This is a genomic window from Bradyrhizobium sp. STM 3562 (assembly GCF_045571435.1).
Lineage (GTDB): Bacteria > Pseudomonadota > Alphaproteobacteria > Rhizobiales > Xanthobacteraceae > Bradyrhizobium.
On the sequence record NZ_CP120694.1, the window covers coordinates 7,479,444 to 7,707,609 of the forward strand.

The window sequence follows — 228,166 nt, forward strand, 5'->3', positions numbered from 1 at the left end:
CTGATGTTTTTTGAATGTCGGCACATGCGCATAGCCGAACACGGCAAAGCGCTCGGGACGCAGTTCCAGGCAGCGTCGCACCGTGTCGAGGCAGGAGGCGATGGTCTGGTGCGGCAAGCCGTAGATCAGATCAAAATTGAGGGCAGAGATGCCGGCACGCCGCAGATTGTCGGCCGCGGCCGCGGTCTCGTCGAAGGTCTGCACGCGGTTGATCGCGTATTGCACGACGGGATCAAAGCTCTGAACGCCCAGGCTCGCCCGGTTGACGCCGCCGAGCGCCAGCGCGTCGATCATGGCGCCCGTGAGCGTGCGCGGGTCGATCTCGATGGCGATCTCGGCCGAGGGCAGCACGAAGAAAGACTGCCTGAGGGTCCCGATCAGGTCGGTGAAGGATTCCGGCGCCATGATGGTCGGCGTGCCGCCGCCGAAATGGATGTGACTGACCTTCATGCGGCGATCGAGCCGCCGCGCGATCAATTCGACCTCGCAGCGGAGCGCAGCCTCGTAAACGGCGATCGGTTCCGCGCGGCGGGCGACCGTGGTGTGGCAGCCGCAGTACCAGCACATGGAGCGGCAGAACGGCACATGCAGATAGAGCGAGGCGGTGGCGTGTTGCGGGATGGCCGTGAGCCAGCGCGCGTACTCGTCCGGCCCGACCGTATCGGAGAAATGGGGAGCCGTCGGATAGCTCGTGTATCTCGGCAATCGCTCCTGTCCGTAGCAAGCCGCAAGATCTGCCTTCATTTCCAACCCGTCATTTCGAATCGAACCGCAGGCAGTCCGAGCCTGCCTGAAACCGCGGATAGCTCAAGACGAGAAAGTAACCTTGCGCTCGCTCAAAGCCGGAGCAGATTTCCGGAACCAAGCCGGAAAATGTTGGCGTTCCAAGCCCAAACTTTCCAAGCCCAAGTTTGCGTTCGCGCAAACAGGCATAACCCATTTTGGGCCAGCATAGCCAACAGAAAGATCAGCCGGAGCCGGTATCATGGCTTTTTGCGTTCTGGACGTGCTGTTCGCCACGCTGGGCATTCGCGGCCACATTCCGCGATTTGACAATGATCCGCCCTGGACCGGCCCGCTAGCCACGAACAACGGTGCGATCGGCAGGGTCGTCGCAGCATTCCTCGCGACGGCGTTCTTCCTGGCCGTCGTGTTGTGGATCGCGGTCTGGCTTACACTCAAACTGCTGTAGCGCTTCGCGAAGGGACCGACGATGATTGGAACGATGCGCGCATTGGCTTGCGCAGCGATGGTCTCGTGCTTTCTAAGTTCACCATCACCAGCGGAAGATGCCGCGCCGGGCAGCCTCATCGTCAGCCAGCCCTGGAGCCGCGCCACTCCCGGCGGCGCCAAGGTTGCCGGCGGCTATCTCACGATCAAGAACCGCGGTGATAGGATAGAGCGGCTGCTGTCCGCCTCGACCAGCCTCGCGCAACGAACAGAGATTCACCAGATGGCGATGATCGGCGGGATCATGACCATGCGCCCGGCCGCGGGCGGTCTCATCATCGAGCCGGGCCACAGCGTGACTCTGGCGCCAGGCGGGACGCATCTGATGTTCGAGGGCATCAACGCGGCGTTCAGGCAGGGCGACCGGGTGCCGGTGACGCTCGATTTCGAACAGGCCGGCGCAATGAACGTCATGTTCGAGGTCCAGAGCCTCGGCGCGCAGGCGCCTGCCACGCGGGCCGCGGAGCCGGCGACGACGATGGCCGCGGCTGCGCCGGTGGACGACGATAGCTTCTTCACCCATCTGCATGCGGTGAAAGCGATGGCCAATGTCACGGTGTCGCCCGGCCGCGCCGGACCGGTCGAAATCGCCATCCAACTCGAGAACGCCGACGAACTGCCGCTGAGCGCCGAGGCGGTCTCGGTCACGCTGGCCGATCCCGAGCATGGCATCGCGCCCGTGACGGAAGACGCCGAGCGCGTCAGTGGCGACCAATGGCGGGTCAAGATGTCGGCGCCGCTGGCCGGCCGCTGGTCGCTCGGACTTAGAATCCGGCTCTCCGCCTCCGACACGGTTGACGTGGTCTCGCCAATCCTGCTGCGCTGACCGCTTTCACCAGAACTATCATGCAACCTCAGGCGAGATGATGGACATCATCTCGCCCGGCGCGCCAAATATCCTTCCTAAACTATTTTTCTTACGTATTCTTCCTGATGCTGCAGGACAGCAGAACGTTGTCGCAGCGCAAACACGCTTGCAGCGATCGGCGCAGAATCTCCGGGTCAGAACAAGCAAGGACGATTCCGATGTTCACCCGCAGAGCTGCTTTATTCAGCGCCGCCGCCGCAGTCCTGATGCTGGCGACGCCGGCAATTGCTTTAGAGCCGAATTTGCCGCGTCAGAAGGTTGACCTGGTCGCGCCGCCCTTCGTGCATCCTCACGAACAGGCCACCAAGCAGGGCCCCAAGATCATGGAGTTCAAGCTCGTGATCGAGGAGAAGAAGATGGTGATCGACGACAAGGGCACCACCTTGCAGGCGATGACGTTCAACGGCTCCGTTCCAGGCCCGCTGATGGTGGTGCATGAAGGCGACTATGTCGAGGTGACGCTGGTCAATCCCGCCAGCAACTCGATGCCGCACGACATCGACTTCCACTCCGCCACCGGCGCGCTCGGCGGCGCCGGACTGACGCTGATCAATCCCGGCGAACAGGTCGTGCTGCGGTGGAAGGCGACGCGGACCGGCGTCTTCGTCTATCACTGCGCCCCCGGCGGTCCGATGACGCCCTGGCATGTCGTCTCCGGCATGAACGGCGCGGTGATGGTGCTGCCGCGCGATGGGCTGAATGACGGTCACGGCCATCCGCTGCGTTACGACCGCGTCTACTATATCGGCGAGCAGGACCTCTACATCCCGCGCGACGACAAGGGCAACTTCAAGTCCTACGACTCGCCCGGCGAAGCCTACAACGACACCGAGGAGGTGATGCGCAAGCTGATCCCGACGCATGTCGTGTTCAACGGCAAGGTCGGCGCGCTGACCGGCAAGAACGCGCTGACGGCCAAGGTCGGCGAGAACGTGCTGATCGTGCATTCGCAAGCCAATCGCGACAGCCGTCCGCATCTGATCGGCGGCCATGGCGATTATGTCTGGGAGACCGGCAAGTTCGGAAACGCGCCGGAGACGGGCCTTGAGACCTGGTTCATCCGCGGCGGCTCGGCGGGAGCTGCGCTGTACAAGTTCCTGCAGCCCGGCATCTACGCCTATGTCACGCACAACCTGATCGAAGCCGCCGATCTCGGCGCCACCGCGCACTTCAAGGTCGAAGGCAAGTGGAACGACGATCTGATGACCCAGGTGAAGGCGCCGGCCGAAATTCCGCCCGCCGATACGAACTGATCGCAAGGGGCCGGCGACCAACCGGCCCCTTTTTCCTTGGGGACGAGCCATGTTGATCGCGTTCAAACTCAAGCTGGCGCTTGCGTGCGCCGCGGGGCTCGCCGGACCACTCGCGCTAGTGCCGATGCTGTCGGACAGTTCAAGGCACAATCTTGCCGCCGGCCAGCCGATGATGATCGAAATGGTCGAAGTGGCTGCGGGCACGACATCCTATCGCGCGGCCGGTGATTTCACCCGCTCCGGGAAAGTGGCGGAAGCGCCGCTGCAGCGGCTGCATTTCCCAAAGCCGCTGTCGATCATGAAGCACCAGGTCTCTTCGGCCGACTATCAGGCCTGCGTCGACGATGGCGCCTGCTCCGCGCTCGACCGAGGCGTCATCGTTGCGATCGACCGTCCCGCGGTCCAGGTGAACTGGCACGACGCCAACGCCTATGCCGCGTGGCTGTCGCGCAAGACCGGAGAACACTATCGCTTGCCGAGGGACGAGGAATGGGCCTTCGCCGCGGGCAGCAAGTTCGTCGATGACGGAGTGCCGGTCGACCTCGACGATCCCGCCAAGCGCTGGATCGCCAGATATGAGCGCGAGACCGCGCGCGATGCCGATTCCGCGACACGCCCTTTCCGCGCCTTCGGCATCAATGAGAACGGGCTCTCCGATCTCGCGGGAAATGTGTGGGAATGGACTACGACCTGCTTCGACCGCAGCGTACTTGACGAGCAAGGCCATGTGGTGAAGACAAATGCCAATTGCGGCGTCCGCGTCGCCGAAGGCGCGCACCGCGCCTATGTCACCGATTTCATCCGCGACGCCCGCGCCGGCGGCTGCGCGGCCGGCACGCCGCCGAGCAATCTCGGTTTCCGCCTGGTGCGCGACGAACCGTCCTTGGCTGACAAGATCGCCGCCAAGTTTGTCAAGGCGCGGTCGGCCGCGCGCTCATGATCGCGCATCGGCCAACCGGCCCGTGTGCCGCGAGGCCTGCTCACCTATCGCATGAGTTCGATTGGATGTCGCCGGCCGGACCACGTTGAGCTCGCACCGTTTCTAATCCGCGGCCAAGCCACTACGGGCTGCGTCGAGTGCTCCCTCCAGCATTTGAAGCGCCTTGACGCGCCGCCGCCTGGCGAGCCGTTCAAGTCCGACCTTGCGTTCGTGCTCGCCGGCAATGAAGGCCTGGATATCCGGCAGCGGCCGGATGACGCCGCGACTGCCCCACTCGCCATCGGGAATTTCCGTCGGGAAGACCCACACCCGCGGCGCCACATCTTCGTACGTGCCGCCCTCGGCCCGCACGACGGCCAGCGTGACGTCCTTCACCAGAGCCGCCCGCGATGCCTCGGTATACTGGCCTTCCGGCACCGTCGGAACGATACGATAGCGCGGGCTTGGCGAGCGCGCGCCGGCGACGAAGACGGCGGCCGGCCGGTGCAGGAATATCACCGTGACGCTTTGCGCCACCTCGTTGTCGGGGCTGAACCCTTCATGGCCGATCAGGATGTCGCCAAGCTCCTTGAGCAGCCGCTCCTCGGCCTCCCGCTTCAGGGCACCTTCGGGAATGGTGACGTCGATCATAGGCATGGCTGACCTCCTCGTTGCTTGGGTGCGAGAGGTCTAAGCGCCGCCCTTCTCCTGAGACAGTGGCGGTATCGCCACTTTTCGAGCAAAATCGGACAAGCCCGCCGGCCGCGTCAGCGAACGGCCGCGCTTGCGCCTGATGAGGCGCGGCTGCGGTCGTGGTGCGAAAACCGGCGCTGGTACTCGCGCGGCGAGAGTCCGGTCTCGCGCCTGAACAGGCGACGAAAGGTCGAGAGATCGCGATAGCCGACGCGCTCGCCGACCGCGTCCACCATCAATCCGCCCTTTTGCAACAGCCGCTTGGCGACGTCGACGCGCAGGCTCTGCAGGTACTGCAGCGGCGCCGCTCCGGTCGCGAGCTTGAAGCGGCGGTTGAGGGTGCGCTCGCTCACCGCGAGATGCCGGGCCAGCTCGCCGAGGTCGAAGCCCTCACGCAGCGACCTCTCCATGAAGCGCTGCGCCCGCGCCACCAGCGCATCCGAATGCTGCCGCCCGCTCTCCATCAGAGCATAAGAGGCTTGCGAGGCCGGGTTGGCCTCGATCAGCATCAGCCGCCCGGTCTCGGCCGCGACCTGCGGCCCAACGAACTTCTCGACCATGCGCAGGGCGAGATTGAGCGAAGTGGTGACCGCGGCGCTGCAGAGAATGTTGTTCTGTTCGGTGAGGATCTCGGCGACCCGCAGGTCGACTTGCGGATAGCGCTTAGCGAAGACTCTCGCCCTCGCCCAATGCGTGGTGGCCACCCCGCCGTCGAGCAGGCCGGCCTCGGCCAGGATGAAGCTGCCGGTGCAGTAGGACGCAAGCAGCGCGCCGCGCTCGTGCTGGCGGCGCAGCGCGGCACAGAGGGGCGTCAGGATATCCGTCCGTGCGAAGAACCGCTCGATGTCCGCGACGAACGGCCCCGGCACGACGATCGCATCCGCACTCGCTCTTGTATTGATCGGTCCATCCGCGCTCACGAATTGGCCGGACGCCGTCCGCACCGGCTTTCCGTCAAGCGATTCGATCCGCCACTGCAGGGGCGGCTTGCTGGTGCGGCCGTTCCGCTCGCTCCAGACGGCATTGGCGGCCATGAAGACGTCGACGATGCCCGCGACGCTGGACGCCAGAATGTCGTCGTACACCCATAGCCTGATCTGCGGCATGGCCCGATGTCCGATATTGCCTGAGATAAGGCAATCCTGCCATTGCCGCACGCGGTCGACAAGCCCACCACCCTGGCCGAACGTGATGCTCCGCCCACCGCCAAGCACGGTATCCATGGGCTCACCAAAAGCGCAGCGCTCGAATATGGAACGCGTGGCATCCGCGTTAATGCCATTTGCCCGGGATTGATATGGACCCCGATGGCGGACCAGATGGTGGCCGACGGGCAAGGCGATGCCCTCAAGGCCATGGAAAAAAGCATTCCGATGGGGCGTGTTGGACGCCCCGAGGAAATCGCCAATGCGGTTCTGTGGCTATGCAGCGACGCTGCGAGCTATGTGACCGGCCAGTCCATCTCAGTGGACGGCGGCTTCGTGATGCGTTGATCGAAATGCCGAGCCGGTGAGCCCGTCAAGTGTTTCGAGAGACGTAACGCAATTCGCAACCCACGTTGACACGACATTCAACGATCGACTTCGTCATTGTCGCTGCGTGGCCTCGGCGAGGTTCGGCGCTGAGCGTTGCCCTCGCGCCTCGCCTAAGTCGCGTTTTGGCCCATCGCGACATATCACATCGCCACGCGAACTCGGCTGCTTTGTGAGTAGAGCGGACATAGGCATCGGCTTGGCGACTCGCCGCCGTAATGGCGCGACGCTTGGCCGTGCATGCAGGCGAGCCAACTGATTTGCCCGACGGGCCGTTTGCACGGATTCCCGTCAAGCCCTCGATGTAAAAATTTTCTCCTTTTCCGAAATTCGGATTTACCGTATTGTCAGCATATCCCGCCTCGATTGCGGAGGGGCGTATCGCGATCGTCACGACACGCGAGGCGGGCTGCGGTGGCCGCGAGAATGCCGACAGACGAGCGGACTTTCTCGCGGACGGCCAAGTCGTGTGGTCCTGGCGCACCCATGCAGGCGTCAAGCGGGCGACGATGCTTACGCATCGCGCCGGCGACGGTGGCAAACAAGCCGGTTCACCGAGGAGAGCGCGAAGTAAGCCGTAAAACCACTGCGCAGGGAAGGCCGGAGTGTTTCCGTCTGTACCTGTGGTCAACGCGCGCCTCGCGCACCTTTTCTGCGCGGGGACCCCGGGTGCAGCGGTCACCCGGCCTTCCCTGCGCCCTCTGCATCTTCGGAGGGCGATGACGATGCAAAGCTCGGGCGAAAGCAGCGCCGCGAGAACGCTAGCTCGTTTTGCTTCTGCTGTTTGAAAGCTGAATCGGAAAATGACGCCTTGTCGTCCCGGACAAGCGCGCCACAGCGCGCGCCGATCCGGGACCCATAACCACAGGGAGCAATTGGCCTAAAGAAAGGGTAACGATCCTTTCGCACCATAACCACTGCCTGGTTATGGGTCCTGGCTTTCGCCAGGACGACAGCCAATTGAACAAAGCTCGCTCCGCCCCAACGCCTCTGCCCACTCCGGAGAGCGCGCGTCCCTTACGCGTTCTTCAGCGCAACGCGGAATTCGGCTTCGGTCTTGGCCTTCACTTCGTCGAGGGTGACGCCGTCGGCGAGCTCGATCAGGGCCATGCCGCCATCGCCGTGCTTGTCGATGGTGAACACCGCAAGATCCGTCACGACCATGTCGACCACGCGCTCGCCGGTGAGCGGCAGGGTGCACTTCTTCAAAAGCTTCGGGCCGTCCTTGGCGGAGTGCTCCATCACGACGACGACGCGCTTGACGCCGGCGACGAGGTCCATGGCGCCGCCCATGCCCTTCACCATCTTGCCGGGGATCATCCAGTTGGCGAGATCGCCGTTCTGGGCCACCTGCATGGCACCGAGGATCGAGAGATCCATGTGGCCGCCGCGGATCATCCCGAAGGAGTCCGCGCTGGAGAAATAGCTGGTCGAGGGCAGTTCGGTGACCGTCTGCTTGCCGGCGTTGATGAGGTCGGGATCCTCCTCGCCCTCGTAGGGGAACGGCCCCATGCCGAGCATGCCGTTCTCGCTCTGCAGGCTGACGTCGACGCCTTCGGGGATGTAGTTGGACACCAGCGTCGGAATGCCGATGCCGAGATTGACGTAATAGCCGTCGCGCAATTCCTTCGCCGCACGCGCGGCCATCTGTTCGCGGGTCCAGGCCATCAGACTTCTACTCCCGTTGCGGTGGCCTGCGCAGGGCGTGGCCGGGTGTTGCGGAATTCGATGCGTTTCTTGGCGGTGCCGACTTCGACAATGCGCTTCACGAAGATGCCCGGCGTGTGGATATGATCCGGATTGATCTGGCCGGCCGGCACCAGATGCTCGACTTCGGCAACGGTGACCTTCGCCGCTGTCGCCATCATCGGATTGAAGTTCCGCGCGGTCTTGCGATAGACGAGATTGCCTGCGGTATCGCCCATCCAGGCGTGGACGATGGCGAGATCGGCAAACAGCCCGCGTTCCATCAGATACTTCTCGCCGTCGAATTCCCGCACTTCCTTGCCTTCGGCGATCAGGGTGCCGACGCCGGTCTTGGTGAAGAAAGCCGGAATGCCGGCGCCGCCGGCGCGAATGCGCTCGGCCAACGTGCCTTGCGGGTTGAATTCGAGCTCCAATTCGCCCGCGAGATATTGCTGCGCGAACAGCTTGTTCTCGCCGACATAGGAGGAGATCATTTTCTTGATCTGGCGTGTCTCGAGGAGCCGGCTCAGTCCGATACCGTCGACACCCGCATTGTTGGAGACGACCGTGAGGTTCTTCACGCCGGAATCGCGGATGGCATCGGAGAGGGTTTCGGCGATGCCGCAGAGGCCGAAGCCGCCGGACATGATCATCATTCCGTCCTTGAGGAGGCCCTCGAGGGCGGACTTGGCGTCGGGGTAAACCTTGTTCATTGAATAAAGACCCGATAAAGAGCGGCACGAACGGCCCGCATTGGCGGGATTATTAGGCGAAATCTTCGCAGTGCGTCAATGACGGGAGGCCTTGCCCGGCATATGGGGTGCTCATGCTTATTGGGTACTCATGCTTAAGGCGAAGGCGGAACGCGCGATGCTCGGCACATCGGCGCGCTGTCGGATCCGGGCAAAGCAGGCCGCAAAAGGGGGCCGCCGGCGTCCTCCACAGCAGGTGCGTCGGCCTTGAAAGCGTCAAGAAAACCAATCAAGTTGCCGACATTGGCAGGGTCTCGGCGCGCCCTGCCCTCCCGACTCAACCAGCGATCCGCGCGACCTACCCGATCAGAACATGGCATTGACGATGGCCCAAGGAATGAGGCGCCTGGGGACGCCAATCGTGGCGTTGCTCACCCTCGCTTTGCTCGCCTTGATGGCCAGTTCCTGGTTGATCAACCGGGATGCCCTGCGGCAGGCCGTGGAGAGGCAGATCCGGTCCGTCACCGGGCTCGATCTCGTGGTCAACGGACCGATCGACATCTCCGTGTTTCCGGGCAGCTACGTGTCTTTCCACGACGTTGGCTTGAAAGATGGCGGCAGCAGCGATCCGGCGCTGCAGGTCGACGTGCTCACCGCCAATTTGCGCCTGCTGCCGTTGTTGCTGCAGCGGTTCGAGATTGCCGATCTGATGCTGCTGCGTCCGCATATCCATGTGCTCCGCTTCGCGGACGGCGAGAGCAACTGGACCCCCTTCATCCAGAGCATTGCGCGGGCCATGAAACCGGGCGCGGAAAACCAGGTGTCGTTCTCGGAAATCCGTGTGCAGGACGGCGTGCTCAATTACGAGGATGCCGGCAACCACGCGTCCGAAAAGCTCGACGACATTGACCTCTCGCTGGCCTGGCCCTCGATCTCACGCTCCTTTGCCGCAACGGGCCAGTTCGACTGGCGCGGCGAACGGGTCGACGGCTCGATCGGCATCAGCGACTTCGTCGCGGCGCTGTCCGGCGATCGCTCCGGGGTGAAGGCGCGGCTCTCGAGCGCGCCGCTGAAACTTGCCTTCGAAGGCACGGCGGCCAATCGCACCAGCGCGATGATGGAGGGCACGCTCACCATCGACAGTCCTTCCTTGCGCAACGCCCTGCAATGGACCGGACAGGTGCCGCCCGCGGGCGGCGGCTTCGGCCGTTTCGCGCTGAAGGCGCGCGCCAATGTGGTCGGCGGATCGATCGCGCTCACCAATGTCAATGTCGAGCTCGACGGCAATGTTGCCGAGGGCGTGATGACCTATTCCAACAACGGACGGCAGACGCTGCAGGCGACGCTTGCCGCCGATGCCCTCGATTTCACGCCTTACATTTCCACCTTCCGCCTGCTCGCCAGCGGCGCGCGCGACTGGAATCGGCAGTTGTTCGATCTGAACGCGCTCTCCGCCACTGATCTCGACATGCGCCTGTCGGCGGCGCGCGTCACCGTGGGCCCGTCGAAGCTCGGCCACACGGCTTTCGGAGCCAATTTGCGCGGCGGCGCGCTGGCGCTGAGCGTCGGCGAGGCGCAGGTGTATGGCGGCATCGCCAGGGGCTCGTTCGCGGTCTCGCGCGCCGATACGGTTGCGGATGTGCGCGCGCAGTTCCAGTTCGCCGACGTCGACCTGCAATCTTGCGTCGGCGAGTTGTTCGGCATCAACAAGCTGTCCGGTCACGGCAATCTGAATGTCTCTTTGACGGCCTCCGGCTCGAGCCCGTTCGGGCTCGCACAATCGCTCGACGGCACCGCGACGCTGACCGGGCATGATGGCGCGATCTCGGGATTCAACGTCGAGCAGCTCCTGAAGCGACTGGAGCGCCGGCCGCTATCGGGCGGCGGCAATTTCCGCAGCGGCACGACGCCTTACGACAATCTCACGGTCTCGGTGAAATTCAGCGACGGCACCGCCACCGCAGAAGATGTGCGCATCGAGGGGCCGAACTCGCGCGTCACGCTGAGCGGGACGGCCTCGGTGCCCGCGCGCGAATACGACCTCAAGGGGGTTGCCAGCCTCACCTCCGGCACCGGCGGCGCATCCGCCTTCGATCTGCCCTTCGTGGTGCAGGGACCGTGGGACGATCCGCTGATCTTCCCCGATCCGGAAAGCCTGATCCGTCGCGCGCCGGCGGCGGCACCGCTGCTCGATGCCGTCAAGGACCACAAGACCCGTGACGCGGTCCGCTCGGTGATCGAGCGCTTTACGGGTGGACAAAAAGCCGCAGCGCCCGATGCTTCCGCCTCTGCCGATCCCGGCAAGACGAACTGACGCACAAACCCCAAACGTCGTACCCAGCCGCGGGCGCATCAACCCAAGGTCTGACACGATTGCCGCTAGATCGGTCCGCCGCCCTGCGCTAGTGTTTCATCCAACCGGTTAAAATAAGTCGGCGATGAAGAGGGAGAACGACGTGATATCCAGGGGTAAGTTAGGGCTTTCGATTGCATTTGCGACGCTGGGTCTGTTCGCCGCGGCACCCGCGAGCGCTCAGGACACGATCACGGTCTGGTGGGGCAAGGGCTTCTACAAGTCCGAAGACGACGCGCTCATCAATGTCGTGAAGAAATTCGAGGCGAAGACCGGTATCAAGGTCGAGCTGTCGCAATATGCCATCCAGGACATGATCCCGAAGACGGTCGCCGCACTTGATTCCGGCACCGTGCCTGATGTCGCCTATTCCGACACGTATGACGTGCAGGCGCAGGGCAAATGGGCCTATGAGGGCAAGCTCGAGGATCTCTCGGACATCCTGTTGCCGATGAAATCCGAGTTCGCGCCCAACACGCTGGAGACCACCTATCTCTACAACAACCAGACCAAGAAGAAGGCCTATTACGGCTTCCCGCTGAAACAGCAGAGCATGCACGTCCAGATCTGGAAGGATCTATTGGAAAAGGCCGGCTACAAGCAGAGCGACATCCCGACCAAGTGGGAAGATTACTGGTCGTTCTGGTGCAACAAGGTGCAGCCGGCGGTGCGCAAGGCCACCGGCCAGCGCATCTATGGCATCGGCCAGCCGATGGGCGTGGAATCCACCGATTCCTTCCAGTCGTTCTACACCTTCATGGACGCCTATAACGTCAAGCTGGTCGACGACGACGGCAAGCTTCTGGTCGACGATCCCAAGGTCAGGGACGGCCTGATCCATGCGCTGAAGGACTACACCGACACTTACGTCAAGGGCTGCACGCCGCCCTCCTCCACCACCTGGAAGGATCCGGACAACAACGTCGCCTTCCACAACAAGACGATCGTGATGACCCACAATTTCACGATCTCGATCGCGGCGAAGTGGTTCGAGGATTCCACCAACCCGGCGCTGACGCCCGAGCAGCGCGCGGCGGGCAAGAAGGCCTATGAGGAGGACATCATCACGGCGTCCTTCCCCAACAAGCCCGACGGTACGCCGATCAAGTACCGCTCCGACGTCAAGACCGGCCTGATCTTCGCCAATGCGCAGCACAAGGCGCAGGGCAAGGAGTTCATCAAGTTCCTGATGCAGGAGGAAAACCTCGGGCCCTATGTCGAGGGCGCGTTGGGGCGCTGGTTCCCGGTGACGATCGCCGGCCAGAAGAGTCCGTTCTGGCAGGCCGACCGTCATCGCAAAGCGGTGTATGCGCAGTTCACCGGCGGCACCACGCCGTTCGACTTCACCAAGAACTACAAGTTCACCATTCTCAACAACGAGAACGTCTGGGCGAAGGCGATGAACCGGGTGGTGAGCGAGAAGGTCCCGGTGGACAAGGCGGTCGATGAATTGATCGCCCGCATCAAGGAAGTCGCGGGCTAAATTGGTCAAGAGGCCGGCCGCGCGACCGGCCTCCACTCGACGAGACGACAGGCGAATTGCGGCATGGCGATCACCTTTTCAGCTTCCGATCCCGCGACATCAGGCGCACCACTGTCGGCGCGCCTGACCCCGCCGCAGGTCTGGGGCATCGTTCTGCTTGCGCCCTATCTGTTGGTGTTCCTGGCGTTCGTGCTGTATCCGGTCTGTTACGGGCTCTGGCTCGCTCGCCAGCCGGCGAGCTATGTGGCGCTGTTTCAGGATCCGATCTTCGCCCGCGCCGCGGTCAATACGCTGATCTTCCTGGTGATCGGCATCAACATCAAAATGCTGATCGCGCTGTTCCTGTCCGGCTTCTTCGTGCAGGAGCGCCGCTGGATCAGATGGCTCTCGGTCCTGTTCATCCTGCCCTGGGCGGTGCCGTCGATCCCGACCATCCTGTCGGTGCGCTTCATGCTCAATCCCGAATGGGGCGTGATCAACCAGCTCATCTTCAAGTTCACCGGCGATGATGGACCGAACTGGCTGAACGATCCCACTGTGGCGCTCGCGATGGCGATCGGGGTTCACATCTGGAAATCGCTGCCGTTCTGGACACTGATCCTGATCACCGGACGGCTCGCGATCTCGCACGATCTGTTCGAGGCAGCCGCGGTCGACGGCGCCACCTGGTGGCAGAAATTCCGCTACATCACCTGGCCGTCGATGCAGACGCTTTATGTCACCTGCACGCTGCTCTCGATGATCTGGACGCTGGGAGATTTCAACAGCGTCTATCTCTTGACCGGCGGCGGACCGGCCGACCTCACCCACGTGCTGTCGACGCTCGGCATCCGCTATCTTCGGCTCGATCAGCTCAATCTGGCGATGGCGTCGATCGTCTGCGCAATGCCGCTGGTGTTGCCGCTGGTCTATTTCATGATGAAACGGTTGTCGCGATGAAGCTCCCGGCGATGAAGCTCCCCACTTGGCGCGAAGTCACGACCGAGGCGCGGCTGCTGCTGATCGGCATTCCCGTCTTCATCTGGACCATGGTGCCGATCTATCACATGTTCCTGTTCGCGATCTCGCCGAAGGAGGATGCGTTCTCCGGCAAGCTGTGGCCGGACCATCCGACGCTGCACAATTTCGAGATCGTGTTCCGCGAGCAGCATTACTTCCTCCGCGACTTCTACATCCAGTTCTGGAATTCCCTGGTGATTGCGGTCGCGGTCGGCGGGTTGACGCTGTTCATCGCGACGGCCGCCGCCTTCTCGATCTCGCGGCTGCGCGTGCCCGGCGGACGCATGCTGATGAATCTCGCGCTGTTCACCTATTTCATTCCGGCGGCGTTCCTGGCCGTGCCGATGTACCGCACCATGGCGACTTACGGCCTGCTCAACAATCATTGGTCCCTGATCCTCGCGATGGTCACCATCGCCTCGCCCTATGCGATCTGGGTCTTGAAACAGTCATCCGACAAGCTGCCGGCCGAGCTGGATGAGGCCGCGGTAATGGATGGCGCCACCACGCTGCAAATTTTCCGCCTGGTCTATCTCCCGCTGATGATGCCCTCGCTGGTCGCGATCGGCACCTACGCGGTGCTGCTCGCCTGGAACGAATATCTCTACGCCTTCCTGCTGCTGTCGAACGATCGCGACATCACCCTGCCCGTCGCGCTCGGCAACTTCCTAGCCGCCGACGACTCGCCTTGGGAATTGTTGATGACCACCGGGTTCATCTACGCCCTGCCGCCGGCCGCGATCTATTACGCCTTCCGCCGCTACATGGTCGGCGGCCTCACTGCGGGCGCGGTGAAATCGTGACACTCCGGGCCGCGTCATTGCTGTGCATGTTCACTAATTCGCTGATCGAATGGTTTGAGTCTGGGCGGCGGCGAAGTCCTTTGGGGTCTTGCCGCCGAGGGCCTGATGAGGTCTGAAGTTGTTGTAGTAGATCAGGTACTCGAACAGTTCATTGGCGAAGTGCTCAAGGTTATCGAAGGTGGCGCCCTCGATGACGTCATCGTCCAGGGTTCGCCAGAACCGCTCGACCTTGCCATTGGTCTGCGGCCGGTAGGGCCTGGTGTAGCGGTGCTTGATGCCGAGCTCGATCAGCATGGCTTCGAAGGGGTGCTCCTCCGGTTTATTGCGGGAGGCGAACTCGGCCCCGTTATCAGAGAGGATCTCGGCGAACTGGACCCCATAGGTGACGCTCAGGGTGTTGATCATCTTCAGGGCCTTGAACATGACCGGCAGCGCCTTTTTCGAGGTCAGGACTTCGGCCCAGGCCAGGCGTGAGCAACTGTCGAGCAGGCTGATGATGAAGGCAGGGCTTGGCGGCGGCACCAGGAACATGTCGCGCGGCAGTTGGTGCAGGTCAATATGGCCGAGTTCCCCGATCTTGTCCTTGATAATGCGGCGTTTCTCCTCACGCATCGCCGGGGTGCGGCGGTTCAGCTCGTGGCGCTTTAGGACGCGATAGATGGTCGATGGCGAGGGTACCGTATCGCGCTGTTCACGCAAGGCGGCATGGATCTCGTAGCGGTTCATGCCGCGCTTGCGGCAGGCGACGATCTCCGCCTCAATGCCTTCCGGCTGGCGGCGTTCGCGCCATTTCGGCCCGCGGCGCTGCGGCAGCAGGTCGGCCTCCGCGCCGCTGCGCAGGTAGCGGTTATAGTACTTCCGGAAGGCCTGCGAGCACGTGCCGTGGTGGCGGTAGAAATCCCCGACCCGCCGGAATGTCGCCGATCGCCCCGCTTTCACTTCCTCATACTCTGCGATCAAGAACCGCCACTTCTGAATGTAATTCCGTTCAATCGTCCGGTCGAAGCTGTTGTCGCGCATCGAATCCCCCCTGCGGGCTGGATTCGATCAGCGAATTAGTGAACATGCACAATTGCGAGGAGCGCAGCGACGAAGCAATCCAGGCTCTTGGTGAGGCTCTGGATTGCTTCGCTTCGCTCGCAATGACGGCGAATCACAGCGGCGCGGCGCTCTCGCCTTTCGCGCTCGACACCTTCGCGACCAACGACGCGACGATGATGAGCACCGCGATCAGCGCGATCACGAGCGTGCAGATGGCGTTGATCTCGGGCTTCACCCCAAGTCGCACTTCCGAATAGATCCGGATCGGCAGCGTCGTCGAGCCCGGTCCGGTCGTGAAGCTCGCGATCACGAGATCGTCGAGCGACAGCGTGAAGGCGAGCATCCAGCCCGCAACGATCGCCGGCACGATCAATGGCAGCGTCACCGCGAGAAACGCGCGCGGCGGGTCACAGCCGAGGTCCATCGCGGCTTCCTCCAGGCTCCTGTCGATCGAGGCCAGGCGCGACTGCACGACGACGGCAACGAAGCACATGGTCAGCGTCGTATGCGCAATGGTCACGGTCCAAAAGCCGCGCTCGGCGTTCAGTGCCACGAACAGCAGCAAGAGCGACAGCCCGGTGATCACTTCCGGCATCACCAGCGGCGCATACAGCATGCCGGAAAACAGTGTGCGCCCCTTGAAACCGTCACCGCGCGACAGTGCGACCGCGGCAAGCGTCCCGAGCACCGTTGCGATCGTGGCGGAGGTCACAGCCACCCGAAAACTCATCCACGCCGCCTCGATCATGGCGGCGTCGTTGAAGAGTTCCCGGTACCAATTGAGCGACCAGCCGCCCCACACCGTCACGAGGCGCGAAGCGTTGAAGGAATAGATCACCAGAATGACGATCGGCAGATAGAGAAAGGCCAGCCCCAGCGCCAGCGAGGCGATGTTGAAGCGCGAGAGCTGCCCCGCCTTGCCGGCGGTCACCGCCGTGGCCGCCATCACTTGAGCTCCTGAAGTTGCCGGCGCTGCAGGCGGTCGTAGACCACCAACGGGACCAGCAGGAGTGCCAGCAGGAACACCGCCGCGGCGGAAGCCACCGGCCAGTCCTTGTTGGTGAAGAACTCCAGCCACAGCGTCTGCCCGATCATTAGCGCATTGGAACCGGCGAGGAGGTCAGGGATGACGAACTCGCCGACGATCGGGATGAAGCAGAGCAGCACGCCCGCGGCAACGCCGGGCAATGACAGCGGGAACGTCACCAGCCAGAACACCTTCGATGGCGAAGCCCCGAGGTCGGCAGCCGCCTCCTCCAGCGCCCGATCCATCTTCGCAAGCGTCGCGTAGAGCGGCAGGATCATGAAGGGCAGATAGGAATAGATAATGCCGAGATACATCGCGCTATCGGTCGAGAGCCAGACCACCGGCTGCGACACCAGATGCAACGCAAGCAGCACGCGGTTAAGCAGGCCATCGTGCTGCAGGATGTTGATCCAGGCGTAGATGCGGATCAGAAACGAGGTCCAGAACGGCACGATGACGAGCATCATCGCCATTCCCTGCCAGCGCTGCGGCAGCCGCGCCATGCCATAGGCGATGGGATAGCCGATCAGGAGCAAGATCCCCGTGGAGACGACGGCGACGAACAGGCTGCGCAGATAGGACAGCAAATAGAGATCGTCGGAGATCAGCAGGCGGAAATTGTCGAGCGACAGCGCCGCGAGCGCATCGCCGATCGCCGCCAGGCCGGCGGTCAGGTCGAACGCCGGCGTGTAAGGCGGCTGCGCGATCGCGGTCTGCGACAGGCTGATCTTCAACACGAAGCCGAATGGCACCAAGAAGAACAACACCATCCAGAGATAGGGCACGATCGCCGCAAGCCGGGCCGGACGGGTGAAAATCGCGCGCGCGCTCATTGGTCCAGCACCACGCAATCATCCGGCGTGAACCAAAGCACCACGCGTTGGCTCAAGCCATAGGCATCCACCTCGAGCCGTGTCGTATTCGACATCGAGGCCCGGACCACGGCGCCAGAATCCAGCTTGACTTTGTAGCTGGTGGTGCCGCCGAGATAGCTGACGTCGGAAATGACGCCCTCCAGGCGGTTGACGGCCTGCGTGCTGACGGCATCCACCACCGGTCCCCGGCGCGACAGCTTGACCTTTTCCGGGCGGATCGCGACCGCAACATTCACATGGCTGATCGCATCGCGCGGCTCGACGACCGCGAGCATCCCGGCATCGCGCGTCGCAATCGTCAGCCGACCAGCTTCGCGCGCCTCGACCTTTCCTTCGAAGATGTTGATGTCGCCGACGAACTCGGCGATCCAGCGCGACCTGGGCGCCTCATAAAGCTCCCGTGGCGTTGCGAGCTGAGCGAGCCGGCCGGCATTCATCACGCCGATCCGGTCCGCGACCGTCATCGCCTCCTCCTGGTCATGGGTGACGATGATGAAGGTCATCCCGAGCCGCCGCTGCACCTCCATCAATTCGGCTTGCGTGCTTTCGCGCAGCTTCTTGTCGAGCGCGGCGAGCGGCTCGTCCAGCAGCAGCAATTGCGGGCGGCGCGCGAGCGAGCGGGCGAGCGCCACGCGCTGCCGCTGGCCGCCGGAGAGCTGGTCGGGCCTGCGCTTCTCCAGCCCCTTGAGCTTGACCAGCGCCACCATCTCGGCCACGCGATCCTTGATCTCGGCGCGCGGCAGGCCTGCGCGCTTCAAGCCGAAGGCGATGTTGTCGCGCACGGAGAGATGTGGGAACAAGGCGTAGTTCTGGAACATCATGTTGACCGGACGCTCATGCGGCAGCACTTGCGCGATGTCGCGGCCGTTCAGCAACATCCTGCCTTCATCCGGCGTCTCGAATCCGGCCAACATGCGGAGCAGCGTGGTCTTGCCGCAGCCGCTCGGGCCGAGAAGCGCGAGGAATTCGCCGGCGCGAATATCGAGCGAGACGCCGTCTACCGCGCGGACGCCGCCGAATGCCTTGACCACACCTTCGATGCGCAAGAGCGGCATGCCGACCGCGTCAGGAAGCGACGATTCCGTGTTGCCCAGCTCCGCCGCAGGCGTGCCCAGCTCCGTTTTGTCACGGGTTCTTGCGAGTTCCTCAGCCATCATCCCCTATCGACCCCACTCTGGTCCGCACGCTAGCGGCGGATGCGCCGCGGCTCAACCACGACAGGCCGGTTCCTCGCACTTTGAATGTAGGAGTAATGTCGCGCCCCGATCAGGCCGCTCCCGCCATGAACGCGGCAAGCGCCTCGCGATCCCTCGCCTCCATGGTCAGGCCGAGCTTGGAGCGCCGCCACAGGACGTCGTCGGGGAAGCGTGCCCATTCCTTGCTCATGAGATAGCGCACTTCGGCCGCCGTCAAATCCGGCCCAAAGGCCTGTCCAAGATCGTCGCGCCGTTTGGCGCCACCCAATACGGCCGGCAAGCGCGAGCCGTAGGCGCCGACCAGGCGCTGCGCCTGGGCTTCGCCGAGAAAGGGCCAGCGCTCACGTGCCGCATCCACTTCCACCTCGAAGCGGTCCCAGACGAAATCGCCGCCGGGCAGGCTCGCATTTGCGGTCCAGCGCGGCGACATCGGATAGAACGGCGTGAGCAGAGAGACCGCCCGTTCGGCGCGCCGCCGCGAGGTGGTGATCTCACCGCCGAACAGCGTGATCAGAGGCGCCCGGCGCCTGCGGCTGTCCAACAGCGGCACACCATCCGGCGGCACGCCTCCGGTGCCCTGCAGGGCGCTCAGAGTGACGCCGGAGACGGCCTTAACGACATCGGCCGGATGGAGGGGCTCGCGAAGATAGCGGCCGACGGCATCGCACAGATAGGCGACGTCGGCGGCCGGCATGGCCACGATGGCGGGATCCCCAGCGAAGGCGTGGGCAACCGTGCCCACCAGGGTGAAATCGCGCTCAAGGGGACTTGCGAAAATCAGCCGGCCATCACTGTGCTGGAACACGTAGACATGGTCCGTGTCGAACAGGCGGCGGACGATGATCTGGCTCACCTGTATCGCGCTTACCCGCCGCGGCGACGTCTGGCGCAGGGTCGTTTCGGCCACTGCCGGCGTCCATGCGCCCGCCGTGTTGGCGAGCGCCCTTGCCGTGATCACCTGGCGGTGGCCGCGATCGATCACCACCAGGCGCCAGATATCGGTGCGCTCGGCGCGAACGCAGCGTGCGCCAGTCCGGATCGCGGCGCCGCGTTCGGCAGCATCGAGCGCGGTCAGAACGACGAGGCGGCTATCGTCTACCAGGCAATCCGAATATTCGAATGCGATGCCGAACGGCCGCTTCAAGGGGTTGCCGATCGGATGATGGGTGACGTCGACGGTGCATGACCGCGGCAATGCGGTTGCGGCGCCGAGGCGGTCATAGAGCAAAAGCCCTGCGCGCAGCAGCCATGGCGGTCGGGCGTCGGGATGGAAGGGAATCGCGAACCGCGTCGCTCGCACCAGATGCGGCGCGTTTTTCAGCCAGAGGGCCCGCTCCGCCAGTTGCGTGCGGACACGCCACAGGCGACCAGCTTCCAGCAGCGAGAGATCGCCGTGGACCAGGCGCGTGCTCGCGCCGGACGCGCCGGATGCCAGGTCCCCCTGCTCGAGAAGAATTACCCGCAGGCCGCGGCCGGCCGCGTCGCGCGCCATGCTGACGCCGTTGAGCCCGCCGCCGATGATCGCCAGATCGTAATCCGCCATGCGCCTGTTGGGGTGGTGTCAGGAATCAGGCCACCACTAGCCGGTCTTGCGCACTGGCTCCATGACATTGGCATTCTCGCGGCCAACGAGCGCCGCATATTGCGCGATCGGCAATGGCTTGCCGATCAGATAGCCCTGCACGGCGTCGCAACCCTCGCTGGCGAGGAAACCGAGCTGTTCGGGCGTCTCCACGCCCTCCGCGACCAGCGACATTTCCATGCCATGGCCGAGGTCGATGACCGCACGCACGATCGCCGCCGATTGCGGGTTGCGGCCGAGATTGATGACAAAGGCGCGGTCGATCTTGATCTTGTCGAAGGGGAACGCCTGCAGATAGCTCAAGGACGAATAGCCGCTGCCGAAATCGTCCATCGAGACGCGCACGCCGAGCGCCTTCAACCGCCGGAGCAGGGCCAAGCCGCGGTCGAAATCCTCGATCAGCACGCCCTCGGTGATCTCGAGCTCGAGCCGGCCGGGCGCCAGCCCCGTCTCGATCAGAATCGAATGCACGAGTCCGACGAGGTCGCCATGCATGAACTGCGCCGGAGACAGGTTGACGGCGATCTGCAGCGGCTTCGGCCATGAAGCGGCCTCCCGGCAGGCCTCACGCAGAATCCATTCTCCCATCTCGACGATCAGCCCGCTCTCTTCCGCCAGCGGAATGAAGTCGCCAGGGGAGATGAAGCCACGCGCCGGATGCATCCAGCGCACGAGCGCCTCGAAGCCGATGATCCTGCTCTCGGCCACGCTGCCGGCGGCCGATGCGAGCGGCTGGAAATACAAGGTCAACTCGCCGTTTTTGACCGCGACCGACAGATCCTGGTGCAGCACCCGGCGGTCGCGGATCTGCTGGTCCATTTCCGGTTCATAGAGGCTGATCGAGCCGCGCGACTTCGCCTTGGCCCTGAACAGGGCGGCGCCGGAATTGGCGAGCAGCGAAGCGGCGTCGTTGCCGTTATGGGGGAACACGGAGATGCCCGTGGTCACGCCGGTTCGAACCATCTTGCCGTCAATGACGAACTCCTTGCCCAGCACTTCGGCGAGCTGTTCGGCGAGCAGCATGCCGGACGCGGGCTGCTTGCCGTCGATGATCAGGCCGAATTCGTCGCCGGAAAGCCGCGCCACCACGCCGCCGCGCGCCACCGTCTGGATCCGGTGCGCCACCTCGATCAGGAGCTTGTCTCCGGTGGCGTGGCCGAACACGTCGTTGACTTCCTTCAGTCCGTCGAGGTCGACGCAGAGCACGGCGAACTCCTCGTCCGTGCCGCCGCAGGCCTCGATCATCTGCGTCAAAGCCTGCAGGAAGGCCGCGCGGTTGGGCAGATCGGTGAGGCCATCGTGATAGGCCATGTGGGCCATGCGGGATTCGGTCTGCCGGCGGTCGGTGACGTCCTCATGGGTCTTGATCAGATATTGCGGCTGCCCCGCCTCGTCCAACACTGTTGCCCGGCGGGTCAGGAACAGGCGCAGGCCGTCCTTGGTCGAGATCGGATGCTCCTCGGTGATCAGCCCGCGTTTCCTGATCGCGGCCTCGTCGCGCGCGATGATGAGTTTGGCTTCCCTGGCATTGAAAATATCGGCAGCGGTCAGCCCCATGGCCTCTTCGCGCCGGCGGTTCAGGATGATTTCGGCGCTACGGTTGGCCAGCAGGTAGCGCCCGTCGCTGACGCGCTCGACGATCAGCGAGACCGGAATGTTGTCGACCACCAGCTCCAGGAACTTCTTCGCATCCTCCAATTCGCGCGACAGCGAGCGGCGATCGGTGACGTCCTCGAACAGCGCGATCAGGAATTCCGGCTCGTTCTTCTCGTTGCGTGCGATCACCCGGTTGGAGGCGAGCACGCGCTTCTGCTTGCCGCGCTCGACCAGCAACTCGCTGCTGCAGTGGCCGGTCTGCGCCTCGAGCGCGGCGCGATCCGCAGCCTCGATGCCCGCCGCGGTATTGGGCGTGAAGATCTCGTCGGCACGCTTGCCGACGATGTAGTCGCGCGAGAAACGCGAAAAGCGTTCGAAGGCGCGGTTGGCGAAAATGTAGCGGCCGTCCTCGATGCTTTTGGCGGCCACGCAGACCGGCACGTTGTCGAGAACCGATTCTAGGAACTGCTTGGTCGAGGCAAGCTGGCGCGACAGCTTGCGCTGCTCGCTGCAATCCTCGTGGGTTGCAATCGACCCGCCGTTCGGGAGCGCAAAATATCTGGCGAGCACGCTGCGCCCGCCGGGCAGTTGGGTGACGAGTCCTTCCGGGCGTGCCGCATAGCGGTAGAAATCATCGATACTGACGTCGAGCAGCCCGAGTTCGCGGCGGATCGTCAGCAGATCCCGTGCGGTCATCCCGGCCTTGAGATCGGATCGCTGCATGCCGTAGAGTTCGAGATAGCGGTCGTTCAGGTAAACGATCCGCCCCTTCGGGTCGGTCATGACAACGCCATGACTGAGGCTGTTCAGCGCCGAGCTGATATAAGCCGTGCGCCGCGCCTGCGCGCGCTTGACCCGCCGCAGCGCCGAATGCGCCCAGAGTGCAACCGCCGCAAGAAAGCCGCTGAGCACGATCGCTCCGATCGCGATTTCCCATGCAACGTCGGGCGTGACGTCAAACCGCCCGGCCGGGACGAGCTCGTCGGAGAATGCCCATGCCGACGCACACGGCGCGACAGCGGCGGCCAGGCACAAAAGGACCTGCGCAGCGATCACAACTCTGCCGCTAACCTGGCAGTTCTTGTCAGCCATTACTCACCCGCGGATTCAACCACGGAGTGTCTGGCTTGACCGGTTTGGATCGGGTAAACGCGTACCCGCATAACTCCCAAATGTGACTCAAATTACGGCAATTGCCCTGACATGATTACCAGTCCCTTAACAGCAGCTCCGACGGATGGCGTGCTGTCACCGGTTCCGCGCAATCGCCACAGCGCCAGCGGATACAACCAGCTCATGGGACGCCGGACGATCCATGGACAGGGTTGAGTGCGTCGTTATCGGCGCGGGCGTCGTCGGTCTCGCCATTGCGAGACGCCTTGCCCTCTCCGGCCGCGAAGTCATCGTGCTGGAGGCCGCCGAGGGAATCGGCACCGTCACGTCTTCGCGCAACAGTGAAGTGATCCACGCCGGCATCTATTACAAGGCGGGAAGCCTGATGGCGCGGTTCTGCGTCAGCGGCAAACGCGCGCTCTACCGCTATTGTGCCGAACACGGCGTGCCTCACCGCAATTGCGGCAAGCTGATCGTCGCGACCAGCGGCAAGGAAACCGACAGGCTGCAATCGATCCGCGCCCATGCCGAGGCCAACGGCGTCGACGACCTGCAACTTCTGTCCGGCGCGGCGGCGCGGGCGCTGGAGCCGGCGCTCGCCTGCGAGGCAGCACTGCTCTCGCCCTCCACCGGCATCATCGACAGTCACGCCTATATGCTGGCCCTGCGCGGCGACGCCGAGGATGCGGGCGCGGCCTTGGCCTTTCACACTCCGCTGCTTCGTGCGCGCGTGAAGGGCGATCGCATCGAGATCGACGCCGGCGGCGACGCGCCGATGACGCTGGAATGTTCGCTGCTGGTCAATTCGGCCGGCCTTTCCGCGCCGGAGGTGGCGCGCAAGATCGAGGGCATGCCGCAGGAGCTGGTGCCGACGCCCTATCTGGCCAAAGGCAATTACTTCAGTTGCAGCGCGAGGGCGCCGTTCTCGCATCTCATCTATCCGGTGCCCGAGCCCGGCGGGCTTGGCGTGCATCTCACGCTCGATATGGCGGGGCAGGCGCGTTTCGGTCCTGACGTCGAGTGGGTCGACCATATCGATTACGTAGTAGATCCGGCGCGTGCAGAACGGTTTTATCCGGCCATTCGGAAGTACTGGCCGACGCTGCCGGATGGGGCCCTGATGCCGAGCTATTCCGGCATGCGTCCGAAGATCGTGCCCCCTTCAGTCGCGGTGCAGGATTTTGTGATTCAAGGGCCGCGCGATCACGGCGTGAGCGGGTTGATCAACCTGTTCGGAATCGAATCGCCGGGGCTCACATCGTCGCTCGCGATCGCCGACCATGTCGGCGAACTCGCAAGCAGATAGCTCCACACGCGCCGGCGCAGAGCTATGGTTGATGAATGGTGAAGGGAAGAAGTCGCCGCGATCCGCCCGGATAGCGAACCGCCTCTCCGGGCCGATCCGCGGATCTTGCAGTGCAGAGTTAGTGTAAGGTCTCGTCGCTTTGACTCTTCAAGCGCTCGATCTGGTCTTTCACCATCAGTTTCCGGCGCTTCAGTTCGGCTATTTCCAGGTCGTCCGTTGAAAGGTGTAGAAGGGCTTCGTGCAACTCGTTTTCAAGAATCTTGTGTTTCCGCTCCAGTTCAACGAGATGTGCCTGAATTGCCATTCGAAACCTCCTCGGTAGGATGAACCTCAAGATTCGATCGGGACGGCGAAGTCTACACCAGTCCCGGTATCTGTCGATGGGGATCCAAATCAGTGCTGTCATTTTTGACCGTCATGCGTAACGAAGCGTGAGCAAGGAACCGGATGCTCCTTCCACTTTCGGAATCACAGACTTGGCTCGTTCTCACGCGCGGCACCACGTTTGGCGGCTTGCGGAAGACGGCTGCAGGGTTGATATTTCCCACAGGCTTTCCACAGCCTTTCGCAACCTCATCGCGTTTTTCGGCTATCGTGCAACATGACCAACGAAGATGAGCGCGAACTCCAGGCCGAGCTCGCCCGATTGCAGCAAGAGCATCGCGATCTCGATGCGGCCATCGATGCCCTGCATCAATCGCCGGCGCCGGACTTGTTGCGGCTGCAACGCATGAAGAAGCGCAAGCTGCTGTTGCGCGACCGTATCGCCTTCATCGAAGACCAGATCACTCCCGACATCATTGCATAAGCGTCGCGCGGTGGATCGCACCGGCACCTGATCCTTCGAAAGTCTTGAGGTCGCCATTGCGCGAAGGATTTTCTCATCGCCGCGTTCGTCGGCAGGTTTTTCTCGCTTGACTCCGAAAGAACAAAAAGAGAACATTGCAAGAGGTCGAGCAAGGATCATCAGCCATGTCCGTATCACCTTTCGACAACAGCCATTACGAAGAGGCGTGCGATCAGGCGATTGCCATGTGCGACGGCAATATGCGTAGCACCATCAAGGCGCTGATCATGGCGAACGAATATCTGGAAGCTGAGCTTGCGGAGTTGCAGGCTGCGATCTCGTCCGGCTGCATGCCGAAAAAGCTGTCGGGCTCCGCAAGCAGTGCCGCGTAACCCTTCAAGACGGGAGCGAAGCGATGGCTGACGTCACCTACTATGTCGCAATGCCTTTCGCACAGGACGAGGGCGGGGCGCCGATCGCGGGCGCCGCCGAGGAATGCCAGAGTCCCACAACCGCGCTGCGGCGTGCTGAATTGTTGTCGCGGCTGCCCGGCAATATCGGCGCGGTGGCGTTCAGCCGCAGCGGCGACCCGATACTCGGTGAGTTCAGCGATGCGCGGCTGCTGCGCAAGTTCGGCCGTGTCCCGGATGATCTCGGCGAGCTTTAGCTAAAGCGCGGTCTTTTCCTCCTCGCGGCGCCGTTGCGCCTTGCGCAGATACATCGCAGCGTCCGCTGCTTCGAGGGCGCGGCGTGCATCCGTGTGCGGCTCCAGGATGGCAACGCCAGCCGATGCCCCGGCCGTGACGGTGCGTCCCTGAAACACGAAACTCAGCTCATCGATGGACTGCTCCAGTGAGGCGGCCTTGGCCCGCGCATCGGTTTCGCTCAGATTCCACAGCAGCACTGCGAACTCGTCGCCGCCAAGCCGCCCGACGACGTCGGAGGCCCGAACCTGGCGGCCAAGCGCCGTTGCCACCGCCTTGAGCACCTCATCGCCCGCGGCGTGCCCGAAGGCATCGTTGATCGGCTTGAGGCGATCGACATCGAGCATGATCACCGCGCCTGTGGCGTGGTAGCGCTTGATATAGGCGATGGAACGGTTGAGCTCGCGCTCGAAGCCGCGCCGATTGAGAATGTTCAGCAGGAAATCGGTTTCGGCCGAGGCCTGCAGCTCCTCAATACGCCTGCGGGCCTGGGCAAGTTGGGCCTTGAGCTGTCGGATGGTCTGTTTGGCACGGTCGGCGGTTGCAGGTGAACGGCCCTTCGGGGCGACTTTGCGCGGCGGCATCTTGGACCCGGTTCCGGTTCCTTTGCGGCGCTTCTCTACGGCAGGCGGGCGCACCGGCGCCCTGGTCCTTTTTTTCATAGATATCCTTAACTGCGGCACGCCGATGAGGCTTGCCGGGATGAGCCGAGACAGGATAGTGCATTCCCCTTCCTTTGCCACGCCTTGCCGCTATCGGGCCTGAATCTATACTTAGGCCTATGTTTCTGGATTCCCGAGAAGAATTGACCTCATGCCCGCGCCAATAGCCATCATCATGGGAAGCCAGTCGGATTGGGACACCATGCGCCACGCCGCCGACACGCTCGCCGCGCTCGGCATTGCCTGCGACACAAGGATCGTATCGGCGCATCGCACCCCGGACCGGCTGTTTGCCTTCGCCAAGGGCGCCAAGGCGGCTGGGTTCAAGGTCATCATTGCCGGCGCGGGCGGCGCGGCCCATCTGCCGGGCATGACGGCTTCGCTGACCGAGCTTCCGGTCCTCGGCGTCCCCATCGAGAGCAAGACGCTTTCGGGCCTGGATTCGCTGTATTCGATCGTGCAGATGCCGGCCGGCGTGCCGGTGGGCACGCTCGCGATCGGCAAGTCGGGTGCGATCAATGCGGCGCTGCTCGCTGCGAGCGTGCTGGCGCTTGAGGATAGCGCGCTGGCGGCACGGCTTGCCGCCTGGCGCCAGCAACAGACTGACGCGGTCGCCGAGCGACCGGAGGACAAGGCGTGACATCTCTCTCTCAGGTGAAGCTCAAACCGGGCGACACGATCGGAATTCTCGGGGGCGGACAGTTGGGCAGGATGCTGGCCATGGCGGCAGCCCGGCTCGGCCTGCGCTGTCAGGTGTTTTCGCCAGATCCGGACTCACCGGCCTTCGACGTGGTGTCGAACGCGGTCTGCGCGGAATATGCCGATGTCGAGGCGCTCGAGTTGTTCGCCAGCGACGTCGACGTCATCACTTATGAGTTCGAGAACGTTCCGGCTGCGGCCGCGCTGATCCTCTCCGCGCGCCGGCCAGTGCTGCCGGACCGGAAGATCCTGGAGACCACCCAGGACCGCCTTGCCGAGAAGGATTTTGTGACGCGACTGGGCATCGGCACGGCGCCTTACGCGGATGTCACCTCGGCCGCCTCGCTGCGCGAAGCCGTCGCGCGCATCGGCCTCCCCGCGGTGCTGAAGACCCGACGCTTCGGCTATGACGGCAAGGGCCAAGCCCTCATCCGCGACCGTGATGATGATCTGGACCGGATCTGGGAAGAGCTTGGGACCAAAGCCGCGATCCTCGAGGCCTTCGTCCCGTTCGAGCGGGAGATTTCCGTGATCGCGGCGCGCACGGCCGATGGTCAGGTCGAATGCTTCGACGTCACCGAAAACGAACACCGCGACCACATTCTGAAAGTCTCGCGGGTACCAGCCGCAATCCCCGATAGCCTCGCGGCGCAAGCGCGCGACGTCGCCGGACGGATTGCCAGCGCGCTCAATTACGTGGGCGTGCTGGCTGTGGAGATGTTCGTGCTCGCGGATGCGACCGGTCATAAGGTTCTGGTCAATGAAATTGCGCCGCGGGTCCACAATTCCGGCCATTGGACGCTTGATGGGGCCTCGATCTCGCAATTCGAGCAGCACATCCGCGCAATTGCCGGCTGGCCGCTCGGAAAACCCGTGCGTCACGGCGAGGTCACCATGACCAACCTGATCGGGGACGAGATTCACTCCTACCCGCAATGGCTCACTGTTCCCGGCGCCACCGTTCACCTCTACGGTAAGGGAGAGCCGCGGCCGGGACGCAAAATGGGCCACGTGACGCAGGTGATGGCTCACGCATCAAAATCGGGCTGATCGCGGTCAAAAAGAAGCGATTTTGCCGTTTGAACGCCGCCAGGGCGGCCCGCGGCGGTGGACAATTTCACTTTTGTCTGATACATCCGCCCGCTCGAGGTAAAGGGCGAGGCCTTTCGCCAGCCCCTTACGTTAGCCAATTCCATTCCGATTTACTGAAAAGAGGATGCCGGGTGCAGGTACTCGTTCGCGATAACAATGTTGATCAAGCCCTCAAGGCGCTGAAGAAGAAGATGCAGCGCGAGGGCATTTTCCGCGAGATGAAGCTCCGCGGCCATTACGAAAAGCCATCCGAGAAGAAGGCCCGCGAAAAGGCCGAAGCCGTGCGCCGTGCACGCAAGCTCGCGCGCAAGAAGCTGCAGCGCGAAGGCCTGCTGCCGATGAAGCCAAAGCCGGCGTTCGGTGCTGGTGCTGACCGTGGCGGCGCGGGCCGTGGCGGCGCGGGCGCTCCCCCGCGCGGCATGCGCTGATACGAACTTTCTCGGATTTGATATGCGGTGACGCGGGCCGAACGGGTCCGCGTTATTTTTTCAAACTGCTTTTTCTGACATGGCGTCCCGCCGGTGAAGGCAAGCCCGCCCTCACCTTGCGCAAGCGCAATTCCAGTGTCTCTCGATTCGGGATATCTCGCGACCGGCTCTGCGAAATCCGTTCGTCCCTGATGGACGACGGCTATCGGCTCACACTGCCCGCGTGACGATGAGCGCTAGCCACATGCCCTAGAGCGGGTTGGGATCGAATTGAATCGTAGGGGATTCCCAAATCAGGCGAACCATGATTCATCCTCAAGGCCGGGAGGAGGCTGGCAGGGATGGCGCATGGGGAGGCTCTTCGGATTCGGGTGATCAAGGCCGTGGTTGAGGACGGCCTTTCGCGGAACGAGGCGGCGCGGATTTTCCGGGTCGGGATCGCGAGCGCGATCCGTTGGGTGAAGGAGTTCGAGGAGACGCGCCGCGCGGCGGCTTTGCCCACCGGCGGGGACCGACGTTCCGTGCTGAAGCCGCACCGGGATTGGTTGCTGGAACTGCGTCGTAGGGAGAACGATCTGACGCTCGATGCGATCGCCGAGCGTCTGCTTGGCACGCACGGCGTGGAAGCCGACAAGTCGATGCTGTCGCGCTTTTTCGCCGCGGAGGGGATCAGCTTCAAAAAAACCGTGCGCGCCAGCGAACAGGATCGTCCCGACGTCGCTGAGCGCCGGGAAGCGTGGCGGCGCGCGCAGAAGGACCTTGGTGGCCGGTTGATTTTCCTCGATGAGACTTGGACGACGACCGCGATGACACGTCGTTACGCCTGGGCCGACGTCGGCGCACGCGCCATCGGCGATGCCCCGAACGGCCATTGGAAGACAACGACGTTTCTTGCGGGCCTCACCTGCGAGGGGTTGATTGCACCTTTTGTGCTCGACCGGCCGATCAACGCCGAGTGTTTCCTGGCCTATGTCGAGCAGATCCTCGTCCCCGTGCTGCGCCAGGGCGACACCGTGATCCTCGACAATCTGTCGAGCCACAAGAACGAAGAGGCCGCTCGCCTCATCGCAGGCGCCGGTGCGCGCCTACTATTCCTGCCGCCCTACAGCCCCGATCTCAATCCGATCGAGATGGCATTCGCCAAACTCAAGGAACTGTTGCGGCAAGCCCAGGCCAGAACCGTCGACGCCCTCTGGGATTTCATCGGACGCACCCTGAACCTGTTCACCCCTGAAGAATGCGCCAACTACGTCCGCCATTGCGGATACAATCCGCTTTGATCGCAACAGGCTCTAGCGTAAAGCGGAAGAAGTTTCGGGGACACGTCCGGCCCGCCGCAACAACGGCGACGCGGCCCCTATTCCGTAAACTTCTGCGAGTTCGTGCCCGGTATGACCGCGTGGAACATCGACTTCGCCGCCGAGAGCATATCTTCGGCGACATTGCGAGCGTGGTCGCGCGGACTGGGAGCAACGGCAGCATCTGCCCGCAGGTCGAGCGGCGGCTGGGCGGGCGGCTGCGGAATGTCCGCCGGCGGGACCAGCCGGTTGGGATCGTCGTTGCCGACCGAGGCCGTATAAGGCGGATAGGCAGGCGGAGGCACCGCGGCGACCGGATCAACCGGCGGCGTGGAAACCGTGATCGGCGGCGGCAGCGGCCGCACCGGCGCGACCGCAACCGTGCGGGGCGGCTCCTGCACCACCTTTGGCGCCTCCACAGCGCGTGCAGCTTCAGGGGAGCGCGATGCGCTCTCGTTCATCCCGCGCAGCCGCTCGATGGCCGCGCGCGCAAGCTCCGCAGCATCGTGGTGTTCGTCGGCAGGAGTCCCGGACGCCTCAACCGTCGGCGTCGGGCCAGATGCTGGGGCGGGGCTCGCCGGCGTCGCGGCGGGAGCGCTGGCGACGGCCGCGGGCGCAGGCGTGGCCTTGGCCACCGCCTTTTCCTTCTCGCGCGAGAACAACAGGTGACGGCGCGACTCCGTGGGAGCGCTTGCCGTCTCGGTCGGCTTACTCTCGCCGGACTTCGTCTCGGCTGCTTTCGTCTCGGTCGCCTTTGTCTCGGCTGCCTTCGTCTCGGCTGCCTTCGTCTCAGCCGCCTTCGGTTCGGCCGGCTTGGCCTCGGCCGCCGCCTTCTCCATCATCGCCTTTTCGGAAATGCCCTTGGCCTTGACACCCGGCTGAGGCGTGGCGCCGGTGTCAGCCTGCTTTGATTGTTGCGAAGACGAGAGGGCTGCGGCTGGCGTGTCGGCCGGTGGCTTATTCGAAATGTAGTGATTGACGATATACGCCCCGAGCACGGTCGCGACGACCGACGGGAGAATGTCCATCGCGAGTTTGGTGAGGTATTTCAGCATTCCGGCCACTCCCCGAGCGGCAGTGATGGGGGAACTTTGAGGCACATTCAGGGATCAACTGCGTCGGATCGATGGCAATTCCGTAAACGTTGGATTAATTCCGTAAACGCTGGATTAACGCTTCAATTCTACTTCCAAAAACACGATTTCGGATGCTGTTTCGTTGAGCACATCATGCTCAACCCCAGCTTTTCGGAAGTAGGATTTGCCGACCCCAAGCTGCGCCTTGGAGCGCTCCCCATTGGGAGCGACGATGGTCATTTCGCCTGGGGTCACCGGCACGATCACATAGTCCATCCCGTGGGTGTGATGGCCGGTAGAGCTCCCCGGCGCGAGCCGCCATTGGGTCACCCGGACCTCGGGGGTGTCGACCTGAACTTCTGACGTGGCGGCAAGCATCGGGCGGCTCTCCAGTTACGGCACGAATACCAGGAAAATGAATATCGCAAATACCACCATGTGGACCAGCCCGAACAGAATGTTGGTGCGCCCGGTTCCGAAGGTCAGCATGCTCAGGATGAAGGTGAGCAGGAGCTCCACCATGTTCTGGCCGTTCAGCCCGAGCACGAGCTGCTTGTTCAGCGTGAACGCCGCCACCGAGACCGCCGGGACGGTGAGCCCGATGGTGGCAAGCGAGGAGCCGAGCGCGAGGTTGATGCTTTTTTGCAGATCGTTCTTCCGCGCGGCGGACACGGCGGCCACGCTTTCCGGCAACAGAATCAGCAACGCCACCACGACCCCGGCAAAGGCCGGCGGCGCACCGATCGCGGCGGTTGCTGCCTCGACGACCAGGGAGAATTTCTTCGAGAGCAACACCACTGCCAGCAGCGAGAGCAGAAGCAGCACGACGCTCAAGCCCAGCATGGCGCTGGAAATCGGCGCGCCTCCCTCCGCAGCATCGGCGTTTTCCTTGATGAAATAGTCGCGGTGGCGGCTGGTCTGGGTATAGAGGAACACGCCATAGAGCAGGATGGTGGCGACGCTGACGAATTCGAGCTGCGCCTCGGAAAACACCGGTCCCGGCGTGGTGAGGGTATAATTGGGCAGCACCAGGGTGATGGTCGCCAGAGTGAAGAGAACACTGAGATAGAGATTGGCGCCGGGGACCTGAAAATCCTGCTCGCGGTACTGCAAGCCGCCGATGAAGATGCAAATCCCGACCAGGCCGTTGCAGACGATCATGACGACCGCAAACACCGTGTCACGCGCGAGCGTCGGTACCTCCTTCTCGCCCAGCATGATGGTTGCGATCAGCGCCACCTCGATGATGGTGACGGACAGCGTCAGCAACAGCGTGCCGTAGGGCTCGCCGACCCGGTGAGCGATCACCTCGGCGTGATGCACGGCGGCGAATACCGTTCCGAACAGGATCACCAGCAGCACCGCTGCGAATAACAGCCCGACCGTCGACGGCGTGAAATCATAATGCGTGGCGGTCACGGCCGCGAACAGCAGAACGGCCAGTGTGGGGAAAATCCATGCCGATCTCGGCATCGCCGCATGTGCGCTCATCGCAACGGGATCCTTGCAACAGATGACCGGACTATGCGCGAAAGCAGGGCGGCCGTCATCCCGACTGTAGCCGTCACAATGAGGTAGATGAGACCGGCCGCAATCTGGCGCTGCAAAGAGGCGTACGGCTCAGCCGAATTTGCTCATTCCAGGCTGAGCACCGGCGCAATGGGAAGGAAAGTCAGCAGCAAGAACAGCGGTATCAGCACGGCGCCCGCCCACAGCATGTAACCGAAGAAGCCGGGCATCCTGATCCCCCGCTCGGTGGCGATCGCGGCCACCATCAAATTTGGGGCGTTGCCGATATAGGTCAGGGCGCCCATGTAGACGGCCCCCATCGAGATCGCGGCGAGCGTGCCCGAGAGCTCCCCCATGAGCACTTTGGGATCTCCGCCGGCGAGCTCGAAGAACAGGAGGTAGGTCGGGGCATTGTCGAGGAACGCGGACATCAATCCCGTGAACCAGAAATAGGCAACCTCCTGGGGAGAGCCGCTGCTCGCGGTGACCGCTGAGAATAGCCAGGCGAAGGCACCATCGCGGCCCGCATGGAGCATGGCAATGACCGGTATGATCGCCGTGAAAATCGCGGCGAACAGCTTGGCCACCTCGCGGATGGGCTCCCAATTGAAATCATTGGCTTCGCGGTGCTCGTCGGGCGTGAGCCAGAGGGACAAGCCCGCGATCGCGAGCAAACCCGCATCCCGGACCACGTTCTGCAACTCCAGCCTGGTGCCAAGGATGTCGATGGCGATCCCGGGGCGCCATATTGCCGATATCAGCGCGTTTGCGATGATCGCCGCGATCAACGCAATGTTGACAAGACCTCGAATTCTGATTGGCCGCGATACAGCGCTCTTGGTGACCTGCGGTTCAGCGCCAAAACGCCAAACATCGAGTATCGCGAAAACGGCCAGCAGCAACCCCGATACGATCGCGGTCTGCAGCCAGATGTTCCGCGTGGTCCAGAAGAAATCGACGCCATGCAGGAAGCCGACGAAAAGCGGCGGATCGCCAAGCGGGCTCAGCGCGCCGCCGACATTGCCGGCAAGGATGATGAAGAAGACCACGACATGCGCATTGTGCGGCCGTGACAGGTTGGCGCGAATCAAGGGCCGGACCAAGATCATCGCTGCGCCCGTCGTCCCCACGATGCTCGCGATAGCTGTGCCCAGCGCGAGAATGCCGGTGTTGGTCCACGGCGTGCCTCTGAGATCGCCGCTCACCAGGATTCCGCCCGCCACCGTGTAGAGCGCGAACAGAAGCACGATGAAGCTGAAATATTCGCCGAGCAGCGCATGCACAAAAGCGGCGAGCGTCGACGCCGCGCCGGCGGACCAGGCCAGCAAGGCCAGCGTCAGCGCCGACCAGACGGCGGCGATCTTGCCATAGTGATAATGCCAGAACTTTGGAACCAGCAGCGGCCCCACCGCGATCGACAGCAGCAGCCCGGCGAAGGGAAGCGCAAAGGGCCACGACATCGCCGCGCCATCAAGCTCCGCTCCGGCATAGGCATTCTTCGGCAGCAGCAGCATGAAGATCGAGAGAGCCAATGCGAAGCCTGACTTGCTCGTCCAGTTAAGTCCGCAAACCCGCAATGAACTTCCTTGCTGCTTCGATGGCGCCAAATTGGTCGAGATCGTTGTGCCCGCCTCCGGGAAATCGCACGAACTGCTTGGGCTCATGCGCAAGAGCGAATAATCGTTCCCCGAACGAGATCGAAATCGTGAGGTCCCTGTCTCCGTGCATGACGAGCAGCGGCGCGTTCACCCGGGCGATCCACTCATCGGAGCGAAAACGGTCCTTGAGCAGATAGCGTACCGGCGCCCAACGAAACAGCGTGGCGGCGACGTCCGCGATCGAGGTGTAGGGCGCCTCCAGGATCAGCCCGCCGACCGGATGATCGGCCGCAAGTGCCACCGCGACTCCGCTGCCCAGCGAAAAGCCCCAGGGCACAATGCGGCTCGCAGCATAGTGCGCGAGCGCAAAATTGTAAGCGGCCGCGGCATCTTGCAGCAGCCCGAGCTCGCTCGGGCTGCCGCTCGAGCCGGCATAGCCGCGATAGGACACCGCGATGAGGCCGGTGCCGTCAGATGTGATCTCACGAAAGCGGCCGACCAGTCCTGCAAGAATGTCGCCGTTGCCGTGGAAGTAGAGCACGACGCGATGACCCGCCTTCGCCGAGACGTGCCAAGCGATGATTTGCTCGCCGTCGGATGTGGTGAGCAGGTGTTCTTCGGCTTGCGCGAATCCAGCCGCCGCAGGCGTAGTTCGCGCCGCCTCCGGAATCGGATAGATCAGCGAGCGCTGGTTGAAGAACAGCGCTGCCACCGCGCCGACATAGCCGAGGACAGCGAGGATGACGAGCCACTTCAGGATGGTCATGGCTCGATCATAGAAGGCATCACATCGCCTTGACGATGCTCTCCGTCATCTTCTTGGCGTCGCCGAGCAGCATCATGGTGTTGTCGCGGTAGAACAGCGGGTTATCAATGCCCGCGTAGCCCGAGGCCAGCGAGCGCTTGATGAACATCACCGTGCCCGCCTTCCACACCTGCAGCACCGGCATGCCGTAGATCGGCGACTTCGGATCTTCTTCCGCCGCCGGATTGGTGACGTCGTTGGCGCCGATCACGAAGGCGACATCGGCTTGCGCGAACTCGGAATTGATGTCCTCGAGTTCGAACACCTCGTCATAGGGCACATTGGCTTCCGCGAGCAGCACGTTCATGTGGCCGGGCATGCGGCCCGCGACGGGATGAATGGCATATTTCACCTCCACCCCTTCCTTCTTGAGCGTATCGGCCATCTCGCGCAGGGCGTGCTGCGCCTGTGCCACCGCCATGCCGTAGCCGGGCACGATGATCACCTTCTGCGCATTCTTCATGATGAAGGCCGCATCATCAGCCGAGCCGAGCTTGACCGGTCGCGCCTCGGCCGTGGCACCGCCGGCGGCTGCCGTCTCGCCGCCAAAGCCGCCCAAGATCACCGAGATGAACGAGCGGTTCATCGCATGGCACATGATGTAGGACAGGATGGCGCCGGATGAGCCGACCAGCGCGCCGGTGATGATCAGCGCCGAATTGCCCAGCGTGAAGCCGATGCCGGCGGCGGCCCACCCCGAATAGGAATTGAGCATCGAGATCACGACCGGCATGTCGGCGCCGCCGATCGGGATGATGATCAGCACGCCCAAGGCCAGCGCGATGATGGTGTTGAGCCAGAAATACACCGCATTGCCGGTCAAAACGAGACCGACGATGCAGACGATCAAGGCGATGCCGAGCGCAATGTTGATGAGATGCCGCGCGGGCAGAATGATCGGCGCGCCGCTCATCCGCGCTGATAATTTCAGGAACGCGATCACCGAGCCGGTGAAGGTCAGCGCGCCGATGGCAACGCCGAGCGACATCTCGACCAGGCTCTGCGTGTGGATATTGCCGGGCGTGCCGATGTCGAAGGCTTCGGGCGCATAGAAGGCGCCGGCCGCGACCAGCACCGCGGCCATGCCGACCAGCGAGTGGAAGGCGGCAACAAGCTCCGGCATCGAGGTCATCGGCACGCGACGGGCGATCACGGCGCCGATACCGCCGCCGATCGCGACGGCGATGATGACCAAGAGCCAGGCGATGCCATCGGCCGGCGGATGGCTTGCGAGCGTGGTCGCGACCGCGATTGCCATGCCGGCCATGCCGAGGAAATTGCCTCTGCGGCTGGAGGCCGGGCTGGACAGCCCGCGCAGCGACAGGATGAACAGCACACCTGCGACGAGATAAAGCAGTGCAGACAGGTTGGCGTTCATAGCGCGCGCGCTCCGTCATGCGCGGCCTTGATCCGCGCATCCATCAGAGAAAAACAAACGGTTTGAAGAGGGCTGGATTGCCGGGCCGTCGCCTCGCCCAAGGCTAATCGGCCCTGGCCGCACGCCCGAAAGCTTCGGCCCCGCAGGCGGGTCACGCCCGGCAATGGCGATGGTGCTTTTTGCAAGATGCTCACCATCGCGGTCACTTCGCCTTCTTCTTGTACATCGCCAGCATGCGCTGGGTGACAAGAAAGCCCCCGAAAATATTCACACAGGCAAAGATGAGCGCGACAAAGCCGAAACCGCGCGCCCAGCCCGACCCGCTCGACACCAGTCCGACGCCGACCGCGAGCAGCGCGCCGACGACGATCACCGACGAAATTGCGTTGGTCACCGACATCAGCGGCGTGTGCAGCGCAGGCGTCACCGACCACACCACGAAATAGCCGACGAACACGGCCAGCACGAAAATCGACAGCCGGAATACAAAGGGATCGACGGCTTGGGCGACATGCTCCATGACTTCTCTCCTCTATGCCTTCGGCTGGAAATTCGGGTGAATGATCTTGCCGTCCTTGGTCAGCGCGGTGGCCTTCACCAGCTCGTCATCCCAGTTGACCGCCAGCGCCTTGCTCGATTTGTCGACCAGCGTCTCGATGAAGGACAAGAGATTGCGCGCATATAGGCCAGAGGCCGAGGTCGCGACGCGGCCGGCGAGATTGGGAAAGCCGACGATCTTGATGCCGTCGACATCGACGGTTTCGCCGCTCTTCACGCCCTCGACATTGCCGCCGCGCTCAACCGCGAGATCGACCAGCACAGAGCCCGGTTTCATCGACTTGACCATCTCCAGGCTCACCAGCCGCGGCGCCGGCCGGCCCGGGATCAGCGCGGTGGTGATGACAACGTCCTGCTTCTTGATGTGTTCTGCGGTCAGGGCGGCCTGCTTGGCCTGGTACTCCTTGGACATTTCCTTAGCGTAGCCGCCGGCGGTCTCGGCCTGCTTGAACTCCTCGTCCTCGACCGCGATGAATTTGGCGCCGAGACTTTCCACCTGCTCCTTCACCGCCGGCCGCACGTCGGTCGCCGTGACCACCGCACCAAGGCGGCGCGCGGTCGCTATCGCCTGCAGACCAGCCACGCCGACGCCCATCACGAAGACCTTGGCGGCCGGGACGGTGCCGGCCGCGGTCATCATCATCGGAAAGGCGCGGCCAAACGCCTCGGCCGCCTCGATCACCGCGCGATAACCCGCGAGGTTCGCCTGCGACGACAACACGTCCATCACCTGGGCGCGGGTGATGCGCGGCATCAATTCCATCGCAAAGGCCGAGATGCCGGCCTCCGCCATCGCCTTCAGCGCAGCGTCATTGCCGTAAGGGTCCATGATGGCGATGACGAGCGCGCCGCGCTTGTACTGGGCAAGCTCGGAGGCCTCCGGCCGCTTCACCTTGATGACGACATCGGCATCCTTGACGGCATCCGCGCTGACGGTCGCCCCCGCCGCGGTAAACTCGGAATCCGGCAGGCCCGATTTCACGCCGGCGCCCGGCTCGACCGCGACCTCCACCCCTAACGCCTTGAACTTCTTCACCGTATCTGGCGAGGCCGCAACCCGCGGCTCGGCCGGATCGATTTCCTTGGCAACGGCAATCTTCATAAGGCCTCCGGCGGCGCAAGGCATGCGCGCGCGATCAGATTAGCGTTAATCTGGCTGGAACGAGTGCCGGCTTTGCAACCGGCGCCTATGGACAATCCTTACGTTGCAGCGCGGCATTGCGCGCAACGTCGACCGATCAGGTCAGGAAAATTGCCATCAAGGCGAGAATGCAGACGACCGCCGCGGTGCCGTATTTTACCAGCTTGATGAAGCCCTCATAGGTCGCCTCATGTGCCGCGTAATCATTGCCGTCCGCCGTGGAGTAGGCCACTTCGCCATGGTCTGCCATTGGGGTCCCCAGTCTTATGCGTTTCCGCCGTGCAATTAGCGCAATCCCATTTCTAGGGCAACGGCGGCGGACTGCGCGCCTATGCGCCACCTTGCCTAAGGTGCAGGCAAGGAGGAGCAAATATCCTGAAAGCAGCGGGTCAAACTCTGCTCATCGGCCCGGCCACCGCCAGGAAATAGAATAATATTCGTTCCATCGGCGGGATCGGGCGCAAACCGCACCTAATTTTTGAGCAGGAAAGCCCAACCCTCAGTCCATCGCCTCCAGCTCATCAATCATACCGGAAATGACCGACAATCCGCCGTCCCAGAATTTCGGATCCTTGGCGTCGAGCCCGAAGGGCGCCAAAAGCTCGGAATAATGCTTGGTGCCGCCGGCCGCGAGCATGTCGAGATAGCGCTCGGCAAAGCCTTCAGCGGCATGCTCGTAGACCGCATAGAGCGAGTTCACCAGGCAGTCGCCGAAGGCATAGGCGTAGACATAGAACGGCGAATGGATGAAATGCGGAATGTACATCCAGAAATTCTCATAGCCCGGCTTGATCTCGATCGCCGGGCCTAAGCTCTCGCCTTGCACGGATAGCCAGATCTGGCCGATCCGCTCGGCGGTCAATTCGCCATTCTTGCGCTCGGTATGGACCGCGCGCTCGAAGGAATAGAACGCGATTTGCCGCACCACGGTGTTGATCATGTCCTCGACTTTGCCGGCAAGCAGCGCCTGACGCTGCTTTGAGCTCTTGGTCTGCGACAACAACCGCTTGAACGTCAGCATCTCGCCGAACACGCTCGCGGTCTCGGCGAGCGTCAGCGGCGTCGGCGCCATCAGCGCGCCGTTCTTCGCAGCCAGGACTTGATGCACGCCATGGCCGAGTTCATGGGCGAGCGTCATCACATCGCGCGGCTTGCCCTGATAGTTCATCAGCACGTAAGGGTGCGCGGACGGCGTGGTCGGATGCGAGAACGCGCCCGGCGCCTTGCCCGGCCGCACCGGGGCGTCGATCCAGCGGTCGGTGAAAAAGCGTTCGGCGATCTCGGCCATCTTCGGCGAGAAGCCGCGATAGGCCGTCAGCACCATCTGCTTTGCTTCCGGCCAGGCGATCACCCCGCTCGGCGCGAACGGCAGCGGTGCATTGCGATCCCAATGCGGCAGCTTCTTCTTTTTGAACCAGCCCGCCTTCAAACGATAGTAGCGGTGCGACAATTTCGGGTAGGCCGCGCGCACGGAGGTCACCAGCGCGTCGACCACCTCGCGCTCGACACGGTTGCTGAGATGACGCGAGTCGGCGACGTCCTGAAAGCCCCTCCAGCGGTCGGAAATCTCTTTGTCCTTGGCGAGCGTGTTGGTGACGAGGGCGAAGGTTCGTTCGTTGGCCTTGAACGTCTTGGCCAGCGCCTCGGCCGCGGCCTTGCGCTTTTGCCCGTCGCGGTCCTGCAGCAGGTTCAAGGTCGGCTCGATCGCGAGCTCCTTTCCTGCGACCTTGAAGCGCAGCGCCGAGATGGTCTGATCGAACAGGCGGTTCCAGGCGGAGAAGCCGGTCTGAGACTTTTCATGAAACAACTGCTCGCTGCGGTCATCGAGCTGATACGGCTTGTCCTTGCGCAGATCCTCGATCCATGGCCGATAATGCGCAAGCGCTTCGGCCTGCATTGCCTTCTCGAGCACCGCATCGTCGAGGCGGTTGAGTTCAAGCGGAAAGAACAAAAGATGCGTTGACGCCGCGGTCAGCCGCTCCGAGACGTCGCCGTAGAATTTGGAAATCGCAGGGTCGACGCTGTCGCCGGCATGAACGAGCCCGGCAAAGGAGCCAAGCCTTCCGGCGAGATCATCGATCGCCTCGTAACGCTTCACCGCCTCGGCCAGCCATTTGCCGCCATCCTCGCGCGCGGCGCCTTCCGCGAGTTTGCCCTTGTAGTCGGTCTCAAACGCGACGCAATCGGCGTCCATCTTCGCAAGGTCGTGCGCCACTTCGGGGGCGTCGATCCCGCCATAGAGATCGGTCAGGTTCCATTCCGGCAGCTTGCCGGTCTTGGCGGGGGCGGCCTTTGCCGGGCTCTTTATCTGGTTCTTGGCCTGGCTTTTCGGACTACTTTTGAGACTCTTGGCTTTGACGGCGGGCTTGCTGGAGTTCGGTTTGCGGAGAGTGGACGTGGAGCGCGAGGTCATCTTGTTCGAAACCTGTGTTCAGCCGGAGCAAAGGACAAGGTTTAAGTGTGCGTTAAGTGGCATCGGCGAGAGTGCCCCGATTCGAGACAGATAGTCGTAATGCGGGGGGAAAGCCATGGCCGCCACCATTTTGATCGCCGATGATGACGCCGTGCAGCGCCGCCTCGTCGAGGCTATGGTGCAAAAATGCGGCTATGAGACGGTCGTTGTCGATTCCGGCGATGCCGTCATCGCCATGCTGACCGGCCCGGAAGCGCCCTCAATCGACGCCGTCGTGCTCGATCTCGTCATGCCCGGTCTCGATGGCATGGGAGTGTTGGCGAAGATGCGCGAAGCCGGTCTCACTTTGCCCGTGATCGTGCAGACCGCCCATGGCGGTATCGACAATGTCGTGTCCGCGATGCGCGCCGGCGCTCACGATTTCGTGGTCAAGCCGGTCGGCCTCGAGCGGTTGCAGGTTTCCTTGCGCAACGCGCTCAATACATCGGCGTTGAAGGGCGAATTGCAGCGCATCAAGCACAGCCGCGAGGGCCGCCTGAGCTTTGCCGACATCATCACCCGCAGCGAGGCGATGGGCCCCGTGCTGCGCACGGCGCAAAAGGCGGCCGCCTCTTCAATTCCGGTGCTGATCGAAGGCGAATCCGGCGTCGGCAAGGAATTGTTCGCGCGCGCCATCCACGGCAGCGGTGAGCGCAAGTCCAGACCTTTCGTGGCCGTCAATTGCGGCGCAATCCCTGACAACCTCGTGGAATCGATTCTGTTCGGCCACGAGAAAGGCGCCTTCACCGGCGCCACCGAGCGCCACGCCGGCAAATTCGTCGAGGCCCATGGCGGCACGCTGTTTCTCGACGAGGTCAGCGAGCTGCCGTTGAGCGCGCAGGTCAAGCTGCTGCGCGCGCTGCAGGAAGGGACGGTGGAGGCGGTTGGCGGGCGCAGGCCGGTCAAGGTCGACGTCCGCATCATCTCCGCGACAAACCGCAAATTGCTGGACCATGTGAAGGCCGGGCATTTCCGCGAGGACCTGTTCTATCGCTTGCACGTCCTGCCGCTGACGATCCCGCCTTTGCGCGCGCGGCGCGAAGACATTCCGCATCTGCTGCGGCATTTTCTGGCGCGCTTTGCCGCGGAGGAAAACCGCGCCATCACCGGCATCAGCGGCGAAGCGATGGCGTATCTGTCGCAAGCCGATTGGCCCGGCAACATCCGCCAGCTCGAGAACGTCGTGTACCGCGCGGTCGTGCTCAGCGAGGGCGAACAGCTCGGCATTGCGGATTTTCCGCTGATCAACGCGCAATCCCCGATCGTGCCGGACGCGCCCGCCGAACCGCTGGTGGTCTCGCCACCGATCAATCCCGCCCACCCGGTCACGATTTCGGGTAGTGAAATACCCATTGCGCCGTTGGGGACTCATGGCACGCTCGCATTGCTCAATGCGGCCGGCGATGTGCGGCCCTTGGACGAGATGGAGCATGAGATCATCCGCTTTGCGATCGCGCATTATCGCGGACAGATGTCGGAGGTCGCGCGCCGGTTGAAGATTGGCCGCTCCACGCTTTATCGGAAGCTTGACGATGTCGCCGCCACCGACCCCACAAACGGCAGCGCGGAATGACGCACCCGCAAGACGTGAAAATGCCTACAAGTCGCGGTCAATACACAATGTTTGAACCGTTGCTTGCCGGTGACAGACGAATGAAAAAGCGCGTGGCAAAAGCGCACAATCCGTTGCAAAGGGCTTTCCTTGAAGTCAGTTTGTCGTGAGTGGCTCCGTGCGGCCTTGGCCACACAAGTGGAGCCTATGTATCGTCTGCGTATGAATTGGCGTGCAGGCATGCGAATCTCACGGCCGGCGCTTTTGGCGGAAGCTGACGGGACGATAACCGGAATTGTCCAATTGCCGGGACAGTTCATCCAAAGGGACGTGAAATGCGAAACTGTCTGAATAACCGTGGCGGATTTGACCGCGTGCTGATGGCTGTCGCGGCAAGCTTCCTCGCGGTGTCCGCAACATCGGCAATGGCGCAGAGCGATCCGCAGCGCAGCAGCGCCGCCGAATTGGCGATCGAGGCGGCAATCCCGCGCCCCGAACCGGCCAACGTCCCGCCTCCGACCGTCAACGACTTCAAGATGGACACCACCGCCTCGGTCCCCGAACCGGCCAAGACGGACGCCGCGGCCAAAGCCGTAACGGAAGCCGCAAAGCCGACGACCGAGGCGGCCAAGCCCGCGGACACAACCGAACCCAAGCCGGCCGACGTTGCGACAACACCGCCGGTCGAGCCCAAGAAGGACGAGGCTCCGAAAGCCGATACGGCGACTGCGCCAACCGCAGCACCCGCTGCTCCTGCCGCAGCCTCCGCTACGCCGTCGACGGCGCCCGCTCCGGCCGCCTCGGTCGCGCCGACCTCCGAGCCCGCCAAGGCCGCAAGCAATGTGCCTGCGGCCGATCAACCCGTGGCCGACAAGCTGAAGGACATGCTCGCGGCCAAGTCGTCGCGCTATTTCGACCGCAAGGCTGAACGCGCCGCGGTGGAGAAGTTTTATGGCGCGCGCGACTATGCGCCGGTCTGGACGCAAGCGGGCAATCTGACCGATACCGCCAAGGGCGTGATCGCACGCCTGAAGGATGCCGCATCCGACGGACTTAATCCGGCCGATTATCCGGTGCCGGATTTCACCGCCGCGACCACGCCGGATGCGCTTGCGGAAGCCGAGTTGAAGCTGACCGCCAGCATGCTCGACTATGCGCGCCAGGCGCAGAGCGGCCGCATGCACTGGTCGCAGGTCAGCGGCGATATTTCCTATCCGGAGCATCCGACCGATCCGAACGAGGTGCTGAGCCACGTCACCACGGCAAAGGATGCGTCCACGGCGCTCGACAGCTACAACCCACCGCAGAAGCTCTACAAGGAGCTGAAAGCCAAGCTCGCCGAACTGCGCGGTGTGGGTAGCGGCCCCGCGATCGAGATCGCCGAAGGTCCGACGCTGAAATACACGCCTGCGCGCAAGAAGCAGCCTGAGATGGTGATGGAGGACCCGCGAGTCCCGCAGTTGCGGGCCAAACTCGGCCTCGAACATCCCGACGATACGCATTACGACGCCAAGGTCGCCGAAGCCGTGCGCCGCTTCCAGGAGAGCGTCGAGCTGAAGGAAACCGGCATTCTCGATGCCGCCACCGTGAAGGCGCTGAACAGCCCCAAGCGCGACAAGCAGATCGACACCGTGATCGTCAACATGGAGCGCTGGCGCTGGCTGCCGCGCGATTTGGGCGCGCCTTCGCTCGGCGATGCCTATGTCATTCTCAACATCCCGGACTACACGCTGAAGGTGATGCAGAATGGCAAGACAGTCTGGACCACCCGGGTCGTGACCGGAAAGCCGGGCATTCACGCCACGCCGCTGCTGACGGAGACGATGAAGTACATCACGGTCAACCCGACCTGGAACGTGCCGCCGTCGATCGTCTACAACGAATATCTGCCGGCGCTGCAGCAGGATCCGACCGTGCTGGAGCGGATGGGCTTGAGGCTGGAGTACAATCGCGACGGCTCGCCGCACATTTCGCAGCCGCCGGGCGACGGCAACGCACTCGGCCGCATCCGCTTCAATTTCCCGAACAAATTCCTGGTCTATCAGCACGACACGCCGGACAAGTACCTGTTCGAGAAGAGCGAGCGCGCCTTTAGCCATGGCTGCATGCGCGTGCAGTATCCGGATCAATACGCCTCGATCCTGCTCAACATCACCATGCCCAACGAGCATTACACGCCGGAGAAGATCCGCGCGATGTACGGCCGTGACGAGATCGACCTGAAGTTCCCCACGCCGATCCCGGTCAACATCACCTACCAGACCGCCTTCGTCGACGACGCCGGCAAGCTGCAATTCCGCAAGGACATTTACGGCCGCGACGGCACCATGATCGCGATGCTCAAGAACACGCGTGGCAAGGACCTCGAGGCTGTCGTTGCGCATGCGCAGCCGACCTATACTCGTCCGCCCGGCAGCACCCTGCCCTCCCGCGTCAACTATGCGAGCGACAATAGCTGGTCGTCGGGACCCAACTTCTTCGAGCGGCTGTTCGGCGGCCCGCCGACGCCGCCGGCTCCGATCGGCCGCCGGCCGGCGCAGATGCAGCCGCGCGGCTTCTTCACCCGCTGAAGCTAACAGACGCGATAACGGCCGCCCGACCAGGCGGCCGTTATCTCGCCAGAGCCGATTATTATCCCTGCAGAATCAACGATCTCGGCGCAAAGCTGGTTCGCCTGACGTTAACCAATCTTCGCCCATCTCCAACGGCGGCTCTTTTTCGCCACACTCGACCGGTTAGGTTAAAGCTAACTTGGGGGCGGGATGATAGAAGTTGGTTAACCATCCCGCTTTAGAAGAAGCGTTCATTCTCTTTCGCCCATGGGGTTAGCGGAAGAGTCCACTGAACGCGGGTCGACTGGGTGGGCTCATACGTGCTGACGGGTCTCGCACGCCAATTCAACATGCTGTCCCTGCAGAAGGCCGGATGCCAGCTCGGCTTGGCTTCGCTATTGCTCCTGATCGGCGCGGGATCGGTTCACGACGCAAGTGCGCTGAACGAGACCCGCACGCTGTCTTTCCATCACACCCATTCCGGCGAAGATCTCACCGTCACTTTCAAGCGCGACGGGCGCTATGACGAGGACGCGCTGAAACAGCTCAATCACTTTCTGCGCGACTGGCGCACCCAGGACCAGACCGTGATGGACCGCCATCTCTTCGATATCATCTGGGAGGTCTATCGCGACGTCGACGGCAAGCAGCCGATCCAGATCGTCTCCGCCTACCGCAGCCCCGCCACCAACGCCATGCTCCGCCGCCGCTCCGCGCATTCCGGCGTGGCCCGCTTCTCCCAGCACATGCTGGGGCATGCGATGGACTTCTACATTCCCGGCGTGCCGCTCGAGCAGATCCGTTATGCGGGTCTTAGGCTGCAACGCGGCGGCGTCGGCTTCTATCCGACCTCAGGCTCGCCATTCGTTCACCTCGATACCGGCAACATCCGCCACTGGCCGCGGATGACCCACGACCAGCTCGTGAAGGTGTTTCCGGACGGCCGCACGGTGCACATTCCCTCCGATGGCGTTCCGCTGAAAGGCTATGAACTCGCCAAGGCCGAGATCGAGAGACGCGGCAGCGGCGACGATGCCGCAACCCTCGCTAAGCCCTCCTTGTTCGCCGCTTTGTTCGGAAGCAAGTCGAGTGAAGAGGACGACGAGGCCGCAACCGCGCCCGTCGTGAACGACAGGCCGGCCGCAACTGTCGTTGCCGCAGCGAAGCCCGCCGAGCCCGTGCCCACGCCACGGGCCAGGCCAACGATCGTTGCCACGCTTCAGTTTGCCGCCGCCGATGCGCAGATCGCGCAAGCCGCCAAGCCGAAGCCGCAAGCAGCGGACGACAAGACCGCAGACGACAAGACCGAGGCGAAGCCCCAGACGCCGGCCGACATCATCAATGCCCGCGGGTTCTGGGACAATGCGCCCGCGACGCCACAGCAGGCGACGCCGGCTCAGGCGGTCGCGGCGATCAACGCCCGTCAAGCGCTCGATTCCACCGATCCGCAAGCAACCGCGGCCGTTCCCGCCGCCTATCAGGCGCTCGCCTACATGCCGCGCCCCTCCTCCCCGGTCGATCACGACAACATCGTTACGGCCACGGCGCCGATGCCCCGCAGCGCACGTCCGCTGATGCTCGCGCGCAATTCGGCCCCGGCAACCGGCGTCAGCACGGTGGCGGCCAAGGGCGCGCAAGGTGCGAGCGGCCCGATCACCAATTCCGCGCGAATTGCCGCGGCCAATGCCGATAGCGCCTGGCTGCGCATTGTCATGCTGGCACCGAGCGTCGGCGGCTCGCTGTCGGTGACGGTGTTGGGCGACACCGATTTGACGCTGATGCGCGCGTTCTTCGTGAAGCCGCAGATCACCGTCAATATGGGCTTCACCAGCGATCCGATGATGGGAATGGCTTGCGACCATTTCACGGGATCGGCAACCCCGAAGCTCGACACCACCTCGTTCATGCTGCACACCGCATCGCTGCAGTGAGCGTCACCGCTTCCACATATTCCGCGCCGTCCTCGCGAAAGCCAGGACCATGACCGCAGGATGTGATTGTTAGACGGCGTCCTGGGCGCAGCGGCGGGTAGGACAGCTTCCTGTGCTTATGGATCCCGGCTCCGCGCTCGTTTTTCTCGCTTGGCCGGCACCACGGTTCTCGCCAGGAAGCGCGCCCTCAGAGCATCCCCAGCGCCTGCATATAGGTCTCCAGGATCGTCTCCTGCTCCTGGCGTTCGTTGGGGTCCTGCTTACGCAGGCGAACGATGGCGCGCAGCGCCTTGACATCGAAACCGTTGCCCTTGCCTTCGGCATAGACATCGCGGATGTCGTCCGAGATTGCCTTCTTCTCCTCCTCCAGGCGCTCGATCCGCTCGATGATGGCCTTGAGCTGGTCCTTGGCAAATCGTGTGGCGGGCGCTTCTTCTTCCTTGACGGCGGCGGAGGTGGCCATCTGCTACTCCTGAATGGAACACTGCATACTTGCTTTGCGCGCCATTGCTCGCGCGCGTCTCGCAAATGACACTTGAATTTCAAGTCGCCGGGGTCAAGGCAGCATCGCGCTCATCCACAGCGCGGCCCACACCTTGTTGGCGTGGAGATTTTTTGTGCTGTAAGAAAATTAATGGGTTGCTTTTGAGCGGACGAAAGTGATCCGCCGCCTTTGCGAATCAGATCGAGCGAGCGCCGGGGGCTGCGGCCCGCTCGTCATGGCCTGATATTTCCGGCCATGACGATGCTCGCGCAGAAGCTGTTCAATGGCCCGCATGGGCCTTCTTCATCGCCTCGAGCTGCTGCGCGCTCGCGGGCGTCTGGTACTTCTCCTTCCAGGTCTCGTAAGGCATGCCGTAAACGGCCTCGCGGCTCTCGTCCTTGCTCATCGGCAGGCCCCGCGCATCGGCTTCCTCCTTTAACCAATTGGACAGGCAGTTGCGGCAGAAGCCCGCCAGGTTCATCAAATCGATGTTCTGGACGTCGGTCCGGTTGCGCAGATGCTCGAGCAGGCGCCGGAAAGCGGCGGCTTCGAGCTCCGTTCTGGTTTTGTCGTCAATGGCCATGATCGTTTATCCCGCCGTTGCAGATTCCTGGTATTATGTGGACCTCGTCATAGATTTTGCCATATCGCAACGCAAACAGGCAGGGTGGTGGCAAATCCGACATCCGGTCGGGTAAAAAACGCCGTTGACAGTCGCCTCCCGGCTACGCGAAATCCGCTAGAGGAACTATCCGCTTCGCGCAAATGATCCCAGAAAGTTCTCCCTCCCGCCGGTCGATGTTGCGTTGCAAGGGCATCGGCTTGGCCTTGATCCTGGCTATTCTTTGCCTGTGGAGCGGAAAGGCGGCAGCCGATTTTCGTCTCTGTAACAACACCTCAAGCCGCGTCGGGATCGCGCTCGGCTACAAGGACGCCGAAGGATGGACCACCGAGGGCTGGTGGAACATCTCATCGCGTAGCTGCGAGACCTTGCTGAAGGGGGCATTGGTGGCGCGCTATTATTACATTTACGCCCTCGACTACGACCGCGGCGGCGAGTGGTCAGGGCAGGCCTTTATGTGCTCCCGTGACAAGGAGTTCACCATCAAGGGCACCGAGAATTGCCTGGCCCGCGGCTTCGATCGCACCGGGTTTTTCGAGGTGGATACCGGCGAACAGCGCGCCTGGACCGTGCAGCTAACCGATGCCAATGAGCAGCCGGCCCAGCCGCGGGTACCGGGTCTGCCGGGACCGGTAGGACCCGGCGGCAACGTTCCGGGCCTGCCCAATTCGCCGGGTGCGGCGCCTGCTCCGGGCGCGTCTGGCCTGCCGCCAGCCGCAGCGCCCGGAAGCAAGCCATGAGGCGACTGCGCCGTATCAAGATCCTCGCGACGTTGGGCCCGGCATCTTCGGACAGCGCGATGATCCGCCGTCTGTTCGAGGCTGGCGCCGACATCTTTCGCATCAATATGAGCCACACGCCGCATGACAAGATGCGCGAACTGGTGGCGACCATCCGCAATGTCGAATCAAGCTACGGCCGCCCGATCGGCATTCTGGTCGATCTGCAGGGGCCGAAGCTGAGGCTGGGCTCGTTCGCCGAAGGTTCGGTCCAGTTGCAGAACGGGCAGAGCTTTGTGCTGGATTCCGACAAGGCGCCCGGCGACAGCACGCGCGTGCATCTGCCGCATCCGGAAATTCTCGCAGCACTCAGGCCCGGACACGCGCTGCTGCTCGATGACGGCAAGGTGCGCCTGATTGCGGAAGAGACCTCGCCCGAGCGCGCAATCACCCGCGTCGTGATCGGCGGCAAGATGTCCGACCGCAAGGGCGTGAGCCTGCCGGACACCGATCTTCCCGTCTCGGCGATGACGCCGAAGGATCGCGCCGACCTGGATGCGGCGCTGAGCACCGGGATCGACTGGATCGCACTCTCCTTCGTGCAACGCGCTGAAGACGTGATCGAAGCGAAAAAGATGATCCGCGGCCGCGCCGCGGTGATGGCGAAGATCGAGAAGCCGCAGGCGATCGATCGCCTTGCCGATATCATCGAGGCATCCGATGCGCTGATGGTGGCCCGGGGCGATCTCGGCGTCGAATTGCCGCTGGAGCGGGTACCGAGCCTACAGAAGCAGATGATCCGCATGGCGCGGCGCGCGGGCAAGCCCGTGGTGATCGCGACCCAGATGCTGGAATCGATGATCCAAGCGCCGGTGCCGACCCGCGCCGAGGTGTCCGACGTTGCGACCGCCGTCTATGAAGGCGCAGACGCGATCATGCTGTCGGCTGAATCGGCGGCCGGCAAATATCCGGTTGAAGCGGTGTCGACCATGAACCGCATCGGCGAGGAGGTGGAGCGCGATCCCACCTACCGCTCGGCAGTCACCGCGCAGCGGCCCGACCCCGAGGCGACCGTGGGCGATGCCATCGCCGATGCGGCGCGCGTGATCGCCGAGACGCTCGATCTGCCCGCGCTCATCTGCTGGACCTCTTCCGGTTCGACCGCGATCCGCGTGGCTCGCGAGCGGCCCAAGCCGCCCATCGTCGCCATTACGCCGAACATCGCGACGGGCCGCAAATTGTCGGTGGTGTGGGGCGTGCATTGCGTGGTGGCCGAAGATGCGCGCGACCAGGACGACATGGTCGACCGTGCCGGCTCGATCGCCTTTCGCGACGGCTTCGTCCGCGCCGGCCAGCGCGTGATCATCGTCGCCGGCGTGCCGCTCGGCATTCCCGGCACCACCAATATGGTGCGCATCGCCTCGGTCGGTCCCAGCGGCGACGCCGATATCTGAGCGCAACCTCGTTGAGTCCCGCGCCGAGTGAGCGCCTGATCAATCTGCGGTGGCGCTGATACCAGCAGAAGGCCCGGCCGCGCTCGTCGAGGGTTTTGAACGCCGCGCCAGCGGACAGGCTTCGATGTCGACGCCGTCCGCACCAGGGATCGATTCGCAGGTGCGGGCCGCATCGATCTGAAGATCGTAAGGGTCAAGCAAATCCACCCGCGCCGGGCTGCCTTTCAGGTGCAGCGCCCATGCGCCGCCCGGCAGCGGATGCGCCAGCCCTGCCCGGATACGGTGGTCCAGCGATCCGTCCGGCACAATCGGCATGACGATGTCGGAGAGTTGGTAGACTCGCGAAGAGGTCGGCAACACCGGCACGATATAGCCCAGCGGTTTTTGCAGCATCAGATAGGTTGCCGGCGTCAACAACGCGCCGGCGAGTTGCGGCCGATAGGGATCGGACCAGGGACGACGCGACCAATCGGCAGGCTGCGACCAGATCGCGATCGCCAATGCGACGACTGCGGTGACGCCATCAGTCACGCGCGACAAGCTCGCCTTGATGCTTACCGGCTCAAGCGCCTCCACAAGGCGCGACAGCAGCAGCACAATCAAGGGCGCGGTCAGGAGCTCGAGCGCGATCGCGTAGCGATGGATCGAAAACGCCCGCAGCCAGAGCACGTAGCTGACCCAGAACAGCAGCAGGAACTGCTTGTCCCTTGGCCTCAGCACCTCGACCTTGCGGAAGAAGCCGATGCCGATCGTGAGCGCGAGCAAGATGATCACGACCGCAAAGCGCGGGTCGCGAAACGGCCATTCCGATGAGCGATGATCGCCGATCAGCCAGTAAAAGGGATAGGCGAGCGCATCGAGCAGGTCGTGCGGCATGAAGCGCACATCGACGATCGACTCTGCCGGCGCTTCCGGAGAGCCGAAAATCGCGTTGTAAAAGGGAAAGACCGGGCTGCCGAACTCCGCCCACAACTTGTAGGCCCAGACGCCGCCGGTGGCGAGCGCACCTGCGGCGCTGCCGGCGCCGTACGCTAACATCGCCTGCAAAGGACGCGCAACGAGCAGAAGAGAAACCCCGGCACCGATCAGGAACGTCATGTTGGTCAGCTTCAACCCGGCGGCCGCGCCGATCAGGAGACCGGCGGCCATGAGGCGGGTTTGCTGCCGTTCGCCGTCGAACAGGATCAGCCCGACGCCGGCGATGATCGGCAGCGCCGTCAGAATATCGGCGAAGCTCGTGCCGACTTCGGACAGCGTCATCGGTCCAAAGGCGGCAATGACGAGAGAGGCGATCAGCGCGAGAGGGCGCGCGGCATGTCCCAACACGCCGCGCGACACCCAGTAGATCAGCGCCAGATTCAGTCCGTGAATGGCGCCGAGCAACAGGCCCCAGTATGGCGCGCCAACAAAGTGGCGCAAGAGATAAGGTGGCACATAGGCGAGCGGATTGAGGAAGGTCTGAAAGCCGCCCGGCGCGACATCGAGATCGAAGCGCCCGTTCAGCAGCGCGTAAGCGCCGTACTCATGGTAATTCCGCCAGTCCCAGTTGATGTCTTCGCCGGCAAAATAGGTGTAGAGCGCACCTGCGAGCAGCGCGCCGAGGATCACGGCCGGCATCGCAAGATGTTTGCGCGCGATGGTCATGGATCAAGCGTTTTCCGCATCGGACCGATCGCAGGCAGGCAGCGATCCCAGAGCCATCCGAAAATGGCTCATCAGGCGTAAATCCTCCCTTAAGGACTCATTTCGGGATATGGCCGCTGCGAGCGGCTGCGCTCAGGCGCCAACCAGCGTCTTGGCCGGGAGCACCGCCTGCACAACGAGGCCGCGGGCGCGCGCATCCATCACGCCGACCGCGCGCAAGGCGAGCAGGGTCACGCTCTGCACCGTATCGCGCAGCTTTGCGGAATCGTCGAGATTGTCGGGCGCGAGCGGCCCGACCAACGCTTCGTGCAACGCGCCGAGCAGCGCAGTCGCGGCGAGCTGGGTGTCCTGTGCGGGCAGATGTCCGGCGCGCACGGCGGCATCGATCCGGCTCGCGATTTCGCTCGTGATCTCGCGACGGCTGGCGAGCCGCGAGGCCGTCACATCGACGTCGACCGGCTCGGCCAGGATTCCCCAGGCGAGCTTGCGCTGCGAGAGCACATGCAGAGCAACGGTGGACACCGCCGCCGCCAGCGCCGAGGACGGCCCGGGCGCGGCATCGGCTGCGCGGCGGATCGCGGCAAGCTCGTCGCGCGAGACGTCGGCGATCAGCTCCGAAATCAGATCGGCCTTGGAAGGGAAATAGCGATAGACCGTGCCAGCCGCGACATTGGCGCGAACCGCAACCGGGGCGATCTGGACCGCCGCCATGCCGGCTTCCGCAGCCGTCTCCCGCGCGGCCGCCAGAATTGCGCTGCGCCGGGCTGCAAGCCGTTTCACCACCTGATGGGTTCGCCGATACACCATGGCGCGTTTCCCCTGCCCTGGCGCGCGGCCCGGCGGCCGAACACGCCTTCACTGTTTCGAGATTCTGGGGCGATTTACCTGCAAATCGCCTTGAAAAAGTGAACAACTATTCAGACCGTCTGACAAGCACAATTGTGACCCTCTGGCAGGCCGACTGCACGGTTTCGTTAACCAGGGGCTCAACATTGCCCGGCTAGCGTGGGCCGATGGGCAGCCTCAGGCTTTTTCTCGCGCTTTCGGTCGCTTTGGGCCACTTCGGGATGGGGCCTGGCCTCCCGACCAGCGATGTCGCCGTGCAGTGCTTCTACGTCATGTCAGGATTTTACATGGCACTGGTGCTGAACGAAAAATACGGCCCAGGCTCCTATTGGCTATTCATCTCAAATCGCGTCTTGAGGTTGTGGCCGACCTACATTGTTGTCGCCGCTCTGTCGTTTGCAGTCACGGACAATTGGCGGCCGCTCGCGGCGCTCAATCTGCCGAGCCTCGCCTATTTCGCCGCCTCACAAATCCTGATCCTTGGTCAGGACACCTACGTCTTCCTGTTCATCAAGAATGGCGCTTTGGCGGCCACGCTGCATCCGGCCGGATTGCTGGGCCTGCTTTACACCCATGCCCCCGTCCCGCAGGCCTGGACCCTGGCGCTGGAGTCTTATTTCTATCTGCTGGCGCCTCTTGTCGTAAGGCGCGGACCGGTCGTGATCGCGGGCGTGATCGCGCTGAGCCTGCTTGTGCGGGCAACACTTTTGGCATTCGGCTTTTCCGGTGAACCCTGGACATACAGGTTCTTTCCGAACGAGCTCGCGCTGTTCCTGGCGGGATCGCTCGGCTACCACATCTATTCATCGCGCAGCGATGACCAGCGCAAGCGGGTGCAATTCGGACTCGCACTCGTGGCGGGCTTGTTGTTCGTTTGCTTGGCCATCAGCAACTGGGGCGGCGTGTCACGTCTCCCGTCGCTTTCGCTTCTCGTCGCCGTGATCTTCGGCATACCCAGCCTTTTCGAGCAAACCAAGAACATCCCGTGGGACCGTTATCTCGGCGAGCTTTCCTATCCGCTCTATATTTGCCACTACATGTTCGGCTGGTTGTTGCTGCCGGAAACTGCCGCCAGCCGTTATCTTGCATTGTCGCTGTCGCTACTGACCTCGATGCTGCTCTACAGATGGCTTGAGCAGCCGATCGATAGATGGCGACAGACGAGATTCCGAAAGGCGCCGGCCGCAACTGAGACGTCCGGCCTGGTTCAGGCCGTCTCCTGAACCGTACCGAAAGGATCGCTGGCTCAGGCGGTGGCTGGGGCGGCAAGCCGCGCTTCCGACGCCTGGCGCCACCACGGACCGGCGCGCCGCAGGACGAGAGCGCCAACGATCACATTGGTGGCAAAGCCAAGGGGCAGGCCCGAGAAGATGAAGATCAGCACGAACGCCATGGCAACGGCGAGCGCCGACAATTCGTAAGCGCGGAAGCCGTGCGCAAGCCCGAGGCGGACCAGCCACGCAATCGGGATCGCCAGCACCACCATATCGTACATGAAGAGATAGGGCGTTGTGAGCAGCGCGCCGACGGCGAGAGCGGCCGCTTTCAATGAATAACGCGCCGAACTGCGCCAGATCGTTGCCAGCGTGACCGCAACCGCGGCCGTTAAGATCCATTGGAAGGTCCAGGCAAGCGACTCGCTGCCGCCGAAATAGCGCACCAGCGAGAACAGGCTTTGCAGCTTCCACCAGGGAGCCTTGCCTTCGCTGAGGAAGGCTTGCGAGAACATCGGCATCCAATGAAAGAACGCCTGCCAGCTTTCCGTGCCGAAGACGAGCCAGGAGACGAAGGCGAGCGCAACGGCGGTGACGGCGGCACTGAAAAACACCCGCCATTGCGCGGCTGCGATCAGCACGATCGGAAACAGCAAGCCGTATTGCGGCTTGTACGTTAACAGCCCCAGGCAAATGCCAGCCAGCACGGGCCGCGTGGGCAGCAAATAGAGCGTGCCGCCGATCAGCGCCGCGGTGAGAAAGCCGTTCTGGCCGACCAATGCATTGCTCAGCACCATCGGGAAGGCAAGCGCGAGCATAAGGCCGAAGGCGCGGCCGACGATGGCGCGCATCACCGCGAGATAGGGAATGAGGCTGACCGAGACCCAGCCGATGAAGGCGGCGGAATAAGGCAGTTGCGCCAGCAGCGTCGCGACGACCAAAAAGGGCGGCGGGTAGTGCCAGGCGAAATAGCCGGAGAAATCCTGCTGCAGCAGCGAAAGTTCAATGTGCTTCTGTACGTCCCAATCGTAGGCCAGCGCCGGATGCCCTTCCAGCACCAGCCGGCCGGCGGCCCAGACATTGACAAAATCGGTTGGAATTCCGAGCCCGTTGGCATCGTAGATCCAGCCTCCCGCAAAATACGCCGCCGGGAAGAAGGACACGATGACCACGGACAGCACGAAGCATGCATTGAGGAGCGACGCCGGAACCGTGGCTCGGCTAAGCGTGGCTTGGCCAGGGGGAAGCGTTGGAGCAGCAATGCGCATCGCCATGCCGGAGGTTCCTTCTGCGCGCGCCCTTGCAACAGACGCACGCCACAAAGCCATAGCGCGGATAGGCTTGAGGAAATCTTAAGGTTTTACGCGAGTGGACGAGTAACGAGCGATCAACCCTCGCCGCGTGCTTGTGAACACGAGCGACGCGGATCGCTATCGAGAGAAGAGGCATCATTTGGCTGCGCACATGCAGCACCACGCGCTCACTCCTCTCGCCGAGGCCAACTGCAAAGTTGCCAACACGCCTGCGAGCCGCAATACTGCGGTGGAATACTGACCCTTGCAGCACTCGATGCTGCCGGAGATCGCCAATGACGAAGACAGCGCCGCACGTAAAACAGTCCGACCGCGACGTGTGGCGTGTCGGCGTGCTGTTTTCGCGTAGCGGATTAATGGCGGTCACGGAATCCGAACATTTCTTCGGAACCGCGCTCGCGATCGAAGAGATCAACAAAGCGGGCGGCATCCTCGGACGCGAGATCGAGGTCGTCGCTTATGATCCTGCGTCCAATCCGGAAGCCTTCCGCAAGCTGGCCGATCGGCTGCTGACCGAGGATGGCGCCTCCGTCATCTTCGGCTGCTCGACATCGGCCGAACGCAAGGCCATCCTCCCGGCGATCGAACGGCGCAACGGTCTGTTGTGGTATCCTTCGCTCTATGAGGGATTCGAGTATTCGCCGAACGTGATCTACACGGGCGCCTGCCCCAATCAAAACAGCTTCCCTCTCGCCGAGTACATCGTCCGTAAGTACGGACCGCGCGTTTACCTGATCGGTTCGGACTACATCTACCCGCGCGAATCCAATCGGATCATGCGCGATCTGATCGAGTCCTATGCCGGACAGGTCGCAGGCGAGCAATATGTCGCCATGGAGGCCAGCGATGCCGAGCTGACACGTACGCTCGACATGATCCGCATGCGCGCGCCCGATGTCGTATTCTCGACCATCGTGGGTCGCACCGCGCGGCGCTTCTATCGACTCTATGCCGAAAAGGGTTTCGATCCCGCTCACCTGCCGATCGCGAGCCTGACCATGGCGGAGGGTGAGCTGCGCGAGATCGGACCGGAGCTCTGCGCCGGCCACCTCACCGCGGCAAGTTATTTCGGTTCGCTGCAGCGCGAGAGCAGCAACCGGTTCAAGGTCGCGTTTGCGAACGCTTACGGCAAGGACAAGCCCGTCAGCATGTGGAGCGCCGGCGCCTATGCGCAGGTCAAGCTGTTTGCGATGGCGCTGGCTCAGGCCGGCAGCCTCGATACCCAGCGGCTCGTTGACGCTGCGCTGGGGCTGAGCCTGGATGCGCCGGAAGGCCCCATTCAGATCGATCCTGACAATAATCATCTGTGGCTGACACCGCGCATCGGCCGTGCGCGCGCCGATGGCGCGTTCGATGTGGTCTGGGAAGGCAAGGGTCCGATCAAGCCGGATCCCTATCTCTCGGTCTCTCCCATCGGCGGGCGCTGGCTGCCCGAGGAAGCGGTCGTATGAAACCGGGCGTCCGCCGTCTCATCGAAGATCTCCGGGGCGCGCGCGTTCTGGTCATTCATCCCCGCGACGCGGAAAGCGAGGCCCTGATCGACCAGCTCAAGCGCATTGGGTGTAATGTCCGCGGCGTGTGGCCGCCGCCGTCAGCCATACCGCATGACATCGATACCGTATTCCAAATCGTCGACAGCTCCGAGGACACCGTCTTTCCCACCAGCTCGAACGACCATCCGCTGACTCTCGTTGCGATCGTCGACTATGAAAATCCGACAATCCTGAAGCGCCTGCTCGACAGCAACGCCCATGGCGTCGTCAACAAGCCGATCCGCTCGTTCGGCATTCTCTCTTCGCTGGTGCTTGCGCGATCGCTCCGCGGCTATACGCGGCGGCTCGAGAGCAAGGTCCAGAAACTCGAGGAAACGCTGAAAGCGCGCCGCGATGTCGACAAGGCAGTCAAGATCCTCGTCGGCCTCAAGCAGATCGGTGAGTTCGAGGCGTATGAGCTGATCCGCCAGCAGGCGACACAGAAGCGACTGACCATGGCGGAGATCGCCGCCTCGATCATCAACGCGCAGGAGACGCTTGGTGAGCTTGGCGTTCTCGGCGCGCCCGCGCAGGCCCGCTCCAGCTCACCGGTTAAGCAATAGCGGCCTCAATTTTTTGCAGTCTTGGTCGTTGACTTAAACTGCATATTGAGAATTACTTGCCCGGAGCGTGGCGATGATCGCCCGCCAGCATGGCCGGTCGGCCATTTTGAAATCAGGCTGTGTAGCCCTCGGACTGCGTCGTCAGGCGCATTCGGGGGCTTTTTGTTTTGCGCGATGCAAAAGGAGCGGAGGGCAATGGATTCACCTGGCTCGACGAACGAGGCGAAGGTCAAGATTGCCTGCATCCAGATGCAGCCGGCCATCGGCGAGGTCGAAGCAAATGTCGCACACTGCATCGAGCTGATCAACCGCGCGGCAGCGCTCGGCGCCAAGCTGGTGGTGCTGCCGGAACTCTGTAACAGCGGCTACGTCTTCAACTCGCGCGAGGAAGCGTTTGCCGCGTCGGAGCCTGTCCCGGGGGGACCAACGGTCAAGGCGTGGAGTGAGATCGCCGCGAAACACCGGCTGCATCTCGTCGCCGGCATCTGCGAACGCGACGGCGCCAAGCTGTTCAACAGCGCCGTGCTGATCGGGCCGGATGGTTACATTGGCACATTCCGCAAGGTTCATCTCTGGAACGAGGAGAATCTGTATTTCGAGCCGGGCGATCTCGGCTTTCCGGTCTTTCACACCGCCATCGGCCGCATCGGGATCGCGATCTGCTACGACGGCTGGTTTCCTGAGACCTATCGCCTCGCGGCATTGCAGGGCGCGGATATCGTCTGCGTGCCGACCAATTGGGTGCCGATCCCGGGCCAGGCGGAAGGCCGCGAGGCAATGGCAAACATTCTCGCGATGGCCGCGGCGCATTCAAACTCGATCTACATCGCCTGCGCCGACCGGGTGGGGACGGAGCGCGGCCAGCCTTTTGAAGGCCAGAGTTTGATCGTCAGCTACACCGGCTGGCCGGTTGCGGGCCCGGCAAGCCGCGACAGGGAAGAGCTTTTGCTTGCGGAGGTTGCGCTCGGCGAAGCCCGACGCGCCCGCAATTGGAACGCGTTCAATCAGGTTCTGCGCGACCGCCGCTCCGATCTCTACGACGAGATGCTGGGCAGCCACATCAAGCGCGGTTGGTACTGAAGCACGTGAGAATTGGCAAACAGGATGGAGGATTTTCGATGATTTCACGTTTCTTGCTGGCATCTGCTGCCCTCACCGCGGCGATCATCCCGGCCATGGCAGCCGATCCGATCAAGATCGGGGTACCGGTCGGCCTCTCCGGGGCAAACTCGGTCGTCGCGCCGTCTGTCGTGCAGTCCGCGGAGCTCGCGGTTGAGGAGATCAATGCCAAGGGCGGCGTGCTCGGCCGGCCGCTCGCGCTCGAAGTTGCCGACGACGGTTCGGGTGCGGCCGGCGCGCAAAAGGCGTTCGACGCACTGGTCTTCCAGAAGAAGGTGAATGTGCTGATCTCGATGGAGACAAGCGCGGCGCGTAACGCAGGCCTGCCGATCGTCGCCCGCGGCAAGACGCCCTTCATTTATACCTCGTTTTACGAAGGAAAGTCGTGCAGCCCGTATCTCTACGTCAACGCATGGGTGCCCGAGCAACAGGTGCCGCCGATCGTCGATTACTTCAACAAGGAGAAGAAGGCCAAGAACTACTTCCTGATCGGCTCCGACTATGCCTTCGGCCGAGGCATGCTGTCCTTCACCAGATCCTATGTCGAAAAAACCGGCGGCAAGATCGTCGGCGAGGAATATCTTCCGATGGACGGCTCCGATTGGACGCCGATCATCTCCAAGCTGAAGGGCTCCGGCGCGGATGCCATCATCACTTCGACGGCCGGCGGTGCGCCGAATGTGACGCTCACCAAGCAGCTCCGCGCCGCCGGCGTCTCGCTGCCCTACGGCAATCTCGCCGTCGACGAAGGCACGGCCAAGAGCATGGGGGCGGACGCAGCGGACATCTACATATCGGCGTCCTACGTGACCGGCATCGACAGCCCGGCCAACAAGACCTTCCTCGCGGCGATGAGCAAGAAGTTCGGCGCCGATCTCAAGACCCCCAACGATCTGTCCGTCCCGGAATATGAGGCGGTCTATGCCTACAAGGCCGCGGTGGAGAAGGCCGGGGGGACCGATGCCCAGAAGGTGCTGGCGGCGCTATCAGAGGTGTCCGTCGATGGACCGCGCGGCAGCATCCGCATGAACAAGCAGCGCCATGCGCCGCTCACCATGTATTTGGGCCAGGTGCAGGCGGACGGCGGCGTGAAGGTCATCCAGAGCTTCCCGAATGTCGATCCCGGCGCGCAATGCCCGCCGAAATCGTAAGGTGACGAAGCGCGCGGAACGGACGAAGCTCCGTTTCGCGCTCGTCCCTTGGGAGGGAGCATGTTGACCGTTGGCCTCGATGCCGTCACCACGGCGGCTCTGCTCTTCATCATCTCGTCCGGGCTTCTGATCGTGTTCGGGGTGATGAAGATCATCAATTTCGCCCACGCCGCGTTCGTGACCGTAGGCGCCTATGCCGCGCTGGTCGGCTCGCAGCTCGGACTGCCCTGGGCGCTGGTCCTGCCGCTGGCCTTCACCACCGGCGCGCTTTGCGGCGCGCTGACGGAAGCAACCATCGTGCGCCGGCTCTATCAGCGTCCATTGGATGCCATTCTCGCGACGTGGGGACTCGGCACCGTGATCGGACAGTTGATCACCCTGATATTCGGGCGCGAGGTGCAATTCGTGCAAGCGCCGATCACCGGCACGGTCGACCTGTTCGGGATCGACTATTCGGCCTATCGCATCGTCCTGATCGCCGCTGCCGTCATCGTCGCGGTGGTGTTTACGACGCTTCTGAATGGAACACGTCTCGGCCTCTCCACGCGCGCGGTCATCATGAACGAGATGCTCGCGCAGGGGCTGGGCGTCGACAGCTCGCGCGTACGGCTCATCACGTTCGCGATCGGAAGCGGGCTTGCCGCGCTGTCGGGCGCGCTGATCACGCCGCTTTCGAGCGTCGATCCGAACATGGGTGTTCCCTGGCTGGTGAGCGCCTTCATGCTGGTGATGGTCTCAGGCGGCTCGCTCTTGACGCTTGCCGTCTCCTGCCTCGTGCTTGGCGGGCTTCAGGTGATCGTCTCGACCTTCGTCAATCCAATTCTTGGCGGACTAACGATCGCCATTTGCGCTGCCATCGTGCTTCGAATCCGTCCGGAGGGCTTTGCTCGTGCCTGATGCCCGCCCGCTGACCCCGACGGTAACGACGCAGTTCGGCGTCCCAAAGCGATGGTTGGCGATGCTCCTCGCCATTCTCATCGTCGGCAGCATCGTGCTCGCGCCTCTGCTGCTCGATACCTACATGGTCAATATTCTGATCCGCGCCTTCTTCGTCGCGATCGCGGCGATCACCGTCGATATCGTGTGGGGCTATTGTGGTACGCTGACGTTCGGTCAGTCGGCCTTTTTCGGCATCGGCGTCTACGCGCTGGCGATCATCTTCACCGAATACGGCTTCGGATCCTGGCAGATCCTCCTCGCCCTCGCGGCGGCCGTCATTGCCGCAGCGGCGGTCGCGACCGTCACCGGCTGGCTCTCCTTCTATCCGGGCTCGACGCCGCTTTATGCCTCCATCGTGTCGCTGGTCGTGCCCATCGTGCTCGTGCAGGTGCTCTATTCCGGCGGCACCTTCACCGGCTCATCCAGCGGCCTGGTCGGCTTCGAGACGTTCGATCTGGAATTCGAGAACTGGTTCCGTTTGGCAGGGCTGAGCCTTGCCGCGGTCGCCATCGTGGCGCTGATTGCAATGCGGAGCGACACCGGACGCGTGCTCAAGGCGCTGCGCGACAATGACGAACGCTGCACCTATCTTGGCATCAATACCTCGTGTTACCGCATCGTCGTGCTCGTGGTCACGGCGATCGTCGCCGCGCTGGCCGGCTTCGGCTACGCGGCCTTTGGCGGCGTCGCCGCGCCCGAGAATGCCAGCTTCACGTTCGGAACCCGGTTGATCATCATGGTCGCGCTCGGCGGCCGCGGCACCATCATTGGCGCCATCGTCGGCGCGCTCAGCATCGAGGTCGCGAGCGCCTACCTTTCCGGCAGTCTGCCCTATGTATGGGAGCTGATCATCGGAATCGCACTGATCACCGTGATCCTCGCCTTCCCGGACGGTCTCGTCGGCATCATCAAACGGCTGGTACGCGGCGTTCAGAAGGAGCAAGGCGGCGCAACGACGCGCCTGCGTTCAGTCGCTAAAGCGGCCACGAACGCGGAAGAAAATGCGCTCGCAATCGAGGTCCGCGGGCTCGACAAGCATTTCGGAAGCCTGTCGGTGCTGGACGGCGTGCAGTTTGCGGCCCGGCGCGCCGAGCTCTTGAGCCTCGTCGGACCGAACGGGGCCGGCAAGACGACGCTGATCCGCTGCCTGTCCGACGGGCGCGAGCGCTCGGCGGGATTCGTTGCGATCGCCGGGCATTCCATCGACCGGCTGCCGCCGGACCGCGTCGTGCAGTTTGGTCTTGGCCGGAAATTTCAGGCCGCCTCGGTTTTCGAGACGCTCACGGTTGCCGAGTGCCTGCGGGTCGCCCGCACGCATCGCGCCCGCCCTTCCCTGGTCACAACATCGACAATCATCGAACTTCCGGCCGCCGCGATCTCCGTCATCGAGCGGTCCGGACTCGCGGATCGGCTCGGCGAGGAAGCCCGCAACCTCAGCCACGGGCTGAAGCAGGCGCTCGAGCTCGCGATGGTGCTCTCGCTCGAACCCGAGGTCTTGCTGCTCGATGAGCCGACCGCCGGCCTGACCCGCGCCGAGCGCCAGGCCTTTGCGGATATCCTGACCGCACTGGCTTCCCGCGACCGGCTCTGCATCCTGCTGGTCGAGCACGACCTCGACTTCGTTCGCGAAATTTCCTCGCGCATCATCGTGCTGCATCAAGGCAAGATCGCCTTGGACGGATCGGTCCATGAGGTCGTGAGCAGCGCCCTCGTCCGCGAGATCTATACCGGCCAACAGGCGGCCGCCTCCGAGGCTGTGTCATGACCGGCGCACTCGAGGTCGAGGATCTTTCGAGCGGCTACGGCACGTCGGAGGTGATCACCGACGTCAGTTTCACACTGGCGAAATCGGAAGTGCTTGCTGTGGTCGGCAAGAACGGCATGGGCAAGACCTCGCTGCTGAAGACCGTGCTGGGCTTCCTCCCCGCCTGGCGCGGCAGCATCAAGTTCGCCGGCAAAGACGTCACGCACATGCCGCCGCATCTCAAACGACGGCTGGGCCTCGTCTATGTGCCGCAGGAACACGCGCTATTCCAGGACCTCACGATCCGCGACAATCTGCGGCTTGGCCTGCTGTCGGACCGGGATTTTGACACCGCGCTTGATCACGTCGGTCAATGGTTTCCGGTGCTGACGCGGCGCCTGCAACAACGTGCCGGAACACTCTCTGGCGGCGAGCAGAAAATGCTGATCGTCGCCCGCGCCCTGATGGCGCGGCCGCAAGTCTTGCTTCTGGACGAGGTTACCGAGGGCCTGCAGCCCTCGCTGGTAGACCGCCTCGCCGACGTGCTGACGCGATTCAGCCGGGAGATGGGCACGTCGATGGTGGTGATCGAACAGCATCTGCCGTTCGCGCTCGGCATCGCCGGCCGCTACCTGGTCTTCAAGCGGGGAGAGATCGTCGACAGCGGCGGCGTCGATGCGCAAGCACCAGAGCGGATCGAAGCCCACATGCGAATTTAGATCGGGATCGCTGGGAGACTACTGGAGCGAGCACCCGCGTCCGACCGTCATCCTGAGGTGCTCGCGATAGCGAGCCTCGAAGGAGGAACGGCCCCGCTGCGAGAACCGGGCCGTCGCCCTTCGAGGCCGCCGCTTCGCGACGGCACCTCAAGGTAAAGGTGATAGTTGGAAGCCTATTGCAATAAGAGACACGGCTTAACTGTCCAATGCGGAGTTCAAGCCGCCAGCACGCCCTGAATGCGGTGGCGGATCGTCTCCTTCTCCTCGACGGTCATCTCCGGCGAGAGCGCCATGTCCAGCGCGATGTTCGCCGGCCGCTTGAGCACCACGATGCGGTCACCGATCTCGAGCGCCTCGTTGATCGAATGGGTGATGAACACCGCCGTCTTGCCGTTCTCCTTCACCAGCCTGACGAACTCGGCTCGGAGCGCGCGGCCCGTCATTTCGTCCAGCGCGGAGAACGGCTCATCGCAGAGCAGGATGTTGGCGTCGGTTGCGAAAGCACGCGCAATCGAGACGCGCTGGCGCATGCCGCCCGACAGCGCGTGTGGATAGTCATTTTCGTGGCCGCGCAGGCCGAGCTTGCTCAGCCATGCCATCGCGGTCGCACGGCGCTTCTCCAGCGGAACGTCGAGCATCTCCAGGCCGAGCTCGACGTTCTGCACCGCGGTCCGCCACGGCAGCAGGCGGTCGCTCTGGAACACGATGGCCATGTGGCCCCGGAACCAATCAAACTCGCGGAACGGGTTGCGGCCATTCACGGTCACGACGCCCGAGGTCGGCTCGGTGAGCCCTGCGATCATGTTGAAGATGGTCGACTTGCCGCAGCCGGTCTTGCCGAGCAAGGCCAGCATCTGGCCCTCCGCGACCTGCAGATCGAGCCGATCCACCGCGACGTAGGAGGCCGCGCCGGCCTTCGCGAAGGTCTTGGAAACATCCTGCAGGCTGATGACGGGGACAGCAGCGGCGTTCACAGCGTTCGCTCCGAAACGGCCCGGTAGCGGAAGGCGACGCTCTCGATCAGCGTCAGCACGCCCTGGGCGATCAACACAAAGAAAACAAGCTGCAGGGTCCAGGCCAGCGCGCCGGCCATATCGAAGACCTGCTGCTGCTGGAGGAGTTCATAGCCGACGCCGCCGGTGGCGCCGACCAGTTCGGCCACGACCACCACGCGCGACGCGTTGCCGAGATTGACTTTCCATGCTGTGAGGATGTCCGGCAGGATCGCCGGGATGATCATAACGCGAAACAGCTTGCTCCGTGTCGGGCGGAAGCTCATGACCATTTCGACAAGGTCGCGCGACATCGCCTCGAGCGCGGCCAGCACCTGAAACGCAAAGGCCGGCAGCGTGGTCATCACCATGATGAAGAAGATGCGCGGCTCGATGCCGTGGAACCAGATGATCGCGAAGACAACCCAGGACAGCGCCGGAATGCCCTGGAACAGCGTCAGGATCGGCGAGAGAAACTCGTTTACGCTGCGCGAGCGGACCATCAGCACGGCCAGCGCGGCGCCGATGACGAAGGCGCCGGCGAGGCCGGCCAGGATACGTCCGACGGTCGCCAACACGTCGGCGAGCTCGCTCCAGGTGACGAGAATCTCAAAACAGCGCTTGAAGACGTCGACGAGCGAAGGAAACAGAAAGGGCGGGAAGAACAACGACGCGAGCTGCCAGAGCGCGGCAACCACGAGAAACGGCAGGATCCGAGTCAAGGTCCGCCGGCTCGCCGCCACGCCCCAGCTTGGCGAACTCTCCTGCAACATCGTCATTGCATCGGCCCATTGTAGATCGTGGCGTCGGACGGCATCGACGGCAGGAACGCAATCGACTTGCCGGCCTCGTAAACCGACTTGATCTCCTTGCCGACATCGGCCGCGGTGCGGATGTTCATGCCCAATCGTTCATTGGCGCGGATGAGGTCGGCGATTGCCTTGCGATCCTCATCATTGCCCTTCGGCATGATCAGCTTCGCGGCCTCATCGGGATGCGCGGCGGTCCATTGGCCCGCTTCCTTATAGGCCGCGTAGAGCTTCGGAATGAGGTTCTTGTTCTTCTCGGCCCAATCGACATGCGCGGCAACGCCGAGATAAGGAATGCTGTGGCTGCCGGCCGCCTTCTGCCAGCTCTCCTGGATCTTCAGATCGAGCATCCTGATGTCGGGCTTCTTGGCGTGCAGTGCCGTGTAAGCCGGCTCCCAAAGCTGGACGGCACTGGCGCGGTCGGCCAGCGCATAGCCGACAAGGCCCGGGGTTGCGGTGTTGACCACGGAGAACTTGCTGGTGTCCACGCCGAGCTGACGCGCAAACCAGTCGAACATGACGTAGTTGGTCGTGCCCTTCGCCGCGGCGAGGTCCTTGCCTTGGAGATCCTTGATCGACTTGATCTCGGGGCGCGAGGTGACGACCGTTCCCCAGAAGTCGAACAGGTTGAACAGGTAGGTCACCTTGACGCCCCTGATATCGGCAAGACCGACGGTCAAGAGCGCGGCGCTGCCGCCAAGCTGGAATTCGCCTGAGTTGAATTGCGCGGTGTAGGCATCCGGCGTGCGCTCCTGGAAGTCGATGGAAAGCCCGTTCTTCTCATCGAGCTTCTGCGCCTTGATGACCGGCGGCAGGAACGCGCCAAGCGATGGCTGCCCGAAAATCACGATCGAGAGCTTCTGCAACTCCTGCGCAGATGCCGCCGAGGTCGACAATGCCGCTGCCAGCAATAAGCCGAGACCGATCTTCAATGGCTTCACCGCAACTCCTCCCGCTGGCTTTTTGTCTTTACTCCGCCGCTCCACTGACCGGCGCTTCGAACTCCTTGCGCAGCGCCACGAAGAACCGCCCGATCAGATGCTTTGAGACGCTGGATAGAATGCGCTGGCCGACCCCCGCCACCAGGCCGCCGATCTCGCCGGCTCCTTTGTAGATCAGTCGACAACTGCGATCACCATCGGGCGCGATCTCGAAGCGCGCCGTGCCATTGCCGTGCCCGAGCGACCCGGCACCGGAGACCTTGATGCTGCAAGCCCGCGGCGCCTCTTTGTCGAACAGCGAGATTTCGCCTTCGAACGAACCGCCGACCGCGGCGACGCGGAGCTGCATATCGACCTTGTAGGCGTCGGGTCCGATCTCGACCATGCTTTTGCAGCCGGGAATGCAGCGCGTCAGCACTTTCGGATCGTTGAGCGCAACCCACAGCGCGTCGGCCGGACCCGGGATCGTTTCACTGCCGCCGATATCGAGCTTCACGACACGACCTCACAATCCAAACAGCTTTTGCGCCAGCCCGCCATTGATGCTGGCGCGCTCGGCGTCGGTGAAGGAGGTCTCCTGCACGATCTTGAGCGGTGCGAGATCGCCGATGGGGAACGGCATATCGGAGCCCATCATGATGCGATCCGCGCCGACGATATCGGCGAGATAGCGCAGCGCGCGGACATCCTGCACGATGGTGTCGTAGTACATCGCACCCAGTGCGGCATCGGGATCGCCTAGCTTGTCCTTGTCGAGGCTGTAGTTGCGGCGCAGCCGCCCGATCACGTAAGGCAGCGCCGCGCCGCCGATGCCGGCGACGATCTTCATGTTGCTAAAGCGCGTGACGTGGCCGGCATAGATCAGCCGCGACATCGCGATGAGCGTGTCGGTGATGCGGCCGACCGCGTTCGCCATGCCGTAATCATGCACACGGTCGTCCCCGCTTTCGAAAACGGGGTGGATGAAGATGATGGAGCCGAGGCTGTTCGCGGCCTCCCAGAACGGCAACAGGCTCGGATCATCCAGCACACCGCCGCGGCCCTTCGGCTGGGTGCCGATCATCGCGCCCTTGAAACCTTGGGCGTGCGCCTCCTTCAGCACCTCGGCTGCACGGGCACCATCCTGCAGCGGCACGGTGCAGAGCGGGATGAAGCGCGGCTGATCCTTGGCGGCTTGCGCGAGATGGGCGTTGATCAGCCGCGCCCAGCGCGTACCCTCCTCGGCCGGCAGCTCATTGCCGAACATGTCGAGCCAGCCGCCGACGACTTGTCGCTCGATCTTGTTGGTATCCATCCATTGCAGCCGCGCGGCGATGTCGCTGAGCGGCTTGGAGACCGGCCGCGTCGGCTTGTTGCCGGCGAACGCAAAACCCAGGCTGCCGCCTTCCTCGACGACGCGGACGGATGGGAAATTGCCCTTCTCGGCACGGATGGCTTCCAGCAAGGACGGCGGAACGAGATGCGCGTGACAGTCGATGATCATGCTTTTACCTTTGCTTTTGCCTCGCGCGCAGCCGCGATGGCATCGCTGATGGCCGCGATCCGGATCGGCAGTTTCGAGAATGAGATTCCAAACGGCGCGACCGCATCGTTGATGGCGCTGGAGATGGCCGCGGGCGATCCCAGATAACCGCTCTCTCCCGATCCCTTTTGCCCGAACACCGTGAAGGGAGACGGCGTGCAGTGATGCACGATTTCGACCTTGGGCACCTCATGCGAGGACGGCAGCAGATAATCCATGAAGCTCTGGGTCAGCATCTGACCTTCGCTGTCATAGACAAACTCTTCGAGGAGAGATGCGCCGATGCCGTGGGCAATGCCCCCGAGCGTCATGCCCTTGACGATATGCGGGTTGATGACGGTGCCGCAGTCATGGCCGATGACATAGCGGCGGATCTTCGGCTTGCCGATCACGGGATCGAAGGCGATCAGCACGAGGTGGAATTCGAAGGAATGGCACGGATACATCTGCACCCGGCCGTTCTCCGGCAGTTTCGTACCCGTGGGCACCTGCATCACATGGGTGGTCTCGAGCCCGGGCTCCATTCCTTCGGGCAGCAGGTGGAAATTGCGATGGGCGATGTTGACGTGCTCGGCCCATGCCAGCTTCTTGCCGGAGGCGCCGTGCGAAACGGCGCCGCCCGCATAGACCACGTCCTGCTCGGCGCAGCCGAACTGGTGCGCGGCGAGCTTGACGATCTTGGCTTTCAACTTCTGCGCGGCATGGAACGCGGCGCCGCCGAGCATGATCGCCATGCGGCTGCCGACCGGGGTGTTGGACGGCAGGCTGTTCAGCGAATCCGGCCGCACGATGCGGATCAGATCCGGATCGATCTCCAGCACTTCGCCGATCACGGTGGCCGCCAGCGTCTCGTGACCCTGGCCGGAGGAGGTCGTATGGATGGTCGCGGTCACAAAGCCGAGCCCGTCGACGACGATACGGCAGGAATCCATCCAGGTCGTGGTCGTGTTCTTTTCGTTCAGAAGCGGCTCGAACGACGAGTTGCCACCGCTCGGCTCAAGGCAGGCGGCAATCCCGATGCCGGCGCATTGACCGGCCGCCCGCAAAGCATCGCGCTCGCGGATCAAGCCCTCGTAGTCGGCATGCGCGAGCACCTTGGCCACCACCGTGTGGTAATCGCCGCTGTCGTAACGCGTACCGCTTGGAATGAGATAGGGGAATTCGTCGCTGCGAATGAAGTTCCAGCGGCGAACCTCGATGCGATCGAGGCCGAGTGCGACGGCGACCTTGTCGATCGCGGTCTCAATGGCATAGTTGGTCGGCGACTGGCCGAAGCCGCGCACCGCTTCCTGGGCCGCCTTGTTCGAGGTGACAGAGATCGCGCGGTACTGCACGCTCTTGATCTTGTAGGGCCCGACGATGGCGCCGATCGGCTTGCCGAGCTGAAACGGCGAGCGTCCCGCATAGGCGCCGACATTATCGAGCGCGCGCATCTTCATCGAATTGACGATGCCGTCGCCGTTGAAGGCGACCTCGACATCGAAGATGCGGTCCGGCCCATGCGCATCGCCCGCGCGCATATTGTCGAGCCGGTCCTCGAGCAGGCGAACCGGGCGGCCCAGCACGCGCGCGAGGTGCGAGACCAGCACCGTCTGCTTGATGCCACGCTTCACGCCGTAGCTGCCGCCGACATCGACGTCGAAATGCACCCGGACATTGTTGAGCGGGATGCGGAGAGCGCGCGCGATCTGGTCGGGATATTTCGGCATCTGGATCGAGGCCCAGACGTCGAGCATTTCCCGCCACGGATCCCATTTGGCGGTGACGCCGAAGGTCTCGATCGGCACCGTGGAGTTGCGGCCCCAGACCACGCGGAACGAGAGATGCCGCTCGCTTTCGGCGAAATGCTTTTCCACCTCGCCCCAGACGAAAGTCTTGTCGAGCAGCACATTGCTGCCATGGCCGGCGTGAACCGGCGGGCTTTTGGAATCGAACGCCTCTTCGGAGTCGATTACGTAAGGCAATCGCTCATATTCGATCCGAACTTTTTCCGTGGCGTCCTCGGCCTGCGCGCGCGTTTCCGCAACAACCGCGACGACCCACTCACCGGCATAACGGACCTGGCCAACCGCAAGCGGATAGCGGCGGACGTTCGGTGTATCAAGACCGTTCATCATCGGTTCGGTCGCCCTGGCGAGCTCCTCGCCCGTCAGCACGTAATGCACGCCCGGCATCTTCATCGCCTCGACTGCATTGATCGAGACGATGCGCGCGGCAGGATGCGGCGAAGGCAGCACCGCGACATGCAACAGCCCTTCGAGCGCGATGTCGGCGACATACCGCCCCTGACCGGCGACGAAGCGGCGATCCTCGCGGACGCGGCGATTGGAGGAGACGAATTTCAAATGCGCAGCGGGGTTCACCGGCACCCTCCCTGCGGCGTAGCGGCGGCTTCGAGAATGCCTCCCTCCCGCACGCCGCCTTCGGCGGCGGGATCGATCGAGGGCTCGTCGTCACGCCCGCCGGTCACGTTGCGGGGCGCGTTCGTCTTGCGCAGACGCTCGGCCGCAAATTCAACCGCCTCCACGATCTGGCCGTAACCGGTACAGCGGCAGATGTTGCCGGAGATCGCCTCAACGATGTCCTCACGCGTCGGCGCATCGTTGCGCTCGAGCAGCGCGTGCGCCGACAGGATCATGCCGGGCGTGCAATAGCCGCACTGCAGACCGTGGGTCTCGCAGAATGCATCCTGCACGACGCTCAATTCGCCGGGCGCAGGCGCGAGCCCCTCGATCGTGGTGATCTCATAGCCGTCGGCCTGCACCGCGAACATCAGGCAGGCGCGCGACGGCTCGCCGTCGATCAGAACCGTGCAGGCGCCGCAAACACCGTGCTCGCAGCCGGCATGGCTGCCGGTCAGCAAGAAATCCTCGCGCAATGTGTCGAGCAGCGTCTTCCGCGGCTCGACATCGGCGGTGCGCAAGCGCCCATTGACCTTCAGTGTCACCTTCATTGCATAACTCCGCCCGCCGCGCGCGCCTCGGCGATGGCATCCGCGAGGGCGCGAGCGCCGAGCGCGGCGGCCGCGCGCCGACGGTAATCCGCGCTCACGTGCAGATCGGAATTGGCTTCGAGGTGTTCTGTCGCGGAACGAACAAGCTCGGAAACCGGAAAGCGCGCGACATCTTGGCCAACCAGGACCGAAACGTCGATGCGCTGCGCACGATCGCCGACGCCGCCCAGCCCGAGCGCCGCATCGATGCAGCGCCCATCTTCATCGAGCGCGACCTGCGCCGCAGCGGCGACAAAGGCGAAGTCGGATTGTCGCGCGGAAACCTCATGGAAACCGGTGCCCAGCCGCGGCTGCGACCACACTGGAAAACGCACCGCAGCGACGCAATCGCCCGGCATCACCGATGTGACCATCGCACCGATGAAAAACTCGTCCGCCGGCATCGAGGTGCGGCCGCCGCTGTTCTCGATCTCGATCTCTGCTCCCAGCGTCACCGCCACGAGCGGGATCTCGGCGGACGGATCGGCATTGGCGATCGAGCCGCCAACGGTGCCGCGATTGCGCGTCGGCGGATGGCCAACATAAGGAAGCGCCTTCATCAGCAGGGGTAACGCATCTCGCGCCAACTCGCTGCGCTCGACTTCGGCCTGCCGCATCACCGCGCCAACCACGATCGCGCCGTCTTCGGAACGAATGCCGCGCAACTCCTTCAAGCGGACGATGTCGACGAGCTTGGTCGGCCGCGCCAAGCGCATCGCCAACATTGGAACGAGCGTCTGGCCGCCGGCGATGATCCGCGCGTCTTCGTCCGCCGCCAGGATCTCGCAGGCCTCGGCAACCGAGTCCGGCCTGATATAGGCGAATGGCGCGGGCTTCATGCGTGCACCCCGAACGCCCGGCTCACGCGAGCAGCAGGCCGGCAACGGCCGGCGACAGCACGGTGACGGATTGAGTCTTCAGAAGCGGCCCATCGACCTCGGTCGCGGCCTTGACCGCGCGCCATTCCGGGTCCGCGCCGAAGGCCGCCCAGGCCTTGCTGCGGTCGTCCTCCGATTTGAAGCGGGTGAGATAGGTCAAGCGCGTGGCGTCGGAGGCCGATTCGAACACGCCCAACAACTCGATGCCGTGGTTCGGAAATCGTTTGACGACCTCGTTCTTGAACCGAGTCTTCATCGCCTCGGCTTTGCCGTCGGCAGCTTCATACACTCTGATTTCGTAGATCACTGTCTCAACTCCCTTTGGACAGCTAAAGGCCAATCCCGCCGGCATGTCAAACTTATTCTAGTTCAATTTCCCAAAAATGGTGGAATGAACCGCAACAAGACGGCGATCTGATACACAAAGTTCCATATTTGTCATTTACCAACGGATACTTATCAATTCTCCAGGATTCCTTGTGGATGCTGATATCCAATATTGCACCAATTCCATAATTGTACTATTCCAGACGACGGAGGAAGGACAATCACCGTGTCGCAGACTGAAGGCTCCGAAGATTGGGTGCCCAGGCTCTCGGATGCCGAGGGACCGTTTTATCTCGCCTTCGTGCGGGCGCTGGAGAGCGACGTCGATAGGGGCGTGCTCAAGCCCGGCACGCGTTTGCTGCCGCAACGGGATATGGCGAGCCTGCTTGGCTTGAGCGTCGGGACAGTTTCACGCGCCTATGCCGAAGCCGAAGCGCGCGGGCTGATCTCTGGCGAGGTCGGCCGCGGCACCTTTGTTCAGCGGCGGCGCCCGCCCGCCAGCGCCAGGAATGGCGCGCAAGCCGCAATCAATCTGGCGCTCAATGTGCCGCCCTCGACCGGCGAGGACGAATTGATCGAAGCCGTGCTGTCGGAAATCCTGTCCGATGGCGCGCTGAAACCTTTGCTCGGCTATCTGCCGCATCAGGGCTTGCCGATGCATCGCGAGATCATGAACGGCTGGCTTGCCGCTTTGGGCATGAAGGCGGATGTCGCCAACCTCTTCATCACCCATGGCGGGCAGCACGCGATTTCGATCGCGCTCAATATGGTCGCCGCGCCGAACGAGGTGGTGCTCACGGAGCGGTTCACCTATTCCGGCATGATCGCGCTTTCGGCACAAAACGGCTACCGGCTGCATGGGGTCGACGGCGACGCCGACGGCCTCCTGCCGGACGCGCTCGATCGCGCCTTTGCCGAGACCGGCGCCCGCGTGCTGTTCGCAAGTCCGACGTTGCAAACCCCGACAGGCACGGTGATGGGCGCGGAGCGGCGCGGCGAGATCGCCGAGATCATCCGCAAACGCGACGCCTACGTGCTGGAGGACGACGTCTACGCATTCCTGTTCGCGGCACCGCCCACCCCGCTTTCGGCGCTCATTCCGGAGCGGAGCTTCTACGTCACGAGCTTCGCCAAATGTCTCGCACCGGGCTTGCGGATCGGTGCCATGATCGCGCCGGAGCCGTTTCGCGACCGCGCCATCAACGCGGTGCGCGCGACGGGCTGGATGGCCTCCCCCATCATGGCAGAACTCGTGACGCGGCTGATCCACAGCGGCGACCTGTCGCGGCAAGTGCATGCCAAGCGGGCTGCCGCCGCGCGTCGCAACGCGATCGCCGATCGCGTGCTCGGCAACTGGCTCGCGCCGATGGCAGGCAGTGCCGGCTTTCATCGCTGGCTGCCGATCCCGGCCGGCCGCACGCTGATCGCGCTCGTCACGCAAGCAGCCCAGGCCGGTATCACCGTCGCGCCGCCCGGAGCGCTGCAACAGGTCGATCGCGGCACACTCGGCATCCGAATCTGCCTCGGCCATCCCGCGACCGACGAGATGCTGGAGCATGCGCTTTCGGCGCTACGGCAGATTCTGGAAAGCGCCGAGGCGATTTCCTTCGTCTAAAGCGCGATGAGATTGAGTTGAATCGTCATCGCGCCTTAGCTCTTTGATTGAGCATGATCTTTTCGGAAAACCCTTACACACTTTGCCGGATCATGCTCTGACCTACATTGCTACTTGGCCAGCGGACGGTTGGCCGTCTCGGGCGCGAGCGCAATGAACGGCAGACCGACGACATAGATCAGCGACAGGAGGGAGATCGCGAGCGGATAGCTTCCCGTCGTTGCGGCGAGCGCGCCGATCAAAGTCGGGCCAGCCGCGCCCAGCACCCGTCCCAAGCTGAACGCAAAGCCGGAGCCTGCGCCACGCAAGGCCGAGGGAAACATTTCGGGCAGCCAGATCGTGAACAGGCCGAACACGCCATTGGTGAAGAAGCCAAGGATCGGCAGCAGGATCAGGAACAGCATCAGACTATCCAAATGGGCGATCGCGAGCTCGTAACTCGCCACGACGGCGACGAGTGAGCCCAGGAAGAACAGCACCGCCGTCCAGCGCCGGCTGCCGAGCGCTCCTGTTACCCACGGCATCAGCAGGCATCCAGCCAACGTGCCGACATTGGTGATGAGGCCTGCGATTGCGCCCATCTGCTGCGCATGCGCCGGCGTGCTGCCTGCCGCCGTGAGCTTGGTGATGATCACGGTCGGCGCCCAAAAATTCGAGGACCACAGGCCGAAGATGATGCAGGCCATCAGCAGTGCCGCCGCCCAGGTCGTATGCGCCTGCCCGCGCGCGAACAGCTCTGCGAAGGACGGCCTCGTCGCCTCGGTCGGGCGTGTGCGCGGCGGCTCCGGAATGTTGATACGCAGGTAGACCGTCAACAGCGCCGGTAGAATGCCGAGAAAGAACATGCCGCGCCAGCCGAGCAAATTGCCGCCGACAAGCGTGACGAAAGCCGCCAGGAACAAGCCGGTCGGCGTCGCCGTGTGCAGCCAGCCGGCCAACCGCACACGCGTGCTCTCCGGCACGGATTCATGCAGCAGTGGCGTGCCCGCGGCCCACTCGCCGCCGATCCCGAAACCGGCCAGGAAGCGGAAGACGGCGAACGTGACGATGCCGGTCGACAGACCGCACAGTGCGGTGAACACTGAATAGACCAGCACGGTCCAGCACATCATCCGGACGCGGCCGTAACGGTCCGCAGCCCAGCCCCAGACCATCGAACAGGCCCAGCCCAGCATGAAGATGGAAAACAGGAGACCGCCATAGATGCCGATATTGGCGCGGCTCGCCTCGATGCCGCTCGCCGGCAAGAGTTCGCTCAGCGCGGCCACGAGGATGTAGCCATAGATGGCGGCATCGAAGCCGTCGAGCATCCACCCGAGCCAGGTGGCCCAGAACACTTTTGCGGGCGAGACGCCTCTCGCCTCGGCGACAGGCGCGGCCGTAACGCCGGCGACGACCTCGGTCATGTTTCCTCCGCAGGTTTTTTATTCTTTCGGCAGGAACTATGACAGCAATCGAACAAGTCAGCATCTCCCGCAAACCGCATGGCGGCATCCGATCATGGAATACCGGCCGCAGATCGTGGCATCCGCACCGAGACGTGCTGCTGGTTCTGCGAAGATTCCTGTAGGATGAGCGTTCGGATCAGGAGGGCGAAATGCCTCGGCTTCGACTTTGTCTCCTTGCACTTGTGCTGCTGACCTTCGGCACGCCGGCTCATTCGGCGCAGCAATGGCTGAACCTGCCGCCGACGCCGACACTGCCCAAGGCAGCGAAGAGCGGCTTCGCGCCGGTCAATGGCATCAAGATCTGGTACGCCGTGTTTGGCCGCGGCGAGCCCGTGCTGCTGCTGCACGGCGGTCTCGCCAATGCCAATTACTGGGGCCATCAGGTTCGCGCGCTGCAGCAGCACTATCGGGTGATCGTGATGGACAGCCGCGGTCACGGCCGCAGCAGCCGCGACGCCCAACCTTACGGCTACGACTTGATGGCCTCGGATGTGCTGGCGCTGATGGACCATCTCGGGATCAAGAAGGCAGCCATCGTGGGCTGGAGCGACGGCGCCATCATTGGCCTCGACATCGCCATGCATCACCCCGAACGTATCTCAAAGCTGTTCGCCTTTGCCGCGAACTCGGATCCGTCAGGAGTCGCGGACATTGCCAAGAGCGATGTCTTCAATGCATTCATTGCGCGGGCCGGAGAAGAATACAAGCGGCTCTCGCCAACGCCGACCGAGTACAAGGCCTTTGTCGATCAGATCACCAAGATGTGGGAGAGCCAGCCGCATTGGACGGAGGCTGATCTCGCCAACATCCATGTTCCAACCTGGATCGTGGACGCTGATCATGACGAGGCGATCAAGCGCGAAAACACCGAGTTCATGGCGGCTCATGTCCCCGGCGCCGGGCTGTTGATCCAGCCCGAGGTCAGCCATTTCTCGTTCCTGCAGGATCCGCAGCAGTTCACCGACGATGTGCTGCATTTTCTGGAGCATGTGCCGGCGCATTAAGTGAACGTTCGGTCGCGCCAGCGATAGCCCGCCGCCGGGGAGACGAGAGCAGTCCTGAGCTGAGCGAATTGAGAGGACACGTCCAACCCCGACCCGTCATTGCGAGCGCAAGCCAAGCAATCCAGACTTTCTCCGCGGATATCGTGTGGATTTTGCTTCCGCCCATGCGCAAAGGCGCTTCGACGGGACTTCACGCCTCGCTATAGCTCGCGCAGCGAACGACGGCGGGTCGTCGCCGTCGCTGCTCGCGATGACGGGATTGGTTGAAGGTGCGCGCTCATCACCGGAGACTGCGCCAGTCTACCGCAGCACCGTCTTGCGGGGTTGGGCGGCATTCCAATTGCTCCAGCTTACATTTGCGAGGCTGCGTAGATCGGTGCCGAGAGGACGCCTGGTCCGCCGTTCATATTCGGCGATGCATCGCTCGGACTCCGCAATTTTCTGCTCGAGTTCGGCGATCCTCGCTTGCGTGGAGCTGGCGGCGCTTGTGCCCATGTCTCCGGTCGTAAACCTGGCCCTTTCCAAGTCCTTCACAGCTTCACGATTCTTCCTGAGCTGGACCCGGTGCCAGGCGATTTTGCTGTCGCTATCGGCAACCATCCTGGAACTCTCCTGATTCGTCTTGCAAGCATACATCGATTGGAGCCGGCGATGACAGAGGGACCCGGGACGGAGGGGTACCGGCCATCGCGCTCCATGGGATCAGAACCGAGCGCTTACGCCTAAAGCAGCCAGCTCTTTGCGAAATCCAGGAAAGCGCGCAGCCGCGGCGAGCTATGTCGGCCCGGAGGCCAAAGCAGCCAGAAAGTGCCATTCGTGGTCTCGGAGGGCAGTACCTGGACGAGCCGACCCGATTCCAGCGCGTCAGCGACGAGAAAGTCAGGGGGTCCAAGTGATACCGAGTCCGGCGACCGCCGCGGCGCAGACCGCTTCCATATTGGTGCAGACGACCGATGGCGAGGTCGCGCCCACACTGAACTCGCCCTTAGCAGGGCGCCAATCTTGCAGCACTTCGGTGCTGTTGGAGCCGAGCGGTCTTCAGGTTGAGCCGCTCATTACGATGAACGAGAACCAAGCCGCGGAAGCAGGCCTTGGCGGCGCGACCGGAGCGCTCGCGGTTGGCGAGAGCATCTGGGTCGGGAGTTTCACCGGAGAACGGATTGGAGTCTTTTCGCGCTCCGTGAGAGGATGATGGCGCAAGTCGCGGCATAGTGAACGTCCGAAGGACGTTACCTTTAGATCATGATCCGATCAGACGGAATCGGATCATGATCTCATCTCTGTTTGAGCATGATTCCGGATCATGCTTTAGCCGCGTCGGTCCTTCGGAATCACGAACTTCAGCCCCGACCAGGTCGCGTCGATCGCGCAGACCTTGACGTCGACCAGACCGAATGGCAGCGCGGTGCCGCGGACCACGACATCGCTGAGATCGGTCGTAAGTCCAGACGTCCTCTTCGGCCACGAGACCCAAACCATTCCCTCCGACAGGATCGCATCGCGGCAGACAGGCAGCATCTTGGCCAGCCCTGCCGCGTCGGTCGCAAAAACATGCACCATGTCGAGCGGCGCCTTGAGCTGCGCGGCCAGCTTCACGCCGGCGGGCAGCGGGCCGACAATATCCTCATAGGCTGCGGGTGCGCCGCTGACAAAAATGCAAAAGCCCGGCTTGATGCCGAGCTTCTGCGTGAGCGGTTTGCCGGAATAACCGGCCATGTGGAGATGGCTTTATGCCTGCGGCTGCGGCTCCAGACCCGGGTCCGGATCGGGGCGTGGCCGCGGCTTGCCGGCCGGCGGCACGGCGGAGGCGCGTGGCGCAGCCGGCTCCAGTACCGACTCGCGGTTCGGCTTCTTGCCCTTGAGAAGATCAGTGATCTCCTCGCCGGTCAGCGTTTCGAACTCGAGCAAGCCCTTGGCCAGGGTTTCGAGGTCGCCGCGCTTCTCGGTGAGAATGCGCGTGGCCTCCTGATAGCCTTCCTCAACCAGACGCTTGATCTCGGAGTCGATCTTCTGGACCGTGGCTTCGGACGCGTTCTGAGTGCGCGACACCGACATGCCTAAGAACACCTCGTCCTGGTTCTCGCCATAGGACACGGTGCCGAGCTCTTCCGACAGGCCCCAGCGCGTCACCATCATGCGCGCGAGCCTCGTCGCCTGCTCGATGTCGGAGGCCGCACCGGAGGTCACCTTCTCGCGGCCGAACACCAGCTCCTCCGCGACGCGGCCGCCCATCATGATGGCGAGCCGCGAGGTCATCTGCTCCAGCGACATCGACAGCTTGTCGCGCTCCGGCAACTGCATCACCATGCCGAGCGCGCGACCGCGCGGGATGATGGTGGCCTTGTGGATCGGGTCAGCGGCGACGACGTTGAGACCGACGATGGCATGGCCACCTTCGTGATAAGCGGTGAGGAGCTTTTCCTCCTCGGTCATGACGAGCGACTTGCGTTCGGCGCCCATCATCACCTTGTCCTTGGCCTCTTCGAACTCGGCCTGCGTGACCATGCGCTTGTTGCGCCGCGCAGCGGTCAGCGCCGCCTCGTTGACGAGGTTCATCAAGTCGGCGCCGGAGAAGCCGGGCGTTCCGCGCGCGATCGTCTTCAAATTGATATCAGGCGCGAGCGGGACCTTCCGCACGTGAACTTTAAGGATCTGCTCGCGGCCGACCACGTCGGGATTCGGCACCACGACCTGGCGGTCGAAGCGACCGGGACGCAGCAGTGCGGGATCGAGCACATCGGGCCGGTTGGTGGCCGCGATCAGGATCACGCCCTCATTGGCCTCGAAGCCGTCCATCTCGACCAGCAATTGGTTGAGCGTCTGTTCGCGCTCATCATTGCCGCCGCCAAGGCCCGCGCCGCGATGGCGGCCGACCGCGTCGATTTCGTCGATGAAGATGATGCAAGGCGCGTTCTTCTTGGCCTGCTCGAACATATCACGCACACGTGACGCGCCGACGCCGACGAACATCTCGACGAAGTCGGAACCGGAAATGGTGAAGAACGGCACATTGGCTTCGCCTGCGACCGCGCGCGCGATCAGCGTCTTGCCGGTGCCGGGCGGACCGACCAACAGCACGCCGCGCGGAATACGTCCGCCGAGCCGCTGGAATTTGCCGGGATCGCGCAAGAACTCGACGATCTCCTGCAGGTCCTGCTTGGCCTCGTCGACGCCTGCGACGTCTTCGAAGGTGACGCGGCCGTGCGCCTCGGTGAGCATTTTTGCGCGCGACTTGCCGAAGCCCATCGCCTTGCCGGCGCCACCCTGCATCTGGCGCGACAGGAAGATCCAGACACCGATCAGAGCGATAAAGGGCAGCCAGGAGACGAGCAGCGAGACGAACCACGGCACGTTATCGCCGGGCGGCTTCGCGGTGATCTGTACCTTGCTGTTGTAAAGGCGCTGGACCAGCGTCGGATCGTTCGGCGCATAGGTCTGGAACGACGAGCCATTGGTGAAGGTGCCGTGGATCTCCGGCCCCTGGATGACGACGTCACGGACATGGCCCTGGTCGACTTCAGTCAAGAGCTGCGAGAACGAGATGTCCTGCGACGACGTACGTTGACCGGGATTCTGAAACAGCGTGAACAGCGCCAACAGCAATAGGACAATGATGACCCAGAGGGCGAAATTGCGCAAATTGGCGTTCATTGATCTTCCTTCGTGGTCGCGCGGATCGCGGCCTTCATGTCCTTTGGACCTATCCCTGGGAAGCCACGAGGGAATCCCCCGGTCGACCGTATCACAATTTAGGTACCACTCGTCTTGCTGCCAAGGGAACCACGCAGGACTATTTAGCGCATCCTAACGCGATTCCGGTTCAAAAAATGGCGTCCAGCACCGCGTTTTGCGAGGTGGTTAAGGCCCTGACAGCGCAATTAAAGCGGCAATCGAGATAACTCGTTTGCCATTTGCCCTGCCCCTTTGCCAAGGCTCTTTCGAGGCTCTTTGAAGGGCCTTGTTGCCGGGCCGCCTCAGCCCGCCCGCCGGCGCCGGACCGGCGCCGGCTCGATGCGGATCTGGCCCGCCTTGAGGCTTACCAGCGCACCAGCAAGGGTTTGCTTGAGGTGGATGCCGCCTGCCCCGCGTCCCGCCTTCCCTGGTTTCTCCGTAAACTTACGGTCAAGCTGCGCCATCAAGGTTTCGAGCTTACCGAGTTCGGCCGGCCCCTCATGCCCGAAGCGATTGATGGCGCGCATGAGAAGCCGCAGCCGGATCTCCTCAGGCAGGCCCGCAAAGGCTTGCGCATCGTACACGACACAGTTGCGGGCAGCCTGCAATGCGCCCTGCCCCTTCAAGGCGAGATAGCGTTCGGCGCCATCGGCCAGCACCTCGACGGCGGCATTGGCCCTTGAGAGCCGCATGGCCAACCGCGCCAAGGAACGCGCATCGCCGCCCTCGGCGGCAAGCGCCGGCAGGAGCGCACGCAGGCGCGGCCGCGTGAACGCCATGTCACGGTTGGTTGGGTCATCGGCGTAGATGATTTTCGCCTTGTCCAAGGTTGCAATCAGCCGCGACTTCGCGACGTCGAGCAGTGGGCGCGCCAGCGCAATGCCGTTGCGCTCGGTGACGCGGGCCATCGCGGCAAGACCGGTAACGCCGCTGCCGCGCAACAACCGCATCAACACCGTTTCGGCCTGGTCATCGCGGGTATGCGCTGTGACAATGTGGCTCGCCCCAGCGGCCTTGGCTGCTTGCGCCAACAGGCGATAGCGCGCCTCGCGGGCTGCGGCCGGCACGCCGGTGTTCGGCTTCTCACCGCTCCAGCGCAGCGTCCGGTGCGGCAGATCAAGTTCACGCGCGAGCCGCTTCACCTCGCGCGCTTCGCGCGCAGCCTCGGGCCGCAGGCCATGATCCACGGTGACGGCGATCAGGCGCGGTCCGCGTGACAGAGAGCGGCGCCAGCGCGCCATCAGCCACATCATCGCGACCGAATCGGGCCCGCCGGAGACGGCCAGCACGAGCGCGGGCGCGGTCTTCCAGTCGGCAAACAGGCGCTTGGCATCCTGCGCCGAGATCGGGGAGTTGTCGTCCTCTGCCATGACGTCGCCAGGCTCGGAAATGTCCGCTTGTGTTGCGACGGTTTTATCAGGAACCGCAAGCCGGTGCCGAATCTCAAGATACGCCGCAAGGCAAGCCCTACGGAACCGGCGGGCGAAGGCCCTCGGGACCTCACGAGAGAAGAGATGGCCGACCGGCGTTTACGTCAACGCTGGTCTCTCGGTCTCGCCTGCGCAGTGAAAAGGCGGGCGAGGCAGGCCCGTGCCGGCAAGATCGCAAAGCGGCGCGTCAGCATTTTTCCTTTTTCTGCTCGCGATCGACGGCCGCTTTGACCCCTGTGGAAGCGCGCGGATATTTCCGCATCACTTCGCCGAAAGCGGCGCAAGCCGCCTCCTTCTCCTTCAATGCGGCCAGCGACTGCCCGAGCCGCAACAGCGCATCCGGGGCTTTCGACGACTTTTCGTATTTGGTGGTCACCGCGAGAAACGCTTCCGCGGCGTCGCGGTATTGCTGGCGCTGAAAGTAGCTTTCGCCGAGCCAATATTGCGAATCCCCGACCAGCGGATCGGTGGGAAATCTCTGCGCGAAGTTGCGCATGGTCTGCTCGGCGAGCGCATAATCCCTGCGCTGCATATAACCGATGCCGAGATCGTACTCATCGCGCGGCGAGTTCGACGGCGGCGCCGTCGCAAGCCCCGTGCCGCCCGGACCGACGGGAGGCGCAGCGGCCACGTTGCCCTGTTGATAGCGCGTTGCACCTAGATCAAGCGGCTCGCCGGGTGCACGACCGCCGGGCGCGCCGACCGACGCACCCGCCTGGATGGGAAGCTGACCGCCGCCAAGCGCTCGTGGCGCGCCAGGCGCATTGGGGTTTTGGCTCGGGTCGAAAGCATCGCCGCGGCGAGTCGCGCCGCCCACTGGCGTCGAGGGTTCCTGTATGATCGGCGCGGGCGCCGGAATTTGCGACTGGGCATAACCCGGCTGGCCCTGCGGCTGCGAATAGCCCGGCTGGACCTGCGGTTGACCGTATCCGGGCGCAGGCTGCGTCGGAGACGCCGCAGCGACGCCCGGCTGGCCCGGTGCAGCCGGCATGCCCCCCTGCAACTGGCGGAGTTGCTGTTCCAACTGTCGATTGCGGTACTGCAGCTCCTCGTTCTGGCCCGTGAGTTGCCGCAACTGTTCCTCAAGCCGCTGGATGCGGAGTTCCGGATCTCCATCATCCGACTGAGCCAAGGCCTGGGATGACAGCGCAGCCAGCGCGGCAAGCGCCGCTGCGCAGCTCAACTTGTGAAACCTGGATCGCATGTGACCCTGACGACGAAATCGGCGGAAGCGGAAACGGCCGCACCTAGGCCGAGGGAGTACGCCAAAAATGTGACTGATTCAAATGGGTTCGTACGGCCTTGCGCGAAAACAAAACCGGCGCTGCGGGCGCCGGTTTTCGCATTTCAGTCAACTGCCGGATGATTAAGAACTGGCGTTCAGGACCGTCACTGCGCGGCGGTTCTGCGACCAGCAGGATATATCATTGCAGACCGCAACCGGGCGCTCCTTGCCGTAGGAGATCGTCCGCATCCGGCTGGCGTCGATTCCACGCGAAACCAGGAAGTTGCGAACCGACTGCGCGCGGCGCGCGCCGAGCGCGATGTTATATTCGCGCGTGCCGCGTTCATCCGCGTGACCTTCGATCGTGAAGGTGTAGCGCGGGTAGGTCTGCAGCCACTGCGCCTGCTTTTCCAGGGTCACGATCGCCTGCGGGCTCAAATCGCTCTGATCGCTCTCGAAAAACACGCGATCGCCGACATTAACCACGAAATCCTGCTGGCTGCCCGGGGCCGCGGCGCTAGCCATCGCATCAGCGCCAAGGTTCTTGTTGGCGCAAGCGCCCATCGACAGGGCGACCGCGAGCACCGCGGCCAATTTCAGTCCCTGGAGGATACGCATAGGGTGTTTCATTCGGGAGCCTCCACGCTCACGCATCTCAACTGCTATCCGATCTACAGAGGCTTGGTTAAGCGAACGTTCCGTCAACCTTGATGGGATGTTGCCAATCCCAGTCAAATGCCCCCAGACGACGAAAAGCAACCGTGATGGTTAATGGGTTGTAAATGTGGCGCGAGGGTGAAGGCAAGCCGACCGGCGGCCTTTTACCCACCCGGATTTGAGCGGGCATTCATCTATCTGAATGGAGCTGCCGGCGCGTTAGGCGGGGTTGACGATCGAATTCGAGTGCTGTGCCGCGATCGGGGTGCGCTCTGTCCCGTGCGTGGGCGCCTGCGCGACCGAAAAGGCCTCGTTGCGGCGTTCGAACAATTTTCGTCGCTCGAAGGCGCTTGAGCGCATGAAGGGGAACCGCTGGAACACCTTTTCCCGGATGCTGGGATAATGGGCCGCCATCAACCCGACGGGCTTGATCAGGCCCGGATGCAATCTCGGCTCGCCCCACGGTTCCTGCAGAAAGACCCTGCGGTAGAAGGCGCGGTGCTCCGGACGGACATTGGCGAGCCCGATATCGGCATTGAAATGACCGCAAGCCACGTAGCCGAGACGAACCGTCACGTAGGGCAGTTCGGGAAACCGTTTGGCCTTCTCGGGGGCCGCCACGAAGCGCGTTGGATCGATGACGATTTTTCCGCGCTCCAACTCCGGTTGCAGCAGATCCGAGAACATTGCGGCCGAAGGGGATTCGCGCCACTCGGGCGTCAGAACGCTGACCCGGATCGAGCTGTAGAGTTCGCCATGAATGTACACCCCGAAAACATAGGTGTTTGGCAGGTCGTCATACCGATCAACGACCCGCCCCGTTTCCGAGGGCAGGATTGCTCCCTCGCGCAAATAGGCGCGATAGCGCAGACGGTAGATCTGATCCTTTTCTTCGGGAGTTTCGGCGAGCCGGTAGTCGATGTTCTCGAGAGGATATGAACTGCGTTCGGGAATCACGGCGACGGCTTTGGCCGCAGACCTCATGGGGGCACTCCAGATACGCAAACGCAACGACAACCAACAGGCGAGGTTTCGAACGTTAACAGCTCCTTAACCAAGACGCAAAGCAGTCGAGCTATTAGGGTTAATGCCGGCCCGCGATGAATCGCCGCCGCCTGTCCGCAGATGCCGGTGAAGCTTTAGGCGATCGAGCGCGAGGGCACGACGTGCAGCTCCGCTTCCGCTGCGGGGCGGCCATAGGACGCATTCAATAATTGGCGGATCCGCACTGAGGGTACCGGACGGCTGAACAAATAGCCTTGCGCTTCGGTGACGCTGCCGTCGGCACTGATCAGCTCGAGCTGCTCGTTGGTCTCGATGCCTTCGACCACCACCTGCATGCCGAGATCGGCCGACAGCCGCGCGACGCCGCGGAGCAGCGTCAGCGGGCGATCGGCATCTATACCCTCGAGGAAGGAGCGGTCGATCTTCACCTTCTGCAGCGGGAAGTTGTGGAGATAGCTCAGGCTCGAATAGCCGGTGCCGAAATCATCCAGGGAGATTCGGACGCCGATATTGCGTAGCTGCGACAGCACATCGTGGGTGAGTTGCGTGTTGCGCAGCAGGGAGGATTCGGTGATCTCGATCTCGAGGCGCTCCGCCGGCAGGCCCGACACTTCCAGCGCGTAGCGGATCTCGTTCAGCACGTCGCGCTGGTGGAATTGTTGCGGGGAAAAATTGACGGCAACGCTGACGTTTTCCGGCCACTTCATGCATTCCATGCAGGCCTTGCGCAGGATCCAGCGACCGAGATCGACGATCAGGCCCATGTCCTCCGCGACCGGGACGATATCGACTGGCGACACGGTGCCGCGCACCGGGTGATTCCAGCGCAGCAGCGCCTCGCAGACGGTGATCTTGCCGGATTTGAGATTGACCAGCGGCTGGAAGAATAGCTCGAATTCCTCGTTGACCAGCGCCTTGCGCAGGTCGAGCTCGAGAATGCGGCGCGCCTCGACGGTCTGCGCCATCTCGTCGTGAAAGAAGCAATAGGTACCACGGCCGTCGGCTTTGGCGCGATAGAGCGCCATGTCGGCGTTCTTCAACAGCGTATCGGCGCTGACTTCCGCGGCGGTCAAGGCAATCCCGACGCTCGCGCCGATCTCGACGAGATGATTGTCGATCTTGTAGCGTTCGCTCAAATGATCGACGATGCGCCGCGCCAGCGCTGCGGCGTCCTCGGCGGACGCGATATTCTGCTGGAACACCACGAATTCGTCCCCACCGAAACGCGCGACGAAATCCTCCGGGCGGAGCATTGCACGCAGACGATCCGCGACCGCGCACAAGAGCTGGTCACCGCAGGGGTGACCGAGCGTATCGTTGACCTGCTTGAACTGGTCGAGATCCACGAACAGCAGCGCCGAGACCTTGCCGGGGTCATGCGGCGTCTTCAGCAGGCGTTCGATCTCGTCGCGGAAACTGACGCGGTTGGGCAATCCCGTCAGCTCGTCATAGCGCGCCAGATGGCTGATCCGGGCCTCGGCATTGCGTCGCTCGGTGATGTCCTCGACCAGCACCACCGCGCCGCCGCCGGACATCGGCTGGAACGCCCATGACAGCGAACGGCCGCGCAAGATGTCCGGGTCGGCGGTGATGATGCCATGCGCCTGCGAATTTTCGATCTCCGCCAGAATGACATTGCCGCTCGCCGCCGAGATCGATCCGGTGTGGACGCAGGCCTGGACGATGTCGCTGGCGGTCGCGCCGCCACGCACCAGATCGTCCGAGAGCTGCATCATCTCGCAGAAACGATGGTTCATGACGGCAAGCCGGCCGTCGGCCCGGAACATGCACAGGCCGTGCGGCATGTTGTTGAGCGCGGTATCGAACTGGCCGGCCAGCGCGGCTTCGCGCTCCCGCGCGAGCAGTGCACGCACGAAGATGTCCTGCAGGCGGGTCGAGATGTGCTTAAGGGCGAAGAAGAACAGCACGTTCAGCACCGCCATGCCGGCATAATAGGGGCTGCCATACAGCAGCAGAGCCACGGTCAGCGCGCCGCAGGCGAGCAGCATCTGCACATGGAAGATCCAGGGGCGGCCGTAGGTGCGGCCGCCGCCCGCCGCGAAATAGCAGAGGGTCACGGATGTGCAGATCATATGGGCGACGGCGTCATGACTGCCCAGGATCGCGATCGCACACCACAGACCTAGCACGGCCGCGTACACAATCGCGCCGACCTGGTAGCGCATCTCCCAACGCGCCGTTTCGGCCGGCGTAATCGTCGACTTGAGACGCTTATACTGCCGCATGTCGAGTACGCGCGCGGCGCCGACGACGATGAGAAGAGCCACGCAGAGCCATAGCCAGGCATTGCCGGTCTTCAGGGCGGTCATGAAGGCGGCGATGGCAGCGCAAAGCGCGCCGGCAAACAGCGAGCCGGGATCCTGGAACAACGAATCAATCAGTGCCGCGTGAATGGATCGCGACATCTGCTGATCGGCCTCTTTGATTTCGGTCGCAAGCTGCATCGGGGACGCGCACATCCTGTTCCGGAATGTGCAGTTCTACTTCTCCCTGATGAAGCCTTTCTGAGGGAACATCGTTAGTGAGTGGTTGTCTTGGCTTTCATAGAGGCGAAATATGCTTGCAAAATCAGCAAGCTAGGCAAAGCTTGCCGAGTCCCTGTCCCTCACCTTTCACGAAAGCAGCGGCGACCAGGCCGGATCGGAGGCGTAACCCGGCGTCGGCACCTTCAGCTCATTGCGCCCGGAAATGTCGATCGAGTACAGCGACGGCCCGCTGTTGCCGCCGGGATCGCGGAAGAACATCAGCACCCGCCCGTTCGGCGCGAAGGTCGGCCCCTCATTGTGGAAGCCGGAGGTGAGCAGGCGCTCGCCGGTGCCATCAGGCTTGATGATGCCGATCGAGAACTGGCCGCCGCCCTGCCGGGTGAACGCAATATAGTCGCCGCGCGGCGACCACACCGGTGTGGAGTAGCTGGCGTTGACGTCGTCCTTGGCGAAGGAGATGCGCTGCGCTGCCCCGCCCTGCGCCGGCATCACATAGATCTGCGGCTTGCCGCCGCGATCGGACTCAAAGCAGATCTGGCTGCCATCGGGCGAGTAGCACGGCGAGGTATCGATCGCGGGCGTGTCGGTGAGCCGCGTGGTGGCCTTCGAGCGCAGATCCATCACGAACAGGTTGGAATTGCCGCCCTGCTGCAGGCTCATGATGATGCGCTGGCCATCGGGCGAGAAGCGCGGCGAGAACGACATGCCCGGGAAGTTGCCGACGATCTCGCGCTGCCCGGTCTCGATGTTGAACAGATAGACCCGCGGATCACCCTGGCCGAACTCCATATAGGTGATTTCCTGGCTCGACGGCGAGAAGCGCGGCGTCAGCACGAGGTCGGAGCCTCGCGTGAGATAGCGCACATTGGCGCCGTCCTGGTCCATGATCGCGAGCTTCTTGATGCGCCGCTCCGACGGGCCGCTCTCGTCGACGAAGACCACGCGGCTGTCGAAATAGCCCTTCTCGCCGGTCAGCCGCGAATAGATCTGATCGGAGATGATGTGCGCGATGCGCCGCCAATATTCCGGCGCGGTGACATATTGCTGACCGGCAAGCTGCTGGCCGGAGACGACGTCCCACAGGCGGAATTCGGCCTTGAGGCGCCCATCGGGCTGCCTCGTCATGCGGCCGGTGGCAAGCGCCTGCGCGTTGATGCTCTTCCAGTTCTGGAACTGCGGCGCCACGTCGATGTTGGTGATCTTCTCGATGAAGGCTGCTTGGTCGATCGGCGCGAACAGGCCGCTGCGCTTGAGATTGTTGGTGATGACACCGGTCACATCGGCGCCGACCTGGCCGTCCGCCGGCGAGCCCGGCACGAAGTTCGGGATCGCGATGGGAATCGGCTGGAAATTGTCCGGGTTGATTTGCAGCCGCTGCGCGAATGCGGATCGCGCACCCAACAAGGCAAAGGCTGATCCAGTCGCCATCATGAAGTGGCGCCGGGTAAAGGATTGGGTCTTATTCATTGCAGTTCTTGCTTTCCAGTTCGCGCTCACATCATGTCTTTGAGGCCAAATGTCATCGGTATGTACTTCCAGGTGTTATATTGCTCCTTGGGCAGGAACGCATAAGCCTGGCATTGCACGATCGCTCGCTTGGCGCTCTCGGCCATCGCATTGCCGATCGATGTTGAAGGTCCGCGGACCGCTACGATCGTGGGCTCCGACGCGAGCGTTCCGTCGGGCCGCATTTGAATGTCGATGTCGGCCTCGAATCGGTCAGCATCCTGCCCATTGTACGGGAAATTGAAACAGCGCCTGACGGCCGCGACAAACGCGCCCTTCCAGGTCGCGACGTTCGACTCGGCATTCCCGCTGTGCAAGCCGAGCGAAGCGGATGCATTGAGCGCCGCACCCGTGATGGCCTGATGAGTCGGGTCGCGCTTGTCGAGCAGCGCCGCGATCTTGCTCTCGTCGAACACGCGCTCCTGCTTCGGTTTCGGCGGCTTCGGCGGAGCGGCCTTCGCTTCCTGTTTGGGCTTTGGCTTCTTGCTGTCGTCTGACTTCAGAGCTTCCGCGATCGGATCGACCTTAGGCGGATCAGGCTTTTTCTCGACCTGCTTCGGCTCGTCCTTGGGTTTGTTCTCAACGGGCTTTGGCGGCTCGGGTTTCTTCTCGACCGGCTTTTCCACGGGCTTCGGCGGCGGCTGCGGTGCCGATGAGGTGATGATCTCCTGCTTCTCGGTGACTTTGCCGACGGCTTCATCGATCGGCTTGGCCTCGGCGACCTTTTCGACCAGCGGCTTCGGCTTGTCCTTCTCGCCGTTCCTCGTGCCAGCGGTGACCTTTGCGAGCTGATCGGCGGAGATGACGTCGACCACAAGGGAGTCCTGCGGCACCTCGTAGGAGCGCGCCGAAAAGGAGACCAATCCCCATCCGAGTACAAGGACGTGGAGCGTTATCGACGCAGCCAGAGACTTGTCGACCTTGATCTTCACCGTCGTCAGCTACCCTGATCCACTTCCGTCACCAGCGCCACGCGGCGGAAGCCGGCGGCCGACAGCCGCCCCATCACCTGCATCACCGCGCCGTAATCGACCTTCTTGTCGCCGCGGACGAAGATGCGCTCATCGGCTCCGCCACGGGCATCGGTGATCGCCTTCAATTTCGGCACCAGGTCGTCGAGCGCGATTTCGGTGTCGTTCAGAAAAACCTGCCCCTTCAGGTTGACCGAGAGCGTCAGCGGATTTTTGTCCTGATCGAGGCTTTTCGCCTGAGTCTGCGGCAGGTCGAGCGGCACGCCGACCGTGAGCAGCGGCGCCGAGACCATGAAGATGATCAGCAGCACCAGCATGACGTCGACCATCGGGGTGACGTTGATCTCCGCCATCACCGGCTTGCGGCCGCGGCGACCACCACGCCCCGCCGACGAACTTGCCACGTTCATCGCCATCCCTGCTGCTCAACCCCTGTTGACCACCCTAGCCATCCTCATGCCCGCTCGTCGATCTGGCGCGACAGGATGGCGGCAAATTCATCCGCAAAGCCCTCCAGGCGCTGGGCCTGCCGGTTCACCTCGGAGGTAAACTTATTGTAGAAAATAGTCGCCGGAATTGCGGCGATCAGGCCGATCGCCGTGGCGAACAGCGCCTCCGCGATACCGGGCGCGACCACCGCAAGAGAGGTATTTTTCGAGGCGGCGATCGACTGAAAGCTCGACATGATGCCCCAGACGGTTCCGAACAGGCCGACGAAGGGGCCGGCCGAGCCGACGGTTGCGAGCACCAGAAGCCGCCGTTCCAGCCGCTCGATCTCGCGCGCGATCGAGACGTTCATCACCTTTTCGATCCGCATCTGCAGGCCCGCAAACGACCGCGCATGGCTTTCGAAGGAGCGCTTCCACTCGCGCATCGCTGCCACGAAGCAGGCCGCCATGGAATGGGTCGGCTTGGCCGAGAGCGAGCGGTAGAGTTCCTCGATCGACTCGCCGGACCAGAACGCCTGCTCGAACCGATCCATCGAGCGGCGGGTGCGCGAATATAGCAGCGTCTTGTCGATCGCGATCGCCCAGACCCAGACCGAGCAGGACAACAGCCCGAGCATGACGCATTTCACGATCCAGTGCGCCTGCAGAAACAGCGCGATCAGCGATACGTCGGCTGACGGCAGCGGTAGCGCTGCCTGAGCCACGTCGGCTGGATTCATAAGCAGTATCCTCTCAACGCAAGGTCCCAAAATCCTCCGGGAGCAAAATGGCTGCCGGTTTCGGTGGCCGCGCTTGTCCCGCGCGGTCCGTCAAGCCTGCGCTGAAATACCTGGTTTGGTCGCATGGGAGGCCCGCCGAAGCCTTCGAGCGTCATTTGCCTGCCAACATGTCAAAACGAGGGCTGCTTGCGCGGCTTTACGCCCCTAACCAAGCGCGAAACTTGGTTAAAATGCGGTTACCAAAGAAGAATTTGCTGCGGCGAAATCAAGGCGGGCCAAGCGGTTGAGTGGCCTTAACGCCATTTTCCGCGACTAAAGGCGGAGATTCCACCGCGGTGGCGGGTTCTGAGCCCCTCTATCCAGTCGTCGTGCTCTATCCAGTCCTCGTCCTGGCGAATGCCAGGACCCATAACCACAGGTCGTGGTTTTTGCGAAGCTCGCCACCACCGAACTTCAGCGATACACTCCGCTGTATGGCTTCCGGCCTTCGCCGGGACGACGTGAGGATATTTCCAGCTTCGATTTTCAAACAGCAGAGGGATGCACGTGCGCATTCTCGCGGCGCCATGCGCCCGAGCTTTGCAAACGTCCTTGCCCTCTTGATTGAGGGCGCAGGGAAGGCCGGGCGCCCGCATGCACCCGTGGGCCCTCGCGCAAAAAGGTTGCGCAAAGGCGCGAAGACCACAGGTCCAGGCGGAATCACTCCGGCCCTCCCTGCGCGAATGGTTTTACGGCTTACTTCGCGCTCTCCCTGGTGAGCCGGGCTTTGTTGCCACCATCGCCTTGCGGATGATCGCGCTATCCGCGCCCGGTTGGACTCAAGCGCGCTTCCACAAGACTTGACGCCAGCGTCGGGGCGCCAGGACCACACGACTTCGCCGTACGCGGTCTGCGCCGTTCGTCTCGCGCCGCCTGATCGCTCACGAGTCCTCAAATGAAGGCCCGCCCTGCGATTGCCCTGCGCGCCGACGCTGCCCGCGTCCATCGCATCCCACACCACGTTCGTGACGACTCGCGATCCGCCCCTCTTGCCGGGTGGGACGGGTCGGACGATACGCCTGATTCTAGCTTCGGAAAAACAGAAATATTTTTTGCGCGGGGACTGGACAGGAATTTTGCGAGCGCGCTCGTCGGGCAAATCAGTTGCGCCCGAGAGCCTTGAGCGGCGTCGTGCCGGGCAAATCGAGAGGGCGTGCGCCCAACCTCCGGCGTCATCGCGAGCGCAAGCGAAACAATCCAGACTTTCTCCGCGGATACAGCCTAGGCCAAGACCCGGCGACCTTCACCGCGAGCTCTCATTCCGAAGCTGCTCGGCCGATAATCCGAGCCTCCTGCACATAACCAAAGCCGCCTGTGCCCGGCCAAGCTCGTCCGTCAGGATAGCGTAATTCTATTCCGGCGAGATCCTTCTCGTCCGCGAGACGCATATTGACGCCCATCTGGCTATTCCCGAACTTCGATATGGCACTCGCGGTCAGAATGAAGTGCGTCGTTGAACCGCAATTTGCACAAAACTGGATTTCTGCAGCCGGGTCTTCCTTGTCTGCCCGGCTATATCCCTTCGTCGTTCCCTCGATGCCGACTTCCGACGGATTGAAGTAGGCCCATCGGGCACCCGACTTGCTGCAGAGGGTGCAGTTGCACTCGTTGATGAAGCTCGGCAATTTTGGGATTTTGACGCGGACTTGGCCGCACAGGCAGGAGATCTTCAACATTTCCATCTCATATCAAGGTCGCCGCTCGCCCGCTAGGAGCTGTTGGCGTTCGACCATCTCGACCACTCCAATTTATGGGTTTACGGCCCAGGTTGCTTCGTCGCTTTCGCTCCTCGCGATGATGGGCTGGATGAAGGCACTCATCGGGGTCTACAGCTCGATCGCCGGATGCACGAATGCAACACGACGGATTCACACCGGCAATTTCCGCTTCTGGTGGGCGCGCCCCCTGATCGCGCATGTTTCGCTATGGCCTGCGATGATGCGCACGCCTTCCTCGATGCGGACGATCACGTTATCCGCGGTGCAGGACTGCAGGAAAGCGACGCCGTTCTTGCGGCAGGCCGCGAGGATGCGGTCGCGGGCGATTTGCATCTCCGCTGGATAAGGCTCCCGCGGGATCGTGCGGTAGCCGAGCGCAAGACTCAAATCGCCCGGACCCATCTCGGCAAATCCGAGCCCCGGGACCGCGAGAATCTCCTCGCAGTTGGCAACGCCTTCCGGGCTTTCCAGCTTCACACCCAGCAACAGCTCACCTTTCGGATTGAGCGGCCACGGATCGCAGCGGTCCATGTAGTCTTCGACCGACAAGCCCCACATCGGCGCGGCTGTGGCCTCCGATCCGCGCCCGCGCGTGCCGATGCCGAGCAGCTTGCGACCGGCGGCGTCGGTCCCGCCGTCACTCGCGCGTATCGCTCCCTCCATCCGCGCCATCGGCGAGGGAAGAGAGGGATCGACGCCAATCGTGTTGTGCGGATAACGGCAGGACTCCACGAACGCCCGCACCGCATCGGCGCTTTCGGCTTGACAGAGGAGGATGCCATGCACGCCGCGGCCGAGGATCTGGCGGAACTGCCAGGCGTTGTACCGCACATGCGCGGCGTCAATTCCATTCACCGGCGCCTCGACGATCACGGCCGGCGTGAGATGTCCCGATCGTGTCGGTCCGGCCTCGACCATGCCGCGCATGTACGCGGCAAGGCCGGTCATGTCGAAGCAGCCGTGCTCCATGCCGACATTCATGTAGTCGGCCCAGGTCGCGGCATCGATGCCGCCTTGCGCAGAGGTCAGCACATGGCCGCTGTGCGGACCGTCATAATAGATCGCCTGATCCTGCTCCAACAGCTCGATGCACCGATTGATCCGCCTGCTCATGAAGTCCGCTCCGACAGTTGCCGCCGATCGCAGCGGAAGGCTAGCATGGTGTTGCACCACGCGGGAGATCACTTGATTGTCGGTCCGCCGTTCGATTTTCTTTTCGGCATTGTGGGGCGCATGGGTAGGGATATGTGGGACAACCGGCGTTGCCGCATGCTGGACCATGGAAGTAACGGCGCAAGATGGGCCAGATGTTTTTCGCGCAAACGATCGATTCCTGGATCACGCTGACCGGCGCACTCATCGGTTGTTGGTATGCGTACCGACCCGCAGTGCCGGGACCCAAGCAAGCCGAGTGGGAAGCCTGGCACCAAAGATGGGGACGCTTGCTCCAGGTGCTGGCGCCGCTGCTCGCGGTGGTCGCGATCGCGAAAATCCTGATTCAACTGCGGGCGCAATGATTGCTTCGGCAAGCTAAGCAGGATCGCATTCACCTGATCCTGCTCGCTCTCGTGCCTCCGGCGCGCCAGAGGCCGTCGCGGCCAGGTTGAGCCGCCATTCTTTCCCGCGTCACCGCACCTTTGCTCGCGCGCATGACAGCTCGGCCACGACATTCTCGGCTTTGGAACGCCGCTTGCGGGAACCGGCAGGCACGGAACCTGAGCCGCAGCGGACGAAATGTACAAAATCGTACATTCCCGGAACCTCAGGGCCGGCTTCCACATTGCCTTTTGGACATTTCTGTGAGGCCGTGAGGCAAGCGATGGACCTTGACGCCAAACACAATCGGGCAATCCGCGACGAGGTCGCGGACCGGCTGCGCACCATGCTGTCTCGCGAGCCGTCAGGCATACCGCCGCGGCTGCTGCAGCTGGCTGCACGGGCTCGTCAAGAGGTCGTGATGACAACGGTGGCAGCACTTCTTGCGCGAAAGCAAGAGCTGATCCAGCGCCTGCAGCAGGAGTGCGAACCCGAGAAGCGCGACGAGGTCGAACGCCTCCTGGAAAAGATCAACACGGCGTTGAACCTGCTCGACCAGCCGCGGCGCGAAACCCAGGACAAGCCTTAAAGCGCATGAGCGTGCGTTAGCGCGTGCGCCGGTCAAGTTGCAGAGCTGGACGAGTGCCTTTCAACCAGGCCCGTCATTGCGCGATCCAGACTGCTGCATCCGCAGAGAGAGAGAGAGAGAGAGAGAGAGAGAGAGAGAGACTGCATCCGTGGAGAGAGTCTGGATTGCTTCGCTTCGCTCGCAATGACAGCGGAGGTCGGCGCACGTCTTCCCGATGCCTTCGGCTTGGCAACTGCTCTATCCAGCGCCTCAAAACAAAACCGCCCGTCTGCTTGCGCAAACGGGCGGCATTCAGCCTCTAGGTGTCATGGGGGCACTCGCCTAAAGGCTTTGGCTCGTGCGGTCAGCCCTGCGGCGGCTGTTGATCGGGACCCTGCGTGGGGCGGCTGCGATGCTGGGCCATGAAGGCGTCGAACTCCTCCTTGTCCTTGGCGTGGCGCAGACGGCTCAGGAATTCCTTGAACTCGCGCTGCTCCTCTTCGAGACGCCGCAGCGTCTCCTCACGGTACTCATCGAAGGCGCGGTTGCCGCTCGAGGGCGGCCCGAAGCCCCAGCCAAAACCGCGGCGCTCCATGCGGTTGCGCATGCGCTCCATCTTGTACTGCATGCGCTCCATCTTGTTCTGCCAGCGATCGCTGTCGTGGTGACTCCAACACGCCATTTTTCTGCTCCCGAGAGTGAAAAAGAGAAGGGCAAGTCCAATCGGCCACCAGATGATGAAGCCGAGGATGGTGACGACGATCCACCCGGGATGCCAGGGCGTATCGAGCATGTGCGGCCGATAATAGGGCCGGTCATAGGGCTCTTGCGCCGGACCGCGCCAGCGATTGACGTCTGCGGTGTAGGCCATTTCGCTCTCCATTTGCGGCACCACGGCATCACGCCGGTGTGAATGTAAATAACATTTACATAGCTATCCCATCCCGGATTTTTGTCAAGGCGACCACCGGTCGCGCCTTCGGAATTATTTTCGGAGACTATTTTGGAACCTTATTTCGGCTTGCCCCAGGGTCCCGCCGGCTTGTCCTGCGCACTGCCCTCCTCGGCCCGACGATCGGTCGGGAAGCCGAGGCCGCGCAGGTAGATCAGCACTTCGGCTTCCAGCAATTCCTCCGGCGACATCGGCAGCTTGCGCCGCGCGCCGTCACCGCGCCCAAACAGCGAAGCAATGCCGTGCGACATCGCCCAGATATGCAGCGCCATCATCATCGCTGGCGGGCGTGGCACCCCGGGCGGCGCAAGGGCCGCAAGCCGTTCGGCCGCGGCGCGCAGCACGCCGAAGGCGCGTTCGCTCGCGGCCATCAGTGCAGGATTGGAATCGGCCGGCAGACCCGATTCGAACATCGCGGAATAGAAGGCCGGCTCCTCGCGCGCGAAAGCGAGATAGGCTCGCCCCACCCGCTCGAAGGCGGTGATGGTGTTAGGACGACCGTCGTCCCACGCACCCGTCAGCGCCGCCTCGAACTGCTCGAAGCCGCGTTGCGCGATCGAGGACAACAGTTCGTCGCGATCGCGAAAATGCCGGTACGGCGCCGCCGGGCTCACGCCCGCCATGCGCGCCGCGTCGGCAAAGGTAAAACCGGCCGCGCCCTTCTGCGCGATCAGGTCGAGCGCCGCCTGCAGCAGCGCTTCCTTCAGATTGCCGTGGTGATAGCCGCGCTCCGCGCGGCGCTGATCCTTGCGCCAACTCATGTAAATGGCTTTTACATGAGGCGGATGCAAAGGTCACTACGCTGGTCGGACCGGGCAGGATCTCAAAGCCTCACCTGAGCGGCTTGAGAGCCTGCCCGGTTTGACCGAACTAGCCGCCCGGGATCGGCAGAACCGGCATGATCTCGATGGATTCGCCCGGGAAAATGGTGAAGTGCGGGTGGTTTTCGAAGAGCTTTGCGGCGGCCTCGTGGGAGGCGGCGCGGACCACCGTGAAGGCGCCGAGATGGTTGCTGATGTCGGTGATGCCCTTTGCATCCGCCTTCTTGGTCTTGCCGAGCGGCCCGCCCATGTAAACGATGGCGCCCTGGTGCTGTTCGGCCCAGGCTTTCCAGGCGGCCATGCCCTGCTGCTCCTTGGCGCGCCGCTCCCCTTCGGGAAGCGCCATCCAGGCGGTCATTTGCGGACTGGTCTTGCTGCCCAGGAAGATTGCAAGATAGGTGTCGTTGGCGCTCATGGGATGTGGTCTCCTTTGGCCTTCGCTGGTTGGAAATACTCGAAGTGGGGGACGCGGCTGCCGCTTAGCGCGCGGATGACCGCTGCAGCTCCGCAAAGCCGGCGGCGGCTTGCTGGATCTCGGCGGGGAAATCCGCCATCTCCTGCACCTGGCGAATTTCGATGATCTCGTTAGCGGAGGCTGGGCAGCGCTTGGCCCAGGCGATCGCCTCTTCCTTCGAACTCACCTCGATCATCCAATAGCCGCCGATCACTTCCTTGCTCTCGATGAACGGGCCGTCGGTGACGAGCGGCTTGCCGCCTTCGAAGGAGACCCGCGCGCCCATTGACGGCGGGTGCAGCCCGTCCAGCGTGACCAGAACGCCGGCCTCCTTCAGCTCCTCGTTGTATTTCATCATCTTCTCGACGGCTTCGACCGGCGGCATCGTGCCAGGCGCCGCCGCCTCATAGCCTCTCGGGATCATCAACAGCATGAAACGCATTGCTCTTCTCCGTGCGATTTACATTGCGGTGTCTGCGCCGAAGCGTCGTTGCCAGCGCCGTTTCGCTTTGCGCATGATCAATTCGGAAGGCCAGTATTCACGTTGCGCTACGCGGGCCTCCGGTGCGGATCATGCTCATAGGACGAACCAGGTTGTGCGCCGCCGACAGGTCTGGCGAAATTATTTCGGAGGTAATTGTCCTCCCTCTCACTATCGCGGCTGTTGGAGCAGGCGGCCGTTCTGGTAAGCCGCGCCGAAATAGACGTCGATGCGGCTCACCTTGTCGCCCCTGAAGGTGAAGAACTCGGTGTTGCGAAAGCTCCTGCCGTCCTTCGCGACACAGAGGTACGTCACAAAGGCCTCACTGCCCTGAACGAAGATCCGTTCGAGCTCGTGCCGCGCGATCCAGTCGCTGGTCCTCCAGCAGCGCTCGAAGTAGGTCGCCTTGTCGAGCGCATCGTCATAAGGGCTGGTGAAGCGAAAATCCGTGATGAAGGAATCTTCGACACGCTTGCGGTCATTGGCGAGATAGGCGGCGAACAGTGCGCGGATGGTGTCCGCCTTGTCGCGGGCCGTCATTCAGCCCTCCTTCGGCACCAGGTGGAAATAGGGCTCGGCCTCCTTGAGCACCCGCGCCACCGAGGGCCGCGCCTGCAGCCGTTCGAAATAGGCGGCGACATTCTTGCGCGCCGGACCGAACGGCTCGACCTTGTTGCCGTAGAACAGGGGCGGCAGCGCCGAGCAGTCGGCGAGCGTAAAGTCCCTGCCCATGGCCCAGTGACCGGCCGCCATCTGCTGCTCGATGATGTCGTAGGAGCTACGAAGCTGTGCCCTGGCTTCTTCGACGCCATGCCGATCCTTCTTGTCCGCGGCGCGAAGGCGGTCGCCGATGATCTTCTGCATCGGCAGGTGGACATAGAGATCGAAGAAGCGGTCGCGCAGCCGCATCTGCAAGGCGGCTTCCGGATCGTCGGAGACCAGCCTGACAGGACCGGGATAATGGCGATCGAGGTATTCGATGATGATGCTCGATTCCGGTACCGTCCGCTCCCGCGCATCGTCGCGCAACACCGGAAATCTGCCGATGGGCGACAATTTCAACAGCGCGGCGCGCTCGTCCGGATCGCCGAGATTGACCAGCTTTGGCGTGAACGGCGTGCCGTTTTCGTAGAGGGCGATCAGGACCTTCCAGCAGAAGGACGACAGCGGATGGTAATGCAGCGTGAGCGACATGAGAGATTCCCTTAATTGCCGGCGCGATCTGGCCGGCGTTCCCTCATAGGACGAACGGCACCTCGTCCCGCAGACAGCTTCCAGACACCTCCGGCAAATTATTTTGGGACGGCGGGCGCGCTCGCCATTAAAAGCGGGTGCCTGGCTGCAAGCCGGGCACTTCCGAATTTGATCATGGATGATGGAATGACCTCTTCTGCGCAAAAAGTCGCACTGGTGACGGGAGCCGCGCGCGGTATCGGCCTTGCCACCGCCAAACGCTTCCTCGCCGACGGCTGGCACGTCGCGCTGCTCGACATCGAGCGCGAGCTCCTGGATGGCGCGGCCGCCGCGCTCGCCAGCCCCGATACGCTGGCGCTGCATTGCGACGTTTCCGACGCGAGCCAGGTGGCTCAAGCCCTGGATCAGGTGGCAAAGCGCTTCGGCCGGCTCGATACGCTGATCAACAATGCGGGAATTGCGACCTTTGCCCCGCTCCTGGACACCTCGGAGACCGACTGGAACCGGATTCTCGCCGTCAATCTCACCGGCCCCTTCCTCTGCACCAAGGCCGCCGTACCGCTGATGCGGGAGGCCGGCGGCGGCGCGGTGGTCAACATCACCTCGATTTCGGCGGTGCGCGCCTCGACGCTGCGCTCGGCCTACGGCACCAGCAAGGCCGCCCTCGCGCATCTGACCAAACAGCTTGCGGTGGAACTGGCCTCCCTCGGCATCCGCGTCAACGCCGTCGCGCCGGGACCAGTCGACACCGCGATGGCCAAGGCCGTGCATACGCCACAAATCCGCGCCGATTATCACGATGCTATTCCGCTCAACCGCTACGGCCTTGAAGAGGAACTGGCCGAGGCCATCTACTTTCTCGGCTCCGACCGCTCCAGTTACATTACCGGTCAGATCCTGGCGGTCGATGGCGGGTTTGATGCCGCGGGCATCGGATTGCCGACGCTGCGCGGCCAGAGACGAAACGGGTGAGAGCTTGCGCAGCTTGCGAACCCTGATTGCGACTGTTGCGGTGCTTGCGCTCTGCGCAACGCCGCTGCGCGCCTCGGTTCGCATCCTTTCCAGCCCCGGCGGCGAGGTCGGTCCGTTTCTCGACCTGTTCGAGGCTGTGCGCAATTCCGGCGAGCGCGTGATCATCGACGGGCCCTGCTTCTCGGCCTGCACGCTGGTGCTGAGCATCGTGCCGAACGATCGCATCTGCGTGACCCGCCGCGCCGTGCTCGGCTTCCACGCCGCCCGCTCGGTCGACCGGCGCGGACGCTTCTATGCCGAGCCGGAGGCCTCCGAACTGGTCCTGGAGGCCTACCCTGCCGCGGTGAGAGACTGGATCATTCGCCGCGGCGGATTGACGTCCCACCTCCTGTTGCTGCGCGGCCGGGAGCTCGCGGCGATCTACCGGCCGTGCAGGTAGTTGGAAATCGCTTTAGACTGAACCACCTCCCAAGTGTCACCGTCACCCCTGAGGAGCGCGCGTCGCGCGCGTCTCGAAGGGCGACGGCCCGGCTCTCGCAGCGGGCCGCTGATCCTTCGAGGCTCGCTTGCGCGAGCACCTCAGGGATGACGGGGTGACAAATGTGTCCGCTTCGTCTTCGCTTTATGCGCTCTACTGCTGCAGCGGCGAGATCACCATCCAGGGAATGCCGAACTGGTCGACGCCCATGCCAAAGCCTTTGGCAAAGAAGGTTTTCGACCACGCCATGGTCACACTGCCGCCCTTGCAGAGCGCGTTGAACTTGCGCTCGGCTTCCGCAGGATCGTTTACGCTCAATGACAGCGAGAAGCCCTGTGGTTTTTGAAAATGCTGCGGCGGGGCGTCGGAGCCCATGATGGGGGCACCGTCGATCGAGATCATGCCGTGCATGATCTTGTTCTTGTACTCAGGGGATGAGGGCATCTCCGGCGGCCCCTGCTCGTAACGCATGATCACCTCGATCTTCGCACCCAGCTCCTTTTCGTAGAACTTGAATGCTGCTTCGCAGTTGCCGTCATAGTGCACGTAAGGGGTCACTTGCATGGTCTGCTCCTTGGGCTAGGCGTGGTGGTTAAGACCGATGACTGCGACAGAATTCCACCGAAATGTGGTCGCTCTGTGCAAGGCGCCAACATCACGTTCGGAATGGCAGGAGCTGGCGCAGCTTCTCATCGCGCAGCCACAATCCACCCCACACCATCAGACCGAGATAGAGCCCGAACAGGATGTGGGTGAACAGCGGACTGCCGATGCGAAGGTGAGATGCGATCGCCCCGCCGAGATAACCGGTCAGGAGGATAGCGCCGACGAACGACGTCGGGGGGACTGCATAGAGCACCGTGCAGATCATGGTGATGGCCCCCAGCGTGCGCGCCAGCGTCTCGCTGGAACCATAGCCTATCCTGTCCATCGTGTCGGTGACGACGGAGAGCGGCAGGAGCTTGATGGCTCCGTCGAACAGCAGGAACAGGATCGCCGACCCCGACAACAGGCGGCCCAGCCACAGCGCGGGCCTTGAGACCCGGGAGTCCTTCAGCTCGTGTTGCATATGGGTCGGCATGGCTCGCTCCATTGGTGATGCTTCGACCAATAGACGAACGGGGGAAGCAGCGGCCGACAGGTGCTCGGGGAAAATTTGGCGCCATCATTCCGGGGCGATGCGAAGCATCGAACCATGGTGCGCAATTGCGCACCTGAGAATCCCGGGATTCCGGGTTCGCCTCGGAGCCTGTCATCGTGCCGCGCTTCGCGCGGACCGGCGGAGGCGCCCCGGAATGACAGGATGTATGGGAGGACCTACTTCCCCGCCTTCTTGCCTTTCGGCTCGCTGTCGCGCATCAGGCGGTCGAGATGCATGCGGATATGCGCGGCTTCGGCGGACGTGTTGGCGAGCGCGATGGCGCGATCGAAGGCGACGCGGGCCTCTTCGTTGCGGCCGAGCTGCATCAGGAAGGCGCCGCGCACGCCGAAGAAATGGAAATAGTTGGCAAGCCGCGGCGCCAAGGGCTCGATCATCTCGAGCGCGGCTTCGGCCCCGCGCACCTTGGAGACCGCGACCGCGCGGTTGAGCGTGACCACGGGCGACGGCTGGATCACCTCCAGCGCGCCATAGAGCAGGTCGATCTGCTTCCAGTCGGTATCCTCGGGCCTTGCAGCCCGCGCATGCAGCGCGGCGATCGCGGCCTGGATCTGGTAGGGCCCGCTGCGGCGATGGCGCATCGCCTTGTCGATCAGCGCCAGCCCCTCGGCGATCAACTTTTGATTCCAGAGCGAGCGATCCTGGTCCTCGAGCAGGATCAAGCTGCCGTCCGCATCGAACCGCGCCTCCGTGCGCGCATGCTGCAGCAGGAGCAGCGCCGTCAGGCCCATGATCTCGGGTTCGCTCGGGAACAGCCGGAGCAGCAGCCGCGCCAGGCGGATCGCCTCCTCGCAAAGCGGTTTGCGGATTTCCGCGGTATCGCCGCTCGCCGAATAACCCTCGTTGAAGATCAGGTAGATCATCGCGGCCACCGCGGCGAGCCGCTCCGAGCGCTCGACCGCGCCCGGCGTCTCGAACGGCACATTGGCATCCGCCACGCGCGCCTTGGCCCGCGTGATGCGCTGCTCCATCGCCGCTTCGCTGACCAGAAACGCCCGCGCGATCTGCTTCACCGACAGGCCCGAGACGATGCGCAGCGCCAGCGCAATCTGCTGGGTCGGCGGCAGCTCGGGATGGCAACAAATGAACATCAGCCGCAGGATGTCGTCGCGATAATGCGAGCCGTCGAGCCGCTCGGCGATTTCATCCTCGGCATCACCGAGATCGGAGATCGCGTGATCGTCGTCCGGCAACGGCTCCTGCTTGCGCTTGCGGCGGACCTCGTCGATCGCGACATTGCGGCCGACCATGATCAGCCAGGCCGCGGGATCGCGCGGCGGACCGTTCTGCGGCCAGGTTTTCAGCGCGCGCAGACATGCGTTCTGAAACGCCTCCTCCGCGGTGTCGAGGTCACGGAAGTAGCGCAACAAGGCGCCGACCGCCTGCGGACGCGCCGAGCTCAGCGCGGCATCGATCCAGGCGGTGTCGGTCTCGGTCACTTCAAAGCACCTCCGGGTGCGAACATCCCGACCGGGCGGATCTCATAGGCCCCGCCGGGATTGGCGGCGCCGAGTTCCTTGGCGACGTCGAGCGCTTCGTCGAGATTCTTGCAATCGATCAGGTAAAAGCCGAGAAGCTGCTCCTTGGTCTCGGCATAGGGGCCGTCGAGCACGAGCGGCGGATCGTCCTTGCGCAGCGTGGTCGCGGCCGTGGTCGGCAGCAGCCGCGCCACCGGACCCAACCGGCCCTGTTTTGCCAGCTTCTCCTGCACCACGGCCAGCTTCTTCATCACGGCGGCATCCTGCTCCTTGCTCCAGGAGCCGACAAAATCCTCGTCATGGTAACAAAGGATGGCATAGAGCATGGGCTATCGATCCCCTCGTTTCCTCTGAAAGACGCTGCATTATGCCCCGAGCCGACAGCGCGCGGAAATATTTTGCGGGGGCGGATGCGCACGTTAATGTCGCCGGCTGATCCCCCAGAAGATGAGGCTAAATTGCAAATGACGAAAGGCGCGCTCGCGCTTCTGATCCATGGCGGTACCGACAACTGGTCGCCGGAGCGATGGAAAGCCCGCTTCGAGCAGGTGTGCGGCGACCGGCGCGTTGTCCTGCTGCCCGCGGCCGGCTGCGATCCGTCCGAGGTGCATTATGCGGCGGTGTGGAAGCCGGTTCCCGGCGAGCTCGCGGCCTTTCCGAACCTGAAGGTGATCTTCAACCTCGGCGCCGGCGTCGATGCGCTGATGGCCGACAAATCGCTGCCCGAGGTGCCCTTGGTGCGGGTCGCGGTCGACGACCTCACCAGGCGGATGATGGAATATGTCGTTCTGCACGTGCTGATGCATCACCGGCAGGAGCTCTATTTGCGGGACTCGCAGCGCGCCAGGCGCTGGGCACCGAAATACCAATGGCCGGCCAGCGCGATTTCGGTCGGCATCATGGGGCTCGGGACGCTCGGCACGCATGCGGCGCGGATCTTGAAGCAGATCGGCTTTGGCGTGACGGGCTGGAGCCGGAGCCGCAAGGAGATCGAGGGCATCGCATGCTTTGCAGGCGGCGCGCAGCTCGAGGCGTTCCTGCGCCGCACGGACATTCTGGTCTGCCTGCTGCCGCTGACGGCGGATACGCGGGGCATCCTCAACCACGGCCTCTTTGCAAAGCTCAACCGGACGAGCCCGCTCGGCGCGCCCGTGCTCATCAATGCCGGCCGTGGCGGCCTGCAGAACGAGGCGGATATCCTGGCCTGTCTCGACGACGGCACGCTCGGCGCTGCATCATTGGATGTCTTCACGCAGGAGCCCCTGCCCGCCGACAGCCGGTTCTGGAACCATCCCAAGGTCGTGCTGACGCCACACAATGCAGCCGATACCGATGCGGACGCGATCTCGCGCTATGTGGCGGACCAGATCGCGCGGTTCGAAACCGGCGGCAAACTGGAGAACGTGGTGGATCGCAGGCGGGGATATTAGTCGTCGCCCCCGCCGCGCGAATTGATCTCGGTCGCCCTGGCGAAAGCCAGGGCCCATAACCACAGGACGTTGTTGTTGCGGAGGGCGTCTGCCACCGTGCCCAATTGATGGATTCCGCGGTCTGGGTCCCGGCTCGTTGGCCGGGACGACGGCGAGGTTATTTCGCGGCCATTCCGCACATCACGCCGATCGCGTTCTTCACGATCGCTTCCAGCTCCTTGCGCGGCACGTGGGCGCGGGCGCGGACGGCTATCGTGTGGAGAGTTGCAGAGGCGAGCTGCCCCAGCGCGACCGGGTCGGCCGCGTCCGGCAGTTCGCCCTTCTCCTTGGCCAGGCGGAAGCATCTGGCGAAAGCCTTGTCGAGCTCGGACAATGCGTCAATCACCATGGCGCGAATGGCCGGATCATGCACGGCATCGGATGCTGCGGTCAGCACCGTGAAGCAGCCTTTCGGTCCGTCTTCGCCGGAAAGATACATGTCGAGCGCGACCGCATAGATCCGTTCCAGCCGTTTGCGTAAGCCGAGCTCGCTCCTGAACACATCGCTCAGCGCTGCGCGCGCATCGTCGCGATAGCGTTGATAGCTCTTGATGTAGAGCTCGCGCTTGTCGCCGAAGGCGCCGTAGAGGCTCGGCCGGTTCATGCCGGTCGCGGCGGAGAGATCATCCAATGACGTCGCGGCAAAGCCGCCCTTCCGAAACAGGTCGAGCGCCTTGCCGAGCGCCACGTCGGGCTCATAGGCGCGCGGACGCCCGCGTCGCTTCGGCTCGCCCGTGGCAGCCGCTTTCGGCTCGCTTCCCGGCTTCCCAGTTTTTTGTACCATCTCGCAATAAATTCCTTGACGGCGAAGATATTATGCGAAACAGTATAAAAATCAACAACGGCCCGCTGCGCTGGCCCAACGCCCCAAGGAGGATTCCGATGGACCTGTATTTCTCGCCGCTCGCCTGCTCGATGGCGACACGGATCGCACTTTACGAGGCGGGCGCGGAGGCCAACTATCTGGAAGTCGATCCCAAGACCAAAGTGGTGCGGAAAGACGGCTCCGACTTCCGCAAGGTGAATCCGCTCGGGCTGGTCCCGACGCTGCGCACCGACGATGGCGCGGTGCTGACCGAGAATGCCGCGATCCTGCAATATGTCGCCGACCGCTTGCCGCAGGCCGGCCTCGGGACTGCGCCTGGCATGGAGCGCAGCCGGCTGCATCAATGGCTCTGCTTCATCGGTACCGAACTGCACAAGGGCTTGTTCGTACCGCTCCTCGACAAGAAGGCGGCGCCGGAGGTGAAGACTTACGTGCTCGAGAAAAATCTCTCGCGGCTCGACTATCTCGAGAATTACCTGAGAGACCGCGAGTATCTGCTCGACCATTTCAGCGTGGCCGACGCCTATCTCGTCACCGTAATCAACTGGACCATGGCGACGCCGCCGGTTGAACTCGCGAAATGGCCGGCCGTGAAGGCCTATTACGAGCGCTTGCGCGCGCGGCCCTCGGTGGCGAAGGCGATCGCGGAAGAATTCGAGCTCTACAAGGCCGAGATCGCCCGCCACAAGGCGGCGGCGTAGACTTCTGTCCCGGCCAAGCGACCTGTCCGCCGTAGCTCAAGAGCGAAGGAGGAGCGCAAGCCGGTCCCCGCGAGCCTTTGCGCTCATCGCCGAATGGATCGATAGGTTCACCGTCATGGCCGGGCTTGTCCCGGCCATCCACGATCTTGTGGTGGGCGCGCGGAAGACGTGGATGCCCGGGTCAAGCCCACGGCTGTCCGGTTGAGAGTTAGCATAGAGCAAGGCTCATCTGTTGCTGATCTTGAAGGATCGGTGGCGGATCGAGCAGATTGTGGATTGATCTGCGGTGCAAGAGGTTGGCGCGGACCAACCTGGCGAAGACGAGCGGGCTTCGGACGGCTTTTTGGGCAGCTTGAGCCAGACGTAGCAGCAGGAAGGCGATCAGAGCAACGGCGATCTGGATGCGCACCGCATTCTCGGAGGTGCCGACGAAGCGGGTGATCTTCAAGGTTTGCTTGACCCAGCGGAAGAACAGCTCGATGGCCCAGCGCCGGCGATAGAGCTCGGCGATTTCCTCGGCGGGGGCATCGAGATCGTTCGACAGGATGCGCAGGATCTTGCCGGTGTCGGTCCTGACCCGCACCTCGCGCACGGCATCCTGCATCGGATTGCGGCGGCTCTTGGCCTGGCGCGCGGGCAAGAAGCCGATACGGTCGGAGAGAATGTTGCTGGTGGGAACGACCGCAAGCTCCTCGATGACGTCCAGCGGCGTATTGGATTTGAAGCGGGTGACGATCCGGCATCCGGCGGCATCAAGCGCGGCCCACCAAAGATAGTCGTAATAGCCGAGATCGAAGACATAGGTCGCACCCGGCTCGACCGGCATCTGATGGGCTGCCGTGATATCGTTGACATTGGCCGCGGTGACCGCCGCATAGATCGGCTGATCGGCGTCGGCGTCGTAGATCACATGCACCTTGGCGCCGCAGACGCCGGCCGAAAACTGCGCCCAGTCGGCACTATATCTGTTCAGCCGCACGCTGGTGGCATCGATCAGATAGACCGCCTCGCCACCTTGCGGCGCAAGCCACGGTGGGCCTGCTTCATCATCAACTCCAGCAGCCCGGTAAACACCGTGAAAGGCCGGTTGGCGTTGGCGTCGGACAAAGTTGATCGCCGGACCGGCGCTGCGCCAAGGTGGTAGAGCCGCGCCTCATGGCTCGAAAGAGCCGTCACAATCTCGCGCAGCCCCGCCGCCCCCGAAAGTTGGCCGTACAGCAATGCCAGGAACTGCACCTTGGTCGGCAGCCGCCGCACGCGCGCATCCGCATCATCTCCTTCCACAAGCGCTTCAAACCGATGCCACGGCACGAGCTTCAGAACCTCGCGGAATACTGTATTGTGATGCGGCATGGCGCTGATCTCCTGTCGTGTCCCGGAACGCTTGCAGACGTCCAGAACAGACTAGAATCAACGCCATGCCCCTTGTCCACAAATTCTAAACCGGACAGCCGTGGGTCAAGCCCGGGCATGACGAGCAAGGGTTAGCAGCTTTCGCAATAACGTATGCCTGCGGTGATGGGTCCCGGATCGGCGCTCGCTTTCGCTCGCTTGTCCGGGACGACATCGGAGAATTAAAATGGACTCTCACTCAATCCCGGCACGTCGGCGGGGCGAGGGCCGGGTGCGGGCCAATGGAAACGCCGATCCTTCTCGGCAATCTCGATGTCGTTGATGCTGGCTTCTCTGCGCCGCATCAGGCCGTGCTCGTCGAATTCCCATTGCTCGTTGCCGTAAGAACGATGCCACTGGCCGCTCGCGTCGTGCCACTCATATTGAAAGCGCACCGCGATGCGATTGCCATGGAAGGCCCAGAGATCCTTGATCAGGCGATAGTCCAATTCCTTCGCCCATTTGCGCGTCAGGAAAGCGACGATGGCGGCGCGGCCTTCGAGAAACTCCGAGCGATTGCGCCAGCGGCTTCCTTCGGTGTAGGCCAGCGCGACGCGTTCCGGCTCCCTGGAATTCCAGGCGTCTTCCGCCATGCGCACCTTTTGCACGGCGGTTTGTTCAGTAAAGGGCGGCAGCGGCGGGCGTGACATGATGGCCTCGGGAAAGCGGATCGGGATGCCCTAAGGTAGCGGCAGGGATTGAGAAGTCGATGGGTCGTTCTCTATCGTGCCATAGCTAAGCCATATCGGCTTTCAGAACTGCACGGAGTGCCTTCGGGATGGGATGTGCCCGCCCCTCGCTGATGAAGGCGACGCGCACCTCGGCTTTCACCAGCAAATCCTCACCGCGCCGCACCTCTTGCGCCAGGGTGATGGAGGCGCCCTTCACCGCGACCGGCCAAGTGAGGATGTCGAGCACGTCGTCCATCCGCGCCGGCCTGAGATAGTCGATCTGCATCGAGCGCACGACAAAGGCAAAGCCGGGCGCCTCGCTTTCGGCCTGCGCGAACAGCGCGTGCTGCTCGGCCCCCATCAGCCGCAAATGATTGGTGCGGCCGCGCTCCATGAAGCGCAGATAATTGGCGTGATAGACGATGCCGGAGAAATCGGTGTCCTCGTAATAGACGCGCACCTGCATGTGATGCCGGCCGTCGCGGATCTCGCCGTCGAGATGAGGTAACGTCACTTGCGGGGCCTCATTGCCTGGAAAGCAGATCGTTTTGCGCAAATCCGTTTGATGCGCAAGCGATCGAAGGCCCCAGTGGAACTAGGACACCGCCGGACCGGATCCGCCCAACGTCACCAGCACGAGCTCCGGCGGCACCCCTAAGCGGAAGGGCATGATGCTGCAGCCGAGCCCGCCGGAGACGACCACGTCGCAATTGAACCGGGCGTGGCCATAGGCCAGGCGGTTGCCGTAGCGCGACGGCACCACCGGCGACCAGCCCAGCAGCCGCACCTGGCCGCCATGGGTGTGCCCGGAGAGCTGCAATGCCACCCGATCCGGCACGCGAGAGGCGACGTCCGGCTCATGTGCCAGCAGAATGACCGGCGCGTCGTCGGTGACTTTCGCAAGCGTCGCGCCGAGATCATCGACGCCGATGCGCCTGATGCGCCTGAAACGCGCCGCCGGCACATAGGCGAGCTGATCGCCGAGCCCGGCAAGCCAGAACGGCCGGCCGGCTTTTTTCAGACGCACGGCGTCGTTCTCGTAGACGGGAATGCCGACCGCCTCCAGCGCGCGCCGCGCGGCCGTGGTGCCCTGCCCCTCGCGCTGAACTTCCCGGTCGTCCCAATAATCGTGATTGCCGAGGATCGCATGCACCCCGAGCGGCGCCTTCAGTTGCGCCAGCACCGCTGCCCAGGCCTCCGCCGGAATCCGGCGCGTCATGTGGCGGCAACCGGCGACGTAGTCGCCGAGCATCACGATCACATCTGCGTTAAGGGCGTTGGTATGATTAACGATCGCGTCGATGTGATCGAGCGACATCCAGGGATCGCAGGCGTGCAGGTCCGCCACAACGGCGATCTTCAGCGGTAAATCCGCCGGCCATCGTGCCGGCGCCAGATCATAGCGCGCAAGGCTTAACCGGAAGAGCGGCTCGCCGAAGCCATAGGCTGCAGTCGAGGTGCCAAAAGCGCCGAATCCGGCGAGAAGTTTCAGGAAGCGACGACGTGAAAACATGCGGGCTCAGCGGTGATGCGCGCTTGCCGTATTGCGCAATTGAAGCGGAAATTGGATAGCCCGCCGCGGTGGCCGGCAAAAGGTTAATTTCCGGTCATGCTGAACGTCGCATAGGCCCAAATGGATTGCGCAAGGGGGCGTCGCGCAATCATCGCGGCACGTCGCGCTCGATATCCTTGCGAGGATCAATGACGAGTGAAGGCGATGTCGGCAGCGACGATATCAGTCCTCGTCACTCCCGAACAGTCCGAACTGCGCGGGATCACGCGAGGGCTCGGCGAGCCCGAGATGGCGGAAAGCGTGCGAGGTCAATACACGTCCGCGCGGGGTGCGCTGCAGATAGCCGCACTGGATGAGATAAGGCTCGATGATGTCCTCGATCGCATCGCGCGGCTCCGACAAAGCCGCCGCCAGCGTTTCCACGCCGACCGGCCCGCCGCCATAGTTCATGGCGATCGTGGTGAGATAGCGCCGGTCCATGGCGTCCAAGCCGGCGGCATCGACTTCCAGCGCGCTCAGCGCATGATCGGCAATCGCGCGGTCGATGGACTCCGCGTCAGCGGCGGAAGCGAAATCGCGTACACGCCGCAGCAGCCGGCCGGCGATGCGCGGCGTGCCGCGGGCGCGGCGCGCGATTTCGTTGGCGCCATCGCCCGTCATGCCGACCTTGAGCACGCGCGCGCCGCGACTGACGATCTTTTCCAGCTCTTCGATGGTGTAGAAGTTGAGCCGGATCGGAATGCCGAAGCGGTCGCGCAGCGGATTGGTCAGGAGGCCGGCGCGGGTGGTGGCGCCGACCAGCGTGAATTTCGCCAGCTCGATCTTCACCGAGCGCGCCGCCGGGCCCTCGCCGATGATGAGGTCGAGCTGAAAGTCCTCCATCGCGGGATAGAGCACCTCTTCCACCGCGGGGCTCAAGCGATGGATCTCGTCGATGAAGAGCACGTCGCGCTCTTCGAGGTTGGTCAGCAGCGCGGCGAGATCGCCGGCCTTGGCGATCACGGGGCCGGAAGTGGCGCGAAAGCCGACGCCGAGCTCGCGGGAGACGATCTGCGCCAGCGTCGTCTTGCCAAGACCGGGAGGGCCGACGAACAGCACGTGATCCAGCGCCTCGCCGCGCTTGCGCGCAGCCTCGATGAAGATCGAGAGATTGGCGCGCGCCTGCGCCTGGCCGACGAACTCGGACAGGTTCTGCGGACGCAGCGCGCTATCAGCCGCATCCTCGTTGCGGCGCTCGGGTGTCACGATGCGGGAGGGGGTGCTGGTCATGCCTGCCAACGCACAACGCTGGCAGTTCTCCCTCTCTCCGTCCTTACGGGGACGCAACGCGCAAAGCCCGCGTTGAGAGGGCCGGGGTGAGGGGCTGCTTGCCCGAGCACGGTGCGCGGAGAGTCCCCCTCGCCCGGATCGCATCGGCGATGCGATCCGACCTCTCCCCGCAGGCGGGGCGAGGTGAAGAGAACTCCCGCTTGGAGTGTTGTAGGGTGGGCAAAGGCGCTCCTGGCGCTGTGCCCAGCATCCTTCCATTCGAACCCATGCATGGCAGGCACGCTGCGCTTTGTCTGCCCTGCGATCACTCCGCTGAGATGCGAGACCATCACTTCGCCAATTCCTTCAGGCCCAGCCTGATCAATTGCGCCGTCTCCGCGTTCTCCCCCGCATTACGCGCGGCGGAGGCAATCGCGGCGGCGGCCTGCGGCTGGCCGTAGCCGAGATTGACCAGCGCCGAGATCGCGTCGGCGACAGGGCGCGGGGCGCGGGCCTCGTCGACCGCGCCGGCCAGATGCACCACCGCGGGATCGACATCGGCAAAGCCGGGGGCCTTGTCCTTCAGTTCCGTGACGATGCGCTCGGCGACCTTGGGGCCGACGCCGGGGGTGCGTGTCACGGCCGCCTTGTCGCGCAGTGCAATCGCATTGGCAAGCTCGGCCGGCGGCAGCGTGCCGAGCACGGCGAGCGCAACTTTGGCGCCGACGCCCTGCACCGTCTGCAGCAAGCGAAACCACTCGCGCTCGATGTCGCTTCTGAAGCCGAACAGTTTGATCTGGTCCTCGCGGACGTAGGTTTCGATCGACAGCACCGCGGCCTCACCGGGCGTGGGCAGCGCCTGCAGCGTGCGCGCCGAACAATGCACCTGATAGCCGACGCCGCCGACGTCGAGGATGACGAAATCCTCGCCGTAGGAATCGATCAGGCCCTTCAGCTTGCCGATCATATGCCGACCACCTTGAGCCGCAGGCTCGCGCTCTGGCGATGGTGCGCATGGGTGATCGCGACCGCCAGCGCGTCAGCGGCATCGGGCGATTTCGGCTCGGCCTTGGGCAGGAGGATTTTCAACATCACCGCGATCTGGTTCTTGTCGGCATGGCCCGCGCCGACCACGGTCTTCTTCACCTGGTTCGGCGCATATTCGGACACCGAGATGCCGAAACTTGCCGGCACCAACATGGCGACCCCGCGCGCCTGGCCCAATTTGAGGGTGGCGACGCCGTCCTTGTTGACGAAGGTCTGCTCGACCGCGGCTTCCGCCGGGCTGAAATCGCGCAGCACCGCGGCCAGGCCATCATGAATCACCAGCAGGCGGCTCGCGAGCGGCAGATGGTCCGGCGGCTCGACCGAGCCGCAGCCGACAAAGGTCAGGCGGTTGCCATCACTCTCGACCACGCCCCAGCCGGTACGGCGCAGGCCCGGATCGATGCCAAGGATGCGGATTGGGGCGCGAATCGATGCGGGTGCCATGGGCTAGTGATAGCCTCTGGCGAGAAGCAACGAAACAGGAACGGGGCGACATACCCGGGGAAAGCGCGGCTTGTGTCTTTGGCACGTCATTCCGGGGCGCCTCGAAGAGGCGAACCCGGAATCTCGAGATTCTCAGGTGCGCATGCGCACCATAGTTCGATGCTTCGCATCGCCCCGGAATAACGGAGTCCTAACCCCCCACTTTCGCCATCAGCGCGTCGGAGATCTCGAAATTGGCGAACACGTTCTGCACGTCGTCGTGCTCGTTCAGCATGTCCATCAACTTCAACAGCTTCTCGCCGGTCTCGTCATCGACGGCAACCGTATTCTGCGGCTTCCAGGTCAGCGCCGCCTTGCGCGGCTCGCCGAACTTGGCCTCCAGCGCTTTTGCGACCTCGCGGAAGCTTTCCGGGGATGTATAGATCTCGTGGCCGCTCTCGCTCGAGCTCACGTCATCGGCGCCCGCCTCGATCGCCGCGTCCAGCATCGCATCGTCGGAGGCGACGCTGGCATCATACTCAATCAGCCCGACGCGATCGAACATGAAGGCGACCGAACCGGTTTCGCCGAGATTGCCGCCTGATTTGGTGAAATAGGAGCGGATGTCGGAGGCGGCGCGGTTGCGGTTGTCGGTCAGCGCCTCGACGATGATGGCGACCCCGCCGGGGCCATAACCTTCGTAGCGGATCTCGTCATAGTTCTCGCCCTCGCCGCCGATCGCCTTCTTGATCGCCCGCTCGATATTGTCCTTCGGCATGTTCTCCTGCCGCGCGGCGACCACCGCCGCGCGCAGCCGCGGATTCATGGCGGGATCGGGCGTGCCGAGCTTGGCGGCAACCGTGATTTCGCGGGCCAGCTTGCCGAACAGCTTCGACTTCTGGGCATCCTGCCGGCCCTTGCGGTGCATAATGTTCTTGAATTGGGAATGTCCGGCCATGCGACGTCTCTTGGAATCGACCCCGGAATCGCCCGGGGGTGGAAGGCGCGGCGTTATAGGCCGCGGGACCGCCAAAATCAAAGATTTGGCACTGCCCCTCAGCATGTAGGTATTTGGTTCTGCCCACGAAACAGGCAAGTGTTAACCACGACTTCACGCGTCGGTGGAAGAATGGGGAACCTCAACTTGCTTTCCCGTTCCCAGAGCAACCATGGCGTTCGGTTTTTTTCGCAAACGCGTGCCCGAGCCGGTCGCGCCCGCGCCGGCGGCGAAAGCGCCGGAGCCGGCCCTTGCGACCGATGCCGGCCCAGAATCGGATTCAACGAGCGAACTCCTCGAGCTCCTGGAACTGGAGCTTGGCGGCACCATCCGCCAGCTCGAGCGGGCGGCGCACTCGGTTGCGGCCGGCGCCGAGGCAACCGCCGCGACACTCGCCACCATCCGCGAACGCACCGACGCGCTGACCGGTCGCAGCAGCACCGCCCAGGGCACTGCAACCACCTTCACACAGGCCGCCGAGAAGTTCACCCGCTCCGCGGAAGGCATCGGCGCGCAGGTGCGCGATGCCGGCAAGCTCGCCGATCTCGCCACCGCCGCCGCCAGGGAGGCACGCACCAATGTCGACCGCTTGCGCGAATCCTCCGCGGCCATCGGCAATGTGGTCAACCTGATCGCGCAGATCGCGCGCCAGACCACGCTGCTCGCGCTGAACTCCACCATCGAAGCGGCGCGGGCGGGCGAAGCCGGACGCGGCTTTGCCGTGGTGGCGACCGAGGTCAAGGCACTGGCCGTGCAAACCCAGAGCGCGACCGAAGAGATCAGCAAGAAGATCGAAGCGCTGCAGAAGGATGCGGCCGGCTCGGCCGATGCCGTGCACCGCATCTCGCAGGCGATCGATGCGATCCGCCCCGTGTTCGAGAACGTCAACGGCGCGCTGACCGAGCAGAACCGCACCACCGGCGAAATGTCCGACAACGCCGCCTCAGCCTCGCATTTCATCGCCTCGGTGGGCGAAGGCGCGGCCGCAATCGACGGCGCCGCCAAGGCGGCGGAAACCCACGGCGAGAGCGTGGCCTCCGCCGGCAAGGCGGTGACGCAGTTTGCGCAAAAACTGAAGATACGCAGTGCCGTGCTGCTGAATCAGAAGGACAATGAAGAACGCCGCAGGCATGAGCGGCTGCCGTGCCATCTGAAGATCGAGATCGAAACTGCGCGCGGCATCGTGGCAGCGCCAGTCTACGAGATTGCGAGGCAAGGCGTTCTGATCTCCGGCGCGGAAGCCGCCAAGCTGCCGCTGCATCAAAGCCTCGATGCCAGGCTTGAGGGTATCGGTGCCTGCCGGATTCGCATCAGCCAGTACTCCAAGGCCGGCGCGCAGGCCCGCTTCGAGGCCGTGAGTGCCGCCCTTGCCGACAAGATCGAGGACCAATTGTGGGCGATCCGCGAGGAGAACATCGAGTTCGTGACCCGCGCGATGGAAGCCGGTGTCGCCCTGAACAAGATTTTCGAGGATGCGGTCGCGCGCGGCGCCATTTCGCTGCAGGATCTGTTCGACAGCGACTATGTCGAGATCGCCGGCACCAATCCGGTGCAGTACCGCACCAAATTCCTCGACTGGGCCGATCGCGCATTGCCGCCCTTCCAGGAACCGTTTCTCGCCAATGACGCGCGCATCGCGTTCTGCGCCGCAGTCGACCGCAACGGCTATCTGCCGGTGCACAACAAGATCTACTCGCATCCGCAGCGCCCGGGCGACGTCGCCTGGAACACCGCCAACTGCCGCAACCGCCGCATCTTCAACGATCCGGCCGGCCTCGCCGCCGCCCACAATGCACGCGCCTATCTGATCCAGAGCTACGCGCGCGACATGGGGAACGGCAACACGGTGATGATGCGGGAGATCGACGTGCCGATCCGCGTGCGCGGACGGCACTGGGGCGGCTTGCGCACCGCCTACAAGCTTTGATGCGCTTGGAATGGGAATGAACGGGAATAGGGAATTGGTGTAGTCAACCGAGCTGGAGAAATGCAGCGATGTCGCCGGCTGCTGCCGCTAGAGTGGAAAGTGCTTCTTCCGTTGCTTCCGAAAGCGAGCGGCTGGTCGATCAGCTCGCCGGTCGCATCGGTGTTCTCGGGGTCGAACTCGCGGATGTAGCCGGCAATGTCCAGGAGGTCGCGGGCCGGGTTTCCAACCAATCCGAGCGGTTTCGCCATCTGCAGCAGGCGGCCGAGACGATGGTGACCGCCAACCACGAGATCGCGGACGCCTCCAAGGCGGTGCAGTCGGCCACATCGGACGCTGTCGGTGAGATCACCCAGTCCCGGCAGGCGGTGGAAACCGCGGTCAATCATATCGCCGAGCTGGTCGCTGCCGTCGGCCGTATCGAGAGCAGGCTCGGCGCGGTCTCCTCCGCGCTCGCGCAGGTCGCCAAAGTATCGACCTCGATCGAGGCGATCGCGAAACAGACCAACCTGCTGGCCTTGAACGCAACCATCGAGGCCGCGCGCGCCGGCAGCGCGGGGCGCGGTTTTGCGGTGGTGGCGAGCGAAGTCAAGAGCCTCGCGGAGGCGACGCGCCAGGCGACACAGCAGATCGGCGATACCGTGCGCGGGCTCGATGGCGAACTCGGCCATCTGATCGGCGAAAGCAGCGAGGCCTCCGCGCGCGCCAAGAATGCGGGCGACGGCGCCCAGCAGATCCAGGGCATCATCGCCCGCGTGCAGGACGGCTTCACGAAGGTCGGCCGGGAGATCGACGCTGTCGCGAAAGCCGCCACCTCCAACCTCGCCCAGTGCGACATGGTGATCGACGAACTGGCCAATCTCGCCACGGGCGTCGATCTCTCCTCGACCGACCTCAAGCATGCCGACGAGCGCATCGCAAAGCTGCTCGAGGTCTCCGAAGCCCTGATCGCCATGATCGCCGAGTCCGGCGTCGAGACCTCGGACGCCCCGCTGATCCGCGTGGTGGTCGCGACGGCGAAGCGCATCTCGGATGTGTTCGAGGCGGCGATCGAGCGCGGCGAGATCACCCTCGCGCAATTGATGGACGAGAACTACCGCGAAATTTTAGGCACCGACCCCAAGCAATACCTGACCGATTATGTCGCCTTCACCGACCGCGTGCTGCCATCGATCCAGGATCCGATCCAGAAATCCGATCCGCGCATCGTGTTCTGCGTCGCCTGGGCAAAAGGCGGCTATCTGCCGACGCACAATCCGAACTATCGGCTGCCGCAAGGCAAGGACCCGGTCTGGAATAATGCCAATTGCCGCAACCGCCGCCTGTTCAACGATCGCGCGGTGAAGAAGGTCGCGGCGAACACCAGGCCGTTTTTGCTGCAAACCTATCGGCGCGACATGGGTGGCGGCAATTTCGTGCTGATGAAGGACGTGTCCTCGCCGATCTTCGTTCGCGGCCGGCACTGGGGCGCCTTCCGCATGGGCTTCCGGCAGTCGTGATCCACGGCTTACCGAATAGATAGCGCCCGCCGATCGCGGAATAATTTCCTCTGTCGGCCCTCGATCGCGCGACGTTCGGCGGATTCGTCCGCTTTAATGATGATCATCATACCAATTTGTCAAAATGCACGATATCGTGAGCGGGATCGCTTTTGCGATACGCCGGACCTGCATTGCTAAAGACCTTGTCGTGATATAGCTGCGCCATATTGCTCGCATGACTTCGGCGCCTGCTGCCCGCGGCCGTCGAATACGCAAAAGGGGTGCTTATGGCGACGACCCTCACCATCAATGGCGAACAGAAATCCATCGAAGCGCCGCCCGACATGCCGCTGCTCTGGGTGCTGCGCGACATCCTCGGCATGACAGGCACCAAATTCGGCTGCGGGCTCGCGCAATGCGGGGCCTGCACCGTGCATGTCGACGGCAAGCCGGTGCGCTCCTGCGTGCTGCCGGTCGGCGCACTGCAGAATCGGGCGGTGACCACGATCGAAGGCATCGGCGCGACGCAAGCGGGCGCGAAGGTGCAAAAGGCCTGGCTCGATCTCGAGGTCGTGCAGTGCGGCTATTGCCAGTCCGGCCAGATCATGTCGGCGGCGGCGCTGCTCGCGACCACGCCCAATCCCGACGATTCCGATATCGATGCCGCCATGGCGGGAAACATCTGCCGCTGCGGCACCTATGTGCGGATCCGCGCCGCCGTCAAACAGGCGGCATCAGGCGTGAAGTCGTGAGGAGCGCTACGATGAACATCGCAGCAAAGATTCCCGATGTTTCGCGCCGCAGCCTTTTGACGGGTGGATTGGCGAGCGGTTTCCTGCTTGCATTCCACCTCCCCGTCCGCGCCTTCAACGAGCCGAATCAGCCGCCCGATGTCGCCGATGGCAAGTTCGCGCCCAACGCCTTCATCCGCATCGACGAGAAAGGCCACACCACGCTGGTCATGCCGCAGGTCGAGATGGGACAAGGCGTCTACACGTCGATCGCCATGATCCTCGCCGAAGAGCTCGACGCCGACATCGCGCAAGTCACGCTGGAACATGCGCCGCCGAACGACAAGCTCTACGGCAATCCTGTTTTCGGGCTTCAGGTCACCGGCAATTCCAATTCGATCCGCGCCTGGTGGATGGCGCTGCGCAAAGCAGGCGCCGGCGCGCGTGCGCAGCTCGTGCAGGCCGCTGCGAAGCAGTGGCAGGTCGAGCCCGCAAGCTGCACCACGTCGAAGGGGGAAGTGACGCACAAGGACAGCGGCCGCAAACTGTCCTATGGCGAGCTCACCACAGCCGCCCGCAGCGAGATCGCGCCCAAGGACGTCCCGCTGAAGGACCCCAAGGATTTCGTCTGTATCGGTCAGCCGCTGAAGCGCTTCGACACGCCCGAGAAGGTGAACGGCAGGGCCATCTATGGCATCGACGCGACGCTGCCGGGCATGAAGTTCGCAACCGTGGCCGCCTGCCCCGTGTTCGGCGGCAAGGTCGGCAACGTCGATGACAGCGCCGCACGGAAGATCGCCGGCGTGCATAAGGTCGTCGTGCTCGATGACATGGTCGCCGTGGTCGGCGATCACATGTGGGCCGCGAAGAAGGGCCTGGATGCACTGAAGATCGAGTGGGATGAGGGTCCGAACGCGAGGATTAGCACGGACGACATCTGGCGTGATCTGCGCACGGCGAGCGAGAAGGAGGGCGCCGTGGCAAAATCCGTCGGCGACATCGCCAAGGGGCTGGCCAGCGGCGACAAGCTCGAAGCCTCCTACGAGCTGCCGTTCCTGGCGCATGCCACCATGGAGCCGATCAATGCCACCGTGCACTTCAAGGGAGACTCCTGCGAAGTGTGGACCGGCACGCAGATCATGACCCGCTGTCAGTCGGAGGCCGCCAAAGCCGCCGGGCTGCCCGTGGAGAAGGTCTCCGTCTATAATCACCTGCTCGGGGGTGGTTTCGGGCGCAAGCTCGAGCCGGACATGGTCGTCGCGGCGGTGCGCATCGCAAAACAGGTCGACGGACCGGTGAAGGTGGTATGGACCCGCGAGGAAGACATGCAGCACGATGTCTACCGTCCGGCCTACCGCGACACCATTGCGGCAACCCTCTCGGACGGCAGGATCGCCGCCTGGAAATACAAGGTCGCAGGCTCCGCGGTGCTTGCGCGCTGGTTGCCGCCGGCCTTCCAGAACGGCATCGACATCGACGCAGTCGATAGCGCGGTCGATATGCCCTACGACGTCCCCAACTTCCATGTCGAATATGTGCGCGCCGAGCCGCCGGCGGTGCCGACGGGGTTCTGGCGCGGCGTCGGTCCGAACAACAACGTGTTCGCAATCGAATGCTTCATGGATGAGTTCGCGCGCAAGGCCGGCAAGGACCCGATCGACTTCCGCCGCACCATGCTCGCCAACAATCCGCGTCCGCTCGCGGCGCTGAACCTGGCTGCGGAGAAATCCGGCTGGGGCCAGCCGTTGGCCCCGCGCATCGGCCGCGGCGTCAGCGTGCAGCCCTCCTTCGGCAGCTTCATCGCCACCGTGGTGGAAGCCGAGGTCGACGAACAGGGCGAGGTGCATCTGCGACGCGTCACCTCCGCGGTCGACACCGGCATTGCCGTCAACCCCGACACCATCAAGGCGCAGATCGAGGGCGGGCTGATCTTCGGCCTCACGGCGGCACTCTATGGCGAAGTGACCATCGACAAGGGCCGAGTGCAGCAGTCGAACTTCAACGACTACCGCATGCTGCGCATCAATCAGGCGCCGAAGATCGAGGTTCATGTCATCAAAAGCGGCGAGCCGCCCGGCGGCATCGGCGAGGCCGGCGTCACGGCCGCCGCGCCGGCGTTGCGCAACGCCATCTATGCCGCCACCGGCGTCGCCCTGCGCCGCCTGCCGATCGATCGCGGCCTGATCGCGGGGAAAAAGGCATGAGTGCCGCCGCGCGTATCCTGCTCGGCGTCGCCGCGATTGTCGTGGCCGCGCTGGCGATCAGCATCTGGGTCGTGCGCGGGCCTGGTCCGCTTGCCTTTGCGGATGGACCGAAGGTTGCGCTCGCCGACTACCGGGCCGGCAATCCGGCCGGCGTGCCCGCTTCGCTCGCGAAAGCAAGCCTCGTCGAGCGCGGCCAATATCTGGCGAAAGCCGCCGACTGCATGGCCTGCCACACCAAGCCCGGGGATAAGGACTTTGCCGGTGGGCTGGCCTTCAGCCTGCCCTTCGGCACACTCTATTCGACCAACATCACCCCGGACAAGGAAACGGGCATCGGCAATTACAGCGACCAGGATTTCCTCAACGCCCTTCATCGCGGCATCCGCCGCGACGGCGCGCGGCTGTATCCGGCGATGCCCTACACATCATACACCTACATCACCGATGACGACGCGCTGGCGATCAAGGCCTATCTGTTCAGCCTGCCGCCGGTGCGCAGGCCGACGCCCGCCAATATGCTGTCTTTTCCATTCAACCAGCGCTGGGCGATGACGTTCTGGTCGGCTGTGTTCAATCCCGATACCCGGTTCGAGCCGGACACGTCGAAATCGCCGGAATGGAACAGGGGCGCCTATCTTGCGGAAGCGCTCGCCCATTGCGGCGAGTGTCATACGCCGCGCAATCCCGCGTTCGCGCTCGACAACCGCAAGAAGTTCTCCGGCGCGGTGACTGCGGGCTGGCGTGCCTTCAACATCACCTCCGACAGGGCCACCGGCATCAGTGGCTGGAGCGATGGCGATCTTGAAAATTATCTCGCGGTCGGTCATGCGAGCGGCCATGGCACCGCCTCGGGCCCGATGGGCGAAGCGGTCGACCGCAGCTTCAGCCAGTTGGCGCCGGAGGACATCAAGGCCGTGGTAGCGTATTTGCGCAGCGTGCCGCCGATCGCCTCGCCCGATCTGCCCGCGACCTTGGCACGTCCGGCCCCCAACTCGCACAGGGATGGCGGCGGCGCCGGCAATGCGCGCGGCAAGCTGGTGTTCGAAGGCGCCTGCGTCAGTTGTCACGGCTGGAGCGGCGAAAGCCTGGTCTCGTCGCTGGCGACGCTCACGGGCGCGCAGGCCGTCAACGATCCCAGCGCGATCAATGTCGCGCAGATCGTGATCTCCGGCACCAAGCGGCATGAGCCCGAGGGCGCGCTCTCGATGCCCGGCTTCGGCAACGCCTATTCCGACGACGAGATCGCCGCGGTCGCCAATTACGTGACAGCGCGATTCGGCGCCAAGGGCTCCAGCCTCACTGCAAAGGACGTGGCGGAATTGCGCAAGCAGACCGCGCAATAAGCGTGATGCGATGAGGTTGAATCGCCATCGCGCCTTGTATTCTTGTTTGAGCATGATCTTTTCGGAAAACCGCTTCACACTTTTCCGAACCATGCTCTCGAAGCTGTCGTCGTTTGTTCATTGGCGCGCTCTATAAGGATCCCCGTGCGATCTATGCGCGGGGGTCCGATGAGCGAGTATGCCGAGCTGGACGAGCTGCAGGCCAGTTACAAGAACGCCGTCGAAGCCTGGATCGCCGCGATCCGACGCGAAGAGGCCCTCGCCTCCGTCAATCATACCCTCGCCGAAGTCGACAAATGGGAGCAGGCGCATTTCGACGAAGACGAGATGCGCAGCGCCGCGAAAGACGCCAAGGCGAAATACGAGGACGCCCTGCGCGAGAAATTCTTCGGGTTTTGAGCCCCGTCATTCCGGGGCGCGCGTGAGCGCGAACTCGGAATCTCGCACCGCAACCTCTGGATCCGGGTTCGCATCCAAGTCGGCTGTTGCCGACTTGGACAACCCAAGAAGAGCGAAGTCAGGCAAGCCTGACTTCGCTTACGCGAGCGCCCCGGAATGACGAGGACAAAACTACTCCTTCCAAAATCCCGGCAACGCCGGCTCGAGGCGGCCGCCGATCCGCACCGGCGCGATCCTCACCGCAAGTCCGGTTGCATCATCGGTCTCGACCGCGACGCCGGACAACGTCGCAGCGCCCATTGCCGGCTCGAAACGGCCGGAGGGAATGCCTGACGTGAAACGGCGCAGCGGCTCGTCCTTCTGCATTCCGATGATGGAATCATAGTCGCCGGTCATGCCGGCGTCGGTCATGTACGCCGTGCCGCCGGGAAGAATCTGGTGATCGGCGGTCGGCACATGCGTGTGCGTGCCGACCACGAGGCTGGCGCGGCCGTCACAGAAAAAGCCGATGCCCTGTTTCTCGCTGGTGGCCTCGCAATGGAAATCGACCACGATGGCGTCCGCGGCCCTACGCAGCGGACAGGCTTCGAGCTCGCGCTCGAGTGCCGCGAAGGGGTCGTCGAAGGGCGTCATGAACACGCGGCCCATCGCATTGATGACGAGCGCGCGCTGGCCGCTCTTGGTATCGATCAGCGCCGCGCCGCGGCCGGGGGTGCCGCGCGGAAAGTTCACGGGCCGAATGAGCTTGGGAGCGCGATCGATGAACACCAGCGCCTCGCGCTGGTCCCAGGCATGATTGCCGAGCGTGATGGCATCGGCGCCCGCATCGATCAGCTCTTGGTAGATCGTTTCGGTGATGCCGAACCCGCCGGCCGCGTTTTCACCGTTGACGATGACGAGGTCGAGCTCCCAGTCGCGGACCAGACCCGGTAAATGCTCGGCGACGGCGTTTCGCCCTGCCCGCCCCACAACGTCGCCCACGAAGAGAATGCGCAATCTAGCTGCTCCGGAAATCGAAAGCTTTGGTTTCGGTTAGCACATAATCGAGCGCAACGTCGTGCGACAACGCTGGAATCGTTTCGATTTCCTGCACCGCGAGGGCGAGCCCGACGCCGACGACCGGCTTCATTTTGCGCAAATGGGCGAATGTAAAGTCATAATGCCCCGCGCCATAGCCGATGCGGTGGCCCAGGCGGTCGAATGCGGCGAGCGGCACCAGCATGATGTCGGGGACGACCTCGGCGGCGGCCGGTGACGGCTCGAGAATGCCGAGCGCGCCCAGCGTCAAGCGATCACCGGGTGACCAGGCGCGAAAAATCAGCGCGTGACCGCGCGCCGTCACGGTAGGTAATGCGAGCTTCGCGCCACCCGCCGCGAGCTTGTGCATCAGCGGTGATGGATCGACCTCATTGCGGATCGGCGAATAGCCGCTCACGACAGTGCCCGGCACGATCTCGAATGGCAATCCACGCGCCGCAATCGCTTGCGCGGCGGCAGCGCGCTGTTCGGGCTTCAAGCCATCGCGCGCGGCAAGCGCGGCTGTGCGGAGAGCTGCTTTGGAGGGAGCAGATTGAGCCATGCAACGTCACATGCCCCTGTCGTCACCCGCGAAAGCGGGTGATCCAGCATTCCAGGGGCGCTCGTGATCAAGCGAGACGTCTCGGCGTACTGGATACCCCGCATGCACGGGGTATGACGGTTGAGATAAGCAAGAGAGGCGAAACAAAAAGAGACAAGTGCGAGGCCGCGGTCGCCGTTGAAACGCTCGATCCCGGAGTTCCCTACGAAAGTAGGTGGGCACCATATGTCCAGGTCCACGGACCCGGCCAGGGACAGTTCCCTTAAGGATCGATAAGGCCCCGGGGATATGTTGGTTCCTGACGCGCGACGCAGCTTCGCGGGGCCTAATCTAGCAACGACGCGGGCGGATCGCCAGCTCTCAACCTATCGCCCCGGGGATAGGGCCATTCACCCGATCGCGACGCCACCACCGATGGTTCGGTTGAGGACCTGGGTGGTCCGCTCGATTCGCTCCGCCGCGGCGTTGAGCGCATTGGCGACCGCCGTCTGCGTCGCCTTGGCGCGGTCGGCAGCCGCCGTGCGCACGTCGCGCAGCTTCACCAGTTCTTCTTCGAGGCCGCGGATACGCGCGTTGGCATCGACCAGTTCGTCGCACACGGTCAAGGCTGCCATCACGGTCAGGCGCGCGTCGCCGATCTCCCCGAATTTTCCGCGCAACATCTCGATGCGTTGCTCCAGGCTCTCGGCGAGCTTGAGCAGCCTGATCTCCTGCCCTTCCTCGCAGGCCATGCGATATTGCCGGCCGTTGATGGTGACGTTGATGTGGTTCATTCGTCGTCTCCGCCCTCTTCGGGCTCTTCGGCCTCGTCGGCCCCTTCGGCTTCCGTAACACCGAGAACCTCGCGGATGGTGCCGATGGCCGCATCCAGCCGTTCGGCGATCTCGCGATTGGCGCGTTCGAGCTTGCGCGATCGCACCAGCGAGCCGTCCAGCTCATCGGCGAGGCGCGAGCGGTCCGCGCCCAGCGCCTGAATCCGGGTCGCGAGTTCATCCTCGTCGCGGTCGGCCTCGCGACGCCGCTCGACCGCGCTCTCCAGCGCGTCCAGCGCCGTCATCAGTCGCCGTGTCGCAGCCTCGATGTCAGCGGACGGCGGCTCATGGGGCGGAAAATTCGCGGGACGATCGTTCATGCCAGCGATCCCAAACGCCGCTCGGGCGGCAAAACCCGCGCTTCGGCAAGCGCTTAAGGGAGGAAATTTACGTGGCCGGGAGCTGCCGTGCAACGCCGCCGCGAAGCTATGCACCGCAAAGCAACTTTTCCTGGCGTCAAGGCGTTGGACTCCGGGAACTCAGGTGCTATCCAGCCCCCGAATTCACCGGGGTTAGCCCCCTCGCCCGCGGTGCTCCTCCCGCCGAGCACCCCATTTCAGACGGATTTTCAAGATGACGCAGGTCGAACCCTTCCGTATGGCCAATGCGATTCGCGGCCTCGCGATGGACGCGGTGGAAAAAGCGAAATCCGGCCATCCCGGGTTGCCGATGGGCGCCGCCGACATCGCCACCGTGCTGTTCTCGCAGTTTCTGAAATTCGATGCCAGCGAGCCGGCCTGGCCGGATCGCGACCGCTTCGTGCTGTCGGCAGGCCACGGGTCGATGCTGCTCTATTCGCTGCTTTATCTGACCGGCAATCCGGACATGACGCTCGAGCAGCTCCAGCATTTCCGGCAACTCGGCTCGCTCACCCCCGGGCACCCCGAGAACTTCCACACCAAGGGCGTGGAGACCACCACCGGGCCGCTCGGCCAGGGTATTTCGACCGCCGTCGGCATGGCGCTTGCGGAGAAGATGCTCGCGGCGGAGTTCGGCAAGAAGATCGTCGATCATCGCACCTATGTGCTCGCATCCGATGGCGACTTGATGGAAGGCGTCTCGCAGGAAGCGATCGCCCTGGCTGGGCACTGGAAGCTGAACAAGCTGATCGTGCTCTATGACGACAACGGCATTTCGATCGACGGCCCGACCTCGCTGTCCGACTCCGTCGATCAGGTCAAGCGCTTCAAATCCGCGGGCTGGGCCGCCGAGCTGATCGACGGCCAGGACCAGAAGGCGATCGCAGCCGCGATCGAACGCGCGCAAAAGGCCAACAAACCGTCGCTGATCGCCTGCCGCACCACCATCGGCTACGGCGCGCCGACCAAGGCCGGCACCGCCAAGGTGCATGGCGAGGCGCTTGGCGCGGACGAGCTGAAGGCCGCCAAGGAAAAACTCGGCATCTCGCTTGAGCCGTTCTCGGTGCCGGACGACGTGCTGAAGGCCTGGCGCGAGGTCGGCAGCCGCGGCGCCGCGGCGCGGGCCGAATGGGAAGCGCGCTTTGCCGAGCTCGGCAGCCGCAAGCGCGCCGAGTTCGAGCGGCGGCTGCGCCATGAGCGGCCCGCCTCGCTTGCGAAAGCGCTCAAGGAGCACAAGAAACAGCTTCTGGAGACGCCGCTCAACGTCGCGACCCGCAAATCCTCCGAAGCCGCGATCGAGGCGATTGCGGCTGCAATGCCGATGGAGTTCGTGGGCGGCTCCGCCGACCTCACCGGCTCCAACAACAACAAGCCGAAATCGGCCGTGGCCTTCTCGGCCAAGACGCCGAAGGGCCGCTTCATCCATTACGGCATCCGCGAGCACGGTATGGCCGCATGCATGAACGGCATCTTCCTGCATGGCGGCTTTGCACCGAATGGCGCGACCTTCCTGGTGTTTACCGACTACGCACGGCCGGCGATGCGGATCGCGGCGCTGATGGGCGCGGGCGTCGTCTATGTGATGACCCACGATTCCATCGGCCTCGGCGAGGACGGACCGACGCATCAGCCGGTCGAGCATCTCGCCGCCTTGCGCGCCATGCCCAACATGCGCGTCTTCCGTCCCTGCGACGCCGTCGAGGTGGCCGAATGCTGGGAGCTTGCGCTCAGCCGCACCACCGGTCCGACCGTGCTGGCGCTGACGCGGCAGAACGTGCCGCAGCTCCGCACCTCGGCGCCAGCGGACAATCCCTGCAGCCATGGCGGCTATGAACTCGTGCCGGCGCAGGGCGAGACCAAGGTGTCGCTGTTCGCCTCGGGATCGGAGGTGCAGATCGCGGTCGATGCCCAAAAGCAGCTCGCCGAGCGCGGCATCCCGGCGCGCGTCGTCTCGGTGCCCTCGCTCGAGCTCCTCTTGGCGCAGCCGGAGGAGAAAAAGCAGGCGATCATCGGCAATGCGCCGGTCAAGGTCGCGATCGAGGCCGCGGTGCGCTGGGGCTGGGACGCGGTCATCGGCAAGGATGGCGAGTTCGTCGGCATGCACTCCTTCGGGGCGAGTGCGCCAGCCAAGGACCTTTTCAAGCATTTCGGCATTACCGCTGAGGCCGCGGTTAACGCCGCCCTGAAGCGGCTGTAACGCTCGCGTTGCCCCGCTAACGCCCGGTTGCGAAGCGTGGAAGAAGAACGGCCGACCAAAATTATTCTTTGGTCGGCCCAAAGAAATTGTTTTGGAGATCGCTTTCGGCTTGAAGTTCCAGCGAAAAACGCATGGAAACCATTGCAGGAACATCATGGCCTGACGGCCGGGTGGCGGTTGAGCTTGCCCGGAAAAAGGTCTAGCTAGAAAGCCATACGATCCGCTCCCGCCCGGCAGAACCGGGCGTCCGCCCGAAAACCCTCGTGACGCCAATGTGTCGCGGGGATGACAAAAGTCATTAGAGGAGACGAGAGATGGCAGTCCGTGTCGCGATCAACGGGTTTGGCCGCATCGGCCGCAACATTCTGCGGGCGATTGCCGAATCCGGCCGCAGGGATATCGAGGTGGTCGGTATTAACGATCTTGGCCCGGTCGAGACCAATGCCCATCTGCTCCGCTTTGACTCCGTGCACGGCCGCTTTCCTGGCACCGTGACCGTCGAGGGCGACTCGATCAGCGTCGGCAACAGCAAGATCAGGGTTTCCGCCGAACGCGACCCCACCAAGCTGCCCTGGAAAGAGCTCGGCGTCGACATCGCGCTGGAGTGCACAGGCATCTTCACCAGCAAGGACAAGGCCTCCGCGCATCTGACCGCCGGCGCCAAGCGCGTGCTGGTCTCCGCGCCGGCCGAGAATGCGGATGCGACCATCGTGTTCGGCGTCAATCATGAGACGCTCACTCCCGACCACAAGGTCGTCTCCAACGGCTCCTGCACCACCAATTGCCTGGCGCCGGTCGCCAAGGTCCTGAACGATACCGTCGGCATCGAGACCGGCTTCATGACCACGATCCACGCCTATACCGGCGACCAGCCGACGCTGGACACGCTGCACAAGGATCTCTACCGCGCGCGCGCCGCGGCGATGTCGATGATCCCGACCTCCACCGGCGCCGCGAAAGCGATCGGCCTCGTGCTGCCGGAGCTGAAAGGCAAGCTCGACGGCGTCGCGATCCGCGTGCCGACGCCGAACGTCTCGGTCGTCGATCTGAAGATCGTCGCCAAGCGCTCAACCGACGCGAAGGAAATCAACGAGGCGATGAAGCGCGCCAGCGAGCAGCAGCTCAAGGGCATCCTGGGCTACACCACCTCGCCTAACGTCTCGATCGACTTCAACCACGATCCGCACTCCTCCACCTTCCACATGGACCAGACCAAGGTCATGAACGGCAATCTGGTGCGGGTGATGTCGTGGTACGACAATGAATGGGGTTTCTCCAACCGCATGGCCGACACCGCGGTCGCCATGGGCAAGCTGCTGTAACGGAGTTTCGTCTTGCCCGGGGCAAGAGCGCGAAGCGCGTCTTCGCCGAAGGCCCCCGGGCATGTTTATCAGTAGCCCCGTCATTCCGGGGCGATGCGGAGCATCGAACCCGGAATCTCGAGAGTCCGGGTCCGGTCCTTCCGACCGTCCCGGAACGACGGAGCAAGGAAGCGTGCCATGAAGCAATTCCGAACCCTCGACGACGTCGACGTGAAGGGCAAGCGCGTGCTGCTGCGCGTCGATCTCAACGTGCCCATGGAGAACGGGCGCGTGACCGACGCCACCCGTCTGGAGCGCGTCGCACCGACGATTGCCGAAATCTCGCAAAAGGGCGGCAAGGTCATCCTGCTCTCGCATCTCGGCCGGCCCAAAGGACGCGACGAGAAGGATTCGCTCAAACCGGTCGCCGCGGCGCTGTCGCGCGTGATCGGCAAGCCCGTTGCGTTCGCCGATGATTGCATTGGCGAGGCAGCCGCCAAGGCTGTTGGCACCATGCAGGATGGCGATATCCTTTGTCTGGAGAATACGCGATTCCACAAGGAGGAAGAGAAGAACGATCCCGCTTTCGTCGCGGAGCTGGCAAAGCTCGGCGACATCTGGGTCAATGACGCCTTCTCCGCGGCGCATCGCGCGCATGCTTCGACCGAGGGCCTCGGCCACAAGCTTCCGGCCTATGCGGGACGCGCCATGCAGGCCGAACTGGATGCGCTCACGAAAGCGCTGGAGGCACCGACCAAGCCTGTGATCGCGATCATCGGCGGCGCCAAGGTGTCGACGAAGATCGAGTTGCTCGAGAACCTGGTCACCAAGGTCGACGCGCTGGTGATCGGCGGCGGCATGGCCAACACCTTCCTGCATGCGCAGGGGGTTTCGATCGGCAAGTCGCTCGCGGAGAAGGAGCTGGCGCCGACCGCGCTGCGCATCATCGAGAAGGCGACCGCATCGAACTGCGCCATCATCCTGCCCGTCGACGCGATCGTCGCTTTCCATTTCGTCGCCAATGCACCCTCCCATGCCTATGGGCTGGATGCGATCCCCTCCGAAGGCATGATCCTCGACGTCGGGCCGCAATCGAGCGCCCGCATCCATGCGGCGATCGACGATGCCGCGACGCTGGTCTGGAACGGCCCGCTCGGAGCCTTCGAGCTTGCGCCGTTCGACCGCGGCACCGTGGCCGCGGCCCGACACGCAGCGGAACGAACCAAGGCCAAAAAATTACTGTCGGTCGCCGGCGGCGGCGACACGGTGGCGGCGTTGAACCAGGCCGGCGTGGCCGGTGATTTCAACTATGTCTCGACCGCAGGTGGCGCGTTTCTTGAATGGATGGAAGGGAAACCGTTGCCGGGTGTCGAGGTTTTAAGGGTACGCTAGATTTCAGGCATTAGCGGTCATTTTAATCCAGACAGCGGAGGAAGAAGACACATGGCACGCATTACGTTGCGTCAATTGCTCGATCACGCGGCGGAACACGACTACGGCGTGCCGGCCTTCAACATCAATAATATGGAGCAGGCGCTGGCCATCATGGAGGCTGCTTCCTCGCTGGATGCGCCTGTCATCATCCAGGCCTCGCGCGGCGCGCGCGCTTACGCCAATGACGTGATGTTGCGTCACATGATGGATGCCCTCACCGAGATCTATCCGCAGATCCCGGTCTGCGTCCATCTCGATCACGGCAACGAACCCGCGACGTGCATGACCGCGATCCAGGCCGGCTTCACCTCGGTCATGATGGACGGCTCGCTGAAAGCCGACGGCAAGACGCCGGGTGACTGGGACTACAATGTCGGCGTCACCAGGAAGGTCACCGACATGGCCCATCTCGGCGGCATTTCCGTCGAAGGCGAATTGGGCGTGCTGGGCTCGCTTGAAACCGGCATGGGCGACAAGGAAGACGGCCACGGCGCCGAGGGCAAGCTGTCGCACGATCAGTTGCTCACCAATCCGGACGAGGCCGTCAAATTCGTGAGGGAGACCAAGGTCGACGCGCTGGCGATCGCGATGGGCACCTCGCACGGCGCCTACAAGTTCACCCGCAAGCCCGACGGCGACATTCTTGCGATGCATGTGATCGAGGAGATCCACCGCAAGCTGCCGAACACGCATCTGGTGATGCACGGCTCGTCCTCGGTACCGCAGGACCTGCAGGAGATCATCAACGCCAATGGCGGCAAGATGAAGCCGACCTGGGGCGTGCCGGTGGCCGAGATTCAGCGCGGCATCAAGAACGGCGTGCGCAAGATCAATATCGACACCGACAACCGCATGGCCATGACCGGCCAGATCCGCAAGGTGCTGAAGGAGCACCCGGAGGAGTTCGATCCGCGCAAATATTTGAAGCCGGCGATGGAGGCGATGGCCAAACTCTGCAAGCAGCGGCTGCAGGAGTTCAACACCGCAGGCCAGGCCAGCAAGATCAAGAAGGTGCTGACGCCGGCCGAGATGGCCAAGCGCTACGCCAAGGGCGAACTCGACCCGAAGGTGGCCTGATCTCCCGCCACGATGTCGTCCCGGCCGCAGAGCCAGGACCCATGACCACAGGCGGATGTTGTGGCGAAGATTCGGGGTTAGAACCTTCGCGACGACTGTCCGCTGGGACTATGGGTCCCGGCTCTGCGCTTGGCTTGGCCGGGACGACGGAAATTGCGGCTTCCCCGGTGGCCCCGGAACCTTCCGGGCCTTAGCCGGGCCTCCCTGCGACCAACATTCTCTTCCGCCCCTGCCCGAGAACCGTCTATTTTGACGGGCAAGTGCAGGCCGCTTGGAACCAGCCCGGCTTTGCGCTAGCCGGGTCGGTTGTAGGGCTTGCGCGAGGAAACGCGTGAAAAGACGGAGTTTTGCCCCCAAAGCTCCGTGCCCCGGAGGAGTGCAATGAACCTCAGCGAACTCAACAAGGTCGCGCTTGCCATGGTCACGCCGGGCAAGGGCATACTGGCCGCCGACGAGTCCTCGGGAACGATCAAGAAGCGTTTCGACGCCATCAAGGTCGAATCAACCGAGGAAAACCGCCGCGACTATCGCGAAATGCTGTTCCGCTCGACGGAGGCGATGAGCAAATACATCTCGGGCGTCATCCTCTACGACGAGACGATCTGGCAAAATGCCAAGGACGGGACGCCGCTGATCAAGCTGATCGAGCAGGCCGGCGCCGTCCCCGGCATCAAGGTCGACGAGGGCACGCAGGGCTTGCCGGCCTGCCCCGGCGAACTGGTCACGGTGGGCCTCGACAAGCTTGCCGAGCGCCTGAAGAAATATTACGAGCGCGGCGCGCGCTTCGCCAAATGGCGTGCCGTGATCGACATCGCTGGCCGCGACATCCCCTCGGCTACCGCGATCCACGTCAACGCGCATGCGCTGGCGCGCTACGCGGCGCTGTGCCAGGCCGCGCAGATCGTTCCGATCGTCGAGCCTGAAGTGCTGATGGACGGCGATCATGACATCGATCGTTGTTATGACGTCACGCAGCACGTCCTCAACACGACATTCCGCGAGCTGCGCGTTCAGCGCGTGGAGCTGGAAGGCATGGTGCTGAAACCCAATATGGCCGTCTCTGGCAAGAAGTGCCCCAAACAGGCCTCCGTCGAGGAAGTCGCCGAAAAGACCGTGCGGCTGCTCAAGGAATGCGTGCCGGCGGCCGTGCCCGGCATCGCCTTCCTGTCGGGCGGGCAATCCGACGAGGAAGCCACCGCCCATCTGAATGCGATGAACCGGCTCGGCCATCTGCCGTGGCCGCTGACCTTCTCCTATGGCCGGGCGCTGCAGGCGGCGCCGCAAAAGGCGTGGTCGGGTAGACCGGAGAATGTGCCGGCAGGCCAGCGCGCCTTCACCCATCGCGCGCACATGAATGCGCTAGCGAGCAAGGGCGAGTGGGCGACCTCGCTGGAAAAGAAGGCGGCGTAGAATTGGCCAAACCCGTTCCGCCCCGACCGGCGCCGCGGCTCTATCTCGCGACGCCGGTCGTCGACGATCCGGCAAGCCTGATCGCAGGCCTGCCGGCGCTATTTGCGGCTGCCGACATCGCGGCGGTGCTGCTGCGGCTCAAACAGACCGACCCGCGCGGCATGATTTCGCGCATCAAGGCGATCGCGCCGGTGGTGCAGGGGGCCGGCGCGGCGCTGCTGCTTGACGGCATGGTCGAACTGGTCGCCCGCGGCGGCGCCGACGGCGCGCATCTGACCGGCATCGCCGCGCTGGAGGAAGCCCTCCCCAGCCTGAAGCCCGACCGGATCGCGGGCGTGGGCGGGCTTGCCACACGTCACGACTCCATGACCGCAGGCGAGCTCGGCGCCGACTACGTGCTGTTCGGCGAGGTGGATGCGGAGGGCCAGCGGCCCTCACCGCAGGCGATCGCGGAGCGTCTCGCCTGGTGGGCCGAGCTGTTCGAGCCGCCCTGCATCGGCTATGCGGCGAGCCGCGAGGACGTCTCCGAATTCGTGATAGCCGGCGCCGATTTCGTGCTGGTCGATGATCTGATCTGGGCCGATCGGCGTGGCCCGGCAGCGGCGCTCGCCGATGTCGCAGAGAGCATGCAACAGGCCTATGCGACGGCCGCGAAAAATGCCAAGGCGGCGCAGGGGTAGCTCTCGCGAAAAAATGAACACGCCGCATTCGATATTGATCCTCGCCGCCTCGCTGCTCCTGGCAACGAGCACCGCGGCGCAAGTTTCGCCGCCCCCGCCTGCAGCCCAGCCTCCCGCCACCAAGCCCGCGGCGCAGCCGAAGACGAAGCCGCATGCAATCAACAAGCCGGCAGCGGCCACGGCGCAGGACAAGCCCGGAACGCCGGCCGCTCCAACGGCGGCGGCAAACCCGACACCCGTGCCTGACGATCCCAACGTCGATCTGGTCTACGGCGCCTATCAGCGCGGCATGTACAAGACCGCCTTCGATCTTGCGACCACGCGCGCCCAGGCCGGCGACGCCAAGGCGATGACCATGCTGGGCGAGCTCTACGCCAACGCTCTGGGCATCAAGCACGACGATGCCAAGGCGGTCGGATGGTACAAGCGAGCAAGCGATCTCGGCGATCGCGAAGCGATGTTCGCGCTCGCCATGATGCGGATCGCCGGGCGCGGCGGCCCGGTCGACAAGCAGGAAGCGGTGAGGCTGCTGGCTTCCTCGGCCAAGCTCGGTGAGCCGAAGGCGGCCTATAATCTGGCGCTCTTGTATCTCGACGGGCAGACATTGCCGCAGGACGTCAAGCGTTCCGCGGAGCTGCTCAGGATGGCGGCGGATGCCGGCAATCCGGAGGCGCAATACGCGCTGGCGACCTTCTACAAGGAGGGCACCGGGGTCCCGAAGGACATGGACAAGGCGGTGCGGCTCTTGCAGGCAGCCTCGGTCGCCGACAATGTCGATGCCGAGGTCGAATATGCCATCGCGCTGTTCAACGGCACCGGCACGCCCAAGAACCCCACGGCGGCCGTGGCGCTGCTCAAGAAGGCGGCCCGTCAAGGCAGCCCGATCGCGCAAAATCGCCTCGCGCGCGTGTTGGTCGACGGTATGGGTGGCACGCCAATGGACAAGGTCGAGGGGCTGAAATGGCACCTGATCGCGAAAACCGCCGGTAAGGGCGACCTTTATCTGGACGAGGCCTATGCACAGCTCAGCCCGGAGGACCGCGCCAAGGTCGACAATGCGGCCAAGCGCTGGCTCGGCACCAAATGAGCCACCTTGACGTTATGCTCTGAGCAGGGCACCCACAGTCCGTCTCATTGTCCCGCAAGCGCCTTCGGCGCGCAGAAATCAAGTCTCGCCTCATGCAGCATTCAGCCCTCATCAACGTCATGGTGAAAGCCGCGCTCCGCGCCGGCCGCAGCCTCAAGCGCGATCTTGGCGAGATCGAACATTTGCAGGTGTCGCTGAAGGGCCCGGCCAATTTCGTCTCGCTCGCCGACAAGCGCGCCGAAGAGATGCTCTACACCGACCTTTCGAAGGCGCGTCCCGGTTACGGCTTCCTCGGCGAGGAAGGCGGCACGCGCGAGGGCACCGACAAGACCCACACCTGGATCGTCGACCCGCTCGACGGCACCACCAATTTCCTGCACGGCATTCCGCAGTTCGCGATCTCGATCGGACTGAAGCGCGATGAAACCATCATCGCGGGCGTGGTCTACAACCCCGCCAATGACGAGCTCTACATCGCCGAGCGCGGCAAGGGCGCCTTTCTCAACGACCAGCGGCTGCGCGTCGCCGGCCGCCGCAACCTCAACGAATGCGTGATCGGCTGCGGCCTGCCGCATATCGGACGCGGCGATCACGCGCTGTTCCGCGCCGAGATGGAGGCGATCCAGAACAAGGTGGCGGGGCTGCGCCGTTTCGGTGCCGCCGCGCTCGATCTCGCCTTCGTCGCCGCGGGCCGCCTCGACGGGTTCTGGGAGCGCGACCTTTCGCCCTGGGACATCGCCGCGGGCCAGATCCTCATCCGCGAGGCCGGCGGCACGATTTCAGGCATCGACGGCCATGACAACGCGGTAACGACCGGTCACGTCGTTTGCGGCAACGAATATGTCCACGGCGAGCTGTTGAAGATCCTTAAAGCAGCGGCGAAATAGCGCCTTCGAAAAGCGCCTCTTCCAACCAAAGTCACAGGACCCGAACCGCCCGAGGACATCGGCTCGGGCAGCCCAGGTTCGCCTGCATCAACCCAGATGCGACGGCAGCTTGAGCACCGATGGACCCGCCTCCGTTCCCGGCAGTCCCGGGATGCGAGAGGCGTCCTGCTCCGCAAGCGACATGCTGTAGCGGCTCGGTGCCGCAGCCGACCCGATCGTTCCGAGCTGCGCGGCCGGACCGCCTTCAGTTCCGGCCAGCGCGTGAATTCCAACGCCGGAGTTCTGCGCGCTCGGGATCGTGATGTTCGAACTCATTGTGCGCGCCAAGGCAGGCGGCGCTGCAATGGCCAGCGCGAGCACGACTGCGCCCACAATTTTGATCATGCCAACCTCCGTTGCTTGATTTGCCATTTATGCGAACGTTCCCCAGTTGTTCGCTGTTCCGGCCTTACGCGAATTTAAGCCGGGCGAAGCCGACGGCAGAATTCGCAAAATCTCGCGCCGCGTCCTATATCCAGACCAGAGGAACGCTCAGAGGGTGTCCCTAGCCCGATGAGTGAAAGGAAAAGATCGTAGATGTTGGTTGAAGGAGTCGCATTCGCTGTGGGTTTGCTGATGGTCGCGGTGCCCACGTACTTCATGTTCATCGAACACGTCAGAGAAGCGAGGCGGTCGCAATAAGGTTCCCGCAAGCGCAATCGAGGCCCTCGGCGATCAACCGGGGGCCTTCTGTTTTTGCCGACAATTATAGATTGGGAGCGCGCTGAAGCCTCAGGTCGCGACGAAGAACTGCACGCATCCGTCGTCGAGCAAGCCGCTCCCTTCGAACCACAAGTTCATGGCTTCTGCGGCTCCGCCACGCTGTAGCCGACTTGCTTGATGGTGGCTCCCTTTACATCCTCCCGGTCGCGCCCGAGCACGCGTTGCACCGAGACGAAGAACACCGGCACCATCAGCAGCGCGAGGATCACCACCGCGACCATGCCGCCCATGACGCTGGTGCCGAGCGCCTGCTGGCTGGCGCCGCCTGCGCCATGTGCGATCACCATCGGCAGCACGCCGAAGACGAAAGCAAATCCGGTCATCAGAATGGGGCGGAAGCGCAGGCTCGCGGCCTCCACCGTCGCCTCGATCAGCGGCTTGCCTTGCGCGCGCAAATCCTTGGCGAACTCGATGATCAGGATGGCATCCTTGGCCGCCAGACCGATGATCGTGATCAATCCGACCGTGAAATAGACGTCGTTCGGCAGCCCGCGCATCGTCGCCGCCACCACCGCGCCACAGACGCCGAGTGGCACCGTCAACAGCACCGCGAGCGGAATGGTCCAGCTTTCGTAGAGCGCGGCCAGGCACAGGAACACGACCAGGACCGACAGCCCCAGCAGCAGCGGCGCCTGCGAGCCAGAGAGTTTTTCCTGCAGCGATTGTCCCGTCCATTCGTAGCCGAAACCGCGCGGCAGCCTGTCGGCCAGCCTTTCCATCTCGGCGATCGCATCGCCCGAGGTATATCCAGGCCTCGCCTCGCCGCTGATGCGGATCGCGGGATAGTAGTTGAAGCCTGCAATCTGCGTCGGGCCTTTCGTCCACTCGATCGAGGCGAAGGCCGAGAAGGGCACGAGCTGTCCGCGATCGTTCCTGACGTTGTAGGTCAGGATCTCCTCGGGATTCATGCGGCTGTTGCGATCGGCCTGCACCACAACGCGCTGCATTCGCCCGCGATTGGGAAAATCGTTGACGTAGGTCGAGCCGAGATTGGTCGAAATGGTATTGTTGATTTCCTCGAAGCTGACGCCGAACGCACCGGCCTTTTCGCGATCGATGACGAGATTGACCTGCGGCGCCGAAGGCAAGCCCTCGATATAGACCTTCTGCAGGACGGAGCTGGCGTTGGCTTCCGCAACCAGTTGATCGGCGGCGCTCATCAGTGCCGGAATCCCCTTTTGCCCACGGTCCTGCAAGCGGAAGCTGAAACCCGAGGAGTTGCCGAGATTGTCGATCGGCGGCGGCTGCAGCGCGGAGATTTTGGCATCGCGCACCGACGCCAGATCGCGGTTGATGTCGGCGACGATCGCGGCTGCGGAGTCCTTCTCCGGGCGTTCCGACCAATCCTTCAGCGAGATGAAGGCCTGCGCCGTGTTCATGCCCTGGCCGGAGAAGCTGAAGCCGGTCAGAAACGTCACATTCTCCACGCCCGGACGTTGCGCCAGGTATTTTTCGACCTTCTCGACGACGGCTTCGGTCCGCGCGTAAGAGGAATCGGACGGCGTCTGCACGTCGGTCGTGATGAACCCCTGATCGTCGACCGGAAGGAAGCCGCCGGGCATGCGCACGAAGGCAAAGCCGAGACCGACGAGCAGCGCGGCATAGATGAGCATCAGCCGCCCGGTGCGCCTCAAGGTCCCGCGAACCACGCCCGCATAGCCGGCCCTGCCCCCGTCCAGCAAGCGGTTGAACCAGCCGAACACGCCCTTCTTGGGGGTGTGTCCGTGGCCGGCCTCGACCGGCTTTAACAGCGTCGCGCAGAGCGCGGGCGTCAGCGACATCGCGAGCAGCGCGGAAAAGCCGATCGCAGCGACCATGGTCACCGAGAACTGGCGATAGATGATGCCGACCGAGCCGCCGAAGAACGCCATCGGCACGAACACCGCCATCAGCACCAGCGTGATGCCGATGATGGCGCCCGTGATCTGCGACATCGCCTTGCGCGTGGCCTCCTTCGGCGGCAATCCCTCCTCGGCCATGATGCGTTCGACGTTTTCCACGACGACGATGGCGTCGTCGACCAGGATGCCGACCGCGAGCACCATGGCGAACATGGTCAGCATGTTGATGGAGTAGCCCGCGAGCAGCAGCGTCGCGGACGCCCCGAGCAGCGCAACCGGCACGACGATGGTCGGGATGATGGTGTAACGGATGTTCTGCAGGAACAAGAACATCACGATGAACACAAGGACCACGGCTTCGACCAGCGTCGAGATCACCTTCTCGATCGAAGCCTTTACGACCGGGGTGATGTTGTAAGGGATTTCATAGCTGATGTTGGCGGGGAAGAAGCGCGACAGCTCCTTCATCTTAGCCTCGACCGCGCTGGCCGTCGCGAGTGCGTTACCGGTCGGCGACAGCAGCACCGAAAGGCCGGCCGTGGGTTTGCCGTTGAGGCGGGTGTTGAACTGATAGCTCAAGCCGCCAATCTCGATCCGTGCCACATCGCGCAGACGCACGGATGAGCCATCCGGATTGACGCGCAGCGTGATCGCGCCGAACTCGTCGGGCGAGGAGAGCTGACCCTTGACCAGCACCAGAACCGATATCCGCTGCTCGGACGTGCTCGGCTCGGCGCCGATACTGCCGGAGGCGACCTGCGCGTTCTGCGCGCTGATTGCCTTGGTCACATCGTCGGCGGTCAGACCATAACCCACGAGCTTGTCGGGATCGAGCCAGATGCGGAGCGAGCGCTCGGTCGAATAAAGCGTGGCGCGACCGACGCCCGGAATGCGACGGATTTCACCGAGGACGTTGCGGATCATGAAGTCGCCGAGTCCGACTTCATCCAGGCTGCCGTCGGTCGACGACAGGGTAATGATCTGCAGCACCGCGCTCGACGCCTCCTCGATGAGGATGCCCTGCTGCATCACCGCCCGGGGAAGCCGCGCCTCGACGCGCTTGATGCGGTTCTGCACCTCGACCGAGGCGGCGCTGGTATCGGTGCCGGGCATGAAATTGGCGGTGATCTCGACCTGCCCGAGCGAATCGCTGGTCGATTCGAAATTCATGATGCCGGAGGCGCCGTTGAGCTCCTCCTCGATCAGCCGCGTCACGCTGTTGTAGAGATTCTCCGGCGATGCGCCGGGATAGCTGGTCGAAATGGAGATCGAAGGCGGTGCAATGATCGGATATTGCGCCACCGGCAACAGCGGGATCGCGATCGCGCCGATGAGGCAGATGAACAGCGCAACGACCCAGGCGAAGATGGGTCGGTCGATAAAGAAGCTCGGCATCCGACGTTACCTGAGCACGTTCATTGTCTGCTGGCGAGACGTGTCCGCATCGGCCGCCTCGGTCCAGATCTGCGGATTGACTTTGTCGCCGGCTGCGAATTTCTGAAACCCTTCGACCACGACGCGGTCGCCGGCCTTCAGACCCTCGGTGACGAACCATTGGCCGTCCTGCACCGAGCCGGTACGGACGGGTTGCACGGCCACGCGGTTGTCATCCTTGATTACGAACACCTCGCTGCCACCCCCGCCATTGCGCTGGACGGCCTGCTCTGGGACGGCGATGGCGTCGCTGTCGATGCCCTGCTCGATGCGGACACGGACATACATGCCCGGCAGCAATTCGCGCTTCGGGTTGGGAAACTCGCCGCGCAGCGTCACCTGGCCGGTATGGACATCGACCCGGGCATCCGAAAACAGCAATTTGCCGTCAGCCGGATAGAGCGTATCGTCATCGAACGCGAGGCGAACCTTTGCGGCATCGGGTGCGATACGCTCGAGATCGCCGGCCTCAAAAGCCCGCCGCAACTGCTGCAGTTGCGTCACCGATTGCGTGAAATCGGCGTAGATCGGATCGAGCTGCTGGACGGTAACCAGATTGGTCTCGTTCTGAATGACCAGCGCGCCCTCGGTGACCAGCGCAGCGCCGACCACGCCGCGGATGGGTGCGCGCACGGTGGCATAGTCGAGATTGAGCTTGGCGCGGGCGAGATCGGCCTTGCGGGCTTCCACGTCGGCCTCGGCCTGGCGCTCGGCAGCGATCGCCTTCTCGTTCTCCACTTCGGGCGCTGCGCGCTGGCTGGTCAGAAGGCTGATGCGCCGCGCCTGCTGCGCGGCCTGACGCAGCACGGCCTCGGCTTTGGCGAGCGCCGCCTCGTTCGATTGCACTTCGATTTCGAAGGGTTTCGGATCGATCCGGTAGAGCGGATCGCCGGCCTTGACCTCGCTGCCCTGATGGAACAGCCGCTCAACCACGATGCCAGAGACGCGCGGACGAACCTCGGCCACACGCATCGGCGCAATGCGTCCCGGCAGTTCGCTGATGATGGCGCGCGCCTGCGGCTTGACGGTGACGACGCTGACCTCCGGCTGTGGCGGTTCGGCCGCCGCCGTCGCGGAATTGGACTCGTCACATCCGGCGAGAGACGGTGCGAGAGCGGCCAGGACCAGGACGATGCCAAGCGATGGCACGCGAAAAGACGACATTAAAACGTTTGCCCCCAATGGTGACATGATGAATGGCGAAAGAATGCGGACCTGACGGCGCGCCCTTCGATTTGAGTGTCACAAAAATAGGAAAATCGCTTATTGCGCCGCAATGCACCGCGGCGGCGGCGCATTGCCACACGGACGCAATGTCACACTTGCACTAGTGCCCTGAACTATCGAAACTTTTCGCGGCCTCACGGGATTGTGAGAAAAGTTCCACCCGGGCGGAACCAGGTGCGAGTTGAGGCGTGCTCAGCGGCGACACATGGCTCGCTTGGCATCGTCAGAGACGCACGCTGAATTGTTTCCGCCGGGATCGACATGCCTTCCGCGAGCCAAGGGGCGACCGCCGGCCGAGGCCACCGCATGCTCGATGCGCGCCGATGAGCGCTGGGCAGAACGAGGGCCAGCGAAAGAGAGGCGGCGTGTCCGCTTGGCCACGCTGGCCGGCGTGCACTGGAAATCGGGCGATCGCAGCTTTCTTCCCGGCGCCGCTGTGCCATAGTGAGATCCCAGACGCGATCCCTGTCACGGATACCAGAATGCCTGCCGGCTCCTCCTCCCGCTCCGCCATGGAGATCGAACTGAACAAATTGTCGTCGCCGCGGATCTTCCTGGTGCGCATGCTGGTGTTCCTGGTGCTGTGCGCGCTGATCGCGGTCGTGCTCTACCGGCAGATCAGGGACGCTTTTTTTGCCAATCCGAGCCTGAACGCCCTGATCTGCATCGTCCTTCTGATCGGCATCATCCTGTCGTTCCGCCAGGTGATCCGGCTCTATCCGGAGGTCGCCTGGGTCAATAATTTCCGGATCGCCGACCCTGGGCTCGCAATGGACCGCCATCCGAGACTGCTCGCGCCGATGGCGGCGATCCTGGGCGGGGGCGGTGAGCGCACGGGACGGATCACCATCTCGCAGCAGACCATGCGGCATCTGCTCGACTCCATCGCCACCCGGCTTGATGAGGCGCGGGACATTTCCCGCTACATGACGGGGTTGCTGATATTCCTGGGCCTGCTCGGCACGTTCTGGGGCCTGATCGAGACCGTCACCTCGGTCGGCAAGGTGATCGACGGGCTGAAAGTCGGCGGTGAGGCCGGCGCGCTGTTCGACACGCTGAAACAGGGTCTGGCCGCGCCGCTCGGCGGCATGGGAATTTCGTTCTCGTCCTCGCTGTTCGGCCTTGCCGGCTCGCTCATCCTCGGCTTTCTCGACCTGCAATCAAGCCAGGCGCAAAACCGGTTCTACACCGATCTCGAGGATTGGCTTGCCACCACCGTGCGCCAATATGGCAGCGATGGGGCGGCACCTGGCGGCGACATCGCCGGTGCACTGGACCGGCTGCGCAGCGCCGTCGAAGAAGGCGGCGCTCGCCATACCACGGCGGCGATGGCGAATCTGGCCGAAGCCATTCAGGGACTGGTTGCACATATGCGGACCGAACAACAGATGATCCGCGAATGGGCCGACGGCCAGGGCGAGCAGAACCGCGAGATCAAACGGCTGCTGGAACGGCTCGCCCGTCAGCCCGAGAAGAGTTAATACGCGCCATAAACGCGGGAGCGCGCGCCCTCTCCCATGCGTAGGGAGATACATAGGGAGAGGTTCTGCGCGCTCGCGTACAGACCGGAGAGAGACCAATGGCACTTGCGCGTGCCCGACGCGAAAGCGGTTTCAATTACTGGCCCGGCTTTGTCGATGCGCTGTCGACGCTGGTGCTGTCGGTCGTGTTCCTGCTGTCGGTGTTCCTGGTCGTGCAGTTCTTCCTCTCGCAGGAAGTCACCGGCAAGGACAAGGCGCTGGACGAGCTCAATGCCAAGATCGCGCAATTGAGCGAGGCGTTGTCATTGGAGAAGCTCGGCAAGCTCAATCTCAGCGACGAGATCACGCAGCTCAAGGCCGGTCTTGCGTCGGCGGAGGCCGAGCGCGACCGCGTCAAAGGCCTCTATGAGGGCCTGGCCAATGCCGGCAACAGCGCCGAGGGCCGGGCGACCGAGCTGAACAAGGCGCTGGAATCGGAAAAACAGGTCTCGGCGCGAGCGATGGCGCAGATCGAGGTCTTGAACCAGCAGATCAGCGCGCTGCGCCGGCAACTGGCGGCGCTCGAAGACCTCCGAGAAGCGCGACAAGGAATCCCAGACCAAGATCGCCGATCTCGGCCAGCGTCTGAACGTGGCGCTGGCGCAGCGGGTGCAGGAACTGTCGCGCTACCGCTCGGAATTCTTCGGACGGCTGCGGGCGATTCTCGGCAATCGTCCGGATATTCGCGTCGTCGGCGACCGCTTCGTGTTCCAGTCGGAGGTCTTCTTCGATACCGGACAGGCGACGCTCTTGCCTGAAGGCCGAGCCGAGCTCGACAAGGTCGCCGATGCGCTGAAGGATCTCGACAAGCAGATTCCGAGCGAGATCGCCTGGGTGCTGCGCGTCGACGGCCATACCGACATGCGGCCGATCAACAGCCCCATCTTCAAGTCGAACTGGGAGTTGTCGTCGGCGCGCGCCATTTCGGTGGTGCAGTACCTGATCTCCCTGGGCGTTTCGCCGCAGCATCTGGTTGCGGCCGGTTTTGCCGAGTATCAGCCGCTCGATCCCGGCAACAACGAGGATGCCTATCGCCGCAATCGTCGCATCGAACTGAAGCTGACGGAACGGTGAGCACGACCGTTCACCTTCGCCACTATCGCGCCGATGATGAAGAGGCCGCGATCGCGTTGTGGGAGCGGACGTGGCAGCGGGCCTATCCGTCGATCGACTTTGCCGCGCGGCTTGCGTGGTGGCGCGAACGCTGGCGCACTGAGCTGGTGCCGCAAGCGGCGATCATTGTCGCGGAAGAGGCGGGCGCGTTGGTCGGCTTCGTGACCATCGACAAGAGCGGCTATCTGGATCAGCTCGTGGCCGCGCCCGAACGCTGGGGCTCCGATGTCGCGCGGCAATTGGTGGATGAAGCCAAGCGACTGTCGCCGAGCGGTATCACACTGCTCGTGAACAAGGACAATGCCCGCGCCATCCGCTTCTACGAGCGCAACGGCTTTGTGCATGCCGGCGATGACGTGAATCCGACCTCGGGCCGGCCGGTGCTGAAGATGGCGTGGAAGGCGTAACGGCTGTCCCGCACTCCGTGGTCATGCCCGGCCAACGGGGCGGCGCTTCGCGCCGACCTGTTGCCGGGCGACGACCGCAAACGTGGGCCGACTACGCCGCCTCGAACTGCAGCCGCGCGAGCCGTGCATAGAGCCCGTTCGCCGCGACCAGCGAGGCATGGGTGCCCTGCTCGACGATACGGCCGTGCTCCATCACCAGAATACGATCGCAGGACAGCACCGTGGCCAAACGGTGCGCGATCACCAGTGTGGTGCGATGGCGCATCAGTTCTTCCAAAGCCGTCTGCACCAGCGTCTCGCTTTCGGCATCGAGCGACGAGGTCGCCTCGTCCAGCAATAACAGCGGCGCGTCGCGCAGGATCGCGCGCGCGATCGCGATGCGTTGGCGTTGACCGCCTGACAGGGTCACGCCGCGCTCGCCAAGCTGGGCGTCAAGGCCCGCCGGCAAGCGGCGAATGAACTCGGTCGCATGCGCAAGGTCGGCGGCGCGCTCGACTTCGGCATCGCTTGCCTCGGGGCGGCCGAAGCGGATGTTTTCACGTGCGCTCGCCGCGAACACCACCGACTCCTGCGGCACCAGCGCGACATGACTGCGGAAGGCTTGCGGATCGGCGGATTTGATCGGCACGCCGTCGAAGGAAATCGTGCCCGAGGCGGGGTCGTAAAACCGCAGCAACAGATGAAACAACGTGCTCTTGCCGGCGCCGGAGGGGCCGACGATCGCGACTTTCTCGCCGGCACGTACCGAGAAGGAGACGTGATCGACCGCGGGCAGGTCCGGCCGCGCCGCGTAGGCAAAGCTGACATTGTCGAAAGCGACGTCGCCGCGCGAGGGTGCCGGCAGCGCGCGCGGAGCGCCGGGCGCGGCAATCTCCGGCCTCACGCGCAGGATTTCGAACAGCCGTTCCGCGGCACCCGATGCAGCGGAAACCTCGCCCCAGACTTCGCTGAGCTGGCCGAGACCCGCCGCCGCGAACGCCGCGTACAGCACGAACTGGCTGAGCCTTCCGGGCGTGATCGCGCCGGTCAGAACGTCGTGCGATCCAACCCAGAGGATCGCCACGACGCTGGTAAAGACGATGAAGATGATGATGGCGGTCAGCACCGCGCGGGCCTGGGTCGAGACGCGCGCGGCCTCATAGGCCTGCTCCACTTCCTTGCCGAAGCGCGTCGTCGCCAGCTTCTCGCCGGTATAGGCCTGCACGGTGCGGATTGCGCCGACCAGCTCCGAAGCGTAGGCGCTGGCCTCCGCAAGCGTATCCTGGGCGTTGCGCGACAGCCGCCGCACCCAGCGTCCGAACGCGACCAGCGGCAGCACGATCAGCGGGATCGCCAGCAGCACGAAGCCCGACAGCCGCGGGCTCGTCACCACCATCATGGTGGCGGCGCCGAGAAACAGCAGGAGATTGCGCAGCGCGATCGAGACGGACGCGCCGGCCGCCGATTTGATTTGTGTGGTGTCGGCGGTCAGGCGCGAGATCAGTTCGCCGGACCGCGCGGAATCGAAGAAGGATGGTGAGAGCGAAATGAGATGAGCGAACACGTCGCGGCGCAAATCGGCGACGATGCGTTCGCCGATGGTCATGACAAGGTAGTAGCGCGCGGCGCTGGCCAGCGCGAGCACCGCGACCACGGCGATCATCACGCTGAAATAGCTGTTGATCAGCGCGATGCCTTTCGGCGTGAAGCCGAAATCGATCAGGCGCCGCACCGCGACCGGCACGATTAGGGTGGTGATGGCGGCAATGGTCAGTGCGATCAAGGCGAGAACGGCACGGCCGCGGTAGCGCGCGACATAGGGCGAGAGCGCCAGCAACGGGCGAAGCTTCGAGCGGCGGCCCGGTGACGCATCATCGATGCTCAGCGCTTCCTTAACCGCCTGCTCCGGCTGAGGCGCAAGCCCCTCCCGCCCCTCGTCCAGCCGCTCCGCTGCGCTCATGAGATCAACCCGTTCAGACTTCTTATCCCGCCCACATAGGCCCCGCGGCGCGGGCTGGCAAATCCGGGAAGATACGAAGGTCGTCGACTTGTTTTGACGGGTTTCATGGGCTATAGACCCGGCCAAATCCGCGAAATCTCAAGCCCAAAGCCTGGCGCCACGGCGCCGTTAGGACATGCCATGAAAGCCGAAATTCATCCGAATTATCATACAATTACGGTCGTTATGACCGATGGCACCGAGTACCAGACCCGCTCCACCTGGGGCAAGGAAGGCGACAAGCTGCATCTCGATATCGACCCCAAGTCGCATCCGGCCTGGGTCGGCGGCGCCCAGCAGATTCTCGATCGCGGCGGCCGTGTCTCCCGGTTCCAGAAGAAATTTTCGGGCTTTCTCAAAAAGGATTGATCGGTCTCTCGAGCCGGTCCGGACGCGTAAGAAACGCCCTCTCGTCGGGGGCGTTTTTGTTTTTCGCTCCGTCACTCCGAACTCTGACGTGCAATCGCAGGTCTGAGAATCTCGAGGTCCCGGGTTCGCGCTTTGGCGCGCCCCGGAATGATGGAGCCCATGTCTGGAATTACCGCTCGAACGCGGCCTTCAGCGCATTGAGCTGCGGCACGAGCGGATTACCGATCGCGGTGCGATCGGGCGGCGGTGCGTGAATGCTGCTGTCGAGCCGCCGCACGCGCGCCTGCAGGTCCATCGAACGCGTGATCAGGTCCTGCAATTGCGCCGGCAGCTTTTCGATCATGTCGGCCGGGCCGGGATCGGCGGCGGACAGCTTGACCTTGGTCTTCTCGCGGTTGGCCTGGCTCAGCGTCATTTCGCCTTCCTTCACCGCGCGATGCAGCAACAGCCAGGAGGCGAGTTGCATCAGGCGGGTGGTCAGCCGCATGCTTTCGGTCGCATAGGTGAGGCTGACGGCGCGGTCCAGCGCCTTGGCCTCAGCGCGGCCGACGCCGTCGAGATAGGCCGCGGTCTCCTCGACCAAGTCCATTCCTTCGCGGAACAGGCTGCCAAAGGCCGCCGAATTGGTGAGCCGCTCGCTGAACTGAACCAGATGGGTATCGCCTTGCGAACGCTCCGACATGGTTAACGCCTCTTACGCAACAGTTCACGCCAGCTTCACGCGCCGGCTTATGATGAACAAATCATTGCTCGGGTGCCGTGAAGAGTCCAGCGGCAAGGGAATTTATGGTTTCCAAGCTGTCGGTCGCGGCGGCGCGGCGGGAGCGCGGATTTGACACAGATTTCGGGCGGAACTGTGTGAGACAAAAAAAAGCCGCCGAGAACGGCGGCTTATGAAGTTGATAACAGGGAGGCGTCAAACAGAGTGGACAGGAGCCACTCGGTGTCCAAACGAGGACGGTCTCAGTCATAAACCCGAAAGCTTAATCGTTCGTAAACGAACGGATTTTTTTAAAGAGCATTAGCCATGTCGGCCAATGACCGACTTGCTGCACCGCCTCACAGATTGACCCAAGCTGCGCGGCCGCTTTCCGCGACGCGCGATCCCTAAGATTTGAAAATGCTGTTGGCGGCGTCGCGGGAGGCGCGCTTCTTGGTCAACGCTTCGCGCAGCCGTTCGATTTCGGCAGTCAACAGCGCGATGCGCTCGCTCAGTTCCTCGACCGACAGGAGCGACAGGTCCTGACCGATCTCGTGGGTGACCTTTTTCCGTGGTCGATCGTCGTCCTCGATGGCCATTGACGTCCTCCCTCAACAATGCTGCCCGATCCGAACCGGTTGCCAGCACAGATGGGGCTGGTTAATCAGAGTTGCCTCAAATTCTACCAAGCGCTTCCTTAGGACAAATCATGGAAAAGCTGCCTGCGCAAATGACCGTCGTCGCCATCTCCAAGCCGGGCGGTCCGGAGGTGCTCGTTCCGGAAACGCGCCCCGTGCCGCAGCCCGGACCCGACGAGATCCTGATCAAGGTCGAGGCCGCCGGCGTCAACCGCCCCGATGTCTCGCAACGCGCCGGCTCCTATCCGCCGCCGCCCGGCGCATCCGACCTGCCCGGCCTGGAAGTGGCGGGCGAAGTGGTCGCGATCGGCAGCAACGCGAAGAAGCACAAGCTCGGCGACAAGGTGATGTCGCTGGTCGCCGGCGGCGGCTACGCACAATATTGCATCGCGCAGGACGCTCAGGCGATGAGCGTGCCGTCCTCGTACTCCATCACCGAAGCTGGCGCCACGCCGGAAACGCTGATGACGGTCTGGCACAACGTGTTCGAGCGCGGCGCGCTGAAGCCGGGCGAAACCCTGCTGGTTCATGGCGGCTCCTCCGGCATCGGCACCATGGCGATCCAGCTCGCCAAGGCATGGGGATCGAAGGTCATCGTCACCGTCGGCTCGCAGGACAAAGCCGATGCCTGCCTGAAGCTCGGCGCCGACCGCGCGATCAATTACAAGACGGAGGATTTTGTCGCCGCGGTGAAAGCGGCGACGTCCGGCGCCGGCGCCAATGTCATTCTCGACATGGTCGGCGGCGAGTACATCGAACGCAACTATGAAGCCGCCGCCGTCGATGGCCGCATCGTCCAGATCGCCTTCCTCGGTTCGCCGAAAGCGACCGTCAACTTCACCAGGCTGATGGTGAAGCGGCTCACCCACACCGGCTCGACGCTGCGTCCCCGTAGTAACGCGGATAAGGCCGCGATGGTCGCCGCGATCGAGGCCAAGGTGATGACGTTCCTGCATCAGGGGCGCATAAAGCCCGTCATCGACAGCACCTTTCCGCTGCAAAATGCGGCCGATGCGCATCGGCGCATGGAGACCTCCGAACATGTTGGCAAAATTGTGTTGCTTGCCTGAGCAGCCGCAGCGGCCAACAGCTCCGGAAGCCCTTTGAATTGTTTCGCTTTCGTGGCAATGATCGATCAACAAACGAGCGCATTTGCCCCGGGCGGGGGGTGTGTCTTTCGCTTTGAGTAGCACTTCGGCATAAGCGTCCAACGCGGAGAACTGACATTGCGTCTGATCAGGTGCCTTGCGCTGTTTGCGCTGGGCCTCATGATTGTTGTCGCGGCTTCGCCGGCGCGTGCACTTGACGCGGTCAGCGTGCGCGGTGACGCGCCCGCGATCGACCTCACCGGTGTTCTGGAACATCTGCACAGCGATACCGACCGCGTCCAGGTCTCCACCGCTCCCGGCACCGACGGCATCGTTCGCCGCATCGAGGTGCGCGCCCGTGAAGGCGGCCAGAACTGGGTGGTGTTCGCGCTTGCCAATAACACCGACGACCAGCTCGATCGCCTCATCGTTGCGCCGCATTACCGCGTGGTGGGCTCGGGCCTGTTGTGGCCCGACCTCGGCCTGTCGCGCATCGCGACCATCACGCCCTCGACCGGCGACCGTCCCGACCGCCAGGAAAGCCCGACCGCGGACGTTTTCCGCATCACGCTCGATCCCGGCGCCGTCATCACCTTTGTCGCGGAATTGCGCACCGACAAGCTGCCGCAGCTCTATCTCTGGGAGCCCGAGGCCTACAAGGACAAGGTCAACTCCTTCACGCTGTACCAGGGCATCGTCATCGGTATTTCCGGCCTGCTCGCGCTGGTGCTGACCATCCTCTTCGTGGTCAAGGGCAGCATCATGTTCCCGGCCGCCGCCGCGCTCGCCTGGGCGGTGCTGGTCTATATCGGCGTCGATTTCGGCTTCTGGGGCAAGGTGCTCGACATGTCGAACAACGCCGAGCGCATCTGGCGCGCAGGCGGCGAAGCGATGCTGTCGGCAACGCTGCTGGTGTTCCTGTTCGCCTATCTCAACCTCAGCCGCTGGCATGTGCGCTATTCCCACATCACGCTGGGCTGGCTGGTCTTCCTGGGCTCGCTGGTTGCGCTCGCGCTGTTCGACCCCGCGGTGGCCTCCGGCATTGCCCGCATGTCGCTGGTGATGATTGCGTTCGCCGGCTTTGCCCTGATCGTCTACCTCTCGACCCACGGCTTCGACCGCGCCGTGCTGTTGATCCCGACCTGGTTCCTGCTGGTGGTCTGGGTGGTAGCGGCCGGCATGACCATCGCCGGCTCCGTCACCAACGACATCGTCGGCCCCGCTCTGCTCGGCGGCCTGGTGCTGATCGTGATGCTGATCGGCTTTACCGTCATGCAGCACGCCTTTGCCGGCGGCGGTGCCACGACCGGCGTCGTCTCCGATGTCGAGCGGCGCGCGCTGGCACTGGCCGGCTCGGGCGATTTGATCTGGGACTGGGACGTCTCCGCGGACAAGGTCTTCACCAGTCCCGAGACCGAACACTTGCTTGGGCTCAAACGCGGCACGCTGGAAGGCCCCGCCGCGAAATGGCTGGAGGTGCTGCATCCGCTCGATCAGGATCGCTTCCGTGCCGCGCTCGATAGCGTGCTCGACCAGCGCCGCGGCCGCCTGGTGCAGGATTTCCGCCTGCGCACGCCCGATGGTCATTTCATGTGGTTCGCGCTGAAGGCGCGCCCCGTCGTCGGCTCCGACGGTGAGGTCTCCCGCGTGGTCGGCACGCTCACCGACGTCACCGAGATCCGCAACGCCGAGGAGCGCATGCTGCACGATTCCGTGCACGACAACCTCACCGGCCTGCCGAACCGCAAACTGTTCATGGACCGGCTCAACGCGGTGGCCAACTTCGCCAAGACCATGCCGAGCCTGCGGCCGACGTTGATGGTGATCGACCTCGACCGTTTCAAGCAGGTCAACGATTCCGTCGGCATCGCGGTCGGCGATTCCATCCTGCTCACGCTGGCGCGTCGCCTCACCCGCATCCTCAAACCGCAGGACACGCTGGCGCGGCTCGCCGGCGACCAGTTCGGCCTGATCCTGCTCTCCGAACAGGACCCGCCGCGCATCACCGCCTTCGCCGAGACCATCCGCAAGACCATCCGCGCGCCGATCGCCTTCAACGACCGCGAGATTTTTCTCACCGCCTCGATCGGACTTGCGCTGTCCGATCCGCAAGTTCAGCTCTCCGAGGAGATCATCAAGGACGCCGAACTGGCGATGTATCATTCCAAGCGCATCGGCGGCGACCGCATCGACGTCTACAAGCCCGCGATGCGCGCGCGCAAGACCGACCGCCTGACGCTGGAAAGCGAATTGCGCCGCGCCATCGAGCGCCAGGAGATCAGCATTCTCTACCAGCCGATCGTGCGGCTGGAGGACCGCTCGATCGCGGGCTTCGAAGCGCTGGCGCGCTGGGATCATCCGAAGCTCGGGCGGATGTCGCCGATCGAGTTCATCACCATTGCCGAAGAGATCGGCTTGATCGTCGATCTCGGCACCTTCGTGATGGACCAGACGGCGCGTCAGCTCGCGATCTGGCAGCGCGCGACGCGCGCCCGCGCGCCGATCTTCGCCTCCGTGAACGTCTCCTCGCGCCAGTTGCTGCGGCACGATCTGCTCCACGACATCCGCAGCGTGCTGTCGCGCTCGACGGTGGCGCGCGGCAGCCTCAAGCTGGAACTGACGGAATCGCTGGTGATGGAAAATCCCGAGCACGCCGCGCAGATGCTGTCGCGGATCCGCGAACTCGGCGTCGGACTGTCGATCGACGATTTCGGCACCGGCCATTCCTCGCTGTCCTACCTGCAGCGCTTCCCCTTCGACACGCTGAAGATCGACCAGTCCTTCGTCCGCACCACCACCCGCGGAACCCGGCCGGTGATCTTGAAATCGATCATCGCGCTCGCGCACGACCTCGGTATGGACGTGGTCGCCGAAGGCGCCGAGACGGATTCCGATGCCGTCGAGCTGTACCAATTGGGCTGCGAATACGCGCAAGGATTCGCCTTCGGCGAGCCGATGGACGCCGACGCCGCGATGCGGCTGCTGACGGAAGTGCGGCTGGAAGCGGCAAGTTAGGCCGCGTAGGATGGGCAAAGGCGCCCTCGCGCCGTGCCCACCGTCCCGCACCGAATCCCCTCGGTGGGCACGCTTCGCTTTGCCCACCCTACGCATCTGCACGCGTCGCCGGCGAAACATGATCGGCACATACCGCCGTCACGCCCCGCGAAAGCGGGATGTCCAGTACACTGCGCTTTCTCGATTCCATCTCACATCTCTGGGATGCTGAATGCGCTGCATGCGCGGGGCACAACGAGGAGATGATGCGCCTGCGCATCCTCGCGGCGCTGTCGGCGTCCGAGTTCTGCATCGACCTCGTCCCTCAGAGAACAGAGGGCGCAGGGAAGGCCGGGTGGCCGCTGCACCCGGGGCCCCCGCGCCAGAAGATTGCGCGAAAGGGCGCGTGACCACAGGTACAGGCGGATACACACCGGCCTTCCCTGCGCGAGTGGTTTACGGCTTACTTCGGGCTCTCCCCGGTGAACCAGCTTGATTGCCACCGTCATCGGCGCGATGGATCAGCATCGTCGCCAACTTAGCGCCTGTATGGGCGCGCCAGGACCACCCGACTTCGCCGTCCGCGACGACAGCCGTTCGTCTGTCGGCATCATCGCAGCCACCGCATCCCGCCTCGCGTGTCGTGACGATCGCGATCCGCCCCTCTGCATCGAGGCGGGATGGCGACAGGAAACCGCAATTTCTGAAAAAACGAAAGAGGAATATTTTTGTGCGAAGGACTGGACAAGCCGGATCGCCTTGCACGGCTTCGCGAAAATAGATTTTTTGCGCCGGCAACTTTGCAAGTCCATCGACCATCTCGACGTGGCGTCCTGCGCGACTTCGCACAATGTTCGCTTGAGCCGATTCGCCCGTCGTGCACCGGCGCGGGACCATCTGAAAGCATGACACCGCGCGGTTAGGCCGTGTACACACAAATTAGTTGGCGTGACACGACGAAGGCTACGTCCGCTTTGTTGCTCTGGCGCGGCCCGGAGCGGCGGAGTAAAGCCGTGGCGCGTGTTCGGCTTCCTTCTGAATGAAAGGCTGGGGCTCGGGAACGGCAGCCAATTTAGCCTCGAGTGTTTCCATAAGGATGTCCCTCAAGCGACGAACGGCCGGCGTGAGTTCTCGCCGTGCATCGTGCAGGCACAAAGCAATCGTTGGCACCGGCGGCAATCCGGAACGATCGTCGAGAACAGCAACCGAGGGCGGAAGGCCAAGAGCCGTACGCACGGTAATTCCCAACTCCGCTTCGATCGCGGCCCAAAGCCCATGGAGGCTAGGGCTTGTGAAAGCGGTGCGCCAAGGGATGCCGGCTTTACCAAGGGCATCAATGCCGGCCTGCCGGAAGAAGCAGGGTGGCCCATACATCACAAGCGGCAAAGGCTCGCCGCTTTCATGCGAGACCTGACGTGACGCTGGCCCGATCCACTTCATGGGCAAATCGGCAAGCCGATGTGCGTCGCTTCTATCTTGGCCTCCGAAGGCGAGAACCAGATCGAGCTGCCCTTTGTCGAGGTGCTCGAGCAGCACGGCGTTTCGGTCGACCACTGCTTCGATCAAGACGGTCGGATGCGCGCGCTTGAAGCGGCCCAAGGTGGTTGACAGCCAGATTTCCGCAAGGTCGCTCGGCAACCCAAAACGCACCGTTCCCTCGACCGCAACCCCGCGGACTGCCGCGACTGCATCGTCATTGAGTTCGAGCATCTTGCGCGCATAGGCGAGCATCACATCGCCGGCTTCGGTCAAGGCGACGCCGCGTCCATTCTTTCGATAAAGCGCTTGCCCTAGCTGCCCCTCAAGACGACGGATTTGCTGGCTGACCGCCGACTGCGTGCGGCCAATCTGATCGGCAGCACGGTTAAAACCACCAAGGTCCTGTGCGGTAACCAGGGTTCGCAGAACATCGAGATCCAGATTGATAGGGGCCACAGTTCAATTCCATTAAAGAGTTGCGTCAAAAATATTAATTTTTCTTATTGAATTGCAAGGCCTAGTTTCGGGGCGCCTTCACCTGCTTGGGACATTTTCGATATGGATGCCGCTCGCCTGACCGCTACCGAGGCCTCGCGCCTAATTCGGTCCGGCAAACTCAAACCCGCCGATCTCCTGGAGGCTTGTCTCGCGCGCGTTGCCGAGCGCGAACCCAAGGTTCAAGCCTTTGCCTTCATCGATCCGGCGCAGGTGCGAGGCGTAAAACCTCGCCCCGGTCCGCTTCATGGCATACCCGTCGGCGTGAAGGATGTTTTCGATACCGCCGACATGCCAACGGAGCACGGCTCGCCGATCTGGAAGGGCTGGCGCCCGAAGGCAGACGCTGCGGCAGTGAATCTGACACGCAACGCTGGCGCGGTTGTCATCGGCAAGACCGTCACCGCCGAGTTTGCAATCCGAACGCCAGGGCCGACCGCTCACCCGCAAACGCTCCGCCATACGCCAGGTGGCTCAAGCAGCGGCTCCGCTGCCGGGGTTGCCGATTTCTTCTTTCCGCTCGGCACCGGCACTCAAGCGATGGGCAGCTTGATCAAGCCGGCGGCCTATTGCGGCGTGGTCGGATTCAAGCCGAGCTTCGGGCTGATCAATCGTAGCGGCGTCAAAGTGGTCTCCGAAACGCTGGACACGGTTGGCATCATCGCGCGCAGCGTTGCGGACTGCGCGCTGTACGTCGGTGCTATGTCAGGACAGGATCTCGGCAATCCGGACCTCAGGCCCGAGCACGCGCCACGTATCGGCGTCTGCCGCTCGCCGGCATGGAGCAAGGCGCAGCCCGAAACCCAACGCCTGGTGACCAATGTGACCGCGATGTTGGCGCGTGCTGGTGCATTGATCAGCGACTACGAGCTTCAATCGGACTTTGGCTCCGCGTTTCAGACATTTCCGCACGTTTTGAACCGCGAAGCCGCACAAGGATTGGGCTGGGAGCTAACGCACGCGCGCGACCAGATCAGCCCGGCGCTGCGCGAGCAATTGGATGCGGGCCTTGCGGTGACATGGGAACAGTATTCCAAGGCCCTTGCAGCCCTCGCGCAGGTTCGCGAGCGGTTCGCATCGACGCTGGGCCAACTCGACATTCTCATCACGCCGGCGGCGACTGGCGAAGCGCCGGAAGGTTTCAGTTCAACCGGAGATTCGTCCTTCAACTCGCTCTGGACCGCCTTGCACGTGCCCTGTGTGACCGTACCGGCCGGCAAGGGACCGAACGGGCTGCCGCTTGGCATTCAGATCATTGCACGGCGTGGCGACGACCGTGCCGCCCTCGCCTGGGCGCAATGGGTCGCTTCAGCGCTCTCCTAATCAGCTCGTTTCTTCTCATCCAAATCAAGGTGATGCTCTATGAGCAAGATTCTCTACACGATGATCCGCGTCGGCGACCTCGACCGCAGCATCGCTTTCTACAAACGACTCGGGATGCACGAGGTACGGCGCCGCGACGTACCCGACGGCAAATACACACTGGTGTTTCTCGGCTTCGAAGGCGACAGCGGATCGCGCGGTTCTTCAATAGAATCAAACAATGTAGTCGGGTCGCGACGCCCTACGACAGGCTTGCCGCTAACTACCTCGCATTCGTCCAGCTTGCATATGCCCTATTCGATCTGAGAACCGGCCGACCTGACGATGCGACCCCACTTCTCCGTCTCCTCGGCGACAAACCGCGCATAATCCTGGACCGATCCGGGAAGCACCTTCGCCCCCAACTCGGCGAGGCGGCCGCTCAACTTGGGATCGCGCAGGCCGGCATTGACCTGCGTGTTGAGCTCCATGACCACCTTGGCCGGCGTGCCCTTCGGGGCATTGAGACCATTCCAAATCGTCGCATCGTAGCCCTGTAGAAACTCCGCCATCGCCGGCACCCCCGGCAGCGCCGGAGATCGTTCCGCCGCCGTGACGGCGAGCGCGCGCAAGGCGCCGGTTCTGATGAACCCGATCGCACCCGGCAAGGTGGCGAAGTAGACGTGCACCCGGGCCCCGATCAGATCGCTGATCGCCTCGGCATCGCCCCGATACGGGACATGCTGCATGCGGATGCCGGTCATCGCCTTGAACAGTTCGGCGGCGACATGCGGTGGGCTGCCCACGCCGCTGGAGGCGAAGTTCAGCCGATCCGGATCGGCACGCGCCTGCGCGATGAATTCGGGGACGGAGCCTGCGGGAAAGGAGGGATTGACGCACATCACCAGAGGCGTGCTCGCGATCCCCGCGACCGGCTCGGTGTCCCGAATGAAGTTGAACTTCAGATTCCGGTAGAGCGTTGCGTTGACCGCATTCGCGGCTGAGGCCACCAGCAATGTGTAGCCATCAGGCGCCGCGCGCACGACCGACTCGGTTGCGAGGTTCGTCCCCGCGCCGGTGCGGTTCTCAACGATGAATGGCTTGCCCAAGTGCTGCGACAGCCATTGCGCCACCAGGCGCGCGACGATGTCGGTATTGCCGCCGGGGGAGAACCCGACGACCATGATGACGGGTCTCGCCGGATAGGTCGCCGGCGCCGCAGCGGCACGACTTGCGGAGGCGGCAACGATAGCCGCGCCGAGCTGAAGGAAGTTCCGGCGCCCGAGCATGATCGCTCTCGCCTGTAGGGGAGCAGACAAGCAGGGCCTGCCGATCCTCGTTTTCCTAAAATTTCAGCTTTGCCGGCATCCGGCGGCTCTGAGTTTATCTCAATGGCCGTAGCGACGGCAATAATCGATCACGATCTTCATGAAGACCTGGGCCGCCGGCGACAGCGAACGGTCGGTCGCAGAGCAAATGCAGAATATCAGGGGATCCGAAGCAAACTCCCGGACCGCTGCCGTTTTGATATGTCCGGCCGCCAATTCCTTTTCTACTGCAAAGCGCGGCAGCAAGGTACAATGGTTGCCGATGCTCGCGACCTCCTTGACGAGGGCCAGCGAGTTCGTCACGCAAAAGGTTGCGGGCTCGAAGCGATGCTTGGCGAAGACACGTTCTAGCTGCTGCCGCAAGCCGAAGGACGGCTCGGTCAGCACAAAGGGAAAGCCTTCGAGTTCGCGAAGCGACAAGAGCTTCCGCCCCGCAAGCGGATGCACGGGCGAAAAGGCCGCGATCATTCTGTCGCGGAAGACTTCCAGGCGCGTGATCGTCTCGCGCACCGGTGGGTTGAGGATGAGGCCGATTTCCGCGGTGCCTGCAACCAGCGCCTCCATCGCCTCGTCGGTGCTGCTCATTCTCACGTTGAAAGTCACGTCGGGATATTGCGTGTGAAACCGGTTCAGCACGGGCGCCACGAAGCTCTCGATGGCGGTCTGGAAACAGTAGACGTCGACATTACCGGCCTGGAGATCGGCCAGCGCCGCGATGTGAGATTTCACACGCGAGAACTCGCGCATGACGCCATCGATTTTTGACAACAGAATTTCTCCGGCCGGCGTCAACTTCATGCCTTGGGCGCGCCGGTCGAAAATCGGCGCGCGGAGCTCATGCTCGAGCTTGGCAATCTGGCGGCTGATGGCCGACGGCGAGACGTGCAGACGATCGGACGCGGCGCGTATCGAGCGGGCGTGGGCGGTGGCACTGAAATAGCGAAGGGCCGTGAAATCCATCGGCTCACCTCATGCCATCAGTCTCTTGTCATCAGTCTCTTGCCATCAGTGCTGCGGCAGGCGTTGCATTCTGGGCAACGAAATGGTGCCGAGATTGATATGGCATCAACACAGGTCCGGGTCAATTGTTCGGTCGCGACTAAACCCACCCAGCGGAGAACACCATGCCCTTCATTCATATGTTGCCCGACCCCGGGATGAACTACACGTTCAACCGGCCCCTGCTCGACGGCACGTCACCGGCGCGCCTTAAGGAGCTCAGCGCGATCGCACCACGCATCAAGGATTACGATTCCTGGTACACTGTTTGGCTCGAGGTCGCCAAAAAAGCGGAAGCCGAGAAGCGGCACCTTGATGCCGCCTCCTACTATCACGGCGCGGAATTCTATTTGCCGGCCGGCGACGTTCGCAACGGACTCTACGACGACTTCGCGCGCAACTGGGCTCTCGGAATGAAAGGCGTCGCCGGTTACGAGCGCGTTGCCATTCCGTATCCTGGCGGACATCTGCCGGGCTTTAGACTCCAGGCAAGAGGCAAGGAACGCAGCACCCTCATCTTCACCGGCGGATACGATTCGTTCGTCGAGGAATTCTACAACTTCCTCCTTCCGCTGACCGAGCTCGGAATTACCGTCATTGCGTTCGACGGTCCCGGCCAGGGCGGTGCGCTGCGGCAAGGAATCTATCTCGACCATGCGTGGGAGAAGCCGGCCAAGGCGGCGATCGACTACTTTGGGCTCGATGCCGTGGATTGGTTGGGCGCTTCCTGCGGCGGGTACATGTCGATCCGAGCGGCGGCGTTCGAGCCCCGCATCAAGCACATCATCTCGATGCCCACCTCCTATTCGGGTCTCGACATGACGCTCAAGCAGATGCGGCCCGGCAAGGCACAGGAACTGATCTCGCGGTTCAAGGCCGGCGACCGCAAGGGGACGGAGGCCGTCGTCGCCGAGGAGCGCTTGCCGAGCTCCGTGTTCGAATGGTGCATCGTGCAGGGCATGCACATCACCGGCACGAAGACGCCATTCGATTTCCTCACGGCGATTGCGAAACACTCGCTCGATGGGATCCTGCACAACGTCAAACAGGATATTCTGCTCACTGAAGGCGAGCAGGACCATCTGTTCAATGTCGGCTGGGTCTACCGGACCATGCGCGAGCTCGTCTGCGCCCGGTCCGTGACGACGCGGATATTCACGGCGCGCGAGGGTGCGGAGCAGCACTGCCAGCTCGGGAATTCGGCCGTCGCCCGCCACGCAATCGTTCATTGGCTTGCGAGCTTCTACGCCGGCATGCCGGTTGGCGAGAGCACGAAATCAACCAGCGTCGCCGCTTGACAGGCGGACATCGCGAACAGCCGCGGCGCCGCGTCAGGTTTTCGGTCAGAAATCCGAAGCCGGTAGCCACGCCGTGGCGAGGTGGTGATCAAAATGAACCTGCCATATCCGGTAGCAGCAGCACTTGCCGCGGCGCTCGTCGCCGCGGCCTCCGTGCTCACGGGCCTCGGTGCGATGCATGGTTCGCTGGCCGTCCTTCTTTCATGGCGCAACGGAACTTCGAGACTTTCAAATCTGTCGGGGAGCGCGCACGCTCTGGTGCGCGGCATGCAATGACCGAGGTGACGACCATACTCGCGTCGCTGGCGCCCATATTCCTGGTCATGGCGCTGGGCTATGCGGCGGGACAAACCCGAGAGTTCGACAACCACAACATCGGTTCGCTGAACGCGCTGGTCATGGACTTCGCATTGCCTGCGGCTCTCTTTACGGCAATGGCGCAAACCCCTCGTCAAGCCATGATGCTGCAGGCACGAATGGCCGTCGTGCTGCTCGCGGCGATGCTCGTTCCGTTCGTGCTTACATACATTGTGCAAACCCGCGTGCTTGGCCACGATCGGCGCGAGGCCGCCCTTGCCGCACTCACAGCGTCGGGTCCGAATGTCGGCTCGGCAGGTCTCCCGATCGTTGCAGCCCTGTTCAACAGATCGACTTCGATTTCGGTGGCGGTCGCGGTGGCCGTCGCGGCCATCGTTCTGACGCCGCTTTCGCTCCTGCTTCTGGAGTCCTCGAAGAAGAGCGGAGCGCAGAGCATTGGTGCGACGATCAAGAGCGCGCTCGTGAAGCCGATCGTGATCGCGCCGGTTGCCGGTGTGCTGACATCGCTTGCCGGCCTGCCGCTTCCACCGCTCCTCGACTCCACCCTCGCCCTGGTCGGCCAGGGTGCATCCGGAACGGCGCTGTTCCTCACCGGCCTCGTGCTCTCGGCACAGCGGGTTCAACTCACCGCGAATGTGGCCCTGGTCGCGCTGATCAAGAATATTTTTCAGCCGGTGCTGACGGCGCTTTTGGCGGTTGCACTGCTCAACGGGACGGAAACACGTGTTGCGGTGGTGCTCATGGCAGTCCCGTCTGGCGCGTTCGGCGTGCTGTTTGCGGTCCGCTACAATGTTGCGTCCGGCCAGATCGGAACGATGCTGATCGCTAGCACCGTCCTCAGTGTCATAACCTTGACAGCCGCTATCCTGATTTCGGCCGCCTGAGGTTGCGGCGCGGACGAGGCTTCTCCGCCCCCCTTGGCACTGCGAGCCGGGCCACTGCCGGCGCGATTGGACTGACAGGCGATCACGGGGGCCGGTGTCCGGTCCGCCGCAACCGCGTCATTACCCCAGGTAGAACCCGCTACCCATGTCGAATCGGAGTTGCCTAACGCCGCCCCATATGCGACGATCTGTAGCGTTACAGCGCACAAAATAACAAGGATCGCACCATGCACGACAGCCTGCCCGAACTCGGTGACCTCGAACGGGAGGTCATGCAACTGGTTTGGGCGCATGCGCCAATTACGGCCGAGGTGGTGCGCGAGAAGCTGGCGCGCAAGCTGAAGGAGTCCACGGTTCGCACCGTGCTGCGCAGGCTGGAGGACAAGGGCTATGTGCGGCACACGGTGGATGGACGCACTTACGTCTATCATGCCGCCGAGCCGCGCGGGCGCGTTGCGGCGAAAGCCGTCAAGCGCATCGTCGACTGGTTCTGCAACGGCTCGATCGAGGAGGTCCTGGTCGGCATGGTCGACAGCGCGATGCTCGACCAGAAGCAGTTGCGCCAGCTTGCCGATCAGGTGGCAAAGGCCAGGGCGAAGGGAGCGAAAAAATAATGCTGACAATTCTGGCAGAGGCGGCGTTGCGCTCCTTTTTGCTGGGAAGCATCGTCTGGACTGGCCTCATTCTTTTCCGCGTGCGCAACCCGCACCTGCAAATGACCTCGTGGACGGTCGTGCTGTTTGCATCTTTGGCGATGCCGCTGCTGATGCACTTGACGGTCGTGACCGTCACCGTCGGCGCTTTACCGGTGCCGACGACGGATCGTTTCTGGCCCGTTGAAACCTCCCCACTGGGGCTGCCGCAGGGCGCCCTACCGCCGGAGGGCATCCCGCCGGCGGCAGTCCCCGTCGCGCAACACCAACGCATCGATTGGTTGGCCGCCAATTGGCAGGCCATCGCGATGGCGGTTTACGCCGGCGTTGCCGGCCTGCTGCTGCTCAGATTGGTGCTCGGCCTGCATTTGACCTGGCGGCTGGCGCGCGCAGCACGGCCGATCGACGAGCCGGGATTCGGGCACGTCCGCATCAGTCCTGCCATTGACGGACCAGTCACCTTCGGCTCGACCATCCTCGTACCTTCGCAGTTCGACGATTGGGATTTCCGCAAGCGCGAGGCCGTGCTCGCTCACGAGAGCGCCCATATCGCCAACCGCGATTTCTACATCTTGTTGCTCGCCTCGCTCAATCGCGCCCTGTTCTGGTTCAGCCCGTTTGCATGGTGGCAACTGACCCGGTTGGCCGAACTCGCAGAGATCATCAGCGATGCCGAGGCGATCGAGGTCCTCGAGGATCGCCTCTCCTATGCGGAAATCCTGCTCGATCTCGTGCAGAACATCGGCCGCGTCAAGCCGGCCGGGCTCGAAATGGCCAGAGCGTCCACCATACGCACCCGCATTGAGCGCATTGTCGCCGCTGTTGCCGTGCCGCCGAGAGCAGCCTGGCGGCAGCGGCTCTGGATCGCAGTAGCGATCGTGCCCGTTGCCGTCGCCTCCAGCGGCACCATAGCTGGTCGCGCGCCGGAAGCGCCGGTGCTCACTGCCGGCCGGCCCGGAGATCCGGGGACGATGCCGGACAACCCCGAGCGCGCCGATTTCTACGCTTTCGGCCCACGATCGGTGCTCGCGATCTTCCGGCAGGGTGATGATCTCTTTGGGCAACTCACCGGCCAACGCAAGCTTCACCTGACGCAGACCGGCGACGGCAACTATTCCTATCCCGCGAGCGGCGGCCCGATCACCTTCGCCGTCGATGCCGCGCCATCCACGGAGCTGACGCTGCACCAGAACGGCCACGATCTGCACGCGGCCCGGATCGTCGCCATGCGCCGCGCGAGCGCCGCGATGAGCGCGACACTGCTTGATCAATATGTCGGCTGGTACGAATTGGCGCCGAACCGGGCGCTCGCCGTGACCCGCGCCGGCAACGGCTTGCACATGCAGGAGACCGGGCGCGCGCGCGTGGAGCTGACGGCCGATGGCCCCGATGGCTTCTTCAGCGGCGACGGCGATCTCGTCGTGTTCCTGCGCGACGAGCAGGGACAGGTGCAAAAGCTCCTGCTATCCGACCAGACATCCGGAGCGCGCCTTGCGCCGCGCATCGATCAGGCCAGGGCTACAATCGTCGAAGGCGAGTTTGCGCGGCGGATGACGGAGGTGCCGGATCGCTTCCGCGCACAGACGCCGACGCCGGGCGTGAAAGAGGTGATCCTGCGCGGGATCGCCGACATGCAAAACGGCACGCCGAATTATGACCGGATGAGCGCGACGCTGGCCGCCGCGATCCGTCGTGAGGCCGCGCAGTTGCACGAGGTCTTCGTATCGCTTGGCGCGGTCGAATCGATCTTCTTTCGGGGCGTCGGTCCCGGCGGCTACGACATCTATGGCGTGAAGTTTGCGAACGGGTCCGCGGAGTTCCGCGTGCTGCTGGGCGCTGACGGAAAAGCCGAGGACGTCCTGTTCCGTCCCAACGGCAATGATGAGCCCGGCGCCGTCCTCGCCTGCTCCGAGCAAGCGAACCTGAAACCGCAGGCCGGCAATGCGCCGATCAAGATCCAGCTCTTCAACAGCACCGGCGACGACATCCAGCTCTACAGCCTGGACGCCAAGGGAGCCCGGACCACGCATGGCACCATCGCCGATGACCGGTCGGCCGCATTCCTGACCACCGTCGACAGCACATGGGTGGTGACCGACCGTTCGGGACAGTGTCTTCAGGTCGTGCTGCCGGGACAGCGCACGCGCTATCACGTGGTCGAGACATCACGTGGTGAGCCGGAGCATGCCGAGCGGCGTACCGCGCCGCTCGCGGGCAGCGAGGAGATGCTGCGCGATTACATCCAGGGACTGGACCGGGGTCAGCCGAACTACGATCGCATGACCGCCGAAGTCGCCGCCGAGACCCGCCAGCAGCTCCCCTTCGACCGCGCGATCCTCGCCAAGCTCGGAGCGCTGCGCGCGCTCTCGTTCCGCGGCGTGACGCTGATCGGCAGTGACGTCTACATCGCGCACTTCGCCAACGGCTCGGTCGAATGGCGGATCGGTCTTGCCAAGGACGGCAGTATCGGACGGATCGCGCTGGGGCCTTCTTACTAGGGCCGCTCGACCGCTGCACCGGCTCGAGGTGAGATCGGAGGCTACGGCCGCCGCAACCCGCCGAGCTTGCGCCATTGGATCTTAAATGCTACAATTCGTAGCACTACAGCTAGTCACAAGCGGCGGAGCCAATGCGAAAGCCGGCTGCCGCCGGCAAGCCATCGCTTGAACGTTGTGAGCACCTCGCATGAGCAGTTCCGCAAAGGCTGACGCCGTTCTCGCGCTGCGACGCTTCGGCATGGGGCCACGCCCGGGGTCGATCGACGCCATCGCCGCGGACCCGCGCGCGGCGCTGCTGGCGGAGCTCGACGCTCCACCGCCCTACCCCGCGGCCGTAGCCAGCTTGCCATCCAGTGCAAGAGCGTTCCGCGCGGTCGCCGACGCCAATGCGCGGCGCCAGGCCAAGGCGATCGTCGCCACGCGCGCCGAGGCGGAGGCCGGCAAGCAGCAGATGTCAGCCGGCTCTGCGATGGCCGAGGGCGCTGCGCAAGCCATGAGCGAGACGGCACAAAAGACCGCCGCCGAGGCCGTGCCGGATCCGGGGCGGCGGATCTATCTGGACGAAGCAAAGTTGCGGACCGAGGCGGCACTCAACGCAAACATCGGATTCACCGAGCGGCTGGTCTGGTTCTGGTCCAATCATTTCTGCGTTTCGGCCGACAAGATCAGGAGCATGTCGGGCGCCTATGAGCGCGAAGCGATCCGTCCTCACGTGCTGGGCTCCTTCACCGATCTGCTGTTGGCAGCGGAGAGCCACCCGGCGATGCTGTTCTATCTCGACAATCTCGGCTCGATGGGCGCGAACTCGGTTGCCGGCATCAACCGCAGCCGCGGCCTGAATGAGAATTTGGCGCGCGAGGCGCTGGAGCTGCACACGCTCGGTGTACGCAGCGGTTACACCCAGGACGACGTGATCAGCTTCGCCAATGTGCTGACCGGCTGGACGTTGGTGCCGCCCGGAGACAATCCGGAGCATGGCGGCGAATTCAGCTTCAACCCGCGCCTGCACGAATCGGGCGCGCAGAAGGTCTTGGGCAAATCCTACGAGCAGGACGGCATCGAGCAGGGACGCGCGGTGCTGCGCGATCTCGCCATCCATCCCGCGACCGCGACGCATGTGGCGAGCAAGCTCGCGCGCCACTTCGTGGCGGACACGCCGCCGCAGGCACTGGTCGACGCGATGACCAAGACCTTCCTCGAAACGTCGGGCGACCTCAGGGAGGTCGCCCGGGCGATGGTCTCATCATCGGAGGCCTGGACGGAGCCGCCAGGTAAATTGAAGCGGCCGAGCGAATGGCTCGTCTCGATCCTGCGCGCCGCCGGCCTGACCCAGGCCGATCCCGAACGGTTCACCGGCGGGCAAGCGCTGCTCGGCGAGCCGTTGTGGCGTCCGTCCTCGCAGAAGGGCTTCCCCGACGACGAGGCGAGCTGGATCGACGGCATGGGACGGCGGCTCGACATTGCCAACACCTTTGCCGAGCGGATCGCGGGCAAGGTTGATCCCGAGCATGTCATGGAGAACGTGCTCGGATCGTGCGTCGCAGGCGAGGTGAAGCAGGCGGTCGGTCGCGCCGAAAGCCGCCAGCAGGCACTGGCGCTGCTGTTCATGTCGGCGGATTTTCAGAGGAGGTGACGATGGGTTTTCACCTGGTGAGCCGCCGCGAAGTATTGATCGGCTCCGGCGCCTTGTTTGCGTGGACGCAATTGCCGAGGCTGGCCCGCGCTGAGGGGCGCGATCCGCGCATGCTGGTCATCGTGTTGCGGGGCGCGCTGGACGGGCTGGCCACGGTCGCGCCGGTCGGCGATCCCGACTGGATCGCCTTGCGCGGCGAGCGCGCGCTGGTGCTCGACGGCAAGACGCCTGCCTTGCCGCTCGACAACTTCTTCGCGCTCAATCCGGCGATGCCGAACCTGCATCGGCTCTATCGGGCGAAGCAGGCTGCGATCGTGCACGCGACTGCCACGCCCTATCGCGAGCGCTCCCATTTCGATGGCCAGGACGTTCTGGAAAGCGGGTTCGCGCGGCCCGGCGCTGTGGACAGCGGCTGGCTCAATCGCGCCCTCGTCGCGTTGGAATCGGAGGGCCGGGTCAATCCGGGCGGGGCCAATGCCTTCGGCGTCGGTGCGGTGACGCCTCTGGTGGTGCGCGGCAAGGCGCCGGTGCTGTCGTGGGTGCCGCAAAAGCTGCTGCCCGCGAGCGACGACACGGCCGCGCGCCTGCTCGAACTCTATCAGCACACCGATCCCAAGCTCGCGGCCGCGCTCGAGGTGCGGATGCGGCTGACCTCGCTCGGCGGTGCCGGCATCGAGGATCCGATGGCGAACAGTGACTCGCCGGCGCTGCCGCCCATCGCACGCGTGCGCGCCTATTTCGCGGAAGCCGCCGGCACCGCCGCGCGCTTTCTTGCGAAAGCCGACGGCCCACGCGTCGGTGCGCTCGGTTTCGTCGGATGGGATACGCATATCAACGAGGGCGCCGCCGCAGGCCAGCTCCACAATCTGCTCGGCGCGCTCGACGGCGCAATCGCCGCGATCGAGAGCAATATGGCCGACGCCTGGCGCGAGACCGTGGTCGCTGTCGTCACGGAATTCGGCCGCACCGCGCGCATCAACGGCACCTATGGCACGGATCACGGCACGGCCACCGTCGCTCTTCTCGCCGGCGGCGCGCTGAACGGCGGGCGCGTGATCGCCGACTGGCCGGGCCTCAAGGTGGAGCAGCTTTACGAACGGCGCGACCTGAAACCCACCACCGATCTGCGCGCCGTGCTCAAGGGGCTGTTGAGGGATCACCTGCGCGTCGAGGAACGCGCTCTGCTAAGCAGCGTGTTTCCGGACAGCAGCGATGTTGCAGCGATGTCCGGCCTTGTCGGCTGAAATCTTGAAGCGATGAACAACGAAGGAAGCATGCAATGAAGCCACTCGCTATCATCGTGTCGATCGCCCTCTCCGGCGCCCTCTGCTCTGTCGACATCGCGACTGCATTCGCCACCAAGATGGATGGCAAATGCTGCCAGTCGTCCGACGGCGGCCGCTCCTACCGCTACAGGATGTCGGTGCTGCGCGCGCAAATCCCTCATACCTGCACCGCCTATGCCGCCTCCTGCATCCGCTTCTCCAGCGCGCGACCCGACAGGGTGCCGATGTGCACGGCCGCCAAGGCGCAGTGCATGCAGACCGGTACCTATGTCGGCCCCTACAGCGGCAGATGGTTCACGGAGATGCAGAAGATCTAGAACATCCGCTAAATTGACAGAACCGGACGAGGGCATTGACCATGCCAGTCATTGCGAGGAGCGAAGCGACGACGCAATCCAGACTGCATCGGCGGAGAAAGTCTGGATTGCTTCGTTTCACTCGCAATGACAGCGGATGTTGGGCTGCGCGGCATGGGCTAGCTCCGCTCTGCGACTGCTAGCCGCGTTGCCTGTTCAAGGCGTGCCTCTCATCCTGAGGCGGGCAAAACGCCTCGCCTCAGGATGATGATGGTTTGGCACCTGTTTCGATCAAGCCGTCGCGCGCAATCTCAGGCGTCGCGCTTGGGCGCGTATTTGCCGAGCACGCATTTGTAACTCTCCAAATGCCATTCGTGATACGGACTTTTTGAAAGCCAATCGGCAATACCAATTTGTGCAGTTGAAGCGCAGGCGGACATGGTGATGCCCGACTGCTCGCTGTTGGTCACGACTTTCTCCAGACAGAGCTGCGCGTTGCAGAGAACTGCGACAAGAGTAACAAGCATGGCAACCTTCGTAAGTGAGGACCCGGTCAGTTTCGAGCATGCAGAGTTCATGCCATCACTGGTGCGTTGCTTGCTCCCTGAGGTATTTTGGTAATTTTTCCACAGCCGTGGCAGGCCGTGTTGGCGCCGCGAGAGTGCGAGCTAGCTCACAACATAGGGATCGCGATCGCGGTTGTTGATATCCGCTCTGATCACGTTTTTCGGCGCGCGATGTGGTGGACGGATCGGCACATTCGCCAATCCAAGCGAGCGCACCTTGCTTGAATCGGCTCACGCCGCAAGCTGCGCCAGCGCGCTCCAGTCGAAGTTGACGCCATGGCCGGGACGCGTCGGCGCCAGCGCCATGCCGTCCTGGAGCGTGAGAGGGTGCTCGATGTAGCGATCGAGACCAAAACCGTGCGCTTCGAGATAGGAGCGGTTCGGACAGGCCGCGAGCAGATGCACCGTGATGTCGTGGGCGCCGTGGCTGGTGACCGGCAGATTGAATGCCTCCGCAAGCCGCGCGATCTTCATGAACGCGGTGACGCCGCCGCAATTGGTGACATCGGGCTCGGGATAGGACACCGCGCCGCTCGCGATGTAGTTCTTGAACTCCCAGAGCGTGCGCAAGTTCTCGCCGGTCGCGACCGGCACGCCGCCGGCTGCAATGATACGCGCATGGCCCGCGACATCATCGGGAATGATCGGCTCCTCGAGCCAGGTGAGATCGAAAGGCCGCAAGGCGCGCGCGGCGCGAACGGCTTCCTCAACACTCCATTTCATGTTGGCGTCCGCCATCAGCGGAAAGCCGTCGCCGAGATGCTCGCGCATCGCGCGCACGCGCGCGACGTCGGATGCGAGGTCCGGCCGGCCAACTTTCATCTTGATGGCGCGAAAGCCCTTGCGCAGATTGTCGTCGGTCTGCCTCAGCAGCGCCTCGATCGACAGATCGAGGTCGATGCCGCCGGCGTAACAGGGCACCCGACGATCGAAGCCGCCAAGCAGACGCCATAGCGGCAGGGTCACGCGGTTCGCCTTCAGGTCCCACAGCGCAATATCGAGCGCCGAGAGGGCCAGCACGGTCGGGCCGCCGCGCCCGCCATAATGCAGAGCCCACCAGACATGTTGCCAGATGGCTTCGGTATCGTCGGCCTCGCGGCCCTCGACCAGTGCCGGAATTTCGCGCCTGAGAATATCCGCGATCGCGCCGCCGTTGCGGCCGACCGTATAGGTGTAACCGACGCCCTCGACGCTATCGGTGCTGCGGACGCGCAACGTGATCAGCTCAAAGGCACTGATCTTGCCATGCGTGCTGTCGGACAGCGTGACGGAAAGAGGGATCTTGTAGTGCCCGGTCTCAAGCGACTTGATGCGTGCCATTGCGCTTCCACCCGTTTTCGTTTTGGTGAAGGTTAGGCTGACGCGAGCCGCGCTGCAATCGCGCGCGGCGAAATTCTCAGCGCGATGGAATTGGAACCGGCGATTGGCTGGATCAGCGCCGGCGTGGCCGCGCCCTCGCAGCGGTGCGCGACCGCTCCGGCGCTTCGCTCCGATCAGCCTCGGTGCTTGCGCTCATTCGCTTGATCAGATCGATGAAGGCGCGCCCCGCCGGCGACAGCGACCGGCCGGACCGCGAGATCGCCGACAGATTCCTGCGCACCACCGGATTGCGGAGCGGCACGGCGACCAGCGCGGGATATTGCAGATGCGGCACCAGATAGCCGGGCAGGATGGAGATGCCGAGCCCGTGCGCCGTCATGGATAGCGCCGTCGTGAGGAACGCCACTTCCCAGCGCGGATTGAATTGCTTGCCCCTCGGCGTCAGCGTGCGCTCGATCAGTTCGCGGATGCCGCTTCCGGGCACCACGCTGATGCAGGGCTCCGCGATCGCCTCCTCCCAGGAGAGCGAGCGGCGCGCCGCGATCGGATGCTCGCGCCGGCATATCGCACTCAGGCGGTCGCTGACCAGCGTCTCCAACGCGAGCTCATTCGAGCTCGCGTTCACCGTTCCGATACTGAATTCGACCTCCTCGGCGAGCACCTTGGGCACCAATTGATCCGGCGCGACGTCCTGCATCATGATTTCGACTTCGGGATGCGAGCGCGTGAATTCCGCGAGGATTGCCGGCATCAGCGCGGAAGCGGCCGCCGCGGTCGCGGCGAAGCTCAACCTGCCCCGTTCCACGTCGCGGATCGCCCGCACCGAACTGACCAGATGATCACGATCGCGCAGCATCCGCTCGGCCCGCGGCAGCATCTCCAGACCCGCCGCGGTGGGCCGCAATGACCGCGTGGTGCGGTCGAGCAGCCGCGTGCCGAGGCCGCGCTCGAGCTGGCGCAGCAGAATGCTGACGGCCGATTGGGTCAGCCGCATCCGCTCGGCCGCCGCGGTGATGCTACCGAGATGGCACGCCAGTACGAACGCCTCGATCTGATGGAGCGTTGGATTTATGATTTTCATTTATGAGCTCATGGAAATTATCAAGTGTATTTTATTTCCGACCCTCCCTACCTTCAACGGCTCGAAACGAACAACAAGCCCGAGACGGGGAAGGATCGCGGATGTCCGCACGCTTTGACGCGCCGGTGCTGATTGTGGGCGCGGGACCGGTCGGATTGACCGCAGCCATCGATCTCGCCTGGCGCGGCATCGAGGTCATGGTGGTGGAGCGGCGGCACCGGGGCGAGCCGCCGAACGTGAAATGCAACCACGTCTCCGCGCGCTCGATGGAGATATTCCGCCGGCTCGGCGTCGCAGGTGCGCTAAGGAACGCCGGGCTTCCGCCCGACTATCCCAACGACGTCTCCTATCGCACGACCGCCACCGGCACGGAGCTGGCGCGCATTCCCATTCCCTGCCGGGCCGAGCGCTACAGCGACAAAAGCGGACCGGACGGATGGTGGCCGACGGCAGAGCCGCCGCATCGCATCAACCAGATCTATCTGGAGCCGATTCTGTTCCGGCATGCGGAGGCCTTGCCGGGCGTTTCTATCCTCAATCGCGCCGAAGTGGCGAGCATCCGCCAGCTTCAGGATGGCGTCATCGCCACCATTCGTGACCTCGACAGCGGCGAGACCAGATCGGTGAGCTGCCAATATCTCATCGGCTGCGATGGCGGGAAATCGACCGTTCGCGCGGCGATCGGCGCCAAGCTCGCCGGCGATGCCGTGGTCCAGCGCGTGCAGTCGACCTTCATCAGGGCGCCGCGCCTGCTCCGCCTGATGAAAGAGAAGCCGGCCTGGGCTACTTTCTCGGTCAATCCGCGCCGCTCCGGCAACATGTATGCGATCGACGGCCGCGAGACCTGGCTGATCCACAATTATCTCAGGCCCGACGAGACCGACTTTAACGCGGTCGACCGCGACGCCTGCATTCGCCTGATCCTCGGCGTCGGTTCGGATTTCGACTACGAGATCATCAGCAAGGAAGACTGGATCGGCCGGCGCCTGATAGCGGACCGTTTCAGGGACCGGCGCGTCTTCATCAGCGGTGACGCCGCCCATCTGTGGGTGCCGATGGCAGGCTACGGCATGAACGCGGGCATTGCCGATGTCACCAATCTGACCTGGCTGATTTCGGCGGTGCTGCAGGGCTGGGCCGCCCCCGACATCCTCGACGCCTATGAAGCCGAGCGGCTGCCGATCACCGAGCAGGTCTCCTATTTCGCGATGGATCATGCGATCGCCCTGAGCAAGCAGCGCGCCGCGGTCCCCGGCGACATCGAAGCGCCTGGCCCGCAAGGCGACGCGCTTCGAGCCCGGTTCGGGCGCGAGCTCTACGACCTCAACGTCAACCAATATTGCTGCGGCGGGCTGAACTTCGGTTATTTCTACGACCGCTCGCCGATCATCGCCTATGATGGCGAGAAGCAACCCGGCTATACGCTCTACGAGCTCACCCCTTCCACCGTGCCCGGCTGCCGCACGCCTCACATCTGGCTTCGCGACGGGCGCTCGCTCTATGACGCGCTCGCCCCCGGATACACGCTGCTGCGCTTCGATCCTGCCGTCGACGTCGATGCGCTGGTCGCGGCCGCCGCGGCGCGCAACGTGCCTTTTGCGGTTCTCGACGTACAAGCCGGCGATGAGGACCTGAAAGCGCTTTATCCGCAAAAACTGGTGCTATCCCGCCCCGACCAGCACGTGGCATGGCGGGGCGATGCCCCACCCGCCGAACCGTCCGCCCTGATCGACCTAATCAGGGGCGCGGCCCAAGGCGGGCAAAAACAACGCGCGGCCTGAAAGCGCCGCCAATCAATTGAACCGGGGAGGACCAAATGAGCGAAGCCTCGTTGGCAGGCGCGCAAGGCGTTGCGGTTGATCGCCACGATCAGGTCGTCAGGCGCGTGTTCTGGCACCTCGTCCCGTTCCTGTTCGTGCTTTACGTCGTTTCCTACCTCGACCGCATCAATATCGGCTTCGCCGCGCTCTCGATGAACAAGGAACTCGGCTTGACGCCGACGACGTTCGGCTTCGCCAACACCGTGTTCTACATCGGCTATGTGCTGTGCGAGGTGCCCAGCAACCTCCTGCTGGTGCGATATGGCGCGCATCGCTGGATTCCGAGGATCATGGTGACCTGGGGGCTCGCCTCCGCGGCGACGATGTTCGCCAGCGGTCCGCATAGTCTCTATTGGATCCGCTTCCTCGTCGGGGTGGCCGAAGCCGGCTTCCTTCCGGGAATCCTGCTCTACATGACCTACTGGTTTCCGCCTGCCTGGCGCGCGCGGGCCACCGCGATCTTCATGGTGGCGCAGCCCGTGACGATTGCGTTCGGCGCAACGCTCTCCGGTTTCATCCTCGACATGCATGGGATTTTGGGACTTTCGGGCTGGCGCTGGCTGTTCCTCATCGAGGGACTGCCTGCCGTGCTGCTCGGCGTGATCGCCTGGTTCTATCTCGATCCTTCGCCCGCACGGGCGCGCTGGCTGAGTGCGGAGGAGAAAACGCTGCTTGCCAGTCAACTCGATGTGACAGTCCAGCCGAGGAAGAACATCTGGGCCGAGATGACCAGCATTCCGGTCTTGCTGCTGTGCCTGTCCTATTTCGGCCTGGTGACCTCGTTGAATACGATGGCGACCTGGACGCCGCAGATCGTCCGCGAAGCGGTCTCGAGCCACGGCAGCTATGCGACCATCGGCCTGCTCAGCGCACTGCCCGCCGCAATTACCGTGCTCGCGATGCCGATCTGGAGTGCGCGCTCCGATGCGGCCGGCGAACGCTTCTTCCACTACGTGGCTCCGGCCGTGGTCACCGGGCTCGGATGGATCGCGGTCATCGCATTCGGCGAACTGCCGCTGCGCATGCTGGGCTTGATCCTTGCGACTGCCGGCGCGTTCACGGCCATGGTCATTTTCTGGACCGTGCCCGCCTCCGTGCTGTCGGAACGAGGACGGCCCGCCGGCATCGCCTTGATCAGCTCCGCCGGGATTTTGGCCTCCGCCGTCAGCCCCTCCATCGTCGGCGTGCTCAGGGATCTCAGTGGAAGTTTCGCATCAAGCCTCTGGTACGCGGTCTGCCTGATCGTGATTTCGATCGGGGGTATGGTGCTCGTACGCCATGTGTCGATGCGGCGAACGTCTCAATGAACGGAGCGCGTGCCCGAAAGCGCGCCAACACCCAGTAAAGCTGGGAGCCAGGCAAACAGCGGATGTCACCGAGCCGGATGAAACAGAGCGCCACCAATCATGCGCCTCGCGCATGAACCAAGCTGATCTGCCAAGGTTCTTGCCGTTTCGACTGTTTCCCTGACGCGATGAGGGCAGCCCCTTGGCGCATTTTCTTGCGTTTTGAACTATTGCATGGGTGCCGAGACTTAACCGATAGATTTCCATTGCGAGCGTCCCGAGAGACCACCGGATTTTTCCGAAGGAATTGAGGACATGCCGTACCGGCCGGACATTCAGGACGTCATCGACGCGATCTACGATGCATCGGCGGATCCGCAGAGGTGGGGACCAGCGCTGCAAAAGATCGGCGACCGGTTTGACGGGTCGCCCGCGATCATCTGGCTGCAATCCCTGCCCGAGCGGCCGACGTTCAGCGCGATCTCGCGACTCGATCCCGATTTGCAGCCCCTGTTCTTCAATCGCTACGCGACGCCGCAGACCAATCCCGCCATTCCATTCCTGCTGCGGGCCGTGCCCGGTCGGCCGTTCGATTTCGTGGCACGCATGGGAGGCCGCGAGGCCTTTCACAGGACCGAGATCTACGCCGACCTTTTCGCACCCCAGCGCATCTGGAGCCGCGCCGCCGCGATGATCTTCAAGGATCAGGCCCTATTCGCCCCGTTCGTCTTGCAAGGACCGATCGGCTGCGAGCCGCTGACGAGCGCGGAAGGGGACGAGCTTGCGTTTATCTTGACGCATGTTGCCAGAGCACTGCGCGTGACCGCGCGACTCCATCAGACCATCCGCGAGCACGATGGCCTGCTTGCGGCGATCGACTGCATCGGCACCGGTATCATACTTGTCGATGCCGCAGGCAAAATCATGAGGATGAACCGCGCCGCGGAGTCCATCGTTCGAAGTCGGGATGGACTTTCGGTCAAATCCGGTCGCCTGGTCGCAAGCCGCGCGAGCGAACAGGTGCTGCTCGAGCGGCTGATTGCGGGAGCCTGTGCGCCGGCGAGACTCACTGGGGGAGCAGTCGGAATATCGAGGCCATCGGAAAGCCTTCGCTATGGCATCGAAGTCAGTGCCCTATCGATGCGTGCCTATGACGGAGCGCCGACGCCAGGTGCCGCGATCATCTTCCTGACCGATCCAGAGCAACGTCCGCAAACCGAGACGGAACTCCTTGCCGCTGTTTTCGGATTGACGCCCGCAGAGGCCAGGGTCGCCGTTGCGGCAATCTCACACGCAGCGATCGGGCGAACCGCAGCCCACCTCAAGCTGTCTCCCAACACGGTCAAGTCGCATCTGCGGCGCATCTTCGCCAAGACCGGAACGGGCAGTCAGATCGAACTGGCTCGTTTGCTGACATCGCTCGGATTGCGAGCCCACAAGCGCTAGACCGCTCGTAACTTCAGGCCTAGGCGCTCTCCTGGGCTGTTCCCTACTTCGTCTTCATCCGCCTGAACCGCACGCTCTGGCCGTCCGGCAGACGCGTCGCGACGTAACCTGCTTCCAGGCAGGCCTCGCGTTGCGGCATTTTCTCCTGCGGGCTGCGCAGACTGTCCCACCACGAGGCGCGGTGCGCCGCGCGGGGCAGCGCGCGCCCGATGATCTCTTCGATCTGTTCGAAGCTCAGTACGAGTTCGGGCAGGCTTTGCTTCTTCAGATAGTCGCGCAATGAGTCGTAGTCGTTCACGGCAGGTCCCAAGCCAGGCTGAGCAAAGGTTTATTCGAATCCGGAAACCAAGCGTTAACTGATTACGACAGCGCTGTCGTCACTTAAGCCGCCGGCAATGATTAAAGCGCATGCAGAATGAAGCGGCGGGTATACAGCCGCCTCAAAAATGCAGTGCGTGGATATGGGCAGACCGTCCTGGCGGCTATCGGCAAAGCTTCTGATCGCCTCGTCGCTGGTGACGGTGATGGGCTTTTCCGCGATCTGCGCCAGCGTGATGCTCGACATGCGGCGCGGCGAGGAGCAATTGGCGCGGCAGTCGCTGGAGAATCTCGCCTCCGGCATCGACGCCGACATCAGCCGCAACATCGAGCTCTACGACCTGTCGCTGCGCAATGTCGCCAACAACGTCGGTGTCCCCGAGATCAAGGACGTCTCCAAGCCGGTGCTGCATTTGATCCTGTTCGATCATGCCGCGACGGCCAAGCATTTCGGCGCGATCCAGGTGTTCGACGCGGACGGCCGACTGACCGTCGATGCCTCCACGCTCGATCCACCCCCCGAAAACCGCTCCGATGAGGAGTATTTTACCGTCCACCGCGACAACCCCAATGTCGGGCTCTTCATCAGCCGCCCCATGCTCCACCGCGGCCGCTATGCGATCGTGCTGAGCCGGCGTATCAACGGTCCCGACGGGCACTTCATGGGCGTGGTCGCGGGCTCGATCCGTTTCAGCTATTTCCACGAATTGTTCGGCGGCTTGAGCCTCGACGAGGGCGACACCATCACCGTGCTGCGCCGCGACCGCACCGTCGTGATGCGCAGGCCGTTCGACCTCGACGTGATCGGCAGGAATCTTGGCGAACGGCGTGACTGGAATCCGGCGAACCTCAAGGATGGCAGCTCCTACGAGGGCGCGGGACCGATCGACCGGACGCCGCGTCTCTATGTGCGGCGCGCCGGTGACCATCCGCTGATCGTCATCGTCGGCAAGCCGCTCGATGCCATCTTCAAGATCTGGCGTACCCAGGCAAGCCGCATCGGCGCGATCATGCTGGCGTTGATCGTGTTCGTCGTCGCCGTGACGCTGTTCCTGGCACGCGAGATCAAGCGCCGCGCCGAAGCCGAAGCCAAGCTCGAGGAGCTCGCGACCACGGATGCCCTCACCGGTCTTCGCAACCGGCGCAAATTCGATGCGACGATCGAAAGCGAGTGGCGGCGCGCCATGCGGCACAAGACGCCGGTATCGCTGCTGATGATCGATGCCGATCACTTCAAGGCCTACAACGACACGCATGGGCACCAGGCCGGCGACCAGGTGCTGGTCGGGATCGCCATCTGCATTTCGGACTCGGTCAAGCGCGCGCCCGACTGCGCGGCGCGCTATGGCGGCGAGGAATTCGCGGTGCTGCTGCCGGGACTTTCGCCCTCCGAGGCGATGCGGGTCGCCGAAGCCATCCGCACGAAGGTGCTGAGTTGGTCGGGCGGGGAAAGCGCCTCAACGGTCAGCATCGGCGTTGCCGGCACGACGCCTGTCCTGGGAATGGATTGGTCGGCACTGGTGCACGCCGCCGACAAGGCGCTCTACGCCGCCAAAGCCTCGGGGCGCAACTGCTGCATCCTCGCGACAGTTCCGACGCTGTCGCTGGCGGCCTAGCGGAAGCGTCATTGCGAGCGAAGCGAAGCAATCCAGAGCCGCACGTGAGACTCTGGATTGCTTCGTCGCTTCGCTCCTCGCAATGACGGAGGCAAGGCCTCACCCCTCCACGTACTTCTTCATCTCTTCGCGCAGGCCATCGCGCAGGTCGGGACGCGCCATGGCATAGGCGATGTTGGCGCGCAGGAAACCGGCCTTGGAGCCGCAATCATGGCGCTCGCCGGCGAACTCGACGCCGTAGAATTTCTGCGTCTTGGCAAGACCGATCATGGCGTCGGTGAGTTGGATCTCGCCGCCAGCGCCGCGCTCCTGAGTGCCCAGGATTTTGAAGATCTCCGGCTGCAGAATGTAGCGCCCGGTGATGGAGAAATTCGAGGGCGCGGTGCCTTTGGCCGGCTTCTCGACCATGCCGGCGACCTCGAACATCTTGCCGTGACGGTTGCCGACGGCGCAAATGCCGTATTGATGCGTCTGATCGGCAGGCACTTCCTGCACTGCGATCAGATTGGACTTCTCACCGAGCTGTTGCGCGGCTTCGACCATTTGCGCGAGGCATCCCGGCTTGTGCAGCACGAGTTCGTCGGGCAGCACGACGGCGAACGGCTCGTCGCCGACGATATCGCGCGCGCACCACACGGCGTGGCCAAGGCCCAGCGGCGACTGCTGACGGGTGAAGCTGACCGCACCCGCCTGCGGCTGGTCGCGCGCCAGGATTTCCAGCTCGGCCTTCTTGCCGCGCGCCTCCAAGGTCGCGTCGAGCTCGTACATGCGGTCGAAGTGATCCTCGATCGAACCCTTGTTGCGGCCGGTGACGAAGATGAAATGCTCGATCCCGGCCTCCTTGGCCTCGTCGAACACGTGCTGAATCAGCGGCTTGTCGACGATGGTCAGCATTTCCTTGGGCATCGCCTTGGTGGCGGGCAGGACGCGGGTGCCGAGGCCGGCGACCGGGAAAACGGCTTTGCGGATTTTCATGGCAATGATCGGGATGTCCTAAAATGCGGGGAACGGCGGGTCGACTGATTTGGTAGCCGGTTTGCGGCTGCGAACAAAGCTGGTTGTCGTCCTCCTAATGTCAAAACTTGGTTTTTGTTAAACTCTTAGAAACCAACTACAGGCCTCCTGAAAGCCAAAATTCACGTGGCAGGGTAGGACATGACGAAACGCATGGAACCTTTGGCGCTGACGTTGGCGAGTGCGCTTTTGGTCGCAGCCAGCCTGCTGCCGATGGCCGGCGCGAAGGCGCAAGCTGGAGGCGGCGGGCTCTCCAGCCTGTTCGGGGGCCTGTTCTCCGGGCCAAAGGCCGACTCGCCGGCCCCAGCCCCCGGCGCAAACGGTGCCACACCTTGGAGCGGCGAGGACGGCGCTTCCGGCCATCCATTGATGACGGCCGCAGCAATTCGGCAGGCCGCGGCCAATTTCGACAATTGCGTTGCGTCGATGTGGCCGGACGCCGCCCGCCGCCGCGTCAGCCAGGAGAGCTTTGAGCGGTTTACAACCGGGATCACCCCCGACCTGCGCATCATGGACCTGCTGGACGCGCAGCCGGAGTTCACCAAGTCGATCTGGGATTATCTCGACATTCTCGTGAACGAGGATCGCCTCGCCAAGGGCCGTGAGATTCTTGCGAAGTATAAGTCGCAATTCGATGCCGCCGAAAAGGCCTATGGCGTCGATCGCTACACGATCGCAGCGATCTGGGGCATCGAATCCAACTATTCCACCCAGATCGGCGACCGCAGCGTGCTGCAATCCACCGCAACGCTCGCCTGTATCGGCCGCCGCCAAGCCTATTTTCGCGACGAGTTTCTCTCGGCGCTGGAAATCCTCCACAATGGCGATCTGCGGCCCGAGCAGATGCGCGGCTCCTGGGCCGGCGCCTTCGGGCCGACCCAGTTCATGCCCACCGCATTCAAGCGCTATGCCGTCGATGCCGATGGCGACGGCCGCAAGGACGTGGTGGACGATCCAGCCGACCTGATCGCCTCCACGGCCAACAATCTGAAGAAGGACGGATGGCAGGCCGGTCAGACCTGGGGCTACGAGGTCAAGGTCCCGCAAGGCTTCAATTACATGCTGGCCGACCGCGCCAAGACCATGACCATCGCCCAGTGGGAACATCTCGGCATCACCCGCGCCGCCGGTGGCGCCTTCCCGCATCCCACGGACAAGGCCTACCTGCTGGCGCCCGCCGGCGCCGAGGGCCCCGGCTTTTTGATGCTGCAGAATTTCCGGGTCATCATGAAATACAACCCTGCCGAGGCCTATGCGCTCGCGATCGGCCATTTCGCCGACCGTTTGCACGGGGGCGCGCCCTTCGTGCAGCCGTGGCCGCGGCAGGAGCGCGAATTGTCGCGGGCCGAACGGCTGGAACTGCAGCAGCTCCTGGTCGAGCGTGGCTTCTACCGCGGGACCCCGGACGGGCAGTTCGGCGGACAGACGCGGGAGGCCTTGCGCAATTTCCAGGTCTCGATCGGGGCGCCGGCCGACGGCTTCGCCTCCGCCGACATGCTGGAGCGGTTGCGCGGGCGCTGAAACCGCCCGTTCCGGCGCAAAACGGGGCCCTGAACGGTACATCTGACGGCCGGGCTTGACGGCGCCCGCACAGGGCCGGTTTATCTCAGATGGAATTCGCCCGTTTGCGGCCCTATTGCATTATTATGTTCTGGGCTGGTTTTGCCGTTTCGCGATCGAAAGCCGCATGAGACAAAAACCCTTTCTCAAGCTGTTGACCGAGGCCGGGCCGCTGATCGCGTTGACGGTGGCGCTGGCGCTTTTGGTCGGGATCGTGGGGCCGGCCTCCGCGCAGTTCTTCAATTTCGGCGGCCCGCCGCAGCGCTCCGCGCCGCGCGGCGGTGGCGGCTGGTTCGGCGGCGGCTGGTTCGGCGGCGGTGGCGGCGACTTCTTCGCGCCGTTTCGGCCGGCACCCGAGCCTGCGCCCAAGCGCGTTTACCAGGATTTTTCCAAGGCTCCGCCGCCTGAGAAGCGCGACACGGTGCCCGAGCGTAACGTGCTGGTGCTTGGCGATGCGATGGCCGACTGGCTCGCCTACGGCCTGGAGGATGCCTATGCCGAACAGCCCGACATCGGCGTCATCAGGAAGATCAAGACGGTATCCGGCCTGATCCAGTATCAGCCCAAGGGTGCGCCAGCCGATTGGGCGGCCGCGGCAAAAGACATCCTCGCCGCCGAAAAACCCGATGTCATCGTGATGATGCTGGGCCTGAACGACCGCATTCCCCTTCGCGAGCCCGCTACGGAAAAGACCGACAAGCAGCCCGAGAAAAAGAACGACAAGACCGCGCGCAAGCCGGACAACAAACCGGCGGATGCGAAGCCGCCAAACAAGGACGCAGCCGATACGGCAGCAAAGCCCGACGAGAAGGCGGCCGACAGCGAACTGCCGCAGGATGACGCCGCCAACGCCGACACGCCGCCGGAAAGGGCCCCGCGTTCGCCGAACGGGATCTATCAGTTTCGCGACGAGCGCTGGGTCGAGCTCTACAACAAGAAGATCGACGAGATGGTCGCCGTGCTGAAGTCGAAGGGCGTGCCGGTGGTCTGGGTCGGATTGCCGGCCGTGCGCGGACCGAAGGGGACGGCGGACACGCTGTTTCTGGATTCGCTCTATCGCGATGCCGCCGGCAAGGCCGGCATCACCTATGTCGATGTCTGGGACGGCTTCGTCGACGAGGCTGGACGCTACCTGCAGAAGGGCCCCGACTTCGAAGGCCAGATCCGCCAGCTCCGCAGCTATGACGGCGTCTATTTCACCAAATATGGTTCGCGCAAGCTCGCCCATTATGTCGAGCGCGAGATCACCCGCCTGCTCGCTGCGCGTTCGGGACCGGTCGCGCTGCCGACCGAGCCGGCGACGCCGGATACCAACGCCGCCCCCGGCCAGCCCGCGCCGCGCCCGCTGGCGGGACCGATCGTGCCGCTGGTCGCGGCCTCCGTGAACAGCGATCAATTGCTGGGCGGTCCGGGATCGCGCCCGGCCGCGGTCGATGCGCTCGCCGCGCGAACGCTGGTCAAGGGCGAGCCGCTGACACCGCCCCCCGGGCGGGCCGATGATTTTCTCTGGCCGCGCCGGGAGGTTGGTCACGAACCGGCCAAGGAGCCGGCCAAGGGCGACGCACCGGTCGCCGCAACCACGCCGGCGGCTCCGGCGGTCACACCTGCCGCGCCGGCAGGTACCGCCGGGGATAGCCCACATGCGGCGCCCAATTCGCAGCAGAAGCAAGCCAAGCCCGCGCAGCAGCCTCAGCAGCAGCAAAGACCTGCCCAGCCGCATGAGCCGAGCTTCGGGGACTTCTTCGGCTTCGGCGGCGCGCCGAAACAGCAGGCGCCGGCCAAGCCGCCGGCAGCACCCGGCGCGCCGCGGCCGCCGGCGAATGTCGGGCATTCGGCTGCGGTGCAGTAACGCATTCGCCCAAATCTCGCTGTCATTCCGGGGCGATGCGACAGCATCGAACTATGGTGCGCAATTGCGCACCTGAGGTTCGCCTCTTCGAGGCGCCCCGGAATGACGCGCCGAAAGCTTCACAGGATCAAGCCGCCATCGACCACAATCGTCTGGCCGATGATGTAAGACGCGAGCGGCGAGGCGAGAAACAGCGCGGCGCCTGCCATGTCGGCCGGCGTGCCCAGCCGCTTGAGCGGGATCCGCGACAGCGCCTCCTGAAGCCGCTTTGGATTATCCGTGGTGATCTTGGTCATCTTGGTGTCGACGAGGCCGGGCGCGATGCCGTTGACGCGAATGCCGTCTTCCGCCCAGGCTTGCGCCAGCGTCCGCGTCAATCCGAGCGCGCCGGTCTTGGAGGCGTTGTAGGCGGGATTGCCCATGGTCGCGTGAAAGGCCGCGGTCGAGCTGACGATGATTAGGGAGCCTTTGGTCGCCTGCAGCATCGGTTTGAATTTGGTCGCACACGCCATCAAGCTGATCAGATTGATCTCGAGCACCTTGCGAAAGCCCGCCATCTCGAATTCACCGCGCTGGTAGATCACCGCGCCCTGCGCCAGCACCAGCACGTCGAGGCGGTCGAAATAGGGATTGAAGCTTTCGATCGTCAGGGGATCGCTGACATCGAGCCGCGTATAGTCGATCCCCTCCAGACGCGAGCCCCCCTCCGCCGCATAGTCGGAGGCTTTCGCGCGCGTGCCGCAGACCGCAACACGCGCGCCCTTCTTTCGAAAGGCCTGCGCGATGCCGTTGCCGATGCCGCTGGAGCCGCCGACCACGAAGACTTGCTTGCCGCTGAAATCGAGCTCGTTCATCTCCTTGATCCTCCTCTAGGCGTCGTCTGCTTCTCGCCAGTTTGAGCGAAGGCCCGCGCGCAACTCAAGTCCCGGCATGACAGCCGTGTGCGGTGCACGGGCCGGGGAACGTTGACAAGGAACCGCGGCAGAGTAGCCTTTCGCGCTACGAAAGCGGGAAATCCCGCGAAAACAAAGTCAGGAGGAACGCGATGGCCATCTCGATCCGGCAGTTGCACAAGCATTTTGTCGGCGAAGTCTCCGGGCTCGATGTGCGGCAGCCTTTGACGGCGGAACAAGCGCGCGAGATCGAGGCGGCGATGGACAGATACGCCGTGCTGGTCTTTCACGGTCAGGACATCACCGACGAGCAGCAGATGGCGTTTGCGTTGAATTTCGGCGAGCGGGAGAATCCGCGCGGCGGCAACGTCACCAGGAAGGAAGACTACCGCCTCGACTCGCCCCTCAACGACGTCTCCAATTTGGGCAAGGACGGCAAGCCGCTGCCGCGCGACCATCGCGCGCACCTGTTCAATCTCGGCAATTGCCTGTGGCACTCCGACAGTTCGTTCCGCGCCATCCCCGCAAAATACTCGCTGTTGTCGGCGCGCGTGGTGAACCCGAAAGGCGGCAACACCGAATTCGCCGACATGCGCGCGGCCTATGACGCGCTCGACGACGAGACCAAGGCGGAGATCGAGGATCTCATCTGCGAACATTCGCTGATGTATTCGCGCGGCTCGCTCGGCTTCACCGATTACAGCGAGGAAGAGAAGGAGATGTTCAAGCCGGTGCTGCAGCGCCTGGTCCGCACGCATCCCGCCCATGGCCGCAAGTCGCTTTATCTATCGTCTCACGCCGGCAAGGTGGTCGGCATGAGCATGCCCGAGGGACGGCTGTTGTTGCGCGATCTGACCGAGTACGCTACGCAGCCCGAGTTCGTCTATGTCCATAAATGGTCGCTGCATGATCTCGTGATGTGGGACAACCGCCAGACCGTGCACCGCGTCCGCCGCTACGACCAGTCGCAACCACGTGACATGCGCCGCGCCACCATCGCCGGCACCGAGCCGACGGTTAAGCAGCAGCTTCAGGCGGCGGAATAGCGGCCGGTTGTCGTCCCGGCAAAGGCCCGGACTCCGTCACCGCAGGCGGTAGTAAAGCTGGAAATCCCAGCCCCAAGCTCGTCATGGCCGGGCTTGTCCCGGCCATCCCGTTTGCTCCGGCAGCAAAGGCGTAGATGCCCGGGACAAGCCCGGGCATCGTGGAGGAGAGTGGCTCGCGCCCAAACTGCTGCCTGTGGTTATGGGTCCCGGCCTCCGCCGGGATGACAACGGCATGCGTGCAAAACTACGCGTGCCCGGCTTCGTTCGAGAGCATGCCGGGATCGATGCCGATCTTGCGCAGGGCGCGGGCGTATTTTTCCTCGATGTCGTTGCCGAAGATCAGTTCGGGATCGGCATCGCAATGCAGCCAGCCGTTCTCCTGGATCTCGTTCTCGAGCTGGCCCGGCGCCCAGCCCGCATAACCAAGCGCGAGAATGGCATGCTTGGGGCCCCGGCCCTTGGCGATGGCCTTGAGGATGTCGACGGTCGCGGTCAGGCAGATGCCATCGGCGATCTTGAGCGTTGCATTCTCGATGAAGAAATCGCTGGAATGCAGCACGAAGCCGCGGCCGGTATCCACCGGCCCACCGCGCAATACCTGCATGCTCTCGGCGCTGTCGGGAAGCTTGATCTGATCCGCCTTGTTGATGATGTTGAGCTGAACCAGCAGTTCCGGAAAATCGATGCTGCCGGCGGGGCGATTGACCATGATGCCCATGGCGCCCTCGGATGAATGCGCGCACAGATAGATGACCGAGCGCTCGAAGCGGGGATCACCCATCACAGGCATCGCAATCAGGAGCTGCCCGTCAAGATAGCCACGCTTGGACGCATTATCGCCAACGCCGACACTTTCGCGGCGAACGTCGTCCGGTCCTTTGCCTTCAGGGTCCATCCGCAAGCACTCTCTCCGTGGGTTGTATCCTGATATTGGGTCGCTCTTCTGTCAATCAACCTTCCGGGCTAAACCCGAGGCGTGAATCCGCTCAAGGACCCCGTTGACTTTCGCCAGCCGGCGCGAGACCTGCGCACCTTCACAAGCAATTCAATAGTTTGCACCTGAGACAGCCTGTAAAGACGTTCCATGACCGCTATTGTTCCTAGCCGCGCTGCACTCGGCTTCGCCGCCATGATTTTGGCATCGCTCGTCGCCGTCGGAGCCCGCGCGCAGGATGCATCGCCCTGGCAAGAGGACGCTCATTCCGCAGTGCGGCTGCTGGCGGGATCGCGCAGTGGCGCGGTGCTGCTCGGCGGCATCGCCTTTCAGCTCAAGCCGGGCTGGCATACCTATTGGCGCACGCCCGGTGATTCCGGAGTACCGCCGCGCTTCGACTTCTCGAAGTCCGACAATGTCGAAGCTGTGACTGTGTTGTGGCCGGCACCGACAAAATTCGACGATGGTGCCGGCGGCACCTCGCTCGGCTATCACGATCAGGTGGTGCTGCCGCTGCGGATCGTCGCGAAGAATGCCGAGAAGCCGGTAACGCTGCGCGCCGAGATCAACTATGCGGTTTGCGAAAAGCTCTGCATCCCGGTGCAGGCCAATGCCGAACTTACCTTCAACAGCGTGGCGAGCACCGAGGATAGCGCGCTGTTCGCCGCGCTCGACACGGTTCCGAAACCCGCCAACGTCGGCGACCCCAACCCGCTGACGATCCGCGATGTCAAGCGCGAGGGACGATCGGAGGTGCTGGTCGACGTGGTGTCTCCCGACACGCGGCAGCTCGATCTCTTCGTCGAGGGGCCGACGCCGGATTGGGGCTTGCCGGTTCCGAAGCTGCTGGAGCACGGCCCGCCCGGCGTGAAGCGCTTCGCCTTTGCGCTGGAAGGCGTCCCGCCGGGCGTCAATCCGGAAGGCGCCGCGCTGAAGCTGACATTGGTCGGCGGCGACCGGGCATATGAGTTCAATATTAATTTGGACTGACGCGAAGCGTCATTCATGGATGGTGCGCCGGCACCAGACCCGGAATCTCGAGATTCTCAGGTGCGCAATTGCGCACCATAGTTCGATGCGGAGCCTGTCGGCGGGCCGCGCTTCGCGCGGCCCCGGTGGCATCGCTCCGGAATGACGGGCCTATCCAACCGTTTCTTAAGGAAGCGTTGATAGATGAGGCGGTCGCCGCCTTCGCGCGGTTATGCAACCGGATGCCCGCGCCGTGGCCTCGATCGACGCTCAACCTGCAGCAGGCGCGCAAGCCCGCCTGATCGCGCGGCTGCGGGCCGTGCTCGCGGGCGGCTCCAGCGAGGCATCGCTGACGCGACGATTGGCCGGCACCATTTTCGTCATTCGCGTCATCAGCGCAGCCCTCGCCTATCTGTCGCAAATCCTGCTGGCGCGCTGGATGGGCGGATCCGACTATGGCACCTATGTCTATGTATGGACCTGGGTGCTGCTGCTCGGCAGCATGATGGATTTCGGCATTTCCGCTTCCGCGCAAAAGATCATTCCGGAATACCGCACGAGCCACAACGATGCTCTGCTGCGCGGCTTTCTCCTCGGCAGCCGCTGGATGACCTTTGCGGCCTCCACGCTCCTTTCCGCCGCGATGGCGGGCGTGGTCACGCTGCTGTCGCCCTGGATCGAGGCGCGCGAGGTCATTCCGCTTTACATCGGCTGCCTGACGCTGCCGGCCTTCGTGGTCGCCAACACGCAGGATGGGATCGCGCGCTCGCATGACTGGATGCGGCTCGGCCTGATGCCGCAATTCATCGTTCGCCAGGCGCTCATCATCGGCCTTACCGCCGGCGCTCTTGTGCTCGGCTTTCATCTCGGCGCCAGCGCCGCCATGGCCGCAAGCGCGGGTGCGGTGTGGATCGCCATGATCGGACAGATGATCGTGCTCAACCGCCGGCTCGCGCGCCACGTGGCGCCGGGACCACGCGCTTACGATGTCCGTGCCTGGCTCGCGATCTCGCTGCCGATTCTCCTGGTCGAGAGCTTTTATCTGCTCTTGTCCTACACCGACGTGCTGGTGCTGCAGCAGTTTCGCACCCCCGAGGAGGTCGGCGTCTATTTCGCTGTGGTGAAGACGCTGGCGCTGGTTTCCTTCATTCACTACGCGATGTCGGCCACCACGGCGCATCGCTTTGCCGAATACAACGCGCTTGGCGACAAGGAACGGCTGTCGGCCTATGTCGTGCATGCGATCAACTGGACGTTCTGGCCTTCGCTGGCCGCGACCATTGTGCTGCTGGCGGCGGGCAAGCCGCTGCTATGGCTGTTCGGGCCGAAATTCGTTGTTGGCTACGACATCATGTTCGTGGCCGCCATCGGACTCGTGGTGCGCGCGGCGATCGGCCCGGTCGAGCGGCTGCTCAACATGCTCGGCCATCAGCATGTCTGCGCCGCCGCCTACGCCGCGGCCTTCGCCATGAACGTCGCGCTCTGCGTTCTGCTGGTGCCGCGCTACGGTGGCCACGGCGCCGCGGCCGCGACCTCGATCTCGCTGAGCTTTGAGACGGTCCTGCTGTTCGCGATCGTCCGCCGCCGACTCGGACTGCACGTGCTGGCGTTCGGGAGATAACCTACTTGTTCGACGGTCATCACCCGCGAAGGCGGGTGATCCAGTATTGCAGAGCAGACAGTTGCGGAAGCCGAGAAGCCGCAAAGTATTGGATGCCCCGCCGGAGCTTGTCATCGGGCGGCGCTTTGCGCCGACCCGTTGACGGGGCATGACCACCCTGACGGCTCACTCCGCGGTCCAGCCGCCGTCGATCGAGAGATTGCTGCCGGTGATTTGCGCGGCATCGTCGCTGCACAGGAACAGTGCCAGCGCGGCGACCTGCTCGACCGTGACGAACTGCTTGGTCGGCTGCGCGTCGAGCAGCACGTCATTGATGACCTGCTCGCGAGTCAGATTGCGCGCCTTCATGGTGTCGGGAATCTGCTTTTCGACCAGCGGCGTCCAGACGTAGCCCGGGCTGATGCAGTTGCAGGTGATCTTGAAAGTTGCAAGCTCGAGCGCCACGGTCTTGGTGAGGCCGGCGATGCCATGCTTGGCGGAGACGTAGGCCGACTTGAACGGCGAAGCGACCAGCGAATGGGCGGAGGCCGTGTTGATGATGCGGCCCCAGCCGCGCTTCTTCATGCCCGGAACGGCGGCGCGGATCGCATAGAAGGCCGAGGACAGGTTGATGGCGATGATCGCCTCCCATTTCTCGGGCGGAAACTCCTCGATCGGCGAGACGAACTGGATGCCGGCATTGTTGACCAGCACATCGACGGAGCCGAAGGACTTTTCCCCGAGCGCGATCATCTCGGCGATCTCGGCGGGCTTGGTCATGTCGGCCGGCGAATGCACCGCCTTGACTTTGAAATCGCTCTCGATGCTCGAGCGCTCCTTCTCGATATCGGCCGGCGCGCCCATGCCGTTCAGCACGATGTTGGCGCCTTCGGACGCGAATTTGCGCGCATAAGCGAGCCCGATGCCGCTGGTCGAACCGGTCACGACCGCGGTCTTGCCTGACAAAATACCCATTCCGCTTACTCCTTCTTGACGGGGACGCCGCTGAGGCCCCCGGTGAGATCATAGGTCACCATGGTTTCGTCGGATTGCGGCCGCTCCAACCAATCCTTGTGGCGCATCGAGAGGTGCACGTCGCGTACGCCCGCCTCCCAGTGCTCCACCATGGCGACATGCGAGAAATCATAATCCTTCGAGTTGGTCTCGTAATTCTTGCTGCGATAGATCAAGTGCACCACCGTGACGGTGTTTTCCCGCGCCGCCTTGCAAAGAATCTCGACCGACGGATCGTTCTTCAGATAATCCGGCAATTTGTCCATCAGGTCGCGCAGCGCCTTGCGCGCGTTGTGGATCTGGCGGTTCTTGTCGGTGTTCATGCGGGTGCGGCTGGAATAGCGGATGTCCTTTTCCCGCTCCGCCGCCTCAAGAAGCGTGGTCGGCAGCGGCCCGCGCGCGCTGAACAGATCGACCTGGAAGATCAGGAGATCGCGGTCGACTTCCGCATCGAGCACGTAATCGAGCGGCGTGTTGGAAGCGATGCCGCCATCCCAATAATGCTCGCCCTCGATCTCGACCGGCGGAAAGCCCGGCGGCAGCGCGCCCGAAGCCATGATGTGCTCCGGGCCGATCTTCTTGCCCATTTTGCGGAATTCGAAATTGTCGAAATAGCGGAAATTGCCCGTGGTGACGCTGACGGCGCCGACGCTCAAGCGGCATTTCAGGTCGTTGATGCGGTCGAAATCAACCAGCCGCTCCAGCGTCGTCTTCAGTGGCGTCGTGTCGTAATAGCTCACGGCCTGCAGGCTGCCCTTGGGCCACAGCGGCGCCGGAGGGATGCGCGGCGTGAAAAAGCCGGGAACGCCGAAAGTGGCGATCAGCGCCGCGCTGGTCTCGTTGAAAAACGAGCGGCTGCGCTCGCCATTACTGATCGGATGCCAGGGAACCGGCGACGCGACCATCTGCCAGAATTCCTTGAGCTTGGCGATGCGCTTCTCGCGCTCATTGCCGGCGATGATGGCCGCATTCACCGCGCCAATCGAGATGCCGGCGATCCAATCCGGCTCGAAATCGAAATGGCAGAGCGCCTGATACGCCCCGGCTTGGTATGAGCCGAGCGCACCCCCGCCCTGCAGGACCAGTACGCGCTGCGCCTTCGCAGGCGTCTCGGCCGGCATTGGATGGGCATAATCCGTCATTTTGATCGGTCAGTTGATCCGTCAGACGTGAACGAGGCTTGCACCGTGGCGTCACTTCGCCACGGCGTCAACCAGCACGACGGTCTTCTCAGATCACTATACCGCGCCCGGCTCGGCCAGAATCAATGTCCAGAACACCTTGTACTTGGTGTTGGGAGCATAGCTCGCGGCAATGCCTAATTTTGTGACACCGCCACTCAGCATGTTGGCGCGATGCGGCGGTGAGTCGCGCCAGCCGGAAAACGCCTCCGCCAGCGTGTGATAGCCGGCCGAGACATTTTCGACTGCCTTGACCGCTGCATAGCCCGCCCCATTGAGACGCTTTGCCAGCGGTGCCCTGACATCATGGTCGAGCTTGTTGGCATTCGCCATGGCGCTCGCCTGGGTCTCCGCAAGTTGCATGAGCGCGGGATCCACCACGACAGGGCCGAGCCCATTGTTCTGGCGATATTGTGAGATCATGGTGGCCGCGGCCACCGGATCGAGCTTCGCGCCCGGGGTCGCCATGTCGATATACATCGCCGGCGTTTCGACCGGCGCTTCCGCCGCGCAGCCTGCAAGCAATAAAGTTACGAGAATTGCAGCCCACGCACGCATGAAAGACCCCCAATGAGAGGGGGCGTTGTTGCATGCCAACAGTGGCTGAAAGGTGAAGATGGTCACAGTTTCCGTCATTCCGGGGCGGTCCATAGGACCGAACCCGGAATCTCGAGATTCTCAGGTGCGCAATTGCGCACCATAGTTCGATGCTGAACGCATCGCCCCGGAATGACGGAGCGCTACGCCGCAAAGATCCGATAGTGGCGCGGCTTTAGCCCGACGATATCTCCGGGCCGGAGTTCCTGGTCTCGCGGCGCGTCGATTTCGATGGCTTTATTGCCTCCCGTCAGCGCCACTTCCGCGCGCTGGACCGGGCCGAAGGTACGCACGCGAATCACCGCGCCCTGCAACAGGCCGCTGCCGGATGGCCCGACCTGCATGTCATGGCGCCGCACGAAGAGTTTTGAGGGACCTGAAACCAGGCCCTCGGCGGCAATCGCAAGCGGGCTATCGCCAAGCCGCACCTGGCCATCCGTCACCTCGACAGGCAATTCGATGGATTCGCCGATAAAGCCATGCACGAAGGCGTTTGCCGGATGGTCATAGACCTCGGTCGGCGTACCGGTCTGCTCGATCCGTCCTTTGTCCATCACCACGACGCGATTGGCGACCTCGAGCGCCTCCTCCTGGTCGTGGGTGACGAAGATCGAGGTCACGCGGATTTCCTTGTGCAACGAGCGCAGCCAGTGCCGCAGCTCCTTTCGCACCTTGGCGTCGAGCGCGCCGAAGGGCTCATCGAGCAGAAGGATGCGCGGCTCGATGGCGAGCGCGCGGGCGAGCGCGATGCGCTGGCGCTGCCCGCCGGAGAGCTGGTTCGGATAGCGATCGGCGAGCCAGTCGAGCTGCACCAGATCGAGCAATTCCTTGACGCGGGCGCGGATCGCGGCCTCGCTCTTGCGTATCCTGCGCGGCTGCACGCGCAGGCCGAACGCGACATTCTCGAACACGCTCATATGGCGGAACAGCGCGTAATGCTGGAACACAAAGCCGACATTACGCTCGCCCGCGCCGCGCGACAGCGCACTCTCGCCGTCGATGGTGACCTCGCCGGCATCGGGCCATTCCAGGCCGGCGATGATCCGAAGCAGCGTGGTCTTGCCGGAGCCGGAGGGGCCGAGCAGTGCCAGGAGCTCGCCGTCGCCGACCGTGAGATCGACATCGTCGAGCGCGACAAAGCTGCCGAACGTCTTGGTGAGATTTCTGACTTCGATGGTCACGGCGCGATGTCCTCATTGTCCAGGCGTCGTTCGAGGATGGTCTTTGCCACCAGCGTGATCAGCGCCAGCATCGCGAGCAGCGAGGCCACCGCGAAGGAAGCGACGAACTGATATTCGTTGTAGAGAATTTCGACCAGCAGCGGCATGGTGTTGGTCAGCCCGCGAATGTGTCCCGACACCACCGACACCGCGCCGAATTCACCCATGGCGCGGGCGTTACACAGCAGCACGCCATAGAGCAGGCCCCATTTGATGTTGGGCAGCGTGACGCGGAAGAACGTCTGCAGACCGGAGGCGCCGAGCGAGATTGCGGCCTCCTCTTCCTGGGTGCCCTGCTCCTGCATCAGCGGAATCAGCGCGCGCGCCACGAAGGGAAAGGTGACGAAGATGGTGGCCAGCGCGATGCCCGGCAGAGCGAACAGCACCTGAATATTGTGCTGGGCGAGCAAAGGGCCGAAAAACCCCTGGGCGCCGAACAGCAGTACGAACACCAGGCCTGAGATCACCGGGCTCACCGAGAACGGCAGATCGATCAGCGAGATCAGGAACGTCTTGCCCGGAAACTCGAACTTCGCGATTCCCCAGGCGGCGATCAGCCCGAACACCAGATTGAGACTGACCGAAACCGCGGCCACCAGCAGCGTCAGCCGGATGGCAGATAGCGCCTCCGGGTCCGATAGCGCGGCGAAATAGACGCCAACGCCTTGCGCAAAGGCTTGCGCGAAGACCACAACCAGCGGCAGCACGACGAACAGCGTCAGGAACGTGACGGCGATCGCGGTAATCGCGATGCGCACGAGCTTCGGCTCGGTGCGCGGGCTGACGTGGCCGAGCGCGGCGGCGGGCGCGTCGGCGCCGTCTTCCCTGGCGGAAGCGGCGACGCGGCCCCGTTGCAGCGTCATTTCGATGCTCATCGACCCTCTCATCCGCCGGCGCGCATTTGCGCCCAGCGTTGCAAGCGGTTCACCACAAAGATGATCGCAAATGACACCACCAGCATCACCACCGCGATCGCGGTGGCGTCCGCATAGCGGAATTCCGACAAGCGGATGACGATCAGCAGCGGCGCGATTTCCGAGACGTTCGGCAGGTTGCCGGCGATGAAGATGACGGAGCCGTATTCGCCGACCGCGCGCGCGAAGGCCAGCGCGAGCCCGGTCAACAGCGCGGGCGTCAGGCCCGGCAGGATCACCTTCGAGATGGTGTGCCAGCGGCTGGCGCCGAGGCTGGCGGCGGCCTCCTCGATCTCGGGATCGAGATCCTGCAGCACCGGCTGCACCGTGCGCACCACAAAGGGGATGCCGATGAAGATCATCGCAACGAAAATACCGACCGGCGTGAACGCGACCTTGACGCCGAGCGCCGACAGCGGCGCACCTAGCCAGCCCTTCTCCGCAAACAGCGCGGTCAGCGCGACACCGGCGACGGCCGTCGGCAAGGCAAAGGGTACATCGACGATGGCGTCGAAGATCTTGCGGCCCGGAAAGCGGTAACGCACCAGAGCCCAGACCACGATCGTGCCCATCACCAGGTTGACGAGCGCGGCAAGGAAGGCGAGGCCGAACGAGATCTTCAGCGCGCTCAGGGTGCGGCGGCTGCTGACGATGCTCCAGAACTGATCCGGGCTGAGCTCAAGCGTCTTCACGAACAGACCGGCCAAGGGAATCAGCACGATCAGGGATAGCCAGGTGAGCGTCAGCCCCATGGAAAGGCCGAACCCCGGCAGCGTGCTGCGTCGTCTGATGCCCGCGCTCACAAAGGCCCCTGCGCAAAGATTTTAGTTCTTGTAGATCTGATCGAACATCCCGCCTTCGGCGAAATGATCCTTCTGCGCCTTGGTCCAACCACCGAAAACGTCGTCGATGGTGAAGAGTTCAACCTTGGCGAACGATTTTTCGTATTGCTTGGCGATCTCCGGATCGCGTGGACGATAGGAGTTGCGTGCGGCGATTTCCTGGCCTTCCTTGGTATACCAATATTTCAGATAGGCCTCGGCCACGGCGCGCGTGCCCTTTTTGTCGGCAACGGCATCCACCACGGCAACCGGCGGCTCGGCCAGGATCGACACCTTCGGCGCGACGATCTCGAACTTGTCGGCGCCGAACTCGCGCAGCGCCAGGAAAGCTTCGTTCTCCCAGGCGAGCAACACATCGCCGACGCCACGCTCGACAAAAGTCACGGTCGCGCCGCGCGCGCCGGTATCCAGCACCGGCACGTTCTTGTAGAGATCGGCCACGAACTGCTTTGCCTTGTCCGCCGAGCCGTATGTCTTCAGGGCAAAGCCCCAGGCCGCAAGATAATTCCAGCGTGCGCCGCCGGAGGTCTTCGGGTTCGGCGTGATGACGTCGATGCCCGGCTTCACCAGGTCGTCCCAATCCTTGATGCCCTTTGGATTGCCCTTGCGCACGAGAAAAACAATGGTCGAGGTATAGGGCGAGGCGTTTTGCGGCAACCGCTTCTGCCAATCTTTGGCGAGAAGGCCCTTGGCCGCGATCGCGTCGATGTCATAGGCGAGCGCAAGCGTGACCACGTCGGCCTGAAGGCCGTCGATCACGGCGCGCGCCTGGGCGCCCGAGCCGCCGTGGGACTGCTTGATCTCCACGCTCTTGCCGGCTTCTTTCTGGTAGGCGCTCGCAAACGCCTTGTTGAACTCGGTATAAAGCTCGCGCGTCGGATCGTAGGAGACGTTGAGCAGGGTGATATCGGCTGCATGAACCGAGCCGGCCCACAACATTGCGGCGGCAGCAAACAACACGCGGCGCATCATTCTCATTCTCCATTAGCCATAACGAGAGTCGGAAGCGCGAAGATCAGCGCCCACACGACGCGCCTTGCATGCACAAGGCATCCAACCTGCAGGCCGGCGACATCGCCGGCCGAGAGCTTTCTTCACATGCTAGGCAGATTTGGTGACATGGATGCCGCACTCGGACTTGGCGCGCCCGCGCCAGCGGCCGGCGCGCGCATCTTCGCCCGCTTCGGTGCGGCTGGTGCAGGGCATGCAGCCAACCGAAAGAAAGCCGGCAGCCATCATCGGATGCTGCGGCAGGTTGGCGGTCTTGTAGATCGCCTCGATATCGGCGCGCGAGACGTTGGCGAACGGATTGAATTTCAGCCGCGCGCCGTCGTCTTCGACCACGGGGATCGCGGCACGCAGCCCGCCCTGAAACCGCTTGCGCCCGTTGAGCCAGGCGTCGAACGGCTTCAGCGCCTGCGCCAGCGGCTCCACTTTGCGGATGCGGCAGCACGCGTCCGGATTGGAAAACCAGAGATCGCCATTCGGATCTTCGCGCGACAGCGCCTCGGCCGACGGCTTGATGGAGCGAACGTCGCACAGGCCCAACGTCTGGATCAGCGTGTCGCGATAGGCGAGCGTCTCTTCGAAGATCCACCCCGTGTCCAGAAAGATCACGGGGATGGCAGGATCGACATCCGCCATCACCTTGAGCAGCGCCGCGGATTCGGTGCCGAAGGAGGACACCAGCGCGAGCTTGTCGCGTCCCACCGTCCGCACCGCTGCGGCGATGATATCCGCCGGGGAGGCATCGGCGAGGGCGCGCGCCAACTCTTCCGCCGCCGGCAGATCGCCGGCGCCCGTCTCGATTGCAAATTGTTGGTTGAGCGCGTTCATAGGCCGGCACTCTCGGAATGGCGCAATTGCAGGCGCCGGAACGGCGCCGCAAGCCGGCCGTCTCCGGTCGGCTGATAAAACACCGAGTAGCGCTTCACGGTCTGACTGAAGGCTTCCGCATCAGCCTGCTTCTTGACGTCGAAGGCATCGAAGCCGGCGCGCAGCATGAACACGAACTGGTCGCGCAGCACCTGTCCCGTGGCGCGCAATTCGCCGCGGAAGCCATAGCGCTCGCGCAACAAGCGTGCCTGGCTGTAGGCGCGGCCGTCGCGGAAGGTTGGGAACACCAGCGCCACCAGCGCGATCCGCTCGAGATGCGGGACGAGGTCGTCGAGATCGCGGTTGTTCGGCCAGATCACCCCAAGCCTGTCGGGGCGCTGCAGCAGCACTTGCGGATCGGCCAGAAACCGCGCGGCCGAAACCAGCACCGCGCCTTTCTCCGGCAGCGGCGCGTCGTCCGCGAGTTGCACGAAATCGTCCTGAGAGATTTTTCCGCTCCTAACGAGTGGCATAGACCCGCTCCCTGAATGGCTCGACCCCGAGCCGCTTCACCGTGTCGATGAAGAGCTCGTCCGGCGTTGCGCGCAGCGCGAGATAGGCTTCGACGATGTCCTCGATCACGTCGGCGACCTCGTTGTAGGGCACCGACGGACCGATCAAAGTGCCGAGCTCGGCCTTCTCGTCGGCGCGGCCGCCAATGGTGATCTGGTAGAACTCCTCGCCGTTCTTCTCCACGCCGAGAATGCCGATATGGCCGACATGGTGATGACCGCAGGCATTGATGCAGCCGGAGATGTTGATGTGCAGCCGGCCGATCAGGTCGGCGGTGTCGTGGTTGGCAAAGCGCCGCGTCAACTCCTGCGCGATCGGGATCGAGCGGGCGTTGGCGAGCGAGCAATAGTCGAGCCCCGGGCAGGCGATGATGTCCGACACGAGGTTCACGTTGGGCGTCGCGAGCCCTATTCTGTCCAGCGCCTTCCACAACGCCGGCAAATCGTGCTTGGCGACATGCGGCAGCGCCAGGTTCTGCTCATGGCCGACCCGGATTTCGCCAAACGAATATTTGTCGGCGAGATCGGCGAGCGCATCCATCTGCTCCGCGGTCGCGTCGCCGGGCGGACCGCCGACCGGCTTGAGCGAGATCGTCACGATCGAGTAGCCCTGCACCTTGTGCGGAGACACCGAATTCTTGCGCCAGCGCTCGAACAGCGGATCATGCGCGGCCTTGCGTAGCTCGTCAGGCATGTGCGGGAGCTTCGCGTAAGTGGGATAGGTAAAGCGCGAGCGGATGTCCTCGATGGTCGCCGCGTCGAGCTTCAGATCACTGTCGCGGATATGCTGCCACTCTTCCTCGACTTCTTCAGCGAATTTAGCGATGCCGAGCTCGTGCACCAGGATCTTGATGCGCGCCTTGTAGATGTTGTCGCGCCGGCCATACTGGTTGTAGACGCGCATGATCGCTTCGACATAGCTCAGGAGATCGCGGCCGTGCACGAACGGACGGATCGTCTTTGCGATGAACGGCGTGCGGCCAAGGCCGCCGCCGACCAGGACCTCGAAGCCGGTTTCGCCCTGCTCGTTCTTGTGCAGCCGCAGGCCGATGTCGTGGATCTTGATCGCGGCACGATCAGGCTCGGACGCGGTGATCGCGAATTTGAACTTGCGGGGCAGGAAGGAGAATTCCGGATGTAGCGTGGTGTATTGCCGCAAGATTTCCGACCAGATGCGGGGATCCTCGACCTCGCCGGGCGCAACGCCCGCCCACTGGTCCGAGGTCACGTTGCGCGTGTTGTTGCCGGAGGTCTGCATCGAATGAATGCCGACTTCGGCAAGGTCGGCGAGCGCATCCGGCAGATCGGCAAGCTTGATCCAGTTGAACTGGATGTTCTGCCGCGTGGTGAAGTGGCCGTAGCCGCGGTCGTAGCGCCGCGCCACATGAGCAAGCCGCCGGAGCTGCTTTGACGACAGCGTGCCGTAGGGAATGGCGACGCGGAACATATAGGCGTGCAACTGCAGATAGACGCCGTTCTGCAGCCGCAGCATCTTGAATTCGTCCTCGGTGAGCTCGCCGGAGAGGCGCCGCTTCACCTGGTCGCGGAATTCGGAGACACGCTCGTCGATCAGCGTGCGGTCGATTTCGTCATAGGCATACATGGTCAGGCTCTCACGCCGGAACCGGCAGCAGATCGATGGTGACGCCGCTCGCGCGGATCCGTTCGCGCAAGTTGCCGGGCGCAATCTTGCCGCTCTCGCCGATCTCGACCGGCGCGATATAGGCACCGACAGCGCCAAGATCGTCGGCGACGGCTTCGGCGAGCAGCGCGCGCGCTTCCGGGACCGCCCGCACCACGGCGGCATCGGCAAGGTCGGTGGACCATCCTTTGGTCGCCGTGCGGTACACCACCGTGCCATCCCAGGTGCGGTTGGCGGTGACCACGGACGGACCGGTGATCCTGATTTTCTGTTCGAGCGGAGAGGTCATTCCAGAGCTTCCCGGATTTCCTTGAGAGTCAGTTGTTGGAGGCCTTTGCCGTGCCACTGCGCGGCGGGCGCGAAAGCGCAGAAGACGAGAACGGCCGCACCTCGCCGAAATCGGCGACGACGCCCGGCACGACGAAATGAGTGACGCCGGCCTCGCGCAGCGCCGTGATAGCCTTGCCGCCGCGGCCCGGTCCGTAAACGTCGCCGGCCTTCAGCAACACCACCCGCCGTCCAGCTTTCGCGGCCGCTACGACCTGCGCGATGGCAGCATCCTGGTCTGCGCGGTTCACCGCCACGCGCGCCGCGTCGCGGCGAATGCGATCCAGAATGCCCGACGCGACGTCTTCGTCGTAGAAGACGATATCTGCATCCTGCAGCGCGCGCAGCGCCTTCACCGTCAGCAGGTCGGGATCGCCGGGGCCGGCGCCAGCCAGCGTCACGCTGCCTTCCGCCTCGCCGGAGGCTAGAGCACCGGCGAAAGCGGAGGGGTCATCGATCTCGTTGAGTGTGGCCTCCGCCTCACTATCGCGCCCGGAAAGAACAAGCGCGCCGATCTTGCCGTCGATCACCTTCTCCCAGAAACGGCGGCGCAGCAGAAATTCGGGGATCCGCTCGTGGATCGATTTGCGAAAACGACCGATGAAATTGGCGAGCTCGCCGATCCGCGACGGCAACGCCGCCTCGATGCGCTCGCGCACGCGCCGCGCCACCACCGGCGAGGCACCGCCGGTCCCGATCGCGACCACCACGTCGCCGCGATCAACGATGGCGGGAAAGATAAAGCTGGAATGCGCCAGGTCGTCCATGACATTGACCGGCAGGCCCAGTGATCTCGCCCGGGCCGACATTGCCACGCCGACGTCGCCCGCGCCCGCGCAAAAGACGGCGACGACCCCGTCGAGATCGGCCGTGAGCGGATCGCCGGTGGCGCGCTCGATCTTTGCCGCTTGCGCGCTCTCCAGGCCGCTCACATCATGCTCGCCTGATGCCGCGTACCAGCGCACCTGCGCGCCGGCGGCGGCCAGCACCCGGAGCTTGGCCTGCGCAAGCTCGCCGGAACCGATGAGAAGCACCGGTCCGGATTGCAGGTCAAGAAACACCGGCAAAAATCGCATGTGACACTCGCTTCCCCCCGGATCCTCGGGGTCGACTAGAATTGTTTTCTTTATAAGCGGCTTTCAAGCCGCACAAAGAGAAAATTTTTCTTTCTCGTTGCGGCGCAACCATAGAATTTTTGCCCCCTGAGGCCAAGCCCGGCGACACGTATCTTCTCGAAAGGAGAAGAGCACCTGCAGAGAGAAGGCATCGACCTCCCCGATGGCAGGCTCTAAGGGCTGCGCAAAGCAGCTTCCGTGCCGCTTTCGACGCTCGCAGACCGAGGGCGTACTGAGCCTGGGGCATTTTGCGCGGCCCTTCACGGCCCGCGCAGGGCGTACCTCAGGGACCGTTCGGCGAGGGATCAAGACCGTGGTGAGGCCCTTCCGCTGGCCCGGGCTTTGGGGCTAAAAGGGCGTCCCCGCCGCCCCTTCGCGGCGCTTTTGCCGTTATCCCCGAAAGCGCTGTTTGCTCGCGAGAAAAGACCATCATGACGCGTATCGAAGCTCACGGATTGAAGATCGCCCCGGTCCTGTTCGATTTCATTGCCAAGGAGGCGGCACCCAAGACCGGGATCGACCCCGACGCGTTCTGGAAGGGGCTTGCCGCGATCATCCGCGATCTCACGCCCAGAAACCGCGAGCTGCTCGCCGTCCGCGACACGCTGCAGGCCAAGATCGACGACTGGCACCGCGCCAATAAGGGCAAGCCGGTCGATATCAATGCCTATACCGCCTTCCTGAAGGAGATCGGCTATCTCCTGCCCGAGCCGGCGACGCAAAAGGTGGAAACGGCCGATGTCGACGAGGAGATCGGCAAGATCTGCGGACCGCAGCTCGTCGTCCCCCTGACCAATGCGCGTTACGCGCTGAACGCGGCGAACGCACGCTGGGGGTCGCTTTACGACGCCTTCTACGGCACCGACGCGATCCCGCATGATCCGAGCGAAACCGGGAAAGGCTACAGCAAGGCACGCGGCGACAAGGTGATCGCCAAGGCCAAGGCCTTCCTGGATGCCGCCGTGCCGCTCGCAACCGGCAGCCACACCGACGTCAGCGCCTATAGCGTCGTTGCCGGACAGCTCGCGGTGAAGCTGAAGAGCGGCAACGCCACCGCACTGAAATCGAAGGAACAGTTCGCCGGCTACCAGGGTGATCCCGCCGCGCCCTCGGCCGTTCTGCTCGTCAACAACGGCCTGCATATCGAGATCAAGATCGATCGCAGCCACGTCATCGGCAAGGACGATCCCGCCGGCGTCGCCGACATCATCATCGAGGCGGCGGTCTCCACCATCCTCGACATGGAAGACAGCGTTGCCGCTGTCGACGCCGAGGACAAGGTGCTGGTCTATCGCAACACGCTCGGCCTGATGAACGGCACCTTGTCGGCCGATTTCGACAAGGGCGGCAAGACCATGACCCGCTCGCTCCACGGCGACCGCGTCTACAAGACGCCCGATGGCAAGGAGCTCACGCTGCATGGCCGCAGCCTGCTCCTGATCCGCAACGTCGGCCATCACATGTTCACCGATGCGGTGCTGGACGAGAAGGGCGAGGAGATTCCGGAAGGCATGCTCGATGCCGCCGTCTCCGGCCTGCTCGCGATCCACGACCTGAAGGGCCTTTCCAGGGTGAGGAACAGCCGCACCGGCTCGGTCTATATCGTCAAGCCGAAGATGCATGGCCCCGACGAGGTCGCGCTGACCTGCGACATCTTCGAGCGCGTCGAGAAGATGCTGTCGCTGCCGGTCAACACCATGAAGGTCGGCATCATGGACGAGGAGCGCCGCACAACGGTCAACCTCAAGGCCTGCATCCAGCAGGCATTGAAGCGGATTGTCTTCATCAACACCGGCTTCCTCGACCGTACCGGCGACGAGATTCACACCTCGATGGAAGCGGGTCCGATGATCCGCAAGAACGAGATGAAGTCGCAGCCCTGGATCAAGGCCTATGAGGACTGGAACGTCGATATCGGCCTGATCGACGGCCTCCCCGGACACGCCCAGATCGGCAAGGGCATGTGGGCCGCGCCCGACAAGATGGCCGACATGCTGGCGCAGAAGCTGGCGCATCCGCAGGCCGGCGCCACCACCGCCTGGGTGCCCTCGCCGACCGCGGCGACGCTCCATGCATTGCACTATCATCAGGTCAACGTGCTTGCGCGCCAGCAGGAGCTCGCCAAGGGCGGGCCGCGCGCCAAGCTCTCGGACATTCTCACCATCCCGGTGTCGAAATCGAACTGGGCGCCCGATGATGTCAGGCAGGAGATCGACAACAACTGCCAGGGCATTCTCGGTTATGTCGTGCGCTGGATCGACCAGGGCGTCGGCTGCTCCAAGGTGCCCGACATCCACGACATCGGCCTGATGGAAGACCGCGCCACTTTACGCATCTCCAGCCAGCATCTGGCGAACTGGCTGCATCAGGGCGTCGTCACCGAGGATCAGGTGATGGAATCGCTGAAGCGGATGGCGGCGGTGGTCGACAAGCAGAATGCCGGCGATCCCCTCTACAGGCCGATGGCGCCGTCGTTCGATGGTGTCGCCTTCAAGGCAGCCTGCGATCTCATCTTCAAGGGCCGCACGCAGCCGAACGGCTACACCGAGTACATTCTCACCGCGCGCCGCCGCGAGGCAAAGGCGGCGGGGTAGCCCAGCAAGGCAACATCCCTCCGCACGGTCATTCCGGGGCGCCTCGAAGAGGCGAACCTCAGGTGCGCAATTGCGCACCATAGTTCGATGCTGTCGCATCGCCACGCATCGCCCCGGAATGACCAAGTTTCCCACCGCCTCAATGCATCGCCGGAAGAATACGGAAGGCCATGTGATGGGGAGGCCAGGCCAGCCCGCTAGAACACGGCGAGATATTTCAAGAGCGAAACGATGCCGATGATGATGACCACGACCCGCGCGATCTGCTTGGCGCGGCCGTCCAGCGGCAGCATGTTGATCAAATAGAGGACAAGAATAACGACAAGAAAAGTGACGAGAACGCCCACAATCATTGGCAGCCCCTCAAGCCGAAATGGTTGACGCGCCGTTAACGCCGCTCGGCCGGTTCGGGTTCCCGTCGCGGAACTTCTTAAGTAACCCTTATTCTCAAGCTGCGCGACACCTAAAGCGCGATGAGATTGAGTTGAATCGTCATCGCGCTTTAGCTCTTTGATCGAGCATGATCTTTTCGGAAAACCGCGACACGCTTTTCCGGATCATGCTCTCGAATTCTTCCTAACCCCGTAATTCTACGGCAGCCATGCTGGCTAAGTATTTACCGTTGCCGGGCCAAATGCATGGGGGGAATTTTGGGGGGCCGCCATGCTGAACCGTCTAACCGTATCCACGCTGCTTCAGGCCGTGATCCTGACGACAGCGCTCGTCATCATCGCCATGTTTTCCCTGACCGCGTGGGACTCCTGGCAACGCCTGCAGGTGACGAACCGGATCGCGCTGGTCGCGGACGCATCGGCAAGCATGTTCAAGGCGATGGATCGCCTGCGCAGCGACCGTTCGACGAGCAACCGGGTCCTCACTCAGGACGAGAAACTCGACAGCGCGATCGATAAATATGTCCGCGACCTGCGCGATATCGAGATGCCGGCCATGAGCCACGCGCTCGAGGTGCTCCCAAAAATCGGATTTGCGCAACAAGAGACGCTGATCCCGGAGTTCGACCGCCTGTTCAGGACGCTGACCGCGAAGCAGAAGGAATTCTGGGAGGAAATGAGCAAGCCGACGGCGTCACGCCGCATCGCACTCGGCAAAGAGTATATGGACACGGAAACCTCGCTGCTTGAGACGCTCGACAAGCTTTCAGGCATTCTCGCCGCCGAGGTGAACCATCAGGATGCCACCGTCGACCAGTTGCTGCTGATCAAGCAGAGCGCGTGGCTGCTTCGCAATACGGCGGGCGAAGCCTCGCTCATCGTTTCGAACGGTTTGGCCGCCGGCAAAATCACGCCCGAAACCAGCCGTGCTTATACAAAGTGGGTCGGCGGCATCGAGATCGCCTGGAAGGCACTGCAACTGGCGATCGGCGGCATGCAGCTTCCTCCGGCGATGTCCGCGGCGATGGAGGTCAACAAGACAGCCTATTTCGAACCGGACTACACCGCATTGCGGGACCGCCTCGTCAACGCGCTGGTGAGCGGCGAGAAACCGGAAATGGTGGCCAACCGGTGGAGCCCCTACACGGTCGGTCGCCTTTCCGCCGCGGTTGCCGTCGCCGACGCCGCGCTCGAGGCCGCCAAGGCCTATATCGCCGACCAGCATTCGGTGGCGCTGCGCTCGCTCGTCATGCAGGTCTGTTTCCTGCTGGCGGCGATCGTACTGTCCTGCGGCGCGATGCTGATGGTGAGCCGGCGCGTGATCAGGCCGCTGCACAACATCCGCGACGCCATGCTGAAGGTCTCCGCCGGTGATCTCGCCGTCGAGACCGGCTATGTCGCACGCAAGGACGAGATCGGCGCGCTCGCCGGCGCCCTGGAGATCTTCAAGCAGCAGGCGAAAGACAAGCTGAAGATCGAAGCGCAGGAGCGCGAGCGCAATGCCGGCGCAGCGGCACGCCAGCGCGCGGTCGAAGCCTATGTCGCGGAGTTCGAGGGCGCAGTGCGCCAGAGCCTCATGCAATTGAGCGAAGCCTCCGGCGGCATGCGAAGCACGTCGGCCGATCTCTCGAAGGTCTCGCGCAAGACCAACGAGCGGGTCGAAGTCGCCCGGAAGGCCTCGAATGAGGCCTCGCTTAGCGTGGAGAGCGTCGCCTCCGCCTCCGAGGAGTTGAGCGCTTCCATCAACGACATCAGCCAGCAGGCGGCGCATGCCGCAGGGATCGCCAGCCGGGCCGTCGAAGAGGCGCGCCAGACCGACGGCACCGTGCAGGGCCTTGCCAAATCGGCTGGACGCATCGGCGAGGTGATCGGGCTGATCAACACTATTGCCGCCCAGACCAACCTGCTCGCCTTGAACGCGACCATCGAGGCCGCGCGCGCGGGCGAGGCCGGACGGGGGTTTGCGGTGGTCGCCTCCGAGGTCAAGTCGCTGGCCAGCCAGACCGCCAAGGCGACCGACGAGATCTCCGAGCAGATCGCCGACATTCAGAAGGTGGCGGGCGAGGCGATCGACGCCATCAAGCGGATCGGCGGCATCATCGGCGAGGTCAACGAGGTGGCGACTGCAATCGCGGCCGCGGTACAGGAGCAGGGCGCCGCGACGCAGGAGATCACACGCTCCACGCAATATGCCGCGCAAGGCACCAAGAACGTCTCGGAAAACATGACCGGCGTCAAAACCGACGCCGACGCGGCAGCGGCGGCCGCCGAGAATGTGAGGCTGGCCTCCGAGACGCTGGAAACCCAAAGCCAGCACCTCGGCGATCAGGTGTCCGGTTTCCTCGGCAAGATCCGCGCGGCTTGAGTTGCGGCCGTCCCGCGCCGCCGCTGTCACCGTCACCCCGCGCAAACGGCTTTGCCCTTTGTCGCCGGACGAGCCGCAAACGCTGCGGCTCGAAGCACGACGGCTCACCAGATCATGATCCGATTAGACGCAATCGGATCATGATCTCATCTCTTTGTTTGAGCATGATCTTTTCGGAAAGCCGGTTTCCACTTTTCCGGATCATGCTCAAGCGTGGCGCTCGGGGTCTCGCTCGACGTCCCGGGAATCCCGGTGTGGTTGCAGGCGGGGAGCCGCCCAACCCTGATGATGGGGTGAATATTTTACCTTTTTGGCGCCTTATGACGGCTCACACTTGGGGGCTGTCATGCTGAACCGCATCACCGTTTCTGCACTGCTGAAATTCGTTATGACCATCATGGCGGCCAGCGTCGCCATTCTTTTGGCCCTGGGCGCGTGGGATTCATGGGAGCGGCTGCGGGCTGCCCAGCGCATCTCGGTGATCGCGGACGCTTCGGCGGATGCCTTCCGCGCCATGCATAATCTGCGGACCGACCGGTCCACGACATTTCGCTCGCTGAACGCCGACGTTCCGATCGCGGCCGAAACCGAACAATATCTTCGCGGCCTCCGGGAGGCCGAGAGTCCGGCGCTGCGGACTGCGCTCGAAGTCCTGCCGCAGACGGAGTTCGAGGGCAAGGCTACGCTGCTCCCCGAGTTGCAGCGGCTTTCGCAGGATCTGTTCAGATTGCAGACCGAAACCTGGGATCAGATCCATCAGCCGAAGGCGTCGCGGACTCCCTCCCTCGCCAAGGAATATTTCGACAACAATGACGCCCTGATCGCCAATCTGGAAAAGATCTCGGCTGCCCTCGCGGCCGCGGTGAACCACCGCGACGCGGTGGTCGACCAGCTTCTGGCGATCAAGCAGACGGGATGGTTGTTACGCTATACCAAGGGCGACATCGCGATCATGCTGTCCAATGCGCTCAACAGCGGCAAGCTGACCGCGGAACAGCAGAAGAGCTATCTGAAGCTCAGCGGCGGGACCGAGACCGCGTGGTCCGCGCTGCAGCTCTCGGCCTCGGGCATGCAGTTGCCGCCGAGCCTCACTGCGGCGTTTGCCGAGGTCAAGTCGGCCTATTTCGACCCGCAGTTTCTCTCGCTGTGCGACCGGCTCGTGAATGCGCTGGTCACCGGAGAGAAACCGGAAACGACGGCAACCAGCTTCACGCCCCTGATCGTGGGACGCATGAGCAGCGCGGTGAAGCTCGCCGAAAAAGCGCTCGAAGAAGCCAAGATCTACACCGCGACGCAGATCGCCGCCGCGCGGCAGTCGTTGATCCTGGAATTGGTGCTGCTGGCGGCGGCGCTGGGCGTGGCGTATGCCGGCATGGCCGCGGTCAGCCGTCGCGTCATCAAGCCGCTGCACGCGATTCGGGACACCATGCTGAAGGTGGCTTCCGGCGATCTCGCGGTCGAGATCGGCTATGCCGACCGACATGATGAGATCGGCGCGTTGGCCGGCGCACTGGAAATCTTCAAGCAGCAGGCCGAAGACAAGCTGAGGATCGAGGCCCAGGAGCGCGAGCGCAACGCCGGCGCGACGGCACGCCAGCAAGCGATCGAGGTGCATGTCCGCGAATTCGAAAGCCAGGTGCGCCAGACGCTGCAGCAGCTCAGCGATGCTTCCAACCAGATGCGGGCCTCCTCTTCCAGCCTGTCGACGGTCTCGCGCCAGACCAACGAGCGCGTCGAGATCGCGCAGAAGGCCTCCGGCGAAGCCTCGATGAACGTCGAGAGCGTCGCCTCCGCCTCGGAAGAGCTCAGCACCTCCATCAACGACATCAGCCAGCAGGCGGCCCATGCGGCAGGCATCGCCAGCCGCGCCGTCAACCAGGCGCAGGAAACCGACGGCACGGTGCAAGGCCTTGCCAAGTCGGCCGGCCGGATCGGCGAGGTGATCGGACTGATCAACACCATCGCCGCGCAGACCAACCTCTTGGCGCTGAACGCCACCATCGAGGCGGCGCGTGCCGGCGAGGCCGGCCGTGGCTTCGCCGTGGTCGCTTCCGAGGTCAAATCGCTGGCGAGCCAGACCGCGAAGGCGACGGACGAGATTTCCGAGCAGATCGCGGACATCCAGAAGGTCGCGGGCGAGGCCATCGACGCCATCAAGGGCATCGGCGGCATCATCGGTGAAGTCAGCGAGGTCGCGACTGCCATTGCGGCCGCCGTTCAACAACAGGGCGCCGCGACGGAGGAGATTTCCCGCAGCACCCAGCAGGCCGCACACGGGACCAAGAACGTCTCCGACAACATCACCGGCGTCAAAGCCGATGCGGATGCGTCAGCCGCCGCAGCCGAAAACGTCCGGCTCGCCTCCGAGACGCTGGAGGCACAGAGCCAGGCCCTCAGCAACCAGGTCAGCAAATTCCTCGGCAACATCCGCGCGGCCTGACGGATGCGTGTGCGCGCTACCGGCCCGAGGCGACCACGGGCAAATGGCGGTAGCGCGCCTGCGCCGATTGCGGCAGCGGCGTGAAATTCGCGCCGCCGCGCCGATCGGCATCGCGGGTGGCCACCTCGAGCCCCTTGGCGCCGGCGACGATATCGCCCTTGCGCAGCGTCGGATCGTTCTCGATCGAGACGCGCGCGAGGCCGGCCGGATTCTTGCCGTTGCAGGTGCACCCCGCCACGAGCTGATCACGGTAGCGGAATGCGTTGGGCAGCTCGGAATAGGGTTTGCCGTTCTCGGTCACCGCCTCGTTGATATCACTGCCATAGACCAGCGTGGTGTCGCTCGCGGGACAAAAGCTGTTGCAGATTTCCGCGCGGCTCTTGTTGTCGGGACCGGTCACCGGGAAATAGCGCCCATCGCAGGTGCGCACACACCAAGCCTGGCCGCTGCCATAGGCGAGGCGATGACGCGGCGGCTCGACGGGGACGTCGTCACGGCCGAACGGAAAGGCAAAGGGCGACGCTTGTGGCGGCGCCGGTGGCCGGGCGCCGAAGGCGCGGAACAATGCGGAAAGGAAATCTTCCGCATGAGCCGCGAACGGCAGACCGGCAGCACCCAAGCCAAGCACGACGGCGAGCGCTGTTCTGATGCCGATTGCTGTGCGCATCGCCATCCCCGGCTCAGTCGACGCGAGCGACCGGAACGGTCATGGCCTGGCGGCCCGCCGGCAACGTCACGACCGGCCGCGTCGTGACCGGCGTTGGCGTCAGTCGGCGCGCCTGCAGCGGCACGTTCTTCGGCAGCACCACCACCTTGGCCCCGATGCTGACGCGGTTGAACAGATCGATCACGTCTTCATTCGTCAGGCGGATGCAGCCTGAGGAAACGAACTTGCCGATGGTGGTCGGATCGTTGGTGCCGTGGATGCGGTATTCGCTCGAGCCGAGATACATGGCGCGGGCCCCCAGAGGATTGCCGGGACCACCAGCCACGAATCGCGGCAGATAAGGCTGGCGAGCAATCATCTCCGAGGGCGGATACCAGTCCGGCCATTCGGACTTGCGGCTGATGGTTTCGACCCCTGACCAGGTAAAGCCCTGGCGGCCGACGCCGACGCCATAGCGGATCGCCTTGCCGCCGCCGAGCACGTAATAGAGCACGGTATCGGCCGTATCGATGATGATGGTGCCGGGCGCGTCCTTGGTGTCGAGGTTGACGACGGCGCGGCGCAGCCGGTCCGGCAAGACGCTGTCTTCGCCCCTTGCGGCATCCGGAGCCGCCGGCGCGTTCGTCATGTAGCCGCCCGGCAATGCACGCGGTTCGCTCGGCGCGTAGCCGAGCGCCTGAGCATTTGACGCGCCGGCAAACAAGCCGCACGCGAGCAAGGAAGCGCCGGCGAGGATGATTGCGCGGCAGGCGCGCGAAGACGATTTGGGCGTGGCGGAGAAAATCCTGGTCATGTGCTGCCCCATGAAGTGGACGCGCATCGCGTTGATGCTCCGCTTCTACAAACGCCGTTGACGCACGCGGGGTTCCGGCGTGCGCCGTTGCGAACACGACACTGTCAAGTTCACTGAATTTCACGTTTCCGCGACGGAACCTTCCGCGCGTCCGGCAGCTTGTTAGCGAAGGCCTTCGGTGCGAAGGCGCGACTTCACCGCGACTGCTGCGCTGTGCGGGATTTTGAACCATCGTGCGAGTGCTCCCCAGTGAACGCCTCCTGTCTCATGCACCCGAAGGCGCGCCGACGCCCGAGGGCCAGGGCGAGCTGCCGCCGGTCATTCGTCGCGCGGAAGTCGTCGCGTTCACGCTGACCGGTCTGCTTCTCATCAGCGTCGTCGCCGCGCTCTATGTGGCAAAGGCCTTCTTTCTTCCCGTGGTGATGGCTTTCGTCGTCGGCACCATGCTGTCGCCGGCGGCGAACCTTCTGGAGCGGTACCGCGTTCCGCGCCCCGTGGCGGCGGTTCTGATCGTGGCCGCCGTCGCCGCGGCGGCCGCGTTCATCATCGGGCTCTTCTCCTCGCCCTTAATGGAGTGGAGCACGCACCTGGGTGAATTTGCGGCGCGGCTAAAGGAGAAGCTGCAAGTGTTCGACCGGCTGCTCCCGTTCTGGCAGCAGTTGCAGCGCCTGTTCGGAGGCTCGGGCACGCTGTCGAATTTCGAAGTCCCAAAATTCGAGTGGGTACAGCCGACGATCCAGTTTCTCTCGCCGACCTTCACCGAGTTTCTGCTGTTCTTCGCCACTCTCGTCCTGTTCATCGCGAGCTGGCGCGACCTGCGGCGGGCCCTGATCATGACCTTTGGCGATCACAGCGCGCGACTGAGGACGCTGCGCATCCTCAACGAGATCGAGGTCCATCTCGGCACTTACCTGCTCACGGTGACCCTCATCAACATCGGCGTCGGGCTCGCCACCGGCATCGTCTGCGCGATCGCGCAGATGCCCCGTCCGGCCGGACTTGGCGCGCTGGCCGCGACGCTCAATTTCATTCCTATCATCGGGCCGATCGCCACCTTCGCGATCCTCTGCATCGTCGGGATCATCGCGTTGCCAAGCCTTGGCGCGGCGCTGATCGCCCCGCTGGCGTTTTGCGGCATCGCCTTCCTGGAAGGTCATTTCATCACCCCCACCATCATCGGTCGCCGCCTGGCGCTCAATGCGCTGGCCGTCTTCCTCGGTATTGCATTTTGGACCTGGCTATGGGGGCCGATGGGCGCATTCCTGTCATCGCCGCTTCTGATCGTCGGCCTGATCCTCAAGGAGCATCTGCTGCCGGGCGATTCGCCGCAGCTACCGCCCGAGTAGGGGGTTTCCGGTCGGGAACTTCCAGCAGGCCGCCGCGTTCTCGGCTCGACCAACGCAATTCCTGGGAGCTTCCGATGGTAAGCACCGACAGCTTGACGCGTGAAATCGGCGACGAGGCAAGCTACGAGCGTCTCAAGAAGGATCTGATCAACGTGAAGGACGACATCGCAGCCCTGACCGCGCAGATCACGGACGCACTCAACAATCTCGCGGGCACGGCCAAGCGGCAGGCCCGGCAGGGCTATAGGCAGGCCCGGAGCAATGTCGATTCCACGGTGAGCGATCTCTCCGAACGGAGCGGGGCGATGATGGATGCGGCGCAGGATGCCGCCGGCTCGCTCGAGGAGACGATCGAAGACATCATCACGCAGCGGCCGCTGACGACTGTCGGGCTTGCGCTCGGCCTCGGCTTTTTGATCGGCGTCACTTGGCGCCGGTAGAGCATGATCGGGACCCGCAGGGCCGCATCAGCGCAAGAGTGCGGGGCGGTTTTCCGAAAAGATCATGCTCAAAGCAGAAACTGGAGCAATGACGATTTCATCCGATGTCATCACGCTCCAGCCACTACCGGAGTTATGGCGATCCGCGGAGCCCGTGATGGTTGTCACCAAAGCCGCAAGCCTTCTGAGTGAATGGCGGCGCTGGTGGAGGACGCTCGCCTTCGTTGACGCGCTCTACCAGTCGAGGCGCAAACATGTTTCAACGCATCATTGATGACGTGAAGGACGCAGCCTCTTCCCGGCTGCAGCAGGGGGTGCTGATCGGGATTCTCGGCCTGGTGTTGCTTGTTGCCGTCGCCTTTCTCCTCGCCGCAGCTCTCATCTTCGTGGCTCAAACCTATGGCGGAATCGCCGCCTGCCTCGCCGGCGCCGCCTTCTTCTTCATCATCGCGATCGTCGTCGGCATCTGGTACGCCGCCCGCAAGCGCCAGAGCGAGGCGCGGGCCCGGGAGCGCGCCAGGGCCATGGCGCGCAACGTCCTCGCCGATCCGGCCGTTCTCGCGGCAAGCCTGAACATCGTTCGCACGGTCGGCGTGAAACGGCTGATTCCGCTGCTAGCTGTCGGAGGGCTGGCGCTGGGATTCTTGATGAGCCGGAGTGCGGCGCAAGACCAAGCGGCAGAGGATCAGGCGACGCCGGCCGAATAGTCGGAAGCGAAACCTCGACCGACGCGCACGATCGCGCGAAGGCGAAACATCATAGTCGTCCGTGAAAATGAGCCGAGGCCGTTGAGCGGGAATCGGTTTTTGGCGCCGGTTGCGGTTTTGAGATTGCAAGCTTTCGAGGGTTGAGGCCTCGAAAGCTTGCAATTTCGTTTTGGAGATTCCCTCGAATCGCCGGGCATGATTCCGTGGTCGCAGCGGAGGGGACCGATGCGACCGAAAAAGTCGGAACCGACAGCGGAAGGCGATCTGTTTCGCGCCAGGCTGGATCAGATCATCAATCTGAAGCACGAGCTGGTGCAGCTCGGCGCCAAGATCGACTGGGATTGGATCGATCGCGAGATCGCACCGCTCTACAGCGACAAGGGCCGGCCGGGCGTGGCGAGCCGCTTCCTGATCGGGCTGCTGCTGCTCAAGCACATCTACGGCTTGTCGACGAAGGCGTCTGCGAGCGCTGGGTCTACGACCCGTATTTCCAGCACTTCACCGGCTTTGAATTTTTCCAGCATGAGTTCCCGCACGAGCGTTCCGGCCTCAGCCATTGGCGCAAGCGGCTTGGTAGCAAACTGGAGCTGTTGCTGGCCGAGAGCCTGAGGGTAGCGCATGAGACTGGCGCGTTGCGGACGCGCGATCTGAAGCGGGTGACGGTGGACACCACCGTTCAGCCCAAGGCCATCACCTTCCCGACCGACGCCAAGCTCGTCCATGCGGCGATCAAGGGCCTCAATCGGCTGGCACGCGCGCACGGCGTGCGGCTGCGGCAGTCCTATCTGCGTATCGCCAAGCGGGCGGCGATGATGGCCGGGCGCTATGCCCACGCCAAGCAGTTCAAGCGCCATCGTCGGCAGTTGCGCAGCTTGCGAACCTGGCTCGGCCGGCTTATCCGCGACATCCGCCGTAAGATCGGAGGTCAGTCGGAGCTTGAGGCTGCCTTCGAGCAGGCGCTTTTGCGCGCCGCGCAAATCCGCTCCCAGGAGCAGCGCCAGCGTGGCTGGAAGCTCTATTCCTTCCACGCGCCCGAGGTCGAATGCATCGGCAAGGGCAAGGCCTCGGCGCCTTATGAGTTCGGCGTCAAAGCCTCGATCGTGACCACTAACGCCCGCGCTCCGGGCGGCCAGTTTGTGCTGCACGCCCAGGCGCTGCCGGGCAACCCATATGACGGCCACACGCTCGGTGACGTCATCGAGGCCACCGAGAAGCTCACCGGTTGCGCGATCGAGCGCGGCTATGTCGACAAGGGCTATCGCGGCCACAAAACCGAAAACCCGCGCCGCGTCTTCATCTCCGGCCAGAAGCGGGGCGTCTTCGGCGCAATCAAACGCGAACTCAAGCGCCGCTCAGCCATCGAGCCCGTGATCGGACACATGAAGACCGACGGTCAACTCGGCCGCTGCTATCTCAAGGGCCGCGAGGGCGATGCGGCCAACGTCATCCTCTCTGCCGTCGGCCACAATCTCCGCCTCGTCCTCGCCTGGCTTAGCCTTCTGCTACGCTTGATCTTGAACGCCTTGATGCGACTGCTCGCCGCCCCAACCGCGCTCAATTGGGCTTCTTAACGGACGACATCATAGCGGTAGGGAGTTTGCGCGAAGCTTGTCGGCGCAGGATGCGCGCACTACGAGGCGCGCAACAGGAAGCCTGCACGAGAACCGTCCCGGCCTAGGCCAGCAACGGTTCTGCGCACCTCAGGTGACGCAGCGGCCCGGCTGCAATCGTTTTGCGACCTCGGTCAGCACGCTCACCATCGGCTCACAAGCCACCATCGGCTTCTGCTGCGTCGACCTGAACAGCGTCGTCGGCTTCCGCGGCGCCTCACGGGCTTCCACCGTCACCGGGATGCGGACCAGCACCGAAGTGGCCGAGAGCCCTGCAGGCCGGAACGCGATCGTCCGCATGGTTGGCAGCGACGGCACCAGCACGCTGGCGCGGTCGGCCTTGGCGGCACGATTGACGCCATCGCCGGCATTCCCCGACAGCGCCTGCAGCGGCGCGGAGAGATCATGACCTGAAGCAAACTGCACCGCACCCAGAGTCAGCGAAATAGCGGCGGCACCGAAAATTCCCTTAACCAGATAAGACATGGCGGTAATCCCTGTCCCATGACGATCAGGCTCACAACGTTAGTCACGGGAACAGGGTTCGCGGACGGGTGGATCACTTAACCGTGTGCAAAAAAATTTTCGACCGTCCGGAACGACTTTCGCGCCCGCGCGTCATCACGGCAGCCGGTTATTCCCCCCTGCCCCATTGACCGGCGACGTAGGGCGCGGCTGTGGTGATGCCAGCCGTGCCCTACTTTTTTGCGCACTATTCGTTTGCGCACTATTCGGTAGCTCGGTAGGCTGCGTACCTTTCGTAGGATGGGTAGAGCGCAGCAGCGAACCCATCATTCGTCGCCGCGGATGCGAGCTATGCGCTGATCTCTGAAGCTCGATGAGGCCTGTCGCAACAGAGCGCAGGCAAAAAAAGACCCGGCGCGCTGATCAGGCGCGCCGGGCGAATAGACAAACGCCATTCACTCAATTGACAAACTCAGGATGCCGCAGCCCTTGGCATGCGGTTGCGCGAATTGCGCTGGAAGAATAGCGCCTGGCTTGCCACCGCCGAGACCATCGCCGGCTGGAATGGCTTCGAGATCAAGAACGCCGGCTCCGGCCGCTCGCCGGTGAGGAAGCGCTCGGGATAGGCGGTGATGAACACCACCGGCACCTCGAAGCTGCGCAACAGCTCGTTCACGGCATCCAGACCCGACGAGCCGTCGGCGAGCTGAATGTCCGCGAGGATCAGGCCGGGCTTCCGGTTCTTGGCAATCGCAACCGCGTCGGCGTGAGTGCGCGCCACCCCGATCACGTTGTGACCGAGATTGCGCACCAGGCTTTCGAGGTCCATCGCAATGAACGTCTCGTCCTCGATGATCAGCACGTCGGTCGCGATCTCGGCGGCCATCTCGCGGCCGGCGGCATCGGCCAGACGCCGCGTCTCGGCCACGTCGGTGCCGAGAATGAACGCCACCTCCTGCTCCGAAAAGCCTTCCAGCGACAACAACAGGAACGCCTGGCGCGGCAGCGGCGTGATGTTGGACAACCGCCGCTCGGGTGGCATCGGCAAGGTCGTGACCTCGGAATCGTCGTTCAACGACACCGAATTCCAGATCTGGGTAAACAGTTTGAACAGCCCGGCCTTGGCCCCGTGCTGCTCGTCAAGCAACGAGGGATCCTGAAGCAGGGCCTCGAGCATGGCACCGACATAGGCGTCGCCGGATGCCTGGCTCCCCGTTAGCGCGCGGGCATAGCGCCGCAGCAACGGCAAATGTTCAGCAACAAGCTGTGATCGGGACATCCCCACTCCATCCGCTATTGGGCCAGAGACTTAAAAAAGGGGCGGCCCGGGGTTCCCCCTGATAGCTGATTACGCACCACGTGAAGAAAAGTTCCAGCGCAGCGGGAACTTTCGGCGCGAGTTTGAATTAGCATTTTTACGCAGAGGCCTCGCGCGCCAGAAATTCTTTGAACGACAGGGACTTAACCCCGGGGAAACGTGGAACAGGTCATGAAGGATGTGAAATCTCAGGCCAGCAAAAATGCGCCACCTGGCCGGCAGGGTGGCCTTAATGCCGAGATCCAGTCGAGAATCGGCCATCAACTGCGCGCCATGTATGACGATGTGGTGCGCCAAGGGGTTCCGGAGCGATTCGCGGAGTTGATCCGTAAGCTTGATGCACCGACCGCGGCTCACCAAGTGAGAAGCGAAGAGGAATCGGGCGGGGGGGCGAACGATCAAGAAAACGGGAGGGATTAATGCCTCTCACAGACTCCCTTCGCGACGATATTTTAGCGGCGGTGCCAAGCCTCCGCGCGTTCGCGATTTCGCTTTCAGGCAACGGCGATCGTGCCGACGATCTGGTGCAGGAGACGCTGTTGCGCGCGCTCGCCAACATCGACTCTTTCCAGCCCGGCTCGAACCTGCCCGCGTGGCTGTTCACGATCTTGCGGAACCTGTTCCGTTCCGACTACCGCAAGCGCAGACGCGAGGTCGAGGACGCCGAGGGCAACTATGCCAAGACGCTGAAGACACAGCCGTCGCAGGGTGCGCATCTGGAGTTCGAGGAGTTTCGGGCGGCGCTCGACAAGCTGCCGCAGGACCAGCGCGAGGCGCTGATCCTGGTCGGTGCCTCCGGCTTCTCCTATGAGGATGCTGCGACCATCTGCGGCTGCGCGGTCGGCACCATCAAGAGCCGCGTCAATCGCGCGCGCTCGAAGCTGGCCGCCCTGCTCTATGTCGAGGGCGCCGAGGATTTTGGTCCTGACGAGACCGTGCGCGCCGTGATCGGCGGCAACGGGTGATGACGCTGTCGTTCCGGCCACGCGAAAGCGGGAGCCGGGACCCATAAGCACCGGCCGTTGTTCTCGCGAGATCATCTGGCACGGCGCGGGTCCCGGCTTTCCGCGGCGAGTTGAACTCGGGGCGCGAGTGAAATCAAACCTGCGAGCTTACTTCGGCGGCCGCACCGGCGCGGAGAACTGCTCGGTGCGGTCGCGCTCGATCATGTCGATCACGGTGACCATCGGCGCGGTCAGTTCATAGACATAGCTGACGTCGGTGAAGTAACGTTTCGACGTGCCACCGAGCGCTTCGGGCGCGACGCGGTCGAGCAGGATCAGGCCGAAATCGCTATCGGGACGGCGCGTCGCCTCGCTGGTGTTGAACTCCTCCCAGCGGAAATGAAAGATCGCGTCGGGGTCTTCGCCGGTGACCTCCCAATTGGCGACGATATGAGGATGCTTGCCGACCAACGACAATCCCTCGTCGGAATGCGAGGCAAGTTCGAAGAACAACAGCGACAAGCTTTGGGCCGCACGCGCGCTGACGGCGATATCCGGACCGCTCACGGCGATGCGCTCGGCATGCGGAATGGCGCGCGCCTCGAACAGCCCCTTCAGCTTGACCCCCTGCCACTGGCTGTCGCTGAGCAGCGACACGACGTTGGACATCGCATGGATACGGCCGATCAGAAGCTCGCGCGCGACATCGATGTCGGAGCCGTGGCGTAGCGTCCGGGTGATGATCGACTGGATCACCGCCAGAATGTTCTTCACGCGGTGATTGAGCTCATCGATGACGGCGGTCAGCCTGCGCTCGAAACCGATCCGCACCTGGATTTCGCGGCTCAAGCGCAAATTGTTGTAGGCCACATAGCCGAACAGGCCGCAGACCACGCCGGTGAGCGCGAGGCCGATGGCGCCGACGATCGCCGCGGTCTGCTCGGCGCGCTTCGCCGCATTGGTCTTCGCGTAATAGGTAAGCGACCAGTCGCGATTGCCGAAGGTCACGGTGCGTGTCGCCGATGGCGCCTCACTCGGCGCCTTGCGGGCGCTGACGACGCCTTGGTCGTTGGCGACCAATTCTCCCTCGGCGTTGCGCGGGTCCTTCAGCGCCACCGAAAACAACGACAGGTCGTCATTGGTCAGCATCAGCGACGCCAGCTCGTAGGAGAAGATGACAAAGCCGGCCGGCGTATTGGCGTCGGGCTGCACCACCGGCGCGGCGAGCACCACGCCGATCGGTCCATGCTGACCCAGAAGGGGCAATGGATCGGACGCATAGGGCTTGCCCTCACCCATCGCGAGGGAGAGCGTGACGCCGAGGACAGCATTGTCGTTCAGCGCGCGCCCGACGAACGGGGCAGTCTGGGCATTGCGCGGCTCGACATCCATCAGGACATCAACAGGCTGTTGCAGCGAACGCGTGTCCAAAGGCTTGCCGTCGAGACTGCGGATGGTCGGATCGGGAAATCCGGCGCGCGCCAATTCATTGCGGGCGGCGTCCAACTCGCTCGGCTTGAGCCGCGCAACCCAGCCCGCGACGACGAAATCGGTCTTGAAAGCGTAGATCGACGAGCGCAGCGGCTCCAGCATGTTGGCCTTGATTCCCGAGGGCAGACGGAACAGGCCGGACGCGACCCGGGCAAGCAGTTCGCGCTCGGTCAGACGATCCTGGACCAGGCTGGCATGCACATCGATGGCGCGCGCCAGCGCAATGCCGTCGATGGTCAGTTCCTGCTGATGCACGCGATAGGCCGCGAGGCCGGAGAGCAGGACCCCGATCAGCGCGATAAAGCCGATGATGAAACCCAGCCGAACCACTCGCCTACTCGACAATGCGCGGTTGGCGGACAGACATCACGTTCATCGGGAATTCGCCGGCGCGGCAACGACGCGGAGGAGGACAGGGGCCAACCGGCTGATATGATGATGCAGTCATGATCGCTACGCAACTGCGCTCGGCCGTGAAGCTTAACGCTCGCGCTTCTTGGGAGACGGCTGACGGCTGCCCCGCAGAACCCGAATTATAGCAACTGTGCCGTGCGAATTTGGTTCCCGCCAGCGCGGAATTTCCGGCGCCCCCTTCGCGGCAGTCCCTGTCACAAACCTTAACAACATTAACGCATGAGCGGCCGCGCGAGCCGACGTCAGGGCCGCGGGGGCTGCGAGGCGCCGCTCAGCCCGCCTTTGGCCTCGATGAAGCCGATAATGCGGTCGAGCCCTTCGCTTTTCTTCAGATTGGTCATGACGAAAGGCCGTTCGCCCCGCATTCTCTTCGCGTCGGTCTGCATCTTCTCCAGCGAGGCCCCGACGTAAGGCGCAAGATCGATCTTGTTGATGACGAGAAGGTCGGAACGGGTGATCCCGGGACCGCCCTTGGAGGGGATCTTGTCCCCGGCTGCGACATCAATGACATAGATGGTGAGATCGGCGAGCTCCGGGGAGAAGGTCGCCGCGAGATTGTCGCCGCCGGACTCGATCAGCACCAAATCGAGATTGGGAAATTTCGCGCGCATGTCGGCGACCGCCGCGAGATTCATCGAGGCGTCCTCGCGGATCGCGGTGTGCGGGCAGCCACCGGTCTCGACGCCCGCGATGCGATCGGGCGTGAGCGAGCCCGAGCGCACCAGGAATTCGGCATCCCATTTGGTGTAGATGTCGTTGGTGATGGCGGCAATGTCATAGCGCTCGCGCATCGATTTGCACAACAGGTCCATCAGCGCGGTTTTGCCCGATCCGACCGGACCTCCGACGCCGATACGAAGCGGACCGTGAGAGCTAGGCATGTTGTGATCCTCGATCGTTGTCGTCCCGGCGAACGCCGGGACCCCCAGCGTGAGCGCTCGCGCTCATCGCGATACCGCGTGACGTATCAATAGGGCACGGTGGCAGATGCTCTTCGCAACAACGAAGGCCTGTGGTTATGGGTCCCCGCTTTCGCGGGGACGACGGTGAAGAATGTGGCGCTTCCATCATGACCTGAACAGCCGCGTATACTGCGTCTCGTGTCGCAGGCTGGCGAGATCGGCGCGAAAGGTCGCGCTGCCGATATCGTCGAGCGCGGCGAGTTTCGCACGCTCCGCAGTGGCCGCCACGCCGCCCTCCAGCGCAGCCAGCACATGCTGGCTGTCGGTCTGCCCGAGCGGGATCAGCCGGCTGCCGGCTGAAATCCAGTTCGAGACCAGCGCATGCAGAAAGGCGTGCAGCGTCGGATCAAGCGGGATCGCGTGTGCCGCGCCTGCGATCCCGACCGCGACCGGATAGACGATAGGCCCCTCGCAACGCGCAAGCGCCTGCTCCAGGCCGGGGCAGTTCCACGCCGCCCGCGCGGTTTCGACGAAGGCGCGCCCCTGGCTCGAGGTCTCGAGCTGCCGTTCGCGCGAGGGCACGAAGGCGGCCGCGAGTTCGGCAACCTCGCGCAGCGCGGCGTGATCGCCCGTCTCCACGGCGCGATGGGCATGCGAAAGGAACACGCCGTCGCAAAAGCCGGTCCCCTCGGTGAGCATCGCCGCGAGCCAATCGCGCAGCGTTTGCGCATCATGAATGTCGCCCGCCTCCACCGCCCATTCGATGCCGCTGGAGTAGGAAAACCCGCCGACCGGGAAGGCCGGCGACAACCAGGTCAGGAGCCGGTATAGCGCGGCCGCATCGGAGCCCATGAGCGCCCCCGGCTCCGGCGCCTCGCGCCTAGTCGTGGTCATGAGCATGGGAGTGACCGTGGTGGTGCCCATGATGGCCATGTCCATCGTGATGATGGTGCCCGTGATCGCGGCCATGGCCGTTATCATGCGCATGGTCATCGTGGGCATGATCGTGATGGGCGGCCGACTCGTGCGCATGGCCGTGAGCGGCCCCTGCATAGGCGCCGCCCTCGGGATCGAACGGCGCCTCGATCTCGATCACGCGCGCGCCCAAGCCTCTAACCATCCCCTCGATGACGTGGTCGCGCCGGATGCGCAAGCCCTTGGACATGATCTGTGTCGGCAAATGGCGATTGCCGAGATGCCAGGCGAGGCGGATCAGATGATACGGATCGGCCCCCTTGATCTCGAGCAGCGGCTCCGGCGCGGCGACCACTTCGATCAGCCGGCCGTCCTCCAGCACCAGCGCGTCGCCGCCACGCAGCGCCACCGCGTTTTCCAGATCAAGCAGAAACTCCAGTCCGCGCGTCCCCCGCATCGCCATGCGCCGCCGGTGACGGTCGTCGAAATCGAGCACGACCGTATCGGCCGGTGCCTCCGTCCAGCGATGCTGCGGCTTGACCTGCGTCGCGCGGATCATGTCCGGATGCCCCCTAAAACTTCTCGACCTTGCCGTCGCTGATGATCTCGATCACCGTGGAGATTTTGAGCGGCGTAGAATAATCGCGCCATTTCTTCATGTGCGGCGCCCGCGCGTGGGCATTGAGGTCATCGCGGGTCTCCCAGCGTTCGACCACCACATAAACATTCGGGTCATGGATGCTGATATGGCCCTCGTAAGACAGGCAACCCTTCTCCTTCCGTGTCTCGGCGATGCATTCCTTGTGGCCCGCGATGAAGGCCTCGCGGCCTTCCGGCTTCATTTGCGTGGTGGCGATGACGTAGATCACGAAATTCCTCCCGGTTTCTTTGAGATGCCGGACCGACCTTAGAACATGAAGTAGCGTTGCGCCAAGGGCAGCACCTGCGCAGGCTCGCAAGTGAGAAGCTCGCCGTCTGCGCGCACCTCATAGGTCTCCGGATCGACCTCGATTTTAGGCGTGGCATCGTTGTGGATCATGCTCTTCTTGGAGATCTTGCCGCGGGTGTTCTGGACCGCATAAAGCTTCTTGTCGATCCCAAGCTTGCGGGCCAGCCCTCCCGCGACCGCGGCTTTCGAGGTGAACACCACTGATGATGCGGTGAGCGACTTGCCGAAGGCGGCAAACATCGGTTGGTAGTGCACCGGCTGCGGGGTCGGAATCGAGGCGTTGGGATCGCCCATGGGAGCCGCCACGATCGAGCCGCCCTTGATGATGCAATCCGGCTTGACGCCGAAGAACGCCGGCGACCACAGCACGAGGTCGGCGAGCTTTCCTTTCTCCACCGAGCCGATCAGCTTCGAGACGCCGTGCGCGATCGCCGGATTGATGGTGTATTTGGCGATGTAGCGCTTGACGCGGAAATTGTCGTTGTCGTTGCCCTTGTCCTGCGGCAGCACGCCGCGCTGCTTTTTCATCTTGTCGGCGGTCTGCCAGGTGCGGATGATGACTTCTCCGAGCCGGCCCATCGCCTGGGAGTCCGACGACATCATCGAGAGCGCCCCTAGATCGTGCAGGATATCCTCCGCCGCGATCGTCTCCTTGCGGATGCGGCTTTCAGCAAAGGCGAGGTCCTCCGCGATCGAGGGATCGAGGTGGTGGCACACCATCAGCATGTCCAGGTGCTCGTCGATGGTGTTGCGGGTGAAGGGGCGGGTCGGGTTGGTCGAGGACGGCAGCACGTACTTCAACCCTGCGATCTTGATGATGTCGGGCGCATGGCCGCCGCCGGCGCCTTCGGTGTGGAAGGCGTGGATGGTGCGGCCCTTGAACGCCTTTACGGTGTCCTCGACAAAGCCGGACTCGTTCAGCGTGTCGGTATGGATCATCACCTGGATGTCGTAGTCGTCCGCAACCGACAGGCAGTTGTCGATCGCCGCCGGCGTCGTCCCCCAGTCCTCGTGCAGCTTCAGCGCGCAGGCGCCCGCCTTGATCATCTCCTCCAGCGCCGCCGGGCGCGACGCGTTGCCCTTGCCGGAAATGCCGAGATTGACCGGGAAAGCGTCGAACGACTGGATCATCCGCGCCATGTGCCACGGCCCTGGCGTGCAGGTGGTGGCAAAGGTGCCGTGCGACGGCCCGGTGCCGCCGCCCAGCATCGAGGTGACGCCGCTCATCAGCGCATGTTCGATCTGCTGCGGGCAGATGAAATGGATGTGGCTGTCAAAGCCGCCGGCGGTGAGGATCTTGCCTTCGCCCGCGATCACGTCGGTGCCCGGGCCGATCACGATGGTAACGCCGCCCTGGATGTCGGGATTGCCGGCCTTGCCGATGGCGCTGATCAAACCGTCCTTGATCGCGACGTCGGCCTTGACGATGCCCCAGTGATCCACGATCAGCGCGTTGGTGATCACAGTGTCGGCCGCGCCCTGCCGGTTCGTGGTCTGCGACTGGCCCATGCCGTCACGGATCACCTTGCCGCCGCCGAACTTCACCTCTTCGCCATAGGTGGTGAAGTCCTTCTCCACCTCGATGATGAGATCGGTGTCGGCAAGGCGCACCTTGTCGCCGGTGGTCGGGCCGAACATATCGGCGTAGACCGAACGCTTGATTTTCACAGACATCAAATGCCCCCCAACTGAAGAATTAATGACGCCGGCAAGCGGATGGTGGCGTCACATCGCGCTCCTGGCATTGGCGACGGCTTCATCGAATAGCCCATCGAGCGTCGCGTTCACGCCGCGGCAACCCGCGACGACTTTCTCCGCCCAGGCAACGTAATCGGCCAGCTCATCGCGCTCAGCCTGAGTTGGATTCGGAAAAATCCGGGCCCGCACATTGCTGATCTTGTCGGCGATCTTGATCAGTTTCGCGCCCGGCGATTTCTTCGGCGCGTCTTCCACCTGCTTCTGCCGGCGCTCGCTTTTCGACAGGCTCATGTCGTCGGTGCATTCCTCCACCAGCCCCGCGACCCGCAAGCCGAAGCGTTGCGCAAGCTCGTCATGCGTGGTCTCGGTGTCTTCAAGCGTGTCATGCAGCCACCCCGCCGCAACCAGTTCGGCATCCTCGCCGTTGCTCGCCGCCGAGAGCAGGCTCGCGACTTCGGCGAGATGATTGATGTAAGGCTCGTCGGCGCGTGCCTTTCGCTGCTGCCCGGTATGGCGCCGCGCCGCAAGCTCGGCAGCTTCGGAGATGAGGCGGATTCCCGTCAGCATGGGTCAAAGCCTCCATTTGGTTCGCCCAACAGGGCGCTCTCAGTGTCCCCTCCCCACTTGCGGCAGGGCCATCGCATATTGATTTCTGCTGTTCGCGCGACAGCCGCGTCAACGAATTCGGTGTCGTCCCCGCGAAGGCGGGGACCCATAACCGCAGGCTGCAGTTGGAGCGCGAGATATGGGTTAGCGATCTTCGCCAAACTCCATCCTAGGGTTATGGGCCCCGGGTCGCGCTTCGCTTGCCCGGGACGACGGTGTTCTTCTCCGGCATGTGCAATGGCCCTCCCCCGCAAGGGGGGAGGGAGCCAGACGCATGTGCTCACCTCACAATATCTCACAGAACACAGCTCTCAATCGGCGCTCAACTCACAGCTTGCCCATCACATCGCCACGAAAACCGTAGATGGTGCGTTTGCCCGCGAGCGCGACGAGTTGCACGTCGCGAGTCTGGCCGGGCTCGAAGCGGACTGCGGTGCCGGCGGCGATGTCGAGCCGCATGCCACGCGCTTTTTTGCGATCGAATTTCAGCGCCGGGTTGGTCTCGAAGAAATGGTAGTGCGAGCCGACCTGGATCGGGCGGTCGCCGGTGTTGGAAACCGTGAGCGTCACCGTCTTGCGGCCGGCATTGAGCTCGATCTCGCCGTCCTTGATGAAGAGTTCGCCGGGGATCATGTTTCTCTCTCCGTCATTCCGGCGCGCCTCGAAGCGGCGAACCCGGAAATCTCGATCAAACAAGCTCTGGATTCCGGGTTCGGCCGTTCCGGCCGCCCCGGAATGACAAATGCGAGGTTAGCGGATTGGTTCGTGCACGGTGACGAGCTTGGTGCCGTCCGGGAAGGTCGCTTCGACCTGGATGTCATGGATCATCTCGGGGATGCCGGGCATCACCTGGTCGCGGGTCAAGACCTGCGCGCCGGCCTGCATCAGCTCGGCCACGGTGCGGCCGTCGCGTGCGCCCTCGACGATGAAATCCGAGATGATGGCGATGGCCTCTGGGTGGTTGAGCTTGACGCCGCGCTCCAGCCTTCGCCGCGCCACCATGGCCGCCATCGAAATCAGAAGCTTGTCTTTTTCGCGGGGAGACAGATTCATGCGTGATCTCTAACGATTTTGAGCAAACCTACGGCTTGAGCATGAGCGCGTCGGAAACCGGTAGCCACTTTCCCGACCATGCCCTAGTTGATCCAGAGCCGCGGCAGCGGAAGATCGCTTGCGCGACCCAGTACCGCGATCATGTCGGCGCGAAGCCGCGTCGCATCTTGGGCACAGAAGCGCGCCATTGCAAACCCATTCCAGGCGGAGATGCCGACCTCGCCGCCAAAGCCGTCCGCGGCTTGCCTGATCCGCTCCACCAGAGCCTGGTCGCCCGGCACGACCAACGCGGTTGCGATTGCCGCCGCACCCTTGCCGATCGCAGGTCGCGCGAGCTTGCCGCCGATATCGCCGTCGAGCCGTACGGTCTCGGCGAAAACGAGCTTGCCGCCATACCGCAGCCGCCAGCGATCGACGAAGCTGCCACCTTGCATCCGCTCCCCCATGGCGGCGCGGCCGAACACCACGATCTCGCAAAGCAGCAGCGAGGCGCCCTCGGCCAGGTCAATGTCGATGCGGCGCAAGACTTTGGCACGATCGAACAGGATGGTTTCCTGCGGCAGCCAGGCGAGCTGCGCGCCTGCGGCGACGCTCAAGGAGATCGCAAGCTCAGCCGGCTCGTCCGTGGCGCGATAGACCTTTTCCGCGGCCGCCGTGGTCAGCGTCAGGCGCGCCTCTTCGCCTGCCGTGATCCGGACCTCAAAGCGGTCGCCGCCGGCCACGCCGCCCGCGGTGTTGACAAACACCGCCGAGAGCCCCTCGCCCTCCGGCGACGGAAAGCGGACGCGCAAAGAACCGGACTCATGCAGAGAGCCGCGCCTGGTAACGCCATCGCGCACCCGCACGTCGAACGCAACCGCGCCGCGGGCCCGATTGGCGGCGAACACCGCCGACGACGTGCTGGGTGTATCCGTCTGCATTCGCTCCCTCATTCGGTCCACCTCTCCTTCCGGGCGAGGTGCACCTTCGCCGGCCGCAACGGCTCGACCAACTATCCACCACTCACAGCGCCATCTGACGGCTGATCTCGGCCTGGTCGAGGCCCGCGCGATCACAGGAAAACTTCACTGCGCCGCGGTCCATCACGGCAAAATAGTCGCCGAGCTCGCAGGCGAAGTCGAGATATTGTTCGACCAGCACGATGGCGATATTGCCGAGATTGCGAAGATAGGAGATCGCGCGGCCGATATCCTTGATGATCGAGGGCTGGATTCCCTCCGTGGGCTCGTCTAGCAGAAGCAGTTTGGGCCGCATCACCAGCGCGCGCCCGATGGCAAGTTGCTGCTGCTGGCCGCCGGAGAGGTCGCCGCCGCGCCGCCCGAGCATGGATTGCAGCACGGGAAACAGCGAGAACACGTCATCGGGGATGTTGCGATCATCGCGCTTGAGCGGCGCAAATCCGGTTCGCAGATTCTCTTCCACCGTCAGCAGTGGAAATATCTCGCGCCCCTGCGGCACGAAGCCAATACCGCGGCGCGCCCGCTCGTAAGGCTTCAGGGCGGTGATGTCGGCGCCTTCGAAAGTGATGGAGCCGGAGGCGACCGGATATTGGCCGACGAGGGCGCGCAAGAGCGAGGTCTTGCCGACGCCATTGCGCCCGAGCACACAGGTCACCTTGCCCGGCTGCGCGTTGATCGACACCCCGCGCAACGCCTGCGCCGCGCCGTAATAGAGATTGATGTCCTTGACTTCGAGCATCGCCTCAGCGCCCCAGATAGACTTCAATGACCCGCTCGTTCGACGAGACCTGGTCGATCGTGCCTTCGGCCAGCACCGTGCCTTCATGCAGGCAGGTGACCTTGACACCAAGCTCGCGCACAAAGCTCATGTCGTGCTCGACCACCATGACGGTGTGATCGCGATTGATCTGCTTGAGCAGCTCGGCGGTCTGCTGCGTCTCGACGTCGGTCATGCCGGCCACGGGCTCGTCGACCAGGAGCAGCTTGGGGTCCTGCGCCAGCAGCATGCCGATTTCCAGCCACTGCTTCTGGCCATGCGAGAGACTGCCCGCGAGCCGCTTGCGCGCATCCGTCAGGCGGATGGTCTCGAGCACCCGATCGATCCGGTCGGCGTCCGATTTGTTCTGGCGCCAGAACAGCGTGCCTCTGACGCTGTGATCGACATTGAGCGCGAGCAGGAGATTGTCCTCGACCGTCTGGCTCTCGAATACGGTCGGCTTCTGGAACTTGCGCCCAATGCCGAGCTCGGCGATATGCGTCTCGTCAAGCCGGGTCAGGTCGGTGGTGCCGTCGAACAGCACGGTGCCTTCGTCCGGCTTGGTTTTGCCGGTGATGATGTCCATCATCGTCGTCTTGCCGGCGCCGTTCGGACCGATGATGGCGCGCATCTCGCCCGGCGCGAGCGTCAGCGACAAATTGTTGATGGCCTTGAAGCCATCGAAGGAGACGTGCACGCCGTCGAGATAGAGCAGCGCGGAAGTGGTGCGACCGTCGACCGTGTTCATGCCTCACTCCGCCATCTTGGGTTCGCTGACGCCGTTTTCGCGCGCGGCGCTGGCGACGGCCTCCGCCGCAAGCCGCCGCTCCTTCCAGGGCAGCCACCAGCTATTGATGGTGCCGACGATGCCCTTCGGCAACAGCAGCGTCACCAGGATGAACAGCGCACCCAGCATGAACAGCCAGTACGGAGCGAGCGCGCCTGACGTGAAGAACGTCTTGGCGTAGTTGACGACGATGGCCCCCAAAGCCGCTCCGACCAGCGTGCCGCGCCCGCCGACGGCAACCCAGATCACCGCCTCGATGGAATTTCCCGGCGCGAATTCGGACGGATTGATAATGCCGACCTGCGGCACGTACAGCGCGCCGGCAACGCCCGCCATGCAGGCCGAGAGCGTGAAGACGAACAGCTTGTAGGATTCGACGCGGTAGCCGATGAAACGCGTGCGCGATTCCGCGTCGCGGATCGCGATCAGCACCTTGCCGAGCTTGGAGGTCACGATCGCGCGGCAGATCAGAAAGGCGATGATCAGGAACAGGCAGCTCAGCGCGAACAGCGCGGCGCGGGTGCCCTCGGCCTGGACGTTGAAGCCGAGAATGTCCTTGAAGTCGGTCAGGCCGTTGTTGCCGCCGAAGCCGAAATCATTGCGGAAAAAGCCGAGCAGGAGCGCATAGGTCATCGCCTGCGTGATGATGGAGAGATACACGCCGGTGACGCGCGAGCGGAAAGCGAACCAGCCGAAGCAGAAGGCGAGCAGGCCGGGGACCAGGATCACCATCAGCGCGGCAAACGGGAACATGTCGAAGCCATACCAGTACCAGGGCAGCTTCTGCCAGTTCAGGAACACCATGAAGTCCGGCAGGATCGGGTTGCCGTAGACGCCGCGGGTGCCGATCTGGCGCATCAGATACATGCCCATGGCGTAGCCGCCCAGCGCAAAGAATGCGCCGTGGCCGAGCGAGAGAATGCCGCAATAGCCCCAGATCAGGTCGATCGCGAGCGCCAGAATCGCGTAGCAGACATATTTGCCCCACAGCGCCACCAGATAAGTCGGCACCTGGAAGAACGAGCCTGACGGCAGCAGCAGGTTGGAGAGCGGAATCAGGATGCCGCAGGCGGCGACCACCAGGATGAAGGTGGTCGCGACCCGATCCAGCGACCGCGTCAGCACATGGCTCATCATGCTTCCACCGCCCGTCCCTTGAGCGCGAACAGGCCGCGCGGCCGTTTCTGGATGAACAGGATGATCAGCACGAGAATGGCGATCTTGCCGAGCACCGCACCGGCGACCGGCTCCAGGAACTTGTTGGCGATGCCGAGGGTGAAGGCGCCGACCAGCGTGCCCCAGAGATTGCCGACGCCGCCGAACACCACCACCATGAAGGAGTCGATGATGTAGCCCTGGCCGAGATTGGGGCTGACATTGTCGATCTGCGACAGCGCCACGCCCGCGATGCCCGCGATCCCCGAGCCCAGGCCGAAGGTCAGCGCATCGACGCGCGAGGTGGCAATTCCCATCGAGGCCGCCATGCGGCGGTTTTGCGTCACCGCGCGCATCTGCAGGCCGAGCGAGGTGAAGCGCAGCATCGCCAGCAGGATCGCGAATACGGCGAGCGTGAAGCAGAGGATCCACAGCCGGTTATAGGTGATGGTGATCTGGCCGAGCTCGAATGCGCCGCTCATCCACGAGGGATTGCCGACCTCGCGGTTGGTCGGGCCGAAGACGGTGCGCACCGCTTGCTGCAGCACCAGCGACAGGCCCCAGGTCGCAAGCAAGGTCTCCAGCGGCCGGCCGTAAAGGAAGCGGATGATGCTGCGCTCGATCACGACGCCGATCGCGCCTGAAACCAGAAAGGCCAGCGGCACCGCGATCAGAAGCGAATAGTCGAACAGAGCGGGATAGCGGGTGCGAATCACCTCCTGCACCACGAACGTGGCGTAGGCCCCGAGCATCACCATTTCGCCATGGGCCATGTTGATGACGCCCATCACGCCGAAGGTGATGGCAAGCCCGATCGCCGCGAGCAGCAGCACCGAGCCGAGCGAAAGGCCGTACCAGGCATTCTGGACGCCGGACCACATCGCAAGCGAGCTCTGGATCGACGAGATCGCGCTCGCCGCGGCTTTGGCGACGCTGGGCGGCTGGTCGGCGCCGATGTCGTTGAGCATCGCGAGCGCTTCCTGGTCGCCACGCGAGCGGATGATCGCGATCGCATCGAGCTTCTCTTTTTCCGACGCGTCGGCCTTGAACAGCAGGATCGCCGCGCGCGCCTGTTGCAGCGCGGCTTTCGCGGTGCCGTCCGTCTCTTTCGCCAGCGCGCTTTCGACCGCCGGCAGCGCCTGCTCCTCATGGGACTTGAAGACGGAGCGGGCAGCCGAAATGCGCGTTTCCAGCGTCGGAGACAACAGCGTCAATCCGCCCAGCGCGGCCTGAACTTGACGGCGCAGCTTGTTGTTGAGACGGACCTCGCTGGCGCTGTCGGGAATGGCATCGACGGGAGCCCCGGTCGCCGCGTCGATCGCCTTGCCGTCGGCCTGCTTGATGTAGACCTTCTTGGTATCGGCATCGAACATCAGCCGCTCGTCCTGCAGCGCACTGATGATCGGATAAGCGAGCGGATTTCCCGATGCGGCGATCGCGGCGACCGCCTCTTCGGTATCCGAGAAATCGTCGGTGGTGAATTTGGCGACCGCATCCTCGAACGGGCCCGCGAAGGCAGGGCCCGCGACGGCGATCAGCAGAAGCATCAACGCAAGCGCGCGACGCAGAGCGGTGAACTTGGCAAGCACTGGCAAAACCCCGGCAAGAGGTAAAGGGAAGGCGACGACATCGCCGCCCTCCCCGCGTCGTGAGGTCAGATCAGGTGCCCGAGCCCAGGCACTTGTTGGTCTTGACGTTGTAGTTGCCGCACTTCTTGCCGACCCAATCGCCGATCAGGTCCTTGGAGCCTTCGAGCTCCTTCGACCAGGCATCGCCCGGGACGAGGTCCTTGGTCTTGAACACCACGTCGAACTGGCCGTTGGCCTTGATCTCGCCGATGAACACGGGCTTGGTGATGTGATGATTGGGCAGCATCTTCGCGGTGCCGCCGGTCAGGTTCGGCACTTCGATGCCGGGCAGCGCGTCGATCACCTTGTCCGGATCGGTCGACTTCACCTTCTCGACCGCCTTCACCCACATGTTGAAGCCGATGTAGTGCGCTTCCATCGGGTCGTTGGTGGTGCGCTTGTCGTTCTTGGTGAATGCGTGCCATTCCTTGATGAATTTCTCGTTCGCCGGCGTCTTGATCGACTCGAAGTAATTCCAGGCGGCGAGATGGCCGACCAGCGGCTTGGTGTCGATGCCGGCGAGCTCTTCCTCACCCACCGAGAACGCGACCACCGGAATGTCGGTCGCCTTGATGCCCTGGTTGCCGAGCTCCTTGTAGAAGGGGACGTTGGCGTCGCCATTGATGGTGGAGACCACGGCGGTCTTCTTGCCGGCCGAACCGAAGGTCTTGATCTTGGAGACCTCGGTCTGCCAGTCGGAGAAGCCGAACGGCGTGTAGTTGATCATGATGTCGTCGGCGGCGACGCCCTTGGACTTGAGGTAAGCCTCGAGGATTTTGTTTGTGGTGCGCGGATAGACATAGTCGGTGCCCTCAAGCACCCAGCGCTTCACCTTCTCTTCCTTCATCAGGTAGTCGACGGCCGGGATCGCCTGCTGGTTCGGCGCTGCCCCGGTATAGAAGACGTTGCGCTCGCTTTCCTCGCCCTCGTACTGCACCGGATAGAACAGGATATTGTTCAGCTCCTTGAAGACCGGCAGCACGGATTTGCGCGACACCGAGGTCCAGCAGCCGAACACGACCGCGACCTTGTCCTTGGTGATAAGTTCGCGCGCCTTTTCGGCGAACAGCGGCCAGTTCGAGGCGGGATCGACGACGACCGCTTCCAGCTTCTTGCCGAGCACGCCGCCCTTCTTGTTCTGCTCGTCGATGAGCATCAGCATCACGTCTTTCAGCGTCGTCTCACTGATCGCCATGGTGCCGGACAACGAATGAAGAATACCGACCTTAATCGTATCGTCCGCGGCGAATGCCGGCGACAACGCGAAGCCGAGCGCCAGGCCGGCGGTCGCCGCCAGCCAGCGACGTCGAGTCATCGTCGCGATGTCCTGAGTAAGTTTTCTAAGCATTGAGATATCCTCTCCCTGACGCAGGCGTGAAAAAACGCTGCGACGACCGGACCGGCCGCGCGTTGGGAGAATCGCAAGAACTGTGCCATGGCCTGCGGCAGGCCTAAGCCAATGATTGGCCAGATGAAATGCGAAGAACGCGCAAAAATACCGCGATTTTCTGCCTATTTTTTGGCCCGTCAAAATGGCTGCCTTCTCGGCAATCCGCTTAATTTGTGAGCAATTCTTGGTAAATGTCTAATTTTCCGGCATGCGATTGCGACCGGGACGCGCAGACCTGCGCATATTCCGCCAAACCCGCGCTCCCGGTGCGACTTCATCCTTGAAAGTGCCGCGTTCCCGTTCCATATCGGGTCCAGCACCCCAGAGAATCATCGGGGCATCGCAAGCCGCGTGTTCTTAAGCCCTCCGCAAACGGGCTTTTGGCTTGCCTTTCAGCCTAACAAAATCGACGCCGCCAACACGCGGGTGTCTTGAAGATCGTCCGCACGCGCGCGGCGCTTTGCCGGCGTGCCTGCGGTTCATGTGGAAAGAACAAAGCTTTTGACCTCCTTTTCGGATTTCGGCCTCGCCGATCCCATCTCGCGTGCGCTCAAGGAAGAGAATTACGTCACGCCAACTCCCATCCAGGCTCAGACCATCCCGCTTGCGCTCGAAGGCCGTGACGTCATCGGCATCGCGCAAACCGGTACCGGCAAGACCGCGTCCTTCGCGCTTCCCATCCTGCATCGCATTCTCGCGCAGCGCGGCAAGCCGCAGCCGAAGAGCTGCCGCGCCCTGGTGCTGAGCCCGACCCGCGAACTGTCGGGCCAGATCCTCGACAGCTTCAACGCCTATGGCCGCCACATGCGCCTGACCTCGGCGCTCGCGATCGGCGGCGTGCCGATGGGCCGCCAGGTGCGCGCCCTGATGGGCGGCGTCGACATCCTGGTGGCGACGCCGGGCCGCCTGCTCGATCTCGTGCACGGCAATGCCTTGCGGCTGAACGGCGTCGAGTTTCTGGTGCTCGACGAAGCCGACCGCATGCTGGACATGGGCTTCATCAACGACATCAGGAAAATCGTCGCCAAGCTGCCGCAGCAGCGACAGACCCTGTTCTTCTCGGCGACGATGCCGAAGGCCATCGCCGAGCTTGCGGAGGCGATGCTGCGCGATCCGGCGCGTGTCGCCGTGACGCCGGTCTCCTCCACGGCCGAGCGCATCAGCCAGCGCATCATCCAGGTCGACCATACGGCCAAAGGCGCCATGCTCGCGCAGCTTCTGACCCAGGAACCGATCGATCGCGCGCTGGTTTTCACCCGGACCAAGCACGGCGCCGACAAAGTGGTGAAGAGCCTGGCCAAGTGCGGGATTGCCGCCAACGCGATCCATGGCAACAAGTCGCAGAATCATCGGGAACGGGTGCTTTCGGCGTTCCGCTCCGGCGAGGTCCGCACGCTGGTCGCCACCGATATCGCCGCCCGCGGCATCGACGTCGACGGCATCAGCCATGTCGTGAATTTCGACCTGCCCAATGTGCCGGAGACTTACGTGCACCGCATCGGCCGCACCGCCCGCGCGGGCCGCGAGGGTACGGCCATCTCTCTGGTCGCTGGCGGCGAGGAAATGGCCTATCTGCGCGATATCGAACGGTTGATCCGGATAGCGTTGCCGCGCGAGGACCGCCGCACGGCGGGCCAGCGCGATCCCGCCCCGCCGAGCCCGCAACATCGCGGAAGCCGTGCAGCCCCTCACCCGCATGCGGCAAGAGCAAATGATGCTGCGCAACCTTCAAAAGGCCCTCGCCGCCGACGCCGTCGTGGTGGTAAGAGTGGCGCCCTGCAAATCAATCGCCAAGAACCGCATCATGCACCGCACCATGCAGCGCAGCATGCACCGCATCGTGCGCAGCATGGCGGCAAGACGGAAGGGAATGCTATTGCCTTTTTGCATCGCGAAAGCCGTCCCCGCGACCAACGCAACCGCGACCAGCGGCCCCGTTAACCATCGATCGATCTGGAGCTAAGCATGGCCAAAGAAGAGTTGATCCAGTTCGAAGGACTGGTCACCGAAATCCTCCCCGACGCGCGTTACCGCGTGCAGCTCGACACCGGGCACGAGATCGTTGCCTATACGGCAGGCAAGATGAAAAAGAACCGCATCAAGACGCTTGCGGGCGACCGCGTGACGGTCGAGATGTCGCCCTACGACCTGGAGAAGGGCCGGCTGATTTTCCGCCACAAGGACGAACGTCCGAGCGCGCCCGGTGGCGCGCCGCGGGGGGGCCCGCAGCGGGGTGGCCAGTTTCGTCGCCGATAAGCGTCGGAATGCGTCCAGGATGGTCTTTGAGCCGGCCGCACATGACAGGATGATGTCATGGGCGCGGAACGGCTGGCTCGTACATTAAAAATTCGTGCACGTCAGGATTGTTTTGGCGCCCTGCTTCTCATAAGATGCAGTTATCGATTTTCGGCCGGACGACATTAGCTAATACCGGTACAGCCGGTTCAGACGCTGACGACCCTTCCAAAAATTCGATCTCACCAGCCCACCATAAGTGGGTTTCTGACTTTGTTACTCTGAGAAGGGACTACACCCCGTGAGCATGGGAACCGTGAAATGGTTTAACGCCACCAAAGGCTATGGCTTCATCCAACCGGATGACGGCGGCAAGGATGTGTTCGTGCACATCAGCGCCGTCGAGCGCGCAGGGCTCGGCACGCTGCGTGAAGGCCAGAAGATCTCCTACGAGATCGTGGCGGATCGCCGTTCGGGCAAGTCTTCGGCCGATAATCTCCGCGCCGCGAACTAATCGTCTTCGGAAGGGTTAAGCCCTTTCGAAGCATCCTTATCGGATAGCTGCCCATATAAACAAAAGGGGCCGCGTCCAAGCGCGGCCCCTTTTCATGTTCTGAATGTCGTTTGCACGCGCCCCACCGGCGGCGCGGAGCTACCGCGACGCATGGACAGCGCTCAATTGGCCTTGCCGGTCGTCGCCGACGCGCTGCTGCTGGCCTGGTTGGTCAATGAGCTGGACTGCTGCAGCACCGAGCTGAAGTACTTCTCGTCGTCGCCAAGCGTGGCCCGGCGCTGGCAGATCGGCATGCAGCTATAGGTCTGACGTTCGACCCCGCGATAGACCGTGACCAACTGATCGCTCGGCCCCTCGACCTGGATCATCCGGTCGACCAGGATCTCGCCATTGCGGTCCATGGCAATGAAATTCGTCGCGCCATAGCCTTTGCCGGTCACCACGAGGATGCCGCCGTTCTGCAGCGTCACGTCGGCAATCAGCGGGTTTCCGACCACGATGGTCGCAACGCGCGTCGGCAGCTTGAGGAGCTTGGCCTGATCGACATTCACCGAAATGGTATCGGCGGAGGACTCGGCGAGCGCGGCGCCGGGCCACAGCAGGAGACCGACGGCCATCGCCAGCAATGAGCGAGCAAGCGGGCGGGCAAGGTTACGCAGCAACTCAGACGACATACTGTACCCCGGGACGTTGACGAGCCGGCGAAAGGCGATCGGCGAGCCGCACCGGCGCCCGACGCTAGAAGTCTGCCAAGAATTGATGAACGAACGGCAAACCGCGCTTTAGCGCCGGAACGGGAACGCGAGCTGCCCGACGATCTCGGCGGGCATATCGGCTTCGTCCTTGCCGTAGTTCTCTGGTAGCCGCCCCTCCGGCATCCGGAATGTGCCGAACAGAATGTCCCAGATCGGAAAGGTGCCCGCAAAATTGGTATCGCCGCCCTCTTCCAGGGGCGTGTGATGCCAGCGATGAAAGACCGGCGTCGCCAGCACATATTTGAACGGCCCCAGGGTCCAGCTCAAATTCGCGTGCACGAAGGCCGAATGGAAGGTGGTGAAGGGCCCGACCCAGAGCATGACGTTCGGCGAGATACCGGCCATCAGCAGAATGACGTCGACCGAGATGGTGCCGATCACGAGATTGACGGGATGAAAGCGCGCGGCCGAAATCCAGTCGAGCTCTTCGGAGGAATGATGCACGGCGTGGTACTTCCAGAACTCGCCGCCATGAAACAGCCGATGCAGCCAATACAATATGAAATCGGACGCCACCAGGAACAAAAGCCCCTGCAC

The 228,166-nt window shown here is 63.5% G+C and carries 211 protein-coding genes, 1 other RNA gene and 7 pseudogenes (2 of these 219 only partly in view); 92 read left to right on the forward strand and 127 right to left on the reverse strand.

Features of this window, described 5'->3' with window-relative positions; all coding sequences use genetic code 11:
* Positions 1-744, reverse strand: partial view of an oxygen-independent coproporphyrinogen III oxidase gene (gene hemN, locus P6U23_RS34595; protein ID WP_407176784.1) — the 5' portion only. 609 nt of this gene lie to the left of the window's left edge; only the first 744 of its 1,353 coding nucleotides appear in the window; the start codon lies at positions 742-744; its stop codon lies beyond the left edge, outside the window.
* 241 nt (positions 745-985) lie between these two features.
* Between hemN and P6U23_RS34600 the strand changes: the two genes are divergently transcribed.
* From P6U23_RS34600 to P6U23_RS34620, 5 genes are read left to right on the forward strand one after another with little or no spacing between them, the layout of a single operon-like run.
* Entirely contained in the window at positions 986-1,192 is a 207-nt protein-coding gene (locus tag P6U23_RS34600; RefSeq protein WP_407176785.1) for a hypothetical protein, read from the forward strand.
* Between the two features lie 33 nt (positions 1,193-1,225).
* Positions 1,226-2,056, forward strand: coding sequence for a copper chaperone PCu(A)C (locus tag P6U23_RS34605; RefSeq protein WP_407176786.1), 831 nt, complete (start codon positions 1,226-1,228; stop codon positions 2,054-2,056).
* 37 nt (positions 2,057-2,093) lie between these two features.
* Positions 2,094-2,360 (forward strand): hypothetical protein, encoded by a 267-nt coding sequence (locus tag P6U23_RS34610; RefSeq protein WP_407181790.1) that lies wholly within the window; start codon positions 2,094-2,096, stop codon positions 2,358-2,360.
* Positions 2,257-3,351, forward strand: a complete 1,095-nt coding sequence (gene nirK, locus P6U23_RS34615) for a copper-containing nitrite reductase (RefSeq protein ID WP_407176787.1) — start codon at positions 2,257-2,259, stop codon at positions 3,349-3,351. Before P6U23_RS34610 ends, nirK begins: the two co-directional genes overlap by 104 nt.
* A gap of 49 nt (positions 3,352-3,400) precedes the next feature.
* Entirely contained in the window at positions 3,401-4,291 is an 891-nt protein-coding gene (locus P6U23_RS34620; protein WP_407176788.1) for an SUMF1/EgtB/PvdO family nonheme iron enzyme, read from the forward strand.
* A 102-nt stretch (positions 4,292-4,393) separates the two neighbouring features.
* On the opposite strand, the gene P6U23_RS34625 is transcribed toward P6U23_RS34620, so the two are convergent.
* Together P6U23_RS34625 and P6U23_RS34630 are read right to left on the reverse strand one after the other, a co-directional pair.
* Complete coding sequence (locus tag P6U23_RS34625; protein WP_407176789.1) at positions 4,394-4,927, reverse strand: 4-oxalocrotonate tautomerase family protein; 534 nt, start codon at positions 4,925-4,927, stop codon at positions 4,394-4,396.
* Between the two features lie 110 nt (positions 4,928-5,037).
* Positions 5,038-6,186: a GlxA family transcriptional regulator gene (locus P6U23_RS34630; RefSeq protein WP_407176790.1), complete on the reverse strand. Its 1,149-nt coding sequence runs from the start codon at positions 6,184-6,186 to the stop codon at positions 5,038-5,040.
* Here P6U23_RS34630 and P6U23_RS34635 point away from each other — a divergent pair.
* Positions 6,112-6,456: an SDR family NAD(P)-dependent oxidoreductase gene (locus P6U23_RS34635; RefSeq protein ID WP_407176791.1), complete on the forward strand. Its 345-nt coding sequence runs from the start codon at positions 6,112-6,114 to the stop codon at positions 6,454-6,456. The genes P6U23_RS34630 and P6U23_RS34635 overlap by 75 nt on opposite strands.
* A 1,056-nt stretch (positions 6,457-7,512) precedes the next feature.
* Here P6U23_RS34635 and P6U23_RS34640 read toward each other — a convergent pair.
* Positions 7,513-8,163, reverse strand: coding sequence for a CoA transferase subunit B (locus P6U23_RS34640; protein ID WP_024507421.1), 651 nt, complete (start codon positions 8,161-8,163; stop codon positions 7,513-7,515).
* Entirely contained in the window at positions 8,163-8,894 is a 732-nt protein-coding gene (locus P6U23_RS34645; protein ID WP_407176792.1) for a CoA transferase subunit A, read from the reverse strand. The genes P6U23_RS34640 and P6U23_RS34645 overlap by 1 nt, the downstream gene beginning before the upstream one ends.
* Before the next feature lie 364 nt (positions 8,895-9,258).
* On the opposite strand from P6U23_RS34645, the gene P6U23_RS34650 reads away from it, so the two are divergent.
* The 4 genes from P6U23_RS34650 (at position 9,259) to P6U23_RS34665 (ending at position 14,511) form a co-directional block, all read left to right on the forward strand.
* Positions 9,259-11,187: an AsmA family protein gene (locus tag P6U23_RS34650; RefSeq protein ID WP_407181688.1), complete on the forward strand. Its 1,929-nt coding sequence runs from the start codon at positions 9,259-9,261 to the stop codon at positions 11,185-11,187.
* Between the two features lie 124 nt (positions 11,188-11,311).
* Positions 11,312-12,709, forward strand: coding sequence for an ABC transporter substrate-binding protein (locus P6U23_RS34655; RefSeq protein WP_407176793.1), 1,398 nt, complete (start codon positions 11,312-11,314; stop codon positions 12,707-12,709).
* A 63-nt stretch (positions 12,710-12,772) separates the two neighbouring features.
* A complete protein-coding gene (locus P6U23_RS34660; protein WP_407176794.1) occupies positions 12,773-13,648 on the forward strand; it encodes a carbohydrate ABC transporter permease in 876 nt (291 codons plus the stop codon).
* An 11-nt stretch (positions 13,649-13,659) separates the two neighbouring features.
* Positions 13,660-14,511: a carbohydrate ABC transporter permease gene (locus P6U23_RS34665; protein ID WP_407176795.1), complete on the forward strand. Its 852-nt coding sequence runs from the start codon at positions 13,660-13,662 to the stop codon at positions 14,509-14,511.
* Positions 14,512-14,544: 33 nt separating this feature from the next.
* Here the strand turns inward: P6U23_RS34665 and P6U23_RS34670 are convergent, their stop codons facing one another.
* From P6U23_RS34670 to P6U23_RS34695, 6 genes are all read right to left on the reverse strand, one after another.
* On the reverse strand, positions 14,545-15,531 hold the full coding sequence (locus P6U23_RS34670) for an integrase core domain-containing protein (protein WP_407176796.1): 987 nt from the start codon (positions 15,529-15,531) through the stop codon (positions 14,545-14,547).
* Positions 15,532-15,664: 133 nt separating this feature from the next.
* The gene (locus P6U23_RS34675) at positions 15,665-16,498 is read right to left on the reverse strand and encodes an ABC transporter permease (protein ID WP_407176797.1); all 834 of its coding nucleotides are present in this window, start codon (positions 16,496-16,498) and stop codon (positions 15,665-15,667) included.
* Positions 16,498-17,412 (reverse strand): ABC transporter permease, encoded by a 915-nt coding sequence (locus tag P6U23_RS34680; RefSeq protein WP_407176798.1) that lies wholly within the window; start codon positions 17,410-17,412, stop codon positions 16,498-16,500. Before P6U23_RS34680 ends, P6U23_RS34675 begins: the two co-directional genes overlap by 1 nt.
* The gene (locus P6U23_RS34685) at positions 17,409-18,608 is read right to left on the reverse strand and encodes an ABC transporter ATP-binding protein (RefSeq protein WP_407181689.1); all 1,200 of its coding nucleotides are present in this window, start codon (positions 18,606-18,608) and stop codon (positions 17,409-17,411) included. Before P6U23_RS34685 ends, P6U23_RS34680 begins: the two co-directional genes overlap by 4 nt.
* A gap of 112 nt (positions 18,609-18,720) precedes the next feature.
* Positions 18,721-20,193 (reverse strand): glycerol-3-phosphate dehydrogenase, encoded by a 1,473-nt coding sequence (locus tag P6U23_RS34690; RefSeq protein WP_407176799.1) that lies wholly within the window; start codon positions 20,191-20,193, stop codon positions 18,721-18,723.
* 36 nt (positions 20,194-20,229) lie between these two features.
* Positions 20,230-22,920: an EAL domain-containing protein gene (locus tag P6U23_RS34695; protein WP_407176800.1), complete on the reverse strand. Its 2,691-nt coding sequence runs from the start codon at positions 22,918-22,920 to the stop codon at positions 20,230-20,232.
* Between the two features lie 223 nt (positions 22,921-23,143).
* On the opposite strand from P6U23_RS34695, the gene P6U23_RS34700 reads away from it, so the two are divergent.
* Positions 23,144-24,247: an NAD(P)/FAD-dependent oxidoreductase gene (locus P6U23_RS34700; RefSeq protein ID WP_407176801.1), complete on the forward strand. Its 1,104-nt coding sequence runs from the start codon at positions 23,144-23,146 to the stop codon at positions 24,245-24,247.
* A gap of 118 nt (positions 24,248-24,365) precedes the next feature.
* On the opposite strand, the gene P6U23_RS34705 is transcribed toward P6U23_RS34700, so the two are convergent.
* Positions 24,366-24,551 (reverse strand): YdcH family protein, encoded by a 186-nt coding sequence (locus P6U23_RS34705; RefSeq protein WP_407176802.1) that lies wholly within the window; start codon positions 24,549-24,551, stop codon positions 24,366-24,368.
* 297 nt (positions 24,552-24,848) lie between these two features.
* On the opposite strand from P6U23_RS34705, the gene P6U23_RS34710 reads away from it, so the two are divergent.
* The 3 genes from P6U23_RS34710 (at position 24,849) to P6U23_RS34720 (ending at position 25,701) form a co-directional block, all read left to right on the forward strand.
* Positions 24,849-25,055: a YdcH family protein gene (locus P6U23_RS34710; protein ID WP_024507407.1), complete on the forward strand. Its 207-nt coding sequence runs from the start codon at positions 24,849-24,851 to the stop codon at positions 25,053-25,055.
* 164 nt (positions 25,056-25,219) lie between these two features.
* Entirely contained in the window at positions 25,220-25,426 is a 207-nt protein-coding gene (locus tag P6U23_RS34715; protein ID WP_407176803.1) for a hypothetical protein, read from the forward strand.
* Positions 25,427-25,449: 23 nt separating this feature from the next.
* The gene (locus P6U23_RS34720) at positions 25,450-25,701 is read left to right on the forward strand and encodes a hypothetical protein (RefSeq protein ID WP_407176804.1); all 252 of its coding nucleotides are present in this window, start codon (positions 25,450-25,452) and stop codon (positions 25,699-25,701) included.
* On the opposite strand, the gene P6U23_RS34725 is transcribed toward P6U23_RS34720, so the two are convergent.
* Positions 25,702-26,400, reverse strand: a complete 699-nt coding sequence (locus tag P6U23_RS34725; RefSeq protein WP_407176805.1) for a GGDEF domain-containing protein — start codon at positions 26,398-26,400, stop codon at positions 25,702-25,704.
* Positions 26,401-26,551: 151 nt separating this feature from the next.
* Between P6U23_RS34725 and purE the strand changes: the two genes are divergently transcribed.
* From purE to P6U23_RS34745, 4 genes are all read left to right on the forward strand, one after another.
* Positions 26,552-27,040, forward strand: a complete 489-nt coding sequence (gene purE / locus P6U23_RS34730; RefSeq protein WP_407176806.1) for a 5-(carboxyamino)imidazole ribonucleotide mutase — start codon at positions 26,552-26,554, stop codon at positions 27,038-27,040.
* Positions 27,037-28,149: a 5-(carboxyamino)imidazole ribonucleotide synthase gene (locus P6U23_RS34735; protein WP_407176807.1), complete on the forward strand. Its 1,113-nt coding sequence runs from the start codon at positions 27,037-27,039 to the stop codon at positions 28,147-28,149. The genes purE and P6U23_RS34735 overlap by 4 nt, the downstream gene beginning before the upstream one ends.
* Before the next feature lie 173 nt (positions 28,150-28,322).
* On the forward strand, positions 28,323-28,619 hold the full coding sequence (gene rpsU, locus P6U23_RS34740; protein WP_407176808.1) for a 30S ribosomal protein S21: 297 nt from the start codon (positions 28,323-28,325) through the stop codon (positions 28,617-28,619).
* Positions 28,620-28,960: 341 nt separating this feature from the next.
* Positions 28,961-29,899 (forward strand): IS630 family transposase, encoded by a 939-nt coding sequence (locus P6U23_RS34745; protein WP_407176809.1) that lies wholly within the window; start codon positions 28,961-28,963, stop codon positions 29,897-29,899.
* A gap of 77 nt (positions 29,900-29,976) precedes the next feature.
* On the opposite strand, the gene P6U23_RS34750 is transcribed toward P6U23_RS34745, so the two are convergent.
* The 10 genes from P6U23_RS34750 to P6U23_RS34795 all read right to left on the reverse strand — a co-directional run bounded on the left by P6U23_RS34750 (position 29,977) and on the right by P6U23_RS34795 (position 40,395).
* Entirely contained in the window at positions 29,977-30,972 is a 996-nt protein-coding gene (locus P6U23_RS34750) for a hypothetical protein (RefSeq protein ID WP_407176810.1), read from the reverse strand.
* Positions 30,973-31,086: 114 nt separating this feature from the next.
* Positions 31,087-31,371: a cupin domain-containing protein gene (locus tag P6U23_RS34755; RefSeq protein WP_407176811.1), complete on the reverse strand. Its 285-nt coding sequence runs from the start codon at positions 31,369-31,371 to the stop codon at positions 31,087-31,089.
* 15 nt (positions 31,372-31,386) lie between these two features.
* Positions 31,387-32,484, reverse strand: coding sequence for a calcium:proton antiporter (locus P6U23_RS34760; protein ID WP_407176812.1), 1,098 nt, complete (start codon positions 32,482-32,484; stop codon positions 31,387-31,389).
* Between the two features lie 143 nt (positions 32,485-32,627).
* Positions 32,628-33,962, reverse strand: a complete 1,335-nt coding sequence (locus P6U23_RS34765) for a sodium:proton antiporter (RefSeq protein ID WP_407181690.1) — start codon at positions 33,960-33,962, stop codon at positions 32,628-32,630.
* Between the two features lie 97 nt (positions 33,963-34,059).
* Positions 34,060-34,866, reverse strand: a complete 807-nt coding sequence (locus tag P6U23_RS34770; RefSeq protein WP_407176813.1) for an alpha/beta hydrolase — start codon at positions 34,864-34,866, stop codon at positions 34,060-34,062.
* Between the two features lie 19 nt (positions 34,867-34,885).
* Positions 34,886-36,283 carry an NAD(P)(+) transhydrogenase (Re/Si-specific) subunit beta gene (locus P6U23_RS34775; RefSeq protein ID WP_407176814.1) on the reverse strand — a complete coding sequence of 466 codons (1,398 nt, stop codon included), beginning with the start codon at positions 36,281-36,283 and terminating at the stop codon, positions 34,886-34,888.
* A gap of 202 nt (positions 36,284-36,485) precedes the next feature.
* The gene (locus tag P6U23_RS34780) at positions 36,486-36,803 is read right to left on the reverse strand and encodes a proton-translocating transhydrogenase family protein (protein WP_407176815.1); all 318 of its coding nucleotides are present in this window, start codon (positions 36,801-36,803) and stop codon (positions 36,486-36,488) included.
* Positions 36,804-36,815: 12 nt separating this feature from the next.
* Complete coding sequence (locus tag P6U23_RS34785) at positions 36,816-37,943, reverse strand: Re/Si-specific NAD(P)(+) transhydrogenase subunit alpha (RefSeq protein ID WP_407176816.1); 1,128 nt, start codon at positions 37,941-37,943, stop codon at positions 36,816-36,818.
* Positions 37,944-38,079: 136 nt separating this feature from the next.
* Positions 38,080-38,232: an aa3-type cytochrome c oxidase subunit IV gene (locus tag P6U23_RS34790; protein WP_024507392.1), complete on the reverse strand. Its 153-nt coding sequence runs from the start codon at positions 38,230-38,232 to the stop codon at positions 38,080-38,082.
* A 249-nt stretch (positions 38,233-38,481) separates the two neighbouring features.
* Complete coding sequence (locus P6U23_RS34795; protein WP_407176817.1) at positions 38,482-40,395, reverse strand: M3 family oligoendopeptidase; 1,914 nt, start codon at positions 40,393-40,395, stop codon at positions 38,482-38,484.
* Positions 40,396-40,510: 115 nt separating this feature from the next.
* Here P6U23_RS34795 and P6U23_RS34800 point away from each other — a divergent pair, with 115 nt between their 5' ends.
* The 3 genes from P6U23_RS34800 (at position 40,511) to P6U23_RS34810 (ending at position 46,469) form a co-directional block, all read left to right on the forward strand.
* Complete coding sequence (locus tag P6U23_RS34800) at positions 40,511-42,007, forward strand: sigma-54-dependent transcriptional regulator (protein WP_407176818.1); 1,497 nt, start codon at positions 40,511-40,513, stop codon at positions 42,005-42,007.
* Between the two features lie 314 nt (positions 42,008-42,321).
* Positions 42,322-44,556, forward strand: coding sequence for a murein L,D-transpeptidase (locus P6U23_RS34805; RefSeq protein WP_407176819.1), 2,235 nt, complete (start codon positions 42,322-42,324; stop codon positions 44,554-44,556).
* Between the two features lie 302 nt (positions 44,557-44,858).
* Entirely contained in the window at positions 44,859-46,469 is a 1,611-nt protein-coding gene (locus P6U23_RS34810) for a DUF882 domain-containing protein (protein ID WP_407176820.1), read from the forward strand.
* A gap of 187 nt (positions 46,470-46,656) precedes the next feature.
* Here P6U23_RS34810 and P6U23_RS34815 read toward each other — a convergent pair whose 3' ends face one another.
* On the reverse strand, positions 46,657-46,932 hold the full coding sequence (locus tag P6U23_RS34815; protein ID WP_407176821.1) for a DUF2312 domain-containing protein: 276 nt from the start codon (positions 46,930-46,932) through the stop codon (positions 46,657-46,659).
* Positions 46,933-47,233: 301 nt separating this feature from the next.
* Complete coding sequence (locus P6U23_RS34820; RefSeq protein ID WP_407176822.1) at positions 47,234-47,536, reverse strand: DUF1244 domain-containing protein; 303 nt, start codon at positions 47,534-47,536, stop codon at positions 47,234-47,236.
* A gap of 182 nt (positions 47,537-47,718) precedes the next feature.
* Here P6U23_RS34820 and P6U23_RS34825 point away from each other — a divergent pair, with 182 nt between their 5' ends.
* Positions 47,719-48,315: a DUF1036 domain-containing protein gene (locus P6U23_RS34825; protein WP_407176823.1), complete on the forward strand. Its 597-nt coding sequence runs from the start codon at positions 47,719-47,721 to the stop codon at positions 48,313-48,315.
* Positions 48,312-49,748, forward strand: a complete 1,437-nt coding sequence (pyk, locus tag P6U23_RS34830) for a pyruvate kinase (RefSeq protein WP_407176824.1) — start codon at positions 48,312-48,314, stop codon at positions 49,746-49,748. Before P6U23_RS34825 ends, pyk begins: the two co-directional genes overlap by 4 nt.
* A gap of 39 nt (positions 49,749-49,787) precedes the next feature.
* Here pyk and P6U23_RS34835 read toward each other — a convergent pair whose 3' ends face one another.
* Together P6U23_RS34835 and P6U23_RS34840 are read right to left on the reverse strand one after the other, a co-directional pair.
* Complete coding sequence (locus P6U23_RS34835) at positions 49,788-51,392, reverse strand: glycosyltransferase 87 family protein (protein ID WP_407176825.1); 1,605 nt, start codon at positions 51,390-51,392, stop codon at positions 49,788-49,790.
* 132 nt (positions 51,393-51,524) lie between these two features.
* Complete coding sequence (locus P6U23_RS34840; RefSeq protein ID WP_407176826.1) at positions 51,525-52,199, reverse strand: TetR/AcrR family transcriptional regulator; 675 nt, start codon at positions 52,197-52,199, stop codon at positions 51,525-51,527.
* Positions 52,200-52,405: 206 nt separating this feature from the next.
* Here P6U23_RS34840 and P6U23_RS34845 point away from each other — a divergent pair, with 206 nt between their 5' ends.
* Entirely contained in the window at positions 52,406-53,461 is a 1,056-nt protein-coding gene (locus P6U23_RS34845; RefSeq protein WP_407176827.1) for an acyltransferase family protein, read from the forward strand.
* A gap of 23 nt (positions 53,462-53,484) precedes the next feature.
* Here the strand turns inward: P6U23_RS34845 and P6U23_RS34850 are convergent, their stop codons facing one another.
* On the reverse strand, positions 53,485-54,726 hold the full coding sequence (locus tag P6U23_RS34850; protein WP_407176828.1) for a glycosyltransferase family 87 protein: 1,242 nt from the start codon (positions 54,724-54,726) through the stop codon (positions 53,485-53,487).
* 314 nt (positions 54,727-55,040) lie between these two features.
* Between P6U23_RS34850 and P6U23_RS34855 the strand changes: the two genes are divergently transcribed.
* The 7 genes from P6U23_RS34855 (at position 55,041) to P6U23_RS34885 (ending at position 62,532) form a co-directional block, all read left to right on the forward strand.
* Complete coding sequence (locus P6U23_RS34855) at positions 55,041-56,216, forward strand: transporter substrate-binding domain-containing protein (protein WP_407176829.1); 1,176 nt, start codon at positions 55,041-55,043, stop codon at positions 56,214-56,216.
* On the forward strand, positions 56,213-56,860 hold the full coding sequence (locus P6U23_RS34860) for an ANTAR domain-containing response regulator (RefSeq protein ID WP_407176830.1): 648 nt from the start codon (positions 56,213-56,215) through the stop codon (positions 56,858-56,860). The genes P6U23_RS34855 and P6U23_RS34860 overlap by 4 nt, the downstream gene beginning before the upstream one ends.
* A 195-nt stretch (positions 56,861-57,055) precedes the next feature.
* Entirely contained in the window at positions 57,056-57,940 is an 885-nt protein-coding gene (locus P6U23_RS34865) for a nitrilase family protein (RefSeq protein ID WP_407176831.1), read from the forward strand.
* Positions 57,941-57,978: 38 nt separating this feature from the next.
* Positions 57,979-59,130, forward strand: coding sequence for a substrate-binding protein (locus P6U23_RS34870; RefSeq protein ID WP_407176832.1), 1,152 nt, complete (start codon positions 57,979-57,981; stop codon positions 59,128-59,130).
* 60 nt (positions 59,131-59,190) lie between these two features.
* Positions 59,191-60,027, forward strand: coding sequence for a branched-chain amino acid ABC transporter permease (locus P6U23_RS34875; protein ID WP_407176833.1), 837 nt, complete (start codon positions 59,191-59,193; stop codon positions 60,025-60,027).
* Between the two features lie 61 nt (positions 60,028-60,088).
* On the forward strand, positions 60,089-61,834 hold the full coding sequence (locus P6U23_RS34880) for an ABC transporter permease subunit (RefSeq protein WP_407181691.1): 1,746 nt from the start codon (positions 60,089-60,091) through the stop codon (positions 61,832-61,834).
* The gene (locus P6U23_RS34885; protein ID WP_407176834.1) at positions 61,831-62,532 is read left to right on the forward strand and encodes an ABC transporter ATP-binding protein; all 702 of its coding nucleotides are present in this window, start codon (positions 61,831-61,833) and stop codon (positions 62,530-62,532) included. The genes P6U23_RS34880 and P6U23_RS34885 overlap by 4 nt, the downstream gene beginning before the upstream one ends.
* A gap of 215 nt (positions 62,533-62,747) precedes the next feature.
* Here P6U23_RS34885 and P6U23_RS34890 read toward each other — a convergent pair whose 3' ends face one another.
* The 9 genes and pseudogenes from P6U23_RS34890 to P6U23_RS34930 form a co-directional block, all read right to left on the reverse strand.
* The gene (locus tag P6U23_RS34890; protein WP_407176835.1) at positions 62,748-63,506 is read right to left on the reverse strand and encodes an ABC transporter ATP-binding protein; all 759 of its coding nucleotides are present in this window, start codon (positions 63,504-63,506) and stop codon (positions 62,748-62,750) included.
* Complete coding sequence (locus tag P6U23_RS34895) at positions 63,503-64,303, reverse strand: ABC transporter permease (RefSeq protein WP_407176836.1); 801 nt, start codon at positions 64,301-64,303, stop codon at positions 63,503-63,505. The genes P6U23_RS34890 and P6U23_RS34895 overlap by 4 nt, the downstream gene beginning before the upstream one ends.
* Positions 64,300-65,274, reverse strand: a complete 975-nt coding sequence (locus tag P6U23_RS34900; protein ID WP_407176837.1) for an ABC transporter substrate-binding protein — start codon at positions 65,272-65,274, stop codon at positions 64,300-64,302. Before P6U23_RS34900 ends, P6U23_RS34895 begins: the two co-directional genes overlap by 4 nt.
* 28 nt (positions 65,275-65,302) lie before the next feature.
* Positions 65,303-65,770: an SRPBCC family protein gene (locus P6U23_RS34905; protein WP_407176838.1), complete on the reverse strand. Its 468-nt coding sequence runs from the start codon at positions 65,768-65,770 to the stop codon at positions 65,303-65,305.
* A gap of 9 nt (positions 65,771-65,779) precedes the next feature.
* Positions 65,780-66,757: an amidohydrolase family protein gene (locus P6U23_RS34910; protein WP_407176839.1), complete on the reverse strand. Its 978-nt coding sequence runs from the start codon at positions 66,755-66,757 to the stop codon at positions 65,780-65,782.
* Positions 66,754-69,159, reverse strand: a complete 2,406-nt coding sequence (locus tag P6U23_RS34915) for a xanthine dehydrogenase family protein molybdopterin-binding subunit (protein ID WP_407176840.1) — start codon at positions 69,157-69,159, stop codon at positions 66,754-66,756. Before P6U23_RS34915 ends, P6U23_RS34910 begins: the two co-directional genes overlap by 4 nt.
* Before the next feature lie 131 nt (positions 69,160-69,290).
* A pseudogene (locus P6U23_RS34920) lies at positions 69,291-69,749 on the reverse strand ((2Fe-2S)-binding protein); the annotation flags it as partial.
* Positions 69,746-70,627 (reverse strand): FAD binding domain-containing protein, encoded by an 882-nt coding sequence (locus P6U23_RS34925; RefSeq protein ID WP_407176841.1) that lies wholly within the window; start codon positions 70,625-70,627, stop codon positions 69,746-69,748. The pseudogene P6U23_RS34920 and the gene P6U23_RS34925, both read right to left, overlap by 4 nt.
* A 22-nt stretch (positions 70,628-70,649) precedes the next feature.
* Entirely contained in the window at positions 70,650-70,973 is a 324-nt protein-coding gene (locus P6U23_RS34930; protein WP_407176842.1) for an NIPSNAP family protein, read from the reverse strand.
* 246 nt (positions 70,974-71,219) lie between these two features.
* Between P6U23_RS34930 and P6U23_RS34935 the strand changes: the two genes are divergently transcribed.
* Positions 71,220-72,608 carry a PLP-dependent aminotransferase family protein gene (locus P6U23_RS34935; RefSeq protein ID WP_407176843.1) on the forward strand — a complete coding sequence of 463 codons (1,389 nt, stop codon included), beginning with the start codon at positions 71,220-71,222 and terminating at the stop codon, positions 72,606-72,608.
* A gap of 110 nt (positions 72,609-72,718) precedes the next feature.
* Here P6U23_RS34935 and P6U23_RS34940 read toward each other — a convergent pair whose 3' ends face one another.
* Positions 72,719-74,014 (reverse strand): MFS transporter, encoded by a 1,296-nt coding sequence (locus P6U23_RS34940; RefSeq protein ID WP_407176844.1) that lies wholly within the window; start codon positions 74,012-74,014, stop codon positions 72,719-72,721.
* Positions 74,015-74,205: 191 nt separating this feature from the next.
* Between P6U23_RS34940 and P6U23_RS34945 the strand changes: the two genes are divergently transcribed.
* Positions 74,206-75,060, forward strand: a complete 855-nt coding sequence (locus P6U23_RS34945) for an alpha/beta fold hydrolase (protein ID WP_407176845.1) — start codon at positions 74,206-74,208, stop codon at positions 75,058-75,060.
* 300 nt (positions 75,061-75,360) lie between these two features.
* On the opposite strand, the gene P6U23_RS34950 is transcribed toward P6U23_RS34945, so the two are convergent.
* The 15 genes from P6U23_RS34950 to P6U23_RS35020 all read right to left on the reverse strand — a co-directional run bounded on the left by P6U23_RS34950 (position 75,361) and on the right by P6U23_RS35020 (position 92,071).
* Positions 75,361-75,660, reverse strand: coding sequence for a hypothetical protein (locus P6U23_RS34950; RefSeq protein ID WP_407176846.1), 300 nt, complete (start codon positions 75,658-75,660; stop codon positions 75,361-75,363).
* 122 nt (positions 75,661-75,782) lie between these two features.
* Positions 75,783-76,034 carry a LysR substrate-binding domain-containing protein gene (locus P6U23_RS34955; RefSeq protein WP_407176847.1) on the reverse strand — a complete coding sequence of 84 codons (252 nt, stop codon included), beginning with the start codon at positions 76,032-76,034 and terminating at the stop codon, positions 75,783-75,785.
* Positions 76,035-76,368: 334 nt separating this feature from the next.
* Positions 76,369-76,776: a DUF3052 domain-containing protein gene (locus P6U23_RS34960; protein ID WP_407176848.1), complete on the reverse strand. Its 408-nt coding sequence runs from the start codon at positions 76,774-76,776 to the stop codon at positions 76,369-76,371.
* Positions 76,777-76,788: 12 nt separating this feature from the next.
* Positions 76,789-78,711, reverse strand: coding sequence for an ATP-dependent zinc metalloprotease FtsH (ftsH, locus tag P6U23_RS34965; RefSeq protein WP_407176849.1), 1,923 nt, complete (start codon positions 78,709-78,711; stop codon positions 76,789-76,791).
* A 323-nt stretch (positions 78,712-79,034) separates the two neighbouring features.
* Positions 79,035-80,102 (reverse strand): tRNA lysidine(34) synthetase TilS, encoded by a 1,068-nt coding sequence (gene tilS, locus P6U23_RS34970; protein ID WP_407176850.1) that lies wholly within the window; start codon positions 80,100-80,102, stop codon positions 79,035-79,037.
* 247 nt (positions 80,103-80,349) lie between these two features.
* On the reverse strand, positions 80,350-81,366 hold the full coding sequence (ybgF, locus tag P6U23_RS34975; RefSeq protein ID WP_407176851.1) for a tol-pal system protein YbgF: 1,017 nt from the start codon (positions 81,364-81,366) through the stop codon (positions 80,350-80,352).
* 162 nt (positions 81,367-81,528) lie between these two features.
* A complete protein-coding gene (gene pal / locus P6U23_RS34980) occupies positions 81,529-82,017 on the reverse strand; it encodes a peptidoglycan-associated lipoprotein Pal (RefSeq protein ID WP_024507356.1) in 489 nt (162 codons plus the stop codon).
* Between the two features lie 246 nt (positions 82,018-82,263).
* Positions 82,264-83,028: an N-acyl amino acid synthase FeeM domain-containing protein gene (locus P6U23_RS34985; RefSeq protein WP_407176852.1), complete on the reverse strand. Its 765-nt coding sequence runs from the start codon at positions 83,026-83,028 to the stop codon at positions 82,264-82,266.
* A gap of 155 nt (positions 83,029-83,183) precedes the next feature.
* Positions 83,184-85,514: a putative bifunctional diguanylate cyclase/phosphodiesterase gene (locus tag P6U23_RS34990; protein ID WP_407176853.1), complete on the reverse strand. Its 2,331-nt coding sequence runs from the start codon at positions 85,512-85,514 to the stop codon at positions 83,184-83,186.
* 168 nt (positions 85,515-85,682) lie between these two features.
* Positions 85,683-87,023: a Tol-Pal system beta propeller repeat protein TolB gene (gene tolB / locus P6U23_RS34995; RefSeq protein ID WP_407176854.1), complete on the reverse strand. Its 1,341-nt coding sequence runs from the start codon at positions 87,021-87,023 to the stop codon at positions 85,683-85,685.
* Between the two features lie 26 nt (positions 87,024-87,049).
* Positions 87,050-87,994 carry a protein TolA gene (locus P6U23_RS35000; protein ID WP_407176855.1) on the reverse strand — a complete coding sequence of 315 codons (945 nt, stop codon included), beginning with the start codon at positions 87,992-87,994 and terminating at the stop codon, positions 87,050-87,052.
* A 5-nt stretch (positions 87,995-87,999) separates the two neighbouring features.
* Complete coding sequence (tolR, locus tag P6U23_RS35005) at positions 88,000-88,449, reverse strand: protein TolR (protein WP_407176856.1); 450 nt, start codon at positions 88,447-88,449, stop codon at positions 88,000-88,002.
* A gap of 38 nt (positions 88,450-88,487) precedes the next feature.
* Entirely contained in the window at positions 88,488-89,201 is a 714-nt protein-coding gene (tolQ, locus tag P6U23_RS35010) for a protein TolQ (RefSeq protein WP_024507350.1), read from the reverse strand.
* A gap of 1,295 nt (positions 89,202-90,496) precedes the next feature.
* Positions 90,497-90,916: a GFA family protein gene (locus P6U23_RS35015; RefSeq protein ID WP_407176857.1), complete on the reverse strand. Its 420-nt coding sequence runs from the start codon at positions 90,914-90,916 to the stop codon at positions 90,497-90,499.
* 192 nt (positions 90,917-91,108) lie between these two features.
* Positions 91,109-92,071 carry an aldolase/citrate lyase family protein gene (locus P6U23_RS35020; protein WP_407176858.1) on the reverse strand — a complete coding sequence of 321 codons (963 nt, stop codon included), beginning with the start codon at positions 92,069-92,071 and terminating at the stop codon, positions 91,109-91,111.
* A gap of 194 nt (positions 92,072-92,265) precedes the next feature.
* Here P6U23_RS35020 and P6U23_RS35025 point away from each other — a divergent pair, with 194 nt between their 5' ends.
* Both P6U23_RS35025 and P6U23_RS35030 read left to right on the forward strand, forming a co-directional pair.
* Positions 92,266-92,475, forward strand: coding sequence for a hypothetical protein (locus P6U23_RS35025; protein WP_407176859.1), 210 nt, complete (start codon positions 92,266-92,268; stop codon positions 92,473-92,475).
* Between the two features lie 302 nt (positions 92,476-92,777).
* Positions 92,778-93,083, forward strand: a complete 306-nt coding sequence (locus tag P6U23_RS35030; protein WP_407176860.1) for a hypothetical protein — start codon at positions 92,778-92,780, stop codon at positions 93,081-93,083.
* A gap of 343 nt (positions 93,084-93,426) precedes the next feature.
* On the opposite strand, the gene P6U23_RS35035 is transcribed toward P6U23_RS35030, so the two are convergent.
* From P6U23_RS35035 to P6U23_RS35060, 6 genes are all read right to left on the reverse strand, one after another.
* Entirely contained in the window at positions 93,427-93,933 is a 507-nt protein-coding gene (locus P6U23_RS35035; RefSeq protein ID WP_407176861.1) for a DUF2852 domain-containing protein, read from the reverse strand.
* A gap of 140 nt (positions 93,934-94,073) precedes the next feature.
* The gene (locus P6U23_RS35040) at positions 94,074-94,775 is read right to left on the reverse strand and encodes a TetR/AcrR family transcriptional regulator (RefSeq protein WP_407176862.1); all 702 of its coding nucleotides are present in this window, start codon (positions 94,773-94,775) and stop codon (positions 94,074-94,076) included.
* Between the two features lie 109 nt (positions 94,776-94,884).
* A complete protein-coding gene (locus tag P6U23_RS35045; protein ID WP_024507344.1) occupies positions 94,885-95,250 on the reverse strand; it encodes a YciI family protein in 366 nt (121 codons plus the stop codon).
* 64 nt (positions 95,251-95,314) lie between these two features.
* Positions 95,315-95,731, reverse strand: a complete 417-nt coding sequence (locus P6U23_RS35050; protein ID WP_407176863.1) for a YciI family protein — start codon at positions 95,729-95,731, stop codon at positions 95,315-95,317.
* Between the two features lie 210 nt (positions 95,732-95,941).
* Positions 95,942-96,310 (reverse strand): nuclear transport factor 2 family protein, encoded by a 369-nt coding sequence (locus tag P6U23_RS35055; RefSeq protein WP_407176864.1) that lies wholly within the window; start codon positions 96,308-96,310, stop codon positions 95,942-95,944.
* The gene (locus P6U23_RS35060; protein ID WP_407176865.1) at positions 96,311-96,964 is read right to left on the reverse strand and encodes a glutathione S-transferase family protein; all 654 of its coding nucleotides are present in this window, start codon (positions 96,962-96,964) and stop codon (positions 96,311-96,313) included.
* Between the two features lie 186 nt (positions 96,965-97,150).
* Between P6U23_RS35060 and P6U23_RS35065 the strand changes: the two genes are divergently transcribed.
* On the forward strand, positions 97,151-97,936 hold the full coding sequence (locus P6U23_RS35065; protein ID WP_407176866.1) for an SDR family NAD(P)-dependent oxidoreductase: 786 nt from the start codon (positions 97,151-97,153) through the stop codon (positions 97,934-97,936).
* Between the two features lie 13 nt (positions 97,937-97,949).
* Positions 97,950-98,375: a hypothetical protein gene (locus P6U23_RS35070; RefSeq protein WP_407181692.1), complete on the forward strand. Its 426-nt coding sequence runs from the start codon at positions 97,950-97,952 to the stop codon at positions 98,373-98,375.
* Between the two features lie 192 nt (positions 98,376-98,567).
* Here the strand turns inward: P6U23_RS35070 and P6U23_RS35075 are convergent, their stop codons facing one another.
* From P6U23_RS35075 to P6U23_RS35090, 4 genes are all read right to left on the reverse strand, one after another.
* Positions 98,568-98,978: a VOC family protein gene (locus P6U23_RS35075; protein ID WP_407176867.1), complete on the reverse strand. Its 411-nt coding sequence runs from the start codon at positions 98,976-98,978 to the stop codon at positions 98,568-98,570.
* Positions 98,979-99,069: 91 nt separating this feature from the next.
* Positions 99,070-99,441: a DoxX family protein gene (locus P6U23_RS35080; protein ID WP_407181693.1), complete on the reverse strand. Its 372-nt coding sequence runs from the start codon at positions 99,439-99,441 to the stop codon at positions 99,070-99,072.
* A gap of 290 nt (positions 99,442-99,731) precedes the next feature.
* On the reverse strand, positions 99,732-101,012 hold the full coding sequence (locus P6U23_RS35085) for an RNA polymerase sigma factor (protein WP_407176868.1): 1,281 nt from the start codon (positions 101,010-101,012) through the stop codon (positions 99,732-99,734).
* Positions 101,009-101,377 carry a YciI family protein gene (locus P6U23_RS35090; protein ID WP_407176869.1) on the reverse strand — a complete coding sequence of 123 codons (369 nt, stop codon included), beginning with the start codon at positions 101,375-101,377 and terminating at the stop codon, positions 101,009-101,011. The genes P6U23_RS35085 and P6U23_RS35090 overlap by 4 nt, the downstream gene beginning before the upstream one ends.
* A 138-nt stretch (positions 101,378-101,515) precedes the next feature.
* On the opposite strand from P6U23_RS35090, the gene P6U23_RS35095 reads away from it, so the two are divergent.
* The gene (locus tag P6U23_RS35095) at positions 101,516-102,481 is read left to right on the forward strand and encodes a 2-hydroxyacid dehydrogenase (protein WP_407176870.1); all 966 of its coding nucleotides are present in this window, start codon (positions 101,516-101,518) and stop codon (positions 102,479-102,481) included.
* Between the two features lie 157 nt (positions 102,482-102,638).
* On the opposite strand, the gene P6U23_RS35100 is transcribed toward P6U23_RS35095, so the two are convergent.
* Positions 102,639-103,304 carry a TetR/AcrR family transcriptional regulator gene (locus tag P6U23_RS35100; protein ID WP_407176871.1) on the reverse strand — a complete coding sequence of 222 codons (666 nt, stop codon included), beginning with the start codon at positions 103,302-103,304 and terminating at the stop codon, positions 102,639-102,641.
* A gap of 98 nt (positions 103,305-103,402) precedes the next feature.
* On the opposite strand from P6U23_RS35100, the gene P6U23_RS35105 reads away from it, so the two are divergent.
* Positions 103,403-104,047 carry a glutathione binding-like protein gene (locus tag P6U23_RS35105; protein ID WP_407176872.1) on the forward strand — a complete coding sequence of 215 codons (645 nt, stop codon included), beginning with the start codon at positions 103,403-103,405 and terminating at the stop codon, positions 104,045-104,047.
* Between the two features lie 208 nt (positions 104,048-104,255).
* Here P6U23_RS35105 and P6U23_RS35110 read toward each other — a convergent pair.
* From P6U23_RS35110 to P6U23_RS35145, 8 genes and pseudogenes are all read right to left on the reverse strand, one after another.
* Positions 104,256-105,400 (reverse strand): annotated as a pseudogene (locus tag P6U23_RS35110) (IS4 family transposase).
* Positions 105,401-105,621: 221 nt separating this feature from the next.
* Complete coding sequence (locus tag P6U23_RS35115) at positions 105,622-106,089, reverse strand: DUF1348 family protein (RefSeq protein WP_407176873.1); 468 nt, start codon at positions 106,087-106,089, stop codon at positions 105,622-105,624.
* 85 nt (positions 106,090-106,174) lie between these two features.
* On the reverse strand, positions 106,175-106,624 hold the full coding sequence (ybgC, locus tag P6U23_RS35120; protein WP_407176874.1) for a tol-pal system-associated acyl-CoA thioesterase: 450 nt from the start codon (positions 106,622-106,624) through the stop codon (positions 106,175-106,177).
* A gap of 81 nt (positions 106,625-106,705) precedes the next feature.
* On the reverse strand, positions 106,706-107,623 hold the full coding sequence (locus P6U23_RS35125) for a metallophosphoesterase (protein ID WP_407176875.1): 918 nt from the start codon (positions 107,621-107,623) through the stop codon (positions 106,706-106,708).
* 222 nt (positions 107,624-107,845) lie between these two features.
* Positions 107,846-108,892, reverse strand: coding sequence for a Holliday junction branch migration DNA helicase RuvB (ruvB, locus tag P6U23_RS35130; RefSeq protein ID WP_407176876.1), 1,047 nt, complete (start codon positions 108,890-108,892; stop codon positions 107,846-107,848).
* 328 nt (positions 108,893-109,220) lie between these two features.
* Positions 109,221-109,838: a Holliday junction branch migration protein RuvA gene (gene ruvA, locus P6U23_RS35135; protein ID WP_407176877.1), complete on the reverse strand. Its 618-nt coding sequence runs from the start codon at positions 109,836-109,838 to the stop codon at positions 109,221-109,223.
* On the reverse strand, positions 109,835-110,362 hold the full coding sequence (gene ruvC / locus P6U23_RS35140; RefSeq protein ID WP_407176878.1) for a crossover junction endodeoxyribonuclease RuvC: 528 nt from the start codon (positions 110,360-110,362) through the stop codon (positions 109,835-109,837). Before ruvC ends, ruvA begins: the two co-directional genes overlap by 4 nt.
* A gap of 190 nt (positions 110,363-110,552) precedes the next feature.
* Entirely contained in the window at positions 110,553-111,299 is a 747-nt protein-coding gene (locus P6U23_RS35145; RefSeq protein ID WP_024507758.1) for a YebC/PmpR family DNA-binding transcriptional regulator, read from the reverse strand.
* Between the two features lie 211 nt (positions 111,300-111,510).
* Here P6U23_RS35145 and P6U23_RS35150 point away from each other — a divergent pair, with 211 nt between their 5' ends.
* From P6U23_RS35150 to P6U23_RS35175, 6 genes are all read left to right on the forward strand, one after another.
* Positions 111,511-113,265: a methyl-accepting chemotaxis protein gene (locus P6U23_RS35150; RefSeq protein WP_407176879.1), complete on the forward strand. Its 1,755-nt coding sequence runs from the start codon at positions 111,511-111,513 to the stop codon at positions 113,263-113,265.
* 68 nt (positions 113,266-113,333) lie between these two features.
* Positions 113,334-114,761: a methyl-accepting chemotaxis protein gene (locus P6U23_RS35155; RefSeq protein ID WP_407176880.1), complete on the forward strand. Its 1,428-nt coding sequence runs from the start codon at positions 113,334-113,336 to the stop codon at positions 114,759-114,761.
* 269 nt (positions 114,762-115,030) lie between these two features.
* Entirely contained in the window at positions 115,031-115,495 is a 465-nt protein-coding gene (locus P6U23_RS35160) for a (2Fe-2S)-binding protein (RefSeq protein ID WP_407176881.1), read from the forward strand.
* A gap of 11 nt (positions 115,496-115,506) precedes the next feature.
* Positions 115,507-117,678, forward strand: a complete 2,172-nt coding sequence (locus P6U23_RS35165) for a molybdopterin cofactor-binding domain-containing protein (RefSeq protein WP_407176882.1) — start codon at positions 115,507-115,509, stop codon at positions 117,676-117,678.
* Entirely contained in the window at positions 117,675-119,021 is a 1,347-nt protein-coding gene (locus tag P6U23_RS35170; RefSeq protein ID WP_407176883.1) for a c-type cytochrome, read from the forward strand. Before P6U23_RS35165 ends, P6U23_RS35170 begins: the two co-directional genes overlap by 4 nt.
* 168 nt (positions 119,022-119,189) lie before the next feature.
* Positions 119,190-119,420 (forward strand): hypothetical protein, encoded by a 231-nt coding sequence (locus tag P6U23_RS35175; protein ID WP_407176884.1) that lies wholly within the window; start codon positions 119,190-119,192, stop codon positions 119,418-119,420.
* Between the two features lie 171 nt (positions 119,421-119,591).
* Here P6U23_RS35175 and P6U23_RS35180 read toward each other — a convergent pair whose 3' ends face one another.
* From P6U23_RS35180 to P6U23_RS35200, 5 genes are all read right to left on the reverse strand, one after another.
* On the reverse strand, positions 119,592-120,416 hold the full coding sequence (locus P6U23_RS35180; RefSeq protein WP_407176885.1) for a TIGR00282 family metallophosphoesterase: 825 nt from the start codon (positions 120,414-120,416) through the stop codon (positions 119,592-119,594).
* A gap of 1 nt (position 120,417) precedes the next feature.
* A complete protein-coding gene (locus P6U23_RS35185) occupies positions 120,418-120,999 on the reverse strand; it encodes a 5-formyltetrahydrofolate cyclo-ligase (RefSeq protein ID WP_407176886.1) in 582 nt (193 codons plus the stop codon).
* 158 nt (positions 121,000-121,157) lie between these two features.
* A non-coding RNA gene (gene ssrS, locus P6U23_RS35190) (6S RNA) lies at positions 121,158-121,319 on the reverse strand.
* Positions 121,320-121,388: 69 nt separating this feature from the next.
* Complete coding sequence (locus P6U23_RS35195) at positions 121,389-121,772, reverse strand: cell division protein ZapA (RefSeq protein ID WP_407176887.1); 384 nt, start codon at positions 121,770-121,772, stop codon at positions 121,389-121,391.
* Positions 121,769-122,131, reverse strand: a complete 363-nt coding sequence (locus P6U23_RS35200) for a DUF4164 domain-containing protein (RefSeq protein ID WP_407176888.1) — start codon at positions 122,129-122,131, stop codon at positions 121,769-121,771. The genes P6U23_RS35195 and P6U23_RS35200 overlap by 4 nt, the downstream gene beginning before the upstream one ends.
* Before the next feature lie 253 nt (positions 122,132-122,384).
* Here P6U23_RS35200 and tkt point away from each other — a divergent pair, with 253 nt between their 5' ends.
* From tkt to P6U23_RS35240, 8 genes are all read left to right on the forward strand, one after another.
* A complete protein-coding gene (gene tkt / locus P6U23_RS35205; RefSeq protein WP_407176889.1) occupies positions 122,385-124,367 on the forward strand; it encodes a transketolase in 1,983 nt (660 codons plus the stop codon).
* 314 nt (positions 124,368-124,681) lie between these two features.
* Positions 124,682-125,689 (forward strand): type I glyceraldehyde-3-phosphate dehydrogenase, encoded by a 1,008-nt coding sequence (gene gap, locus P6U23_RS35210; protein WP_407176890.1) that lies wholly within the window; start codon positions 124,682-124,684, stop codon positions 125,687-125,689.
* Positions 125,690-125,866: 177 nt separating this feature from the next.
* Complete coding sequence (locus P6U23_RS35215; RefSeq protein WP_407176891.1) at positions 125,867-127,060, forward strand: phosphoglycerate kinase; 1,194 nt, start codon at positions 125,867-125,869, stop codon at positions 127,058-127,060.
* Positions 127,061-127,111: 51 nt separating this feature from the next.
* Positions 127,112-128,179 carry a class II fructose-bisphosphate aldolase gene (gene fba / locus P6U23_RS35220; RefSeq protein WP_407176892.1) on the forward strand — a complete coding sequence of 356 codons (1,068 nt, stop codon included), beginning with the start codon at positions 127,112-127,114 and terminating at the stop codon, positions 128,177-128,179.
* Positions 128,180-128,560: 381 nt separating this feature from the next.
* Positions 128,561-129,589: a class I fructose-bisphosphate aldolase gene (locus P6U23_RS35225; RefSeq protein ID WP_407176893.1), complete on the forward strand. Its 1,029-nt coding sequence runs from the start codon at positions 128,561-128,563 to the stop codon at positions 129,587-129,589.
* A 2-nt stretch (positions 129,590-129,591) separates the two neighbouring features.
* Complete coding sequence (locus P6U23_RS35230; protein WP_407176894.1) at positions 129,592-130,269, forward strand: thiamine phosphate synthase; 678 nt, start codon at positions 129,592-129,594, stop codon at positions 130,267-130,269.
* 13 nt (positions 130,270-130,282) lie between these two features.
* Positions 130,283-131,356, forward strand: coding sequence for a tetratricopeptide repeat protein (locus P6U23_RS35235; protein ID WP_407176895.1), 1,074 nt, complete (start codon positions 130,283-130,285; stop codon positions 131,354-131,356).
* A 92-nt stretch (positions 131,357-131,448) separates the two neighbouring features.
* Positions 131,449-132,243, forward strand: a complete 795-nt coding sequence (locus P6U23_RS35240) for an inositol monophosphatase family protein (protein ID WP_407176896.1) — start codon at positions 131,449-131,451, stop codon at positions 132,241-132,243.
* Between the two features lie 87 nt (positions 132,244-132,330).
* On the opposite strand, the gene P6U23_RS35245 is transcribed toward P6U23_RS35240, so the two are convergent.
* From P6U23_RS35245 to P6U23_RS35255, 3 genes are all read right to left on the reverse strand, one after another.
* The gene (locus P6U23_RS35245) at positions 132,331-132,627 is read right to left on the reverse strand and encodes a hypothetical protein (protein ID WP_407176897.1); all 297 of its coding nucleotides are present in this window, start codon (positions 132,625-132,627) and stop codon (positions 132,331-132,333) included.
* Positions 132,628-133,079: 452 nt separating this feature from the next.
* Positions 133,080-136,241: a multidrug efflux RND transporter permease subunit gene (locus P6U23_RS35250; protein WP_407176898.1), complete on the reverse strand. Its 3,162-nt coding sequence runs from the start codon at positions 136,239-136,241 to the stop codon at positions 133,080-133,082.
* Between the two features lie 6 nt (positions 136,242-136,247).
* Complete coding sequence (locus P6U23_RS35255; RefSeq protein ID WP_407176899.1) at positions 136,248-137,444, reverse strand: efflux RND transporter periplasmic adaptor subunit; 1,197 nt, start codon at positions 137,442-137,444, stop codon at positions 136,248-136,250.
* A 545-nt stretch (positions 137,445-137,989) separates the two neighbouring features.
* Here P6U23_RS35255 and P6U23_RS35260 point away from each other — a divergent pair.
* The 3 genes and pseudogenes from P6U23_RS35260 (at position 137,990) to P6U23_RS35270 (ending at position 140,547) form a co-directional block, all read left to right on the forward strand.
* Positions 137,990-138,988, forward strand: a complete 999-nt coding sequence (locus tag P6U23_RS35260) for a flagellar motor protein MotA (protein ID WP_407176900.1) — start codon at positions 137,990-137,992, stop codon at positions 138,986-138,988.
* Between the two features lie 98 nt (positions 138,989-139,086).
* A pseudogene (locus tag P6U23_RS35265) lies at positions 139,087-140,101 on the forward strand (peptidoglycan -binding protein).
* Complete coding sequence (locus P6U23_RS35270) at positions 140,098-140,547, forward strand: GNAT family N-acetyltransferase (protein WP_407176901.1); 450 nt, start codon at positions 140,098-140,100, stop codon at positions 140,545-140,547. The pseudogene P6U23_RS35265 and the gene P6U23_RS35270 overlap by 4 nt, the downstream one beginning before the upstream one ends.
* Positions 140,548-140,638: 91 nt before the next feature.
* Here P6U23_RS35270 and P6U23_RS35275 read toward each other — a convergent pair whose 3' ends face one another.
* Complete coding sequence (locus tag P6U23_RS35275) at positions 140,639-142,486, reverse strand: ABC transporter transmembrane domain-containing protein (RefSeq protein WP_407176902.1); 1,848 nt, start codon at positions 142,484-142,486, stop codon at positions 140,639-140,641.
* 180 nt (positions 142,487-142,666) lie between these two features.
* On the opposite strand from P6U23_RS35275, the gene rpmE reads away from it, so the two are divergent.
* Positions 142,667-142,894, forward strand: a complete 228-nt coding sequence (gene rpmE / locus P6U23_RS35280) for a 50S ribosomal protein L31 (protein ID WP_024507732.1) — start codon at positions 142,667-142,669, stop codon at positions 142,892-142,894.
* A 169-nt stretch (positions 142,895-143,063) separates the two neighbouring features.
* Here the strand turns inward: rpmE and P6U23_RS35285 are convergent, their stop codons facing one another.
* Positions 143,064-143,576, reverse strand: coding sequence for a DUF1465 family protein (locus tag P6U23_RS35285; RefSeq protein ID WP_407176903.1), 513 nt, complete (start codon positions 143,574-143,576; stop codon positions 143,064-143,066).
* Positions 143,577-144,001: 425 nt separating this feature from the next.
* Positions 144,002-144,193, reverse strand: coding sequence for a DUF1192 domain-containing protein (locus tag P6U23_RS35290; protein WP_407176904.1), 192 nt, complete (start codon positions 144,191-144,193; stop codon positions 144,002-144,004).
* A gap of 110 nt (positions 144,194-144,303) precedes the next feature.
* Here P6U23_RS35290 and P6U23_RS35295 point away from each other — a divergent pair, with 110 nt between their 5' ends.
* The 4 genes from P6U23_RS35295 (at position 144,304) to P6U23_RS35310 (ending at position 149,223) form a co-directional block, all read left to right on the forward strand.
* Positions 144,304-145,302, forward strand: a complete 999-nt coding sequence (locus tag P6U23_RS35295; protein ID WP_407176905.1) for an NAD(P)H-quinone oxidoreductase — start codon at positions 144,304-144,306, stop codon at positions 145,300-145,302.
* A gap of 156 nt (positions 145,303-145,458) precedes the next feature.
* Positions 145,459-148,335 carry an EAL domain-containing protein gene (locus P6U23_RS35300; RefSeq protein WP_407176906.1) on the forward strand — a complete coding sequence of 959 codons (2,877 nt, stop codon included), beginning with the start codon at positions 145,459-145,461 and terminating at the stop codon, positions 148,333-148,335.
* Between the two features lie 158 nt (positions 148,336-148,493).
* Positions 148,494-148,724, forward strand: a complete 231-nt coding sequence (locus P6U23_RS35305) for a hypothetical protein (RefSeq protein ID WP_407176907.1) — start codon at positions 148,494-148,496, stop codon at positions 148,722-148,724.
* Between the two features lie 82 nt (positions 148,725-148,806).
* Positions 148,807-149,223, forward strand: a complete 417-nt coding sequence (locus tag P6U23_RS35310) for a hypothetical protein (protein WP_407176908.1) — start codon at positions 148,807-148,809, stop codon at positions 149,221-149,223.
* 54 nt (positions 149,224-149,277) lie between these two features.
* Here the strand turns inward: P6U23_RS35310 and P6U23_RS35315 are convergent, their stop codons facing one another.
* Positions 149,278-150,249 carry a LysR substrate-binding domain-containing protein gene (locus tag P6U23_RS35315; RefSeq protein WP_407176909.1) on the reverse strand — a complete coding sequence of 324 codons (972 nt, stop codon included), beginning with the start codon at positions 150,247-150,249 and terminating at the stop codon, positions 149,278-149,280.
* Positions 150,250-150,351: 102 nt separating this feature from the next.
* Here P6U23_RS35315 and P6U23_RS35320 point away from each other — a divergent pair, with 102 nt between their 5' ends.
* From P6U23_RS35320 to P6U23_RS35330, 3 genes and pseudogenes are all read left to right on the forward strand, one after another.
* On the forward strand, positions 150,352-151,611 hold the full coding sequence (locus tag P6U23_RS35320) for an amidase (protein WP_407176910.1): 1,260 nt from the start codon (positions 150,352-150,354) through the stop codon (positions 151,609-151,611).
* A 60-nt stretch (positions 151,612-151,671) separates the two neighbouring features.
* Positions 151,672-151,740 (forward strand): annotated as a pseudogene (locus P6U23_RS35325) (VOC family protein); the annotation flags it as partial.
* A 47-nt stretch (positions 151,741-151,787) separates the two neighbouring features.
* Positions 151,788-151,898 (forward strand): annotated as a pseudogene (locus P6U23_RS35330) (IS5/IS1182 family transposase); the annotation flags it as partial.
* A gap of 6 nt (positions 151,899-151,904) precedes the next feature.
* Here P6U23_RS35330 and P6U23_RS35335 read toward each other — a convergent pair.
* Complete coding sequence (locus tag P6U23_RS35335; protein WP_407176911.1) at positions 151,905-152,879, reverse strand: tripartite tricarboxylate transporter substrate binding protein; 975 nt, start codon at positions 152,877-152,879, stop codon at positions 151,905-151,907.
* Positions 152,880-152,978: 99 nt separating this feature from the next.
* The gene (locus tag P6U23_RS35340) at positions 152,979-153,878 is read right to left on the reverse strand and encodes a LysR family transcriptional regulator (protein WP_407176912.1); all 900 of its coding nucleotides are present in this window, start codon (positions 153,876-153,878) and stop codon (positions 152,979-152,981) included.
* Between the two features lie 164 nt (positions 153,879-154,042).
* Between P6U23_RS35340 and P6U23_RS35345 the strand changes: the two genes are divergently transcribed.
* The 7 genes from P6U23_RS35345 (at position 154,043) to P6U23_RS35375 (ending at position 162,804) form a co-directional block, all read left to right on the forward strand.
* Positions 154,043-155,215 carry an alpha/beta hydrolase family protein gene (locus tag P6U23_RS35345; RefSeq protein ID WP_407176913.1) on the forward strand — a complete coding sequence of 391 codons (1,173 nt, stop codon included), beginning with the start codon at positions 154,043-154,045 and terminating at the stop codon, positions 155,213-155,215.
* A gap of 272 nt (positions 155,216-155,487) precedes the next feature.
* Positions 155,488-156,417, forward strand: a complete 930-nt coding sequence (locus P6U23_RS35350) for an AEC family transporter (RefSeq protein ID WP_407176914.1) — start codon at positions 155,488-155,490, stop codon at positions 156,415-156,417.
* Positions 156,418-156,644: 227 nt separating this feature from the next.
* Positions 156,645-157,031, forward strand: a complete 387-nt coding sequence (locus tag P6U23_RS35355; protein WP_024507721.1) for a BlaI/MecI/CopY family transcriptional regulator — start codon at positions 156,645-156,647, stop codon at positions 157,029-157,031.
* Positions 157,031-159,568, forward strand: a complete 2,538-nt coding sequence (locus P6U23_RS35360; RefSeq protein WP_407176915.1) for a M56 family metallopeptidase — start codon at positions 157,031-157,033, stop codon at positions 159,566-159,568. The genes P6U23_RS35355 and P6U23_RS35360 overlap by 1 nt, the downstream gene beginning before the upstream one ends.
* Before the next feature lie 187 nt (positions 159,569-159,755).
* Positions 159,756-161,201, forward strand: a complete 1,446-nt coding sequence (locus P6U23_RS35365) for a DUF1800 family protein (protein ID WP_407176916.1) — start codon at positions 159,756-159,758, stop codon at positions 161,199-161,201.
* 2 nt (positions 161,202-161,203) lie between these two features.
* The gene (locus tag P6U23_RS35370) at positions 161,204-162,445 is read left to right on the forward strand and encodes a DUF1501 domain-containing protein (protein WP_407176917.1); all 1,242 of its coding nucleotides are present in this window, start codon (positions 161,204-161,206) and stop codon (positions 162,443-162,445) included.
* Between the two features lie 35 nt (positions 162,446-162,480).
* Entirely contained in the window at positions 162,481-162,804 is a 324-nt protein-coding gene (locus tag P6U23_RS35375) for a hypothetical protein (RefSeq protein ID WP_407176918.1), read from the forward strand.
* 290 nt (positions 162,805-163,094) lie between these two features.
* Here the strand turns inward: P6U23_RS35375 and P6U23_RS35380 are convergent, their stop codons facing one another.
* The 3 genes from P6U23_RS35380 to P6U23_RS35390 form a co-directional block, all read right to left on the reverse strand.
* Positions 163,095-163,253, reverse strand: coding sequence for a hypothetical protein (locus tag P6U23_RS35380; protein WP_407176919.1), 159 nt, complete (start codon positions 163,251-163,253; stop codon positions 163,095-163,097).
* A gap of 327 nt (positions 163,254-163,580) precedes the next feature.
* Positions 163,581-164,669 carry a mandelate racemase/muconate lactonizing enzyme family protein gene (locus P6U23_RS35385; RefSeq protein WP_407176920.1) on the reverse strand — a complete coding sequence of 363 codons (1,089 nt, stop codon included), beginning with the start codon at positions 164,667-164,669 and terminating at the stop codon, positions 163,581-163,583.
* Between the two features lie 112 nt (positions 164,670-164,781).
* Positions 164,782-165,750, reverse strand: a complete 969-nt coding sequence (locus P6U23_RS35390; protein ID WP_407176921.1) for a LysR family transcriptional regulator — start codon at positions 165,748-165,750, stop codon at positions 164,782-164,784.
* A gap of 101 nt (positions 165,751-165,851) precedes the next feature.
* Here P6U23_RS35390 and P6U23_RS35395 point away from each other — a divergent pair, with 101 nt between their 5' ends.
* From P6U23_RS35395 to P6U23_RS35405, 3 genes are all read left to right on the forward strand, one after another.
* Positions 165,852-167,531, forward strand: a complete 1,680-nt coding sequence (locus P6U23_RS35395) for an FAD-dependent oxidoreductase (RefSeq protein WP_407176922.1) — start codon at positions 165,852-165,854, stop codon at positions 167,529-167,531.
* A 35-nt stretch (positions 167,532-167,566) separates the two neighbouring features.
* Complete coding sequence (locus P6U23_RS35400; protein ID WP_407176923.1) at positions 167,567-168,877, forward strand: MFS transporter; 1,311 nt, start codon at positions 167,567-167,569, stop codon at positions 168,875-168,877.
* Between the two features lie 294 nt (positions 168,878-169,171).
* Complete coding sequence (locus tag P6U23_RS35405; protein WP_407176924.1) at positions 169,172-170,302, forward strand: hypothetical protein; 1,131 nt, start codon at positions 169,172-169,174, stop codon at positions 170,300-170,302.
* Between the two features lie 43 nt (positions 170,303-170,345).
* Here P6U23_RS35405 and P6U23_RS35410 read toward each other — a convergent pair whose 3' ends face one another.
* Complete coding sequence (locus P6U23_RS35410; protein ID WP_407176925.1) at positions 170,346-170,600, reverse strand: hypothetical protein; 255 nt, start codon at positions 170,598-170,600, stop codon at positions 170,346-170,348.
* A 163-nt stretch (positions 170,601-170,763) separates the two neighbouring features.
* On the opposite strand from P6U23_RS35410, the gene P6U23_RS35415 reads away from it, so the two are divergent.
* Positions 170,764-172,236, forward strand: coding sequence for a diguanylate cyclase (locus P6U23_RS35415; protein ID WP_407176926.1), 1,473 nt, complete (start codon positions 170,764-170,766; stop codon positions 172,234-172,236).
* Positions 172,237-172,335: 99 nt separating this feature from the next.
* On the opposite strand, the gene galU is transcribed toward P6U23_RS35415, so the two are convergent.
* Complete coding sequence (galU, locus tag P6U23_RS35420) at positions 172,336-173,211, reverse strand: UTP--glucose-1-phosphate uridylyltransferase GalU (protein WP_407176927.1); 876 nt, start codon at positions 173,209-173,211, stop codon at positions 172,336-172,338.
* A gap of 180 nt (positions 173,212-173,391) precedes the next feature.
* Between galU and P6U23_RS35425 the strand changes: the two genes are divergently transcribed.
* On the forward strand, positions 173,392-174,771 hold the full coding sequence (locus P6U23_RS35425; RefSeq protein ID WP_407176928.1) for a lytic murein transglycosylase: 1,380 nt from the start codon (positions 173,392-173,394) through the stop codon (positions 174,769-174,771).
* 166 nt (positions 174,772-174,937) lie between these two features.
* Positions 174,938-176,659 (forward strand): DUF459 domain-containing protein, encoded by a 1,722-nt coding sequence (locus tag P6U23_RS35430; RefSeq protein WP_407176929.1) that lies wholly within the window; start codon positions 174,938-174,940, stop codon positions 176,657-176,659.
* Positions 176,660-176,778: 119 nt separating this feature from the next.
* Here P6U23_RS35430 and P6U23_RS35435 read toward each other — a convergent pair whose 3' ends face one another.
* Positions 176,779-177,513: an SDR family NAD(P)-dependent oxidoreductase gene (locus P6U23_RS35435; protein WP_407176930.1), complete on the reverse strand. Its 735-nt coding sequence runs from the start codon at positions 177,511-177,513 to the stop codon at positions 176,779-176,781.
* Positions 177,514-177,704: 191 nt separating this feature from the next.
* Here P6U23_RS35435 and P6U23_RS35440 point away from each other — a divergent pair, with 191 nt between their 5' ends.
* Complete coding sequence (locus P6U23_RS35440) at positions 177,705-178,598, forward strand: TauD/TfdA dioxygenase family protein (RefSeq protein ID WP_407176931.1); 894 nt, start codon at positions 177,705-177,707, stop codon at positions 178,596-178,598.
* A gap of 244 nt (positions 178,599-178,842) precedes the next feature.
* Here the strand turns inward: P6U23_RS35440 and P6U23_RS35445 are convergent, their stop codons facing one another.
* Positions 178,843-179,493, reverse strand: coding sequence for a YqgE/AlgH family protein (locus P6U23_RS35445; RefSeq protein WP_407181694.1), 651 nt, complete (start codon positions 179,491-179,493; stop codon positions 178,843-178,845).
* Positions 179,494-179,682: 189 nt separating this feature from the next.
* On the opposite strand from P6U23_RS35445, the gene P6U23_RS35450 reads away from it, so the two are divergent.
* Both P6U23_RS35450 and P6U23_RS35455 read left to right on the forward strand, forming a co-directional pair.
* Positions 179,683-180,522 (forward strand): protein-disulfide reductase DsbD domain-containing protein, encoded by an 840-nt coding sequence (locus P6U23_RS35450; RefSeq protein ID WP_407176932.1) that lies wholly within the window; start codon positions 179,683-179,685, stop codon positions 180,520-180,522.
* A gap of 232 nt (positions 180,523-180,754) precedes the next feature.
* Positions 180,755-182,122, forward strand: a complete 1,368-nt coding sequence (locus tag P6U23_RS35455) for an oligosaccharide flippase family protein (protein WP_407176933.1) — start codon at positions 180,755-180,757, stop codon at positions 182,120-182,122.
* Positions 182,123-182,287: 165 nt separating this feature from the next.
* Here the strand turns inward: P6U23_RS35455 and P6U23_RS35460 are convergent, their stop codons facing one another.
* The 12 genes and pseudogenes from P6U23_RS35460 to P6U23_RS35515 form a co-directional block, all read right to left on the reverse strand.
* Positions 182,288-183,076: a 3-hydroxybutyrate dehydrogenase gene (locus tag P6U23_RS35460; protein WP_407176934.1), complete on the reverse strand. Its 789-nt coding sequence runs from the start codon at positions 183,074-183,076 to the stop codon at positions 182,288-182,290.
* A gap of 5 nt (positions 183,077-183,081) precedes the next feature.
* The gene (locus P6U23_RS35465; protein ID WP_407176935.1) at positions 183,082-184,257 is read right to left on the reverse strand and encodes a DUF3734 domain-containing protein; all 1,176 of its coding nucleotides are present in this window, start codon (positions 184,255-184,257) and stop codon (positions 183,082-183,084) included.
* Positions 184,258-184,353: 96 nt separating this feature from the next.
* Entirely contained in the window at positions 184,354-184,854 is a 501-nt protein-coding gene (locus P6U23_RS35470) for a CAP domain-containing protein (protein ID WP_407176936.1), read from the reverse strand.
* Positions 184,855-185,036: 182 nt separating this feature from the next.
* Positions 185,037-186,074, reverse strand: a complete 1,038-nt coding sequence (locus tag P6U23_RS35475) for a sulfate/molybdate ABC transporter ATP-binding protein (protein WP_407176937.1) — start codon at positions 186,072-186,074, stop codon at positions 185,037-185,039.
* On the reverse strand, positions 186,071-186,988 hold the full coding sequence (gene cysW / locus P6U23_RS35480) for a sulfate ABC transporter permease subunit CysW (protein ID WP_407176938.1): 918 nt from the start codon (positions 186,986-186,988) through the stop codon (positions 186,071-186,073). Before cysW ends, P6U23_RS35475 begins: the two co-directional genes overlap by 4 nt.
* A gap of 8 nt (positions 186,989-186,996) precedes the next feature.
* On the reverse strand, positions 186,997-187,779 hold the full coding sequence (gene cysT, locus P6U23_RS35485; protein ID WP_407181695.1) for a sulfate ABC transporter permease subunit CysT: 783 nt from the start codon (positions 187,777-187,779) through the stop codon (positions 186,997-186,999).
* A gap of 72 nt (positions 187,780-187,851) precedes the next feature.
* A complete protein-coding gene (locus tag P6U23_RS35490) occupies positions 187,852-188,841 on the reverse strand; it encodes a sulfate ABC transporter substrate-binding protein (protein WP_407176939.1) in 990 nt (329 codons plus the stop codon).
* A gap of 129 nt (positions 188,842-188,970) precedes the next feature.
* On the reverse strand, positions 188,971-189,705 hold the full coding sequence (locus P6U23_RS35495) for a phosphoadenylyl-sulfate reductase (RefSeq protein WP_407176940.1): 735 nt from the start codon (positions 189,703-189,705) through the stop codon (positions 188,971-188,973).
* Positions 189,702-190,217, reverse strand: a complete 516-nt coding sequence (locus P6U23_RS35500; RefSeq protein ID WP_407176941.1) for a DUF934 domain-containing protein — start codon at positions 190,215-190,217, stop codon at positions 189,702-189,704. Before P6U23_RS35500 ends, P6U23_RS35495 begins: the two co-directional genes overlap by 4 nt.
* Positions 190,204-191,859, reverse strand: coding sequence for a nitrite/sulfite reductase (locus tag P6U23_RS35505; RefSeq protein WP_407176942.1), 1,656 nt, complete (start codon positions 191,857-191,859; stop codon positions 190,204-190,206). The genes P6U23_RS35500 and P6U23_RS35505 overlap by 14 nt, the downstream gene beginning before the upstream one ends.
* A 10-nt stretch (positions 191,860-191,869) precedes the next feature.
* Positions 191,870-192,187 carry a DUF2849 domain-containing protein gene (locus P6U23_RS35510; protein ID WP_024507691.1) on the reverse strand — a complete coding sequence of 106 codons (318 nt, stop codon included), beginning with the start codon at positions 192,185-192,187 and terminating at the stop codon, positions 191,870-191,872.
* A gap of 88 nt (positions 192,188-192,275) precedes the next feature.
* A pseudogene (locus tag P6U23_RS35515) lies at positions 192,276-193,301 on the reverse strand (SAM-dependent methyltransferase); the annotation flags it as partial.
* 470 nt (positions 193,302-193,771) lie between these two features.
* Here P6U23_RS35515 and P6U23_RS35520 point away from each other — a divergent pair.
* On the forward strand, positions 193,772-195,934 hold the full coding sequence (locus P6U23_RS35520; RefSeq protein WP_407176943.1) for a malate synthase G: 2,163 nt from the start codon (positions 193,772-193,774) through the stop codon (positions 195,932-195,934).
* A gap of 197 nt (positions 195,935-196,131) precedes the next feature.
* On the opposite strand, the gene P6U23_RS35525 is transcribed toward P6U23_RS35520, so the two are convergent.
* Positions 196,132-196,287 carry a Thivi_2564 family membrane protein gene (locus tag P6U23_RS35525; protein ID WP_157449927.1) on the reverse strand — a complete coding sequence of 52 codons (156 nt, stop codon included), beginning with the start codon at positions 196,285-196,287 and terminating at the stop codon, positions 196,132-196,134.
* A gap of 310 nt (positions 196,288-196,597) precedes the next feature.
* Between P6U23_RS35525 and P6U23_RS35530 the strand changes: the two genes are divergently transcribed.
* A complete protein-coding gene (locus tag P6U23_RS35530; protein WP_407176944.1) occupies positions 196,598-198,691 on the forward strand; it encodes a methyl-accepting chemotaxis protein in 2,094 nt (697 codons plus the stop codon).
* Positions 198,692-199,037: 346 nt separating this feature from the next.
* Positions 199,038-201,131: a methyl-accepting chemotaxis protein gene (locus P6U23_RS35535; RefSeq protein WP_407176945.1), complete on the forward strand. Its 2,094-nt coding sequence runs from the start codon at positions 199,038-199,040 to the stop codon at positions 201,129-201,131.
* 16 nt (positions 201,132-201,147) lie between these two features.
* Here the strand turns inward: P6U23_RS35535 and P6U23_RS35540 are convergent, their stop codons facing one another.
* Positions 201,148-201,804, reverse strand: coding sequence for a DUF2865 domain-containing protein (locus tag P6U23_RS35540; protein WP_407176946.1), 657 nt, complete (start codon positions 201,802-201,804; stop codon positions 201,148-201,150).
* Positions 201,805-201,811: 7 nt separating this feature from the next.
* The gene (locus tag P6U23_RS35545) at positions 201,812-202,591 is read right to left on the reverse strand and encodes a L,D-transpeptidase (protein WP_407176947.1); all 780 of its coding nucleotides are present in this window, start codon (positions 202,589-202,591) and stop codon (positions 201,812-201,814) included.
* A 233-nt stretch (positions 202,592-202,824) separates the two neighbouring features.
* Here P6U23_RS35545 and P6U23_RS35550 point away from each other — a divergent pair, with 233 nt between their 5' ends.
* From P6U23_RS35550 to P6U23_RS35565, 4 genes and pseudogenes are all read left to right on the forward strand, one after another.
* Positions 202,825-203,937 carry an AI-2E family transporter gene (locus tag P6U23_RS35550; protein WP_407176948.1) on the forward strand — a complete coding sequence of 371 codons (1,113 nt, stop codon included), beginning with the start codon at positions 202,825-202,827 and terminating at the stop codon, positions 203,935-203,937.
* A gap of 74 nt (positions 203,938-204,011) precedes the next feature.
* Entirely contained in the window at positions 204,012-204,377 is a 366-nt protein-coding gene (locus P6U23_RS35555; RefSeq protein ID WP_407176949.1) for a YqjD family protein, read from the forward strand.
* 254 nt (positions 204,378-204,631) lie between these two features.
* Complete coding sequence (locus P6U23_RS35560; protein WP_407176950.1) at positions 204,632-205,084, forward strand: hypothetical protein; 453 nt, start codon at positions 204,632-204,634, stop codon at positions 205,082-205,084.
* A gap of 225 nt (positions 205,085-205,309) precedes the next feature.
* A pseudogene (locus tag P6U23_RS35565) lies at positions 205,310-206,655 on the forward strand (IS5 family transposase).
* Between the two features lie 129 nt (positions 206,656-206,784).
* Here P6U23_RS35565 and P6U23_RS35570 read toward each other — a convergent pair.
* Both P6U23_RS35570 and P6U23_RS35575 read right to left on the reverse strand, forming a co-directional pair.
* Positions 206,785-207,180, reverse strand: a complete 396-nt coding sequence (locus tag P6U23_RS35570) for a hypothetical protein (protein WP_407176951.1) — start codon at positions 207,178-207,180, stop codon at positions 206,785-206,787.
* Positions 207,181-207,631: 451 nt separating this feature from the next.
* Complete coding sequence (locus tag P6U23_RS35575) at positions 207,632-208,438, reverse strand: response regulator (RefSeq protein WP_407176952.1); 807 nt, start codon at positions 208,436-208,438, stop codon at positions 207,632-207,634.
* Between the two features lie 210 nt (positions 208,439-208,648).
* Between P6U23_RS35575 and P6U23_RS35580 the strand changes: the two genes are divergently transcribed.
* Together P6U23_RS35580 and P6U23_RS35585 are read left to right on the forward strand one after the other, a co-directional pair.
* Positions 208,649-208,897, forward strand: coding sequence for a NepR family anti-sigma factor (locus tag P6U23_RS35580; protein WP_024507679.1), 249 nt, complete (start codon positions 208,649-208,651; stop codon positions 208,895-208,897).
* A complete protein-coding gene (locus P6U23_RS35585; protein ID WP_024507678.1) occupies positions 208,897-209,442 on the forward strand; it encodes a sigma-70 family RNA polymerase sigma factor in 546 nt (181 codons plus the stop codon). The genes P6U23_RS35580 and P6U23_RS35585 overlap by 1 nt, the downstream gene beginning before the upstream one ends.
* A 147-nt stretch (positions 209,443-209,589) precedes the next feature.
* On the opposite strand, the gene P6U23_RS35590 is transcribed toward P6U23_RS35585, so the two are convergent.
* The 15 genes from P6U23_RS35590 to urtA form a co-directional block, all read right to left on the reverse strand.
* A complete protein-coding gene (locus P6U23_RS35590) occupies positions 209,590-211,242 on the reverse strand; it encodes an HWE histidine kinase domain-containing protein (protein ID WP_407176953.1) in 1,653 nt (550 codons plus the stop codon).
* 326 nt (positions 211,243-211,568) lie between these two features.
* Positions 211,569-212,207 (reverse strand): urease accessory protein UreG, encoded by a 639-nt coding sequence (ureG, locus tag P6U23_RS35595; RefSeq protein WP_407176954.1) that lies wholly within the window; start codon positions 212,205-212,207, stop codon positions 211,569-211,571.
* A 186-nt stretch (positions 212,208-212,393) separates the two neighbouring features.
* Positions 212,394-213,128, reverse strand: a complete 735-nt coding sequence (locus P6U23_RS35600) for an urease accessory protein UreF (protein ID WP_407181696.1) — start codon at positions 213,126-213,128, stop codon at positions 212,394-212,396.
* The gene (gene ureE / locus P6U23_RS35605; RefSeq protein ID WP_407176955.1) at positions 213,109-213,702 is read right to left on the reverse strand and encodes an urease accessory protein UreE; all 594 of its coding nucleotides are present in this window, start codon (positions 213,700-213,702) and stop codon (positions 213,109-213,111) included. The genes P6U23_RS35600 and ureE overlap by 20 nt, the downstream gene beginning before the upstream one ends.
* Positions 213,703-213,715: 13 nt before the next feature.
* Positions 213,716-214,012 carry a putative quinol monooxygenase gene (locus tag P6U23_RS35610; RefSeq protein WP_407176956.1) on the reverse strand — a complete coding sequence of 99 codons (297 nt, stop codon included), beginning with the start codon at positions 214,010-214,012 and terminating at the stop codon, positions 213,716-213,718.
* A gap of 38 nt (positions 214,013-214,050) precedes the next feature.
* Positions 214,051-215,766: an urease subunit alpha gene (gene ureC, locus P6U23_RS35615; RefSeq protein WP_407176957.1), complete on the reverse strand. Its 1,716-nt coding sequence runs from the start codon at positions 215,764-215,766 to the stop codon at positions 214,051-214,053.
* Positions 215,767-215,817: 51 nt separating this feature from the next.
* Positions 215,818-216,357, reverse strand: a complete 540-nt coding sequence (locus P6U23_RS35620) for an HD domain-containing protein (protein ID WP_407176958.1) — start codon at positions 216,355-216,357, stop codon at positions 215,818-215,820.
* A gap of 366 nt (positions 216,358-216,723) precedes the next feature.
* Entirely contained in the window at positions 216,724-217,029 is a 306-nt protein-coding gene (locus P6U23_RS35625; RefSeq protein ID WP_024507670.1) for an urease subunit beta, read from the reverse strand.
* Between the two features lie 117 nt (positions 217,030-217,146).
* A complete protein-coding gene (locus tag P6U23_RS35630; RefSeq protein ID WP_407176959.1) occupies positions 217,147-217,449 on the reverse strand; it encodes an urease subunit gamma in 303 nt (100 codons plus the stop codon).
* Between the two features lie 83 nt (positions 217,450-217,532).
* Positions 217,533-218,369: an urease accessory protein UreD gene (locus P6U23_RS35635; RefSeq protein WP_407176960.1), complete on the reverse strand. Its 837-nt coding sequence runs from the start codon at positions 218,367-218,369 to the stop codon at positions 217,533-217,535.
* Between the two features lie 82 nt (positions 218,370-218,451).
* Complete coding sequence (gene urtE / locus P6U23_RS35640) at positions 218,452-219,147, reverse strand: urea ABC transporter ATP-binding subunit UrtE (RefSeq protein ID WP_407181697.1); 696 nt, start codon at positions 219,145-219,147, stop codon at positions 218,452-218,454.
* A 4-nt stretch (positions 219,148-219,151) separates the two neighbouring features.
* A complete protein-coding gene (gene urtD / locus P6U23_RS35645; RefSeq protein ID WP_407176961.1) occupies positions 219,152-219,913 on the reverse strand; it encodes an urea ABC transporter ATP-binding protein UrtD in 762 nt (253 codons plus the stop codon).
* 3 nt (positions 219,914-219,916) lie between these two features.
* Positions 219,917-221,089 carry an urea ABC transporter permease subunit UrtC gene (gene urtC / locus P6U23_RS35650; RefSeq protein WP_407176962.1) on the reverse strand — a complete coding sequence of 391 codons (1,173 nt, stop codon included), beginning with the start codon at positions 221,087-221,089 and terminating at the stop codon, positions 219,917-219,919.
* The gene (gene urtB, locus P6U23_RS35655) at positions 221,086-222,654 is read right to left on the reverse strand and encodes an urea ABC transporter permease subunit UrtB (protein ID WP_407181698.1); all 1,569 of its coding nucleotides are present in this window, start codon (positions 222,652-222,654) and stop codon (positions 221,086-221,088) included. Before urtB ends, urtC begins: the two co-directional genes overlap by 4 nt.
* A gap of 112 nt (positions 222,655-222,766) precedes the next feature.
* Complete coding sequence (gene urtA / locus P6U23_RS35660) at positions 222,767-224,083, reverse strand: urea ABC transporter substrate-binding protein (RefSeq protein ID WP_407176963.1); 1,317 nt, start codon at positions 224,081-224,083, stop codon at positions 222,767-222,769.
* 543 nt (positions 224,084-224,626) lie between these two features.
* Here urtA and P6U23_RS35665 point away from each other — a divergent pair.
* The 3 genes from P6U23_RS35665 (at position 224,627) to P6U23_RS35675 (ending at position 226,874) form a co-directional block, all read left to right on the forward strand.
* Positions 224,627-226,066 (forward strand): DEAD/DEAH box helicase, encoded by a 1,440-nt coding sequence (locus P6U23_RS35665; RefSeq protein WP_407176964.1) that lies wholly within the window; start codon positions 224,627-224,629, stop codon positions 226,064-226,066.
* A 24-nt stretch (positions 226,067-226,090) separates the two neighbouring features.
* Positions 226,091-226,381: a translation initiation factor IF-1 gene (infA, locus tag P6U23_RS35670; protein WP_024507661.1), complete on the forward strand. Its 291-nt coding sequence runs from the start codon at positions 226,091-226,093 to the stop codon at positions 226,379-226,381.
* Between the two features lie 280 nt (positions 226,382-226,661).
* The gene (locus P6U23_RS35675; RefSeq protein ID WP_024507660.1) at positions 226,662-226,874 is read left to right on the forward strand and encodes a cold-shock protein; all 213 of its coding nucleotides are present in this window, start codon (positions 226,662-226,664) and stop codon (positions 226,872-226,874) included.
* Between the two features lie 161 nt (positions 226,875-227,035).
* On the opposite strand, the gene P6U23_RS35680 is transcribed toward P6U23_RS35675, so the two are convergent.
* Positions 227,036-227,548: a pilus assembly protein N-terminal domain-containing protein gene (locus P6U23_RS35680; protein WP_407176965.1), complete on the reverse strand. Its 513-nt coding sequence runs from the start codon at positions 227,546-227,548 to the stop codon at positions 227,036-227,038.
* Positions 227,549-227,656: 108 nt separating this feature from the next.
* On the reverse strand, positions 227,657-228,166 hold the 3' portion of the coding sequence (locus tag P6U23_RS35685) for a sterol desaturase family protein (protein ID WP_407176967.1). The gene runs 318 nt beyond the window's last position; the window shows 510 of its 828 coding nt (coding positions 319-828); its start codon lies off the right edge, out of view; the stop codon is at positions 227,657-227,659.

Bases quoted from the DNA above. Each gene is read 5' to 3' on its own strand.
- P6U23_RS34600 (WP_407176785.1), top strand. From the start codon at position 986: ATGGCTTTTTGCGTTCTGGACGTGCTGTTCGCCACGCTGGGCATTCGC.
- P6U23_RS34605 (WP_407176786.1), top strand. From the start codon at position 1,226: ATGCGCGCATTGGCTTGCGCAGCGATGGTCTCGTGCTTTCTAAGTTCA.
- P6U23_RS34610 (WP_407181790.1), top strand. From the start codon at position 2,094: ATGATGGACATCATCTCGCCCGGCGCGCCAAATATCCTTCCTAAACTA.
- nirK (WP_407176787.1), top strand. From the start codon at position 2,257: ATGTTCACCCGCAGAGCTGCTTTATTCAGCGCCGCCGCCGCAGTCCTG.
- P6U23_RS34620 (WP_407176788.1), top strand. From the start codon at position 3,401: ATGTTGATCGCGTTCAAACTCAAGCTGGCGCTTGCGTGCGCCGCGGGG.
- P6U23_RS34625 (WP_407176789.1), bottom strand. From the start codon at position 4,927: ATGCCTATGATCGACGTCACCATTCCCGAAGGTGCCCTGAAGCGGGAG.
- P6U23_RS34630 (WP_407176790.1), bottom strand. From the start codon at position 6,186: ATGGATACCGTGCTTGGCGGTGGGCGGAGCATCACGTTCGGCCAGGGT.
- P6U23_RS34640 (WP_024507421.1), bottom strand. From the start codon at position 8,163: ATGGCCTGGACCCGCGAACAGATGGCCGCGCGTGCGGCGAAGGAATTG.
- P6U23_RS34645 (WP_407176792.1), bottom strand. From the start codon at position 8,894: ATGAACAAGGTTTACCCCGACGCCAAGTCCGCCCTCGAGGGCCTCCTC.
- P6U23_RS34650 (WP_407181688.1), top strand. From the start codon at position 9,259: ATGGCCCAAGGAATGAGGCGCCTGGGGACGCCAATCGTGGCGTTGCTC.
- P6U23_RS34655 (WP_407176793.1), top strand. From the start codon at position 11,312: ATGAAGAGGGAGAACGACGTGATATCCAGGGGTAAGTTAGGGCTTTCG.
- P6U23_RS34660 (WP_407176794.1), top strand. From the start codon at position 12,773: ATGGCGATCACCTTTTCAGCTTCCGATCCCGCGACATCAGGCGCACCA.
- P6U23_RS34665 (WP_407176795.1), top strand. From the start codon at position 13,660: ATGAAGCTCCCCACTTGGCGCGAAGTCACGACCGAGGCGCGGCTGCTG.
- P6U23_RS34670 (WP_407176796.1), bottom strand. From the start codon at position 15,531: ATGCGCGACAACAGCTTCGACCGGACGATTGAACGGAATTACATTCAG.
- P6U23_RS34675 (WP_407176797.1), bottom strand. From the start codon at position 16,498: ATGGCGGCCACGGCGGTGACCGCCGGCAAGGCGGGGCAGCTCTCGCGC.
- P6U23_RS34680 (WP_407176798.1), bottom strand. From the start codon at position 17,412: ATGAGCGCGCGCGCGATTTTCACCCGTCCGGCCCGGCTTGCGGCGATC.
- P6U23_RS34685 (WP_407181689.1), bottom strand. From the start codon at position 18,608: ATGGCTGAGGAACTCGCAAGAACCCGTGACAAAACGGAGCTGGGCACG.
- P6U23_RS34690 (WP_407176799.1), bottom strand. From the start codon at position 20,193: ATGGCGGATTACGATCTGGCGATCATCGGCGGCGGGCTCAACGGCGTC.
- P6U23_RS34695 (WP_407176800.1), bottom strand. From the start codon at position 22,920: ATGGCTGACAAGAACTGCCAGGTTAGCGGCAGAGTTGTGATCGCTGCG.
- P6U23_RS34700 (WP_407176801.1), top strand. From the start codon at position 23,144: ATGGACAGGGTTGAGTGCGTCGTTATCGGCGCGGGCGTCGTCGGTCTC.
- P6U23_RS34705 (WP_407176802.1), bottom strand. From the start codon at position 24,551: ATGGCAATTCAGGCACATCTCGTTGAACTGGAGCGGAAACACAAGATT.
- P6U23_RS34710 (WP_024507407.1), top strand. From the start codon at position 24,849: ATGACCAACGAAGATGAGCGCGAACTCCAGGCCGAGCTCGCCCGATTG.
- P6U23_RS34715 (WP_407176803.1), top strand. From the start codon at position 25,220: ATGTCCGTATCACCTTTCGACAACAGCCATTACGAAGAGGCGTGCGAT.
- P6U23_RS34720 (WP_407176804.1), top strand. From the start codon at position 25,450: ATGGCTGACGTCACCTACTATGTCGCAATGCCTTTCGCACAGGACGAG.
- P6U23_RS34725 (WP_407176805.1), bottom strand. From the start codon at position 26,400: ATGAAAAAAAGGACCAGGGCGCCGGTGCGCCCGCCTGCCGTAGAGAAG.
- purE (WP_407176806.1), top strand. From the start codon at position 26,552: ATGCCCGCGCCAATAGCCATCATCATGGGAAGCCAGTCGGATTGGGAC.
- P6U23_RS34745 (WP_407176809.1), top strand. From the start codon at position 28,961: ATGGCGCATGGGGAGGCTCTTCGGATTCGGGTGATCAAGGCCGTGGTT.
- P6U23_RS34750 (WP_407176810.1), bottom strand. From the start codon at position 30,972: ATGCTGAAATACCTCACCAAACTCGCGATGGACATTCTCCCGTCGGTC.
- P6U23_RS34755 (WP_407176811.1), bottom strand. From the start codon at position 31,371: ATGCTTGCCGCCACGTCAGAAGTTCAGGTCGACACCCCCGAGGTCCGG.
- P6U23_RS34760 (WP_407176812.1), bottom strand. From the start codon at position 32,484: ATGAGCGCACATGCGGCGATGCCGAGATCGGCATGGATTTTCCCCACA.
- P6U23_RS34765 (WP_407181690.1), bottom strand. From the start codon at position 33,962: ATGTCGTGGCCCTTTGCGCTTCCCTTCGCCGGGCTGCTGCTGTCGATC.
- P6U23_RS34770 (WP_407176813.1), bottom strand. From the start codon at position 34,866: ATGACCATCCTGAAGTGGCTCGTCATCCTCGCTGTCCTCGGCTATGTC.
- P6U23_RS34775 (WP_407176814.1), bottom strand. From the start codon at position 36,283: ATGAACGCCAACCTGTCTGCACTGCTTTATCTCGTCGCAGGTGTGCTG.
- P6U23_RS34780 (WP_407176815.1), bottom strand. From the start codon at position 36,803: ATGGAGCATGTCGCCCAAGCCGTCGATCCCTTTGTATTCCGGCTGTCG.
- P6U23_RS34785 (WP_407176816.1), bottom strand. From the start codon at position 37,943: ATGAAGATTGCCGTTGCCAAGGAAATCGATCCGGCCGAGCCGCGGGTT.
- P6U23_RS34790 (WP_024507392.1), bottom strand. From the start codon at position 38,232: ATGGCAGACCATGGCGAAGTGGCCTACTCCACGGCGGACGGCAATGAT.
- P6U23_RS34795 (WP_407176817.1), bottom strand. From the start codon at position 40,395: ATGACCTCGCGCTCCACGTCCACTCTCCGCAAACCGAACTCCAGCAAG.
- P6U23_RS34800 (WP_407176818.1), top strand. From the start codon at position 40,511: ATGGCCGCCACCATTTTGATCGCCGATGATGACGCCGTGCAGCGCCGC.
- P6U23_RS34805 (WP_407176819.1), top strand. From the start codon at position 42,322: ATGCGAAACTGTCTGAATAACCGTGGCGGATTTGACCGCGTGCTGATG.
- P6U23_RS34815 (WP_407176821.1), bottom strand. From the start codon at position 46,932: ATGGCCACCTCCGCCGCCGTCAAGGAAGAAGAAGCGCCCGCCACACGA.
- P6U23_RS34820 (WP_407176822.1), bottom strand. From the start codon at position 47,536: ATGGCCATTGACGACAAAACCAGAACGGAGCTCGAAGCCGCCGCTTTC.
- P6U23_RS34825 (WP_407176823.1), top strand. From the start codon at position 47,719: ATGATCCCAGAAAGTTCTCCCTCCCGCCGGTCGATGTTGCGTTGCAAG.
- pyk (WP_407176824.1), top strand. From the start codon at position 48,312: ATGAGGCGACTGCGCCGTATCAAGATCCTCGCGACGTTGGGCCCGGCA.
- P6U23_RS34835 (WP_407176825.1), bottom strand. From the start codon at position 51,392: ATGACCATCGCGCGCAAACATCTTGCGATGCCGGCCGTGATCCTCGGC.
- P6U23_RS34840 (WP_407176826.1), bottom strand. From the start codon at position 52,199: ATGGTGTATCGGCGAACCCATCAGGTGGTGAAACGGCTTGCAGCCCGG.
- P6U23_RS34845 (WP_407176827.1), top strand. From the start codon at position 52,406: ATGGGCAGCCTCAGGCTTTTTCTCGCGCTTTCGGTCGCTTTGGGCCAC.
- P6U23_RS34850 (WP_407176828.1), bottom strand. From the start codon at position 54,726: ATGGCGATGCGCATTGCTGCTCCAACGCTTCCCCCTGGCCAAGCCACG.
- P6U23_RS34855 (WP_407176829.1), top strand. From the start codon at position 55,041: ATGACGAAGACAGCGCCGCACGTAAAACAGTCCGACCGCGACGTGTGG.
- P6U23_RS34860 (WP_407176830.1), top strand. From the start codon at position 56,213: ATGAAACCGGGCGTCCGCCGTCTCATCGAAGATCTCCGGGGCGCGCGC.
- P6U23_RS34865 (WP_407176831.1), top strand. From the start codon at position 57,056: ATGGATTCACCTGGCTCGACGAACGAGGCGAAGGTCAAGATTGCCTGC.
- P6U23_RS34870 (WP_407176832.1), top strand. From the start codon at position 57,979: ATGATTTCACGTTTCTTGCTGGCATCTGCTGCCCTCACCGCGGCGATC.
- P6U23_RS34875 (WP_407176833.1), top strand. From the start codon at position 59,191: ATGTTGACCGTTGGCCTCGATGCCGTCACCACGGCGGCTCTGCTCTTC.
- P6U23_RS34880 (WP_407181691.1), top strand. From the start codon at position 60,089: ATGCTCCTCGCCATTCTCATCGTCGGCAGCATCGTGCTCGCGCCTCTG.
- P6U23_RS34885 (WP_407176834.1), top strand. From the start codon at position 61,831: ATGACCGGCGCACTCGAGGTCGAGGATCTTTCGAGCGGCTACGGCACG.
- P6U23_RS34895 (WP_407176836.1), bottom strand. From the start codon at position 64,303: ATGACGATGTTGCAGGAGAGTTCGCCAAGCTGGGGCGTGGCGGCGAGC.
- P6U23_RS34910 (WP_407176839.1), bottom strand. From the start codon at position 66,757: ATGATCATCGACTGTCACGCGCATCTCGTTCCGCCGTCCTTGCTGGAA.
- P6U23_RS34925 (WP_407176841.1), bottom strand. From the start codon at position 70,627: ATGAAGCCCGCGCCATTCGCCTATATCAGGCCGGACTCGGTTGCCGAG.
- P6U23_RS34940 (WP_407176844.1), bottom strand. From the start codon at position 74,014: ATGACCGAGGTCGTCGCCGGCGTTACGGCCGCGCCTGTCGCCGAGGCG.
- P6U23_RS34945 (WP_407176845.1), top strand. From the start codon at position 74,206: ATGCCTCGGCTTCGACTTTGTCTCCTTGCACTTGTGCTGCTGACCTTC.
- P6U23_RS34950 (WP_407176846.1), bottom strand. From the start codon at position 75,660: ATGGTTGCCGATAGCGACAGCAAAATCGCCTGGCACCGGGTCCAGCTC.
- P6U23_RS34960 (WP_407176848.1), bottom strand. From the start codon at position 76,776: ATGGCCGGTTATTCCGGCAAACCGCTCACGCAGAAGCTCGGCATCAAG.
- ftsH (WP_407176849.1), bottom strand. From the start codon at position 78,711: ATGAACGCCAATTTGCGCAATTTCGCCCTCTGGGTCATCATTGTCCTA.
- tilS (WP_407176850.1), bottom strand. From the start codon at position 80,102: ATGGCAGAGGACGACAACTCCCCGATCTCGGCGCAGGATGCCAAGCGC.
- ybgF (WP_407176851.1), bottom strand. From the start codon at position 81,366: ATGCGATCCAGGTTTCACAAGTTGAGCTGCGCAGCGGCGCTTGCCGCG.
- pal (WP_024507356.1), bottom strand. From the start codon at position 82,017: ATGAAACACCCTATGCGTATCCTCCAGGGACTGAAATTGGCCGCGGTG.
- P6U23_RS34985 (WP_407176852.1), bottom strand. From the start codon at position 83,028: ATGAGGTCTGCGGCCAAAGCCGTCGCCGTGATTCCCGAACGCAGTTCA.
- P6U23_RS34990 (WP_407176853.1), bottom strand. From the start codon at position 85,514: ATGCAGCTTGCGACCGAAATCAAAGAGGCCGATCAGCAGATGTCGCGA.
- tolB (WP_407176854.1), bottom strand. From the start codon at position 87,023: ATGAATAAGACCCAATCCTTTACCCGGCGCCACTTCATGATGGCGACT.
- tolR (WP_407176856.1), bottom strand. From the start codon at position 88,449: ATGGCGATGAACGTGGCAAGTTCGTCGGCGGGGCGTGGTGGTCGCCGC.
- tolQ (WP_024507350.1), bottom strand. From the start codon at position 89,201: ATGAATCCAGCCGACGTGGCTCAGGCAGCGCTACCGCTGCCGTCAGCC.
- P6U23_RS35015 (WP_407176857.1), bottom strand. From the start codon at position 90,916: ATGTTGAAGATCTCCTGCCTGTGCGGCCAAGTCCGCGTCAAAATCCCA.
- P6U23_RS35020 (WP_407176858.1), bottom strand. From the start codon at position 92,071: ATGAGCAGGCGGATCAATCGGTGCATCGAGCTGTTGGAGCAGGATCAG.
- P6U23_RS35025 (WP_407176859.1), top strand. From the start codon at position 92,266: ATGTTTTTCGCGCAAACGATCGATTCCTGGATCACGCTGACCGGCGCA.
- P6U23_RS35030 (WP_407176860.1), top strand. From the start codon at position 92,778: ATGGACCTTGACGCCAAACACAATCGGGCAATCCGCGACGAGGTCGCG.
- P6U23_RS35035 (WP_407176861.1), bottom strand. From the start codon at position 93,933: ATGGCCTACACCGCAGACGTCAATCGCTGGCGCGGTCCGGCGCAAGAG.
- P6U23_RS35040 (WP_407176862.1), bottom strand. From the start codon at position 94,775: ATGAGTTGGCGCAAGGATCAGCGCCGCGCGGAGCGCGGCTATCACCAC.
- P6U23_RS35045 (WP_024507344.1), bottom strand. From the start codon at position 95,250: ATGAGCGCCAACGACACCTATCTTGCAATCTTCCTGGGCAGCAAGACC.
- P6U23_RS35050 (WP_407176863.1), bottom strand. From the start codon at position 95,731: ATGCGTTTCATGCTGTTGATGATCCCGAGAGGCTATGAGGCGGCGGCG.
- P6U23_RS35055 (WP_407176864.1), bottom strand. From the start codon at position 96,310: ATGACGGCCCGCGACAAGGCGGACACCATCCGCGCACTGTTCGCCGCC.
- P6U23_RS35060 (WP_407176865.1), bottom strand. From the start codon at position 96,964: ATGTCGCTCACGCTGCATTACCATCCGCTGTCGTCCTTCTGCTGGAAG.
- P6U23_RS35065 (WP_407176866.1), top strand. From the start codon at position 97,151: ATGACCTCTTCTGCGCAAAAAGTCGCACTGGTGACGGGAGCCGCGCGC.
- P6U23_RS35075 (WP_407176867.1), bottom strand. From the start codon at position 98,978: ATGCAAGTGACCCCTTACGTGCACTATGACGGCAACTGCGAAGCAGCA.
- P6U23_RS35090 (WP_407176869.1), bottom strand. From the start codon at position 101,377: ATGCTCTATGCCATCCTTTGTTACCATGACGAGGATTTTGTCGGCTCC.
- P6U23_RS35095 (WP_407176870.1), top strand. From the start codon at position 101,516: ATGACGAAAGGCGCGCTCGCGCTTCTGATCCATGGCGGTACCGACAAC.
- P6U23_RS35100 (WP_407176871.1), bottom strand. From the start codon at position 103,304: ATGGTACAAAAAACTGGGAAGCCGGGAAGCGAGCCGAAAGCGGCTGCC.
- P6U23_RS35105 (WP_407176872.1), top strand. From the start codon at position 103,403: ATGGACCTGTATTTCTCGCCGCTCGCCTGCTCGATGGCGACACGGATC.
- P6U23_RS35115 (WP_407176873.1), bottom strand. From the start codon at position 106,089: ATGTCACGCCCGCCGCTGCCGCCCTTTACTGAACAAACCGCCGTGCAA.
- P6U23_RS35125 (WP_407176875.1), bottom strand. From the start codon at position 107,623: ATGTTTTCACGTCGTCGCTTCCTGAAACTTCTCGCCGGATTCGGCGCT.
- ruvB (WP_407176876.1), bottom strand. From the start codon at position 108,892: ATGACCAGCACCCCCTCCCGCATCGTGACACCCGAGCGCCGCAACGAG.
- ruvA (WP_407176877.1), bottom strand. From the start codon at position 109,838: ATGATCGGCAAGCTGAAGGGCCTGATCGATTCCTACGGCGAGGATTTC.
- ruvC (WP_407176878.1), bottom strand. From the start codon at position 110,362: ATGGCACCCGCATCGATTCGCGCCCCAATCCGCATCCTTGGCATCGAT.
- P6U23_RS35145 (WP_024507758.1), bottom strand. From the start codon at position 111,299: ATGGCCGGACATTCCCAATTCAAGAACATTATGCACCGCAAGGGCCGG.
- P6U23_RS35150 (WP_407176879.1), top strand. From the start codon at position 111,511: ATGGCGTTCGGTTTTTTTCGCAAACGCGTGCCCGAGCCGGTCGCGCCC.
- P6U23_RS35155 (WP_407176880.1), top strand. From the start codon at position 113,334: ATGTCGCCGGCTGCTGCCGCTAGAGTGGAAAGTGCTTCTTCCGTTGCT.
- P6U23_RS35160 (WP_407176881.1), top strand. From the start codon at position 115,031: ATGGCGACGACCCTCACCATCAATGGCGAACAGAAATCCATCGAAGCG.
- P6U23_RS35165 (WP_407176882.1), top strand. From the start codon at position 115,507: ATGAACATCGCAGCAAAGATTCCCGATGTTTCGCGCCGCAGCCTTTTG.
- P6U23_RS35170 (WP_407176883.1), top strand. From the start codon at position 117,675: ATGAGTGCCGCCGCGCGTATCCTGCTCGGCGTCGCCGCGATTGTCGTG.
- P6U23_RS35175 (WP_407176884.1), top strand. From the start codon at position 119,190: ATGAGCGAGTATGCCGAGCTGGACGAGCTGCAGGCCAGTTACAAGAAC.
- P6U23_RS35185 (WP_407176886.1), bottom strand. From the start codon at position 120,999: ATGGCTCAATCTGCTCCCTCCAAAGCAGCTCTCCGCACAGCCGCGCTT.
- P6U23_RS35195 (WP_407176887.1), bottom strand. From the start codon at position 121,772: ATGAACCACATCAACGTCACCATCAACGGCCGGCAATATCGCATGGCC.
- P6U23_RS35200 (WP_407176888.1), bottom strand. From the start codon at position 122,131: ATGAACGATCGTCCCGCGAATTTTCCGCCCCATGAGCCGCCGTCCGCT.
- tkt (WP_407176889.1), top strand. From the start codon at position 122,385: ATGACGCAGGTCGAACCCTTCCGTATGGCCAATGCGATTCGCGGCCTC.
- gap (WP_407176890.1), top strand. From the start codon at position 124,682: ATGGCAGTCCGTGTCGCGATCAACGGGTTTGGCCGCATCGGCCGCAAC.
- P6U23_RS35215 (WP_407176891.1), top strand. From the start codon at position 125,867: ATGAAGCAATTCCGAACCCTCGACGACGTCGACGTGAAGGGCAAGCGC.
- fba (WP_407176892.1), top strand. From the start codon at position 127,112: ATGGCACGCATTACGTTGCGTCAATTGCTCGATCACGCGGCGGAACAC.
- P6U23_RS35225 (WP_407176893.1), top strand. From the start codon at position 128,561: ATGAACCTCAGCGAACTCAACAAGGTCGCGCTTGCCATGGTCACGCCG.
- P6U23_RS35235 (WP_407176895.1), top strand. From the start codon at position 130,283: ATGAACACGCCGCATTCGATATTGATCCTCGCCGCCTCGCTGCTCCTG.
- P6U23_RS35240 (WP_407176896.1), top strand. From the start codon at position 131,449: ATGCAGCATTCAGCCCTCATCAACGTCATGGTGAAAGCCGCGCTCCGC.
- P6U23_RS35245 (WP_407176897.1), bottom strand. From the start codon at position 132,627: ATGATCAAAATTGTGGGCGCAGTCGTGCTCGCGCTGGCCATTGCAGCG.
- P6U23_RS35250 (WP_407176898.1), bottom strand. From the start codon at position 136,241: ATGCCGAGCTTCTTTATCGACCGACCCATCTTCGCCTGGGTCGTTGCG.
- P6U23_RS35255 (WP_407176899.1), bottom strand. From the start codon at position 137,444: ATGTCGTCTTTTCGCGTGCCATCGCTTGGCATCGTCCTGGTCCTGGCC.
- P6U23_RS35260 (WP_407176900.1), top strand. From the start codon at position 137,990: ATGCCTGCCGGCTCCTCCTCCCGCTCCGCCATGGAGATCGAACTGAAC.
- P6U23_RS35275 (WP_407176902.1), bottom strand. From the start codon at position 142,486: ATGAGCGCAGCGGAGCGGCTGGACGAGGGGCGGGAGGGGCTTGCGCCT.
- rpmE (WP_024507732.1), top strand. From the start codon at position 142,667: ATGAAAGCCGAAATTCATCCGAATTATCATACAATTACGGTCGTTATG.
- P6U23_RS35285 (WP_407176903.1), bottom strand. From the start codon at position 143,576: ATGTCGGAGCGTTCGCAAGGCGATACCCATCTGGTTCAGTTCAGCGAG.
- P6U23_RS35290 (WP_407176904.1), bottom strand. From the start codon at position 144,193: ATGGCCATCGAGGACGACGATCGACCACGGAAAAAGGTCACCCACGAG.
- P6U23_RS35295 (WP_407176905.1), top strand. From the start codon at position 144,304: ATGGAAAAGCTGCCTGCGCAAATGACCGTCGTCGCCATCTCCAAGCCG.
- P6U23_RS35305 (WP_407176907.1), top strand. From the start codon at position 148,494: ATGTCCAGTACACTGCGCTTTCTCGATTCCATCTCACATCTCTGGGAT.
- P6U23_RS35320 (WP_407176910.1), top strand. From the start codon at position 150,352: ATGGATGCCGCTCGCCTGACCGCTACCGAGGCCTCGCGCCTAATTCGG.
- P6U23_RS35335 (WP_407176911.1), bottom strand. From the start codon at position 152,879: ATGCTCGGGCGCCGGAACTTCCTTCAGCTCGGCGCGGCTATCGTTGCC.
- P6U23_RS35340 (WP_407176912.1), bottom strand. From the start codon at position 153,878: ATGGATTTCACGGCCCTTCGCTATTTCAGTGCCACCGCCCACGCCCGC.
- P6U23_RS35345 (WP_407176913.1), top strand. From the start codon at position 154,043: ATGCCCTTCATTCATATGTTGCCCGACCCCGGGATGAACTACACGTTC.
- P6U23_RS35350 (WP_407176914.1), top strand. From the start codon at position 155,488: ATGACCGAGGTGACGACCATACTCGCGTCGCTGGCGCCCATATTCCTG.
- P6U23_RS35355 (WP_024507721.1), top strand. From the start codon at position 156,645: ATGCACGACAGCCTGCCCGAACTCGGTGACCTCGAACGGGAGGTCATG.
- P6U23_RS35360 (WP_407176915.1), top strand. From the start codon at position 157,031: ATGCTGACAATTCTGGCAGAGGCGGCGTTGCGCTCCTTTTTGCTGGGA.
- P6U23_RS35365 (WP_407176916.1), top strand. From the start codon at position 159,756: ATGAGCAGTTCCGCAAAGGCTGACGCCGTTCTCGCGCTGCGACGCTTC.
- P6U23_RS35370 (WP_407176917.1), top strand. From the start codon at position 161,204: ATGGGTTTTCACCTGGTGAGCCGCCGCGAAGTATTGATCGGCTCCGGC.
- P6U23_RS35375 (WP_407176918.1), top strand. From the start codon at position 162,481: ATGAAGCCACTCGCTATCATCGTGTCGATCGCCCTCTCCGGCGCCCTC.
- P6U23_RS35385 (WP_407176920.1), bottom strand. From the start codon at position 164,669: ATGGCACGCATCAAGTCGCTTGAGACCGGGCACTACAAGATCCCTCTT.
- P6U23_RS35390 (WP_407176921.1), bottom strand. From the start codon at position 165,750: ATGAAAATCATAAATCCAACGCTCCATCAGATCGAGGCGTTCGTACTG.
- P6U23_RS35395 (WP_407176922.1), top strand. From the start codon at position 165,852: ATGTCCGCACGCTTTGACGCGCCGGTGCTGATTGTGGGCGCGGGACCG.
- P6U23_RS35400 (WP_407176923.1), top strand. From the start codon at position 167,567: ATGAGCGAAGCCTCGTTGGCAGGCGCGCAAGGCGTTGCGGTTGATCGC.
- P6U23_RS35405 (WP_407176924.1), top strand. From the start codon at position 169,172: ATGCCGTACCGGCCGGACATTCAGGACGTCATCGACGCGATCTACGAT.
- P6U23_RS35415 (WP_407176926.1), top strand. From the start codon at position 170,764: ATGGGCAGACCGTCCTGGCGGCTATCGGCAAAGCTTCTGATCGCCTCG.
- galU (WP_407176927.1), bottom strand. From the start codon at position 173,211: ATGAAAATCCGCAAAGCCGTTTTCCCGGTCGCCGGCCTCGGCACCCGC.
- P6U23_RS35425 (WP_407176928.1), top strand. From the start codon at position 173,392: ATGACGAAACGCATGGAACCTTTGGCGCTGACGTTGGCGAGTGCGCTT.
- P6U23_RS35430 (WP_407176929.1), top strand. From the start codon at position 174,938: ATGAGACAAAAACCCTTTCTCAAGCTGTTGACCGAGGCCGGGCCGCTG.
- P6U23_RS35435 (WP_407176930.1), bottom strand. From the start codon at position 177,513: ATGAACGAGCTCGATTTCAGCGGCAAGCAAGTCTTCGTGGTCGGCGGC.
- P6U23_RS35440 (WP_407176931.1), top strand. From the start codon at position 177,705: ATGGCCATCTCGATCCGGCAGTTGCACAAGCATTTTGTCGGCGAAGTC.
- P6U23_RS35445 (WP_407181694.1), bottom strand. From the start codon at position 179,493: ATGGACCCTGAAGGCAAAGGACCGGACGACGTTCGCCGCGAAAGTGTC.
- P6U23_RS35450 (WP_407176932.1), top strand. From the start codon at position 179,683: ATGACCGCTATTGTTCCTAGCCGCGCTGCACTCGGCTTCGCCGCCATG.
- P6U23_RS35460 (WP_407176934.1), bottom strand. From the start codon at position 183,076: ATGGGTATTTTGTCAGGCAAGACCGCGGTCGTGACCGGTTCGACCAGC.
- P6U23_RS35465 (WP_407176935.1), bottom strand. From the start codon at position 184,257: ATGACGGATTATGCCCATCCAATGCCGGCCGAGACGCCTGCGAAGGCG.
- P6U23_RS35470 (WP_407176936.1), bottom strand. From the start codon at position 184,854: ATGCGTGCGTGGGCTGCAATTCTCGTAACTTTATTGCTTGCAGGCTGC.
- cysW (WP_407176938.1), bottom strand. From the start codon at position 186,988: ATGAGCATCGAAATGACGCTGCAACGGGGCCGCGTCGCCGCTTCCGCC.
- cysT (WP_407181695.1), bottom strand. From the start codon at position 187,779: ATGGGGCTGACGCTCACCTGGCTATCCCTGATCGTGCTGATTCCCTTG.
- P6U23_RS35490 (WP_407176939.1), bottom strand. From the start codon at position 188,841: ATGATGCGCCGCGTGTTGTTTGCTGCCGCCGCAATGTTGTGGGCCGGC.
- P6U23_RS35495 (WP_407176940.1), bottom strand. From the start codon at position 189,705: ATGAACGCGCTCAACCAACAATTTGCAATCGAGACGGGCGCCGGCGAT.
- P6U23_RS35500 (WP_407176941.1), bottom strand. From the start codon at position 190,217: ATGCCACTCGTTAGGAGCGGAAAAATCTCTCAGGACGATTTCGTGCAA.
- P6U23_RS35505 (WP_407176942.1), bottom strand. From the start codon at position 191,859: ATGTATGCCTATGACGAAATCGACCGCACGCTGATCGACGAGCGTGTC.
- P6U23_RS35510 (WP_024507691.1), bottom strand. From the start codon at position 192,187: ATGACCTCTCCGCTCGAACAGAAAATCAGGATCACCGGTCCGTCCGTG.
- P6U23_RS35520 (WP_407176943.1), top strand. From the start codon at position 193,772: ATGACGCGTATCGAAGCTCACGGATTGAAGATCGCCCCGGTCCTGTTC.
- P6U23_RS35525 (WP_157449927.1), bottom strand. From the start codon at position 196,287: ATGATTGTGGGCGTTCTCGTCACTTTTCTTGTCGTTATTCTTGTCCTC.
- P6U23_RS35530 (WP_407176944.1), top strand. From the start codon at position 196,598: ATGCTGAACCGTCTAACCGTATCCACGCTGCTTCAGGCCGTGATCCTG.
- P6U23_RS35535 (WP_407176945.1), top strand. From the start codon at position 199,038: ATGCTGAACCGCATCACCGTTTCTGCACTGCTGAAATTCGTTATGACC.
- P6U23_RS35540 (WP_407176946.1), bottom strand. From the start codon at position 201,804: ATGGCGATGCGCACAGCAATCGGCATCAGAACAGCGCTCGCCGTCGTG.
- P6U23_RS35545 (WP_407176947.1), bottom strand. From the start codon at position 202,591: ATGACCAGGATTTTCTCCGCCACGCCCAAATCGTCTTCGCGCGCCTGC.
- P6U23_RS35555 (WP_407176949.1), top strand. From the start codon at position 204,012: ATGGTAAGCACCGACAGCTTGACGCGTGAAATCGGCGACGAGGCAAGC.
- P6U23_RS35560 (WP_407176950.1), top strand. From the start codon at position 204,632: ATGTTTCAACGCATCATTGATGACGTGAAGGACGCAGCCTCTTCCCGG.
- P6U23_RS35570 (WP_407176951.1), bottom strand. From the start codon at position 207,180: ATGTCTTATCTGGTTAAGGGAATTTTCGGTGCCGCCGCTATTTCGCTG.
- P6U23_RS35575 (WP_407176952.1), bottom strand. From the start codon at position 208,438: ATGTCCCGATCACAGCTTGTTGCTGAACATTTGCCGTTGCTGCGGCGC.
- P6U23_RS35580 (WP_024507679.1), top strand. From the start codon at position 208,649: ATGAAGGATGTGAAATCTCAGGCCAGCAAAAATGCGCCACCTGGCCGG.
- P6U23_RS35585 (WP_024507678.1), top strand. From the start codon at position 208,897: ATGCCTCTCACAGACTCCCTTCGCGACGATATTTTAGCGGCGGTGCCA.
- ureG (WP_407176954.1), bottom strand. From the start codon at position 212,207: ATGCCTAGCTCTCACGGTCCGCTTCGTATCGGCGTCGGAGGTCCGGTC.
- P6U23_RS35600 (WP_407181696.1), bottom strand. From the start codon at position 213,128: ATGCTCATGACCACGACTAGGCGCGAGGCGCCGGAGCCGGGGGCGCTC.
- ureE (WP_407176955.1), bottom strand. From the start codon at position 213,702: ATGATCCGCGCGACGCAGGTCAAGCCGCAGCATCGCTGGACGGAGGCA.
- ureC (WP_407176957.1), bottom strand. From the start codon at position 215,766: ATGTCTGTGAAAATCAAGCGTTCGGTCTACGCCGATATGTTCGGCCCG.
- P6U23_RS35620 (WP_407176958.1), bottom strand. From the start codon at position 216,357: ATGCTGACGGGAATCCGCCTCATCTCCGAAGCTGCCGAGCTTGCGGCG.
- P6U23_RS35625 (WP_024507670.1), bottom strand. From the start codon at position 217,029: ATGATCCCCGGCGAACTCTTCATCAAGGACGGCGAGATCGAGCTCAAT.
- P6U23_RS35630 (WP_407176959.1), bottom strand. From the start codon at position 217,449: ATGAATCTGTCTCCCCGCGAAAAAGACAAGCTTCTGATTTCGATGGCG.
- P6U23_RS35635 (WP_407176960.1), bottom strand. From the start codon at position 218,369: ATGCAGACGGATACACCCAGCACGTCGTCGGCGGTGTTCGCCGCCAAT.
- urtE (WP_407181697.1), bottom strand. From the start codon at position 219,147: ATGCTCGAAGTCAAGGACATCAATCTCTATTACGGCGCGGCGCAGGCG.
- urtD (WP_407176961.1), bottom strand. From the start codon at position 219,913: ATGAACACGGTCGACGGTCGCACCACTTCCGCGCTGCTCTATCTCGAC.
- urtC (WP_407176962.1), bottom strand. From the start codon at position 221,089: ATGATGAGCCATGTGCTGACGCGGTCGCTGGATCGGGTCGCGACCACC.
- urtB (WP_407181698.1), bottom strand. From the start codon at position 222,654: ATGCTTCTGCTGATCGCCGTCGCGGGCCCTGCCTTCGCGGGCCCGTTC.
- urtA (WP_407176963.1), bottom strand. From the start codon at position 224,083: ATGCTTAGAAAACTTACTCAGGACATCGCGACGATGACTCGACGTCGC.
- infA (WP_024507661.1), top strand. From the start codon at position 226,091: ATGGCCAAAGAAGAGTTGATCCAGTTCGAAGGACTGGTCACCGAAATC.
- P6U23_RS35680 (WP_407176965.1), bottom strand. From the start codon at position 227,548: ATGTCGTCTGAGTTGCTGCGTAACCTTGCCCGCCCGCTTGCTCGCTCA.